General features: G+C 27.5%; 248 protein-coding genes, 3 tRNA genes, 2 other RNA genes, 3 pseudogenes, 3 riboswitches and 1 other annotated feature (1 of these 260 cut by a window edge). Of the genes and pseudogenes, 22 read left to right on the forward strand and 234 right to left on the reverse strand.

Annotated features, from left to right (window positions below):
- From ACYUDJ_RS14310 to ACYUDJ_RS14345, 8 genes are all read right to left on the reverse strand, one after another.
- On the reverse strand, positions 1 to 550 hold a 550-nt coding region (locus tag ACYUDJ_RS14310), incomplete at its 3' end, for an alanine:cation symporter family protein (RefSeq protein WP_460276541.1).
- Positions 551 to 663: 113 nt separating this feature from the next.
- Positions 664 to 828: riboswitch (glycine riboswitch) on the reverse strand.
- 529 nt (positions 829 to 1357) lie between these two features.
- Positions 1358 to 3658, reverse strand: coding sequence for an RNA polymerase recycling motor HelD (helD, locus tag ACYUDJ_RS14315; RefSeq protein WP_043032236.1), 2301 nt, complete (start codon positions 3656 to 3658; stop codon positions 1358 to 1360).
- Positions 3659 to 3957: 299 nt separating this feature from the next.
- Positions 3958 to 5019: an NAD(P)-dependent alcohol dehydrogenase gene (locus tag ACYUDJ_RS14320; protein WP_003484057.1), complete on the reverse strand. Its 1062-nt coding sequence runs from the start codon at positions 5017 to 5019 to the stop codon at positions 3958 to 3960.
- Positions 5020 to 5241: 222 nt separating this feature from the next.
- Positions 5242 to 7140 carry a sigma-54 interaction domain-containing protein gene (locus tag ACYUDJ_RS14325; protein ID WP_043032237.1) on the reverse strand — a complete coding sequence of 633 codons (1899 nt, stop codon included), beginning with the start codon at positions 7138 to 7140 and terminating at the stop codon, positions 5242 to 5244.
- Positions 7141 to 7426: 286 nt separating this feature from the next.
- A complete protein-coding gene (gene mnmA / locus ACYUDJ_RS14330; RefSeq protein ID WP_003484055.1) occupies positions 7427 to 8488 on the reverse strand; it encodes a tRNA 2-thiouridine(34) synthase MnmA in 1062 nt (353 codons plus the stop codon).
- Between the two features lie 172 nt (positions 8489 to 8660).
- The gene (locus ACYUDJ_RS14335) at positions 8661 to 9269 is read right to left on the reverse strand and encodes a CHAP domain-containing protein (protein ID WP_003484049.1); all 609 of its coding nucleotides are present in this window, start codon (positions 9267 to 9269) and stop codon (positions 8661 to 8663) included.
- 340 nt (positions 9270 to 9609) lie between these two features.
- On the reverse strand, positions 9610 to 11235 hold the full coding sequence (locus tag ACYUDJ_RS14340) for a M20/M25/M40 family metallo-hydrolase (RefSeq protein ID WP_003484046.1): 1626 nt from the start codon (positions 11233 to 11235) through the stop codon (positions 9610 to 9612).
- Positions 11235 to 11732, reverse strand: coding sequence for a GAF domain-containing protein (locus ACYUDJ_RS14345; RefSeq protein WP_003484044.1), 498 nt, complete (start codon positions 11730 to 11732; stop codon positions 11235 to 11237). Before ACYUDJ_RS14345 ends, ACYUDJ_RS14340 begins: the two co-directional genes overlap by 1 nt.
- Positions 11733 to 12070: 338 nt before the next feature.
- Between ACYUDJ_RS14345 and ACYUDJ_RS14350 the strand changes: the two genes are divergently transcribed.
- Positions 12071 to 13396 carry a hemolysin family protein gene (locus tag ACYUDJ_RS14350; protein WP_003484042.1) on the forward strand — a complete coding sequence of 442 codons (1326 nt, stop codon included), beginning with the start codon at positions 12071 to 12073 and terminating at the stop codon, positions 13394 to 13396.
- A gap of 353 nt (positions 13397 to 13749) precedes the next feature.
- On the opposite strand, the gene ACYUDJ_RS14355 is transcribed toward ACYUDJ_RS14350, so the two are convergent.
- From ACYUDJ_RS14355 to ACYUDJ_RS14390, 8 genes are all read right to left on the reverse strand, one after another.
- Complete coding sequence (locus ACYUDJ_RS14355) at positions 13750 to 14040, reverse strand: thiamine-binding protein (protein WP_003484039.1); 291 nt, start codon at positions 14038 to 14040, stop codon at positions 13750 to 13752.
- Positions 14041 to 14058: 18 nt separating this feature from the next.
- On the reverse strand, positions 14059 to 15372 hold the full coding sequence (thiC, locus tag ACYUDJ_RS14360; RefSeq protein WP_042384425.1) for a phosphomethylpyrimidine synthase ThiC: 1314 nt from the start codon (positions 15370 to 15372) through the stop codon (positions 14059 to 14061).
- 218 nt (positions 15373 to 15590) lie between these two features.
- Positions 15591 to 16967, reverse strand: coding sequence for an amidophosphoribosyltransferase (gene purF, locus ACYUDJ_RS14365; RefSeq protein WP_042384422.1), 1377 nt, complete (start codon positions 16965 to 16967; stop codon positions 15591 to 15593).
- Positions 16968 to 17043: 76 nt separating this feature from the next.
- Positions 17044 to 17143: riboswitch (TPP riboswitch) on the reverse strand.
- 66 nt (positions 17144 to 17209) lie between these two features.
- Positions 17210 to 17491 (reverse strand): DUF503 domain-containing protein, encoded by a 282-nt coding sequence (locus ACYUDJ_RS14370; protein WP_003484029.1) that lies wholly within the window; start codon positions 17489 to 17491, stop codon positions 17210 to 17212.
- Between the two features lie 69 nt (positions 17492 to 17560).
- The gene (locus ACYUDJ_RS14375; RefSeq protein WP_042384420.1) at positions 17561 to 18250 is read right to left on the reverse strand and encodes an ABC-2 transporter permease; all 690 of its coding nucleotides are present in this window, start codon (positions 18248 to 18250) and stop codon (positions 17561 to 17563) included.
- Between the two features lies 1 nt (position 18251).
- Positions 18252 to 18902 (reverse strand): ABC-2 transporter permease, encoded by a 651-nt coding sequence (locus ACYUDJ_RS14380; protein WP_003484025.1) that lies wholly within the window; start codon positions 18900 to 18902, stop codon positions 18252 to 18254.
- A gap of 6 nt (positions 18903 to 18908) precedes the next feature.
- Positions 18909 to 19766 carry an ABC transporter ATP-binding protein gene (locus ACYUDJ_RS14385; RefSeq protein WP_003484024.1) on the reverse strand — a complete coding sequence of 286 codons (858 nt, stop codon included), beginning with the start codon at positions 19764 to 19766 and terminating at the stop codon, positions 18909 to 18911.
- 206 nt (positions 19767 to 19972) lie between these two features.
- The gene (locus ACYUDJ_RS14390; protein ID WP_003484022.1) at positions 19973 to 20344 is read right to left on the reverse strand and encodes a GntR family transcriptional regulator; all 372 of its coding nucleotides are present in this window, start codon (positions 20342 to 20344) and stop codon (positions 19973 to 19975) included.
- Between the two features lie 157 nt (positions 20345 to 20501).
- Positions 20502 to 20758 (forward strand) — a binding site (T-box leader).
- 294 nt (positions 20759 to 21052) lie between these two features.
- Here ACYUDJ_RS14390 and ACYUDJ_RS14395 point away from each other — a divergent pair.
- A complete protein-coding gene (locus ACYUDJ_RS14395; RefSeq protein ID WP_003484020.1) occupies positions 21053 to 21565 on the forward strand; it encodes a tryptophan transporter in 513 nt (170 codons plus the stop codon).
- A gap of 418 nt (positions 21566 to 21983) precedes the next feature.
- Positions 21984 to 22097, forward strand: a riboswitch (FMN riboswitch).
- A 172-nt stretch (positions 22098 to 22269) separates the two neighbouring features.
- On the forward strand, positions 22270 to 22911 hold the full coding sequence (ribB, locus tag ACYUDJ_RS14400; protein WP_003484018.1) for a 3,4-dihydroxy-2-butanone-4-phosphate synthase: 642 nt from the start codon (positions 22270 to 22272) through the stop codon (positions 22909 to 22911).
- A 275-nt stretch (positions 22912 to 23186) separates the two neighbouring features.
- Here ribB and ACYUDJ_RS14405 read toward each other — a convergent pair whose 3' ends face one another.
- On the reverse strand, positions 23187 to 23930 hold the full coding sequence (locus ACYUDJ_RS14405; protein WP_003484016.1) for an ATP-binding protein: 744 nt from the start codon (positions 23928 to 23930) through the stop codon (positions 23187 to 23189).
- Positions 23931 to 24031: 101 nt separating this feature from the next.
- On the opposite strand from ACYUDJ_RS14405, the gene ACYUDJ_RS14410 reads away from it, so the two are divergent.
- The 3 genes from ACYUDJ_RS14410 (at position 24032) to ACYUDJ_RS14420 (ending at position 25900) form a co-directional block, all read left to right on the forward strand.
- Positions 24032 to 24709 carry a Crp/Fnr family transcriptional regulator gene (locus ACYUDJ_RS14410; protein ID WP_003484014.1) on the forward strand — a complete coding sequence of 226 codons (678 nt, stop codon included), beginning with the start codon at positions 24032 to 24034 and terminating at the stop codon, positions 24707 to 24709.
- Positions 24710 to 24912: 203 nt separating this feature from the next.
- A complete protein-coding gene (locus ACYUDJ_RS14415) occupies positions 24913 to 25356 on the forward strand; it encodes a cell wall hydrolase (protein ID WP_003484012.1) in 444 nt (147 codons plus the stop codon).
- A 22-nt stretch (positions 25357 to 25378) separates the two neighbouring features.
- Positions 25379 to 25900, forward strand: a complete 522-nt coding sequence (locus ACYUDJ_RS14420; protein WP_043032238.1) for a hypothetical protein — start codon at positions 25379 to 25381, stop codon at positions 25898 to 25900.
- 235 nt (positions 25901 to 26135) lie between these two features.
- Here the strand turns inward: ACYUDJ_RS14420 and ACYUDJ_RS14425 are convergent, their stop codons facing one another.
- The 4 genes from ACYUDJ_RS14425 to ACYUDJ_RS14440 form a co-directional block, all read right to left on the reverse strand.
- Positions 26136 to 26480 carry a cupin domain-containing protein gene (locus tag ACYUDJ_RS14425; protein WP_003484009.1) on the reverse strand — a complete coding sequence of 115 codons (345 nt, stop codon included), beginning with the start codon at positions 26478 to 26480 and terminating at the stop codon, positions 26136 to 26138.
- A gap of 120 nt (positions 26481 to 26600) precedes the next feature.
- Positions 26601 to 28763 carry a YhgE/Pip domain-containing protein gene (locus ACYUDJ_RS14430; RefSeq protein ID WP_003484007.1) on the reverse strand — a complete coding sequence of 721 codons (2163 nt, stop codon included), beginning with the start codon at positions 28761 to 28763 and terminating at the stop codon, positions 26601 to 26603.
- A 322-nt stretch (positions 28764 to 29085) separates the two neighbouring features.
- Positions 29086 to 29823, reverse strand: a complete 738-nt coding sequence (locus ACYUDJ_RS14435; protein ID WP_460289653.1) for a glycerophosphodiester phosphodiesterase — start codon at positions 29821 to 29823, stop codon at positions 29086 to 29088.
- A gap of 239 nt (positions 29824 to 30062) precedes the next feature.
- Positions 30063 to 31037, reverse strand: coding sequence for a tetratricopeptide repeat protein (locus ACYUDJ_RS14440; RefSeq protein WP_003484003.1), 975 nt, complete (start codon positions 31035 to 31037; stop codon positions 30063 to 30065).
- Positions 31038 to 31479: 442 nt separating this feature from the next.
- Between ACYUDJ_RS14440 and ACYUDJ_RS14445 the strand changes: the two genes are divergently transcribed.
- Positions 31480 to 32733 carry a pyridoxal phosphate-dependent decarboxylase family protein gene (locus tag ACYUDJ_RS14445; RefSeq protein ID WP_003484002.1) on the forward strand — a complete coding sequence of 418 codons (1254 nt, stop codon included), beginning with the start codon at positions 31480 to 31482 and terminating at the stop codon, positions 32731 to 32733.
- 90 nt (positions 32734 to 32823) lie between these two features.
- On the opposite strand, the gene ACYUDJ_RS14450 is transcribed toward ACYUDJ_RS14445, so the two are convergent.
- The 9 genes from ACYUDJ_RS14450 to ACYUDJ_RS14490 form a co-directional block, all read right to left on the reverse strand.
- Positions 32824 to 33069, reverse strand: a complete 246-nt coding sequence (locus tag ACYUDJ_RS14450) for a transporter associated domain-containing protein (protein WP_321161464.1) — start codon at positions 33067 to 33069, stop codon at positions 32824 to 32826.
- Positions 33070 to 33191: 122 nt separating this feature from the next.
- An RNA gene (rnpB, locus tag ACYUDJ_RS14455) (RNase P RNA component class A) lies at positions 33192 to 33548 on the reverse strand.
- 70 nt (positions 33549 to 33618) lie between these two features.
- Complete coding sequence (locus ACYUDJ_RS14460; protein ID WP_003483998.1) at positions 33619 to 34353, reverse strand: zinc ribbon domain-containing protein; 735 nt, start codon at positions 34351 to 34353, stop codon at positions 33619 to 33621.
- 138 nt (positions 34354 to 34491) lie between these two features.
- Positions 34492 to 35295 carry a Nif3-like dinuclear metal center hexameric protein gene (locus ACYUDJ_RS14465; RefSeq protein ID WP_003483997.1) on the reverse strand — a complete coding sequence of 268 codons (804 nt, stop codon included), beginning with the start codon at positions 35293 to 35295 and terminating at the stop codon, positions 34492 to 34494.
- Positions 35286 to 35975 carry a tRNA (adenine(22)-N(1))-methyltransferase gene (locus ACYUDJ_RS14470; RefSeq protein ID WP_042384413.1) on the reverse strand — a complete coding sequence of 230 codons (690 nt, stop codon included), beginning with the start codon at positions 35973 to 35975 and terminating at the stop codon, positions 35286 to 35288. The genes ACYUDJ_RS14465 and ACYUDJ_RS14470 overlap by 10 nt, the downstream gene beginning before the upstream one ends.
- Before the next feature lie 75 nt (positions 35976 to 36050).
- Positions 36051 to 36938 (reverse strand): PH domain-containing protein, encoded by an 888-nt coding sequence (locus ACYUDJ_RS14475; RefSeq protein ID WP_003483995.1) that lies wholly within the window; start codon positions 36936 to 36938, stop codon positions 36051 to 36053.
- A gap of 74 nt (positions 36939 to 37012) precedes the next feature.
- On the reverse strand, positions 37013 to 38098 hold the full coding sequence (rpoD, locus tag ACYUDJ_RS14480) for an RNA polymerase sigma factor RpoD (protein WP_003358052.1): 1086 nt from the start codon (positions 38096 to 38098) through the stop codon (positions 37013 to 37015).
- A gap of 24 nt (positions 38099 to 38122) precedes the next feature.
- Positions 38123 to 39895 carry a DNA primase gene (gene dnaG, locus ACYUDJ_RS14485; RefSeq protein WP_003483994.1) on the reverse strand — a complete coding sequence of 591 codons (1773 nt, stop codon included), beginning with the start codon at positions 39893 to 39895 and terminating at the stop codon, positions 38123 to 38125.
- Between the two features lie 282 nt (positions 39896 to 40177).
- Positions 40178 to 41206: a deoxyguanosinetriphosphate triphosphohydrolase gene (locus ACYUDJ_RS14490; RefSeq protein ID WP_003483993.1), complete on the reverse strand. Its 1029-nt coding sequence runs from the start codon at positions 41204 to 41206 to the stop codon at positions 40178 to 40180.
- A 142-nt stretch (positions 41207 to 41348) separates the two neighbouring features.
- Between ACYUDJ_RS14490 and ACYUDJ_RS14495 the strand changes: the two genes are divergently transcribed.
- Positions 41349 to 42419: a CotS family spore coat protein gene (locus ACYUDJ_RS14495; RefSeq protein WP_003483992.1), complete on the forward strand. Its 1071-nt coding sequence runs from the start codon at positions 41349 to 41351 to the stop codon at positions 42417 to 42419.
- A 46-nt stretch (positions 42420 to 42465) separates the two neighbouring features.
- Here the strand turns inward: ACYUDJ_RS14495 and ppdK are convergent, their stop codons facing one another.
- From ppdK to gpr, 26 genes are all read right to left on the reverse strand, one after another.
- The gene (gene ppdK, locus ACYUDJ_RS14500) at positions 42466 to 45099 is read right to left on the reverse strand and encodes a pyruvate, phosphate dikinase (protein ID WP_003483991.1); all 2634 of its coding nucleotides are present in this window, start codon (positions 45097 to 45099) and stop codon (positions 42466 to 42468) included.
- Positions 45100 to 45180: 81 nt separating this feature from the next.
- On the reverse strand, positions 45181 to 45822 hold the full coding sequence (locus tag ACYUDJ_RS14505) for a helix-turn-helix transcriptional regulator (RefSeq protein WP_003483990.1): 642 nt from the start codon (positions 45820 to 45822) through the stop codon (positions 45181 to 45183).
- A gap of 510 nt (positions 45823 to 46332) precedes the next feature.
- Complete coding sequence (locus tag ACYUDJ_RS14510) at positions 46333 to 46953, reverse strand: DUF4342 domain-containing protein (RefSeq protein ID WP_003483989.1); 621 nt, start codon at positions 46951 to 46953, stop codon at positions 46333 to 46335.
- A 2-nt stretch (positions 46954 to 46955) separates the two neighbouring features.
- The gene (recO, locus tag ACYUDJ_RS14515; RefSeq protein ID WP_042384410.1) at positions 46956 to 47699 is read right to left on the reverse strand and encodes a DNA repair protein RecO; all 744 of its coding nucleotides are present in this window, start codon (positions 47697 to 47699) and stop codon (positions 46956 to 46958) included.
- A gap of 21 nt (positions 47700 to 47720) precedes the next feature.
- Positions 47721 to 48611, reverse strand: a complete 891-nt coding sequence (gene era, locus ACYUDJ_RS14520; RefSeq protein WP_003483987.1) for a GTPase Era — start codon at positions 48609 to 48611, stop codon at positions 47721 to 47723.
- Positions 48612 to 48626: 15 nt separating this feature from the next.
- Positions 48627 to 49025 carry a cytidine deaminase gene (locus ACYUDJ_RS14525; RefSeq protein WP_003483986.1) on the reverse strand — a complete coding sequence of 133 codons (399 nt, stop codon included), beginning with the start codon at positions 49023 to 49025 and terminating at the stop codon, positions 48627 to 48629.
- Positions 49026 to 49108: 83 nt separating this feature from the next.
- On the reverse strand, positions 49109 to 49807 hold the full coding sequence (locus ACYUDJ_RS14530) for a diacylglycerol kinase (protein WP_003483985.1): 699 nt from the start codon (positions 49805 to 49807) through the stop codon (positions 49109 to 49111).
- 40 nt (positions 49808 to 49847) lie between these two features.
- A complete protein-coding gene (ybeY, locus tag ACYUDJ_RS14535) occupies positions 49848 to 50348 on the reverse strand; it encodes an rRNA maturation RNase YbeY (protein WP_003483984.1) in 501 nt (166 codons plus the stop codon).
- Positions 50345 to 52432, reverse strand: a complete 2088-nt coding sequence (locus ACYUDJ_RS14540) for an HD family phosphohydrolase (RefSeq protein WP_003483983.1) — start codon at positions 52430 to 52432, stop codon at positions 50345 to 50347. The genes ybeY and ACYUDJ_RS14540 overlap by 4 nt, the downstream gene beginning before the upstream one ends.
- A gap of 22 nt (positions 52433 to 52454) precedes the next feature.
- On the reverse strand, positions 52455 to 53615 hold the full coding sequence (yqfD, locus tag ACYUDJ_RS14545; protein WP_080333574.1) for a sporulation protein YqfD: 1161 nt from the start codon (positions 53613 to 53615) through the stop codon (positions 52455 to 52457).
- Complete coding sequence (gene yqfC / locus ACYUDJ_RS14550) at positions 53605 to 53901, reverse strand: sporulation protein YqfC (protein WP_003483979.1); 297 nt, start codon at positions 53899 to 53901, stop codon at positions 53605 to 53607. Before yqfC ends, yqfD begins: the two co-directional genes overlap by 11 nt.
- Before the next feature lie 116 nt (positions 53902 to 54017).
- Complete coding sequence (locus tag ACYUDJ_RS14555; protein ID WP_003483978.1) at positions 54018 to 54464, reverse strand: GatB/YqeY domain-containing protein; 447 nt, start codon at positions 54462 to 54464, stop codon at positions 54018 to 54020.
- Positions 54465 to 54506: 42 nt separating this feature from the next.
- On the reverse strand, positions 54507 to 54683 hold the full coding sequence (rpsU, locus tag ACYUDJ_RS14560) for a 30S ribosomal protein S21 (RefSeq protein WP_003357777.1): 177 nt from the start codon (positions 54681 to 54683) through the stop codon (positions 54507 to 54509).
- Positions 54684 to 54819: 136 nt separating this feature from the next.
- Entirely contained in the window at positions 54820 to 55164 is a 345-nt protein-coding gene (locus tag ACYUDJ_RS14565; protein ID WP_042384404.1) for a histidine triad nucleotide-binding protein, read from the reverse strand.
- Between the two features lie 56 nt (positions 55165 to 55220).
- Complete coding sequence (mtaB, locus tag ACYUDJ_RS14570) at positions 55221 to 56519, reverse strand: tRNA (N(6)-L-threonylcarbamoyladenosine(37)-C(2))-methylthiotransferase MtaB (protein WP_003483975.1); 1299 nt, start codon at positions 56517 to 56519, stop codon at positions 55221 to 55223.
- Positions 56519 to 57277 carry a 16S rRNA (uracil(1498)-N(3))-methyltransferase gene (locus ACYUDJ_RS14575; RefSeq protein WP_042384401.1) on the reverse strand — a complete coding sequence of 253 codons (759 nt, stop codon included), beginning with the start codon at positions 57275 to 57277 and terminating at the stop codon, positions 56519 to 56521. Before ACYUDJ_RS14575 ends, mtaB begins: the two co-directional genes overlap by 1 nt.
- Positions 57278 to 57373: 96 nt before the next feature.
- Complete coding sequence (prmA, locus tag ACYUDJ_RS14580) at positions 57374 to 58312, reverse strand: 50S ribosomal protein L11 methyltransferase (RefSeq protein ID WP_460289654.1); 939 nt, start codon at positions 58310 to 58312, stop codon at positions 57374 to 57376.
- 360 nt (positions 58313 to 58672) lie between these two features.
- Positions 58673 to 59818, reverse strand: a complete 1146-nt coding sequence (gene dnaJ, locus ACYUDJ_RS14585) for a molecular chaperone DnaJ (protein ID WP_003483972.1) — start codon at positions 59816 to 59818, stop codon at positions 58673 to 58675.
- A gap of 142 nt (positions 59819 to 59960) precedes the next feature.
- A complete protein-coding gene (gene dnaK, locus ACYUDJ_RS14590; RefSeq protein ID WP_003483970.1) occupies positions 59961 to 61832 on the reverse strand; it encodes a molecular chaperone DnaK in 1872 nt (623 codons plus the stop codon).
- A 54-nt stretch (positions 61833 to 61886) separates the two neighbouring features.
- Positions 61887 to 62522, reverse strand: coding sequence for a nucleotide exchange factor GrpE (gene grpE, locus ACYUDJ_RS14595; RefSeq protein ID WP_003483968.1), 636 nt, complete (start codon positions 62520 to 62522; stop codon positions 61887 to 61889).
- Between the two features lie 30 nt (positions 62523 to 62552).
- Positions 62553 to 63584 carry a heat-inducible transcriptional repressor HrcA gene (hrcA, locus tag ACYUDJ_RS14600; RefSeq protein ID WP_003483966.1) on the reverse strand — a complete coding sequence of 344 codons (1032 nt, stop codon included), beginning with the start codon at positions 63582 to 63584 and terminating at the stop codon, positions 62553 to 62555.
- 200 nt (positions 63585 to 63784) lie between these two features.
- On the reverse strand, positions 63785 to 64927 hold the full coding sequence (gene hemW / locus ACYUDJ_RS14605; RefSeq protein WP_042384395.1) for a radical SAM family heme chaperone HemW: 1143 nt from the start codon (positions 64925 to 64927) through the stop codon (positions 63785 to 63787).
- A 26-nt stretch (positions 64928 to 64953) separates the two neighbouring features.
- The gene (gene lepA / locus ACYUDJ_RS14610; protein ID WP_043032239.1) at positions 64954 to 66762 is read right to left on the reverse strand and encodes a translation elongation factor 4; all 1809 of its coding nucleotides are present in this window, start codon (positions 66760 to 66762) and stop codon (positions 64954 to 64956) included.
- Between the two features lie 140 nt (positions 66763 to 66902).
- Positions 66903 to 67298, reverse strand: a complete 396-nt coding sequence (locus ACYUDJ_RS14615; RefSeq protein ID WP_003483958.1) for a hypothetical protein — start codon at positions 67296 to 67298, stop codon at positions 66903 to 66905.
- 70 nt (positions 67299 to 67368) lie between these two features.
- On the reverse strand, positions 67369 to 68460 hold the full coding sequence (locus tag ACYUDJ_RS14620; RefSeq protein WP_003483957.1) for a stage II sporulation protein P: 1092 nt from the start codon (positions 68458 to 68460) through the stop codon (positions 67369 to 67371).
- 172 nt (positions 68461 to 68632) lie between these two features.
- Positions 68633 to 69607, reverse strand: a complete 975-nt coding sequence (gpr, locus tag ACYUDJ_RS14625) for a GPR endopeptidase (RefSeq protein ID WP_043032240.1) — start codon at positions 69605 to 69607, stop codon at positions 68633 to 68635.
- A gap of 209 nt (positions 69608 to 69816) precedes the next feature.
- On the opposite strand from gpr, the gene rpsT reads away from it, so the two are divergent.
- Positions 69817 to 70083 (forward strand): 30S ribosomal protein S20, encoded by a 267-nt coding sequence (rpsT, locus tag ACYUDJ_RS14630; RefSeq protein ID WP_003483955.1) that lies wholly within the window; start codon positions 69817 to 69819, stop codon positions 70081 to 70083.
- A gap of 34 nt (positions 70084 to 70117) precedes the next feature.
- On the opposite strand, the gene holA is transcribed toward rpsT, so the two are convergent.
- From holA to ACYUDJ_RS14690, 12 genes and pseudogenes are all read right to left on the reverse strand, one after another.
- A complete protein-coding gene (gene holA, locus ACYUDJ_RS14635) occupies positions 70118 to 71149 on the reverse strand; it encodes a DNA polymerase III subunit delta (RefSeq protein WP_003483954.1) in 1032 nt (343 codons plus the stop codon).
- A gap of 28 nt (positions 71150 to 71177) precedes the next feature.
- Positions 71178 to 72965 carry a ComEC/Rec2 family competence protein gene (locus tag ACYUDJ_RS14640; RefSeq protein ID WP_003483953.1) on the reverse strand — a complete coding sequence of 596 codons (1788 nt, stop codon included), beginning with the start codon at positions 72963 to 72965 and terminating at the stop codon, positions 71178 to 71180.
- A gap of 11 nt (positions 72966 to 72976) precedes the next feature.
- Positions 72977 to 73207, reverse strand: coding sequence for a hypothetical protein (locus ACYUDJ_RS14645; protein ID WP_030036445.1), 231 nt, complete (start codon positions 73205 to 73207; stop codon positions 72977 to 72979).
- A gap of 104 nt (positions 73208 to 73311) precedes the next feature.
- Positions 73312 to 75906, reverse strand: a complete 2595-nt coding sequence (locus tag ACYUDJ_RS14650) for a P-type ATPase (protein ID WP_003483951.1) — start codon at positions 75904 to 75906, stop codon at positions 73312 to 73314.
- Between the two features lie 302 nt (positions 75907 to 76208).
- Positions 76209 to 77606: a hypothetical protein gene (locus ACYUDJ_RS14655; RefSeq protein ID WP_003483950.1), complete on the reverse strand. Its 1398-nt coding sequence runs from the start codon at positions 77604 to 77606 to the stop codon at positions 76209 to 76211.
- 15 nt (positions 77607 to 77621) lie between these two features.
- Positions 77622 to 78890: an MBOAT family O-acyltransferase gene (locus tag ACYUDJ_RS14660; protein ID WP_242867258.1), complete on the reverse strand. Its 1269-nt coding sequence runs from the start codon at positions 78888 to 78890 to the stop codon at positions 77622 to 77624.
- Positions 78891 to 79426: 536 nt separating this feature from the next.
- A tRNA-Sec gene (locus tag ACYUDJ_RS14665) sits at positions 79427 to 79523 on the reverse strand.
- A 1428-nt stretch (positions 79524 to 80951) separates the two neighbouring features.
- Positions 80952 to 82859, reverse strand: coding sequence for a selenocysteine-specific translation elongation factor (gene selB / locus ACYUDJ_RS14670; protein WP_042384390.1), 1908 nt, complete (start codon positions 82857 to 82859; stop codon positions 80952 to 80954).
- Between the two features lie 18 nt (positions 82860 to 82877).
- Entirely contained in the window at positions 82878 to 84266 is a 1389-nt protein-coding gene (gene selA, locus ACYUDJ_RS14675; protein WP_043032242.1) for an L-seryl-tRNA(Sec) selenium transferase, read from the reverse strand.
- Positions 84267 to 84332: 66 nt separating this feature from the next.
- On the reverse strand, positions 84333 to 85412 hold the full coding sequence (selD, locus tag ACYUDJ_RS14680) for a selenide, water dikinase SelD (protein ID WP_093481300.1): 1080 nt from the start codon (positions 85410 to 85412) through the stop codon (positions 84333 to 84335).
- Between the two features lie 106 nt (positions 85413 to 85518).
- On the reverse strand, positions 85519 to 86127 hold the full coding sequence (locus ACYUDJ_RS14685; protein WP_043032243.1) for a helix-hairpin-helix domain-containing protein: 609 nt from the start codon (positions 86125 to 86127) through the stop codon (positions 85519 to 85521).
- 93 nt (positions 86128 to 86220) lie between these two features.
- Positions 86221 to 86421, reverse strand: a pseudogene (locus ACYUDJ_RS14690) (hypothetical protein); the annotation flags it as partial.
- 188 nt (positions 86422 to 86609) lie between these two features.
- Between ACYUDJ_RS14690 and ACYUDJ_RS14695 the strand changes: the two are divergent.
- Entirely contained in the window at positions 86610 to 87866 is a 1257-nt protein-coding gene (locus ACYUDJ_RS14695; protein ID WP_003483937.1) for a D-alanyl-D-alanine carboxypeptidase family protein, read from the forward strand.
- Between the two features lie 114 nt (positions 87867 to 87980).
- On the opposite strand, the gene ACYUDJ_RS14700 is transcribed toward ACYUDJ_RS14695, so the two are convergent.
- The 28 genes from ACYUDJ_RS14700 to ACYUDJ_RS14835 all read right to left on the reverse strand — a co-directional run bounded on the left by ACYUDJ_RS14700 (position 87981) and on the right by ACYUDJ_RS14835 (position 112823).
- Entirely contained in the window at positions 87981 to 88880 is a 900-nt protein-coding gene (locus tag ACYUDJ_RS14700) for an RluA family pseudouridine synthase (protein WP_043032244.1), read from the reverse strand.
- Between the two features lie 245 nt (positions 88881 to 89125).
- The gene (locus tag ACYUDJ_RS14705) at positions 89126 to 89506 is read right to left on the reverse strand and encodes a RidA family protein (protein WP_003483933.1); all 381 of its coding nucleotides are present in this window, start codon (positions 89504 to 89506) and stop codon (positions 89126 to 89128) included.
- A 15-nt stretch (positions 89507 to 89521) separates the two neighbouring features.
- Positions 89522 to 90796, reverse strand: a complete 1275-nt coding sequence (locus ACYUDJ_RS14710) for an LCP family protein (protein WP_043032245.1) — start codon at positions 90794 to 90796, stop codon at positions 89522 to 89524.
- Between the two features lie 10 nt (positions 90797 to 90806).
- Positions 90807 to 91376, reverse strand: coding sequence for a bis(5'-nucleosyl)-tetraphosphatase (symmetrical) YqeK (gene yqeK, locus ACYUDJ_RS14715; protein ID WP_003483930.1), 570 nt, complete (start codon positions 91374 to 91376; stop codon positions 90807 to 90809).
- Positions 91377 to 91458: 82 nt separating this feature from the next.
- A complete protein-coding gene (gene nadD, locus ACYUDJ_RS14720) occupies positions 91459 to 92064 on the reverse strand; it encodes a nicotinate-nucleotide adenylyltransferase (RefSeq protein WP_003483921.1) in 606 nt (201 codons plus the stop codon).
- A 135-nt stretch (positions 92065 to 92199) separates the two neighbouring features.
- Positions 92200 to 92493, reverse strand: a complete 294-nt coding sequence (gene yhbY / locus ACYUDJ_RS14725) for a ribosome assembly RNA-binding protein YhbY (RefSeq protein WP_003483919.1) — start codon at positions 92491 to 92493, stop codon at positions 92200 to 92202.
- Between the two features lie 26 nt (positions 92494 to 92519).
- Positions 92520 to 93794, reverse strand: coding sequence for a GTPase ObgE (obgE, locus tag ACYUDJ_RS14730; protein ID WP_003483917.1), 1275 nt, complete (start codon positions 93792 to 93794; stop codon positions 92520 to 92522).
- A 379-nt stretch (positions 93795 to 94173) separates the two neighbouring features.
- A complete protein-coding gene (gene rpmA / locus ACYUDJ_RS14735) occupies positions 94174 to 94476 on the reverse strand; it encodes a 50S ribosomal protein L27 (RefSeq protein WP_003357774.1) in 303 nt (100 codons plus the stop codon).
- Between the two features lie 2 nt (positions 94477 to 94478).
- Positions 94479 to 94805 (reverse strand): ribosomal-processing cysteine protease Prp, encoded by a 327-nt coding sequence (locus ACYUDJ_RS14740; RefSeq protein WP_003483915.1) that lies wholly within the window; start codon positions 94803 to 94805, stop codon positions 94479 to 94481.
- 2 nt (positions 94806 to 94807) lie between these two features.
- On the reverse strand, positions 94808 to 95122 hold the full coding sequence (gene rplU / locus ACYUDJ_RS14745) for a 50S ribosomal protein L21 (protein WP_003496805.1): 315 nt from the start codon (positions 95120 to 95122) through the stop codon (positions 94808 to 94810).
- 123 nt (positions 95123 to 95245) lie between these two features.
- On the reverse strand, positions 95246 to 96685 hold the full coding sequence (locus ACYUDJ_RS14750) for an Rne/Rng family ribonuclease (RefSeq protein WP_043032246.1): 1440 nt from the start codon (positions 96683 to 96685) through the stop codon (positions 95246 to 95248).
- Positions 96686 to 96853: 168 nt separating this feature from the next.
- Positions 96854 to 97567, reverse strand: coding sequence for a TIGR03936 family radical SAM-associated protein (locus ACYUDJ_RS14755; RefSeq protein ID WP_042384385.1), 714 nt, complete (start codon positions 97565 to 97567; stop codon positions 96854 to 96856).
- Positions 97545 to 99395 (reverse strand): TIGR03960 family B12-binding radical SAM protein, encoded by a 1851-nt coding sequence (locus ACYUDJ_RS14760; protein ID WP_043032247.1) that lies wholly within the window; start codon positions 99393 to 99395, stop codon positions 97545 to 97547. Before ACYUDJ_RS14760 ends, ACYUDJ_RS14755 begins: the two co-directional genes overlap by 23 nt.
- A 112-nt stretch (positions 99396 to 99507) precedes the next feature.
- Entirely contained in the window at positions 99508 to 100359 is an 852-nt protein-coding gene (locus tag ACYUDJ_RS14765; RefSeq protein ID WP_043032248.1) for a M50 family metallopeptidase, read from the reverse strand.
- A gap of 54 nt (positions 100360 to 100413) precedes the next feature.
- On the reverse strand, positions 100414 to 101199 hold the full coding sequence (locus ACYUDJ_RS14770; RefSeq protein ID WP_043032249.1) for a M23 family metallopeptidase: 786 nt from the start codon (positions 101197 to 101199) through the stop codon (positions 100414 to 100416).
- Positions 101200 to 101389: 190 nt separating this feature from the next.
- The gene (gene rodA / locus ACYUDJ_RS14775; protein ID WP_003483901.1) at positions 101390 to 102508 is read right to left on the reverse strand and encodes a rod shape-determining protein RodA; all 1119 of its coding nucleotides are present in this window, start codon (positions 102506 to 102508) and stop codon (positions 101390 to 101392) included.
- Positions 102509 to 102606: 98 nt separating this feature from the next.
- Positions 102607 to 102870, reverse strand: a complete 264-nt coding sequence (gene minE, locus ACYUDJ_RS14780) for a cell division topological specificity factor MinE (RefSeq protein WP_003483899.1) — start codon at positions 102868 to 102870, stop codon at positions 102607 to 102609.
- Positions 102871 to 102883: 13 nt separating this feature from the next.
- Positions 102884 to 103681: a septum site-determining protein MinD gene (gene minD, locus ACYUDJ_RS14785; RefSeq protein WP_003483897.1), complete on the reverse strand. Its 798-nt coding sequence runs from the start codon at positions 103679 to 103681 to the stop codon at positions 102884 to 102886.
- Between the two features lie 17 nt (positions 103682 to 103698).
- Positions 103699 to 104328 (reverse strand): septum site-determining protein MinC, encoded by a 630-nt coding sequence (gene minC, locus ACYUDJ_RS14790; protein WP_080333575.1) that lies wholly within the window; start codon positions 104326 to 104328, stop codon positions 103699 to 103701.
- A gap of 174 nt (positions 104329 to 104502) precedes the next feature.
- Positions 104503 to 107277 carry a penicillin-binding transpeptidase domain-containing protein gene (locus ACYUDJ_RS14795; RefSeq protein WP_043032250.1) on the reverse strand — a complete coding sequence of 925 codons (2775 nt, stop codon included), beginning with the start codon at positions 107275 to 107277 and terminating at the stop codon, positions 104503 to 104505.
- A gap of 19 nt (positions 107278 to 107296) precedes the next feature.
- Positions 107297 to 107788 carry a rod shape-determining protein MreD gene (gene mreD / locus ACYUDJ_RS14800; RefSeq protein ID WP_043032251.1) on the reverse strand — a complete coding sequence of 164 codons (492 nt, stop codon included), beginning with the start codon at positions 107786 to 107788 and terminating at the stop codon, positions 107297 to 107299.
- A 10-nt stretch (positions 107789 to 107798) separates the two neighbouring features.
- Positions 107799 to 108644 carry a rod shape-determining protein MreC gene (gene mreC, locus ACYUDJ_RS14805; RefSeq protein ID WP_043032252.1) on the reverse strand — a complete coding sequence of 282 codons (846 nt, stop codon included), beginning with the start codon at positions 108642 to 108644 and terminating at the stop codon, positions 107799 to 107801.
- Positions 108645 to 108650: 6 nt separating this feature from the next.
- Positions 108651 to 109661, reverse strand: a complete 1011-nt coding sequence (locus ACYUDJ_RS14810; protein ID WP_003483886.1) for a rod shape-determining protein — start codon at positions 109659 to 109661, stop codon at positions 108651 to 108653.
- Between the two features lie 28 nt (positions 109662 to 109689).
- Positions 109690 to 110376: a RadC family protein gene (radC, locus tag ACYUDJ_RS14815; RefSeq protein ID WP_043032253.1), complete on the reverse strand. Its 687-nt coding sequence runs from the start codon at positions 110374 to 110376 to the stop codon at positions 109690 to 109692.
- A gap of 14 nt (positions 110377 to 110390) precedes the next feature.
- Positions 110391 to 110975 (reverse strand): Maf-like protein, encoded by a 585-nt coding sequence (locus ACYUDJ_RS14820; protein WP_043032254.1) that lies wholly within the window; start codon positions 110973 to 110975, stop codon positions 110391 to 110393.
- Positions 110976 to 110990: 15 nt separating this feature from the next.
- Positions 110991 to 111248 carry a DUF4321 domain-containing protein gene (locus ACYUDJ_RS14825; RefSeq protein WP_003483881.1) on the reverse strand — a complete coding sequence of 86 codons (258 nt, stop codon included), beginning with the start codon at positions 111246 to 111248 and terminating at the stop codon, positions 110991 to 110993.
- Between the two features lie 109 nt (positions 111249 to 111357).
- Positions 111358 to 112059, reverse strand: a complete 702-nt coding sequence (locus tag ACYUDJ_RS14830) for a hypothetical protein (protein ID WP_043032255.1) — start codon at positions 112057 to 112059, stop codon at positions 111358 to 111360.
- Between the two features lie 224 nt (positions 112060 to 112283).
- Positions 112284 to 112823: a GNAT family N-acetyltransferase gene (locus ACYUDJ_RS14835; RefSeq protein ID WP_043032256.1), complete on the reverse strand. Its 540-nt coding sequence runs from the start codon at positions 112821 to 112823 to the stop codon at positions 112284 to 112286.
- 424 nt (positions 112824 to 113247) lie between these two features.
- Between ACYUDJ_RS14835 and ACYUDJ_RS14840 the strand changes: the two genes are divergently transcribed.
- Entirely contained in the window at positions 113248 to 113802 is a 555-nt protein-coding gene (locus ACYUDJ_RS14840; protein ID WP_003483877.1) for a PhzF family phenazine biosynthesis protein, read from the forward strand.
- A 58-nt stretch (positions 113803 to 113860) separates the two neighbouring features.
- On the opposite strand, the gene ACYUDJ_RS14845 is transcribed toward ACYUDJ_RS14840, so the two are convergent.
- The 41 genes and pseudogenes from ACYUDJ_RS14845 to ACYUDJ_RS15045 all read right to left on the reverse strand — a co-directional run bounded on the left by ACYUDJ_RS14845 (position 113861) and on the right by ACYUDJ_RS15045 (position 146559).
- Positions 113861 to 114298, reverse strand: coding sequence for an ACT domain-containing protein (locus tag ACYUDJ_RS14845; RefSeq protein ID WP_003357848.1), 438 nt, complete (start codon positions 114296 to 114298; stop codon positions 113861 to 113863).
- 180 nt (positions 114299 to 114478) lie between these two features.
- Positions 114479 to 114671, reverse strand: a non-coding RNA gene (ssrS, locus tag ACYUDJ_RS14850) — 6S RNA.
- A gap of 182 nt (positions 114672 to 114853) precedes the next feature.
- Positions 114854 to 114938, reverse strand: a tRNA-Leu gene (locus ACYUDJ_RS14855).
- Positions 114939 to 115035: 97 nt separating this feature from the next.
- A complete protein-coding gene (locus ACYUDJ_RS14860; RefSeq protein WP_043032257.1) occupies positions 115036 to 115581 on the reverse strand; it encodes a lytic transglycosylase domain-containing protein in 546 nt (181 codons plus the stop codon).
- Between the two features lie 17 nt (positions 115582 to 115598).
- Complete coding sequence (gene coaE, locus ACYUDJ_RS14865; protein ID WP_043032258.1) at positions 115599 to 116237, reverse strand: dephospho-CoA kinase; 639 nt, start codon at positions 116235 to 116237, stop codon at positions 115599 to 115601.
- Positions 116238 to 116248: 11 nt separating this feature from the next.
- The gene (gene polA / locus ACYUDJ_RS14870; RefSeq protein WP_003483867.1) at positions 116249 to 118876 is read right to left on the reverse strand and encodes a DNA polymerase I; all 2628 of its coding nucleotides are present in this window, start codon (positions 118874 to 118876) and stop codon (positions 116249 to 116251) included.
- Between the two features lie 17 nt (positions 118877 to 118893).
- A complete protein-coding gene (gene aroC / locus ACYUDJ_RS14875; protein WP_043032259.1) occupies positions 118894 to 120018 on the reverse strand; it encodes a chorismate synthase in 1125 nt (374 codons plus the stop codon).
- Positions 120019 to 120158: 140 nt separating this feature from the next.
- Complete coding sequence (locus tag ACYUDJ_RS14880; protein WP_043032260.1) at positions 120159 to 120929, reverse strand: N-acetylmuramoyl-L-alanine amidase; 771 nt, start codon at positions 120927 to 120929, stop codon at positions 120159 to 120161.
- Between the two features lie 151 nt (positions 120930 to 121080).
- Positions 121081 to 121263, reverse strand: coding sequence for a hypothetical protein (locus ACYUDJ_RS14885; RefSeq protein ID WP_043032261.1), 183 nt, complete (start codon positions 121261 to 121263; stop codon positions 121081 to 121083).
- A gap of 18 nt (positions 121264 to 121281) precedes the next feature.
- Complete coding sequence (locus ACYUDJ_RS14890) at positions 121282 to 121536, reverse strand: hemolysin XhlA family protein (RefSeq protein WP_043032262.1); 255 nt, start codon at positions 121534 to 121536, stop codon at positions 121282 to 121284.
- 153 nt (positions 121537 to 121689) lie between these two features.
- Positions 121690 to 122502 carry a hypothetical protein gene (locus ACYUDJ_RS14895; RefSeq protein ID WP_242867260.1) on the reverse strand — a complete coding sequence of 271 codons (813 nt, stop codon included), beginning with the start codon at positions 122500 to 122502 and terminating at the stop codon, positions 121690 to 121692.
- A gap of 126 nt (positions 122503 to 122628) precedes the next feature.
- Entirely contained in the window at positions 122629 to 123765 is a 1137-nt protein-coding gene (locus ACYUDJ_RS14900; protein ID WP_052500391.1) for a hypothetical protein, read from the reverse strand.
- A 199-nt stretch (positions 123766 to 123964) separates the two neighbouring features.
- Entirely contained in the window at positions 123965 to 124798 is an 834-nt protein-coding gene (locus tag ACYUDJ_RS14905; protein ID WP_043032263.1) for a hypothetical protein, read from the reverse strand.
- Between the two features lie 18 nt (positions 124799 to 124816).
- Complete coding sequence (locus ACYUDJ_RS14910; protein ID WP_043032264.1) at positions 124817 to 126358, reverse strand: hypothetical protein; 1542 nt, start codon at positions 126356 to 126358, stop codon at positions 124817 to 124819.
- 32 nt (positions 126359 to 126390) lie between these two features.
- Positions 126391 to 127818 carry a hypothetical protein gene (locus ACYUDJ_RS14915; RefSeq protein WP_071236014.1) on the reverse strand — a complete coding sequence of 476 codons (1428 nt, stop codon included), beginning with the start codon at positions 127816 to 127818 and terminating at the stop codon, positions 126391 to 126393.
- Between the two features lie 47 nt (positions 127819 to 127865).
- Positions 127866 to 128150: a hypothetical protein gene (locus tag ACYUDJ_RS14920; RefSeq protein WP_043032265.1), complete on the reverse strand. Its 285-nt coding sequence runs from the start codon at positions 128148 to 128150 to the stop codon at positions 127866 to 127868.
- Positions 128151 to 128164: 14 nt separating this feature from the next.
- Positions 128165 to 129112 carry a hypothetical protein gene (locus ACYUDJ_RS14925; RefSeq protein ID WP_043032266.1) on the reverse strand — a complete coding sequence of 316 codons (948 nt, stop codon included), beginning with the start codon at positions 129110 to 129112 and terminating at the stop codon, positions 128165 to 128167.
- 31 nt (positions 129113 to 129143) lie between these two features.
- Positions 129144 to 129641: a hypothetical protein gene (locus ACYUDJ_RS14930; RefSeq protein ID WP_043032267.1), complete on the reverse strand. Its 498-nt coding sequence runs from the start codon at positions 129639 to 129641 to the stop codon at positions 129144 to 129146.
- A 10-nt stretch (positions 129642 to 129651) separates the two neighbouring features.
- The gene (locus tag ACYUDJ_RS14935) at positions 129652 to 130650 is read right to left on the reverse strand and encodes a hypothetical protein (RefSeq protein WP_043032268.1); all 999 of its coding nucleotides are present in this window, start codon (positions 130648 to 130650) and stop codon (positions 129652 to 129654) included.
- Between the two features lie 11 nt (positions 130651 to 130661).
- Entirely contained in the window at positions 130662 to 130937 is a 276-nt protein-coding gene (locus ACYUDJ_RS14940) for a hypothetical protein (protein WP_043032269.1), read from the reverse strand.
- Positions 130938 to 130939: 2 nt separating this feature from the next.
- Positions 130940 to 132955 carry a hypothetical protein gene (locus tag ACYUDJ_RS14945; protein WP_043032270.1) on the reverse strand — a complete coding sequence of 672 codons (2016 nt, stop codon included), beginning with the start codon at positions 132953 to 132955 and terminating at the stop codon, positions 130940 to 130942.
- An 11-nt stretch (positions 132956 to 132966) separates the two neighbouring features.
- Complete coding sequence (locus ACYUDJ_RS14950; RefSeq protein WP_043032271.1) at positions 132967 to 134475, reverse strand: hypothetical protein; 1509 nt, start codon at positions 134473 to 134475, stop codon at positions 132967 to 132969.
- Positions 134476 to 134497: 22 nt separating this feature from the next.
- A complete protein-coding gene (locus ACYUDJ_RS14955) occupies positions 134498 to 135478 on the reverse strand; it encodes a hypothetical protein (protein ID WP_043032272.1) in 981 nt (326 codons plus the stop codon).
- Positions 135479 to 135484: 6 nt separating this feature from the next.
- Positions 135485 to 136027: pseudogene (locus ACYUDJ_RS14960) on the reverse strand (caspase family protein); the annotation flags it as partial.
- A 14-nt stretch (positions 136028 to 136041) separates the two neighbouring features.
- On the reverse strand, positions 136042 to 136383 hold the full coding sequence (locus ACYUDJ_RS14965) for a hypothetical protein (RefSeq protein WP_043032274.1): 342 nt from the start codon (positions 136381 to 136383) through the stop codon (positions 136042 to 136044).
- A 12-nt stretch (positions 136384 to 136395) separates the two neighbouring features.
- Complete coding sequence (locus ACYUDJ_RS14970) at positions 136396 to 137481, reverse strand: hypothetical protein (RefSeq protein ID WP_043032275.1); 1086 nt, start codon at positions 137479 to 137481, stop codon at positions 136396 to 136398.
- Entirely contained in the window at positions 137468 to 137902 is a 435-nt protein-coding gene (locus ACYUDJ_RS14975) for a hypothetical protein (protein ID WP_043032276.1), read from the reverse strand. The genes ACYUDJ_RS14970 and ACYUDJ_RS14975 overlap by 14 nt, the downstream gene beginning before the upstream one ends.
- Positions 137903 to 137914: 12 nt before the next feature.
- On the reverse strand, positions 137915 to 139474 hold the full coding sequence (locus ACYUDJ_RS14980; RefSeq protein ID WP_043032277.1) for a phage tail family protein: 1560 nt from the start codon (positions 139472 to 139474) through the stop codon (positions 137915 to 137917).
- 167 nt (positions 139475 to 139641) lie between these two features.
- On the reverse strand, positions 139642 to 139809 hold the full coding sequence (locus ACYUDJ_RS14985) for a hypothetical protein (protein ID WP_043032278.1): 168 nt from the start codon (positions 139807 to 139809) through the stop codon (positions 139642 to 139644).
- 34 nt (positions 139810 to 139843) lie between these two features.
- The gene (locus ACYUDJ_RS14990) at positions 139844 to 140260 is read right to left on the reverse strand and encodes a hypothetical protein (protein WP_043032279.1); all 417 of its coding nucleotides are present in this window, start codon (positions 140258 to 140260) and stop codon (positions 139844 to 139846) included.
- Between the two features lie 15 nt (positions 140261 to 140275).
- Complete coding sequence (locus ACYUDJ_RS14995; RefSeq protein WP_043032280.1) at positions 140276 to 141163, reverse strand: Ig-like domain-containing domain; 888 nt, start codon at positions 141161 to 141163, stop codon at positions 140276 to 140278.
- A gap of 4 nt (positions 141164 to 141167) precedes the next feature.
- The gene (locus ACYUDJ_RS15000) at positions 141168 to 141587 is read right to left on the reverse strand and encodes a hypothetical protein (protein WP_043032281.1); all 420 of its coding nucleotides are present in this window, start codon (positions 141585 to 141587) and stop codon (positions 141168 to 141170) included.
- A gap of 5 nt (positions 141588 to 141592) precedes the next feature.
- Positions 141593 to 141940: a hypothetical protein gene (locus ACYUDJ_RS15005; protein WP_043032282.1), complete on the reverse strand. Its 348-nt coding sequence runs from the start codon at positions 141938 to 141940 to the stop codon at positions 141593 to 141595.
- Between the two features lie 4 nt (positions 141941 to 141944).
- Complete coding sequence (locus tag ACYUDJ_RS15010) at positions 141945 to 142310, reverse strand: hypothetical protein (protein ID WP_043032283.1); 366 nt, start codon at positions 142308 to 142310, stop codon at positions 141945 to 141947.
- The gene (locus tag ACYUDJ_RS15015) at positions 142310 to 142594 is read right to left on the reverse strand and encodes a hypothetical protein (protein WP_043032284.1); all 285 of its coding nucleotides are present in this window, start codon (positions 142592 to 142594) and stop codon (positions 142310 to 142312) included. The genes ACYUDJ_RS15010 and ACYUDJ_RS15015 overlap by 1 nt, the downstream gene beginning before the upstream one ends.
- 683 nt (positions 142595 to 143277) lie before the next feature.
- On the reverse strand, positions 143278 to 143799 hold the full coding sequence (locus ACYUDJ_RS15020) for a hypothetical protein (RefSeq protein WP_043032286.1): 522 nt from the start codon (positions 143797 to 143799) through the stop codon (positions 143278 to 143280).
- Between the two features lie 93 nt (positions 143800 to 143892).
- The gene (locus tag ACYUDJ_RS15025) at positions 143893 to 144231 is read right to left on the reverse strand and encodes a hypothetical protein (RefSeq protein ID WP_043032288.1); all 339 of its coding nucleotides are present in this window, start codon (positions 144229 to 144231) and stop codon (positions 143893 to 143895) included.
- Between the two features lie 56 nt (positions 144232 to 144287).
- Positions 144288 to 145088 carry an ATP-binding protein gene (locus ACYUDJ_RS15030; protein ID WP_052500393.1) on the reverse strand — a complete coding sequence of 267 codons (801 nt, stop codon included), beginning with the start codon at positions 145086 to 145088 and terminating at the stop codon, positions 144288 to 144290.
- Positions 145078 to 145983, reverse strand: coding sequence for a phage replisome organizer N-terminal domain-containing protein (locus ACYUDJ_RS15035; protein ID WP_043032444.1), 906 nt, complete (start codon positions 145981 to 145983; stop codon positions 145078 to 145080). Before ACYUDJ_RS15035 ends, ACYUDJ_RS15030 begins: the two co-directional genes overlap by 11 nt.
- Before the next feature lie 92 nt (positions 145984 to 146075).
- Entirely contained in the window at positions 146076 to 146288 is a 213-nt protein-coding gene (locus ACYUDJ_RS15040) for a helix-turn-helix domain-containing protein (protein ID WP_043032291.1), read from the reverse strand.
- A 61-nt stretch (positions 146289 to 146349) separates the two neighbouring features.
- On the reverse strand, positions 146350 to 146559 hold the full coding sequence (locus tag ACYUDJ_RS15045) for a helix-turn-helix transcriptional regulator (protein ID WP_043032292.1): 210 nt from the start codon (positions 146557 to 146559) through the stop codon (positions 146350 to 146352).
- Positions 146560 to 146751: 192 nt separating this feature from the next.
- Here ACYUDJ_RS15045 and ACYUDJ_RS15050 point away from each other — a divergent pair, with 192 nt between their 5' ends.
- Together ACYUDJ_RS15050 and ACYUDJ_RS15055 are read left to right on the forward strand one after the other, a co-directional pair.
- Positions 146752 to 147162 carry a helix-turn-helix domain-containing protein gene (locus ACYUDJ_RS15050; RefSeq protein WP_042384366.1) on the forward strand — a complete coding sequence of 137 codons (411 nt, stop codon included), beginning with the start codon at positions 146752 to 146754 and terminating at the stop codon, positions 147160 to 147162.
- 301 nt (positions 147163 to 147463) lie between these two features.
- Positions 147464 to 147613: a hypothetical protein gene (locus tag ACYUDJ_RS15055; RefSeq protein WP_043032293.1), complete on the forward strand. Its 150-nt coding sequence runs from the start codon at positions 147464 to 147466 to the stop codon at positions 147611 to 147613.
- Between the two features lie 112 nt (positions 147614 to 147725).
- Here the strand turns inward: ACYUDJ_RS15055 and ACYUDJ_RS15060 are convergent.
- The 5 genes from ACYUDJ_RS15060 to ACYUDJ_RS15080 all read right to left on the reverse strand — a co-directional run bounded on the left by ACYUDJ_RS15060 (position 147726) and on the right by ACYUDJ_RS15080 (position 149546).
- A tRNA-Leu gene (locus tag ACYUDJ_RS15060) sits at positions 147726 to 147812 on the reverse strand.
- Positions 147813 to 148043: 231 nt separating this feature from the next.
- The gene (locus ACYUDJ_RS15065) at positions 148044 to 148247 is read right to left on the reverse strand and encodes an alpha/beta-type small acid-soluble spore protein (RefSeq protein ID WP_003483806.1); all 204 of its coding nucleotides are present in this window, start codon (positions 148245 to 148247) and stop codon (positions 148044 to 148046) included.
- Positions 148248 to 148428: 181 nt separating this feature from the next.
- A complete protein-coding gene (locus ACYUDJ_RS15070; protein WP_003483805.1) occupies positions 148429 to 148569 on the reverse strand; it encodes a hypothetical protein in 141 nt (46 codons plus the stop codon).
- A gap of 417 nt (positions 148570 to 148986) precedes the next feature.
- Positions 148987 to 149277 carry a hypothetical protein gene (locus ACYUDJ_RS15075; RefSeq protein ID WP_043032446.1) on the reverse strand — a complete coding sequence of 97 codons (291 nt, stop codon included), beginning with the start codon at positions 149275 to 149277 and terminating at the stop codon, positions 148987 to 148989.
- Between the two features lie 140 nt (positions 149278 to 149417).
- Positions 149418 to 149546 (reverse strand): CPC_1213 family protein, encoded by a 129-nt coding sequence (locus ACYUDJ_RS15080; protein ID WP_003357913.1) that lies wholly within the window; start codon positions 149544 to 149546, stop codon positions 149418 to 149420.
- A gap of 171 nt (positions 149547 to 149717) precedes the next feature.
- Between ACYUDJ_RS15080 and ACYUDJ_RS15085 the strand changes: the two genes are divergently transcribed.
- The gene (locus tag ACYUDJ_RS15085) at positions 149718 to 150146 is read left to right on the forward strand and encodes a SoxR reducing system RseC family protein (RefSeq protein ID WP_003357856.1); all 429 of its coding nucleotides are present in this window, start codon (positions 149718 to 149720) and stop codon (positions 150144 to 150146) included.
- 34 nt (positions 150147 to 150180) lie between these two features.
- Here ACYUDJ_RS15085 and aspS read toward each other — a convergent pair whose 3' ends face one another.
- From aspS to ACYUDJ_RS15460, 75 genes are all read right to left on the reverse strand, one after another.
- Positions 150181 to 151962: an aspartate--tRNA ligase gene (gene aspS / locus ACYUDJ_RS15090; protein ID WP_043032294.1), complete on the reverse strand. Its 1782-nt coding sequence runs from the start codon at positions 151960 to 151962 to the stop codon at positions 150181 to 150183.
- A gap of 40 nt (positions 151963 to 152002) precedes the next feature.
- The gene (gene hisS, locus ACYUDJ_RS15095; RefSeq protein WP_003483802.1) at positions 152003 to 153250 is read right to left on the reverse strand and encodes a histidine--tRNA ligase; all 1248 of its coding nucleotides are present in this window, start codon (positions 153248 to 153250) and stop codon (positions 152003 to 152005) included.
- Between the two features lie 18 nt (positions 153251 to 153268).
- Positions 153269 to 154699: a coproporphyrinogen III oxidase gene (locus ACYUDJ_RS15100; RefSeq protein WP_043032295.1), complete on the reverse strand. Its 1431-nt coding sequence runs from the start codon at positions 154697 to 154699 to the stop codon at positions 153269 to 153271.
- A 38-nt stretch (positions 154700 to 154737) separates the two neighbouring features.
- Positions 154738 to 155337 (reverse strand): MBL fold metallo-hydrolase, encoded by a 600-nt coding sequence (locus ACYUDJ_RS15105; protein ID WP_043032296.1) that lies wholly within the window; start codon positions 155335 to 155337, stop codon positions 154738 to 154740.
- 52 nt (positions 155338 to 155389) lie between these two features.
- Complete coding sequence (dtd, locus tag ACYUDJ_RS15110; RefSeq protein WP_030036564.1) at positions 155390 to 155839, reverse strand: D-aminoacyl-tRNA deacylase; 450 nt, start codon at positions 155837 to 155839, stop codon at positions 155390 to 155392.
- Between the two features lie 41 nt (positions 155840 to 155880).
- A complete protein-coding gene (locus ACYUDJ_RS15115) occupies positions 155881 to 158052 on the reverse strand; it encodes a RelA/SpoT family protein (RefSeq protein ID WP_003483798.1) in 2172 nt (723 codons plus the stop codon).
- A gap of 124 nt (positions 158053 to 158176) precedes the next feature.
- Positions 158177 to 158695 (reverse strand): adenine phosphoribosyltransferase, encoded by a 519-nt coding sequence (locus tag ACYUDJ_RS15120; RefSeq protein WP_042384361.1) that lies wholly within the window; start codon positions 158693 to 158695, stop codon positions 158177 to 158179.
- A gap of 108 nt (positions 158696 to 158803) precedes the next feature.
- Complete coding sequence (locus tag ACYUDJ_RS15125) at positions 158804 to 159682, reverse strand: DHH family phosphoesterase (RefSeq protein ID WP_003483796.1); 879 nt, start codon at positions 159680 to 159682, stop codon at positions 158804 to 158806.
- Between the two features lie 229 nt (positions 159683 to 159911).
- Positions 159912 to 160775, reverse strand: a complete 864-nt coding sequence (gene secF, locus ACYUDJ_RS15130; protein ID WP_003483795.1) for a protein translocase subunit SecF — start codon at positions 160773 to 160775, stop codon at positions 159912 to 159914.
- Position 160776: 1 nt separating this feature from the next.
- A complete protein-coding gene (gene secD, locus ACYUDJ_RS15135) occupies positions 160777 to 162045 on the reverse strand; it encodes a protein translocase subunit SecD (protein ID WP_003483794.1) in 1269 nt (422 codons plus the stop codon).
- Between the two features lie 93 nt (positions 162046 to 162138).
- Positions 162139 to 163506: a thioether cross-link-forming SCIFF peptide maturase gene (gene scfB, locus ACYUDJ_RS15140; protein ID WP_042384357.1), complete on the reverse strand. Its 1368-nt coding sequence runs from the start codon at positions 163504 to 163506 to the stop codon at positions 162139 to 162141.
- A 156-nt stretch (positions 163507 to 163662) separates the two neighbouring features.
- Complete coding sequence (gene scfA, locus ACYUDJ_RS15145) at positions 163663 to 163800, reverse strand: six-cysteine ranthipeptide SCIFF (RefSeq protein WP_003357718.1); 138 nt, start codon at positions 163798 to 163800, stop codon at positions 163663 to 163665.
- A 90-nt stretch (positions 163801 to 163890) separates the two neighbouring features.
- Positions 163891 to 164259: a TIGR04086 family membrane protein gene (locus tag ACYUDJ_RS15150; protein ID WP_003483792.1), complete on the reverse strand. Its 369-nt coding sequence runs from the start codon at positions 164257 to 164259 to the stop codon at positions 163891 to 163893.
- 54 nt (positions 164260 to 164313) lie between these two features.
- Positions 164314 to 164649 carry a preprotein translocase subunit YajC gene (gene yajC, locus ACYUDJ_RS15155; protein WP_003483791.1) on the reverse strand — a complete coding sequence of 112 codons (336 nt, stop codon included), beginning with the start codon at positions 164647 to 164649 and terminating at the stop codon, positions 164314 to 164316.
- A gap of 179 nt (positions 164650 to 164828) precedes the next feature.
- Entirely contained in the window at positions 164829 to 165959 is a 1131-nt protein-coding gene (gene tgt, locus ACYUDJ_RS15160; RefSeq protein ID WP_043032297.1) for a tRNA guanosine(34) transglycosylase Tgt, read from the reverse strand.
- Between the two features lie 42 nt (positions 165960 to 166001).
- Positions 166002 to 167027 (reverse strand): tRNA preQ1(34) S-adenosylmethionine ribosyltransferase-isomerase QueA, encoded by a 1026-nt coding sequence (gene queA / locus ACYUDJ_RS15165; RefSeq protein ID WP_043032298.1) that lies wholly within the window; start codon positions 167025 to 167027, stop codon positions 166002 to 166004.
- Positions 167028 to 167067: 40 nt separating this feature from the next.
- Positions 167068 to 168096, reverse strand: coding sequence for a Holliday junction branch migration DNA helicase RuvB (gene ruvB, locus ACYUDJ_RS15170; protein ID WP_043032299.1), 1029 nt, complete (start codon positions 168094 to 168096; stop codon positions 167068 to 167070).
- A 19-nt stretch (positions 168097 to 168115) separates the two neighbouring features.
- Positions 168116 to 168709, reverse strand: coding sequence for a Holliday junction branch migration protein RuvA (gene ruvA / locus ACYUDJ_RS15175; protein ID WP_003483785.1), 594 nt, complete (start codon positions 168707 to 168709; stop codon positions 168116 to 168118).
- Between the two features lie 179 nt (positions 168710 to 168888).
- A complete protein-coding gene (locus ACYUDJ_RS15180) occupies positions 168889 to 169500 on the reverse strand; it encodes a hypothetical protein (protein WP_043032300.1) in 612 nt (203 codons plus the stop codon).
- Between the two features lie 1000 nt (positions 169501 to 170500).
- The gene (locus tag ACYUDJ_RS15185) at positions 170501 to 171241 is read right to left on the reverse strand and encodes a YebC/PmpR family DNA-binding transcriptional regulator (protein ID WP_043032301.1); all 741 of its coding nucleotides are present in this window, start codon (positions 171239 to 171241) and stop codon (positions 170501 to 170503) included.
- A 280-nt stretch (positions 171242 to 171521) separates the two neighbouring features.
- Positions 171522 to 172172, reverse strand: coding sequence for a YigZ family protein (locus ACYUDJ_RS15190; protein ID WP_003483781.1), 651 nt, complete (start codon positions 172170 to 172172; stop codon positions 171522 to 171524).
- Between the two features lie 15 nt (positions 172173 to 172187).
- The gene (locus ACYUDJ_RS15195; protein ID WP_003483780.1) at positions 172188 to 172850 is read right to left on the reverse strand and encodes a HEAT repeat domain-containing protein; all 663 of its coding nucleotides are present in this window, start codon (positions 172848 to 172850) and stop codon (positions 172188 to 172190) included.
- Between the two features lie 91 nt (positions 172851 to 172941).
- Positions 172942 to 174360 (reverse strand): MocR-like pyridoxine biosynthesis transcription factor PdxR, encoded by a 1419-nt coding sequence (gene pdxR / locus ACYUDJ_RS15200; RefSeq protein WP_042384352.1) that lies wholly within the window; start codon positions 174358 to 174360, stop codon positions 172942 to 172944.
- 287 nt (positions 174361 to 174647) lie between these two features.
- Positions 174648 to 175541 (reverse strand): nucleotidyltransferase domain-containing protein, encoded by an 894-nt coding sequence (locus ACYUDJ_RS15205; RefSeq protein ID WP_003483775.1) that lies wholly within the window; start codon positions 175539 to 175541, stop codon positions 174648 to 174650.
- A gap of 148 nt (positions 175542 to 175689) precedes the next feature.
- Positions 175690 to 175911 carry a hypothetical protein gene (locus tag ACYUDJ_RS15210; RefSeq protein WP_003483772.1) on the reverse strand — a complete coding sequence of 74 codons (222 nt, stop codon included), beginning with the start codon at positions 175909 to 175911 and terminating at the stop codon, positions 175690 to 175692.
- A gap of 174 nt (positions 175912 to 176085) precedes the next feature.
- Positions 176086 to 176244, reverse strand: coding sequence for a rubredoxin (gene rd / locus ACYUDJ_RS15215; protein WP_003403636.1), 159 nt, complete (start codon positions 176242 to 176244; stop codon positions 176086 to 176088).
- Positions 176245 to 176372: 128 nt separating this feature from the next.
- Complete coding sequence (gene hflX / locus ACYUDJ_RS15220; RefSeq protein WP_043032304.1) at positions 176373 to 178157, reverse strand: GTPase HflX; 1785 nt, start codon at positions 178155 to 178157, stop codon at positions 176373 to 176375.
- Positions 178158 to 178437: 280 nt separating this feature from the next.
- On the reverse strand, positions 178438 to 179262 hold the full coding sequence (locus ACYUDJ_RS15225; RefSeq protein ID WP_043032306.1) for a hypothetical protein: 825 nt from the start codon (positions 179260 to 179262) through the stop codon (positions 178438 to 178440).
- Positions 179263 to 179453: 191 nt separating this feature from the next.
- Positions 179454 to 179699 (reverse strand): hypothetical protein, encoded by a 246-nt coding sequence (locus ACYUDJ_RS15230; protein ID WP_043032308.1) that lies wholly within the window; start codon positions 179697 to 179699, stop codon positions 179454 to 179456.
- 2 nt (positions 179700 to 179701) lie between these two features.
- A complete protein-coding gene (locus ACYUDJ_RS15235; RefSeq protein ID WP_043032309.1) occupies positions 179702 to 179899 on the reverse strand; it encodes a hypothetical protein in 198 nt (65 codons plus the stop codon).
- Positions 179900 to 180545: 646 nt separating this feature from the next.
- A complete protein-coding gene (locus ACYUDJ_RS15240; protein ID WP_043032310.1) occupies positions 180546 to 181175 on the reverse strand; it encodes a hypothetical protein in 630 nt (209 codons plus the stop codon).
- Positions 181176 to 181189: 14 nt separating this feature from the next.
- Positions 181190 to 181906: a DUF3800 domain-containing protein gene (locus ACYUDJ_RS15245; RefSeq protein WP_043032311.1), complete on the reverse strand. Its 717-nt coding sequence runs from the start codon at positions 181904 to 181906 to the stop codon at positions 181190 to 181192.
- 244 nt (positions 181907 to 182150) lie between these two features.
- Complete coding sequence (locus ACYUDJ_RS15250; protein WP_043032312.1) at positions 182151 to 182915, reverse strand: N-acetylmuramoyl-L-alanine amidase; 765 nt, start codon at positions 182913 to 182915, stop codon at positions 182151 to 182153.
- A gap of 42 nt (positions 182916 to 182957) precedes the next feature.
- Entirely contained in the window at positions 182958 to 183152 is a 195-nt protein-coding gene (locus tag ACYUDJ_RS15255; protein WP_043032313.1) for a hypothetical protein, read from the reverse strand.
- Between the two features lie 8 nt (positions 183153 to 183160).
- The gene (locus ACYUDJ_RS15260; protein ID WP_043032314.1) at positions 183161 to 183364 is read right to left on the reverse strand and encodes a BhlA/UviB family holin-like peptide; all 204 of its coding nucleotides are present in this window, start codon (positions 183362 to 183364) and stop codon (positions 183161 to 183163) included.
- 68 nt (positions 183365 to 183432) lie between these two features.
- Positions 183433 to 184005 (reverse strand): hypothetical protein, encoded by a 573-nt coding sequence (locus ACYUDJ_RS15265; RefSeq protein ID WP_043032316.1) that lies wholly within the window; start codon positions 184003 to 184005, stop codon positions 183433 to 183435.
- A gap of 331 nt (positions 184006 to 184336) precedes the next feature.
- Positions 184337 to 184528 (reverse strand): hypothetical protein, encoded by a 192-nt coding sequence (locus ACYUDJ_RS15270; RefSeq protein WP_043032318.1) that lies wholly within the window; start codon positions 184526 to 184528, stop codon positions 184337 to 184339.
- 2 nt (positions 184529 to 184530) lie between these two features.
- Positions 184531 to 184902, reverse strand: a complete 372-nt coding sequence (locus tag ACYUDJ_RS15275; protein WP_043032319.1) for a hypothetical protein — start codon at positions 184900 to 184902, stop codon at positions 184531 to 184533.
- Positions 184903 to 184941: 39 nt separating this feature from the next.
- The gene (locus ACYUDJ_RS15280) at positions 184942 to 185946 is read right to left on the reverse strand and encodes a hypothetical protein (RefSeq protein ID WP_043032320.1); all 1005 of its coding nucleotides are present in this window, start codon (positions 185944 to 185946) and stop codon (positions 184942 to 184944) included.
- Positions 185946 to 186989, reverse strand: coding sequence for a hypothetical protein (locus tag ACYUDJ_RS15285; protein ID WP_043032321.1), 1044 nt, complete (start codon positions 186987 to 186989; stop codon positions 185946 to 185948). Before ACYUDJ_RS15285 ends, ACYUDJ_RS15280 begins: the two co-directional genes overlap by 1 nt.
- Positions 186989 to 188146, reverse strand: coding sequence for a siphovirus ReqiPepy6 Gp37-like family protein (locus tag ACYUDJ_RS15290; protein WP_043032322.1), 1158 nt, complete (start codon positions 188144 to 188146; stop codon positions 186989 to 186991). The genes ACYUDJ_RS15285 and ACYUDJ_RS15290 overlap by 1 nt, the downstream gene beginning before the upstream one ends.
- 2 nt (positions 188147 to 188148) lie before the next feature.
- Positions 188149 to 189018, reverse strand: a complete 870-nt coding sequence (locus ACYUDJ_RS15295; protein ID WP_043032323.1) for a phage tail family protein — start codon at positions 189016 to 189018, stop codon at positions 188149 to 188151.
- Positions 189019 to 189033: 15 nt separating this feature from the next.
- Complete coding sequence (locus tag ACYUDJ_RS15300; protein ID WP_460289656.1) at positions 189034 to 192615, reverse strand: phage tail tape measure protein; 3582 nt, start codon at positions 192613 to 192615, stop codon at positions 189034 to 189036.
- A 57-nt stretch (positions 192616 to 192672) separates the two neighbouring features.
- Positions 192673 to 192846 carry a hypothetical protein gene (locus tag ACYUDJ_RS15305; protein ID WP_243249029.1) on the reverse strand — a complete coding sequence of 58 codons (174 nt, stop codon included), beginning with the start codon at positions 192844 to 192846 and terminating at the stop codon, positions 192673 to 192675.
- Positions 192847 to 192911: 65 nt separating this feature from the next.
- Positions 192912 to 193295 carry a hypothetical protein gene (locus ACYUDJ_RS15310; RefSeq protein WP_043032325.1) on the reverse strand — a complete coding sequence of 128 codons (384 nt, stop codon included), beginning with the start codon at positions 193293 to 193295 and terminating at the stop codon, positions 192912 to 192914.
- 65 nt (positions 193296 to 193360) lie between these two features.
- Complete coding sequence (locus tag ACYUDJ_RS15315) at positions 193361 to 193975, reverse strand: major tail protein (RefSeq protein WP_043032326.1); 615 nt, start codon at positions 193973 to 193975, stop codon at positions 193361 to 193363.
- A gap of 45 nt (positions 193976 to 194020) precedes the next feature.
- The gene (locus ACYUDJ_RS15320; protein ID WP_043032327.1) at positions 194021 to 194383 is read right to left on the reverse strand and encodes a type 1 periplasmic-binding domain-containing protein; all 363 of its coding nucleotides are present in this window, start codon (positions 194381 to 194383) and stop codon (positions 194021 to 194023) included.
- Positions 194384 to 194390: 7 nt separating this feature from the next.
- Entirely contained in the window at positions 194391 to 194750 is a 360-nt protein-coding gene (locus ACYUDJ_RS15325) for an HK97-gp10 family putative phage morphogenesis protein (protein ID WP_043032329.1), read from the reverse strand.
- Positions 194751 to 194754: 4 nt separating this feature from the next.
- Positions 194755 to 194985 (reverse strand): hypothetical protein, encoded by a 231-nt coding sequence (locus ACYUDJ_RS15330; RefSeq protein WP_043032331.1) that lies wholly within the window; start codon positions 194983 to 194985, stop codon positions 194755 to 194757.
- Positions 194986 to 195357 (reverse strand): phage head closure protein, encoded by a 372-nt coding sequence (locus ACYUDJ_RS15335; RefSeq protein ID WP_043032333.1) that lies wholly within the window; start codon positions 195355 to 195357, stop codon positions 194986 to 194988.
- The gene (locus tag ACYUDJ_RS15340; protein WP_043032334.1) at positions 195350 to 195634 is read right to left on the reverse strand and encodes a head-tail connector protein; all 285 of its coding nucleotides are present in this window, start codon (positions 195632 to 195634) and stop codon (positions 195350 to 195352) included. Before ACYUDJ_RS15340 ends, ACYUDJ_RS15335 begins: the two co-directional genes overlap by 8 nt.
- 45 nt (positions 195635 to 195679) lie before the next feature.
- The gene (locus ACYUDJ_RS15345; protein WP_080333578.1) at positions 195680 to 196810 is read right to left on the reverse strand and encodes a phage major capsid protein; all 1131 of its coding nucleotides are present in this window, start codon (positions 196808 to 196810) and stop codon (positions 195680 to 195682) included.
- Positions 196811 to 196824: 14 nt separating this feature from the next.
- Positions 196825 to 197424, reverse strand: a complete 600-nt coding sequence (locus ACYUDJ_RS15350; protein WP_043032335.1) for an HK97 family phage prohead protease — start codon at positions 197422 to 197424, stop codon at positions 196825 to 196827.
- The gene (locus tag ACYUDJ_RS15355; protein WP_043032336.1) at positions 197417 to 198655 is read right to left on the reverse strand and encodes a phage portal protein; all 1239 of its coding nucleotides are present in this window, start codon (positions 198653 to 198655) and stop codon (positions 197417 to 197419) included. The genes ACYUDJ_RS15350 and ACYUDJ_RS15355 overlap by 8 nt, the downstream gene beginning before the upstream one ends.
- A 201-nt stretch (positions 198656 to 198856) precedes the next feature.
- Entirely contained in the window at positions 198857 to 200551 is a 1695-nt protein-coding gene (locus ACYUDJ_RS15360) for a terminase large subunit (RefSeq protein WP_043032338.1), read from the reverse strand.
- Positions 200548 to 201015 (reverse strand): phage terminase small subunit P27 family, encoded by a 468-nt coding sequence (locus ACYUDJ_RS15365; protein ID WP_033063276.1) that lies wholly within the window; start codon positions 201013 to 201015, stop codon positions 200548 to 200550. Before ACYUDJ_RS15365 ends, ACYUDJ_RS15360 begins: the two co-directional genes overlap by 4 nt.
- A 232-nt stretch (positions 201016 to 201247) precedes the next feature.
- The gene (locus ACYUDJ_RS15370) at positions 201248 to 201532 is read right to left on the reverse strand and encodes a hypothetical protein (protein ID WP_243249031.1); all 285 of its coding nucleotides are present in this window, start codon (positions 201530 to 201532) and stop codon (positions 201248 to 201250) included.
- 41 nt (positions 201533 to 201573) lie between these two features.
- The gene (locus ACYUDJ_RS15375; RefSeq protein ID WP_043032341.1) at positions 201574 to 202056 is read right to left on the reverse strand and encodes a helix-turn-helix transcriptional regulator; all 483 of its coding nucleotides are present in this window, start codon (positions 202054 to 202056) and stop codon (positions 201574 to 201576) included.
- A 298-nt stretch (positions 202057 to 202354) separates the two neighbouring features.
- Complete coding sequence (locus ACYUDJ_RS15380; RefSeq protein WP_043032343.1) at positions 202355 to 202960, reverse strand: tyrosine-type recombinase/integrase; 606 nt, start codon at positions 202958 to 202960, stop codon at positions 202355 to 202357.
- A complete protein-coding gene (locus ACYUDJ_RS15385) occupies positions 202961 to 203173 on the reverse strand; it encodes a hypothetical protein (RefSeq protein WP_043032346.1) in 213 nt (70 codons plus the stop codon).
- Positions 203174 to 203237: 64 nt separating this feature from the next.
- Entirely contained in the window at positions 203238 to 203540 is a 303-nt protein-coding gene (locus ACYUDJ_RS15390) for a hypothetical protein (RefSeq protein WP_043032347.1), read from the reverse strand.
- Positions 203541 to 203807: 267 nt separating this feature from the next.
- The gene (locus ACYUDJ_RS15395; protein ID WP_043032348.1) at positions 203808 to 204194 is read right to left on the reverse strand and encodes a hypothetical protein; all 387 of its coding nucleotides are present in this window, start codon (positions 204192 to 204194) and stop codon (positions 203808 to 203810) included.
- Complete coding sequence (locus tag ACYUDJ_RS15400) at positions 204184 to 204354, reverse strand: hypothetical protein (RefSeq protein ID WP_187648972.1); 171 nt, start codon at positions 204352 to 204354, stop codon at positions 204184 to 204186. Before ACYUDJ_RS15400 ends, ACYUDJ_RS15395 begins: the two co-directional genes overlap by 11 nt.
- An 11-nt stretch (positions 204355 to 204365) precedes the next feature.
- On the reverse strand, positions 204366 to 204515 hold the full coding sequence (locus tag ACYUDJ_RS15405) for a hypothetical protein (RefSeq protein ID WP_043032350.1): 150 nt from the start codon (positions 204513 to 204515) through the stop codon (positions 204366 to 204368).
- Positions 204502 to 204687 (reverse strand): hypothetical protein, encoded by a 186-nt coding sequence (locus ACYUDJ_RS15410; protein ID WP_043032352.1) that lies wholly within the window; start codon positions 204685 to 204687, stop codon positions 204502 to 204504. Before ACYUDJ_RS15410 ends, ACYUDJ_RS15405 begins: the two co-directional genes overlap by 14 nt.
- Complete coding sequence (locus ACYUDJ_RS15415) at positions 204684 to 205400, reverse strand: hypothetical protein (RefSeq protein ID WP_043032354.1); 717 nt, start codon at positions 205398 to 205400, stop codon at positions 204684 to 204686. Before ACYUDJ_RS15415 ends, ACYUDJ_RS15410 begins: the two co-directional genes overlap by 4 nt.
- Positions 205401 to 205512: 112 nt before the next feature.
- Complete coding sequence (locus ACYUDJ_RS15420) at positions 205513 to 205944, reverse strand: hypothetical protein (RefSeq protein ID WP_043032355.1); 432 nt, start codon at positions 205942 to 205944, stop codon at positions 205513 to 205515.
- A gap of 72 nt (positions 205945 to 206016) precedes the next feature.
- Entirely contained in the window at positions 206017 to 206748 is a 732-nt protein-coding gene (locus ACYUDJ_RS15425; RefSeq protein ID WP_243249034.1) for a DUF2786 domain-containing protein, read from the reverse strand.
- Positions 206749 to 206767: 19 nt separating this feature from the next.
- The gene (locus ACYUDJ_RS15430; RefSeq protein WP_043032357.1) at positions 206768 to 207487 is read right to left on the reverse strand and encodes a hypothetical protein; all 720 of its coding nucleotides are present in this window, start codon (positions 207485 to 207487) and stop codon (positions 206768 to 206770) included.
- 69 nt (positions 207488 to 207556) lie between these two features.
- Positions 207557 to 207925, reverse strand: coding sequence for a MazG nucleotide pyrophosphohydrolase domain-containing protein (locus tag ACYUDJ_RS15435; RefSeq protein WP_043032360.1), 369 nt, complete (start codon positions 207923 to 207925; stop codon positions 207557 to 207559).
- On the reverse strand, positions 207925 to 208467 hold the full coding sequence (locus ACYUDJ_RS15440; protein ID WP_043032362.1) for a replicative helicase loader/inhibitor: 543 nt from the start codon (positions 208465 to 208467) through the stop codon (positions 207925 to 207927). Before ACYUDJ_RS15440 ends, ACYUDJ_RS15435 begins: the two co-directional genes overlap by 1 nt.
- Positions 208468 to 209301, reverse strand: coding sequence for a phage replisome organizer N-terminal domain-containing protein (locus ACYUDJ_RS15445; protein ID WP_043032364.1), 834 nt, complete (start codon positions 209299 to 209301; stop codon positions 208468 to 208470).
- A 95-nt stretch (positions 209302 to 209396) separates the two neighbouring features.
- Complete coding sequence (locus tag ACYUDJ_RS15450) at positions 209397 to 209600, reverse strand: hypothetical protein (protein ID WP_043032365.1); 204 nt, start codon at positions 209598 to 209600, stop codon at positions 209397 to 209399.
- 13 nt (positions 209601 to 209613) lie between these two features.
- Positions 209614 to 209796: a hypothetical protein gene (locus tag ACYUDJ_RS15455; protein ID WP_043032366.1), complete on the reverse strand. Its 183-nt coding sequence runs from the start codon at positions 209794 to 209796 to the stop codon at positions 209614 to 209616.
- 1 nt (position 209797) lies between these two features.
- Entirely contained in the window at positions 209798 to 210067 is a 270-nt protein-coding gene (locus ACYUDJ_RS15460; RefSeq protein WP_043032367.1) for a hypothetical protein, read from the reverse strand.
- Between the two features lie 64 nt (positions 210068 to 210131).
- Here ACYUDJ_RS15460 and ACYUDJ_RS15465 point away from each other — a divergent pair, with 64 nt between their 5' ends.
- Complete coding sequence (locus ACYUDJ_RS15465) at positions 210132 to 210623, forward strand: DUF2321 domain-containing protein (RefSeq protein ID WP_043032368.1); 492 nt, start codon at positions 210132 to 210134, stop codon at positions 210621 to 210623.
- On the opposite strand, the gene ACYUDJ_RS15470 is transcribed toward ACYUDJ_RS15465, so the two are convergent.
- From ACYUDJ_RS15470 to ACYUDJ_RS15485, 4 genes and pseudogenes are all read right to left on the reverse strand, one after another.
- Complete coding sequence (locus ACYUDJ_RS15470) at positions 210612 to 210788, reverse strand: hypothetical protein (protein WP_158001842.1); 177 nt, start codon at positions 210786 to 210788, stop codon at positions 210612 to 210614. The genes ACYUDJ_RS15465 and ACYUDJ_RS15470 overlap by 12 nt on opposite strands.
- Before the next feature lie 13 nt (positions 210789 to 210801).
- A pseudogene (locus tag ACYUDJ_RS15475) lies at positions 210802 to 211566 on the reverse strand (ORF6C domain-containing protein).
- 11 nt (positions 211567 to 211577) lie between these two features.
- A complete protein-coding gene (locus ACYUDJ_RS15480; protein WP_012721326.1) occupies positions 211578 to 211868 on the reverse strand; it encodes a MerR family transcriptional regulator in 291 nt (96 codons plus the stop codon).
- Between the two features lie 23 nt (positions 211869 to 211891).
- Positions 211892 to 212113 carry a helix-turn-helix transcriptional regulator gene (locus ACYUDJ_RS15485; RefSeq protein ID WP_043032369.1) on the reverse strand — a complete coding sequence of 74 codons (222 nt, stop codon included), beginning with the start codon at positions 212111 to 212113 and terminating at the stop codon, positions 211892 to 211894.
- Between the two features lie 202 nt (positions 212114 to 212315).
- Between ACYUDJ_RS15485 and ACYUDJ_RS15490 the strand changes: the two genes are divergently transcribed.
- The 4 genes from ACYUDJ_RS15490 to hpt all read left to right on the forward strand — a co-directional run bounded on the left by ACYUDJ_RS15490 (position 212316) and on the right by hpt (position 214951).
- Entirely contained in the window at positions 212316 to 212729 is a 414-nt protein-coding gene (locus tag ACYUDJ_RS15490) for a helix-turn-helix domain-containing protein (RefSeq protein ID WP_242844825.1), read from the forward strand.
- Positions 212730 to 212747: 18 nt separating this feature from the next.
- Positions 212748 to 213209 carry an ImmA/IrrE family metallo-endopeptidase gene (locus ACYUDJ_RS15495; RefSeq protein WP_043032371.1) on the forward strand — a complete coding sequence of 154 codons (462 nt, stop codon included), beginning with the start codon at positions 212748 to 212750 and terminating at the stop codon, positions 213207 to 213209.
- Between the two features lie 12 nt (positions 213210 to 213221).
- A complete protein-coding gene (locus ACYUDJ_RS15500) occupies positions 213222 to 214301 on the forward strand; it encodes a site-specific integrase (protein WP_043032372.1) in 1080 nt (359 codons plus the stop codon).
- Between the two features lie 125 nt (positions 214302 to 214426).
- Positions 214427 to 214951 carry a hypoxanthine phosphoribosyltransferase gene (gene hpt / locus ACYUDJ_RS15505; RefSeq protein WP_042384329.1) on the forward strand — a complete coding sequence of 175 codons (525 nt, stop codon included), beginning with the start codon at positions 214427 to 214429 and terminating at the stop codon, positions 214949 to 214951.
- Positions 214952 to 214987: 36 nt separating this feature from the next.
- Here hpt and yunB read toward each other — a convergent pair whose 3' ends face one another.
- A complete protein-coding gene (gene yunB, locus ACYUDJ_RS15510; RefSeq protein ID WP_257411382.1) occupies positions 214988 to 215614 on the reverse strand; it encodes a sporulation protein YunB in 627 nt (208 codons plus the stop codon).
- Between the two features lie 198 nt (positions 215615 to 215812).
- Here yunB and ACYUDJ_RS15515 point away from each other — a divergent pair, with 198 nt between their 5' ends.
- The gene (locus tag ACYUDJ_RS15515; protein WP_460289657.1) at positions 215813 to 218314 is read left to right on the forward strand and encodes a transglycosylase domain-containing protein; all 2502 of its coding nucleotides are present in this window, start codon (positions 215813 to 215815) and stop codon (positions 218312 to 218314) included.
- Positions 218315 to 218342: 28 nt separating this feature from the next.
- Here ACYUDJ_RS15515 and spoVAE read toward each other — a convergent pair whose 3' ends face one another.
- The 6 genes from spoVAE to spoIIAA form a co-directional block, all read right to left on the reverse strand.
- Positions 218343 to 218699 (reverse strand): stage V sporulation protein AE, encoded by a 357-nt coding sequence (gene spoVAE, locus ACYUDJ_RS15520; protein ID WP_003483652.1) that lies wholly within the window; start codon positions 218697 to 218699, stop codon positions 218343 to 218345.
- Between the two features lie 14 nt (positions 218700 to 218713).
- Positions 218714 to 219721 (reverse strand): stage V sporulation protein AD, encoded by a 1008-nt coding sequence (gene spoVAD, locus ACYUDJ_RS15525; protein WP_003483650.1) that lies wholly within the window; start codon positions 219719 to 219721, stop codon positions 218714 to 218716.
- 22 nt (positions 219722 to 219743) lie between these two features.
- Positions 219744 to 220199 carry a stage V sporulation protein AC gene (gene spoVAC, locus ACYUDJ_RS15530; protein WP_003483648.1) on the reverse strand — a complete coding sequence of 152 codons (456 nt, stop codon included), beginning with the start codon at positions 220197 to 220199 and terminating at the stop codon, positions 219744 to 219746.
- Between the two features lie 196 nt (positions 220200 to 220395).
- Positions 220396 to 221151, reverse strand: coding sequence for an RNA polymerase sporulation sigma factor SigF (gene sigF, locus ACYUDJ_RS15535; protein ID WP_003483646.1), 756 nt, complete (start codon positions 221149 to 221151; stop codon positions 220396 to 220398).
- 18 nt (positions 221152 to 221169) lie between these two features.
- Positions 221170 to 221592, reverse strand: a complete 423-nt coding sequence (gene spoIIAB, locus ACYUDJ_RS15540; protein ID WP_003483644.1) for an anti-sigma F factor — start codon at positions 221590 to 221592, stop codon at positions 221170 to 221172.
- A gap of 16 nt (positions 221593 to 221608) precedes the next feature.
- On the reverse strand, positions 221609 to 221944 hold the full coding sequence (spoIIAA, locus tag ACYUDJ_RS15545) for an anti-sigma F factor antagonist (protein ID WP_003483642.1): 336 nt from the start codon (positions 221942 to 221944) through the stop codon (positions 221609 to 221611).
- A 245-nt stretch (positions 221945 to 222189) separates the two neighbouring features.
- On the opposite strand from spoIIAA, the gene speE reads away from it, so the two are divergent.
- Entirely contained in the window at positions 222190 to 223017 is an 828-nt protein-coding gene (speE, locus tag ACYUDJ_RS15550; protein ID WP_042384324.1) for a polyamine aminopropyltransferase, read from the forward strand.
- A 232-nt stretch (positions 223018 to 223249) separates the two neighbouring features.
- Here the strand turns inward: speE and ACYUDJ_RS15555 are convergent, their stop codons facing one another.
- The gene (locus ACYUDJ_RS15555) at positions 223250 to 224980 is read right to left on the reverse strand and encodes an Eco57I restriction-modification methylase domain-containing protein (protein ID WP_003483638.1); all 1731 of its coding nucleotides are present in this window, start codon (positions 224978 to 224980) and stop codon (positions 223250 to 223252) included.
- A 66-nt stretch (positions 224981 to 225046) separates the two neighbouring features.
- Between ACYUDJ_RS15555 and pdaA the strand changes: the two genes are divergently transcribed.
- Positions 225047 to 226033 (forward strand): delta-lactam-biosynthetic de-N-acetylase, encoded by a 987-nt coding sequence (gene pdaA / locus ACYUDJ_RS15560; protein WP_003483636.1) that lies wholly within the window; start codon positions 225047 to 225049, stop codon positions 226031 to 226033.
- Between the two features lie 137 nt (positions 226034 to 226170).
- Here pdaA and ACYUDJ_RS15565 read toward each other — a convergent pair whose 3' ends face one another.
- From ACYUDJ_RS15565 to murJ, 5 genes are all read right to left on the reverse strand, one after another.
- Positions 226171 to 226719 (reverse strand): nitroreductase family protein, encoded by a 549-nt coding sequence (locus ACYUDJ_RS15565; RefSeq protein ID WP_003483634.1) that lies wholly within the window; start codon positions 226717 to 226719, stop codon positions 226171 to 226173.
- A 166-nt stretch (positions 226720 to 226885) separates the two neighbouring features.
- Entirely contained in the window at positions 226886 to 227602 is a 717-nt protein-coding gene (locus ACYUDJ_RS15570) for a WecB/TagA/CpsF family glycosyltransferase (RefSeq protein ID WP_003483632.1), read from the reverse strand.
- 197 nt (positions 227603 to 227799) lie between these two features.
- On the reverse strand, positions 227800 to 228453 hold the full coding sequence (locus ACYUDJ_RS15575) for a sugar transferase (RefSeq protein ID WP_003483630.1): 654 nt from the start codon (positions 228451 to 228453) through the stop codon (positions 227800 to 227802).
- A 19-nt stretch (positions 228454 to 228472) separates the two neighbouring features.
- Positions 228473 to 229897: a lipopolysaccharide biosynthesis protein gene (locus ACYUDJ_RS15580; protein WP_003483629.1), complete on the reverse strand. Its 1425-nt coding sequence runs from the start codon at positions 229895 to 229897 to the stop codon at positions 228473 to 228475.
- A 168-nt stretch (positions 229898 to 230065) separates the two neighbouring features.
- Positions 230066 to 230686: the 3' end of a murein biosynthesis integral membrane protein MurJ gene (gene murJ / locus ACYUDJ_RS15585; protein WP_003483627.1), read on the reverse strand. 936 nt of this gene lie beyond the right edge of the window; only the last 621 of its 1557 coding nucleotides appear in the window; the start codon falls outside the window, past its right edge; the stop codon is at positions 230066 to 230068.

Here is a 230686-nt window from a genome sequence, read left to right on the forward strand (position 1 = left end):
ATGGTATATTAGAAATATTTGAAAAAGCTGCCCCTATAGAATTTGCCTGAACCATATTACCTATAAATCCTAAGGCTAATATTATAGTTATAGAGAAAAAACTAGCTAAAAATTTACTTTTAAGTCCTTTGCTTATATAATAGGCTGGCCCTCCTGTCACTTCTCCATTAACTTTTTCTTTAAAAATTTGTGCTAAAACCGCTTCTCCAAAAATAGTTGCCATTCCTAAAAACGCACTAATCCACATCCAAAAAATTGCTCCAGCCCCTCCTGATACTATAGCTGTCGCTGCTCCTGCTAAATTTCCTGTACCTACTTGAGCAGCTACCGCTGTCGCTAAAGATTGAAATGAACTCATTCCGTCTTTACCCGCTTTTTTTCCTTTTAAACTCATTCCTCCAAAAGCTTTTTTAAAAGACTCTTTGAATTTAGAAACCTGAACAAATTTCAAAGACACAGTAAACAGAACACCTGTTCCACACAATAAAAAAATCAGTACATAATTCCATAGAACATTGTTTATGCCTTTCACAGCATTTAAAAAATCCATACATATTCCTCCTTTTTCTAATTGAATAATGAGGACAAAAGAGATAACTAAAACTAAAAAAAGGCCTTTAATGTATAAAAATAATACATAAAAAGGCCTCCTAGTTACACTGTAACTCATCCTCTGTCCTTTTACCTGAGAGTTTCATTTATAAATTTACTTTTGTAAAGGTTAGTGTAATATTCTCAATAAAAATTTATTTATTAAAGATATTGCAAAAGTAAATTAATAAACTTGCTCCTTCGGTGCTCTTTAAGAGTCTCTCCAGAGGCCCGTCCAGTAACGGTCTTCATCCTAACATTAGGAAACCTGAAAGATTAACTTCTTCGGTGTACAAAATTGTATCTCTCCCATTACCTTCATCCGAACGACTATATTAAATTGTTTTTTAGATTATAACATTTTATTTATAGAATAGTCAATAAATTAGCAAATTTTAAATTGTTAAATTATTGACTGTCATATTCATTATGTGCTATGATGAAATTGTTATACGGGTACACTAAAAAGAACTCTAACAAATATAAACCCATTACTCCCCTCCGCATGTAAATGCGGATTTTTTTATTTTTGTAAAAACCCCAGTAATTCTAAGATTGAATTTAATTTACTTACAAAAAATCATGCTATTAATCAAGACCTTAAAATTACTTATTAGGAAATATAACTTAATTTATATTTCTTGTTTTGATTTCCACTTTTTTTGTAATTACAAACTAAAAAAACTCTAAATATAGATAATATTGTTAAATTATTGTCATCATTTCCTTAATTATAATAATTTTGTTAATTTCCTTTTATTATTTCTTATATTAATAATTTAGTTATTTTACCTTTATAAAAAATATACTCTTCATGCAATGCTCTTGTTAAAACTACATATAAAATCTTTTTGTCTAATTCAGTTTCACTATAATTTTCTTCACTACAATCATAAATTATAGAACAATCGAATTCTAAACCTTTTGTTATATAGGATGGTATAACTATTCTTTTGGGTAATATTTCAGTATTTTTATTTACTATCTCCCATTGTTTTTCTTCTTTTAAATGTAAAAACTCTTTTAAACTTTCACACTGCTCATAATCCTTGCAAATTATTGCTATTGTTTTATCTTCCTTTTTTTCTATAGTTTCAATGACACTATTTAATTTTTCATAAAAATCTTTTTCATCCTGGTACTGAATCTTTTCTGGATATTTTCCATGACGTAACACTGCTTTAGCTGGCTGTAAATTATTTTTTTGTTTTCTTAGTACTTTATTTGCAAAATCTACTATTTCTACTGTAGAACGATAACTTTGTTTTAAAGGAATATATTCTCCTTCTTCATATACTTCTTTAATTAGTTTTTCCCATTTATCTATGCCTTTATAATAATATATACTTTGACCTAAATCGCCAACTATAGTGTATCCTCTAGCCTTTGAAAGCAATTTTAAAACATATAATTCCAGAGGACTATAATCTTGAGCCTCGTCTATGACCATATGAGAAAATTTATAATTATCTACTCCATCTATATTAATTTTTAAATATAAAAGAGCTGCTAAATCTTCTTCATCTATTTTTTCTTTATTTGCATCCTCTTCTATTTTATTTTTCATATAATTAACTAAAGCCTCTGGTATTATGCCTGTTGTGGCGTAATTTAAATTTTCTTCTTCCATATACATATCCCTATATACATCAACTACATCATCAATAAACCATTCTTTAATAGTTTCCTTTAATACTTCTTCTGCTTCTAATTTTATTTCTTCTTTCTTTTTATCTCTTTCTTCATATAATTTTATAACATTGTTTCTTTTCTCTTCCTCTTCATCTTCTTTATATTTTGATTTAACTTCTCTTATTTTTAAGATATACTCTTTATCTATGTCATTCCATACATTTTGAATTTTTGCATCTATTTTATTGTTTAAATATCTTTTTATTTCAATTTTTCTTTTATTTAAAGGAAGATGCTTTAAATCATTTTTATAAAGCCTTATTATTTCTCTAGAAGGGAATAATACATAGCCCTGTATTTTTATATTATCTATGAACATATCATTTAATTCTAAATATTTTATATATCTATCTAACATTTTTTTATAAACTAAAGAACCTTTTATTTTACTAGCATTAGTTATAAATTTATTTTCTTTACTATTTCTATTTTCTATAATTTTAGATAATTTTTCATCCTTATCTATTATTTCATAATTAAAATTTAATATTTCTTTAGAAAGTTTATTAAAAGTGCTTTGTTTTACTTTATCAACTCCTAAATTAGGAAGAACTTCAGATATGTAATCTAAAAATAATTTATTTGGAGCTAATATTACTATATCCTCTCCTGTAATTTTATTTTTATATTTATATAATAAGTAGGCTATTCTATGAAGAGCTATGGTAGTTTTCCCTGAACCTGCAGAACCTTGTATTATAAGTGGCTTATACATATCTGCCCTTATAATATCATTCTGTTCCTTTTGTATAGTTGAAACTATATCTTTTAGTTTGTTGCCTCTATTTTCTTCTAAGTTAATTTTTAAGAATTCATCTATTAAAGCCTTTTCTCCATTTCGTTCATTTTCCTCATTAAAATTTAATATAATTTCATTTATACCTTCATCAAAGGCATCTATTAGTTTTTGATTTTTTATAATAAACTTTCTTTTAAGTAAAAGTTCACCTTCTATATTTCCAATAGGTGCTTCATAAGAAGCCTTACCTTGTACACCACTATAATAAAGATCTGCTATAGGTGATCTCCAATCTACAACCATCTCTTCTTTATCTTCTTCATCTAATAAACCTACTTTTCCTATATAAAAACTTTCACTATCTTTTAATTTTTCCCTGAAATCGATTCTGGCAAAATAAGGCACAGAAACTGATGATTTATAAGAATTTAGATTCTTTTTATTTATCTGTAAAGAATTTTGAAGAGACTCTACTTCATAATTATATGCCCCTTTAACTTCCTTATTTATTTCATTTATTTTATTAGATATATGTTCTTCTCTTTCCTTTAAAGACGTTATTTTTTCTTCTATCCATTCGATAGTTTCATTTAGTTTTTCTTTTTCAATATTAAAACTTTCTTTTTCAATAGACATAATATACCTCCCTAAATATAAAGACGCCCTTAATATCTTAACATATTTAACACTAATTTTTTCACTTTATTTAACTTTCTTATTTTATGATGTCTCTAGAGGAGTATATTTTAGAGTGTGTAAATTAAAATATAATAAACTATAATTATAGAAAATTCTATATACTATACCAAATTAATATATCATTATTATAAACAATAAAAAATAGTGCAATAAAAAACTTTATTACACTGTAAAATATTATAGATTTATTTTAATTTTCAAATTAAACAAATTTTATTTTAAAACATATTTAAATTTTATTTGTTTAATATTACTACCGGTTTAATTAAATCCTTTGGTTTATCCTTCATTAACAGTAGAGCTTTTTCTATATTATCATAGCCTTCAAATACATGAGTAACTAATTTACTTAAATCAACACGCTTATATCTTACAAGGTCTGCAAGCATTTCCATTCTAAGACGTCCCCCAGGACAAAGGCCTCCTCTAATACTTTTATGAGCCATTCCACATCCCCATTCTACACGAGGTATCGGAAGTATCTCACCTGTTCCATGATAGTTAACATTTGAAATTACCCCTCCAGGTTTAACCATTGCCACTGCTTGTGCCAAAGTATCAGCTCCACCTCCAGCCATAATGACACGATTAACACCTTTTCCATTAGTCAATTCTAAAACCTGCTTAACTATATCTCCATTTTTATAGTTTACAATATCTGATGCTCCATAAAATTTTGCAGCTTCAACACAAATCGGTCTACTTCCTACACCTATAATTCTACCAGCCCCTCGCAATTTAGCACCTGCTATAGCCATTAACCCAACAGCGCCTATTCCAATTACTACAACACTTGATCCTAATTGTATATCTGCTAGTTCTGCTCCATGAAATCCTGTAGTCATCATATCTGTTATCATAACGGCACTTTCTAAGGATATATTATCAGGTAAAATTGCAAGATTCATATCCGCATCATTTACATGAAATAATTCTGCAAACACTCCGTCTTTAAAATTTGAAAATTTCCAACCTGCTAACATGCCATTTGAGTGTTGATGAAATCCGGCTTGAACTTCTAAGGATCTCCAATCAGGAGTTATTGCAGGCACAATAACTTTATCACCAGGTTTAAAATCTTTAACTTCGCTGCCAATTTCAATAACCTCACCTACGGATTCGTGTCCTAATATCATATTCTGCCTATCACCTAGAGCTCCCTCAAACACAGTGTGTATATCTGATGTACAGGGTGATATAGCCAAAGGACGTACTATTGCATCATAAGGACCCGCTTTGGGATTTTCTTTTTCAATCCATCCTAATTTATTGATACTTAACATTGCAAAACCTTTCATAATATAATTCCCTCCTAAGTATAATTTTTAAATATTAATATGTTTATATACTTTTATTTAGCAATTAACATGCCGAAGGATTTTTTTTATCTATAGGTTGGATTGCATAATAAAATTGCTTTATAAATAAAATTTGTTCAAAAAAACAACAGTTTTTCATTTAAAATATTGTTGCATTTAACAACATTGTTGTTTTTTTAAACACTATTTTTATATTAAGCTTTATCTTTTCAAAATTATATTGTATTTTTTTATTTTTGAATATAAAGTACTTCTATTTATACCTAAAATCTTGGAAACTTTAGTAATATTACCATTGCATTTTTGTATACAATTTATTATTGCTTTCTTTTCTAATTGAGCTAAGGAACACAATTCAAGTTCTAAATTGTTTCTGTTTAAATTTTGTTGTTGCTTATCAAAAAATTTTGTTTCAAAATTTAAAGAAACATTTCCATCCATATTTACTATGTTTTCAATACAATTTTCTATTTCTCTAACATTTCCTGGCCAACTGTAATTTATAAGTTCTTCATATAGATCCCTCTCTATATTAGGTATAGGCTTATTTAATTTTATGGATTTAGTATTTAAAAAATGTTCTATAAGTATTTCAATATCTTCTGGTCTTTCTCTTAATGGTGGAACACATATAGGAATTACACTTAGTCTATAATATAAATCCTCTCTAAAAGTGCCTTTTTTAACCTCAGCTTTTAAATCTTTGTTTGTAGCAGCAATTATTCTTACATCTATATTTATATATCTATTTCCACCTATTCTTGTAAAAAAACCTTCTTGAAGTACTCTTAAAAGATTCACCTGCATATCTAATGGCATTTCCCCTATTTCATCTAAAAACAAAGTACCTCCGCTAGCAAGCTCAAATTTCCCTGCATATCCACCACGTTTAGCACCAGTAAAGGCACCTTCTTCATAGCCAAAGAGTTCACTTTCTATTAAACTCTTTGGTATAGCTCCACAATTTATAGCTACAAAACTATTATTTTTTCTATTGCTATTATTATGTATTGAATGAGCAATGAGTTCTTTACCCGTTCCACTTTCCCCTTGAATAAGAACTGTAGAAGGACTATTAGATATTTTTTTAGCCTGTCTCATTACTTTTATAAATTTTTCACTTTTACCAACTATGTCATCAAAAGTATAGGTAGCAATCATTCCTGTATATTTATTAACCAAATTATATACATTCATCATATCTTTAAACATTACTACTACTCCTGTTATAATTCCATTTTTATTTCTTATAGAATAGGCTGTTAAATTAAATCTTTTCTTTTTATTAATATTTGAATATATAATCTCTTTATTTTCATATCTTTTTCCACTGTTAAGTGTCTCTAATATATATTCCCAATTGCATAAAATATTTTGTACACTTTCATTTATAATATTTTCTTTTTTAATATTCAACATGACACATGCACTATTATTTATGGCTTTTATTAACCCATTCGTGTCTACAGCAAAGATTCCTGAATTTATGGAATCTATAACCTTATTTAAATATTGATATGTTTTAAAAAGTTCATTTTGAGATTTTTCTGCCTCTAATTGATTTTCAATAGACTTTACAGCTGCTACAACTAGTCCTAATGAATGAGGATGAACCAATTGACGTCTTCCAGTTAAATTAAGGCATCCAATTATATTTCCTTCTTCGTTGTGGATGATAGCTGCAGAGCATGTCCACACATTATAAACATATATATAGTGCTCATCTCCTGAAATTTGAAGAGAACAATTTTCTTTGATAGCAGTACCTATGGCATTAGTACCTGTGCTTTTTTCACTCATATCCGCCCCTTCCACAATTCCCATCTCTGCCATATCTTTCATTATATCTTCATCCCCTATAATTATAAGTGGAAAACCTTTTTTATCTGTAAGATATAATGCAAATCCAGATCCTTTTAAAAAATCATAAAGTATTTTTATAAAAGGCTTTGCGACCTTTATTAGTTCATTGTTTTTTTTCAGTAATAATTTAAATTTATCTCCTTTAATAATTGTAGTAGGAAAAATTTTTTCTTTTTTTATACCATATTTCATACATCTATTGTGAGAGCTTCTTATTATTTCATCATGATTATACATTTTATCCTTTAAACCCTCCTCATAGCTATAAATAATTTATTAATAATTGTACTATAAATTTATAAGTATTAAATTAAATCTACATTTACTATAACACAAAAAAAATCTATACTAACCATTAGTTAATCATAGATTTTTTCATAATTTAAAATTATACAATTATTTTATATAAATTCCATAATAAAAAGATCCATTAAGGTCTTTTTATATGATTACTACCATCTGTAGATGTCAATTTTTTATCTTCAATTAAAGCTGAAACTCCACGTGAAGTTAAAAATTCTCTTTACACTATTCCTTCAATTATGCCTCCCCCTGCTAGGACATCTTTATCATAAAACACTACAGATTGTCCTTTTGTTATAGCTCTCTGTTTATTTTCGAAAACTACTTTCACTTTATTATTTTCTAAAGGTATTATAGTAGCCTTAGACGGCTTAGCAGAATATCTAACCTTAGCTTCTAATTCCATAGGTTTTTCTAATTTATCAAAAGGAATAAAATTTACATCCTTTGCTATTAATTCTGTACGAAAAATATCTTCTTCCTCTCCTATAACTACCTCATTAGTAATAGGGTTTATATCTATTACATAGGCTGGTTTTCCTAAAGCAATGCCCAGTCCTTTTCTTTGTCCTATAGTATAATATATTATTCCTTTATGCTTTCCAATTATATTTCCTTCTTTATCAACAAAATTTCCCTCACTTATTTTCCTTTTATAATTTCTTTTTATAAATCCACCATGATCATTATCTGGTATAAAGCATATCTCTTGACTATCTTTTTTATTATACACATCTAGTCCTATACTTTCAGCTATTTCTCTTATATGATCTTTTTTATATTCACCACAAGGCATTATAGTTCTATCTAGCTGATACTGTTTTAGATTATACATCATATAGGTTTGATCCTTTTTATCATCTTCAGCTTTAACTATAACTTTTCTTTCATTTCTTTCTTCTATTTTGCAATAGTGTCCTGTTGCCATAAAATCTGCTCCAAATTCTTTGGCTGCATTAAAAAAAGCTTCAAATTTTATAGTTTTATTACAAGCTACACAAGGATTAGGAGTTCTACCACTTAAATATTCATCTATAAAATAATCAATAACATTATCTTTAAATTTCTTTTCAATATTTATAACATGAAAGGGAATATTTAATTTTTCTGCTACCCTTCTAGCATCTTCTGATGCTGATTTATTACAGTATTCTTCTCTTTCATCTCTCCATAAATCCATGTAAATTCCGATTACATCATATCCTCTTTCTTTTAATATATAAGCAGATACAGAACTATCTACTCCTCCACTCATAGCTAATGCAACTGTACCCTTTGACATTTTATCACCTAATTTCCTATTTTAATTCACAATAATTCAATATGATTATTTTATTGTTACTACATGTTTTTGTCAACACTTAAGGAAAGTGCGTTACACTTTTCAGAGTACAGAGTATAGCGTACAAAGAATAGATGTGGAGGATTTTGTTTCGATTATCTACACAAAATCTTTAATTATAATTAACTTTCCTGAGCCATCCTGCTGGTGATCTTTTTCCTCCAATAAAATATTTTTTATTTTTATACTTTAATGTAAATTTATCTCTTGATGAACTCCCCATATTTTGTTGAATTACTTCTATATAATCATCTCCAACTTCTGTAACTATTACTACATGTCCAAATTTGGTGTCTGTAAATACTAAAAGATCATCTACTTTAGGCTTTTCATTTTCTCCGTTTCTATGTTGAATTAACCCTCTTCTTTTATTTAAATGTCCATGCTCTGTATTAATATCAAAAAAATCTTTAGCATTACCATAGACATCTGGCATTTTATGCCCCTTAGCCTCATAATAAAATCTTTTTACATACTCAACGCACTGCCATTTATATCCATAATAATATCCATCTTTACTATAACTCTTACCATGATTTTCTCCATAATTATTACCATTATAAAAAACATTCACTCCTTTATAACTATCTAATACATCTCCTATACTATTTTCTTTATACAAAAACATTTGGTTAAATTTATTTGAAACAAAAGTTCCTCCAACTATAAATAAAATAATGATAATAATTAAAAATATTAATCCCTTATGTATTTTTCTCATCTATCTCTCCTTATCATTTTATAAGTTCAACACCATATCTGTACTCTAAATAAGGAAATTATTATAACAGCTTTTAAAGGTATTAAAATAAGAAATACTTTTAGTGAAAATAGGTATCTAAAAAATAATTAGAATACTTTATTTGTGAACTAATATTTAAGCGTGAAGTAAACAGGACGTTTACTTAGCTCTGTTGTCACAGGACGTGGCATTAGAGCGTTAGCTTAGATATTAGGACACAAATATTAGTATTCTTTATTTTTATAGCTATATATTGAGCAAAAGTATTTCTTATTTTAATTCTCGAACTTTAAAAGCTGTTAAGTCGCAATTTCCTTATTTACTGTAGTATTTCCTTTAAAATATACATATACAATTCTGGAACTATATCCATAGAATATGGGATATTTAATCTTTCTGTATATTTATGAAAATCCTTTCCAAAACCTCCAAATACTACAGATGGTATATCAAATTTCTTTAGCTCTTTTTCTGGGAAATTATATGTATAACCTAATCCAGGCATATTTCCACAAATACTTTCTATATTGAATTTTTCATCTAAGCCTGTATAGCTTAAATCACTTATACCCATGAAAAAGTTTTCCTTTTCTATATCCACATTATATTTTTCTTTTGCATAATTTCTCATATTATCTAATGAGCTTAATAAATTAGTGTATTTAGGATTTTCACTATCAAAATACCTATGTGGATAATAAGGTACATTGTATGCAATTACTATCATAGGTTGTTGATATTTATAGTGTTCAAAGGTCTCTTTTATTATTTTTATTCCTATAGTTTGATTATCTAATTTTTCTTTTTTCCATTTTCCTATAGATTCTTCTATATGTTTTTCAAAGTCTTTTTCTTCCTTTAATACTTCTTTATATAATTCTTCAAAGGTTATGATTTTAGGTTCTATATCTAAATCTGCTTCTAGTTTACTTTCATATATTGCTTTGTATTTTTTATAATTTTCTTTGATTACTTCAAGAGTATTATAAAAAGCTTCCTTTGCTATAGACTTCAATGTCTTCATGATTTCTTCTGGAGTCTTTTGTATAGTTAATAAATTATAATAAGAATATGCATATACAGGATTTTGTACAGAATATAATTCTTTTAAATCTGATTGTTTTAAACAAACAGGTGGTGGTGTTATATCTTTTTCATATTTATCACTTAGCTCTACATTATATTCCATGAGTTTATTTATTTCAGATACTAATAAATTAGGATTTAACCCTCCAAAAGAATTTCCTACATGAGTTGCTTTTCCTACACAAAAGAAGGTTGGCATTATTTTTCCCACAGAGCCTATGTAGATTCTTTTGGCATCGTCTCCCTCATATTTAGGTATACAACATTCTGATAAAAATAAAGATTTAAAGTTATACCCCTCTTCTTTTAATTTAGATAAATAAGGTATTGCTCCTAACATTCCTTCTGAGTTGCTTTCCTCTCCTGGTACTGCTAAAAACAATATATTCCCTTTAAAATCTCTATCTTTTGATAACTCTCTTATTAATTCTATATAAAGAGCTAGTCCATATTTCATATCTGCTGTACCTCTACCAAATATCCATTCATTAGAACCTAGATCTTCTTTTGAATCCTGATCTAATATCAACTCCGATACTCTTTTAGTATACTCCTTATAATTAAAAGCTATGTTTTTTAAAGTACCAAACTCATCTATATCTACTACATCTAAATGTCCTGTTAATATTATTATGTCCTTTGATGGTTTACTGCCTTCTAATAATGCTGTTAAAAAGCATCTGTTATGCATATCCCCTTCTATATTATGTATTTTCACATTATTCTTATTATTTTTAAAATAATCTATCTCCATTAATATATTGTAAATTTCATCTACTGCTAAATTTTCTTTTTCTGTTCCTGATATGCTCGGTACTTTTACTAATCTATCTAAAGTTTTAATTATTTTATCTCTCATTATTTTTCACTCCAATCTATATTCTCTACAAGTATTTGTACAAATTTTCCAAAATATTTTTCTTCAAGTTCTGTAAATCTTCCAAACTCTATACTATCTAAATCCAACACTCCTAAAACTTTATCTTCTTTAATTATAGGAACTACTAATTCAGAGTTAGTTAAGCTATCACAAGCTATATGACCTTCAAATTTATGTACATCATTTATTCTTTGAATTTGTCTAGATGATATGGCTACTCCACATACTCCCTTGCCAATTTTTATTCTGTTGCAGGCTGGCATTCCTTGAAATGGTCCTAAAACTAATTCTTCATCCTTCATTAAATAAAATCCAGCCCAATTTAAATTATCTGTTAAAGCCATTATTATAGCTGAAGCATTACTAAGATTTGCTATTACATCTTTTTCACCAAGTAATTGTCCCTTCAAAAATAAGAGCATGTTTTCATATTTTTGCTCTTCTGTTAGCCCCTTAAAATCCTCTAATATAAACAATTTTAATTTTCCCCCTTTTTATTTATGATTTAAAGCTTTACATATTATAAAAAACTTAATATTGATATCTTATAACATTAAATATATTTCTTTGGAAATAATTATTTTAATAAAGTGATTCTTATCTTCATTATATATTGTTATATTTATAACCTCAATTTATATATTGTATTATTTATCTTATTAACATTGAATAAATTGAAGCGTAGCAAAGTTATTTTAAGAATTTATCTATATTGCTACCATATATACTTTAATTTTACATTTATTTTTTGTTATGATTTTTTATTATAAAAACTTTAATAGAAGATACACTATATAAGAAGGAGTGAATTTTTATGAATAATATTGGTATGCAATTATTTTTAATATTAATTTTAATAATTATAAATGCATTTTTTTCCTCTGCAGAGATGGCAATAATTTCTTTAAATAAAAACAAATTAAATACTATAATAGATGATGCTACTGAGGAAAACTCTTTCACGAATAAAGTGAAAAAAGCAAAAATTCTACTAAAGCTTTTAAAAGAACCTAGTAAATTTTTAGCTACTATCCAAGTTGGAATAACTTTAGCAGGATTTTTGGCCAGTGCTTCTGCCGCTACAAGTATATCAAAATATATTGAGATATTTTTTAAGCGCTTAAATATTCCAAAAAGCAGTAGTGTAGCATTGTTTTTAACTACTCTCTTATTGTCTTATTTAACTCTTGTCTTTGGAGAATTACTACCGAAAAGAATAGCTTTAGGTAATTCAGAAAAAATAGCATTGTTTTCAATTAAACCAATAATCATCTTTATGAAAATATCTCTTCCTTTTGTAAATATATTGACCTACTCTACTAATTTTTTATTAAAAATTTTAGGAATTGACTATAAGAATATAGAAGAAAAAATATCAGAAGAGGAAATAAAAAAAATGATTGATTTAGGTGAAGAAACAGGTGTTTTTAATTCCACAGAAAAAGAAATGATCAATAGTATCTTTGATTTTGACAATACTCTTGCTAAAGAAATAATGACACCTAGAACTAGTGTATTTGCAATGGATATAAATGATTCTCCTAAAAGGCTTATTAATAATATGTTAGAAGAACGTTATTCTAGAGTTCCTATATATGAAGATGATATCGATAATATTATAGGAATTCTACATATAAAAGATATGTTTTCTATTATAAATAAAGAAAATATAAAAAAGGAAGATTTAATAAACATATTAAGAGCCCCTTATTTTATACCAGAAACAAAAGCTATCGATTCTTTATTTAAAGAAATGCAAACAAATAAGAGTTATATTTCTATACTTATTGATGAATATGGAGGATTTTCTGGTATAGTTACTATGGAAGATTTAATAGAAGAAGTTATGGGAAATATATTTGATGAGTATGATGAAGATAATACTGAAGAAATAATAAAAATAGATGCTAATACTTTCTTATTGGATGCTTCCATAACCATAGATAATTTAAATGAAAAACTTAATTTAGAACTACCCTCAGAAAATTTTGATACTCTAGGTGGATTTATATTAGACATAACTGGAGCTATCCCTAAATGTAATGTAAGTTCGCAAATAGAATATAATAATTTAATATTCAAAACAGAAAAAGTATCTAATAATAGAATAGAAAAAATAAAATTATATATAAGTGAGTAAAAAAAGTAGAACCTCTATTTAGAGGTTCTATAAAATTAAAGTACATTATGGTCTTTCTTTTAATTTTGTTGAAATTAGAAAAAGTTGAAAAATTGTGTGATCGTTGTAAAGGTAACTTAAAATCTGATTTAGCATCCATTAATCCTAATGGTGAACTTGTACGAAAACACCTATTTACTTCTTGCTTAGCTTCACTCTTGCATTTTACCCTTATTATAAGAGGCAAATCTGCATTGTTAATGACTTTTTGCAAGGAAGTAGTAAGTTTTTTTAGTACGTATAACTTACCCTTCCAACCTTACCTCATATAAAGTTCGCCATGTATAATGATTTTTCCTTCTTATAACTGTAATCTATTTTTTATATTTAAAAGTTTTTTCATCCATTGTAACACCATCTGGTTTATAATCTATCTTTATAACAGAAATAACTCTTTTAGCTCCCTCTTTAACACATACATCCTGAGCTTTTTTAACAATATCTAAAAGAGTATCCATTTCTCCTTCCATGGTCGTTTCCATAGGTCCTACCTCATATTTAACTCCAGAAGATTCTATAAGTTCTATAACTTTATCTACTACTGGATATATCTCTTCTTCACTAACTACAGGTAGTATTTGTAAACTTAAATTTATATTTGTCATTATAGTCACCTCTATCCATTAATCCTCATCTCTTAACATATTTAAATCTTTTCCTTCTGTAACTCTATTCATATTTCTTACTGCACACATTTTTCCACACATTGTACAAGAATCTTTACTCTTCGCCTTAGATTCTTCTCTATATCTTCTAGCTTTTTCTTCATCTATAGATAACTCAAACATTCTTTCCCAATCTAATTCTCTTCTAGCTTTAGCCATAGCGTTATCCCAATCTCTCGCTCCTTTTATTCCTTTAGCTAAGTCTGCTGCATGGGCTGCTATCTTTGATGCTATTATTCCTTCTTTCATATCATCTAAATTTGGTAATCTTAAATGTTCTGCTGGAGTTACATAACATAAAAAATCTGCACCATGAGTTGCTGCAATAGCACCACCTATAGCTGATGTTATGTGATCATAACCTGGGGCTATATCTGTAACTATTGGTCCTAAAACATAGAAAGGAGCTCCATGACATAGTTTTTTCTCTATTTTCATATTTGTTTCTATTTCATCTAAAGTCATATGTCCCGGTCCCTCTATTATAACTTGTACATTTCTCTCCCATGCTCTTTTAGTAAGTTCCCCTAAAGCTATAAGCTCTTCTATCTGGCTTGCATCTGTAGAATCCTCTATGCAGCCTGGACGACAAGCATCTCCTAAGCTTAATGTAACATCGTACTTTTCACATATATCTAAAAGTTCATCAAATCTTTCATAAAATGGATTTTCTTTATTATTTAGTTCCATCCATGCATATAAAAGAGATCCTCCCCTTGAAACTATATTCATTCTTCTTGGATTTTTCTTAAATGTAGCTGCAGTTTTTCTATTCATACCTACATGTATTGTTAAAAAGTCTGCCCCATTCTCTGCATGTTTTTCGGCTACTTTTAAAAATTCTTCTGATGTAATATCTTTTAATTCTTTATCATAAAAACCTACTGCATCATATATCGGAACAGTCCCTATTATAGCTGGTGACATATCTATTAATCTTTTTCTAAATTCTTCTGTTTTTCCAAAGCAACTTAAATCCATTATAGCTTCTGCCTTCATGTCTATTGCTTTTTGTACTTTTTCTAATTCCATGTCTATATTGTAGCAATCTTTGGATATCCCTAAATTTACATTTATTTTAGTTCTTAAACCTTGTCCTATTCCTTCTGGATCTAAAGCTTTATGATTTTTATTAGCAGGTATAGCAACCTTACCTTTGGATACTAATTCCATAAGATCTTTTACATCCATGTTTTCCTTTTTAGCTACTATTTCCATCTCTTTTGTAACCATTCCCTTTTTAGCAGCATCCATTTGAGTTGTATAATTCATAATAACATTTCTCCTTTTCATATCTCCTGTAGAATATTCTACAGAGATTTTATTTGTTTATATGTACATTGATTTCCCTAAACCTATTGAAATATAATAATAGTTAACTTTACCACCAAAACATTACCTTCTAGAAAGGAAAAAGGAATCAATGCTAAAAGCTAATTAAATTTATGTTCTGTTACAAATTTTCACATACATTACACTAACTATAAAATTTAATAATCAGCATAACCTCCATTAAAACAACCTGTACAAATGTTAGAGTTATTTAAACACTGTTCCATATCTATTAAACTTAAAAACTCTAAGCTATCTGCCCCTATAAAATTTCTCATTTCTTCCTTTGTCTTTTGGAAAGATAAAAGTTCTTTTTTACTTTTTATATCTATACCCAAATTACAATAATAATTTATTTTAGGAGATGCCACCATAAAGTGGACCTCCCTTGCCCCTGCTTTTCTTAATGCGGACACTACCTTTTTACTACTAGTGCCTCTTACAATAGAATCATCTATCACAATGATACTTTTGCCTTGAACTATATTTTTTATAGCATTTATTTTTATATTTATATCTCTTTTTCTTTCTTTTTCTGTAGCTTTTATAAAATTTCTACCTACATAAGAATTTTTAATAAGACCTATACTATAGGGTATATTTGATGCCTTAGAATAACCTAAAGCTGCAAAATTCCCCGATTCAGGTACTCCCATTACAATATCTGAGTTTAATTTGTATTTTTCATATAGCTTTTCTCCACATTTAATTCTAAATTGAGATAGATTTATTCCATCTATGATACTATCTGGTCGTGAAAAATATATATATTCTAGGGCACATATGCAATTACAATAAGCTTCTTCATTTTTTATGGATTTTATTCCTTTTTTATCTATAATCACTATTTCTCCTGGCTGTACATCTCTTATGTATTCTCCTCCTGCAACATTTATGGAAGTACTTTCTGAAGATAAAACATAATTGCCTTCTACTTTTCCTAGACATAAAGGCCTTATCCCCTTTTTGTCTCTAAAACCTATTAGCTTGTCTTTTATTAAAATAAGTACTGAAAAAGCACCCTTTAAAGTATCAATAGCACAGGATATGGCTTTTTCTATTTCATCTCCTTCTTCAATTTGTTCTAATATAAACTTTAGTATAATTTCAGAATCTGAATTACTTTTGAATATTTTACCTTTTTTCTCTAATTCATACTTAATATTTAAATAATTTAATAAATTTCCATTATGAGCTAAAGAAATAGATCCCTCTATAGTTTCCTCCTGAAAAGGTTGTGCATTTTTAATAGAAATATCTCCACTAGTTGAATATCTAACATGCCCTATAGCTGAAAAATATTGAGTTTTATAAAAGTCTTCTTTAGAAAATAAGTTAAAAATCATACCAAAAGCTTTTTCAGTTTTCATACCCTCACTATTTGTATAGCTTATTCCTGAACTTTCTTCTCCTCTATGCTGAAGAGATACTAACCCAGGATAAAATACTTCTCCAAGCTCTGAGGTATAATTTTTATAAATGCCAAAAACTCCACATTCCTCTTTAAATTTATCCTGTTTTTTATCAAATAACATTTGCATCCCTTCTAATTTAAAAATAAAAAAATAAAGCCCACCCGAAGGTAAGCTTTTTATACTATATATAATCTACTATATATACTATAATGCTCCCTACGGTAATCTTAGTTACATCAGGTTCAAAGGGTTAGAAAGTTTTCCTCTCAGCCTTTACGGCACCCCTGCATTTACATACTATTCTCTTTTATGTTTTCATTATATACTTTAAATTTTTTTTTGTAAAGGTTTATCAAATTTCTTTATATAATTTCAGTTTCTATATTCTGAACTATGGCTTCTGTATTTCCTTCTATATAATTTACTACATTTTGTATTATGCTGTCTGCTTGTTTTGTATTATTACTTATACAGGCCACACCTATAACAATACTTTGATGTATATCCTGCATTTCCACTTCAGCTATAGACACATTAAATTTATTTTTTGTTTTAGAAATTATACTTTTTACAATCATTCTCTTTTCTTTTAAGGAATGAACCCAATTAGCGTATAAATGTATTTTAGCTGTACCTATAATCATATATATCTCTCCCCAAAATAATCATATACTATTAATTTTACCTCTTTATTATTTTAAAATTTTAATATATTATTCATACATAATAGTTTTATTTTTATGAATTACTATAGATATATATACTGAAATAGTAACCATTATAATCTCAAATAATATTATCCATAAAAACTCATTTTGAATGATATTGATTTGTCTATAAAAATCTTTTTTAGATATAGATATATTTAAAATCCCTACTATTTTTTGAATAATTACAGGTAAAAGAATTATAAGCATATAGATATATCTATTAAAAAGATTTAGTTTATTAGATCCTAATTTGAAATATAATGGATAGTATACACTATAATATATAGAAACTAAAGTAGTTGCAAAAACAAAATCACCTATAGAACATATATTTCCTATAAGTCTTCCCTTTAGAATAATTGAAAATACCACAGTTGTCAAAATACATATCACCCAATTTATTACATTTATACTAATTACAAATAAATATTTCTCTAAAACTATATTATTTTTTTCAATAGGTAAACTATATATAAACATATTACTCTTATTTTTACTTATAGCTTGTTCTACATAGTTTATTAATATATAAGAAGTCATAGCTATGACATAAATATATATATAATGTTGCTCTCCACTCATATTACACTCTAACCCTAAAAAAACCAAAGACATTATCATAGGTATGGAAACTAAAAAAATTTTTCTACATAACATTAAATCATTAATTATTAAATTAATAATATTCTTCATATTACATGCTCTCTTTCTTTTCATATATTGTTATGGATAAAGCAGAAGATATAACAAATAAAATTATGCTTATTAGTGTGATTATTAAAACAAATTTTTCATATACATTATTACTAATATTATAAGTTGTTCTATAATTATTCAAATGATTATTATCATATATACCATATATCACTGAAAAAACACAAAAATATATAAAAGTATTTAAAAGTCTTCCTTTTCTATAATCAAGTTTAAAATATATAGGTAATTGTATTGCCATAGAAGTAAATATAACACTTAAGCTAGAAAAAATAGTGCTAATTTGTGGAGATTCAATTATATCTTTAAAATTTAGTGCATAAACTATAAAATTAGTTATATACAGTAATATTAAAGATATTATAAAGTATACTATTATAGAAGTATACTTAGCTAAAACCACCTCTTTTTTCTTAACTGGAAGAGACTTTAACATACAATCTTCCTTTGCTCCTTCTCCATAATAAAATGAGATTGAAATAAGCATAGACACTATTAAATAAATACTAAGTATACATATACCTTGTTTATCTGTTTTATCAAAAATAAATATATAAAGTGCCAAAAGGGCTAAAATTTTTATTATATAGGACTTAGTAATAATTAAATCCTTTTTTATTAAATTTAGCATTTATTCCTACCCCCTTACTGTATAAACCATAATATCCTCCAAACTTGGTTTTTCTATTATAAGTTCTCCCTTTCTAGTTATTTCTTTTATAATATTAGCTGAAGTAGTTAACCCCTCAAAACCAAAAGAATTTTTATTTATACCTACAAAATATTTTTTTGTTTCTTCATTTAAAAAATCTAATCCACCTTTTACTAGATCATACTTTTCCATGATTTCATCCTTGTTTTCTGAAAACACTATTTTCCCTTTATTTATAAAAGTTATATAATCTGCTATTTTTTCCAAATCTGTAGTTATATGTGTAGAAAAAAATACACTTTTATTTTCATCCTGGATTAAATCATATAGTATATCTAAAATTTCTCTTCTAAATACAGGGTCTAATCCTGCTGTAGGCTCATCCATTATTATAAGTTCCGCGTTATGGGAAAGAGCTAGAGCTAATGAAAATTTCATTTTCATACCCTTAGATAGATTTTTTATTTTTTTCTTAGGATCTAAATCAAAAGTTTTCAAATATTTACTAAAAGTTTTATCACTCCACCCTTTATAAAAAGGAGCTATTATTTTTTTCATAGTTTCTATATTTACATGGTCATAAAAATAATTTTCATCATATACAAAGCCTATTTTTTCTTTTACTTCTTTTTCCCCCTTTACATTATCCATACCAAATATTTTTATATCTCCAGAATCCTTTTTTATTAAATTCATAATTAATTTTATAGTAGTACTTTTGCCTGCCCCATTAGGCCCTATGAATCCCATAATATATCCTCTATCCAACTGAAAATTTATATTTTCCAATGAAAAATCCTTATACTCTTTTTTTAAATTTCTTACTTCTAATATTTTATTCATATATTATATCCTCCTTTTTCATACGGATATTTACCCTATTTATATCATTTATACATAACACTCTATGTAAGAAACAAACTCTAAATCAGCAGTCTATGTAAATCACTTACTTTAAATCATAGATTTAGATTTCTGGATTAAACTTTGAGTTATCTATTTTTCTATAAAAGGGACTCTAAGCGCTGATAAGTACATAGGTAAGTATTTTATTGAAAATATAATATTTTAAGTATTTCTAAAATTTCCTCATAAGATATGTCCAATAATTTACTTTCCTCTATAACTTCATTTAATTTTTCTTCTATAATTTTTATTTTCTTTTCTCTTAAAAGCTCCTTATTTTGAGCAGCTACAAAAGTTCCTTTTCCTTTTACCGTTTCTACGAAGCCTTCCTTTTCAAGCTCTTCATAAGCTCGTTTTGTAGTTATAACACTTACCCCAACTTCTTTGGCTAAATTCCTTATAGATGGAAGTATCTCCCCTTCTTTTAATTCTCCTTGTATTATAGCGGCTTTTATTTGGCAAAGGATTTGTTCGTATATAGGCTGCTCTGAAGCATTAGATATTAATATCTTCATTCATAAACACCTTACCTTATATCGTATATACTGTATATATATAATATATACAGTATATGTTTTTTTGTCAACCTTTACTTATAAATAATATAATAAAATTTTTATTTATCACTTTACTTTGTTAAGTTATTATGTTATACTTTTTAAAAATAAATAATCTAATTCATTGATAAGGAAGAGTAACTAAGAGGAATATTTAAAGAGAGTTAAGGATGGTGTAATCTTAACAATAGGAGTTTTAGTGAATGGGCCTTGGAGAAATAAAGCGAAATCTTTTACAGAAAGTAGTATTTATCGGAAGCCTACCGTTAAAAGGGATAGGGTATGTTAGTACCTGAATTTGAGATATGTTTAAATTACTATTATTTAAACATAAATTAGGTGGCACCGCGAAATATAATCTTCGTCCTAATAAATATTAGGATAGAGGATTTTTTTATTTGTCAAAATTAATTTATAACAGAATAAATACTTTTATTTGATAATTCAAGTAATTTTTTAACTATAGTATAAAAAATGAAAATACTAACTATAACCATAAATTTGTGAAATAGTAGTTAAAGAAACTGTTTTATGGGTTTTTATAATCAAACTTCATAAGAAATATTAAAAGGAGGTGTAACTATGGCTTGAACTGAAGAATGTGATTGGCAATGGAATTTATATTTTAAAACAAATTATTTTTTATATTCGAAAGGGGATATTATTATGAATTTAAAGAAAATGATAATCTGTTCACTACTTTTAGCCATAGGCTTATTATTACATCAAATTTCACCTCCACTACTATTTGGAATGAAACCAGATTTTTTATTAGCTATGATGTTTATAGCCCTAATAATTGCAAAGGATTATAAAACTACATTAGTAATTGGTCTTCTATCAGGAATTTTAACAGCAGCTACTACAACTTTTCCTGCAGGACAAATTCCTAATCTAATAGATAAAATAGTTACTACAAATATATTATTCCTATTAGTTAAATTCACAGATGGTAAAGTTAAAAATCAAGCAAGAATGATTATATTATCAATCACAGGAACCTTTATAAGTGGTTTTGTTTTCTTAGGTTCTGCTTTATTATTAGTTTCTCTACCAGCTCCATTTATGACTTTAGTTTTAACTGTTGTGTTACCTGCTTGTGTAATAAATACAATTGCTACAGTAATACTTTATAATGCAATAAGTGCAGCTCTTAAAAGATCTTCAATAACATTTTAGGGAATTACCACTTAAAGTAAGTTTACCTACAGTCTATTAAAAAGGAATATATGTCTATAAAGGCAACTTAATTCGCTAAGATATTCTAAATTTGTTTTTTATAAAATATATTGAAAAAAATGATAACTCGCTGACCGCTCAAACAATCAGTTTTTTCTAATATATTTTCAAAAAACAAATAAGAATATCTAAGCTTTTTCGAATACCTTTTACGCCATATATCCAAATTTTTAATATACTGAAGCTAGTATAACTTTTTAAAGATAATTTTCTGTAAGTCAAGAAAGGTACAATATAAATAAGTATCAGAACTTACCTCATTCTCTAATTACCTATTGTTTTATAATTTGTATATTAATTTATATTTTGGTTTGACAAGGTAATTTTGAGATGTTATATTAATAATAAAGTTATATAAAGTATCCTTCAGGGTTGGGTGAAATTCCCTATCGGCGGTATAGCCCGCGAGCCATAAGGCAGATTCGGTTAAATTCCGAAGCCGACAGTATAGTCTGGATGAAAGAAGGTAAATACAATTATGCGTATTTTTTTATTATGTATATTTATTGTGTTTTCAACTCCCCTTAAGGCTACTTAAGGGGAGTTTTTATGTGTTATTTAGAAAAAAGTATAAAAATAATATACGTATAATAAAGAACTGAGGTGCTTTATATAAATTTTTTCACAATATGGAGGAATTTTAAATGAATGAATCACTATTAACTCAGTTTGGCAATTCTTTAAACCGTGTAGAAAAAGCATTAGATAATCTAAAAAATGGCAAGGGAGTACTTCTTGTTGACGATGAAAATCGTGAAAATGAAGGAGATCTTATTTTTCCTGCTGAAACTATTACAGTACCTCAAATGGCTATGCTAATAAGAGAATGTAGCGGTATTGTTTGTCTTTGCTTAACAGATGAAAAAGTAAAAAAATTAGGTTTAACTCAAATGGTACCTAATAATACCTGTAAGTACGAAACCGCATTCACTATCTCAATTGAAGCTAAAGAAGGCGTAACTACAGGTGTTTCCGCTACAGATAGAGTTACTACAATTCTTACTGCAATAAAAGATGACTGCAAGCCTGAAAACTTATGTCATCCTGGTCATGTTTTCCCACTTCGTGCCCGTACAGGAGGTGTATTAACTAGACCTGGCCATACAGAAGGCACCGTTGATCTAATGCATTTAGCAGGATATAAACCTGCAGGAATTTTGTGCGAACTTACAAATCCTGATGGAACTATGGCTCGCCTACCACAAATAATTGATTTTGCTAAGAAACATAATTTAACCGTTCTTTCCATTGAGGATATTATAAAATATAAGGAAATTGTGACTTAACAACTTTTAAAGAGTTATTCTAGCTTCCCGTAGTTTAAAAAATAGGGATATGTGGTGTAAAAGGCATTTGAACAAAATTAGAGATTCTTAGTTGTTTTTGCAAAATATATGTATGTTCCAAATTATTGTCTGAGCGTTCAGCGAGTTATGATTTGGAACCATATATTTTAAGAAAAAACAAATTAGAATCTCTTATTGAAGTGAGTTGCCTTTCTAACCACATATCCCTTTTTTAAACCAAGGGTAGTATAACTTCCTTTTAAGTCGTAATTTCTTTATTTTATTCTTCCGTCTGTACTTATTATTACTTCATTAAATGGTACTATAGTTTCTGATTTTAACATAGCCTGTTTAACTGCATTTACTATGCCGCCACAACAAGGTACTTCCATTCTTACTACAGTTATACTTTTTATGTTGTTGTTTTTTAATATTTCTGCTATTTTTTCTTTATAGTATTCATTATCATCTAGTTTTGGACATCCTATTAACGTTATACGGTCTTTTATAAATTTTTTATGAAAATTACCATAAGCATATGCTGTACAGTCCCCTGCTATTAATAAATTTGCATCTTGTAGATATGGAGCTTTTGTATTGACTAATTTTATTTGTACAGGCCATTGTTGTAATTCTGAATCCATATCCATTTTCTCATCACTTTTTTTGGTTTTTTCTTTTATATTTAAGTTAACATTTTTTACTGGTCTCTTAATAGCTTTTGCCATAGTTCCTGGACATCCACAGGGCATTTTTTCTTTATTTTCTTCTGCTGACTTTTTCATAGCCATTCTTTTTTCTACTAATTCTTCATTATATTCTGCAGCTTCTCTTTCCACTATCTTTATAGCTCCTGTTGGACATTCTGGAAGACAATCTCCTAACCCATCACAATATTCATCACTAACTAAAACTGCTTTGCCATCTATTAGCTCTATAGCTCCTTCATGACAAGCTGTTACACATAATCCACATCCATTACATTTTTCTTTATCTATATTAACTATCTTTCTAATCATTTTTATATTCCTCCTGTTGATTTTATATATTTATTATAGTACTATTATGTAAATAATTCTGTAACTAATGTTACCACCATAAAATTTACGGAGGTTCGTTTATGAATAATATTTTTTGTGTTTTAAGTAAATGTATATTGTTTAAAGATTTTGAGGAAAAATGCATAGAAAAAATTCTTAAGAATATAAATTATAAAGTAAAAGATTATAAGAAAGATGAAATAATCGCTATAGAAGGTGATGCCTGCTCTACTATAGGTATTATATTAGATGGGAGCATGGAAATACAAAAATTATTTTCTTCTGGAAAGACTGTTACTATTACAACCTTAGTCACTGGAGATATTTTTGGTGAAGTTATTGTATTTTCTTCTATGAATAAATATCCTTCTACTATACTATCTAACTCTAATAGTAAGGTTATGTTTATATCTAAGGAAGATATCATTAAACTTTGTGGTTTAGACTCTTTAATTTTAAATAACTTAATGGGACTTCTATCTAATAAAATATTAATGTTAAATAAAAAAGTAAAAAATTTATCTTATGAAACTATTCGTCAAAAAATTTCTAGTTTTTTATTGGATCAATATAGAACTCAAAATAGTTTGACTTTAAAATTAAATATGTCCAGACAGGCTTTAGCTGAAACCTTCGGTATACCCAGGCCTTCTCTATCAAGGGAACTTATTAATATGAAAAATGATAAGTTAATAGATGTTGAGAAAAATATAATAACTATAAAAGACTTAGACGCCTTAGAAGAAATTTTATATTAAATTTAATAACAATTACCAACTGTAATATTAATAAATCACTCTATAAACTATCCTCACAGTAAATATTTCTTTAAAAAAAGCGTCTATTAGAATAATAATCTCTTCAACTTATACTATTTCAACAAAAGTTTAAAATAATTAGTACTTTTTTTGATACTATGAATAAATTAATATTGTAATGACTTTTTATGAGGTGTATTTTTATGGCATATTCCGATAGGGAATTATTAGCTAGAATTATAAAATGTGAAGCTGGTGGTGAAGGGCAAAATGGAATGCAAGCCGTAGCTACTGTAGTTATGAATAGAGTTAGAGTGCCTTATGGTGAATATCACAGAATTGGTCAAGGTAATTTAAGAAATGTTATTTATCAACCTGGCCAATTTGATTGTGTGAGAGATGTATTAAGAGGAATTCCTAACCCCCAAACTATTTGGGCTACTCCACCAGAGCAAGTACACTATGATATAGCCGACTGGGCATTATCTGGTAATAGACTATATAATATAGGATATTCTCTTTGGTATTTTAATCCTTTTAGGCCAAGTTGCCCTTATACTTTTCCAGCAAATGGTACTGGTTCTTTCCAAGTAAGAGTTGTTCAGCATTGTTTTTATAATCCCACTGAGTTATATGCACAAACTTAATAAATAAATTAGGAGGAATTTTATGTTTATTGATGATTATTCTTATTTAGAAAATAATCCTGGTGATGAAAATATGAATATGAGGCCTATGCCTTACATGACTTGGGGTAATTCTCCAATGTATAATCCATATATGCCTAATATGGCTTCTTCTATGGATAACATAAATTATAATGATATGAATAGATGCAACAATAACATAGCTAATAAAAATGAAGATTATATGTATACTGATGCTGCATCACCTGTGGTCACTAATGAACCTCAATCTGCACCTGCACCTGCACCTGCACCAGCACCTAGCCCTAATGCTCAATTTATGCCTTCTATACAAGATGATATCTTATATAATCAAGGCTTTTTAAAAACTCAAATAGGTAAAAGAGTAAAAATAGATTTTTTAATAGGTACTAATATGTTCATAGACAAAGAAGGTACCCTAGTAGGTGTTGGAATAAGCTATGTTTTAATAGATGAAGTAGACACTAATCATTTGATTATGGCTGATATGTACTCTATAAAATTTGTAACAATATTTGATTAAATAATCTCTTATACAATAAGTTCATTTTAAATTAATATTTTTTAGATTTGATTTAAAATGAACAATCCAAGAATATAAAAGCTATGAAAAATAGGGTTAATACCTTAATTTCATAGCTTTTTCATCTAAAATAAAATTTATAGTTTGTAAAATATCATAAACTTAACCTTTATATATCTCCTTTTAATAGATAACATCTAAATAAATTCTTCACTTGATAATTATGAAAAATTTATTATAAACTAAAAACTACAGTTAAAAGCATTTTAAATCTTTCTGTAGCTAATAATGCATGTGGTACATTAGCTGGCATTACTATAGTTTCTCCTTTTTTAACATTAAACTTTTCTTCTCCTATAGTTATTTCTGCTTCACCATCTAAAATATAAACCATAGCATCTCCTGAAGCTGAATGAGAACTTATTTCTTCACCCTTATCAAAAGCAAATAAAGTTACGCTTAGTGGCTTCCCTTGTGCCAAAGTTCTACTTACTACTGTACCATCTTCATAATTTACTAAAGATTCCATCTCTATGGGTCTTGCAAAATCTATATTTTTTATTAATGGTTTTTTTGTCATGTAATAACTCCTCCTTCAAATCTCTCCTATAGCATGAACTAAAGGGATTACATTTTCTATATTTATATAATAATATTTTTCAATTAAAAATTCCGTAACTAATGTTACTTATTAATTAGTTTATTCTTCAACTAGACCACTTTCTTTAAACTTTCTCATAAAGTTCCTGTTTATTTTTTCTAGTTTTTTCTTTAATAATAAGGCTAATAGTATTGATAGAGTAAAATAAATTAGCAATACTACTATATCTCTTAAAAGTATACCTTCTATAACTCCTCCCACCGCTTCTCTCATACCTGATACAGCATAAGTAAAAGGTAATAATGGATTTATCCTTTGAAAAAATCCTGGAGTAACTTCTATAGGGAAAGTTCCTCCTGAAGCAGATATTTGAAGCACCAGAAGTATTACTCCTAAAGCTTTTCCTACATTACCAAACACAGATACTAATGTATATATTATCATAGAAAATATTATGCTTATAAATATTGAAAATAAAATAAATATTGGTTTATTTGATACATATACTTTTAATAAATATATGTCCCCTAAACTAACTATTAAAGCTTGAAATATAGCTATAGTCATAAATGTAAGATATCTACCAAAGTATTTTTCATATACTTTTAGTTTTTTTGCTCCTTTTATATCTTTTACATCTACTGAAAGTATAGAAACTAAAATTAATGCTCCTACCCAAAGGGATAAAGTTGTAAAAAAGGGAGCCATGGCTGATCCATAATTAGGAATAGGATAAATTCTATTTTCTTTTATTTCTACAGGGTTGGATATAAAATCACTTTCTATTTTTGCATTATTTTTCATTAATTTTATTATTTCATTTAATCTTTCATCATCATCTAAAGTTTTAAGCTTATTTGATACTTCTCCTATAGATTTTTCTATAGATGGTAAATTAGATTTAAGAATTTTTATGCCTTTTATACCTTTTTCTGCTCCAGTATATCCTTTATCTAATAGCTCAGTTGCCTCTGGTAAATTTTCATTAGCATTCTTTAACAGTTGTATAGCATTATCTGCTACAACTATTAAATCATTAAGAACGTTATTTATAGCTGGTACTATTTTAGGATTAAAATCCTCTATAATCTGTTTTAGTATAGAATCTATACCATTGGCTTTATTTTTTAGCCTATTTAGTACTTCTACAGATACTTTTTCGCCTCTATCTATGGAAGATACTACAGTATTTATATTTTCTATTTTATTATTTACCCTTTCCTTCATATCTTTAATTCTATTTTCAAAATCGTTCAGTATAATATTTTTTTTATCTTTATTTATAATATCAACTAATTCCAATGTACTATTTAAAATTTCTTTTACATTAGTTAACTTATCCTTTGATGCTACTAAATCCTCTTTAGCTTGCTGAGAATTTTTTTCTATTACTCCTACACCTTCCCCTATTAAAACTTCTGCTGTATTATTTATTTTTTTAGCTATAATTAAATCCTGTTTTATATAGGGTGCTACATTATTTATTCCTTCTTTAGATTTTGATAAAAATAATTTTGTTTTATCCCCTGCACTTAAAGCCTTATTTATAGTATCCTTTATTAGAGGAATATCCTTATTTATTTTTTCTATAAATTCCTCTAAGGTTATAGCACCTTTTTCTAGATTATCTATAGAAGCGTTTATTTCAGGTATCTTATCATTAACATAAAAAATCATATTCATTAAATCTTTAAGTTTTGGTTTTCCCTTTTCTAACTCTATTCCCAACTTATTAAATATTTCAAATATAATACCATTTACTGTTTTTACAAAGGTTTTTGTAACCTCATTTTGTACTGTTGTAACGCCTTTACTTGTTATCTTAGGTGCCACTGCATTGCTCTTTTCGTTTACAGAATAAATTAAGGTAGGTTTTTCTTGTTTGTCTCTCGTTATAGATAAAATTTTATAAGAAAAGTCTTCTGGTATCATTACACTGGCATAATACTTTCCATACTTTACTCCTTTTTCAGCTTCTTTTTCATCAACAAATTTCCATCCAATATTTTTATTTATTTTTAGTTTATTTACAAGCTCTTCTCCTACATTAATGCTTTGGCCCTTAAAAACAGCAGCTTTATCTTTATTTACTACGGCTACAGATATTGACTTTGTATTAGCGTATGGATCCCAAGAAGACTTTATATTAAACCAGGCATATAAGGAAGGTAATATCATAAGCCCTAACACTACAACTATAGCTACCCAATTTGTTATTATATTTTGTAGATCTCTTCTATAAATCTTAAAAATATTCTTCACAAAATACCCCCTTTTTACCTTTTACCGAAAAGTATATTACAATAAAAATCTCTCTTATAAAGCTTAGTATTTCTATATTTACAACTTTAAATACCTAATTTTCGAATATATTTTATCTCATGATTTTTATTAATATAAACTTACTATTTCTAAGCAAAACAATAAGGCCTAAAATTTAATGACATTATTCATGCTATTAAAACTTTAAACCTAAACCTATTTAATATTTTTATTTTAACTAATACATATATATTTATTCATAATAAATATGTATTAAAATCTTCACCCTTTAAATATTTAACTAAATTTTAATTTGGAAATTTTATAGTTTTAATTTTGAAATAATACGGTAAGCTCTATCAGGATAATTAGTAATGATGCTAGTTATTTTATTTTTTATTAAGCTTTCCATATTAGTTTCATCATTTATTGTATAAGGGTTTACTTCCAAATTATTAATGTAACATTTATCTATAAATTCCTTTGTAAGAGTAATATAATTAGGATAAAGTGCTTCTACTTTTATAGATCTAGCATATTCCCAGGGCTCATACAAAGACGCTTCATAAAGCATCCCTGTTTTAATATTTGAATTTATTTCTTTAACTCTCACTAAAGAATAATGATCAAAAGAGGATATTATCACTCTATCTAACATTTTATATTTTTCTATCATATCTATAACTTTTTCTTCTATATTAGGATAAACTCTATAACCTGCTTTTATTTCTATGTTTAAGTAAATCTCTGTATTTTTTATTAGACTTAAAAGTTCTTCTAAAGTAGGTATTTTTTCACCTTTATATTCATTACTAAACCAAGAGCCTGCATCTAACTTTTTTAATTCATCTAATGAAAAATCTTTTACTTCACCTTTTCCATCTGTAGTTCTATCCACTCTTTCATCATGGATAATTACAATATATCCATCCTTAGATAAATGAACATCTAACTCTATTCCATCTGCATTCATTTCTATAGCTTTTTTAAAAGCAGCCATAGTATTCTCTGGAACATAAGCACTGGCCCCTCTATGGGCTAGAATTTTAGTATATTTCATATTTTTTCTCCTATCTAATAAAATTTTATTAGTATAATTTATATGCATTACTTAATGAAAAATTCTCTATAGGAGTTTTCATTCCTTCTAAAAATAAAAAAATTATATATAAAAAGTTGAAAAATCTAAAATAATATTATAATAAATTTTCAGTATTATACCTACAACTTAATTTAGCACTAAAAAAACAAAAGCTATGAATTTTGAAATACAATATCAAAATTCATAGCTTTTCAATTTTATTTTACTCTGATACATTTACCATCGCTTGGATAGGTATCTCTGTAAATTTTACCACTAAGGTCTACATAATATTGACTCACTGCATAGCTTCCATCACCTTTACCATATACGCCTTCAAACACATAGACTTTTTTATTCTTAAGTTCCTGTGGGAATGCCTTATAAGGTGTAGTTATGTGAGAGTATGGGACTGTCTGAATCCCTAAATAATTTAGAGTAACATCAGAAGGCTTAACAGATTCCACTAAAGCTCTAGCTTTACTTTCACTTATATAATTATTCTTGGAACTAGATTCTTCTTTAGACTTACTTGTTCTTTCCTTATGTTTATTATTTACCTTATGTTTATTATTTACTTTAGATTGATTATATTCATTATCCTTCTTTTCTTTTAAAGTCTTTATTTCTTGTTGTTTTTTTAGTTTTTCTTCATTGTTCTTCTTTTCCTCTATTTTAGTTTTTATATTATTTCTTATATCCAATGCTTTTTCATTATCCTTATCATATTTTAAAACTATATCTAAATATTTATTAGAACTATCATAATTTTCTTTCCTAAATTCTTCATTAGCTAAGTCTATTAGTTCATTTACACAACCATCTATTTTATCTTTTGCTAAAATGTATACTTTACCCCTATTTTCATCTATAGAACTTAATTTTTCTAAAGCTTCTTCATATTTTTTATTTTCTAATAGATTTACAGCCTCATTATACACTTTTTGACTATGTTTAAGATCCTCTGCTTCTTTTATTTTTTTATCTATTTCTTTATCTTCTTTATAGTTTAATGATTCCTTAAAGCTATCTATAGCTTTTTCATATTCTCCTTTTTCCATATAATTATTAGCTGTTGCTAGAACTCTATTATAAGCTTCAACTTTATTATATCTGTACAACCCTAAACTTATTAATAATGCAATTACAATCGTGATTAAAATAATAGCCTTTTTGTTCTTTAATTTATTCACTTGAATTCTCTCCTCTTACATGTATTTTGTTTTAGCATATTATATTAATATAAATATTACTTACACTTTTAATATATTCTTTTAAAATTTATAGTTTACAAATTCATCCATAGATTTATCTATTATCTTTTTCACATATATTACATTTAATCTTTATAATAAAATTTATTTTTTATTTATAGAAATTATATGATTTTAGACTATGTTCTGAATTATCCATTAAAATTTAATTTGAATTGTATATTAATTATATATAGGCCACTCTATTGTAATTTCTTATATTAACTGAAGTAAATAATTACCAAATATTAACTTAGCATTGCTCGTGTATTTTATATTTTCTAAATTATATGTTATTATTATTTTGGAAAGTTTTTGAATTAAGAATGTACTTAAAAATATTAATGTCGTGTTAGACATAACCAATAAGGGGGATTAATAAATGAAGTTTTGGAGAAAATATACTCAACAAGAAATGGATGAAAAAATAACTGAATCTTTAGAGAAAACTTTAAACTATGACAACACTAAAACTATAGGAATACCAGGAACTAAATTGGATGATACTGTTTTTTATGACGATCATAGCTTTGTAAAGCACTCACCATATCTAAGAACATTTATACAAAATCCAAATCATATAGGGTGCCACACATATGATAAAGCAGATATATTATTCGGAGGAACCTTTGATATAGAAAGAGAGCTCATTCAATTATTAGCAATTGATGTTCTTAATGGAAATGATGAAGAATTTGATGGATATGTAACTCAGGGAGGAACCGAAGCTAATATACAAGCTATGTGGGTTTATAGAAATTATTTTAAAAAAGAAAGAAAAGCAAAACATGAGGAAATAGCTATAATCACATCTGCTGATACTCATTATTCAGCATATAAAGGATCTGATTTATTAAATATAGATATAATAAAAGTTCCAGTAGATTTTTACAGTCGTAAAATTCAAGAGAACACTTTAGATAGCATTGTCAAAGAAGCTAAAGAAATTGGGAAAAAATATTTTATAGTAATATCTAATATGGGAACTACAATGTTTGGTTCCGTAGATGATCCAGATTTATATGCTAATATTTTTGATAAATATAATTTAGAATATAAAATTCATGTTGACGGAGCTTTCGGTGGATTCATATATCCTATAGATAATAAAGAGTGTAAAACGGATTTTTCTAATAAAAATGTAAGTTCTATAACATTAGATGGTCATAAAATGTTGCAAGCACCCTATGGTACAGGAATTTTCGTTTCCAGAAAAAATTTAATACACAATACTCTTACAAAGGAAGCAACTTATATAGAGAATTTAGATGTTACGCTAAGTGGTAGCCGCTCAGGTTCTAATGCTGTAGCTATATGGATGGTACTTGCTAGCTACGGACCATATGGATGGATGGAAAAGATAAATAAATTAAGAAATAGAACTAAATGGTTATGTAAGCAATTGAATGATATGAGAATTAAATATTACAAAGAGGACAGTATGAACATAGTAACTATAGAAGAACAATATGTTAATAAAGAAATAGCAGAAAAATACTTCCTGGTACCAGAAGTTCATAACCCTACAAATAACTGGTATAAGATAGTCGTTATGGAACATGTTGAATTAGATATATTAAATTCCTTAGTATACGATTTAAGAAAATTCAATAAAGAACACTTAAAAGCAATGTAAATACTAAATAAGTTGGTTGCATCTTATAGAATAATAAAAGGGTACATAGGTAGATTTGTTTTTATGCATATCCACCTACACACCCTAAAATTAAACTTCTTTTTGATCATAAAACTTTATTTTCTCAATTCTTTTTTCTTTTATTTCTTCTATCTTAAATGTAAAATTTTTATATCCTATATTTTTTTCTTCAGCACTCATCGAAATACGTCCAAGAAGGTCAATTAGAAATCCATTTATTGTATCACAATCTTGGTTTTCAATATTTATATTAAAATAATCATTAAGGTCATCAAGGGAGACCATACTACCTATTATAAAAGTATGATTATTAATTCATATACAATATTATTATAAATAATCTCTGTTCAATATAGTTATACTTAGTTAATAATAAAAAGTGCTGGAAGTTTACTGTAAATAAAAAAACACTAGGTATAAAACCTAATGTTTTCAATGGCACGACCAAGCCTATAAGCCGAGTTCTGTGTTAGACAATCATCTATCTAGGCCTATTGTTACCAATAGGCTCCAGCGATACTACCCGAGAGCGGGACGGGCCACCCCTGGAAACCTAAGTTTCCTGCTCTCCTATTCGATCTTGCTCCAGATGGGGTTTACATAGCCGTATAGTCACCTATACGCTGGTGAGCTCTTACCTCGCCTTTCCACCCTTACCAGATAAATCTGGCGGTATATCTCTGTTGCACTTTCCTTAGAGTCGCCTCCACTGGGTATTACCCAGCACCCTGCCCTATGGAGCTCGGACTTTCCTCTCCCGTACAATGTACGGCAGCGATTGTCTGGCTTACTCGCAAGTATTATGATATCATAGCTATAAATAAAAATCAAATTTATTTTTTAGAAAATATGGTTTCATTTTATCTATTTAACTTTTTTTAACTTTTTTTCTTGTACTTTATAAAGTATTCTCCCACAATTATCACAGTAAACTATCTTTTCTTCTTTTCTTATTTTATCTAAAATCATACTTGAAACCCTAACCCTACACCCCGTACATACTCCTTTTTCTAAAGGAACTAATGCTATTTTTTTAGATTCTTTTATTTTGTCGAATTTTTCTACAAAATCTTTTTCAATAATAGTTCTTATATTTTTTATAGATTTTTCACACAAATCTATTTCTATTTTGGCTTCATTTATTTTTTTACTACTAGTTTTTTTATAGTCATCAAAATTTACTTTTATTATTTTTAGTTCCTCTCTTAAATTTTCTTTTTCTGTACTTATTTTTTCATCCTTTTCTATTAATTCTATAGCTAAATTTTCTAGGTCTTTTATTGTATTCTTACTTTTTTCTATATCATTTTCAAGTCTTTCTATTAGCTTTATATCACTTTTTGCCTCATTATAAAGAGAGTATTCATTTTCTTCTATATTTTTATTTTCTCTTTTTATTTTTAAGCTTATTTCTTTATATTCTTTTTTTATATTCTCTAATTGTTCTTCCTTAGATTTATACTTTATTTTATTTTCTTCAAATTTATCTTTTAATTTTTTTAAAAAATATATATCGGAACCATCTTTTAGCACCTTATTACTATTTTCTAATGCAATATAACAATTTTGAAGTTTAATTAATAAATCTAAATTTTTCATAATCTCATTCTCCTTTAAAATATGATTTTTAATTTTAAAGAGATACCTCCTTACATTATACCTAATAATTTTTAAATGTATGTTATAGATGTGTTATGAATATATAAAAAAATAGAAACGAGTACACTAAACTCATTTCTATTTATACTTGTAGGGTGAAAAATTATTCTCAGCTAAAAGAACATCATTTTTAAAACCCATTTTTTCTATTCTATTTCTTAACCATTTATAAAAGCATTGTAAAGCTGGCCATTCTGTATGAAAGTGCCCTGCATCAATAACTGCTATTTTTTCTTCCATTAAGTCACTTACATAATGATATGTGGTATCTCCTGTTATTACACAGTCTGCTCCTAAAGCTTTTGCTTTATTAAAATAATCTTGACCACTACCGTTTATTATAGCTACTTTTTTTATTTTTAAAGAGTCTTCTCCTGAATATCTTAACACAGAAATATTAAAAACTTCTTTTACAATTTCACATAATTTATCTAAAGTAACTTCTTCTTTTAAATATCCTATTCTTCCTATACCTGCCTTATCATTATAAGTGCTAGGATCCAATATTTTTAAATCTTGTAACTTTAAAAACTCTGCTACTATTTGATTAAACCCATTTTCTGTAGAGTCCAAATTTGTATGACTAGAATATAAATTCATATCATTTTTTATTAATTCTATTATTTTTTTACCTAATAAAGTATCTGTAGTTATAGACGAAGGTTTTTTAAATAATAAAGGATGATGAGTAACTATCAAGTTACACTCCTTTTCCTTTGCCTCTTCTATTACATCTAAGGTACAATCTAAAGCAACTAATATTTTATTTACAGTAGCTTTTGAATCTCCTATCATAAGCCCTACATTATCATAACTTTCCTTTAAATATAAAGGAGCATATTCTTCTATTATATTTTCTATGTTTTTAACATTTAAATACATTGTACCAGCTCCTCCAATTTAATTATTTTTTCTTTTATTTCTACTTTTCTTAATGCGGCACTTTCTGTGTCTTCTCTTATATATTGTAGTATTTTTTTATATTTGTCAATATTGTTATATAAAAATTTCTTTATTAATGGGTGTTTAGTATTTATAAGATATTCTCCTATTTCATAATATATATGATCTACAGATTTAGGATTTTCATCATATTTTATTTTTATAATTTCATAGAATCTATTGTCTTCAAATACTAAAGATTCTTTTAATATTTTATATCCCATACTATATATATATTCTCTTAAAGCCTCTGGATTTTGCACCGGTTGTAATACTAAAAAATCTAAATCTTTAAAAACTTCCTTTGATTCTTTCAATATATCCTTTATAAGATGTCCACCCATACCTGCAATTATAGCACCATTAACCTCTTTAGGATGTATTTTAGTAAGTCCTGGCCCTAGTCTACATTGAATTTTACTTTGTAATCTATGAGAATTAATATTATTTTTTGCTCTATCTAAAGGGCCTTTATTTATATCTCCCGCTATAGCACTTTTGCATATATTATTTTTAATTAAATATATGGGGATGTATGCATGGTCTGTACCTACATCCACTACAGACTCACATTTGTCTACCATATTAGCTATTTCTTTTAGTCTTAAACTTATTTCCATATCTAACTCCTGCATATATGTTATATTTATCTTTTAAAATAATAAAAATTTTATATATTTTATAACATTATAATATTATAAAAAAACATGTAATATCCTTATTTGAAATATTAAAAATACTGTTGAAAAAAACAATGATATATATAAAAATTTGTAAGCATAGTTTTTATCATATTTTGAATAGAAATATGATACATAATACATACAAAATAATATAACCATATTTAGAGCTCCATACATCATTTGTTTAAAAGCAAATTGTTTCCCTTCTCCAAAACCTACTGGAGTAAATTTTGCATCAAACACAAGGGGCATCTTATCTGGTAAAAGATTATATAAATAAAATATCATAGGTGTTAAAGTTATTATTAATATCATAATAGTTACAATTATAAAAGGAGTGAAATACCTTTTATCTTTAAATATATTTGTGTTTTTATTTAATTTAAATTGCCAATCTTCCTCTTTCACATCCGCTTGTTTTAATATTAGTTCAAACTCTTCTAAATTTTCAGGAGATATACCATAATTTATTTTATCTGTTTTTAAATATAATATAGTTTTATTTGAGGTCACATACATATAGGTATTACCTAACTTATCTATTATATTTCTTCCTATAGCATAATAATATTTACTAAATCCAGATATTCTCATATTCTTTATATATCCAGATTGTTTTTTGTAACATTGTATTTCTTTAATAGGAATTACAACCTGTTTCAATCCAAATATACTATTTATATAAATATTTTCTTCGTCTAGACAATAATAAACTGTAGAATACATCAATATATAGTAAATAAAATATATATCCAATCCTATTAAACAAATTTTTAATAATTCCATTATTTCATAAGAATCAACTAAAAGCATTATTAAAATTACTGCTGCATTATAAATTATAGTATTAGTTACTATAGAAATTAGTCCTGATCCACTTATAGGCTTAAATTTCTTCATGTTTATCACCTACCTTATTACATGAACATTATATCATTATAAGTAAAAAAAAAAAAGCACCTTATATTGGTGCATTAATCTAAATAATCTTTTAATTTTTTACTTCTACTTGGATGTCTTAGTTTTCTTAGAGCTTTTGCTTCTATTTGTCTTATTCTTTCTCTTGTTACATTAAATTCTTTTCCAACTTCCTCTAAGGTTCTAGCTCTTCCATCATCTAAACCAAATCTTAATCTCAATACCTTTTCTTCTCTTGGTGTTAATGTATCTAAAACATTAATAAGTTGTTCTTTTAACATTGTAAAAGCTGCTGCTTCTGCCGGTGCTGGTGCTTCATCATCTGGAATAAAATCTCCTAAATGACTATCTTCTTCTTCTCCAATTGGAGTTTCTAGAGAAACCGGCTCCTGAGCTATTTTCATTATTTCTCTTACTTTATCTACAGGCATTTCCATAATCTTAGCCACTTCTTCTGGCTGTGGCTCCCTACCTAGCTCTTGTAATAGTTGTCTTGATACTCTTATAAGCTTATTTATAGTTTCTACCATGTGAACTGGTATTCTTATAGTTCTTGCTTGATCTGCTATAGCTCTTGTAATGGCCTGCCTTATCCACCAAGTAGCATAAGTACTAAATTTATAACCTTTTCTATAGTCAAATTTTTCTACAGCTTTTATTAATCCTAGGTTACCTTCTTGTATAAGATCTAAAAATAGCATTCCTCTTCCTACATATCTCTTTGCAATACTTACAACAAGTCTTAGATTAGCTTCTGCTAATTTTTTCTTAGCAACCATATCTCCTGCTTCTATTCTTTGTGCTAATTCTATTTCTTCTTCTGAAGTTAATAATGCTACTTTACCTATCTCTTTTAAGTACATTCTAACAGGATCATCTATAGCAATACCTTCTGGAACTGATAAATCAATATCCTCTTCCTTTACGTCTATATCGTTCATATCACCTGTAACTTCCACACCCATAGATTCTAATACATCATATATCTTTTCGATTTGTTCTGGACTCAAATCTATTTCTTCTAATTCATCCATAATTTCTTTATAACTTAATGATCCACTTTTTTTACCTTTATCTATTAAGCGTCTAACTAACTTCATTTTTTCATTTTTGTCTTTAGCATTATTCTTCTTTTCTTTCATTATAAGTGTAGCCTCCTTTCGCCATTATTTCATGGCCCCTAAGGTTTTCTTTACTTTTATGAGTTCTTGGCTCATTTTTATAGTTTCATCTAAATTTCCTTTTGCTTCATACTCTTTAATCTTTTTAAGTAAATCTTCCTTATATTTTTCCAATTTATATTTTTTAATATTTAAAATAGCATCATCTATAAATTTTTTACTTTCATCTTCTTTGTAAATAAAATTGGTATTTAATATATTTACCCATTCTTTAGATGTTTCTACATTTTTATTGCATAGGGTTTCTATGTGCAATTTTTTATTTTGTATATTTGAGTCTTCTAAAGTATCTTTTATATATTTATATATCGTCTTATGAGTTTCCTCTATTATATCCTGCTCATTTATATTATTTTTTATATATTCGTAAATATTATTATAATTAAACATTAATTGGAGGATAAATCTTTCAGCTCTTATATAAGCTGGTTCTAGATACAATTTTTGTCCAAAAGCTTCCAACATATTCACTTCTTTTTCATTTTTCCTAGAATTTTGGTTTTTTTTGTTTAATTGGTCATATAAAGTCTGAATTTCTATATTAGTTTCCTCTGACAATCTTCTTATGTACATGTCTTTTTCTACAGGATCTAAACCTTCTATAATTTTTATATATCTATCTATATATTGTATAGCTTGCCTTTTATCCCTAATATTTAAATCCTGCCTACTAATTTTTATTTTATACTCTATAAGAGGTAAAGCTTCTTTTACTAATTTTAAGTAAGATTCTTTTCCATGGGCTTTTACAAATTGATCTGGATCTTTCCCATCTGGTACAGTTAATATTTCTACACCTAATCCTACATCCTTTAATATTTCTAAGCCCCTCTGAGTCGCTAATTGTCCTGCTGTATCTGCGTCATAAGATATTATGACTTTATCTGCATATCGTTTTAAAAGTCTAGCTTGATTTGTAGTTAGAGCTGTTCCTAGAGATGCTACAGAATTTTTTATGCCATATTGATGTAATGTGATACAATCCATATATCCTTCTACTATTATTAATACTCTATCTTTATTTTCTTTTACTGCATAATTTAATCCATATAAATTTATACCTTTTTTAAATACCATAGTTTCTGGTGAATTTAAGTATTTAGGTTTAGCATTATTTAGTACTCTTCCTCCAAAGCCTATTACCTTTCCTCTATAATCAAAGACTGGAAACATGACTCTGTTTCTAAATCTATCATAATAAGATCCATTTTTACCTTTTATAATAAGACCAGCAGATAGCATATCTAGTTCTGTATAGCCTTTTGTTTTTAAATGTCTTAAAAGCCCATCCCAACTATCCTTTGAGTACCCTAATCCAAACCTTTTAATTATTACTTTTGTAACACCCCTATTTAAAAAGTAATTTATAGCATTTTTATTTATTATAAGATTATTAAAAAAATATCTAGCTGCGTCTACATTTATTCTATAAATTTTATCTTTAGGATTATTTCTATTTTCTTTTTTATCTTCCTCTATATCTATATTTACTCTTTCTGCTAAAATTTTTATGGCCTCTGGGAAAGCAACGTTTTTAGTCTTCATTACATAAGTTACAACATTTCCTGCTTCTCCACATCCAAAACATTTATATATCTGCTTATCTTGTGACACACTAAAGGAAGGTGTTTTTTCATGATGAAAAGGACATAACCCAAAATAGTTCCTTCCACTGTTTTTAAGCTTTATGTCCCCTGATATAACATCTACAATATCATTTAGCTCTATTACCTTTTGGACGACATCTTCCGATATCAATGATTACTACCACCTTACTCTTTAATATTTTATGAATATATTATTTTAAAAATGCACAGGCAAAAATAATATATTCGACAAAAACTTTATATTTCCTTCTAGGTTTTCGAATATTTTTAAACTTTCGTTATAAACTCACTATAATATATTCTTTATAAATGCTAAATTTCCTTCAATTTTCAATAATTTTTATTTTTTACTTATATATCATCATTTTTTATTACATCAATTTATATATTTTACTTTTTTTCCTATTAAATATTATGCCCAATTCATAATTTTTTAATATATTACTACCTTGGGTACGTATATATTATTGAAAAGATATAAACAGTAGTCATCACTCATTCCAGCTATATAGTCTGCCACTCCTATATATATGCCTTCTTCTTCTGCTATATTTTTATAAAGCTTTGGCATTTTTTTAGGATTTTTAACAAAATAATCAAAAACTTGTTTTAATACAAATTTAGCCTTTTCTCTCTCTACCTTTAATATTTTTCCATTATATATTTTTTCAAATAAATATTTTCTAAGCTCATGTAAAGCACTTTCTTTTTCATCACTTAAGGATACCTCTATTAATCCCTCTTCTATATTATTTAATGTATTTTTTATACAATCTATAACTAAAGTATCTATTCTTTTCCCATGAGTATTTCCAAGACAGTATAATAAATCCTTTGGTATATCCTTCTGAAGTAAAAGTCCTGCTCTTATAGAATCATCTATATCATGGTTTACATATGCAATCTTATCACTATACTTAACTACCTGACCTTCTAATGTGTAAGCCTTAGGAGCGTTTTTAGAAAATCCACTATGATATAGTATGCCATCTAATACTTCCTTAGTTAAATTTAATCCACTACCTTCCTTTTCAATTTTTTTAAGAACTCTTATGCTATTTTCATTATGTTTAAAGCCATCAGATAGTAATTCATTTAATACTTCTTCTCCATTATGAGCAAAAGCTACATGCCCTATATCGTGTCCTAGGGCTATTGCTTCTATTAAGTCTTCATTAAGGCCTATACCTTTCCCTATTGTTTTTGCAATCTGTGCAACCTCTAAAGTATGAGTAAGCCTAGTTCTATAATGATCTCCAGAAGTTCTTATATATACTTGAGTTTTATGCTTTAATCTTCTAAAGGATTTGCTATGAATAATTCTATCTCTATCTATCATAAAAACTGTCCTTATATCATCCTCAGGTTCCGCTCTTTCCCTTCCTTTAGAATTTATAGAAAGACATGCCTTTGCATTTAATATTAATTGTTCTTTTTTTTCAATACCTTGTCTTATATTCATAATATATCATCCTAACAATAAAATGTTTTTGTGTTATTAATTCTATATTAAGTTAAGAACTCCTTTTTTTTATTAAACCGTTATAATAAATGATTTAGATTAATATCATTATAGAAGAAAATATTTTTTAAGGAGTGTTTCTATGGCTTATGTGGCTAAGTCATTTGATATAAACTTATTATCTGAAGAAAACGTAAAAAAATACGTTCTGCCTAAATATAATTTACAAACCGCTGATATTTGTCAAATTAAATTTAAAAATACAGAAAAACAAAGAGCTGTTTACAAAGTTACTTATGGGAACAGCTGCTATTGCTTAAAAAAAGTATATTACGATGAAGCTGATCTATTGTTTGTCTATTCTGCTGTAGAATGGTTTTATCGAAATGGAATCAAGGTTCCTAGAATTCTCCCTGCTTGTGATGGCAATAGATTTGTAAATTATAATAATATGTTTTTTATACTTACCCCTTGGATTGAAGGACAAAAATGTGATTATGATAGAAAGGAACATATTATATATTCTATAGAAAATTTAGGCAAAATGCATGTTAGTGTAGAAAATTTTGTTCCTATAAAAGGTAGTAAAGTTAAAGAAAAAAATGATAGTATCTATAGATCCCATGAAAAACATTTTTTTCACCTTTTAAATTCTTCTAATTACGCCTTTAAAGAAAAAGATAAATTCTCTGATTTTTTTCTGAAAAATTTTGAAAAAAATATTTTGTTAGCCAAAACCTCTGTAGATATAGCCCACAGTATAAATAATAAAAATTTGCATAGATGTTTATGTCATTTAGATTACGTTAATAAAAATATTATACTATCCCCTAATAATGATATATGGGTCATAGATTTTGATAAATGTGCTATAGACTACAGAGTACATGATATAGGTTATTTTTTGAGAAGACTTTTAAGAAGAAAAAATACAAACTGGGATGCAAAATTAGCAACTGAAATCTTAGAATACTACGATAAATTTATTCCTTTAAATCTAGATGAATATAAATATATATTAAGTTATCTATCATTTCCTCAAAAATTTTGGAAAATATCTAGAGACTATTATAAAAATATAAATAAATGCAATAAAAAGTCTTTCCAAAAAATCTTAAAAAGTTCTGTGGAAGATATAGACAATCAGAGCAAATTTGTATATTTATTTGGGAAACATATAGAATATAAATTTGGTGAAAATTTAATATGTTAAAAAAGATGTAAGCCAATTTTACATTAGGCTTACATCCCTTATAGCTTTACTTTCTTGGGTTTTTTATTTGAGCTTGTGCTGCAGCTAATCTTGCTACAGGTACTCTAAATGGTGAACAAGACACATAGTTTAATCCTACATTGTGACAGAACTCTATAGATGATGGATCTCCGCCATGTTCTCCACATATTCCTAATTTTATATTTGGTCTTGTTTGTTTACCTAATTTTACCGCCATTTCTACAAGTTTTCCAACACCAGTTTGATCTATTCTTTGGAATGGATCAAATTCATATATTTTTTTATCATAATAAGAATTTAAGAATTTACCTGCATCATCTCTTGAAAATCCAAAAGTCATTTGTGTTAAATCATTTGTTCCAAAAGAGAAAAATTCTGCTTCTTTAGCTATTTCATCAGCTGTAAGTGCAGCTCTTGGAATTTCTATCATTGTTCCAACTTGATATTCCATTTCTACATTTTCTCTCTCTAATACCTTATTCGCTGTTTCTACAACTATAGATTTTACATAAGCCATTTCTTTTATTTCTCCTATTAATGGTATCATTATTTCTGGCTTAATTTTTATTCCTTTATTTCTTGTAACTTCTATAGCAGCTTCTATTATAGCTGTAGTTTGCATTTCTGCTATTTCTGGATAAGATACAGCTAAACGACAACCCCTATGTCCCATCATTGGGTTAAATTCATGTAATGATAGTACAGTATTCTTTAATTCTTCAAAACTTACTTCCATTTCTTTTGATAATTCTTTTATATCCTCATCATCTTTTGGTAAGAACTCATGTAAAGGTGGATCTAGTAATCTTACAGTCACTGGTCTTTCTGCCATTGCTTCATATATTCCTACAAAATCTTCTCTTTGCATTGGTAATAGTTTACCTAAAGCTTTTCTTCTTTGAGATTCTGTTTTAGCAAGTATCATTTCTCTAACAGCGGGTATTCTCTCCTCTTGGAAGAACATATGCTCTGTTCTACAAAGGCCTATTCCTTCTGCTCCAAATGTAACTGCTTGAGCTGCATCTCTTGGAGCGTCTGCATTAGTTCTAACTTTCAATACTCTTACTTTATCTGCCCATTCCATGAAAGTTCCAAAGTATCCACTTATTTCTGGTGCTACAGTCTTTATGCACTGACCATAAACTTTTCCTGTACTTCCATCTAGAGATATATACTCTCCTTCTGTATAAGTTTTTCCTGCTGCATGAAAATATTTTTCTTTTTCATTTATAGTTATTTCGGAACATCCTGCTACACAACATGTTCCCATACCTCTAGCAACAACTGCTGCATGAGATGTCATTCCACCTCTTGCTGTTAATATACCTTCTGCTGCTACCATTCCTTCTATATCTTCTGGGGATGTTTCAAGTCTTACTAATATTACCTTTTCTCCTTTTTCATGATGAATTTTAGCCTCTTCAGCTGTAAAATAAACTCTTCCACAAGCTGCTCCTGGAGATGCTGGAAGACCAGTAGCTATAACTTCTGCAGCTTTTAATTCCTTTTCATCAAAATTAGGATGTAATAATGTATCTAATTGCTTTGGATCTACTTTTAATAAGGCTTCTTCTTTTTGTAATGTTCCTTCTTCTACTAAATCTACAGCTATTTTTAATGCAGATTGAGCAGTTCTTTTACCATTTCTAGTTTGAAGAAAGTATAATTTGCCTTGTTCTATGGTGAATTCCATATCTTGCATATCCTTGTAATGCTTTTCAAGTTTTCTAGCAATACCCATGAATTCTTCGTAACATTCTGATAAATCTTCTTTTAATTTTGCTATAGGTTGAGGTGTTCTAATTCCTGCAACAACGTCTTCACCTTGGGCATTTATTAAATATTCTCCAAATATTTCATTTTCTCCAGTGGCAGGATTTCTTGTAAAGGCAACTCCTGTTCCTGAAGTTTCTCCCATATTTCCAAATACCATTGATTGTACATTTACAGCTGTACCCCAATCTCCTGGGATATCATTTAGTCTTCTGTACACTATAGCTCTTGGGTTATCCCATGAACCAAATACTGCCGTAATAGCTGCCAATAGCTGTTCTTTAGGTTCTTGTGGAAAATCTTCTCTCATTTCTTTTTTATATATTTCTTTAAATTTAACTACAATTTTTTTCAAATCTTCTGATGTTAAATCTGTATCGTACTCAACACCTTTTTCTTCTTTCACTTGGTCTAATACATCTTCAAAATCTCTTTTATCTATGCCCATAACTACATCTGAAAACATTTGAATAAATCTTCTATAGGAGTCATAAGCAAATCTCTCATTATTTGTAAGTCTGCTTAATGATTCTACTGTTTTATCATTTAACCCTAAATTTAATATAGTATCCATCATTCCTGGCATAGAAACTCTAGCTCCTGATCTTACTGAAACTAATAAAGGATTTTCTTCACTTCCAAATTTTTTATTAGTTTTCTTTTCCACTTCCTCCATGGCATTTGTTATTTGCTGTACTACTTCATCTGTTAATTTTTTGCCATCCTTATAATATTTTATACAAGCCTCTGTAGTTACTGTAAATCCTGTTGGAACAGGGATTCCTAAATTAGTCATCTCTGCTAGATTAGCACCCTTTCCCCCTAACAATTCTCTCATTGATGCATTTCCTTCACTAAAAAGATATACATGCTTCTTATTTTCCATAATAAACATCCCCTCTGTAAAATTTCTTTGTGATTTAATTTATATATTCAGATAATTAATTATCTGTTTAAAACTTTTACTTTAAACTTTTTCTCCAACCTTTACAAATAACTTTGTGATATTAGTCTTTGATACTTTTCCTATAATTTTAAATTCTTCTACATTATTTTTTATTACTTTTTCTACTACAGGCAAACTGTCTACTTCATGTTCTATTATCTTTTGTGCTGCATAATAAGCAGAATCTTCTATGCTTACACATACTATGTTTGGCATTCTTGTCATTATAATTCCTACAGGTACCTTATGCATATCAGTACCACCCATAGCAACTTTAAGAAAGTCCTTTCTAGATACTGCTCCAACTAATATTTCTTCATTGTGAACAAATAATGTTCCTACATCATTTAAAAATAAATGTAATATTGAATCATATACTGTAGTATTTTCATTCACCATTACAGGCTTAGACATTATATCTTTAACCTTTATGTCATTTATATAGTCTTGTAGCAAACTATATGAAGGCTTATGAGAATATATATATCCTACCTTTGGTTTTGCCTCTAATATCCCTATCATAGTTAATATTGCTAAATCTGGTCTTAGGGCTGCTCTTGTTACCCCTAAACACCCTGCTAAATTTTCACTAGTTATTGGTTCATTATTTTTTACTAGTTCAACTATTTGTTCCTGTCTTTCAGATAGTTTAATTGCCTTCACCCTCTTCCTTTATTATAAATAGATATTAAACATTTAAATTATAAAACTAAACTATATATATTATATCACTAATTCAGACTAAATAGTATATCACTTTTCTTTATTTGTGCTAATTTATTTAAATTTATGTTATACTTATTAATACTTTCTCAATATTTCTTTATTTCTTTTATTTTTTCATTTTACAGAGGAATTTGTTATACTTTTTATTATAATTATTTTTATAATATGTAATTTTTATATTTATATGTTATTTTACATATAAATAATAATTAACATTTATGCTCTTATACATTATTATTTACTTTAATTTACTGTTTATTATTAAGGCTGGTCTTATTTTATACTGCTGCATCAATTTATGTCCCACTTATAAATTGATAAAACACCTTGCAACAGTATAGCTTTTACAAATAAAATTTTACAAATATAAAAACTTATTGTTTAGCAAGGCGTTTTTTATTTTTTTCTTATAAATTTACACCCTCATATTATTTATTAATTATTATATTATTGTTCTTCTTTTTTTTCTGAAGAATCTTCTTTTTTGCACTCTTTACAATTATCATCTTCTTCACTTTCTACATCTTCAAAATTAACGGTATAACTATAAAAATTATTATCTTCTCCATCTGATTCATTATCAAATTTATTAGAAAATTTTTCTTTTATATCAGAAGTAGTGTAATCTACTTTTTCTTTTATATCTTGAGCTGTACTTTTTATTATTTTATTAACTACTTCTACGCTACCATCTTCTTTTGTTATTTCTATAGTTACTTTAGTTACTATAGCCGCTGCTAAAGCTGCTAATAATATAGGAGCCCAAATAATTGCTGCTGCAGCTGTAGCTGCTAATCCAGCATTAACTGGTATGTCTACTATAACTTTATCTTCTTTTTTCACTTTTATTCTAGTAATATTGCCCTTTTTTATAATATCTTTTATCCATTTTACTAGTTCATCTTTTGTAGTATACAATTCTTCCTTTTCTTCTTTCACTTTGTTTTCCATGTATACTAAGGCATCCACTACATTTCCTTCACAAGCCTCTAAGGCCTCTTTAGCCTCTGTGTAAGTTGCTCCTGTCCTTTCTCTTATGATATCAATTTTTTCTAATGTTATTTCCATTTTTATTCCTCCTTTATATAATTTAATATTTGGAGACTTTTAGGTTTCTTCAAATAATTTTGATTTATTATGATATTTAAAATTTTATAAATATCTTTTTTAGTTTCTGTATGAACAGAGAGCTTATAAAGCTCTTCTAATGGAGTTTCATATATATATTTTAATATATTATAAGTAGCATAAGTTACTCCTATACCATTTGCCTTGTTACAATAACTGCATATTCCACCTAAACTTTGCAAACTTATATAATTTGAGGTTTCTATTTTTCTTCCACACTCTAAGCAATAATTAAAATTTAAAGCATATCCGGTGTATTTTAATACTTTCATTTCAAAAGCTCTAGCCAAAATCTCAATATCTATCACTTTATTTTTCATTAAGAATAAACTTTTAACTAACTCCTGAAATAATTCTCTATTGCTTTCTTTTTCTTCTGTGCATATATCTATTAGTTCACAAAAATAAGATCCATAAGTTAATGTATCTAAATCCCTTAAAAAGTCCTGAAATGAATCTATTAACTGGACTTCTGATAAATTAAATAAGCTTTTCCCTTTATATAATACATATTCTCCATAGCAAAAGGGTGATGTATTAGATAAATATTTACTTCTATTTTTTTTAGCACCTTTTGCTATAGCAGTTATTTTACCTAACTTTTCTGTATATAACCAAACTAATTTATCTGCTTCTTTAAATTCTTGAGTTTTTATTACTACAGCTCTAGTTTTATATAGTGACAGAAAATCAACTCCCTATATTATTTATTTCATTTTTTTATAACCTAATTCTTTTAACAAACTTTGGTTATCTCTCCACTCTTCTTTTACTTTAACCCAAAGTCTTATATATACTTTGCTCTGAAGAAAAGCTTCTATATCCTGTCTTGCATATTGAGATATTTTCTTTAATTTACTGCCACCTTTACCTATAATTATAGGTTTGTGAGAATTCTTTTCACATAATATATTACCCTCTATATGATAAGTGCCTTTTTCATTTTTCTTCATTTGAAGTATTTCTACAGCTATACCATGAGGCACTTCTTCTGATAAAAGTCTTAAAGCTTTTTCCCTTACTATCTCTGCCACTATAAACCTCTCATTTTGATCTATTATCATATCTTCTGGATAGTATTGTGGACCCTCTGGTATATATTTAAACATTAATTCTTTAAGTAAATCAACATTTTTTCCTTTCAGAGCAGATATAGGTATTATTTCTTGAAACTCCATAAGTTCTGAATATGTTTTTAAAGTTTCTGCTACTTTTTCTTGTGGATTTTCATCTATTTTATTTAAAACTAAAAATACTGGTACTTTTACTTCTTTTAATTGTTCTATTATAAACAAATCTCCCCTGCCAGGTTTTTCATCTGGATTTATTAAGAAAAGTACTAAATCTACATCTTTCATAGCATCTGATGCTGATTTTACCATGTATTCTCCTAGCTTATGCTTAGGTTTGTGTATTCCTGGCGTATCAACAAATACAAGTTGGTAATTATCTTCTGTTAATATGGTTTGTATATTATTTCTTGTGGTCTGAGGTCTGCATGAAACTATAGAAAGTTTCTCTTTCATTATGGCATTTAACAACGTTGATTTTCCTACATTAGGTCTTCCTACTATGGTTACGAATCCTGATTTAAACATATTTTATCTCCTCGTCTATTTTATTAAATCTTTTTTAGTAAAGGCTCCTGGTAAAATTTCATCTAGTTTCTTTATTTCATAATTATTTTTATCTTTTACTATTATTATGTCTATATTTCCATTTGCAAATTCACTTATAACCTGCCTACATATACCACATGGATAAGTATATTCTTCAAAACTTCCTACCACTGCAATGGCTTTTATTTTCTTATGTCCTTCTGATATAGCTTTAAATATAGCTGTTCTTTCTGCACAATTTGTAGCACCATAAGAGGCATTCTCTATGTTACATCCTGTATATATTGTATCATCTTCTGTTAATAAAGCTGCTCCTACTTTAAATTTTGAGTAAGGAACGTAAGCATTTTCTCTGGCTTCTATTGCTTTTTTTATAATTTCGTCATATTTCATTATAAATCCTCCTGTTTGGATAAACTATTTACTCTACAAATCATTGTGTAAATAAATTATAGCATTATTTTACATTATTTCAACTATCCAAATATTTTATATAAAAGCGTAGTAAATAAAATTCCAAATAAAGCTCCCACTATTACCTCTAATATAGAATGGACTTCTGAATCAACTCTACTTTGAGCTACTATAAAAGCTAAAAAATAACTTAACATAACTACAGGAAATTCCTTAGTTATAAGAGCTATTATTGTGGCTATAGAAAATGCCATGGTGCTATGTCCACTGGGCATTCCTCCCTTTAAAGGAGTTCCTTCACCATATATGGCTTTTACCACTACCGTAACTATACAAACTATAGCTAATATAATAAATATAGCATAAGGATTTGAATTTTTTATTTTAGTTATTAAAACGAAATTTATATATTTTAGTTTATCCCAAAATATAATATAACCAACTACTACTGCATTTATAGCTGTTAATAAAACTGCTCCTGCTGCTACATTTTTAGAAACCTTAGCTAAGGGATGATAATAATTCGTAGTAGCATCTATCGCAAATTCTATAGCAGTATTCATAAGTTCCGCAAAAATAACTAAGGTTATTGTTATACATACAACTACCAATTCTATCTTTGATAAATCATAGAAAAAACAGGCAGTTAAAACCAAAAGAGCAGAGAGCATATGTATTCTCATATTCCTTTGGGTTCTAACTGCATGTATTATTCCATCTATAGCATAATTAAAACTATCCAAAAGTTTATTTACTTTCATGGCTAAACACCATCCTTTACAGGTTAAAACAAATGAATTTTTACCTTTGTAAATTAAAGTTTTTTAATATTTCTTCTTCTCTCTGTCTCATTATAGCTTTTTCATCTTCTTTTATATGGTCATATCCTAGAAGATGCAGTACTGAATGTATTGTTAAATAACAAGTTTCTCTTAAAAAACTGTGCTCAAATTCTTTACTTTGCTCTTCTGCTTTCTCTAAAGAAAGAGCTATATCACCTAAAACTAAATTTCCTTCATCTAGATCACTTTCATCAAATTCATAGTTTAAATATATATCTTTAAAAACTTTTCCTTCTTCATAATCTAACATTGGGAAAGATAATACATCTGTAACCTTATCTATATTTCTATAGTCTTTATTTATTTCTTTTATACTGTTGTTATCTATAAACACTACACTTATTTCATAATCTATATTTACCCTTTCCTCTTTTAATGCATAGTCTATTATTTCTTTTATCTTATTTTCAAACTCTTCATTTACTTTGATTTCATCCTGTCTATTATCTATATATATCATTTTATCCTCCTATCTTTTATCCATTTATCCTCTGGATATTCTATTCTTTGGTGATATATACTTATAAGAACCTTTAAAAAAGCATCTCTTATTAGTCCTATTTCTTTTAATGTAAGATCACAATCATCTAACTGTCCTTCATCCAATCTTGCCTTTATTATTTTATTTACCATTTCTTCTATTTTACCCTTAGTTGGTTCATTTATAGATCTTACAGCAGCTTCCACCCCATCTGCTAGCATTATTATAGCAGCTTCTTTACTTTTAGGTATAGGACCTGGATATCTAAAATCTTCTTCATTTACATCTTCAGGTCTTTCACTATTGTTTTTCATAGTTATATAAAAATATTTTACTAAAGATGTACCATGATGTTGTTGTATTATATCCTGTATAACTTTAGGTATTTTATATTCCTTCGCTAATTCTAACCCATCCTTTACATGAGAAGTAATTATTAAGGTACTTAAATTAGGAGATATTTTACCATGAGGATTTTCTTTACCTATTTGATTTTCTTTAAAGAAATAAGGTCTTTTAGTCTTCCCTATATCATGATAATACGCAGATACTCTAGCTAACACTGGATTTCCATTTACAACTTCTGCTGCAACCTCAGCTAAGTTGCCTACTAATATACTGTGATGATAAGTTCCTGGCGCCTCTAATAATAACTTCTTAAGTAATGGATTATTAGGATTTGAAAGTTCTAAAAGTTTAATAGTAGTAACTATACCAAATAAATTTTCAAATAAAGGAAGAAGTCCTATGGTTAATATGGCTGATAATACCCCTCCTATAAGAGTAAATAATGCTTTTTTACTTACATCTATAACACTATTACTTAAAAGAAAGCCTGCTGAAAAAGTAAGTATTACATTTATAATAGCTATATAAGATGATGCATACAGTATATCATTTCTTTCTTGCATCTTTCTTAATATAGTAGAACCTAAAACAGCACTCATTATAGCTATTAAAATAATTTCTACTTCAAAATTTACTGCTACGGCTATTAAAATACAGTTTACAAGACTAGTGAATAAAGATATTTTATAATTTAGTAATAAAGTCAATATCATAGGTATAGATGCTAAAGGAATTAAAAAAGGTGATATTGTATACATACTCCTAGCTAAAAGTATTGCTATACAATTATTTAAACTTATTAAAACCAAACTATTTAACTCATTAAACACTTCATTATAAAATTTATATATATATACATACTGTATAAAAAGTACTAAAGCTATTAGAACTCCTAATCCAATAAAAATATACCACTCAAAATTATTATTATTATTTAATAAGCCTACATCCTTTAACAAGTCTAATTGATATTTAGATACTGGTTCTCCTTCTTTAACTATTGTTTGATCTTTTTTTATCATAACCGGTGGAGTATTTTTTAAAGTTTCCTTCTTTAATTCTTCTGTTTTTTCTTTATCATAATAAAAATTAGGCTTTATTTCTGAATAAGCTATATTTATTGCTAATTGCCTTAAAGAATTTGTTATTTTAGACATTTTTATTTTTGAGTACACATACTCCTGTGCTTTTTTTATATCCTGTGCATTATCCTTTTGAGAATCATCACTTATATTTACATTTTCATAAACATCAGATATAACTTTAATAAGCACATCCTGCAGGGATTTAAGTTCTGCTTTATCTAAATTTAATATTTGGCTTAATTCTCTTTCTGATATATTTATTTTTCCATTTTGATCTAATTGTTGAACCTTTTGCTTTTCATCTATTCTTTTATCTTTTAGAGAATCTACCTGTGAAAAAAAACTATTTACTTCATTTAAAATTTCTGTTTTAACTTCTGTCCTTTTAGTATACTGTATAGGAACTGCCTCTAAAGCTTGTTGAAGTCTAGCTTTTGTAGATACTTCATCCTTTATTTCTCTTGGGGCTTTTATATCAACTTTAGCTATATCACCCTCTTGTAGGTCATATTTTTTTGTAACAAAAGATGTAACAAGCACCACATACATAAATAAAAATGTAATAAAAAAAACTAATACTCTCTTTAGTTTATTATCCTTTTTTATTTCTTCCATGGTAATTTTTTTCATATATTATAATACCACCTTTATTTTAGCTGTCTTCTTCTTTATCCGTAATTTCTATCTTTTGTGGAACAGCTATATCTTCTTCTGCTATAATTAGCATTCTAATTTTACAGCTCTCTCCTTCTGGAGAGTAATTCGTAATTTTATCTACAATCTTAACAGATTTATCTAAGTTTTTAGTTATATTTTTATAGATTTTTTCATTTTCCTCATCTATAGTTTTTTTCAAATTAATATCTTCTTTTGTTTCTTTCACTTCATATAATGTTTCCTTTGTTATAAACAGCTTATTATTTTCTATTCTATCATATTTTTTAAATTTATTGATAGTTTTTTTCAAATATAGTTTTTTCCCCTTAAAATTAATATATATCCTCTCTATTTTTTTACCCGTTCTTTTTCTTTTTATTCTATAGGTATTTATGGTTTTAATTTCTTCATAAAAAGTTCTAGCAAAAACCTTTCCTTCTGAATGAACTTCATAAGTTTCGCCTTCTTTTCCCTGTTCACCTTTAATTAAAATATCACCTTTTTTTACTATGTCTCCATTTTGTACTATAGCACTTCCTGAAGTAGTATATACCCTTTGTATTTCACCATCCTTTTTAGCTACTAAATCACAAGGTTCATCCTCCTTAACTATAATTGGAGGAGACTGCCTCTCTTCAGCCTTTATTACAAGTTTCCCTCCTTCAATTCTAGCTTTTACCCACATTATATTGTCTATATCTTTAACCAATTTTTCTTCTATCTTATAAACATCTATAGCATTTTTATTTATTCCAGGCTTTACTCCATATTGTTTTAATTGTTGTCTTATTTCATAGGGTGTCACGCCATTAGTTGATGTTATATCTATATCCCATATGAATGTAGACATAAAATATATTATAAAAGAAAAAATAAATATACCTATTACTAATGAAAATCTTCTTTTTAAAAATAAAACTAAAAAAGAGATTCCTTTTCTTTTTACTATTTTTACTTTTGTTCCTGTTCTCCTAGCTATATCATCCATAACAGCATAATCTTTTAAGTCTATATTCAAAACAAATGTAGTTACATTTATCTTAACTACATTTTTAACTTTTACACCATTTCTCCATAAAAGGTTAATAAATCTCTCTGGTATCATAGATTGAATTTCTATAGTCATAGTAGCATTTTTATACTTATCAAACTTCATTTGTTTCAGACCCTTCATATTCTATAGATTTAAATTTTCCTCCTAAAGTAATAGTACTTCCCCCCATAAACAATATCTCAAAATCTTTTCCATAAATAGATATCAATCCAGATCCAGAATTAATTTTCACTACCTTTTCTTCAAAAACAACTACTCCTCTATGATTTTCTATAGTTATTTCCTCATTGCCTGTAACTATTATCTTTGGTTGATTTAAAATTATATCTCTTGGTAGATCTAACTTTTCCGCTACAGTTTCCCTTGCATTATAAAATTTTTTACTCATTTTTCACCTCAAATAAAAAAAATACTTTCATATTAATTTATGAAAGCATTTTTTAATAAATGACAAATATGAGTCTATGTATATAATATAAAAAGCTGAGTTTTACTCAGCTTTTACTATTTACTCAATATATTTTTTACTTTTTCACTTACAAGTTTACCATCTGCTCTACCTTTAGTTTTAGGGATAACTATACTCATGACATTTTTCATATGTTTCATGCTATTTGCACCAGTTTCATTAACTGCTTTTTCAATTATTTCTGTAATTTCCTCTTCTGTCAACTGCTGAGGAAGGTATTTTAGCAAAACTTCTATTTCAAAATTAGTTGCATCTACTAAGTCTTGTCTGTTTCCCTTCTTGAAGTCTTCTAACGCTTCTTTGCGCTGTTTTATCTCTTTAGATAAAATATCAATTATTTCTGAATCTTCAAGAGTTTTCCCTGAATTTTTTTCTGCTAAAAGAATAGCAGCTCTAACCATACTTATAGTATTAGCTTTCTCTTTCTCTTTAGCTTTTAAGGCTTGTTTCCAGTGGTCTTGTAGTGTTTCCTTAAGAGACATTATTATCTAATACCCTCTTTCAAAGAAATCTATTAATTGTAACTACTTGAATTTTCTCTTTCTTGCAGCTTCAGATTTCTTTTTTTTCTTTACACTTGGCTTTTCGTAGTGTTCTCTTTTTCTTACTTCAGATAAAACACCAGCTCTTGCACATTTTTTCTTAAATCTTCTTAATGCGTTTTCTAATGATTCGTTTTCTCCAACTTTTATTTCTGACATGTTTTCTCCCTCCCTCCGCTAGTTCAATTTAGTAAAAACAAAGCAGTTAATTGCGGGCTAAATAACACACTAGCTATTATACAACATATTTTGGGAAACTGTCAACAACTTAATATTCTAACTTTAATAAGTTTTTTTAACCTGGAGGCCATTGTAAATTCCTACCTGCAATTAAGTGAAAATGTATGTGAAAAACAGTCTGTCCTGCTGATTCACCACAGTTCGAAACTACTCTAAAGCCTTCTTCTGATATATTAAGATCCTTAGCTAATTTTTTAGCTACCATAAATATATGACTTATAACCTTGCTATTTTCTTCTGTTAAATCATTTAAAGAACTTATATGTTCTTTAGGGATTATAAGAATATGATGTGGTGCCACTGGATCTATATCATTAAAAGCATATACTAATTCATCTTCATATACTTTAGAACTTGGTATTTCTCCCCTTAATATTTTACAAAAAATACAATTTTCCATTATATCACCTCCCATTAAGTGAAATATTCAATAAATAGATTAAAAATCCTTCTACTCTAATAAATTTCTCCCTTAATAAAATCCTTAGAAACTTCTTTCAGTTTGGTACTTATTATTTCTCCAGTAATATCTTTTAAGCTTTTAGCATATATCTTTATGTAGTTTGGAGTATACCCTTCAAAAATTCCTTTTTCTTTAGTTTCCTGCTCATATAATACTAGCATTTCTTTTTCAATAAATTTATTCATAAATTCTTTTTCAAGAGCTTTATCTAAATTTATTATTTTATTACTTCTTTCTTCTTTTATGTTACCATCTACTTGATTCTCCATTTTCTCTGCTCTAGTAGCTTTTCTTGGACTGAATTTAAATACATGCATTTTAGATAGTTTTATGTCTTTTAAAAATTCATAGGTTTTATTAAACTCTTCTTCTGTTTCTCCTGGAAATCCTACTATTATATCTGTAGTTATAGAAACAGCTTCTATGTTTGTTCTTAAATTATATACTATCTCTTTATACTGCTCTACAGTATATTTTCTATTCATTCTTTTTAAGGTTTCGTTACATCCACTTTGAAGAGATAAATGGAAATGTGGACAGAATTTTTTTAATTTACTTATTCTTATTATTTCTTCTTCTGTAAAAAAGGTTGGGTCTATTGAACCTATTCTTATTCTTTCAATACCTTCTACTTTATCTATATCTTCTAATATAGATGTTAAATTGTACTTTCCTTCTAAATCAAAACCATAAGAAGCTATATCTATTCCGGATAAAATTATTTCTTTAAATCCATGTTTAGAAAGTTTTCTAACCTCTTCCATAACCTTTTCCGGTTTTTTACTACATACAGCTCCTCTTGCAAAAGGTATCAAGCAATAAGAACAAAATCTATTACATCCATCCTGTATTTTTAAAAAGGCTCTAGTTTTATCCCTATACTCTTCTATATTTAATTCTTCAAATTCTTTGTTTCTAAGAACATCTTTAACTTCTATGACTTGATTTTTTTCTTCCATAGCTCTATTTATCCAATAAACTATATCACCTTTATTTCTAGTACCTAAAACTACATCTACGCCCTCTATTTTGGCTACTTCTTCTGGAGCTATTTGAGAATAACAACCTACTACTGCAATTATAGCCTTAGAATTTTGTCTTCTTCCTCTACTTATCATCTGTCTTGATTTTTTATCACCCATATTAGTTACAGTACAAGTATTTATTACATATACATCAGCCACTTCATTAAAATCCACTACTTCATAGCCTTGTTTTATAAATTTTTCTGTCATAGCTTCTGTTTCATATACATTTACCCTACATCCTAATGTAGAAAAAGCAACTTTCATTATATATTTCCTCCTAAATCTCCTAATTCATATGAAATTATTGAAGCACATACTATACCTGCTGTTTCTGTTCTAAATATTCTAGGTCCTAAAGTTACTATCTGAGCTTTTATTTCTTCTAAAAGTCTTATTTCACTTTCTTCAAAGCCACCTTCTGGTCCTATTATTATACCTATGTTTTTAATATTTTCTTTTTCATATTGTATATTTTTTATAAGAGATTTTATACCATAGTTTTCTTTACTTTCATAAGGCACAATTATTAAATCCATGTCCTTTATCTCTTCCAACAAATCATTAAATTTTAAGGGTTCTCTAACACTTGGAATTAAAGATCTTTTACATTGTTTACATGCTTCAAGTGCAATTCTATTCCATCTATCTAATTTTTTAAATTCCTTTAATGAAGTTTTAATCTCAACTCTTTCTGTTATAATAGGTATTATTTCTTTTATACCTAATTCAGTAGACTTTTGAACTATCAAATCCATTTTGGTAGATTTAGGAAGACCTTGATATAAATAAATATTTAAAGGGCTTTCATTATTTACTTTAACCTGCTCTAATATTTTTACAACAACAGATTTTTTATCTATACTTTCTATTTTACCTTTATATTCTTTTCCCTGGCAATTATTTATGTTTATAGAATCTCCACATTCTAACCTTAATACCTTATATATATGTTTAACATCATCACCATCAATTATAGCCTTTTTATCAATTATATTTTCAGCGGGCACAAAAAATTTATGCACAATAATCACCTACTTTAATATTTTTTTGTAAAGGGAACCCCAAATACAAATTTTTATATTCTAAAATACACTTTTTATAAAATTATTAAAATAATTTTAGTTTATTTTAGATACTATACAAACCCATTCTCCCTCTTCTTTTACTTCTTCTATTACAAAACCTGTTTCTTCTAACTTTTTAATAACATCCTCTTTTCTTGAATTTATTATACCAGAAGCTATAAAATACCCGTCTTTTTCTATAAACGCTTTAACACCTTCTGTTAAAAATATTATGACATCTGCTATTATATTAGCTACTACTATATTTGCTCTGCCCTCTACTACTTCCATTAAATTACCTTCTAATATTTCTATGTTGTCTAAATTATTATATTTAATATTTTCTTTAGAGGATTTAACAGCTACTGGATCCAAATCTACACCTATTACATGTTTAGCCCCTAATTTTGCTGATGCTATAGATAGTATTCCAGATCCACAACCTATATCAAACACAGTTTTATCCTCTTTTATGTATTTTTCTAAAGCATTTATACACATTCTTGTGGTTTCATGAGTTCCTGTACCAAAAGCCATACCTGGATCTAACTGTACTATTATTTCCTCTTCTTTTTTATCATAATTTTCCCAAATAGGTTTTATAACTATTTTATCTGAAACCTTAGTTGGTTTATAATATTTTTTCCAATTATTTTCCCAATCTTCTTCATTTACCTTGTGAACTTCTACTAACCCTTCCCCTTTGTCTATCCCAAATTGACCTAAGTTACTTATAGATTCTTTTATGTAATCTAAATACTCATTAAACTTATCATCCTCTTTGTAATATCCCTTTACTATAGCAGTATCCTTAACTGTTAATAAAGTTTCATCAAAATAATCCCAATCTCTAGGATGCTTCTTTTTAAACTCAATATCCTTAGGATCTTCTATTGAAACTCCTTTTACACCTGTATTGTATAATATGCCTGATATAGCTTCCAAAGCCTCGCTACTTGTATATATACAAACCTCTAACCATTCTTTATCCATAAAAAATTCCTCCTTAAAATAAAAAGCTATTATTAGCCAACTATTCCTTTTAAGCAAACTCTACTTGTGAAACTAAAAATCACTTCATAAACATAGTTCTTGGTTTCAGAGGGAGTTTTCACTCCCCCTAAAGCTTATTAACAGAATTCTTAGGAGTTTTACTCCTTAGAAGTCGTTATCCTTTAGGGGAAATCGTTATCCAGGGACGTAGCCGCTCTCTACTCCCACTTTGAAAAAGATGGGAGTATTAGAGCGGGTAGTCATCGGATAAAATTTTCTCTAACACTATTAATATATTATACCTAAAAATCTGAAAATCCACCACAAAATATAAGGAAAGTGCACTGCACTTTCCTTATATTAATCTTTGAATCCTTTTTTTATCTTTTCAAAAATAGTATCCTTTTCTTTTCCTTCTACAGTTTCTCCACTAGCATCCATATACATAGCTAGGGCTTCCTTTTGCTTGTTATTTAATTTCTTTGGTATATCTACTATTATAGTAACATATTGATTTCCTCTAGCTGTACTATTTATTCTTGGTACTCCCTTACCTTTTAACCTAAATACAGTCCCTGGTTGCGTTCCCGCTGGTACTTCGTATTTAACATCTCCATCTACTGTAGGTACTTTTATCTCAACACCTAAAGCAGCTTGAGCAAAACTTATATGCTTTTCTATATAAACATCAAAGCCTTTTCTCTTAAAGGTAGGGTGGGAATCTACTCTTATATTTATATATAAGTCTCCTGTTGGTCCTCCATTATTTCCTGGTTCACCTTGACCTCTTAGTGGAATAACATTTCCTGTATCTACCCCTGCTGGTATTTTAACTTTAATCTTTTTATTTTTTCTAATTTTTCCTTTTCCATGGCACTTATTACATGGATTTTCTATAACTTTTCCATTCCCACCACATTTGTCACAGGAAGTTTCTGTTACCATGCTTCCTAATATAGTGTTCTTTTGAATTCTAATTCTTCCAGTGCCACCACATTTATCGCAAGTTTTTGCACTTGTTCCTGGTTTTGCACCAGTTCCATTACAATTATCACAATTTTCATGTTTATTTACAGATATTTCTTTTTCCGCTCCGAATACCGCTTCTTCAAAGGTTAAATTAATAGCAGTTTCTATATCCGCACCTCTTTGAGGTCCATTTTTTCTTCTCCCACCAGAAGAAAATCCCCCTCCAAAGAAGGAATCAAATATATCTCCAAAGCCTCCCATATCTGAAAAATCGAAACCTCCAAAGCCTGATGGATCAAATCCCCCTGCTCCATTAAAATCTGTAGTTCCGAATTGATCATATTGAGCTTTCTTTTGAGGATCTGAAAGTACCTGATAAGCTTCATTTATTTCTTTAAATTTTTCTTCAGCCTCTTTGTTACCTTTGTTTTTATCCGGATGATATTTTATAGCTAATTTTCTAAAAGCTTTTTTTATGTCTTCTTCACTAGCACCTTTTTCTAATCCAAGTAATGCATAATAATCCTTGCTTGGCATTCCTCTTTTTCACCACCTAATATCTAATTGAATGTAATTTAAAATTGTTTTTGTACTTAAATTAAGGGAGGAGTACAAACTCCCTCCCTTAAGTCATACCTATTATATATTATACAATTTTTTAGTATTTGTCATTTATTTTTTATTTATCATCTTCAACTTTAAAATCTGCATCTACTACATTATCATCTTTTTTGTCATTTTCTGCTGAAGCATTGCCCGCATTTGCTCCACCCATATTATTAGGATCAAAACCTGCACCTTGAGCTCCTTCTGGGTTAGCTTGTTGATATATCTTTGAAGATATTCCATAGAATGTTTGAGTTAAATCTTCAGTTGCTTTCTTAATAGCTTCTAAATCTTCTCCCTCTTTAACATCTTTAACTGCTTTTACTTTTTCTTCTATAGTAGCTTTATCTTCAGCTGACACTTTATCTCCTAAATCAGTTAATGTTTTTTCTGTTTGATATACTATTTGATCTGCATTGTTTTTAATTTCTATAGATTCTTTTCTCTTTTTATCTTCTGCTTCAAATTTCTTAGCTTCATTTACAGCTTTTTCTATTTCATCATCTGTTAAATTTGTTGAAGCTGTTATTGTTATATTAGCTTCTTTTCCTGTTCCTTTATCCTTAGCAGATACATTAACTATCCCATTAGCATCTATATCAAAAGTTACTTCTATTTGAGGTATTCCTCTTGGAGCTGGAGCTATCCCTGATAAAGTAAATCTTCCTAATGTCTTGTTATCAGCTGCCATTGATCTTTCACCTTGTACTACGTGTATTTCAACTGATGTTTGACCGTCTGCTGCTGTAGAAAATACTTGGCTCTTTCTTGTAGGTATTGTTGTATTTTTTTCTATTAACGTAGTTGAAACTCCTCCAAATGTTTCTATTCCTAGTGTTAATGGAGTAACATCTAAAAGTAATACATCCTTAACTTCTCCTGTTAAAACTCCTGCCTGAATAGCAGCACCCATTGCAACAACTTCGTCTGGGTTAACCCCTTTACTTAATTCTTTTCCTGTGAAGTCTTTAACTGCATCTTGAACAGCTGGTATTCTTGTTGATCCACCAACCATTATTATTTTATCTATATCAGACATTGCATATCCTGAACCTTCTAATGATTTTTTAATTGGTTCTAATGTACGTTGTACCAAATCATGAGTTAATTCATTGAATTTAGCTCTTGTTAAGTTCATGTCTATGTGTTTTGGACCTGTTGCATCTGCTGTTATAAATGGTAAATTTATATTTGTTTGTGTTGCTGATGATAATTCTATTTTAGCTTTTTCTGCAGCTTCTTTTAATCTTTGTATAGCCATTTTATCATTTCTTAAATCTATTCCATTTTCAGCTTTAAATGTTTCAGCTATATAATCTATTAATTTTTGGTCAAAGTCATCTCCACCTAATTTTGTATCTCCATTAGTAGCCTTAACTTCGAATACTCCATCACCTAGTTCTAATATCGATACGTCAAAAGTACCACCACCTAGGTCATAAACTAATATTTTTTCATTTGTATCCATTTTATCTAAACCATAAGCTAATGATGCAGCTGTTGGTTCATTTATTATTCTTAAAACTTCAAGTCCAGCTATTTTTCCAGCATCCTTTGTCGCTTGTCTTTGACTATCATTAAAATAAGCTGGCACTGTTATAACTGCTTGAGTTACTTTTTCTCCAAGATACGCCTCTGCATCTGCTTTTAATTTTTGAAGTACCATAGCTGATATTTGTTGTGGTGTATATTCTGTGTTATCTATATTAACCTTATGATCTGTTCCCATATATCTTTTTATAGAAATTATAGTCTTTTCTGGATTTGTAATAGCTTGTCTTTTTGCTACTTGACCTATTAATCTTTCTCCATTAGCTTGGAAAGATACTACTGAAGGAGTTGTTCTTGAACCTTCCGCATTTGGTATAACTACTGGTTCTCCACCTTCCATAACTGATACACAAGAATTTGTTGTTCCTAAGTCAATTCCGATTATTTTTGCCATTTTAATATTCCCTCCTAGTTTGTAATTTGTTAGGTTTTTATAATAAATTTTTATCTAGTTTGCTACTTTTACCATGCTATATCTTATAACTTTTTCACCCTTTTTATATCCCTTTTGGAATACTTCTACTATTTCCTTTTCTCCACAATTGGAATCCTCCACATGCATTACTGCATTATGAATATTAGGGTCAAAAGCAACTTCTGTAGATATTTCTTCTACTCCTAATTTTTCTAAAGAAGTTTCAAACTGTTTAACAGTCATATCTATTCCTTTTTTAATATCTTCTACAGAGCCTTCTACAGTTGCTGCTCTTTCTAAGTTATCTAAAACTGGAAGAAGCTCTTTTAAAACATCTTCACAGGCACTAACATATAAATCTTCTTTTTCTTTAGCTGTTCTTTTTCTAAAATTATCATATTCTGCTACTGTTCTTACTAATCTTTCCTTTATTTCTTCCATCTGATTTTCTAATTTTTTATTTTCTTCTTTTAATTTATTTTTCATATCTTCTAATTCCTTTATCTTTGCTTCATTAGAGTCTTCTATTATTTCTTCTTTTTCTATTTCTTCAAACTCTAAGTCCTCTTCTTTGCCTTTATCTTCTTCTTTATTTTCACTCTCTTTATTAGAGCAGCAGCAATCCTCTTCCATGTTAATATGTTTAGCATCCTTGCATTCTTTTTCCAATTATATACCTCCATTCTATCTATCCGCTTGTTATTTATGAATATTTTTGTCATCAGTTAAGGTATCATTTATTGCCTTAACTATTGTAGCCACAGCTGATATTATTTTTTCATAAGGTATTCTTGTAGGTCCTATAACTCCTATAGTTCCTATGGGTGTCTTTCCTATACTATATACTGCTGAAATAACACTACATTGTTTTGCATCTTCTACAAAATTTTCTTTTCCTATTTTTACAGCAATATCAGAATCTACATATAATAATTCTTCTACCTTTTCTCTATCATTTAACATAGATAGAAATTCTTTAGCTCTATCTACATCATTGTATTCAGGATAATTGAATATATTTGTGGTTCCTTCCATATATATTTCTGCATCCTCTATATCCGTAAGTGCTTCATATATGGAGGATAAAATATTTTTTAATATATCACCATATCCTATCATTTCTTTTTTTAATTCATTTAATAATTCTAAATTTACTTCTCTTAGACTTAGTCCTTTTAATTTTTGGTTTAATAAATTATTTATTTTTATTAAGGAGCCTTCATCTATTTCTTTTGTTACTCTTAATAGTGTATTTTTTATCATGGCATTATCTGTTATAACAATCAATAATAAATTATACTTATCAACCTTAATTATTTGTATTGATTTTAATCTACTTTTTATCATAGATGGAGTCTTTACTAAACAAGTTAATTTAGTTATTTCAGATAATATACTTATAGAGTGTCTTATGGTTTTATCTATTTCATATAAGGCTGAATCTATAGCTTGATCTTTTATGAGCATTTTTTCCTGCTCTGTTAGAGCTGTTAATGTCATAAGCTTATCTACATATAGTCTATAGCCTTTATCTGATGGTTTTCTTCCAGATGAACTATGAATCTGTTCTAAATATCCCATATCTTCTAGGTCTGCCATCTCATTTCTTATAGTTGCTGAACTTACTCCTAAATCATATTTTTTAGCAATAGTTCTTGATCCAACGGGTTCTCCACTATTAATATAATCTTTTATTATAGCTTGAAGTATCCTGATTTTTCTCTCATCCATATCATATTGACACCTCTTTTATTAGCACTCACTAGCAATGAGTGCTAATTACTATGATTAAAATCTAACATTGTACAAATTATTTGTCAACCTATCTATTTGATATTTAACTTTGTTTAACCTTTATATTTTGAAAAAACTTATATTAATTTTTTAAAATCTCACTTTTTCTTAGAATTTCTTTATTTTTCTTTTAACTCTTATAATAAAAAATCGGAAAGTATAGTATTTGAAATACTTACAGCCTCTTTAGATAAATATATCCTGCTTTCCTTTTCCATTAATAAATTTAATTTTTTATATTTATTGATTACACTTCCATATATGTCTATTATATTTTGACCAAATCTTTCCTGAAAATCATCCATACATATACCTTTTGTCTTTCTAAGTCCCATAAACATAAACTCTTCCATATTTTCTTTTTGTGAATTAATATGAAAATTTATCTGAGTAATATTATTAGAATTTATTTCTTTTATATATGTTTCTATGGAATTAGTATTTTCATATCTTTGATTATTTATATAAGAATGAGCCCCTACTCCACAACCTATATATTCTTCCAAATCCCAATACACTAAATTGTGTTTACACTCTTTATTAGGGTTAGCAAAATTTGAAATTTCATACTGTAAATACCCTTTTTCTTTCAAAAAATCAATACAATACTCATACATTTTTCTTTCTTCTTCTTCTTTAGGAAGTTTTAGCAATGAGTTTTTATATAAATTATAAAAACTTGTTCCCTCTTCAATTATTAAACTATAACAGGATAAATGTTCTGGATTTAAATCTACTACTTCTAGCAAAGTCTCCTTCCAATCATCTAAACTTTGATTTGGAAGAGCAAACATTAAATCTACATTTATGTTATTAAATCCTTCCTTTCTAGCCATTTTAAAGCTATGTACAAAATCTTCAAAACTATGAATTCTACCTAATGTTTTTAATAGGGTATTTTTAGAACTTTGAAGTCCTATACTTAATCTATTTACTCCCATTGATTTTAGTAGTTTTAGTTTTTTCTCTGTAAAAGTTCCCGGATTACCCTCTACTGTAAATTCTATATTTTCTTTTTTATCTATAGTTTTTAAGGTATCTTTTAAAATATTTAAAGCCTCTAAAGATAAATAGGTGGGGGTACCCCCACCTATAAATATTGTTTTTATTATCTTATTTTTTGTATTATCAACAATTTCTTTAGAGAGGGCTTTAATATAGTCCATCATTAGATCTTCTTTTTTACCATAAGATGTAAAATCACAATATAAACATTTTTGCATACAAAAAGGTATATGTATATACAGTGAAACTTCCTTGTTTTTATCCTCTCTATCCAAAACTAACACTCCTAAGTTATATATTATTATTCCTCTGTTTTTAATACTGCCATAAATGCTTCCTGTGGTACTTCTACAGATCCCACTTGTCTCATTCTTTTCTTTCCTTCTTTTTGTTTTTCTAAAAGTTTTCTTTTTCTTGAGATATCTCCACCATAACATTTTGCAAGAACGTCTTTTCTCATAGCTTTTATTGTTTCTCTAGCTATTATTTTAGCTCCTACTGCTGCTTGTATTGGTATTTCAAACATTTGCCTTGGTATTATTTCCTTTAGTTTTTGGGCCATATTTCTTCCCTTAGCATAGGCTCTTTCTCTTGGCACTATCATAGATAAAGCGTCTACAATATCCGCATTTAATAATATATCTAGTTTAACAAGATCCGCATCTTTATATCCTATTAATTCATAGTCAAAGGAGGCATAACCTCTTGTCCTTGATTTTAAAGCATCGAAAAAGTCATAAATTATTTCATTTAAAGGGATCTCGTAATTTAAAGATACTCTAGTAGTATCTAAATATTGCATATCTTTAAATATTCCTCTTCTGTTTTGAGCTAAATCCATAACTGCACCAACGTAATCTGATGGTGTTATTATAGATGACTTAACTATAGGTTCCTCCATAAGCTTTATTTCTGAAGGACTTGGCATATTAGTTGGATTTGTTAACTCTATTAAAGTTCCATCCGTTTTTGTTATTTTATATATAACAGATGGCGCTGTGGTTATAATATCTAAATTAAATTCTCTTTCTAATCTTTCTTGTATTATATCCATATGTAAAAGACCTAAAAATCCACATCTAAATCCAAAACCTAAGGCTATAGAAGTTTCTGGTTCAAAAGACAATGCTGCATCATTTACTTGAAGCTTTTCTAAGGCTTCTTTTAATTCTTCATATTTGGCTCCATCTACTGGGTATATCCCACTGAATACCATTGGCACTGCAGGTCTATATCCTGATAACGCTTCATTAGCAGGTCTCTTAGCCTCTGTTATAGTATCTCCTACTCTGGCATCTCTAACATTTTTAATTGATGCAGTTACATATCCAACATCTCCTGCTTTTAATTCATCTACGGGCATATAGTTTGGTACAAAAACTCCTACCTCTACTACTTCATAAACCTTTCCTGTATTCATAAGTTTTATTTCTGTACCCTCTTTTATTGTGCCCTCTTTTACTCTTATATGACAAACTACACCTTTATAACTATCATAGTATGAATCAAATATAAGAGCCTTTAAAGGGGCTTTTTCATCTCCTTCTGGTGCTGGTACTTTTTCTACTATAGCTTCTAGTGCATCTTTTATGTTTAATCCTGTTTTAGCTGAAACTAAAGGTGCATCTTCCGCTTCTATACCTATTACATCTTCTATTTCATGTTTTACTTCTTCTGGTCTAGCACTTGGCAAATCTATTTTGTTTATTACCGGAACTATTTCCAAATCATTATCTAAGGCTAAATAACAATTAGCTAATGTTTGAGCTTGTATGCCTTGTGTAGCATCTACTACTAGTATAGCTCCCTCACAGGCTGCTAGACTTCTAGAAACTTCGTAGTTAAAATCTACATGTCCTGGAGTATCTATTAGATTAAGTGTATATTCTTCCCCAGTATCCCTTTTATAAATTAATCTTACAGCTTGAGACTTTATAGTTATTCCTCTTTCTTTCTCTAAATCCATATTATCCAATACTTGAGTATCCATTTCTCTTTCTGTAAGTGTTCCTGTTGCTTCTATCAATCTATCTGCTAATGTAGATTTTCCATGATCTATGTGTGCTACTATTGAAAAATTTCTTATATATTTTTGTCTTTCACTTTGCATTATATCTTTACCCCCAAATAACATATAGGTTTTTAATAACAAACTTTCAACTCGAAAATTGTAAAAATAATCACTGTAAATTATAACATAAAACTCCGGTGATATGTCAACTAAAAGGGAAAATCTCTACTTCTTTATTATTATTTTACACCTCTTCCATTAAAAACTCCTAGCACTTCCTCTTTTATTTTATAAAACACATTACCTATTTTATTTAAACTGTGACTTTTATTAATATTGTTAACAAAATTACTTGTAGAATTTTTCATATTATTGAAGGTTTTATAGGTTTTATCTCCTATATCATTTAAAATTTTTTCATTTATATAAACTGTATAGTTTTCAGTTCTAAATCTAATATCCAAAGGCCTTTTAGTAAAATAAATAGCTACCTTTGACCTATCCTTTACAAATTTAGGCATAGTATTGCTTACCATAAAAAATCCACTTGCAGCTATTAAAAAACTTAATAATATAACTGTCTTATATTTGTTCCAATTTAATTTAAATTTTCTTTTCTTTTTTATTATTTCCATAAAAAAAGTACACCCCTTTTTTATTCTTACTATAAGGATGTACTATTTTTTCTATATTTATTCAATTTTGTTATTTATTTAAACATTCTGCAATAATTCTAGCTAAATATTTTGCTGAAGCTTTTGACTCCCCTGTAGTGTTTATATCTGCACCTACTTCTATTAAAACTGCATTGTTACTTTTATCTTGATTAAAATATCTTGTGCCATAGTTATAATAATATATCCCCTTACAAAATCCCGGAAATAATTTATTGGAAGTATTCATTATATTTGTAGCCATATTATTATTTTTATTAAAGTGAGGATTCTTTTTTGCCATTACCATCATAAATTTTGCTACATTTTCTCCATTTAATTTTGTTACAAAAGCCTTTTTATTACTCCCAGCATCTCTATGTAGGTCTATTATAAGTTTAAAATCACCATGTTGTTTTAGCTGCTTATCCACTGTAACTGATGATCTTGCATAACTTTGTGTATAGGCCTGAGCGTCATGTACAGTTTTATCATGTAATGTATTTATACCATAATTGTCCATAAGCTCTTTTGCCAGTTCCTGTCCTACTGCACAAACATTTTTATCATTATCAAAATTACTTGCTTCTCCAGGCTTGTAACTTTCTGTAGTATGAGTATGATATATTAGCACCTCTGGTTTTTTAGGATTTAATTTCTTTTTTAATTTGGGTTCTTGAACATTTACTACTTTATTTTCCAAATTCAAATCTTCTTTTCCATCTTTCATTTCTTCTGCTTTATATTTTGATACTTCTTTTTCTTCTAATTTAAAAGGGTCTAATGCCATACTTTTATCCTTCGTATCTTCTTTTGAAGAATTAAGGCATAAAACAGGCATTTCTTTTTCTACTAAAGATATAGGATTATGTATATTTAATCCTATCATCTGAAGTACAAGATTTTTAAAACTGAACTTATTTTCTGCCATATCTTCTTCATTAAAGGAAATAGCCTTTACTGTAGGCATAGCATAGTTTAATATTTGGACATAAAACATATTTCTCTTATTAAAATTAACTTTTGACTTTGCTTTTGCCACACAGGGCACTGTTCCTACAAAAAAAATTAATATCATGAATATAATTATCCATGTTTTCCCATGACTTTGATTTGTTTTTGGCTTTATACTTTTGTAATTCATTTTTCCTCCCCCTATTCTGCTTATATATAATTTTATGAGAGAAAAAACTGTTTTATTACTATATTTATAAAATAATTTTTGGAATCATTTTGCTTTTAACCTCTTAGTTAAAAACAATTTAAATCATTCAGCTTTTTAGTTATTTAAAATATTTATTTGTTTATTATATTCTTTAATTTAAATACTTATTTATTTCTTCTAATTGAAAGGCTGGTTGCAAAGCCATATTTATCCCATTTCCTATTATTTTAGATAATGATTCTATAAGCATATCTTCCTCTTTTGGAGTAACTATAAGATTACCTAATCTAGGATCTAAAACCTCTTTTATCATGCCTAGTTTATCTTCTGTATCTACAGACTTTAGCATTTCATAAAATTTTCCACCCTTTTCAGAGTTGTTAATCATATCTTCTAGCACCATATCAATAGTATCATTTGCGAGTGTTGCTGCATCTACTACAGTAGGTACCCCTACGGCTATAACTGGAACTCCTAAAGTTTTTTCACTAAGCTCCATTCTTTTATTTCCAACCCCTGCTCCTGGAGAAATTCCTGTGGTTCCTATTTGTATTGTATTATTAACCCTATCTGTTTTTCTTGAAGCTAAAGCATCTATGCATATTACTAAATTAGGCTTTATTTTTTGTACTATCCCTTTTATAACTTCACTAGTTTCTAAACCAGTAATCCCCAAAACCCCTGGTGATATAGCACAAACTGGTCTTACATTTTCATCTATCTGATTTGGTACTAATTCTTTTAGATGTCTTGTAACCATTATTTTAGACACTACTTTAGGGCCTAGAGCATCTGCAGTAACATTCCAATTACCTAACCCTACTACTAAAGCTGTCATGCTTTTATCTATTTTTACAATCTTTTTTAAAACTTTTCCTAAAATTTCACTAACCTTTTCTAAAGTTTCACTATCATAATGGGCAAACTCCGGTACATTTAAAGTTATGTAAGAACCTTTTGGTTTTTTCATAGCTAATTCTCCATTATTATTTATTATTTTAACCTCTGTTATATCTACATCTTCCTCTTTATATTCAAATACCTGAACCCCATCGATTTTACTTTTATTTTCCTGTTCATATATCTCCTTAGCTTCTATTGCTAGATCTGTTCTTATATTAAACATATTTACATCCTCCTAAATTTCTTTAAAAAATATATTTCTTCTAAATATATTTTTTACTGATTCTTTATAATTATTCTTTTATAATAAAATCCTCTTGAAGTGTATGATAATTAATGTTATAATATCATTTGTTAAATCTTAATGATTATTACATACGCAGATTTCCCCAAAACTGCTAAAACCCTATAAAAACACGAGGGGGTGAAAAAATGGCAAATATAAAATCAGCTAAGAAAAGAATAAAAGTTATAGAAACTAAAACTCTTAGAAATAAGATGTTAAAATCTTCATTAAAAACAACAATAAAGAACTTCTTAACTGTTGTTGAAGGTAAAAACGTTGAAGAAGCAAAAGTTGCTTACAAAACAGCTGCTAGAGCTTTAGATATGTCTGTTTCAAAAGGAATAATCCACAAAAACAAAGCTGCTAGAACAAAATCTAGATTAGCTGCAAAATTAAATGCATTAAACGCTTAAAATAAATAACCCGTATTTAACGGGTTTATTTATTTTAAGCACATATAGAATTTATTATTAGTAATTCTACTTCTGTTTGCGTATTAACAGAGGTAGTTTTTATTTTTTTATCTGTCTCTATAACTAATTCTATGGACTTCTCTATTTGTTTTAAAGTAAACTTTTTACTTTGGCTCATTAATACACTACATCCATAAGGATGAATTTTTAACTCTTTTGCTAACTCTTCTTTAGTTTTGCCTTCTTCCATACCTATCTTTACAAAATATAAATTTCTAAATTGCTTTTCTATCATAACTAGTATATGATTTATTTTTTGTCCTTTGTACATTAACTCATTTAAAATTTCTATAGCCTTTCTTGGTTTTTTTTCAGATATAAAATTTATTAAATCAAAGATATCTTCATCTTTGATACTTTCATACATTTCTTTTATATGTTTTTTCTCTATTTCTTCATACATTGCATAAGTACATAATTTTTCAACTTCATTTTCTATGTAACTTAAATTTTCATTTTCGATAGTTTGTATAAAAGCCTTTAACGGTATTTTAGCTATTTTTTTCCCTCTATCATTAAAGAATTTTTCTACTCTTTTTTCTAAGTTTGCTCCTTTAATTTTATCAATAGTAATTATACAGGCTTTATTATCTAATTTTTTTATTCTGTAACTAACCTTATCTCTTTTATTAGTCATAATATAATACATAATAAAAATACAATGGGATGGAATATTTTTTATATAATTGTCTATATCTTTATATAATTTTTTAGTTTTATTATCACCTTTGTTATCATCTAAAAAATCTGATCTATAAATTAAAACTACTTTCTTCTCACTCATAAAAGGCAATGTTTCACAGGCATTAAACACTGTATCAAATTCTTCTAATTGTGATCCATCAAATTGAACATAATTTAAATCTTTAAAATCATTATTTACGTTACTATCTATTATTTTTTTTATATTTTCTTTTATCAATTGTTCATGATGTCCACAAAAAATATAACAATTATTATTTATATATTTCTTTGTATTTTGTTCAAACTCTAGTATATCTAACAAAATGTTCACTCCTTATTTAACATTTCCTTTATTTTAAACATAAAATTTTATTAAAAACTACTATATATCTTTTATTTAAAATATCTGTATAATTTTTTTCTTTTAAATTTATTATAACATAGTTATTTTTAGGACTTTTTAATCTAATAGGCTTTTCTGTAAAAATTATATTTTTGTTTTTATTTTTTAATAAAATATTTACATTACTATATTCTTCCTTATTTTCTATTGACCTTTCATTATAACAATTAGGTTCTTTTTCACCACTTAAAATATAGATTTTTAAATTTTTATCTAAATTTATCTTTGTATTATTTTTTATATTTGTAACTACTTTATCTGGTTTTACCTGATGTTTTATTTTTAATATGTTTTTACTTGCATTACTTTCATAATCACAAAGCATGATAGTATCAAACTTATATCTTACAACTGTAATATTATAATCTTTTTCTCTATAAAAATCTATACTTGGAAAAAAAGTATAGTTGAATAAAATCAAAAGCATTATACAACTTAATGGCATATATTCTACATTTTTATAACCATGCTTGTATAATACATAACTCATATATATAACCACAAAACATATCCCCTCAAATTCTCCTATATAAATACAATCCGGAGTTATATTAGAGAGTAAATAGTGAGCTCCTTCTACCATCATCAAAAATATATATATAATTTTATTTATAATCTTAAATAAAAAAGGTATTTTTATTAAAATCATTGCTAAATTTCCTAATAATACTATAGGAGCATAAAGAGGTACTAATATTAAATTTCCTATTATAAAACCTAACCCAAAGCTTTTAATGGTAAAACACATAAAGGGGAAAGTATATATTTGAGAACTTAACGTAAGACTTACACAGGAATTAATTCTCTGTGGCAATTTATAAAGAATCCTAGATATCTTTTTATTATACAATAATATACCTAAGGTAGATAAAAAAGATAACATAAAACCTATATCCAATATGTAATGTGGTTTATTTAATAGTATTATTATAGCTGCTAAACTTATAGAAGATAAACTATCATACTTTCTAAAAAAATTTTTAGAAAGCTTTAATATTATAATCATTATAAAAGCTCTTATAGCTGATGCTTTCATACCTGTTAATATTACATATAAAAAAGACACTGGTATAGCTAAGGTAAGGCCTAATACCTTCTCTAGGAGCTTATATATTATTACCATATGAAAACCAGATACACTAACTGCATGTATAACCCCTAATTTCTTTAATATGTCTTTATCAGTATTAGATATATATTTAGTTTCTCCAAAGCATAAAGACATTACCATTGCAGTTTTATTTTCTCCTAAATGTTCTTTAAATTTATTATAGGCTATAGACTTAAAATTATATATATTATATATTATATCTTCTTCTTTTCCTTTTACTTTTTTTACTTTAAAACTCCCTACAGATCCACCGCTATATCTAATATCTTTTGTAAATTCACCCTCTATTGTAGTTTTTAATCCTTCTTTTAAATCTTTAGTCTTTCCTATTATAAAAATATTTCTTCCTTTATATTCTCCAAAACAATAGTATTTTTCTTTTTTTACAATCCTAACTTTAATATTATCTGGAACATCTATAGTGAAATAACTATAAAAACTAAACATAGCCAAAATAAAAAATAATAAAATTATAATAAAATTTTTGCTATCCTCGTTTATAAAAATAATTATTAAAAAAGATGCAGTAAACACTGCACCTAATAATATATTATTAAATAATAACAAGGTAGAAATACATCCTAAAAAAACCGAAATAGCATAATAACTTAATGGTCTTTCCATAAACTATCTCCTTAACTTTGAAGTTTTGCTAATATTTGAACACTTTTTGTGTATTCATTATATTCTATATCCATAACTTCAGCATCTTTTTTATTTCCTCTGTTAATAAAATAGTCTTTAACTATGTTATCTGCTGACTTTTTATCTAATCTATCATAATATGAAAAATATTGTTCTGAAGGTATATCTAAAAATACTGTATTGCTTCCTTTTACAACTGTTTCAAAAATATTATAACTCATGAAACATTTCACCTCCATATTATTATTTTAACCATCCTAAGATTCTTTAATCATTGATATTGGTGGTTAATATATATTTAAATTCTATTATTGTTATTAATATGTTATGAAAGTTTTTTTCCTGAGTTATTAAATAATATTGTAATAAACCATATAACTATTATACCTAAAAATATTTTTAAGTATTGGAAATTAAAAATTTTAAATAAAATACTATAATCCAATATAGCACTTATAATTATAGGAAAAAATATATTTATAATTACAAGCATATTAGAAACTTTATTTTTAAATACAATCTTTTTGCTAAATATATATATACTAGTGCTTGATAATAAATTTAATATAAAAAATGAACTTATCCCAGCTGTTTCTTTAGAGTATGAATAACAAAACTTATAATTTAAAAACGAAATAGTTGCTATTATTAAAGCTGTAAAAATTATTCTCCATTTATTTGGTTTAATTAAATCTTGCTTTTCTTTTATATTGTCTATAGAATAATCTTCTTCTTTATACTGAAACATAAGAGCTAAAGATGATATTAATATGGTTATAGAATTAATCCAAAGTATATAAAATTTTAATTCTGAAATAGAATAAAAATTATTAATTATTGTAGAAAATAAAAATGTAGATAAAAGTACTGTTATTATATACATTATAGTATTTTTTGAAGCCTGCAAAATCTTTCTACAATCCACTATACTCATTAGTAAATTTTTCAAACTCCAATCTTTTAATACTATATCTGAAAATTTCTGAAGTAAACTACTACTGGAATCTGTTATACCTACATCTGCTGATTTTAGCGATGGTAAATCATTAACCTTAGCGCCTTCCATAACAGTTACATAACCTTTACCTTTGTAATTATTAACTATTTTTATTTTATGTTTATAATTTACTCTTGAAAAAATCTTTATTTTATCTATATTATCTTTAATTTCCTCTTCTTTCATATTATCCATTTCTACACCAGATATAACTTGATTTACTTTTCTTAATATACCTAATTTTATTCCAGTATAATAAGCTGTAAGTTTATTATCTTCTGTAATTATTATAGGATATACGCAAAGATATCTAGATAAATTTATAGCTTCTTCCCAATTATCTTTTAAAGGGTTATCAAAGCCTATAATACCTGCAAAAACTAAGTTACTCTCTACGTTTTCTTTGGAACTTGGTTCATAATTAAAACTTCTATAGGCAAGTCCTAAAACAGATAAACTGTCTTTGGACATTTCCATATCAGCCATTTTTATATTATTTATATCTTCTTCACTAATTTCCATTTCTATGCCATTTTTCATTATATGAGTGCATTTACTTAGTATACTTTCTAATGACCCTTTTATATTTGCTCTGTAATTTCCATCTACTTTATTAATTGTGGTCATGATTCTTTTATCTGTATCATAAGGTATTTGAAATACTCTATTATTTTCTTCTTCTAAAGAGTTTTTATTTATACCATTTCTCATGGCAAACTCCGTTAAAGCTATTTCTGCATAGTCACTTTTAATATTTTTTATTTCTCCTATTTTAAAATCTGTATCATTACATAAAATCCCTATTTGTAAAAGCCTTGTTACATTTAGATCCTCTTTAAATTCTCTATCTATTTTTATGGTTTCCTCGTTTAAAGGAATAAATTTACCATTAGTATATATTTTTTTTACTGACATTGTTTTTTCTGATAATGCTCCAGTTTTATTTATAAACACTATAGATGCCTTAGCAAATTTCTCTATTACAGATATATTTTTAAAAACTATGCCTTCTTTTTTCATTTTTTTAATTATAATAAATGAACTAAATATAATAATTAAAATAAGTGTAATTGGGATATATGAAAGTATTAATATGGAACTATTTCTTATTATAATCTGTAAATCATTACCCATTACATAGTTTATAGAAGATACTAGAATAGTTAATATTAAAAATATTAAGGATATCTTATTTGCTATCTTTGTTATTTTATTTTTTAAAGAAAATTTTTCTTCCCCATCCTCTGAGGATTTACTTATTATATTAAAAGCTTCCGTATTTTCACCTACAGCTATTATTATTCCTAATGCTTCACCAGAAACTATAGTTGAAGATTTAAATAATATGTTTCTCATTTCTGAAGTGGTTATTTCCTTATCCTCTACTTTAGTAGAATATTTTTCTACAGCATAGTTTTCTCCAGTAATTACAGCCTCATTTACTCTTAACCTTTCAGTTTCTATTATCCTTATATCTGCTGGCACTATATCTCCTGGTTTCAGTCTAACTATATCTCCTACCACCAATTCAGTGGAACTTATATTTTTACTTAGACTACCCCTTAACACTCTAGAATCAGTTACACTTAATTTTTCTAAAGTATTTATATTTTTAAGCTCCTTTGATTCTATATAAACTATAGAAACTAAATTCATTAAAGCTATAAGAATTAATATAGAGAAACAAATAATTTCCTTAGATATAAAGAATAAGATAGAACATAAAATTATATTTATAAACCATAATTGTGTTATTTCTTTTAGTATAAGATAAAATATATTCCTCTTTTTACCAAAATGAAATTCATTAACACCATATTTTTTTCTATGTAAATCTATTTGGCTCTCTAAAAGTCCTGAATAAGAATCACTATTTAAGTGTTTCACTACATCTACCCATGTATAATTATAAAAATTGGTCAAGGTTCTCTACCTCCAAGCTACAAACTACATACTTTTGCTAATTCTATTGTCGTATATATTAATTAAGTCTTTATATAATATTAATTAACTCCTTATATACTTTAATTATATCCTATTTAACTATTTTACCATAGCTTCTTCTTATATTTTATATACTTATAGTATAACTTTGGTTACTACTATAAAATAAAATCAGATACAAAATATATCTACCACATATATAAAACCTCCTATATAGCATTATAGGAGGTTTTATAAAATTTGTTTCTAATTGCAATTTTTATTTTGCATAACTAAACTTATTAATTTAAATTACAAGGGAGCTTTGCAATTCTACTTTCATCTTCGGAAATTAAGTATAAACTAAATTTATTTAAATTTTCTATTTCTGAAGTTGGTATAGAAAATTCAACTTCTTGTTTTCCATTAATCTCCTTTACTCTACAATCTAGTATCCTATTTGAAATATCAGCATAAGCATAAGATAACTTTTCTCCTTCTATAGGAATAGAGAAACTCATCAAATTAGTATCTGATTTTTTAAAAGTATTATCTTTTATATATGCAAACTTACTTTCTGGAAGATTAGAATAATATTTAAATTCCTTATTGTAAGTTGTATTCTTCATTTCTTCTACAGGGAAATAGTAATCTGAATGAGTATATTCTGTAGACTCAAATAAAACTATATCTGGATTAAAAACATTTATATAATAATCATAGTCAATTACATTATGATAATTATGTATTCTAATTACTTCTGAAAAATTTTCTGTAAGAAACTTATCTCTTCCTTGAAAATAACTTCCAGCAAAAATAAGTATCTTAGGAGCATCTTTATTATTAGGATTTTTATAATTAGCAAAATATGTGAATTGTTTAGATTGCTTAATCTCATTTCTGAAATCAGTAATAGATAAAGAATTGTTCTTTTTTAAATTATAGTGTGTAGTTTTTTCATTTATGTCGAAATGTGAAACCGGAAGGGTTGTATTAGTATACTCTATAGGCCCAAATTTATTAATATCAAACTTATCTACTCTTGAGTCTAAATCGTTTAATCTGTCTAATATAGATGAAATTCCAATAATAGCTCCAGTTTCATTCCAATGATTGGCATCATATTTTTTATCAAAAACTTGTTTAGAACTCTTAGCATCCATTAAAGCTTCTCCAGTATATATATAATTAACATTTTTATCTTTAAGAAGACTTAAAAAACACTCTAGATTTCCATTGTTATAATTATATCCCTGTGGTAAAAATTCTGAGTATATTGTTGTTTTACTAGGTTCGGTAGCATATAAAAATTTTATTTCTCTATCTATACAGTAATTTTGAAAATTTAATATAAAATTAGAATAAACTTCTTGAAACTCTCTATCTGTTTCATTTTCTTTTAATTTTGCAAAAATATATCCATCTTTTCCATATTGATAACTTGGATGTATCATTTCATCAAATAATATATCCATAGCTTTAGTATATATATTAACCATTTGAGTTCTAAATCCTATACGGTCTCCTATGTAATTCTCTATATTGGGGATAATATTCCCTTCTGAAAATATTTCTGAAAGCTCAATAAGTTTCCTATTATCTATATCTGAAACTTGATTGTTTTTTAAATTCATACTAAATATAGGAAATGCAATTATAAACAGAAATAAAATTATTCTAAAAAAATGTATTTTTTTCATATACTAACACCTCCTTTAAAATTGAAAGTAAATAAATGGACTATATGTGGAATTAACTATAAATATTATTGTAATAATTAATAAAATTCCAATAAATATTGTTTTTCCTATTTGAAATATTTTTTTGTTTTGATGTGATTTCAATGTATTACCGATTACAGGAGTGCATCCTACAATTGACATAAGCATCCAAAATACTATTTTTTTATTAACAAAGTAACTAAATTGGAATGTAACTGTTGTAGCTCTATTTATTCCGAACATTATTGATAAATAATTTATTGCGTCCATCAGGCCATTAGCTCTAAATAACACCCATCCTAATATAACAATAAGCATAGTAATTGTTGTTTTTATAAAACAGGGGATTTTTATATACCATCTTTTTTTATTTATAATTTTTTCAATAATTATAAATACACCATTCCATATTCCCCATGCAATAAAATTCCATGAAGCTCCATGCCACAATCCTGTAACTAAAAAAACAATAAACAAATTTAAATATGTATTACCCTTTCTGTTTCCTCCCAATGGTATGTAAAGATATTCTTTAAACCAAGTAGATAAAGATATATGCCATCTTCTCCAAAATTCGGTTATAGATTTTGATATATATGGATAATTGAAGTTTTCCATAAATTTAAAACCAAACAAATACCCTAACCCAATAGCCATATCTGAATACCCTGAAAAATCAAAGTATATTTGAAAAGTATAGCAAATAGCTCCCAACCATGCAGTAGGCTGATCAATTCCTACATTTGAAAGTGAAAATATTGTGTCAGCTATCCCAGCTACAGTGTCAGCAATAATTACTTTTTTTGATAATCCTATAACAAATCTTTCAATACCATAACTAAAATATTCCATAGTTTCTTTTCTTTTTCTTATTTGATTATCTATATCCTTATATTTAACTATAGGACCCGCTATTAATTGAGGGAAAAATGATATATATAATGCAACAGAAAAAATATTTTTATTAACCCTTGCATCTTTTCTATATATATCAATTATGTATGACATACCTTGAAATGTAAAAAACGAAATGCCTATAGGTAATGCAATTTCCTTATATGGGAATGTGGCATTGGAAATTCTATTAATATTTCCTATTGCAAAATCATAATATTTATAGTAAAAAAGTAAAACTAAATTTAAAATTATACCTATTAACAAAAAAAATTTTTTAAATCTTTTTTTATCTTTAAGCTTGTCTATAATTAATCCAAAAATATAATTTATAAAAATAGAACTACAAAGAACTGGTAAATATTTCATCCCTCCCCATGAATAAAATATTAGACTTGCAAAGAGGGAAATACAATTTTTTAAAATATTATTTGAAAGAATATTTCCTAATGTATAGTAAATAATTAAAGTTAATGGTAAAAATATAAAAATAAATATTTGAGAACTAAATACCATATTATTCCTCCTTGTACTAGAATATATAACTTTTTAATATGAATTGCCCTTGGTTATTATAGCATTTATAATTTTTTTTTTATATTTCAAGCAAATATTTAATATAAAGTTTATACAAATTTCATTTTGACCATATTTATGAATACAAAATAATCCAAACACTGTATAACTATTGGTATTATTAGCTTATACCCAATTCATATTTTAGTAACAAATCATATGAATTGCTGCAAATATTTATAGCAAAAAGAACCTTATTTATTAAGGTTCTCTTTTAAGATAAAGAAATCTATTATTTAAATTTTATATACTCACTAAATTGATCTATATTGATTTCTTTTAAAATAAAAATGCTTTGAAATAAGATATACTTACTTCAAAGCATTTTTTGGCGGGAATATGTGGGAATCGAACCCACCCATCGTGGTCTTAGCACGACAACTCGGTTTTGAAGACCGGCAGGCACACCAGCACCTATCTACTCCCATATTTTTAAGACCGAATACTATTATATATAAACTTTTCGTTAAAGTCAACATATATAATTAAAATTCCACATACTTCTACTTATTATACAATATTTTTGTTGTTTTTTTACTAATATCAAATATAAATAAAAATGCTCTTCTTTCTAAATATAAGTAAACTACGGCTTAACAGCCTTTAGAGGTTGAAAATTAAAACAAGAAATACTTTTAGTCAATAGATAGCTATAAAAATAAATAATACTAATATTTGTGTTTGTGCCCTAATATTTAAGCTAACGCTCTAATGCCACGTCCTGTAGAGCTAGAGCTAAGTAAACGTCCTATTTACTTTACACTCAAATATTAGTTGCCAAATAAAGTATTCTGATTATTTCTCTAGATATCTATTTTCTCTAAAAGTATCTTTTGTTTTAATACCTTTAAAGGCCGTTATAATAATTTTCTACTGAAAGAAAACTCTACAAAAGGATGATTTTGTTCCACTCTTCTACACAAAATCTTTAATATAATATTTATGCTAAGTTAGTTATTAAATTTAAAGATTATAAAATCCATTTTAAATTTAATATATAAATAACTTCAGAAAAATCGATAACACAGTCGTAGACTTTCTATAATAATTAGTATTTAATTTTAATCAGGCATCCAAAATCTCTGATTTTGATATGGCTGCTTACTGATGAGAAGAATTAAGCAAGAGTTTCATTGCTTGCTCAAAAATAATCGGCGTAGCCAGAAGTCTTTTAGTTAAGCATTTATGATGATTTTTCATATAGTGTAAGATTAAAAAATATTCTTCATTAAAGAATTCCAATTAAAAATAATATATTTATATAACGACCTCATTAAGTTTATATAAAATAAAACTTAACGAGATTATTGCCTTTATCATATTAAATTTGTTTGCTAACGCAAATAGATTTGAGTGTAAATTTAATTTATATAAATATTATAAAAAATATAGTCCTTTGACATGCTATGCATCAATTTTCTAACGAAAATTTTTTGAGATCCTTAATGAAAAGAATATAAACAACTAAAAATTTTTAATATACTTATAAAGATATAAAAATCTTAAAAATAAGAATATAATTGTGGATTTTACATAACAGAGTGGAGTAAAATCTTCCTTTGGTACATCCCGTTCCATAGGAAATTATCTTTAAAAAGTTATGCTATCTTCAGCCTATTAAAAAGAGGGATATGTGGCGTAAAAGACATTCGAAAAAGCTTAGAGATTCTTAGTTGTTTTTTTAAAATATATTAGGTAAAAACTGATTGTTTGAGCGTTCAGCGAGTTTCAGTTTTTACCAATATATTTTATGAAAAAACAAATTAGAATCTCTTAGCGAATTGAGTTATCTTTCTAGACACATATCCCTTTTTAATAGGCTGTAGATAAACTTACTTTTAAGTCACAACTTCCTTAATATAAGACTCTTTCGTCCCCATTTCTCTTTGTAAATTTTATTCCGTCAAAATGTTCTAATATAGCTAAAGAATACTTTCTACTAGTATCCATCGTATCTCTAAACTGGGCTACTGTTATTTTTCCATTATCCTCTATATATTTCTTCACCTTTTCCTTGGCTTCATTATAATCTGATGTTAAAAGTATACAGTCTTCATTTACTTTAAATAAAGTTCCCTCTTCTAGTATAGCTTCATAAACTCTTTTAAATTCTATTGCATTTTGTTCCCGGGAAATAAGTTCTTCATATTTAGGTGGACTGTATTTTCCTTTTTTATATTTAGCTATTATTCTATCATAAATAGACTTTTGTTCTTTGTTAAACTCCACATTAAAATTGTGCTCAGAAATATATTTCCCATGAATTTTTATTAGTTCTTTATTCTCTAAAAGTTCTAAAAGTTTATCATATGTCTTTTGTTTTATATCCTTACCTAAAACCCTTATTCTTAGCTCTTCCTTAGATACTCCCCATTTAAGAGGATTTTTTTCGTGAAACTCTTTTAATATAGATGTCATTTCTTTTACTTTTTTATCTATATAATTTATATGGGTATATACCCTTTTATCTCCATTACTAAAAAATACTACCTTTTGTAACTTTATTAGTTCTTCTATTTCATCTGATATGTTTTCTTCATTTTTCCCTAATGCTTTTAATATTTCATCCTCATTTGGGAATTTAGAGCTTAATTTTTCTATAATTTTTTCTATTATATTAGAAGTATCTCCACTTTCTTTTAGTTTTAATTCTTCTATATATTTTTCATTAAATCGTTTTGCCTTCTTAGGTAATGGATCTATTATGGAACCTCCTGCTATAGTTACCATTGGAGAATAAGATCTTATAACATATCTATCATTTCTCTGGCAAGTTATAGGCTTTTCTAATCTTAATTGAACATATCCTTCTTCCCCTGGATTTAAGCACTCTTTGTCTAATATAACAACTCTGCATATTATTTCACTAGTTCCATTATATAATCTAACTCTTTGTCTATTTTCTAGTGGCTTTGATGCACTTTTTAAATAATATAGCTTGCAATCTATCATCATGGATGGTTCCATTAGCTTTTCTATAGATATTATATCTCCTCTATCTACCTCGGTCTTTTTTATATTAGATAAATTTATTGCACATCTCTGTCCTGCCTCTGCTATTTTAGTTGGTTCATCATGGACTTGAATTCCTCTAACCTTTGTAACAACCTTTGAAGGGTAAATCTGAACAGTTTGTCCTTCTTTTATAGAACCACTAATTACTGTACCTGTTACTACAGTTCCAAAGCCTGTTATAGAAAAAACCCTATCTACAGGTAATCTAAAGTGCCCCTGTACATCCTTTGTTTCTATATGTTCTGTCATGTTATCTATAGCTTTTATTAATTCACCTATTCCTTCTTTAGTCTTTGAAGATACTGGATATATATCTGCATTTTCTAAAAAAGTATCCTTTAGTTCTTCTCTTAAATCTTCTTTGACCATGTCTAACCACTCTGGATCCACCATGTCTGTTTTTGTAAGAACAATTATACCTTTATTAACATTAAGTAATTGCAATATTTCTAAGTGCTCCTTAGTTTGAGGCATAATACCTTCATCTGCAGCAATAACCATAAGAACTACATCTATACCACTTACTCCGGCTAGCATGTTCTTAACAAATTTTTCATGTCCAGGTACATCTACAATTCCTGCCCTTTTCCCTGATGGTAAATCAAAAAATGTAAAACCTAAATTAATAGATATACCTCTATCTTTTTCTTCTCTAAGAGTATCTGTTTCTCTTCCTGTTAACGCTTTTATTAAAGTGGTTTTACCATGATCTATATGCCCAGCTGTTCCTATTATTACGTTCTTCATAAACATCACCATTTTCAATTATTTTAATAATTTTTTAAATTCTTCTACTATTATATTAAAATCTCTCTCAAATAAAGTTCTTACGTCTAATATTACTTCATCTTTGCTTACTCTAACTATTATAGGATTTTTGCTTAATCTTAATTTTTCTTCTATCTTTTCTGCTGTTATTTTATCGCTATTTACTTTTACTACATAGGTAGGTATTTTTTCCCCTGGCATTGAACCTCCACCTACCATAGAAAGCTCTTCTGATACTTTAAAATTAAAATCTTTAACATTATTTTGAAGTCTTCTTTTTAATCTTTGAGCTCTCTTTTTATGGATTTCTTTAGAGCTTAAAATCATGTTTAATGTTGGAATATTTTCTATAGCTTCCTTTTCGTCTATATAGTATTTTAAGGTTCCTTCTAAGGCTGCCAAAGTCATTTTATCTATTCTTAAGGCTCTAGTTAATTGATTCTTTTTCATTTTATCTATGTATTTCTTTTTACCTACTATTATGCCTGCTTGTGGTCCTCCTAACATTTTATCTCCACTAAAGGTTACCACATCTACTCCTTTTTCAAGGCTGCTTTGAACAGTCGGTTCATAAGTAAAACCATATTTAGAAAAATCAACTAAGGTACCACTACCTATGTCCTCCATTACAGGTAACTTATATTTTTCACCTAATTGTACCATTTCTTCTGAAGATACCTCTTCTGTAAAGCCCATTATCTTGAAATTTGAAGTATGGACTTTAAGTAAAACCCCTGTATTTTCATTTATATTATTTTCATAATCATATAAATGAGTTCTATTTGTAGTACCCACTTCAACTAAATGAGCTCTACTAAACGTCATTACGTCTGGTACCCTAAAGGAACCTCCTATCTCTACTAATTGACCTCTTGATACTATAGCTTCCTTTTCCTCACAAAGAGTATTTAAAGCTAACATAACTGCTGCTGCATTATTATTAACTACCATTGCAGCTTCAGCACCTGTAACTTTCTTAATAAGTTCTTCTACATGACTATATCTTGACCCTCGTTTTCCTTCTTTTAAATCGTATTCTAAATTACTATAGTTTTCTGACACTTTTACCACATTTTCTATAGCCTCTTTAGCTAATAAGGATCTTCCTAAATTAGTATGTATTACCACACCTGTAGCATTAATAACTTTTTTAAATTTAGTACTTTTATTCTCTTCTAAAATATCCTCGAAATAATTTATAACATTTTCCTTAGTAAAATTTTCTATGGCACTTTTTAAAATTTCATTTCTATAGTAATCTATGGATTGCCTAATACTATCTACTACTAAGGCTCTAGAATTGCTTTGCAAATACTTATTAACAATCTCTTCTTTTAAAAGTTCATCTATTTTGGGTAGATTACGTAATAATTGTTTTTTATCCATGCCCCATTCTCCATTTCTTAATCGTATTATATATTCAGTACTTATCATTATAAATAGTATAATATTTTATTCAACTATAATATATTTATCTTGTTTCTTTATAACTTCTCCTACAATAGAAGATTTTAACTCTAATTTATTTAATTCTTCCATAATTTTTTCTGACTCTTCTTTTGAACAGGAAATCAATAGTCCACCCGAAGTTTGAGGATCAAATAATATATCCTGCATAAATACAGGAACATCTTTAAACTCAAAATTTCCTTCAATATGATCTCTATTAGCGTAAGCTCCTGCTGGAACTAATCCAAATTCAGCATATTCCTCTGCTTCCTTTATATATGCTATCTTCTCATGGTTAAATTTTAAAGTAACATTTGATGCACTAGCCATCTCATACGCATGCCCTAGAAAACCAAAACCAGTAATATCCGTACAAGCACTTACATTATATTTAGCTATTATTTCTCCTGCATATTTATTTAAAGTGCTCATAGATTTCACTGCTTCATCTCTTGCTTCTTTAGATGCTATATCTCCTTTTATTGCAGTATTTATAATACCTATTCCCAAAGGCTTTGTAGTAATTAAAACTTCCCCTTCTCTACATCCATAATTTTTTAAAACTTTATCTGGATGTACAGTACCTGTTACTGACAAACCATATTTAGGCTCATTATCATCAACAGTATGTCCTCCTATTACTACAGCTCCTGCTTCCATAACTTTATCCGCTCCACCTTTTAATATTTCCCCTAAAACTTCTATAGGTAAACAGGAGGGAAAACAAACTATATTTAGCGCTACTACTGGTTTACCTCCCATAGCATAAACATCACTTAAAGAGTTAGCTGCAGCTATTTGGCCAAACATGTATGGATCATCTACTATAGGTGTAAAAAAATCTAATGTTTGTATTATAGCTGTATCATCATTTATTTTATATACGGCTGCATCATCTGCAGTTTCTATTCCTACTATTAAATTTTCACTTTCCATTTTAGGCAATTTTGAAAGTATTTTTGAGAGCACTCCCGGTGCTATCTTAGCCGCTCATCCTGATGTTCTGGAAAGCTCTGTAAGCCTTATCTCTTTTTTTTCTATAGAACAAGCTTCCCCTTCTTTAATATTTATATTATTTGACATTTTAAGCACCTCTCTTTTTAAAAACCCAACTACATTAAAAAATAATAAATTATTCAATACTCATTATATATTATTTTGTAAAAATTTAAAAGAAATATAACGAATACTACCTTATTTCAGCTTTTTCTTTTATTTTTTCTATAGTCTTATCTCCTATTCTTCCTATAGCTTTTAAATCTTCAAAATTTTTAAAAGTTCCCTGTTTTTCTCTATAATCTAGTATCTTTTGCGCAGTTACATCTCCTATGCCTGATATGGTTTTTAGTTCTTCCTTAGATGCAGTATTCAAATCTACTTTTCCCTCTGCACTAATTCCAGAATTAGTTGGTGCTGTGCTATTATTTGCCCCTCCATTATTTTCTCCTTTTTTTTCTATATAAATATAATCCTCATCTTTAAGCTTTTTTGCTAAATTTAATTTACCTTTATCTGCATTATTAGTATATCCACCTGAAATTTTTATAAGTTCTTCTACTCTGCTGTTCTCATTGAGCTTATATACACCTGGATTCTTAACTTCCCCATTTACATAAACAGTTATCTCTTTTTCTGATTTTGAATTTTCCTTTTCTGTACTTTTAACATTTTCTACAAATATTTCTTCTTCATTTATATTAGTTTTTTCTGGTTTTGACAGTACATATCCTATTACTGTAAAGACTGCCAAAATAAAAACTATTATTATAGATCCTATTATCTTCTTTTTATCTTTCATATGCTTATCACTCCATAATATGATTATTTATATTACACTTTGTAAAATATTATATATGTTTAAATTTTCTTTTTCTGTACTTTTAACATTTCATATAAATATTTCTTCTTCATTTATATTAGCTTTTTCTGGTTTTGATAATACATATCCTATTACTGTAAAATATAAATTTTACAACTATGAAACAAGTAATAAAAGTTTTAGAAACTTCCCTTTGTTAAAATTACTTACGAAATTGACTGCTAAAATGAAAACTATTACTATAGATCCTATTATCTTCTTCTTATCTTTCATATGCTTATTACTCCATAATATGATTATTTATATTACACTTTGTCAAATATTATAATGTGTCTAAATAGGATATAATCCTTTAATTATTCTAATTATTGACATATTTATAATTTTAATTCGCATATTAACGGTTTTTTTGATATAATAAAAATTATTATTATGTAGAAACAGGAGGTTTACTTAATATAATGAAGCCCATTTTTTATAAAATATTATGTTCCATTTTATTATTATCCTTATTTTTTCCCAATGTAGCTCTAGCAAAGGATTCTAAACAAAACTTAAAAATAGCTGCTGATGGTGTTGTATTAATGGATTCAAAAACCGGTAAAATAATTTATTCGAAAAATCCAGATAAACCATATCCTCCAGCTTCCACTACAAAAATAATGACTGCTCTTTTAACTTTAGAAAGAGGTAACTTAGATGACATCGTCACTATAGGTCGTAAGCCCCCTTTGGCAGACGGAAGCAAAATATACATATTGGAAGGCGAAAAAATTAAAGTAAGAGATCTATTATATGGGCTTTTACTAGCTTCAGCTAACGATTGTGCTGAAGCATTAGCTGAATATCTCAGTGGATCTTTGGATAATTTCTCAAAAGATATGAATAAACGAGCTAAAGAATTAGGCTGTACGAGTACTAATTTTGTAAATCCTAGTGGATTATATAATGATAAGCATAGAACTTCTGCTAGAGATTTAGCTATTATTATGAATGAGCTAGTTAAACAACCTGAATATAGTAAAATAGCCACAACTCTTTCTTACAATATTCCACCTACAAACAAATCAAAAGAAAAGAGACCTTTGTGGAATGAAAATAGACTAATACAAAAACATTCAAATTTTTATTATAAAGGTTGTGAAGGCGGGAAAACAGGATATACTGTTCAATCAGATCATTCTTATGTAGCTAGTGTTAACAAAAATAATCATAGACTTATAGTAGCTCTTGTTCATGATAAAGAAAAAAATTTTTTTGATGATGCAGTAAAACTATTTAACTACGGATTTAATAATTTTACATTAAATCTTTTATACTCTAAAGACTCTTATGTAACTACTTATACAAATGACAACTTAAAAGTTCCGTTATATGCCTCAGAAGACTTTTATTATTTAAAACCCAAAGATGATAATACAACTCCTGATTTAAGATTAGAAAATACGAATTTAAAAAATCTTAAATTTAAAAAAGGCGATGTAGTTTTAAGTGCTAATTTAAGTCGAGGTTCTAATAGTGTAGGGAGTTTAACTTTAAAAAGTGGTGTAGATCATGAATCGGTTAACTTATTCAAGAATAATGTTATTACTAAACATTTAAATACCAAAAACATAATTTTAATATGCTTAGCATCCCTTTGTATAATATTTTTGATATTTAAAATCACAAAAAAAAATTCAAAGTCCAAAAAAAACAATAATAAATACTACTTTTAATACAAAAGCTATGAAATATAGATTTAATAACATCTTAATTTCATAGCTTTTATTTTTTATGTTTTTATCGTAACTGTTCAAAATTTTTGCAGAAGCTATTCTCACATAGCTTTTTTATTTTATCTTTTCTATTAATTTTTTTATATCCTCTGGTAAACTACATTGTAATTTTAAAATATTTCCTGTTCTAGGATGTGGAAATTCTAATTTATAAGCGTGTAGGGCTTGCCTTTCTATGTATTCTTTCTCTTCTTCTCCCATTCCATATAAGGAATCCCCATAAAGATGATGCCCTAAATGAGACATATGTACTCTAATTTGATGAGTCCTTCCCGTTTCTAATTCTAACTTAACTACACTACCTTTAGATAATTCTTCTAAAACCTCATATGTAGTTATACTTTCTTGTCCTCTCTCATCTACTATTCTTTTAATAGATTCATTTTCTTCTTTATATATAGGTAAATTAATCCTTCCCTCTTTTTCTTTCATACTTCCATGCACTACTGCTATATATATTTTCCTAAAACTATCTTTACTCATGTCTGAAGCTAATCTCATATGTGAAAACTGATTTTTAGCTACTATTACTAACCCAGATGTATCTCTATCTAATCTATTAACTAATCTTACTATAGATCTTTCTCCCTTTTTCTTAAAATGATATAATATTCCATTAGATAAAGTTCCTGTAGGGTGACTTTTAGTAGGATGTACTACTATACCAGGTTTTTTGTTTATAACTATAATGTCACTATCTTCATACACTATTTCTATATTTATATCTTCTGGCTCTATATTTTGATGCTCATCTTCTTGCATATAAATTTCTATTAAATCATCCTGTGACAATTTGTGCTTCTTTATTACTTTTTCCCCATTCACAAAAATTCTTCCATCCCTAACAGCTTTCCTAACAAATCTTCCTGATAAATTTTCTATTTCTTTTAAATAATCTTTTATATCAATATTGTGATTTATTTCTTTAACTACAAAAATTAATTTATTATTCATTAATTTTTCTCCTTTTAAGTCCTATAATAATATTTTACTATAGTATTATAACATCAAAGTAAAAGAAAATCATACATTGCTATAAATGCAAATCTTTCTTACTAATAATTTATAACATCTATTTTTCTTTTAAGTAAACTTTTTATTAGCGAATTATAAAACACTGTAGCCATACTCGCTAATTAAAGATTTTATCAATCTCTATAAAAAAAATGAAGGGAAAAACTCCCTTCATTTTATGTATGCTATATCATAGCCACTAATTCTATTTCTACTAAAGCATCTTTTGGTAATTTACCAACTTGCACACAAGATCTTGCAGGTGGATTTTCTTTAAAATATTTTGCATACACTTCATTTACTGCTGCAAAATCATTCATATCTTTTAAGAAGATAACTGTCTTTACAACCTTCTCAAAAGAAGTTCCTGCTTCTTCTAAAACAGCTTTTAAGTTTTCCATAGATCTTTCTGTTGCTTTTGTAATATCATCAGAAATTAATTCTCCTGTTGCTGGATCTAGTGGAATTTGTCCTGAAGTAAATAATAAATCTCCTATTTTTATAGCCTGTGAATATGCGCCTAATGCTGCTGGAGCTTTTTTTGTACTTATAACTACTTTTTCCATAAAATAATCCTCCTCTTAATTCCTATTATTAGCAAAATCTTTTCCTAATAATATTATTATATCAAAGTTTTCATCTGATTGGATATTTTTCTCTATATTTGGAATATTTAAATAATTCTCTATTTCTCCTGTAGATATAGAACTATCTTTTTTTAGACGAACTTTTGTGAAATCTCTTCTTTCTCCATTACCTGTAACAATATTACTATATCCCATTTCTTTTAACTTTCTTTCGCAATCAGCAGCCAAACCATTAACTTTTGTACCATTTAATACTTTAATTTTAATTTCACTTTTATCTATCTCCGTATTGTTATCCTTTTGTGATGTTCCTCCTGCTTTTAAAGTATATACTATATCTCTATTTTTTTCTCTATCATATATAAAATACGAAACATTACCTATATATTTAGCTTCACCTTGAAGAGTAATCATGTTAATGCTAGATTTATCCCCTTTAGTTACAGCATACCCGTATTTAATTATTTCTTCTGGAGACATGTCTGTTTCCACATAATCTGGTATAGTGCTTAATATATTTGGAATTTTAGGTATTATACTTGGGCTTTTGACTTTTTCCACTACCTTTGATATAAATTTATGTTGATTTTCTATTCTACCTAAATCTCCATCTGCAAAACCTGTGCCATTATTATTTTTTCTCCATCTAAAAAATTCTTCTGCCTTTTTTCCATCTAAATGCACTGTAGTACCCTTTTGAAAATGTATGTGTAAATTTTGAGATGGATCATCATAATTCATATTTCTTGTTATATCCATCTCTACTCCGCCTATAGCATCTATAACCTTTCTAAATCCTTCATAATCTATCTTAGCATAGTTATTTATTTCTATGCCTAAAAGGTTTTCTACAGCTGCTATAGAACCGTTTACTCCATTTATAGCATGAGCTGAATTTATTTTTATTTTTTTGCCATTCATAGTTACACGAGTATCCCTTGGCACGGAAACCATATTTATATTTTTAGTTTTAGGATTATAATTAACTACAAGCATAGTATCTGTTCTTTTAGGGTCTGATGCTTCTTTAGAACCAGGATCTCCAATATCCACACCCATTACAAGTATATTTACAGGTTCTCCTGCTTCTGCTTTCTTAGTATTTATTTTACCCTCTCCTAATTTTGAATTATTAGTAAATCCCAAAAGGTAAAAATAACCTAATATTCCTAATAGTATAATAAAAGAAAAGAGTATAATGATAATTTTTAAACTTCTACTTTTTTTTCTTTTACTAGCCTTTTTTTTCTTTTTAATATCATTCCCCATAACATTTCACCTACAATTTATCATTTACTAAGCAATTTCTAGCTATCACTGTATTGATATGTAACAGTTCTCCTTTGCCAACCACATATTGTATTGTTGAATTTAAAGACTCTATCATAGCTTTGTCTATATCTATTAATGCTAATTTTCTTAATTTTTCAACTCCATTAAATTCCCTTAATGGTTCTATTATGTCTGCTAAATAAATAATTTTTTCTAACATGCTCATATTATTTCTTCCTGTAGTATGATATTCTACTGCATTTAATATATCTATATCCTCTATACCCATTTTTTCTCTCATTATTATTGTTGCCACTAATCCATGAGTTATTTGTAAATTTTTTAATGAAATCCAATCTAAATTTATATTATGTTCTTTTATCATATTTAATAATTCATTATCACTCATATTTTTAGCACAATCATGACATAAAGCTGCTATTTTAGCCTTATATACATCAATGTTATATTTTTCTGCTAATTTTATAGCTGTTTCTTTTACACTTATTACATGATTATATCTATCTTCTTTTAAATTTTCTTTTAAATATGCATGGATTTGTTCCTCAGTCCACATATTTTACCCCTCCCCAAAGAAAATAATTAACACATAAATTAAATTTATGCATAAATATAATTATAATTTAATATTAAACCTATTATTTATATAAATTATTTTTAAGAATAAATTTATAAACCTCATCTGGTATATAAAAACTTACTTCTTTTCTTTCTTTTATACGATTTCTTATTTTTGTAGAAGATATATCTAATATAGAAGCATCCATAAATAATATTTTTTTCCCATATTTCGCCAATATGGATTTTTTCTTTTTTATTATTTCTTCCCTTTTTTTAAATCCTTCTCTGCTAAATATAACAAAGTTACACATATTAAGTATTTCATTTATATGTTTCCAATGTTCTAAATAGGATAAACAATCTTCACCAGTTATAAAATACCAGTTTGTTTCCGGTTCCTTTTCTTTAAAATGTTTTAAAGTTTTGTATGTATAGCTTAGACCTTCTGCTTTTATTTCAAAATCACTTATACTAAATCTTCTTTCTTTTTCTATTGCAATCTTAACCATTTCATATCTTATATAGGCTGGTGTCTTTTTTAAGTTTATCTTGTGTGGCGGATTTCCTGCTGGCATAAATATAACCTCTTGTAAATTAAATCTTTCAAGAGCTTCATAGGCTACATTTATGTGCGCATTATGAATAGGATCAAAGGTGCCTCCAAGTATAGCTTTATTAATCATAGAAACGCCCCCATTATTATGAACTACTTATAATTATTAACTACCTAATACTCAATGATAAATATTCAATGATTATTGAGTATTTTTTTGTATATAGAGTATAGGTAGCTAAAATTAGTTTTAGAACTAATTAACTTATTGTGGTAATTCTATTTTAGGTTTCTTTTTTGATTTTCTATATAAGACCACTTTACTCCCTATACATTGTATCCCTTCACAATTTAATTCCTCACATATTTCACTTGAAGCTTCTTTTGCTGTATAAAAACTGTTTTTTAGAACAGATATCTTTATTAATTCTCTAGCTTCTAATGCATCATCTATTTGTTTTAATAAATTATCATTTAATCCATCTTTACCTACTTGAAATATAGCATCCATTTTATTAGCTAAAGATCTTAAATAGCTTCTCTGTTTTGTTGTTATCATTATTGTATTCCTCCTAAAGCCATATATTATAATAAAAAGTCAAATTCAAAGTCATTTAATCGTACAACATCACCATCTTCAATGCCCATTTTCATTAATTCTTCCATTACGCCTTTATTTTTAAGTACTTTATGAAAATATCTTAAATCATCTGGATCATTTACATTAACTGCATTTAAAAGTCTATCTACAAAACTTCCTTCTACAATATAAGTGTTGTCTTCTTTTCTTATAGAGTATGTAAATCTCTTTTCTTCTTCCACAAATCTATCTTCTGCTGATATTTCTAGCTCTGTAACAGGTATAGTACTTAAAAGTCTTGCAGCTTCCTTCATAAGGTCATCTACCCCTTGTTTTGTAGCTGCTGATATCTTAAGCACCTTATTATAACCAAGTTTTTCTATTTTTGTTTTAAATTCTTCAAACTTTTCTTCATCAAATAACATATCAGATTTATTAGCAGCTATTATTTGAGGTCTATCATAAAGCTTTACACTATATCTTTTTAGTTCTTCATTTATCTTTAAAAAATCATCATAAGGATCTCTCCCCTCTACAGAAGATATGTCTATTACATGAATTAATACTCTTGTTCTTTCTACATGTCTTAAAAAATCTAATCCTAACCCTACTCCTTCTGAAGCACCTTCAATTATTCCTGGTATATCTGCAATTACAAAATTAGTCACACCTTCAATACTTACCACACCTAAATTAGGTTTTAATGTAGTAAAATGATAGTTAGCTATTTTAGGTCTAGCTTTAGATACTACTGACAACAAAGTAGATTTTCCTACATTAGGAAATCCTATAAGACCTACATCTGCTAAGAGCTTTAATTCAAGCCTAATCCATCTTTCTTCCTCTGGCATACCTGGTTCTGCAAAATCTGGTGCCTGTCTTGTAGGTGTTGTAAATCTACAATTACCTTTACCACCTCTTCCACCTTTAGCAACCACATAAGAATCCTCTGGCTTTGATAAATCTGCCATTATTTTGTCTGTTTCTGCATCTCTCACTATAGTTCCCATAGGAACTTTTATATAAAGATCTTTTCCATTTTTACCAAAACATTTTGACCCAGCCCCATTTCCACCTGGTTCTGCTTTGTATTTTCTTTTATAAGTAAAATCTAAAAGAGTTGTCATATTAGGGTCTACTACTAGTACTACATTGCCGCCTTTACCACCATCTCCACCGTCTGGTCCTCCAAAAGCTATATATTTTTCCCTTCTAAAAGAGATGGATCCATCTCCTCCCTTTCCTGATTTTACAAAAATTTTGGCTGTATCTATAAACAAAGTTTTTCACTCCTCTTTATTTCGATAATTAATATATAATATTTTTTATAAAATTTAGCTATACTAATTTAAAGATATAGTCAATTGTGTTAATTCTATAATTTTTATCATATTATTTATCAGAAAATTTTATATTTATATTAACATAAATGTTGTTTTCTTAATTTAAAATCAATTATTATTATATCTTATTTTATGCATATAAATATTATTTTATAAAATATTTATATATTTTTAATGATTTATATAATTATTTTTTTAATTATTTTATTTTTTAACTATAAGAGGTAAAGTATGTATTATAATAGTGAACCTTTTCCTAAATAAAAAATTATTTAATTGAATCCTAAAAAAGCACCCTTTATAAGGGTGCTTTTAATTATTCAGCTACTACTTCTTCAACTTCTACTGGATATACACTAGCTTTTTTCTTATCTCTTCCAAGTCTTTCGTATTTTACTACACCGTCGATTTTAGCAAATAATGTATCATCTCCACCTCTTCCAACGTTTAGACCTGGATGGATTTTTGTTCCTCTTTGTCTAACTAATATGTTTCCAGCTAAAACGAATTGTCCGTCAGAGCATTTTACTCCTAATCTTTTAGCTTCACTATCTCTTCCGTTCTTTGAACTACCTACCCCTTTTTTATGAGCAAATAGTTGAAGGTTCATTACTAACATGACTACACCTCCTCCATTGTAAGTTTTATATATTCACCATAATTAAATTCTATACTTTTTAATCCTAACAACATAGTATTCATAAGCACTTGGCATTTATGTATGTCTTCTTTAATACAGGATCTTAAATCTATACTTAAAAAGCCATCTTCCTCTTTTATCAAAGGATTAATTTTTAATACTTCTGTTATACCATTAGCTATTGTAATTGATATAGCAGATATAGCAGAACATACCATGTCATACCCTTGGTCTGTAGACTCTGCATGACCACTCATTTTAACTAATACTATATCATTATTTTCTTTTTTTAATACTACATTAACCATAATTATGCGTTAATTTTTTCTATTTGGATTTTTGTATATGGTTGTCTGTGACCTTGTTTCTTTCTGTAGTCTTTCTTTGGTTTGTATTTGAATACAACAACTTTTTTAGCTTTTCCTTGTGCTAATACTTTAGCTGTAACTTTAGCACCTTCTACCATTGGTTTTCCAACGACAGTTTCTCCGTTGTCTTTTCCTACTAAAAGAACATTGTCTAATTCTACTGTTGAATCAACATCAGCTGTTAATTTTTCAACATATAGTACATCTCCTTCAGCAACTTTATATTGCTTTCCTCCAGTAACTACAACTGCGTACATTAAAAACACCTCCTCATTCCAGTCTCGCCAATTAAGGTACATGAAAACCATGTTTAATACCTTTTCTGAGCGGTCTACAAAAGCCATTTTACCACAGTAACCCTGCTTTGTAAAGAAATTTTATTAATAAATCTTAAGGTCTTCCACATCTTTTATTTGATTTTTAAATATTAATGGTTCTACCTTATACTGATTTTCAGCATCTATATAATTTATATAAATATTTTTTTCTAAAGCTTCAACTTCTGATATGAATTGTATTCTATTTTTATCTATATAATCTTTATATCTTTTATTTAGTTCTATATATATATCCTTTATCTCTCTCATATTTAAAATATTTATTATTTCATTTCTAATTAATAGCTTCATATAACTAAAACTAACTATAGAACCTTTTCCACTACAACATTTACAAGGCTGCTCTATATAATCATATATGGTTTTACCTTGTCTTTTTCTAGCTATTTGAACCAAATTTAATTCGGTAAAGGGATAAACAACAGATTTATTTTTATCTCTTTTTAGTCCTTGTTTTAGTTTATCTAAGACTTTTTCTTTAAGATTTTCATTATTCATATCTATAAAATCTATTACAATAATCCCATTTAAATTTCTAAGTATAATTTGATTACAAATTTCATCCGCAGCTTCCATATTAGTAGTAAAAATAGTTTTCTCCATGGAATTGCCCTTTACATTTTTACCAGAGTTAACGTCCACCACATACATTGCTTCAGTTTTATCTATTATAATATAGCCTCCACAATCTAAATAAACTTTTTTATTTCTAAGGGAAAGTATTTCTTTTTCTATAGCATAATAATCTAAAAGATTTCTTTCTCCCTCATAAATATTTAGCTTTATATTGTTTTCTCCGTATTCCTTTAAAAACTCACTTACATAAACATAATCTTCTCTAGAATTTAAATAGATCTTTGATATATTATCAGTTAATTTATCTCTTAGTATTTTGCCTACTATTCCTCCGTTTTGAAATAGAAGTCCTGTATTCATTTTATAGTTAGATTTTTCTATTAATGAACTGTATACATCAGATAACCTTCTTATTTCATCATTTATATTTTCTATACTTGCATTTATGGCTTCCGTTCTTATTAAAATTCCTACCTCTTTAGGCTTTACTATATTATTCTGTATTTCTCTTTTTATTTTTTCATCTTTTATTTTATGAGAAAATGTAATTTCATTATTTAAAATTTGAAGGACTGTATATCTGCCGGGTATAGTTATAGCATTAGTTACTTTAGGGCCTTTTTTATTTAAGTCCTCTTTAACTACTTCTACTAAAATATAGTCCCCTTTTTTTATATGGGTATTATTAAATTTTTTATCTAAATAAAGATAGGCATTTTTGTTCCAACCTATATCTACAAAAGCACTCTTTATAGCAGGAATTATATTTTTAACCATACCTACATATATTTCTCCAACTTGAGGAGATTTATTATCTTCTTCTATAAATAATTCTTTTATGTGATTATTTTCTCTTAAAACTATCCTTACATTTTCCCTTTGCCTTTCTATAAATATTTCTTTCACTTTAAAGGCACTTCCCTTCTTTAAATAAAGAAAATAATTTATCCGATGACTATTCGCTCTAATACTCCCATCTTCTTTAAAGTGGGAGCAAAGAGCGACTACGCCCCTGGATAACGATTTCTAAGCTTTAAAGGGAGTAAAAATCCCCTCTGAAGCTAAGAACTCTGTTTATACATACATAGCATAATCAGAAAGAGCTACTAATTTGTTTTCATATTCTCCGTATATTTCTTGTCTTTCTATATCTACAAAACTATTTTCTTTTATATCAGATGTATTTTCCTTTATAAATTGGGCTAAAAGATCTGCAGAAAGATTTTGTATACTTCCACAACTTACCAAAACATTTATTTTTAATAAATTACTTTCTATAGAATAATCTATATTTTTAATCATAGGTCTTATATTTACATTTTTACTTCCCTTTTTACCTTTTTTAATTATATCCCAATTATCCATATTTAATAATGTTTTTAACTCATCTTTTAACTTTTCCGTATTTTTATATTTTATTTCTATTATATATTTTGCTGCTGCTACTGCTGCCATAGACTTAAATACTTTTTTATTTGTACCCTCTTTTAATTTTACAGCTTTAAAATATTTTATACCTGAAGGAGCAGTATTATTTAATTTATCTATAATTATGTCCTCATCCTCATCTTCTATAAATGATACATCTAAATACTCTCCTTTAGAGTAAAGTCCTACTGCTAAAGGTTGTGCTAAAGACATAATTATATGAGGATTGAATCCCTTTGAATACTCTACAGGTAATCCACTTCTTTTAAAGTTTCTTTGTAGAGTTCTTTGAAGGTCTAAATGAGATACAAATTTTATATTACCTTCCTTTGAAAACTTAATTAAATATCGCACCTTCAAAACACTCTCCTTCTAAATTAACATTTACTCCACAGTTTTTGCAGCCCTGTCTACAATCTGGAGTTACTTCTGCCTTTTTAGCTCTTTCGTTTTCTCTCATTAAAAACTCCTTTGAAACTCCCGTATCTACAAAATCCCAAGGAAGTATTTCATCATATTCTCTTTGTCTATAAGCATAGAAATCTCCATCTACATTACATTCTTCCAAGGCTTCTTTCCATATATTAAAGTCAAAGTATTGATTCCAACCATCAAATCTAGCGCCTTTTTCAAAAGCTTTTATTAAAACATCACAAAGTCTTCTATCTCCTCTTGCAAATATAGCTTCCATATAACTTACTAAGGATTCATGCCAGTTATAGGTTATTTGTTTACTTTTTATATTTCCTCTTAAGGCTTCTATTTTCTTTCTCACTTCCTCCATGGTATCCTGTGGTGCCCATTGAAATGGAGTAAATGGTTTTGGTACAAAAATAGATGTACTTACAGTAACCTTAAGCCCTTTTTTTCTTATTTCCTTCGGAACTTCATAATATTTTCCCACAACCTTTTGACCTAACTCTGCTATCCCCATAACATCCTCTAGAGTTTCATAAGGCAATCCTAACATAAAGTATAATTTTATAGTAGACCATCCTGCTTCAAAAGCACTTTTCACTGAAGTCATTAAATTCTCTTCTGTTACACCCTTATTTATAACATCTCTCATTCTTTGACTTCCTGCTTCTGGTGCAAAAGTAAGTCCTGTTTTTCTAACCTTTTGTATTTCTTTTATTAAATCTACTGAAAAAGAATCTATTCTTAAGGAAGGTAATGTTACCCCTACTTTACCTTCTTTATGTCTTTCCACCATTGAAAATACAAGGTTTTGTATATCTGAATAGTCACATATACTTAAAGATGACAGTGTTATTTCATCATATCCTGTATTTTTTATTAATTTATCAGATAGTTCTAACAATGCTTCTGTTTTCTTTTCTCTTACAGGTCTATATATCATTCCAGCTTGACAAAATCTACAGCCTCTTGTACATCCTCTAAAAGTTTCTAAAACTATTCTATCATGAACTATATCAGTATAAGGCACAACAAACTTATCTGGATAAACTACATCATTTATATTATTAACAATAACTTTTTTTACTTTTTTAGGAACATCATCATATATAGGTTTAAATTCTTTTATAGTATTGTCTTCTTTATAAGTAACTTCATAAAGAGAAGGTATATATACACCTCTTATTTTAGATGCTTTCCTTAGGAATTCCTTTTTCTTTCCCTTGCCCTTATATTTTTTATATAAATCTAATATCTTACTATTTAATTCTTCCCCTTCTCCTAAAACAAACATATCTGCTATATTATAAAGTGGTTCAGGGTTGTAGGCACAAGGTCCTCCGCACATTACTATTGGTTCCTCTTCTCCTCTTTCTGAAGCTTTTATAGTAACTCCTGCTAAATCTAACATATTTAATATATTAGTATAACTCATTTCATATTGAAGGGTAAATCCTATAAAATCAAAATCCTTTATAGGATCTTTACTTTCCAAACCATATAGTGAAATGTTTTCTTCTCTCATTATTTTTTCCATATCTGGCCAAGGTGCAAAAACCCTTTCGCAGAAAGTATCTTTTCTTTCATTTAATATGTAATAAAGTATTTTCATACCTAAATGAGACATTCCAACTTCATAAACATCTGGAAAACAAAATGCATATCTTATGTCTATATCCTTTAAATCTTTATTATAAGAATTTAATTCTCCTCCTATATATCTGGCAGGTTTTTCTACTCTGAATAGTACATCATCTGATATTCTGTTCATCAAACTTCCTCCTCATGGTTTATCACATTATTACATTTTAACACATAAGCATGAATAAAAACAATTACAAAAGAATCCATTGTATTATCCATGCTTATAAAAACCTTCTTATTTATTTTTTACTTTTTATATTAATAAATTCACCTATTTTTATATTACCATAGTTTTTTAAAGCTTCTAATATTTCATTTTCATATAAGGTATCTAATATTTTCATATTTTCGTCTAGCACTGTAAATATATAATATTTATTCTTATCTATAAGTGAAAGTGTTTGTAATAAAGTATTATTACAATAAACAGACACATTTTGATTTTCAATGTATCCTCTCTTTATAAATTTAAATCGCTTTTTAACTATATGTCTCATAATAATATAAGCTACCCTTTCCTTTTCCTTTAAAGAAAACCCTGTTATAAATAAGGATATTATACCTAAATTAAAATTATTATAGCCTTTCATAAATAAAAAAATATATAATACCATAAAAAAAACACTTATACCAATACTAATATTTATAGTTATTTCATTTGCTCTTCTATAAAAGGTTTTAAAACATAATAAATCTCTTAGTATTCTTCCACCGTCTAGAGGAAGGGCTGGCATAAGATTAAACACACCTATTATCAAATTACTTTTGTATAATAAATACAAACTATTATTATTATACACTCTATGAGCTATACAAAAAATTATTGCAAAAAAAATATTAGCTATTGGAGCAGATAATGATATTAATAAATCTTCTTTAAAGTTAGCATTTTCTAGTTTATCTAATTTTAAGGATAATCCCAAAGGATAAATTTCTATATTAAATCCTGTAAATCCTAAATATCTAGCTGTTATATAATGAATTAGTTCATGAACAAAAACAACACCAATAGATAATAAAAAACTTCCTTTGTAACCTAAATAAAATAAAAATATCACATAGGGAACAAAATATTTATTTATTTTTACCATATTTGCCTCTTAAAAATTGCTTACATCTACTACAGTATTCACTATACATTACTTTTATTCTTTTATATTAGTAAAATAATCTTGAGGGTTTTTGTTCTCTCCCATATAAATTATTTCAAAATGAAGATGAGCTCCTGTACTTTTCCCAGTACTACCACTTTCACCTATAGTTTTTCCTTTTTTAACCTCTTCCCCCTTTTTTACTTTTATTTTATTTAAATGCCCATACTTAGTTTCTATGCCTTGTCCATGATCTAAGAGTATATATTTACCTAGCTCCTTATCTTCTCCGCACTCCTTTACTGTTCCACTAAAACTTGCTAATACTTCTGTATTTTCTTTAGCATCTATATCTATCCCTTTATGAAAAGCCTTCTTTTTATTTACAGGATCTTCTCTTTCCCCATACTTAGAAGTTAATTTACCACTTACAGGTAATACAAAGTCATCACTTATTAACCCTTCTACAGTCTTTTCCCCTGTAACCTTTGATTTAAAAGTATCTATATATTTTAAAATTTTATCTTCTACCAAATTTGCATCTAAGTTTTTAGCCTTATTAATTACTTTTTTATAATCATAATTTTCATTAACTATTTTTTTAGAGTAATTATACACCATCTGAGTTTTAGGATTGGAAAAAGCTTTTAAACCTAGCACAAATATCAATAATAAAAATACTCCTATCAAATCTCTTATAATACGCTTTTGAAAAAATTTCATATTAGAACTTTCTTTTCTATTATTCCATTGTCCATACATATAATTATTGTTCTTTAAATTAGTAGTTTTTCTATTTTTTAATGAATTATAATATTCTTCGTATTGAGAATTGTACAATCTAACCACTCCTATAATACTTTTATATTCTTATTTATATTGAATTCTTTATCTATTTATTACTTTAAAAATTCTCTACAAATAACAAAATCATATATTATTAAAAATCCTAAGTTTTTGAAACAGAATTTTTAACAATATATGACTTTTAATTCTTAAGAAGGTTAAATCTTATATCATTTATATACCTTTAAAAATTTATTTTCTTTCTTCTCATATTTATATTTAACACTAAGGCTAAGGCTAAGAAATTATTCAATGACGAACTTCCTCCATAACTCATAAACGGAAGAGTTATACCTGTTATAGGTGCTAGCCCTATAGTCATTCCGATATTTTGAAGGATTGAGAACATAAATGAAGCCGTTACGCCAATAGTAACCATTGATCCGAATATATCTTTAGAATTCTTTGCAGTTTTTATAAATTTATATATTAATATACCGTAAAGTACCAATAAAACTGTAGCTCCTATAAATCCCCATTCTTCTCCTACCACAGAAAAAATAAAATCTGTATGAGCTTCTGGAATATATCCACCTGATATCTGTGTTCCTTTTAAAAATCCCTTTCCTAAAAAACCCCCAGACCCTATGCCTATTTTCGATTGCACAAGTTGAAGACCCGTGTTTAATTCATCTGCTTCAGGATGTAAAAACGAAGTAAGCCTATTTTTCCAATATTGTTGCATTAAAGGAGAGTTCCAAATAATAGCTACTAACCCAGTTAGCCCAGCAAGCCCTCCTAATATTACTTTTCCGTCTAATCCTGCTACAAAAAACATACCTAACACAGTAAAAAAGAACACCATAATCATACCCATATCCGGCTGAACTACAAGCAATATCATAGGTATTACAACATAAAAAGCTAAGGTTAAAAAGTTTCTTAAATTATTTATTTCCCCTTCCATATCATCTAACTTTTTAGCTAATATTATAATTAAAGCTATCTTAGCAAATTCTGAAGGTTGTATAGATATAGGTCCTATTTCCATCCAAGAACTTGCTCCATTAACTGTTTTTTTAAGTACTGTATCATTTAAAATAAGTAAAAATATAGTAAACCAATAAAATATTTCAGCATAATTTTCAATAATAATATAGTCAAATATTAGAACTACATAAATTATAATAAGACCTACAACTAACCAAATTAATTGTTTTTTTAAAAAATATATATCATATTGCGTATGAGTAGCACTATATATATTTAAAGCACTAAAAATCATTATTGATACAGAAATTATAATCATGCTATAATCTAACTCTTTTAAGAGTTTTCTATTTATAAAAAATTTATCAAACATTTTATCCCCCCTTAATTACAAATATGATTATACCACATCATATACAAAAAGCTATGTACAAATTTATACATAGCTAAAAAAATTTCTTAATTTTTTATTTATTTTTTCTTTATTCTCTTTATTGGAATACTAGCTATTAACGCTGGAGACATACCTTCTATTTCTTCTACACTACTCATTTTTATATCCACATCTTCATCATCTATCTCTATGTATTTAGATATTACCTTTAACATATCTTCTCTTATGGATTCTAAAACTTCTGGAGATATAGAGTTTCTATCTTGTATCAATATAAGTTTAAGTCTTTCCTTAGCTACATCCTTTGATGATTGTTTTGAAAAAAACTTAAATAAATCCATTATCCTATCACTCCTACTTTAATCCAAATAATTTTTTAAAGGATTTAAAAAAACCCTGTTCTTTGCTTCTTAAATCCATTATAGGTACTTCTTCTCCAGTAATCCTTTTGGCAATATTTCTAAAAGCCTGTCCTGCTAAAGCTCCATTATCCAAAACTATAGGTTCGCCTTTATTTGTAGCTATAGTTATACCTCTATCGTCCGGCACTACCCCTATAAGCTTTATAGCTAAACTATCAATTATATCTTCAATATCTAACATATCTCCGCTTTGTGTCATTTCATAATTTAATCTATTTACTATGAGCTGATGGTTATCTATCCCCTTAGCATCTAATTTTCCTATAACTCTATCTGCATCTCTTACAGATGTTACTTCTGGATTTACAACTACTAAAGCTCTATTTGCTCCAGCTATAGAACTTTCAAATCCTCTTTCTATACCTGCTGGGCAATCCAAAATTACATAATCAAATTCCTGTTTTAAATCATTGACTATCTTTAGCATGTCATCTACATTAACATCTTCTTTATCTCTTGTTTGTGCTGTTGGCAATAAATATAGACTACTTAACCTTTTATCCTTTATCAATGCTTGCTTTAACTTACATCTTTCTTCTATTACATCTAATAAAGTAAATACTATTCTATTTTCAAGACCCATTAAAACATCAAGGTTTCTTAATCCTGTATCTCCATCTATAACGACTACTTTTTTATCCATTGCAGCTAGAGCTGTAGATATATTAGCTGATGTGGTTGTTTTTCCTACTCCACCTTTACCAGAGGTAACAACTATTACTTCTCCCATTTTTTGTCCTCCTTAATTTATATAAATTTGTCCGGTAGATATGGTTCTACCACTATTATGTTTGATTTAATCTTTGCAACTTCTGGATATTGAGGTTTTACATTATCTTCTGGTGATCTAGTCATAACATTTGCTATTTGAAGTATGGAAGGTTGTAGATAAAATGCTGCCACTATGGCCTTATGATTTCCTGTGAATCCAGCATGCACATGGCCCCTTAAGGCTCCTAAAACTATCACATTACCAGCTGCATATATCTCTGCACCAGAATTAACATCCCCAATTATAACTAAATTTCCATTATATCGTACTACTTGTCCTCCTCTTACAGTTCTTCTTATAAATTTTGTTCTTCCTTCATATATGCCACTAAAGGGTTTATTGGATCGATCTTCCTTATCCTCAAATATACAGTCTTTTATCATAAATTCTTCAAAAAGAACATCTTTGAGTCTTCTTAAATTCTTTTCGTTTATAAGTTTTAATTCTGTAGATATTTTTAAGGTAGATCCCTTATAAAATTGTTTTCCATGAGACAACTTTTTTATTAACGAATTAATCATATCATTAAAATCTCTAAATTTATTCATATTAATTATTACAACAAGACCTTCTTTGTTACCTTTTATCACTATATTGTCTTCCAAAATAAAAACCTCCAAAGTAGCTATAAAAAACACTATCTTAATTTATATTTCCACATTTTTTTATTAATTCCTTCTGTTTATTATACTTTTATTTATTTAATATTTACCATTCTAAAATATCCACACTATCTATTATATAAAATAATTTATAGTGTGGATATAGTTTATGTTTATTTATCTGTTATTTGTATCTTTATTTTCTATTTCCTTTGCATCATTTCCGGTAGCATCTGAATTTTTAGTATTTTCCTTTTGTCCAGCATCTGATGCTTTAGCTGTATCTGGCTTATCTTTATTAAGTTCTTTCTTAAAATAAGCTTCATACATGGACTTTGCTACAGGTGCTGTAAAACCTCCATGTCCACCATCAAATACAATAACCGCTACGGCGATTTTTGGATTATCTACTGGGGCAAATCCTATATAAACACCATAAGAGGTTCTTCCATAAGCATCTTGGCTATTGCTGAAGGTAGCTGATCCTGTTTTACCTGCTGTTCTAATAGGGAAATCTTTGAATACTGCTGCCGCAGTACCATCTGCCCCTGCATTAACCCTTGCCATTCCTTCCCTTACAGCTGCTAAATTTTCTTTACTTACATTAGTCTTTTCAACTATCTCTGGTTTAACTTTTTCTACTACATTACCATCCGCATCTTTTATTTCTTTTACTAAATGCAGCTTATATCTATCTCCTCCATTAGCTAGGGTACCTACAAAGTTAACTAATTGCAATGGAGTAAAGTTACTTATACCTTGGCCTATAGATGCATTATACATATTAGCACCTACACCTAATTGGAAGTTAGCGTCTGATATTGTTACATAGTATATAACATCTACAATCCTTTTTATTTGATCTTTATTTACATTTTTACCTTTATAAATAGGATCCTCATTAACTAATTCTGTAAGCATTTTTATATAATTATTAGAATCAAACTTTTTAGTTCCTTGTCTTATAGAATCCTGTATAGAATTTTTAATTTGTTTTTTTAAGTCTTTAACCTTGTCTGAATCCTTTTCGTTATCATACAAATTTATAGGTGTAAATTGATTTCCTCTTGCATCTTTCCCTGCTTTTAAAGTAGACATAGTTTGCCACAAATATTGAGTTGCGTAAACATTAGATAGAGTATAAGTATTAAATACTTGACCAAATCTTTCAGGAATTTCTATTCCTGTAGAAGCTTTTTCATCTGAATTTGGCGGAACACCTAAACCAAATTTCCAAGCATATTTTGCAAGTATATCATCACCAAAACTTTCTCTTAATAATTTACCTACTGTCATAAAATAAGGGTTACTAGAAACCTCTAATCCTCTATATAAATCAACGGAGCCATAGCCACCTACTGCGAATTTCTTTACAAACTTCTTTCCGTCATCAAAGACACCTGTATCACTTATGGAATATCCAGGAGTTATAACTCCTGATTCTAATCCCGCAATAGCTGTCATAGCTTTGAATGTAGATCCTGGGGGTACTACTGACATAGTAGCATAATTATAAAAAGGTTTCGGATATATATCATATAAATCTTGCCTAATAGTTTTATTATCTTTTATACTCTTATCTAAAGGAAATAGTTTTTCTAAAACCTCGTCTAAAGTATTTCCCGGATAATAACTCATTAAGCCTTTATTAAGTATATACTGTTTTCCAAACTCAGTTAAATCCGGATTAAAATATTGTTTATATAGCTCTGGGGTCAATCCTCCTGGAGTCGCAAATAAGTTAGGATCAAAACCTGGTCTACTTGCCAAAGCTAAAATTTCTCCTGTATTTACGTCTATTGCTACAGCAGCCCCTCTTGTAGCATTAGATGTATTAACATCTCCTCTTATAGGACTGTTTTGAAGATCTTTCATTACAGAATCCAGTGATTCTTCTGCAGCCTTCTGTATATTCGTATCTATGGTAAGTTGTATATTTTGGCCTGGATAAGGTTCTCTTCTTCCTAATTCTTCTATAACCCTTCCTGTTTTGTTAAGTTTAACAATTCTTCCACCTTTAGATCCCTTAAGTCTTTCTTCAAAAACTCCCTCTATTCCATCTATACCTATATAATCAGAACTTGGATCATATCCCTTTTCTTTATATTTCGCATTATCGCCACTTATTTTAGATATATAACCTAGCACTGATGATCCTACTTCTTTATATGGATAAACTCTTATAGGTTGAGTACTTACATCTATACCTGGTAAATCATTTAATTTTTGAAGAAATATAAAAGCTGTTTCTTTTTTTATATTACTTGCTACATCAACAGATTTATATCCTGAAAAACTCTGCATTTTTGCTGCATCTTTTACTATCATAAATCTTCTTTGCTGTTCTAGAGAATATTTCTTCGTATCTATTTTATATTGTTCTAATAAATATTTAAAGGTTTCTTCTGGAGTTATTTTTAATAACTCCTCATCTATTTTAGCTTTATCTTCTTTCGTTAATTCTTCTTTTTCTTTTTTATTTTTACCTGAAAATAATTTTTTTGTAACTACATCATCTAATCCTCTATCTTTTTTAAATCTTAACTCTGCTGCCCTTTTTGCCTCAGCTGTACTAGCTTTAAATTCAAATCTATAAGGATTAATTTTAAGCTCAAGATCATCCGTTTGTTTTTCTTTATATTGATCTAATATACTAAACACTTTTTCCATAGTAGAAAAAAAGCTTTCTTTATTTTCTGTTGTTTCATTATATATAAGCATGTAATTTTGCTTATTAGTAGCTAATACCGCTCCATTTCTATCTGTGATATTTCCTCTTGGAGCAGGATCTGGAATTTCTCTTATGGATCTATTATTTGCTTTTTCTTTGTACTCCTGTGAATTCATAAGTTGCAAATAAACAAGTCTAGATATAATTGCGGTAATTATAAATGCCATTACCAACATAAGACCACCAAATCTAGTAAATTTTTTATCTTTGTTTATCTTCATTGACTAAATCACCATTCCTTTAGAATTCCCACTTTTTATCCATATATTTTTTTCTACATAAATTATATACTAATTTATAAACTATAATTGTTATTACCCCATTATACATACTATTAAAAGCTATTACACTATAACTCATATTAATCTTTAAAAAATAAGCTATAGCCCATATGAAAATCCCTTTAAATATGCTTAATACAAACGAAGATATTACTGGTATTAATATTTTACTTTTTATTATATTTGTACCTATTTCAGCTGCTATTAAACAAACAAACATATTTATTAAAGAATTTATTCCAAATACATTGGCAAAGTATAAATCTTGAAGCATCCCTGCGAAAATGCCAATCCAAATAGCCTCCCATTTATCCTTTATTATAGAGTAACTTACTATAAAAACAAATAAAAGGCTAGGATATACTCCCTTTATTGCTATAAAAGGCATCAAAGAATTATCCAATATGCTAAGTAATATTAAAATAGCTCCTAATATTAATTTTTTTTTCATATGCATCACCTTAATATTTTACTTCTTCTTTATTTTTAGGTATTACTATAAATACTTCTTCTATTTTTCTTAAGTCTACATAAGGTTTAATTATAGCATTTTTCATTACTTTACCCTTATCTACTTCTACACTTGTAACTTCTCCTATTCTTATACCTTTAGGATACATACGTCCAAGACCAGAAGTTAAAATAATATCCTTTTCTTTTATCTTAGAATCCATTGGTAAAAAATATAATTTAGCTAAAATATTATTTTGGCTATCTTTAATTCCCTTTACAACACCACTATTTTCTTTAGTACTATCAACCATAGCACTAACAGCTAAATTTTCATTAGATAAGGATTGAACTTTAGCCCAACTTCCTCCTGTAGCTATTACTTGTCCTACTAAACCTTCGTTTGTTATTGCAATCATACCTTTAGCTACTCCATCATTCGACCCTTTATTTATGGTAAACTCATCTAAATAGTTACCGCCACTTTTACCAATTATATCCGCACCAACATAGTTATATTCTGAACGCTGATTTCTAAAATTAAGCATTTTTCTTAATCTTTCATTTTCATCCTTTAAAGACTTATACTCCACTAACTGACTTGCAAGCTTACTATTTTCAGATTTTAATTCTACATTTTCTTTTTTTACATCTGGTATGTTAAGAACAAAACCAATAGAATTTCTAACTTTTTTGTTTATTTTATAAAAAACTCCTTGAACCGGATTAACTACCGAACCTATACCACTTTCAACAAAAGATATCTTGCTTCTCTCCGCACTTTGTGTAATTAATATTAAAAAGGTAACTGACAGTACAATTATAGTTACTGTCAGTTTATTTTTAAAGAATTTCATAGTCTATTATTTTTTGCTATCTAATATTTTATCTATAGTATCTAATGCTTTACCAGCACCGACAGCTACACAATCAAGTGGAGATTCAGCAATGTGAACAGGCATATGAGTTTCTTCGTTTATAAGTTGGTCTAATCCTCTAAGTAAAGCACCGCCTCCTGCTAACATTATTCCTTTGTCCATTATATCAGATGCAAGTTCCGGTGGAGTTTTTTCTAATGTAGTTTTTATAGCTTCTATTATTGAAATAACTGGTTCACTTAAAGCTTCTCTAACTTCTTTTTCAGAAATAGTTATAACTTTTGGTAAGCCTGTAATCAAATCTCTACCTCTTATTTCCATTGTTTTATCTTCATCAGTTTCATAAGCCGAACCTAATTCTACTTTTATATTTTCAGCTGTTCTTTCACCAATCATCAAGCTATATTCTTTCTTTATGTAGTTTATTATAGACTGATCTAATTCGTCTCCAGCCACTCTTAAAGATTTGCTTGTTACTATACCACCTAATGATATAATAGCAACTTCTGTAGTTCCCCCACCTATGTCTACTATCATACTTCCTGTAGGTTCATTAACTGGAAGTCCTGCTCCAATAGCTGCTGCCATTGGCTCTTCCATAAGAACTACTTCTCTTGCTCCAGCTGACTTTGTTGCTTCATCAATAGCTCTTTTTTCTACCTCCGTAACTCCTGATGGGAAACAGACTACTATTCTTGGATTAGTGAATCCTCCCTTTGGACTTACTTTTTCTATAAATTTTTTAAGCATTATTTGAGTAACGTCAAAATCTGCTATTACTCCATCTTTTAATGGTCTAATAGCCACTATATTTCCTGGTGTTCTACCTATCATTTGTTTTGCTTCATCACCTACTGCAAGAACCTTATTTACATCTTTATTTATAGCTACAACAGAGGGTTCGCTTAAAACAACCCCTTTTCCCTTAATATATACTAGTGTATTTGCTGTACCTAAATCTATTCCCATATCTTTAGTTATACCAAACAATCTCATAAAAGTTTTACTCCTCTCTATTCCTTCGTTATATTGTACCTTTTTCTTTCATACTTACATACTTATTTTCACCAATTATTATATGATCTAATAAATCTATTCCTATTAATTTACCACATTCTTTTAATCTTAAAGTTATATTTATATCTTCTTTACTAGGGGTTGGATCCCCTGATGGATGATTATGACATATAATTATGGATGCACCATTTTTCTTTATAGCCTCACAGAATATTTCTCTTGGATGTACTATAGATGAATTAAGAGTTCCTATAAAAACATCTCTTATGTATGTAACTATATTCTTAGTATTTAAAATTAATATTTTTAATTTTTCTTGTTTTAAATACTTCATATCTTCCATAACTAAATTAGATACATCTAAAGGTGTATTTATCTTATATTCATTGCCAGATTTATAAGTTTTAAACCTTTTAGAAAGCTCTGATAATGCTAATATTTGAACTGCCTTTGTTACACCTATGCCTTTAATTTTAGTTAACTCTTCTATAGATTGATTAAAAAGCTGATCTAAGCCACCAGTTTCTTTAATCAAACTATTTGCAAGCATCATTATATTTTGATTCTTAGTACCAGTCCTTAAAATAACAGCTAAAAGTTCTGAATTTGAAAGAGTTTCTGGTCCATATCTTATAAGTCTTTCCTGTGGTCTTTCATTTTTAGGTAAATCCTTTATTTTAAAGTTATTGTCCATTTATACAACTCCTCTTAAAGATTTACCCCCATCTCCATTAACATAGAATTTAATTTATTTAAAGGTAACCCTACAACATTATAATAGCATCCATTTATGTTTTCAACAAAAACTCCTGCTTTTCCTTGAATGCCATATGCACCTGCTTTATCCATAGGATCTCCTGTATTTATATATTTTTCTATTTGACTTGAAGTTAGTTTTGAAAATTTAACTTTAGTACAAACAAAATCCTTTATTATTTTATTAGATTTAACATCTAATATGGCTAATCCAGAATAAACTTCATGCTCATTTCCACTTAAAGCCTGTAGCATTTCAAATGCATCTTTTTTATCTTTAGGTTTACCTAATATTCTATTGTTAAAAGCTACTATTGTATCGCATCCTATTATTAGATTATTATCTTGATCCATTATTTTTTTACTAACAGACCTAGCCTTTCCTTCTGCTAAATTCATTACATAAGACGGTATGTTATTTTTAAAAGGTATGCTACTTTCATCAAAATCACTTACTATAATCTGAAAATTCCCCAATATTCTTTTTAAAAGCTCTTGTCGTCTTTGAGATGCAGAAGCTAATATAATATTTTCCACTGATATCACTTCCTATTATTTCCTGTATAATATTATTGCCAATACTATACCCATTATAGTCATAATATTAATATCAAAATTTAAACCTATAGCTAAATTTAAGACTTTTAGGTCTAAATTCAGTGGTGAAGCAGTTCCTACTTTATATGCGGTTTTTAAAAAGGATAACTTAGTAAAGCTAGAACCTAATATTTCACCAGCAATGCTACCTAAAATAGCCCCTAATAGTATAAAAACTCCTAATAAACTTTTATTTTTATCTGGACTTTTCATAACAACCCCACCTTAAAATTATATCTAGTATAGTTTATCATTTAATAAAAACTTAAACAAGTCTCTAAAGAATTTTTTAAGCAAAAAATAAGCATCTGAAAAACAGATGCTATTTATTATTTATTTCTTTTAAAATGTTATAAATAAAAATATAACTTTTACTGGACTGATCTTTTGTCAAATCCTTTGGTAATTTATTTATATGTTCTTTTAAATTATTTAAAGTTTTTATATTAGAACTATCCTTTTCAACTTTATCTAATGAAGATACCCATTTTTTTATTTCTTCTGTCTTTACTGATTTAACATCCTTTTCTGATAATTTATTTACTATTTTAATATAAGCAGTAATAATTTCTGATATCTCTGCATCACATAAATCTTTTTTATTTATTACAAATGTCATTTTAGAATTATCTATTTTATTATCTGTTAATTTTTTCATCAGTTTTATACCTTCATCTTCTTCATATATCCCCAGAAAAACTCTAGTTTTACCATTATCTTCTATAGTGAATATATTACCATAAGGTTTTAAACTATTTAAAACTCCAGAAACATTCTCTTTTTTTGCATATATTCCTCTTTGTATAATTATGTAGTTTGAACTATTGCTTTTGTTATCTTTACTTCTAACTATATTAGTATTGTCTTTTGTAATAGTATTGCCCTTTTTTATATTACTAGGGGATACAAGATTAAATATCACAGTCCCTAATATAAAAGCTAAAACTAAAACTAATGTTATTATTAAAAAAAATGTAAAATTAGACTTATTTCTCTTTCTAATATCATATCGTGTGTATCTCATTTTCTCATCCCTCCCATAATTGTTAAATTGCTTTTTATAAATATATATTCTATATTTTCATAAATATAACTAATAAGAAAATTTCAAATAAAATATTATAGGTAAATAATTTATTTAAATAAATAAAAAAGCTGTGAGTTTACAATATTATAATACTCTAAACTCACAGCTTTTTAATTTAAAAACAAAACCTATATTTTATTAAATTCTATCCCAAATTATTTTCATATGTAATATTTAATTCTGTTTACATGCCTTAGCTTTTTTAATACTATTTCATTATTATTTATATTATCATATTTATTTTTTTCATATATTCGTGATATAGAAAAACCATTTTTCTTAAATATATTTATTAAATTCAAATTGTTATTATTAACAACTACATAAAAATCATCTATGCCATATTGTTTAAAAAAATATATTTCTAAATTATGAATTATATTATACCATTCTCTATCTTCTAATTTATATCGATTTTTGAAAAAATATAGGATCCAAATTTCATTTGGATTTTTAAATTCTGCTCTCCCCTTTATCAATCCAACTAAATAAGATCTATACATTATTTTAATAAAAAATTCACATTCACTTAAATAATATTCTATAAATGTGTCCTCTAATTCTTCTACCTTTGTTAAGGGATGGTAATCTACATTTACTTCATTTTCGTTAGATTTCATCATATAAAAAATATCTTCTATATTTTCTTTTTCTATATTAACTATTTCTATATCTTTATATTTTAATTTTATATCTAACATAATATCCCTCCCTTACTTTAATAAAGTTATTCTACAATTTACTAAAAAATCCTTTATATATTAAATGTAACATTTCATTTAATATATTTAACATATAAAGGCCCATCAGATAAATGGCCCTTTATATATTAAATCATACCTCATATACCCTTTTTCTACATATAAATGTATAAATATAAATTATTTTTTCTTTTTATATAAATTTATATTCTAAATTATCATTCTTATAATTTTAGGAAACTATTTATTAATACATCTTATTAATTTTTCCAATTTTTTCACATTTAACATAGTTATATAAGAAATTTAAATTAGAAAATTTATAAATTTAAAAATAAATATAAAATTTCATCAAATACTTAATTTTATTTTTTTATTCTATGTTATAATATATACGTATTATGTTGGTTTGGGGGTACAAATAATGAATATCTATCAAGTAAATACTTTTACTAACAAAGTTTTTTTAGGAAATTCTATTGGAGTATGTTTATTAAACGAGCCCGTAGAAAAGGATTACATGGAAAATGTAGCACTAGAACTTAACCTATCAGAAACCATTTTTTTATGTAAGGAAACTGATGGATATAAAACAAATATCTTTTCACCTAAAGGTGAATTGTGCTTATGTGTAAAATCTATTTTAGCTGCTTCTCATATTTTATGGCAAGAAGGTCTTATAGACGAAAAAGAACACATTAAATTTTATTGTAGGGAAGATGTTTTAGAAACAAAATTAAATACTGACTTTATAGAAATAAAAATTCCTTTAACTCTTGAAAAAAAATTATGTTTATTACATAACTTTTCTAAAGCTTTAAAAATAGAAGAAGATTTAACTATAGATTATTTAGAAAGCCTAAAAGAACAAAAAACTTATATAAAAGGAAACAGCAAATTTAAAATTAAATTAGAAGGTGAAAACATAATTTTATCTGGTTCCGCTATAACAGTTATTGTAGGGGACCTTATAATTTAATTATATTCACCCTGTAGTAAATAAAAAACTTCATCTACTAAAAAGATGAAGTTTTTTATTATTCCATAGCTATCAAATCTACTTTTATTACATTTTTAGTATTTTTTATTTCTTCAACTAATTCTTTTAGTCCTATACTCATTTGTGATATATCAAAGGTAATGCTTACATTTGCAGTGTTGTTTATAGGTATATCTTGATTTATGGTAAGTATATTCCCCTGATACTCTGCTATTCTATCCAATATTTTAGAAAGAGTTCCTCTTTCATGTCCTAGTAATAATCCTATAGTTGCCTTTTGACTTTTCACACCTTCAGATACAGAAAATACAAAGTCTTTATATTTATAATAAGTACTTCTACTAATTCCTACTGTTTTTACACCTTCTGTTATATCTTTTACTTTTCCATTAGCTAAAAGCTCTTTTACCTTCACAACCTTTTCAAAAATATCCGGAAGTATGCTATTATCTATAATTAAAAATTTATTAGGCATAAAAACTCCTCCCACAATCTTTTCTTAATAAATTAACTTTTATATGATTTATATAATTATATCATATATATTTTTTTTAATAAATAAAGTTCTAGATAAGATATTTCCATAACCTTATAGTATATATTTCTATATAATATAAAAAAAGAGAAGTATAAATACTTCTCTTTATCTCTTATTGTAGTATCCAAAATACCGTAGCTCCAATTTTGACACCTATCTTCCGATAGGTGGGTGTTCTCACAGATGTTTCTATCTCCCTAATGCCAATTATAGGTCTCATAATAAGGTTCATATCCATATCTAAATATTGAACTCCCGTACTTGTGATGTAGGTTCAAAATATAGAGCCTAGCGTATATCTCAGAATTTGTAATCTTTATTAATTTATTTTCTATATTTATTATAAACACTAATCTATAATTTTTCAATAGTTTTTTTATATTATTTAAACATAATATAAAATGTTTTTTATATTGTAAATTTATTACAAAATATAGGTATCTTTATTAGCTTTAAATAATAATTCTTCAAAGTTAATAAATTTTAAGCACATGGTGCAGGTGATGGGACTTGAACCCATACGTCCTTGAACACACGCCCCTCAAACGTGCCTGTCTGCCTATTCCAGCACACCTGCTAAATTTTGGTACATAAATTTTAATGTAACAAATAATTTATAGTTATATTATAATATTTTTATATTATTGTCAATGAACTTATTAAATTATTATTACTTAGCTTTTATATAAAAATCTATATATATTATATATAGCCCTTACCTTTTTTACATATTTGTCTGTTTCCTTAAAAGGTATATAATGAAGACTTTCACCGTCTTTTGAATGCTCTGAGTCCTTTAACCACTTCTGAACATTTCCTCTACCTCCATTATATGCAGCTAATACAAGATCCATATTACCATCGAATTCTTCTTTTAAATTATTTAAATACCAACATCCCATTTTTATATTAGTTTCTGGATCTTTTAAATCATTAATATCAAAATCTTTCATTCCCATTTTTTCTGCTACCCATTTTCCTGTCTCTGGAGTTATTTGCATAAGTCCCTGTGCATTTTTTTTAGAGGTAGCATCTTTTTTAAAATTACTTTCAGTTTTTATAACTGCTGCTACAAAGTAAGGATCTAATTTATGTTCATTAGCATACATATCTATATAATCTCTATATTTCATAGGGAAAATATATTTTGCTATAGTTGTTATATTTATTAATAAAATAATTGTTAATATTAAAATCAAAAGTCTTCTTAAAAACTTCACTTTTTTTTGCCCTAATATTAGAGCACTCCCCCTTTCTGCTTTGCTTTAATCATTACTTCCATAAAAATCTTATCTAGTTCTCCCTTTGTATTTTCTATATCTTTAGAATTATCTATTATATAATCTACAAACTTCTTCTTTTCTTCCATAGACATTTGAGCATTTATTCTGTTTATAACTTCCCCTGTAGTTAATCTATCTCTTTTTACAACCCTATTTATTTGTGTATTTTTATCCACCCAAACTAATATATTTATATCCATATATTTATATAACCCCTGTTCTATTAGTGTAGGAGCATCTAAAACACAAATTTGTTCTTTATTTTCTTCTAGTTCTTTTACTCTTCTAAAAGTTTCTTTTATTATATAAGGCATTATTATATTTTCATATTCTATTCTTTTATTTTTATTTCTGAATATATAACTACCAAATTCTCTTCTTTTTAAATCACCATTATCATCTAAAAATTCTTTACCGAAAACTTCTTTTACCTCTATTAAGATTTCTGGATATAATCTTAATACCTCTCGGCTTATTTTATCTTCATCTATTACTGGTACATTTTTTTCTCTTATCATTTCTGATATAGTACTTTTACCAGAACCTATACCTCCTGTAAGGCCAACTTTAAAAATACCTTGTAAACAATACATAAAACAACCCCTTACTTTGCTTCATACCAATTATTACCTATATTTATATCCACATCTAACCCAACCTTTAATTCTAAAACCTGCTCCATTTCTCTTTTTACTAAGGCTTTGATTTTTTCTAGTTCATCTTTATAAACATTTAATATTAATTCATCATGTACTTGCAATATTATACTACTTTTAAAATTATCTTCTTTTAATTTTCTATGAACATTTACCATAGCTAATTTTATTATATCTGCCGCACTTCCTTGTATTGGACTGTTCATAGCTAATCTTTCCCCTGCAGCTTTAACTATTTTATTTGAAGATTTAACCTCTTTTATATATCTTCTTCTATTTAATATTGTAGTTACATACCCCTTTTGGATAGCCTCTTCTACTATATTTTCTAAATAAATTTTTACATTAGGATATCTCTCCAAATAAGCATCTATATACTGCTTTGCCTCTTTTCTAGTTATATTTAAATCTTGAGATAGACTAAAATCTCCTATACCATAAACTATACCAAAATTAACAGCTTTAGCATTACTCCTCATAAGAGGGGTTACTTCATCTATTGGAACTTTAAACACTTCTGATGCAGTTTTAGTATGAATATCATCATGTTCATTAAAAGCACTTATCATATTTTTATCATTAGATATATGTGCCAATACTCTTAATTCTATTTGTGAATAATCCGCTGAAAGTATTACAGAATCCTCTGTATTTGGAATAAACACCTTTCTTATTTCTCTTCCCATTTCATATTTTATAGGTATATTTTGAAGATTAGGCTCTGTACTAGATAATCTTCCTGTAGCTGTAACAGTCTGATTAAAGTTTGAATGTATTTTCCCATCTTCATCTATAGCAGCTTTTAATCCTTCTATATAAGTAGAATATATTTTTGTTAACTGTCTATAATAAGTTATCTTATCTATTATTGGATGCTTATCTCTTAATTTATCCAGTACTTCTGCATTAGTAGAATATCCTGTCTTAGTTTTCTTTATAACGGGTAAATCTAATTTTTCAAAGAGTATTTTTCCTAACTGTTTAGGAGAATTTATATTAAATTCTTCCTCAGACATTGAATATATTTCTGACTGAGTGCTTTCTATTTCTCCTTTAAATTTTTTCTCTAGCTGTAAAAGTATATTTTTATCAACTTTAAAACCTTCTGTTTCCATAGCTGATAATGTTTCTGTAAGAGGTTGTTCTATCTTATATAACAATTCTTCTATATCTTGATCTTTTATTTTTTCTTCCAATACTTTGTATAATTTAGGCATTATATTAACTTCTTTTATTTTTAAATCTTCATCTTCTCTATTTATATTTTTAAATAAATATTCTGAAGCTAAACTAGATATTTCATATTCTTTCCTAACTGGATCTATTAGATATGCAGCTAAATTTATATCAAAATTTATACCATTAAACTCCATTCCTAGTTTTCTAAGCACAGTCCTTGGATTCTTGGAATCATAGGTAATTTTTTTAATTTCTTTACTTTCAAATATTTCTTTACACACTTCTATAAATTCTTCTTTAGTATTCTTTAGCAAAGTTTCAAAGTCTATTCTATAAACTTCATCTTTAAAACTAACATATAATATTTTTATTCTAGATTTAGAAAATAAAACTATATCCTCTAATTCAAAATATAGATATAATTTATTTTCTTTATATTCTATTATATTATCTTTTAAACCTTTAAATTCTTCTATAGAAACTATATTTTTATAAGAAATTTCCTCTTCTACAGTTTCTTCCTCATTACTTTTACCTACTTTATTCATTAAAGATTTAAATTCTAATCTTTGAAACAGTTCTCTAACTTTGTTTATATTATATTCTTCCTTTGATTTTATCTCTTCTAAACTTATTTCAATAGGAACGTTACACATAATAGTAGCTAATTTCTTACTAAATATAGCCTGTTCTCTATATTCATGTAAATTTTCTTTTAATTTCTTTCCTCTTATGTTTTCTATATTTTCAAGTACTGTTTCTATACTTTTATATTCCTTTATAAGCTTGAAGGCAGTTTTTTCACCTATTCCAGGTACTCCAGGTATATTGTCAGAGCTATCTCCCATAAGACCTTTTACATCTATAAATTCTTTAGGAGTAACTCCAAACTCCTCTATCATTCTATTTTTATCATAAATTTCTTTTTCTGTAATCCCCTTTTTAGTTATAACTACTTTTACATTATCCGTAGCCAATTGTAGAGCATCTTTATCTCCTGTAACTATGTAAACTTCTATTCCTTTTTTCTCTGCGAACACAGACAAAGTTCCTATTAAATCATCTGCTTCAAATCCATCAATTTCAAATATACTTATAGCCAATGCGGATAAAAGTTCCTTTACTATAGGAAACTGCTGAGCAAGTTCCTCTGGCATTTTTTTTCTACCTGCTTTATAATCCTTATATTCTTCATGTCTAAAGGTAGGTGCCTTTCTATCAAAAGCTGCTACTATATAATCTGGTTTTATCTCTTCTTTCATTTTTAAAAGCATATTTACAAAACCATATATAGCATTAGTATGAATTCCCTCTTCAGTCATAAGATCAGGAAGTGCATAAAAAGCTCTATTTAATAAACTATTACTGTCTAATATTAATAATCTTTCTTTATTCATAAATGAACCTCCAAATTTTACATTTCTCTTATATATTTTTTTAGCGTGTTGAAATCATCACAAGGATATGTGCTTAAAATCTCTTTTAATATTTCAAAGGCACATACATTTTCCAAAACTATAGAAGCTGGAACAACACCACAAACATCAGATCTTTCATATCTATTTTCTACATTGATTTTTTCTTTTAAATTAATAGTTTTTATAGGTTTTTTTATAGATGGTATTGGTTTCATATAAGCCTTTATTATTATGTCCTCACCATTAGATACTCCAGCTTCAATTCCTCCAGCATTATTGCTTTTTCTTTTTATATTATTTTCATCATAATATATTTCATCATTAAATGTACTACCTCTTTTATTTAAATCTAAACCTTCCCCAAACTCTATTGCCTTTATTCCCTGCACAGACATAATAGAATAACTTAATAGGGCATCGAGTTTTCTATCCCATTGAGTATAACTTCCTATACCTACTGGCATACCTTTTACGGATATATATATACTTCCACCTATAGTGTCTCCTTCTTTTTTACAGTTATCTATTTCATCCATCATATTTTTTTCTGCTTTTTTATTGTAACATCTTAGAAGACTATCTTCTATTTCTCTATATACATCATTATCATATATATCTACGTTTTCATCAAATATTTCTCCTATACTTTGGATTTTACTTCTTATATCTATACCTAATAATTTCAATATATATTTACACATAGCACCTACGGCTGTTCTAATAGCTGTTTCTCTAGCTGAGGTTCTCTCTATTACATTTCTTATATCTCCTGTATTATATTTAATGTGTCCAACTAAATCTCCATGCCCTGGTCTAGGAACAAAAATTTTATCTTTATCTTCTGCTTTTTTATTTATAAGTTCTTTCCAATTTTCATAGTCTTTATTATAAATAATTAAAGTTATAGGATTTCCTGTGGTCTTATTCTCTCTAATGCCAGACCATATTTCCACTTTATCCTTTTCTATTGCCATTCTTATCCCTCTACCATAGCCAGTTTGTCTTCTTTTTAGTTCATTATTTATAAAATCTATATCTATATCAATATTTGATGGTATACCTTCTATTATAGCCGTTAATGCCTTTCCATGAGATTCTCCTGCATCTAAAAATCTAAGCATATTATCACTTCCCCTATATTTTAAACTATAACTATTATACACTAAATTAATAACGTATTTTACTAATACTTAAAAGATTATTTGAAACAATGTTATTTTTAACATTTAGTATAGAAATTTAATATAAGATACTAATTTAGTTAGTATCTTATATATTTAGAATATATGTACCCACCATGTGGAGGATAATATACATGCATCCATTCCCCTTCCTTGCGATATAATTGTACTTTGGCTCCATTGGGAAGAGTTCCTAGTATTCTACTTGATGTAGACTTCCCATCTCTAACATTTACACCACTTGGAGTATATATATTACCTGTTTTCCCATCTAAATTTATCCACCCTGTACTTGTATTTTCTTCAACTGGCTTAGATGACACATTTAATGATGTGCCTAACACTCCATTTACTATTGCTTTAGCAATTCCATTCATTCCATATTTATTAAGTATAGCCATATCTCCTGCACTGTCTATAAAGCATACCTCTACATAAATTGTTTTAGCTTTAGTTCTTTTGGTTAATGCTAAAGGCTGATCTTTAATCCCCCTATTTCTAAAGCCTAGTTTATTTAATTCTTTTAATACTCTATCCGCTTCTATTAAATACTTACCATTATAAGTATATACTTCTGATCCATATCCACCTATCGTAGTATTAAAATGTATACAAATATTAAAATCTGCATTTACTGAATTACATAAAGCTACTTGTTTATTTAAACTTTCTTGTAATGTAGATGCATAATCAACTCTACATATACTAGTACTATGGCCTCTACCTCTTAGTTCTTTATCTATTTCATTTACCAATTGTCTTGTTAAGACTTCTTCTTTTAATCCATTTATTCCTCTAGTTCCTACATCTCCACCACTTAATGTATGTCCTGGATTTAAGTTAAATAACATATTAAAATTACCCCCTGTGTTTTTATTGTATTTTATAACTAAATAATAATAATAATTTCTATAATCATTTGTATAACTGAATTGAAAATAAAAAATTTTCATGAAAATTTATAGCTAATATTTTTCATAATAATAATAAAAAGAGCAGGCTTTACTCCTGCTCTTTACTTTCCTTAACTGCTTGTCTAGCTGAACTTTGACCAAAATAAAATCCTATTATTAAAGTAAATACAGAAAGAAATTCTGTACTTGATAAGCTCCCCTTAATACTTAAATAACAAAATACTATAGTAGTTACCAATGCTATAATCTTTTTTATTTGTAAAAACTCCAATGTACTTCACTTCACTTTCTATTTGAAAATCCCATACTGAACTGCATAAAAAAAGAAGCTTACTAAGGCTCCTACTGATAATCCTATATACCATTTTAAAACAGATACAAGTTGCTTTAATTGATCACAAAGATTCTCAATTTTAGTATCTATCTTTGATTGATTTTGTTCTATCTTATCAATTCTTTTTCCATGATTATTAAGTCTAATATCATGTACATCAATTTTTTCTTCTAATCTTTTATGTTTTTCTTCACAAACTTTTAACTCCACATTATACCTCCATTAAATAAAATGCATCTTTTGTATATACTTTTACTCTACATCCTATCTTATATTACAAAAATTATAGAAATATAATTACTATATTCATTTAATTTTTCCAATAAAAAAAGACCCATTATGGTCATCTAACTATTATAATATTTATTTTTCTTTCAACATTCTAATATCAAACTCATCATCGCATAAATCTAATATTCTATAATCATTACAATTGTATTTAATAGATTTATTGTTTTCATCTATGTCAACTAATTCTATATTATCTCTAACTTCATTTATATCTAACTCAAAATCAGTTTTCCATATTCCATTTTCATTTTTGCTCATAGGAAATTCTTTGTTATTCAGACTTTGAGTAATTGTATTTATATCATCTAAACCATATTTATGATACCAATTTTGTAATTGAGTATTGTCTATAGGTTGTCCAATGTTATAAAAATTAGATTTTATTAAATAATAATCATTGTTTTGTTTGATTAAAAATTTATTATTTAATTTATTTTTTCTAATATAATAATATCCATCGGTGTGAGCCCCATCTTTAGGATATTGGTTTTCATCACCTATAACTTTTTCTAACAATATATTAGGAATGATTTTTGATGCAACAGCATATTCTTCAAAATTACAACAAGGGTACCCCCACTTATGTGGATCCCCTTTATATCTAATTACTATTTTACATATAAAAACAATATCTTTTAACTCTTTATAATTTGACGTAATATCGCTACGGTTAAATCTATCTGAATAAACAACATCGGAAACACTTAAATTCTTTGCATTATAACCTCCAATTGAATTTAGTAATCTAAACCCGTTTTCTTCTTCAAACTTATATTTTAGAAATATTTCCCACCTGTCATAGCTGGCTAGATGTTCTGTTAAGCCAATATAAGTTTCAGTTGGTTTATCATATCTTAAAGAATATTTATAGAACAAATACTTCACTTCTTTTTCCTCCAATCCTCACAATAAATTCTATCCTGTCCTTTATATATTTTGTTTCGATGTTAGCCTCACAATGTTCTATACCAATCCTATAATTTTTTAAATAATATATTACATATCTCATTATTATTCCTTCATAAAAACTTCAAATTTACCATCATTAATATTCTTTATTTCATCAGGAATATTACACTTAGTAAATCCATATTTAATATACTTCTCATTATTTTCTTCGACCAATTGAATATCGTCTTCAACATTCTTCATATCTAATTCAGAATCTGTCTCCCAGATATCATTTTTATCTTTATACATATGAACCTTTTTACCATCAAATTCTCTAGTAATTAAGGATAAGTCCTGAAAACCATATTTATCAAGTAGATTATTTAAATCATTTTTAGTATTTATTTTACCTAAATCAATATATTCATTATCTATTGTATAATAATTATCATTTTGTTTTATTAAGAATTTCTTAGTGGTTGTATCTTTAGGGTTATTATCTTCGGTATTAGAATCTCTTGAGTCATTACCTTCTGAATCTTCGTTATCAGAGTTGAGAACTTCAAGAACTGGTCGCCAACCCACGCCATTACCAATATAAAAGCCATCATAATCGTCATTGAAATATCGGGCAGATTTGAAACCTCTAACAACACGGTATTTAGAATTTTTCTTATATATTTCTTTACACCAGTTATAACTTCCCCACCAATTCCATAATTTATTATGTTCTCCATCTAATGATTTATAGGTATCGTCTATACAATCTAAATCATTAGAATTAGGTTTAGGTATACCTTTTATACTATCTTCATTACATATGAATCTATCCCATTCATTATTAGTAGGAGTACAGCCTGCAGAATAACGTCTATTATCATCTCTACAATCATTACCACCACTAAGTAATCTACAAAGATATTTTTGTCCATCAATGGTTATCTTCGTACCATCTACATATCCACCACTATTTAATTCATCACAATTAATAGAATTTAAAACAATCCTATCACAAATTAATAATGTTTTATCCCCATCTTTAATTTTTACCCATTTTAATTTTTTATTATCATGTGAAGAAGTATCACCTATGGTCCAATCACTTATATTACCTGAAAATTTAGGTGTGTCTCCTTCACCTCTTTTCGATAAAGCATTTGGATAAGTACCTGATTGCCAAGGTCTAGTTGGTAAAGGTAATTCTTCTCCTCTATGATAAAATGTACCTAATTTAACTGTTCCTAAAAATTCTGCCATTTGAATCACTCCTTTAATCTTTATAAAAAAAACACCCATTACTGAGTGTTTTTTCTTCAAATTTAATTTTTTATTAACTCTTTCTTTCAGTCCTAATATTTTTTATAAATCTTTATATGCACAAACATTGTATTCAGTTAAGATTTCTTCATCCATAAAAATATTTTAAAAACTATTTTAATATTTTCCATTATTTTATTTATAATTGTCTTGGTAGGCGTGGTACTTTCAATATTCCCTTTACTATAGTTCCATTATTTAGCTTAATATTTATTAAATAATCACCTGATATCATAGGTGTTCCCTTTAAACACTTCTTATCAAATATCATTCCTTGTGGTAATCCTTTTATATCCTCTATTATATTTTTATCAAATCCGAGATGGTATTCTATATAAGAATATTTCTGTGCCACTATTCTGAAATCTTTAATTTTGCCTTCAGCATTTGTTTTTTCTTCATTACACTTTAAAATATTTCCTGAATAAGGAACATAATATTTAATCATAATATCACTACTTTTAATTACTATATTATTATCTTTAGCAACTATTTTATTATTAATGTTTTTAATCATGATATTATTATTTTTAATAACTACTTCCTTATTAACATTCTTATGAACATAAGTCGATACTTCTACATACTTTATATTTAATTTTTTAAAAAATAACATGCCTTTATCATTATTATTAACATAGCATGTTGCTTTATTTAAAAAATTTTTTATACTATATAAATTTTTATTATATATATATACTGATCTTTCTCTTTTTCTATCTTCATTATCTAACAAAAAAGGGGCAGGCATTTGAACTGTGCTCTTTACTATTCTAGTGCTATCGCTTTGTATTATTTTATTATACAAATTTTTATTATATATATATACTACTCTTTTTCTTTTATTATCATCGTTCGTTAACATCAAAAGCTCAGGCATATGAACTATATTCTTTACTACTCTAGTGTTATCGATTTGTATTATCTTTATATTATCTTTTTCAGAGTTACGATTTGTATTGTTTAAAAACATATAAATTTCATCCTATTTTTAAGGTGCCATTTCTGCATCTATTGTTATAGCGCCATCACCTTTTATAGTAATCGGAATACGTTTTTTGCCTGTTTCCAATGTGGTATCAATTATTATATTATCGCTATTATTTGAGAATACTGCTTCTCCTTTTATAGTAAGTTTTAACTTTGATGCTATATTTTCATTTAAATAGTTCTTAGATTCTATAGATATATATGTTTCTATATCTTTTCCTTCATAATTATAGTTTTCAAATTCGTATTCAATATTAACATGTATTGGTACAAATGGAGAATACATTTCTACCTCACCTAATTTATTAACTATCCAAATATTCTCCGCTAAATCTGCGCCTATATATTGAGGTCTATTATTTAAAACATTTGTTATAACAAACTTATCTTTTTCAAAATTCAACAAATAACATTTTTCATCAGAAGCTCCTACTAAAAATGTATTATTCCTAACTCCTATGAAGCCTCTAAAATAATCCTTTATGTTAAGAAAACTTTTATAGGTAATATCTTTTGTTGTTTTATCAATTTCAAAAGTATAAATTCCATAATACGATATATTATTCGAAGTAGAACTAACCTTTTCATAAATTGCGATATTTAAATATGATTTATTATCCATAGTAGTAATAAATGGTTCATAATGTGTATTCATACCATCTACATTAATAATAGGCTGTGTTATAAGCTGTTCCCCATCTCCCATTTTATAAGTTTTTATTGTACAAATATCTTTAATATCATTCTTTGTCATATCAAAATAATATCTAACTATTTGCATTTTATGAGATTTAGAATCTTGAAATACTGAAAACATATAAAAATCCAAATTAGAATTTGATAACAAATTAGAATAACTAACACTATAATATTTTTGATCATTCATTACTGGCAAAGGTAAGCTTTCTACTTTATTTGTTATTTTATTATACCTTTTTATATAATGAGATCCTTTATCATTAGTTTGTCCATAATATATATATTCTTCAGTCTCTTTTATTGGAGTTAGCCAAGAATTTGATGTAATGGTATCTATTGTGACAATAGCCAATGTTTCCTTGTCCATTTTATATAAAAAATCATTGTAATTACTGGTTGAGTAAGTACCACTACTTAACACATATATATAGTTTTTATCTTGTCCAACATAAGAATTTATTATATGGTGATTGCCACCTGATAAAGCACCAAAATTAAGATACTTTAAAATATCAACTTTACCATTATATTCTCTTATTTTTAGAATTGTTTTTGTACCATTATTATAATGTGTAGTAAATATATAACTTATAGTTGGATCGTATCTATCATTTATTATACTATTTCTCATTGTTTTATAATGATTAAAATAACTATTATTGAGCAAAAGATTTTTATCCATCCCTAAACATAACCTACACCCATATGCTGGAAATGTCTGCAATGCTTTGGGAGTCATTGTCTTTTTATCATAATATATACCATTTATTATATAACCTAATGGTGTTTCAACTACCCTTTGTACTTCTCCACTTATATAATCTGAATTAAGAATTTTTGCCATAATTTTTTCTCCTCTCTAATATCTAAAAAATTTTAAGAAACTATCATATAAAGATTTGCATCAAATTGTCCTTTTACAAAAACTTTTATATTAGGACTTATTCCTAATAGATATTTTTGACTATCTTCAGGTGATATAAATACATCTAAAATTACAATATCATTATCCGTTATCACTAAATGAAGCTGATTCTCTTTTTTCATATCTATATCTTTATTTACACTCTTTATATTATTTTTTATAATAAACTCGCTGCTTGAAGTAGCATAATATTTATTGATAGTAAAAATATCCTTAATATTAGCCAATAAGTTTAAATCTTTAAAGGTTTCTTTTGTCCAATGCTCTTCATAGGTATTCCATTCACTATTTGTTCCATAATTAATTTTTACATCTCCTGAAAAATATAAATCTACTTTTAACAAACTATTTGACACATAAGTAGCTTTAAATTCATTACAATTGCATTGAATCCAACTACCATTTTTATCATATTGCAAAGTTAGTTTGTCTATTTCTTCAATATTTTGTATATTATCCATAGAAAATAAATAAGCAAATCTAATTTTATTAGCAGTAATTAGTTCATTCCAAAACAGTGAATTTATAGAATTAAATACTTCTATAGGTATCCCTTTTTCTTTAATGGATTCTATTTCTAGTTCAATATTTTCCCATGATTGATTTTTAAAAGTTTTCCATGTTGTACCATCATCAACACTACAAACAATCCTAAAGTTATTTCCTAAAGCTTCAATTTTAAAACAATCAATGTTTCTAACATTACTTAAATTTAGATTATTTATAGGTATTAATAATCTATCATATGGAACTGCTATTGTTTTTAAGTTTTGTACTACTCCATCTTCATATACTTTAAATTTATCAACTTTTTTATAATCTGATTTTTTAAATCTAACTGAATATTCTACATCTTCATCAAATTCATTGATTAAATTAAATGTAGAATCATACTCTGTCTTTAAATGTGCTTTATCATCAAATAAAATTTGGTTATCTTTTTGAAATTGCGTAACTTCTGTATTCTTAAAATCATTTTTTATTTCTACAATATCATCTTTATTTTCTGTACTATATCTTAGTACATCAACTGGTAAAACTCTAAAATTTAAAGTCTTTATAGGAATCTCTATACTTTCTGGATTATCTGATGTTCCATTTACACCTGTTCTACATATTTGTTTTATACTTAGTCCTGTAGCTTCTCTTAATGTTTCCAAATTTATAGTTGTAAATTTGCCTGTATCTTTTGAATAAGCCACAACTTGATTGTCTTGTTTATTTATAACATCTACATCTTGAAGCTCCTCAAATTTAATAACTCTTCTATCCATTATTTCTTTTTGTATTTTCTCGCTTGACCATCCAGTTTTATTAGAAATTATTGCATCATCTAAGGCTATGTTTTTTCCCAAAGTTACATTAAAAAATTCACTCATATAGTCACCTCCTGTTCAATAATAAAATCCTCATTTATTTGTATAAATTATATCTTTATATTTTTGCCAGCATATTTATTTAAAACTCTTTCTCTCGGTATTCTTTTAAAAGGAACTATATGAAAATCTTTAGTATTTATTCCTTTTCTTAATCTTGTTATAGTACCTTTTTGGGGTATCATATAATTAATAATAGATCCTTTTCTCTTTCTTAATATAACTCCATTTTTGGAAATTATATAATCATTAATGTGACCGTTATTGGAGGTAGTATCTCTTTCAGCCGATACTATTATTAAATTAGGTTGTATGCAACCATCATATACTTCCATTAACTTCTACCTCCTTAAATCTTTATAGCAATACAAGAAACACCTTGTAATGAATTAAAATAGTTTATCCCTCTGCCTTCTCCTAGATCCTCATAATCCTTATTTTGATTAATTAGATATTGACCAATATTAAATATTTTATACTGGTCATTATCTATCTTTACTATGTCCCCATTTACTATATTAGTGTTTGGCAAACCATATATTCCATCAAGAATACCCAAAAATCCAGTATTAGGCACATTATTATTTAAATTATCTGCCATTAAATAAATTGGATTTAATAAATATAATCCCATAGGATTAGGATTAAACAGATTAAGTGAACAGAAAGTTTTAGCAAATTTATTATACTGACTTCCATTGCCTGTAGAACCAGGTGCTTTATGCCAATATACCCTCGGAGTATTACTAGGACAATCTCCTAAATTAGAAGCAGCAATGATTTGATTAGTATATTCCTCTCCCTCTAAATTAGTATTTATATCTGGATATCCTACATATATGAAATTAGGATATGTTACCATTGAAACAGTATGAAGCTCAATTATTATTAATATTCTATAATCAAGTATGTCTACATAATAATTGTATAGTGTATCTGGATTATGGTTTGCTATATTACTAGGAGTAAATAGAATTCTATTTTTCATTCCTAATTTTGTAAAAGTTCCATTTTCTCCTGTAGTATTACTAGGAATATAATTATCGCTTAACCATATATATAAATGATTTCCTGATATTTTAGGATTGCTTAAATCTGGACTTTTCAACCTCATAAATATATTTTCTTTTTTATAACCTATTTGAGGACTTTTAAAAATCCATCCATCATTGCCACCAACTACATAGTCATTTATTTTATTGCTTGAAATTTCAGTCCAATTTGAACCTGGAGATAAAATTGCTTTATATATTTCTGTCATTAAATCTTTTTTTGCACAAGTTCCTTTTACTAACATTAAAAGTCATCCTTTCTTTATAAAATTGAATTTAGTCATTTGAATTAATCTCTAGACCTAAAATTTTTATATTTAAAATTACTGAAGAATTTTGATTTGAATTTACCATTTGTGTATGAAGTTTGTTCTCTTTATTTTCTTTTTCATCCTTATCTTTATAAGGAACAAATACACTGTCTGTATAATGAGAAACTCTATTTGTGTCATATAATAAAAATCCATTTGTAGACTTATCAAAAATCTTAAATTCAAAATTGCTACCATCAGCTACATCTAAATAAAGTGTAGTTATTATAAAAGAATTTTCTCCTAGATCATAATCTTTATCTATAGTCCCACCAGCATCTATATTTACTACATCATTTATCTCCATATACTTCAAACCTGAACCATCACCTCTTTGTGAACTATTTGTATAGTTTAAAATTTGCTCCATGATTTGTTCACTACTCCAAGTTGTAATCCTTGAGATTTTACTATCATCAATAACTACATCTTTAGCTAAAGTAACATTAAAAAATTCACTCATATAGTCACCCCTATTCATTGATAACTAAGTGAAAATCCCTAACTGCAAAATTATGATTTTCTGCATTTTTAGTTATTTTTACATATATCTCTTTACTTTCACCCTGTTTTATACTATCTATAATTAAAGAATCTGTATAATTTACACCATGAAAAGACAACTGAATTAAATCATTACTCGGTGTCTCTGTACCTATTTTAATATTTCTATAATCCTTATCACCTATATTTTTAATTGTTATTAATTCTTCTAAATCTTGAAGCATAGCCGGATTAATATTAGTTACAACATTTCCATGATATATAATCTCAAAATTATATGGACTGAATACCCACATATCCCCATACTGTAAATTAAGAGTATCGCTAGTATATATTACTTTTCCATCCATATCTTTAAATGTAAAATATCCCATCATGTTACCATCTATAAAAACCTTACATTCCATATCTGAATTAAATAATCTAGTCTTAATTAATTTGTTATCTAAATCATATAATTCGCATAAAGTATTTTCTGGGAAATTCTGAATAGTTACATAGGGGTTAGAGTAAACCTTATAATTATTTAATATAAAATCTTCATCACTATACTTCATGAGACCTTGCTTTGTAAGTGGCTCTATAAATTCCATTCCACCTATATTTGTATAACTTTTACCATCATCACTTGAATAAGCTTGTATATAATTATCTTTCTTAAGTATTTTCCAATATCTATTTTGTTCACTTAATTTTAAATCCTTAATACCAAAAATATAGTCGCTATTACCTAAATAAAGCATAGAATAATCCATATCTTTCATATCACTAAAATTTTCTTTTTCAACTTCAAGAACAAATTCTTTATAATCAAATTTTCTTTCCATTTTATTATTACTTATTAATTTTAATTTACCTGTTTTAATGTCCCTAGTTACATTACATTCTCCTGCGAAATCAGAAAAAGAAGAAGCCAAGAAAAAATTCTCGGCTTCTAATAATCCATTTTTAACTTGTATAAGTTTCACAATATCAACTCCTATACAGATGGTGTAATAACATTATCTATTGGTACTATTTCAGATACCATAACTCTATTTATATTCATATACTCTCCACCACAATCTAACAAAAATCTAGCTTTATCTTTTGCAGCTTCAAAGGAGTTAGTTATTAATTCAATTCTCCATCCATAATCACTTCGTCTTTGTACCATCCACATTTTTTGTCTAGGATTATTAAAACTCCCTTGATTACTACTTGCTACTGCTTGATATCCATCATAATATCCAAATTCATTTCTCCCATAAGCCATATTTATTTACCCCCTAATATATTTTTCTTTTCAAAATTTTGTGTTTCTATCATATAGTGCCTATTTCCCTTTAGTTTATCTAAAGTCTTTATGACATCTCCATTAAATGCTACACGATTAAACTGTCTTTCTATATCCATATATTTTAAATTTCTCCATAATGGTACTACATCAAAATGGTGATATTTCATGTAGTCTATTAAATTAGCAAATAACATACCTGCATATTTAATTCCCATCATCTTATCTTGTGTATGATCTTTGTCCGCCATAAACCATATTTTTTCAGCTTCCCATCTCATCCATCTATATGTTCTTAAATAGTGTTCTCTGCTTCCACTTTTGTTCATTGCTTCTATTGTAGTCTCCATATTAAGCCAATCTAATAATAATTCCATAATAAATTCTATAGCTTCTTGTCCACTTACATTAGCTAATTGACTAGAACTATGCTGGACTATCATTCCTACTATATTTATCATATCTATCATTATTTCTATAGATAATTGCATTTCTTCTTTACCATAATTTAAATCAGTTCCTTGGGAATCCATATATGGTGCATAAGATATAGGATGTTTATTCTGTTCTATTAAATTTCCATAAGGCTTAATCCTACTGTTCACTAATAATGGTTTATTAGAATAATTATAATCTTTTATAGGTAATATTTTCTCATCTCTAGGGTCAGTTGCTTCTAATACCCACCATCTCTTAATTATCTTTAAATCTCTGAAATTAAAAAACCGTTTAAAAATATTTATTTTTGATTTTTTAATTAAATTCATATGAATTCTTTTTGAAATTTTAATTTTATCCTTATTTAAACCTAATGATTCACCCTTATAGATATTTTCAAATTTATTATTTTCAATAAGAAATAGACCAGTTCTAACAATATTGGTTGTAATATTTTTTTCTAAAACTACTATGCTGTGCTTCCCTATCTTATGAAAATTATTTTTATTTAATCCTAAAATATTATTAGTTTTATATATTGTATTTAGAGTATTAATATAGAACAACTTTCTATAAATATATCTCATAATATCTGTAGGATAAATTCTTAATACATTTATGCAATTATGCTTATTAAGTTTAAAATTATTTGTTTTGTATGACAATTTAGTATAATTATTTAAATATATTTGCTTTCCTATCTTTCTATATAAGTAAATATTTGTTGATATATCTACTCTTTTTTCATGTCTTCTACTAACATTAATAATATTCTCTTTAATACCTATCTTTCTAATGACATCAATATTTATATTTATATTATTTCTAATAATGTGAAGACTTCTTATTTTTAATTTATCTACTATAATAATTTTTCCTTTACTTATTTCTGTAGCTTTATTATATATTTGCAAATTAACACTATGGTTTATATCAATACCTTTAAAAAAGTTTCTAGTTAATGATCTAATATTATAGCCTATATTAATATCCTTATATTTTTTATGATCCTCTAAATTTAAAATATTGTTAGAATTATTTAATTCGATAATATTAATTATTCCAACTTGTTTTAGCTGCTCTCTAGTAAATCCTAAATTCTTATAAATGTCTAAATGAACAATTTTATTTCTTGTAAATTCATTAATTTTTATTTTTTCCAAATTATAATTTTTGTTTTTTATAAATTTAAAATCATTTTTACTTAAATTTTTAGGTAAGCCTTTAATTATCTTTCTATTTTTAACACTTAAATCTTTAGCTAATCCTTTAGTTATCTTTCTATCTTTAACACTTAAATTATAATTATATATTTTATATATAGAATTATTTTCTTTATAAAATAATTTGTTATAAAGTTTTTCTATTCTAGTATCACCTTTATATAACAAATTGGAGATACTACCTTTTTCTATTTCTATATTTTTTTTATAATATAACTTAGTTATATTATTATTTTTAGCAATACCTTCTCTAGTATCATATATAAAGATTCCACTAGAAAGAGTATTATCCCCTACATACTTAAAACTACATAGGGGAATTTTATGTAGGGGCATTTATACCACCTCTATTCTGATTTATACCATCTGATTGCGATACAATACAATGGATTAGGACTATTGTTCATTAAACTATATGGTGCTGTAATTTTAAACTTTTTATAATTTTCTTCTTCCTCTGTACCTTTTTTATAAACTAGCGTATCCTTATCCCATATTCCATTACTATCCCCAGCTAATACATTAATCAGCTTTCCTCTTTCACCATCAACAGGATGAAACAAAATAATTTCATCAAATTTATGTTTTTTATGATTCCACCTGCTACCTTCCGTATTACATTTATCTACAAAAGTTGTTGTTGTACTAAATTCAGGATAATGAGGCTGCATCGGCATACCTATTTTATTACCTATCATACATACATCTGTAATTCCTGTAGCAGTTCTTTCACCAAACTTTTTTGTAAAAAATGGTGGTATATCTGAAGATGTAACTACTCCAAAGTTATATTTATCATCTGTGGATGCTGAATCTTCCATTGGTCTAATAGCCCCAATATAAGCATAACTTGTTAAATTATTATTATAAGGGTAGTTATCTGCACTTTTATCCCCTTCTAGTATTATATTCACTGAATCTTTTGTGATATTTATATAATATTCTATAGGTAGCCACTCACCTATTTCTGGTGCAAGTTTCTTATACCATGCAAATCTTGATGGTACAGAACAACTCTCTTCTACTAAATCTTTAATATCTATTTCTTTTTGTTCTCCATCTACCTCTACAATTTTTTTAGTGTCATGCATCTCTTTACCTATAGTTATATACATATGGTTTCTATTGTCCATTCTACCCTTTAACATTGCTAATTTTTCTTTTTCGCTTTGTGTCAGTTCCATACTATTTCTATAACTTGCCAAAGAATTTTGTTCACTTTGAGATAATCCCAATCCAGCATATTGTTTATAAAGTATATTTATTATAGAATCAGTATAAAGTTTTGTATTGGTTTTGAGTTTACTCCAATCTATCAATTCTTGAGCAGTTAAATTGTGTGCATTCCTATAAGTGTCTAATTCATTTTGTTCAGCAGTAGAAAGACTTTCACCATTATAATATTTTCTAAGCAAAAATAGCTCTCTATCATTTGTTATATTTTTTCTCATTCGTAATTGTTGCAAATTATTTTGTTCATCTATATTTAATGAATCTAAATTTTTCTTTATTAAATTTTTCTCAAAGCTTGTTAAAGGCATAGCCTCAACATATCTATTAAGAAGTATTATTTCCTGTTCAGTAAATGGTTTACTGTACCTTTCTTTATCCAATAGTTTTTGTTCCTCACTTGTTGGAGTTAATGCTGCTGTCCTTTCAAATCTAATATAAAATTCTTTTCCATAAGATGTAGTAGCTTTTATCAAACTAAAATTTCTAACTTTATCTATTGAACTAGGGCAAACTAAATCCCATTTATAAATTCCAGCATTTTGTGTTATTTCTTTTGTTAAGTTTTTAATTATATCTTTTACACTTGTGTTCCCATTTACACAATAAAAATTATCTGTAGCCATTTTATCTACCCCCTGTTATCAATTATTTATTTAAATTTGTTATTTTTAAAGTATTTAAGTCTATTGTAAATATATCTTTTAACCCTCTATTTGTATCTAAATTCACATTAAATTTTTTAAGCAATTTATTACCATAAGGTCTATATTGATATATTTCCAAAGTTACAGGATCCTTTAGTTTTACTCCATTAAAATTCTTTACACCTATATGAAGCTTTTTATTTTTGTATCCTTTAACACTTATTATTTCAGGATTTTTGTTTGTTTTATGACTTGTATAATCAAAATTAAGATAAAATCCATCATGGTATTTATTACCATACCAAACATGTTTATCTTCTATATATCCATGCAAATCTATATCTGCGTCTGTATTCTCTTCCCAATTCATTACTACTGCTATGTCCCAATCATTTGGAATATCTTCTATGTTTGGCGGTGGTTCTACTGTAATACTAGAATCCTCTCCATCTATATACTCTAGATCTATCATTGTTTGCCTACTATTGCCGCTTAAATTATGCAAAATAAAAGAAATAAGAGTATTAGCACTTACTTTATAAAATGTATTAAAGTATTTATGCTCTCCTATTTCCTTAGTTGTTGCATTATCTATTATTTTCATTTTATTAACTTCTAAGCTATATCTATCATCCTTTTTCCAGCCTGTTTGATTAAAATGCAGTCCTGTAATATATACATCTTTATCAAATCTAAATTGCTCTTTATAATCATTTTGTATTGCTGGGATGTCTAATAATATACCTTTTACCTTTTGAATGCCTTCAATTTTTCTATATATTAAAGAATCAATTTTCTTCTTTAGACCTTCATATTGTACGCTTGGCAATAGATCTTTTAATTGTTGTAATAACTCTTGTATATTATTTGTATTTATTTCTGGATAATTAGTTCTTATATTATCATCTATCAAACTTAATAAATTATTTTTTAAATTATCTGTAAGCTCATCAAAATTAATTATATATTTAGGTAAACTCATAATTTAACTCTCCAATACACAAAAATCTACCCATAAAACTTTACTCGTTCCACTAATATTATTGTAAATAAACTCAACTGTCCCATTTATAGGATAAAATACATTGAAAAATTTATGTTCACCATATTCTTTAGTACGTACACCTTCAAATAATTTATCATTGCCTATTTGCAAATCCCAGCTATCTTCAAATCTCCAGCTTGATTGTGAATATGTTATACCTGTTATTTGTCCATTTCCCTTAAATCCTATTATATGCTGTCCTTCTATTGCAGGAATCTCTAGCATTTTTCCATAAATTTTTTGTGTACCTGATATACCTAAATTTCCACTTAAATTATCTAACTTTACACCTAAGGCATTTAAAGCATTTATTAAATCATTATAATCTACACCTTGTATTTTATCTTTAATTTGTGATAATAAATTTTCCATATCTTTAGTAGAAAAATTTATATTGCCTATGTCAACTTTTACACCATTTTGTAAATAATCTTTAATAAGATCTGAAAGTTCATCAAAGTTAACTACATAGGAAGGTAATCCCATATTATTGCCACCTCCTATACATAATCTATTATTTCTAATTTACCATGACTATCTTTAATTAATTGTATTGTTTTATTTATATTATTAGGATAGGTTGTTTTGATTCTATATACTCTGCCTTCTGCATTTCTAATTAGTTCTTCTTGCCATTGCATATCTGTTCCATTAGCATATATAAATTTATATGCTTTATTATTGCTATCTCTAATTATTCTACATGGATATTCAGGTAATTCACCAGTATACTTTGAATCTTGACTTGTATTTATTTGATTTTTAAAATCCCTTTTTCTTAATTCTTGATCTAGAATATAGACTACTGGCTCTCTAAAATTTTTATATCCCATATGTGCCATGTTAATCACCTACTATTGCTTTAATTTTCCACCGCCTATTTGGGTGCATTGTTCATATACCTTCCTTTTATCTCTCATACCTTGTAATTGCAATGTATCTACATATGTGTCAGCATTTATTTCTGTACTTATTCCAACGATTAAATACCAACCACTACCTCTTTGATTATTTACTAATTTAACTACTTGTCCTAAATCAATGTTAGGTATTCCAGCTACTGGCACTACATTTAAAACAGTACTTTCTCTCCACATATCTAAAAATTTATATCCTGCTACCTTTTGTTTTAATAATGAAGTACTAGCTAATGGATTATCAATTATGTCTACCCATCTTTCGCCATTTAAATAACTAGTCATGGTTTTAGATTCAAAAATAGAATATTTATCATTACAACAAATTTTTAATATATTTCTCATTAAATTAGAATCTCTACTGGCAGTTTCACTAGATAAATTAGTATCAACAGATAAGACATAATCATGATGATTTGATTCATGATTTGATTCACTATAAGCAGGATATTGTTCTTCTAACACTATTGTACCGCTTTTGTTTGCCCTTATTCTAGCATACATAGTTTCTACTAAATTACCAATTATATCATTATACATAGTACCTATTTCGCATTCTAATTTAGGTACAGTATAATTATTTCCTCCACTTCTTTGAAAACTACATTTAGCATCTGATACAACAGTAGAAATTATATCTGTTGCAGTTTTATTATAGAATTTTAATTCCTTATCACATAAATTTAGCATTCTATAATACATATCATGGCAAGTCATTTCTATCGTTTTATCAAGTGTATTATAATCATATTTTTTTATTACACCTGCAAATTGAAGTACATCCTCTATATAAATTTTTACCTGTGCAAAATTATCTATTACGCCTTGCGTTCCTCCTGCAAAAATAGCAGTAGGTAGATTTTCATATTGCGCTGTAATCGTAGCTTCAGCAGTAGGTGTAGTTAAATTTCTATTTATTTTTACTGACACTAAACAATGTTCTAATATTATTTTATTAGCATCACCATCTTCAAAAGCCTGATATCCATTTTTTTTATAAAATTCTACTTTACACTTTGCCATTATCCTTCACCCATCCACTAGCTTCATGATTACATAAAAGCTCTAAATTTATATAATATATATCACCTTCGATAGGAGTATCTATCTCAAACTTATTTTGTAAATATCCTTTGTATTGAATTCCAAATTCATCTACAAATATGAATCTACCTGAATAATTTTTTCTAAAGTTTAAAAACTTAGTTATATTACTTTGTGTTTCATCATCATTTTCTCCTTTTATATTAAAAACAACTGTAAACTCAATAATACAATCACTTTTAACACCTTTTTCAAAATATGTGTATCCTTGTACTGTTCTAATACCCTTACGAAAATAAGCAGGACGAGGTGGCTTATAATTAGTTATTACGCCACCTGTATTTTTTCCATCTTCATAAAGTAGATCTACTTTAAAATCTTTTATTCTATTTAAGTTCATACAAGCCACCTCCTAATCTCTTAATACATCATTCATAAATAATCCTGTCATAACATTTTTCATAGAACTTTCTGTCATTTGTTTAAATTCATTAGCTATCTTAGTAGCCCCTTCTTTATCTGCATTTGGTATAGTTACATACATTTTTATATCTTGTGTAAGTCCCATACTTTTACTCATATTATTAAGTCCATATGGAGATCCATAAGTACCACCATATGCTCCAGTACCACCATACGCTCCACTAAGTGACATATTATTTAATCCATTAAAATTTGCTCTTACATTACCTAAGCCTTTGATCTTATCGGCCATATCTTTAATTTTAGTATCTACAGCACTTTGTTGGTTATCAATACCCTGTATGAGACCTTCTCCAAGTGATTTACCATAATTAGAAAATACACGTGATGGAGAATTTATACCTAAAAAGCTTTTGAATCCATCTGCTATTTTACTTGCTAAGCTTCCTATTGCTGCTCCTACATTTCCAAACATAGATTTTATACCATTTATAAGGCCATCAACTATATTTTTACCTATATTAAAAAGTGTTCCTGCTAGATTACCTAGTCCCTTAAATATATTAATCCAACCTTGTACAATTCCATGTAATATATTTCCAACACCTCGAAATATCGCTATACATCCATTTATTATGTTTTGTACCATTCCACCTACCCATTGAAGTACTTTAATGAATCCTTGAAATGCATGAATAGCTCCTTGTATAATTGAGTTTATAACTTTACCTATTCCTTTAAATACATTTCCTATGAATTTTCCAAACTGAGTTGCATATTTTTTCAAAGTATCCCAATGCTTGATTACTTCATATACTATAAATCCTATTGCTGCAATAGCAGCTACAATTATAAGTGTATGGGGAGTAATTAAAGTTCGTAGCACACTAAATATTCCAGCAGCTTTTTTTAGTTTGCCGAATACACCTATTACATTATTTATAGTGCTTACAATTTTACCAAGCACGGTAAATGTTTTAGCAACTCCGGCTATTGATACAATCATTACTGCAATAGCATTTTTTACAGGATTGGGTAATTTATTAAATGAATTCATTAATTCTATTGTTTTATTAGCTACCTTTGCAAATATTGGGATTAACTTATTATTCAATATGGGTACTAACTGATTATTAAATATCGGTATTAATTGTTTTACTATAGATGTTTGTAATTGTGCAAAAGAATCTTGTACTTTTTTTATGGAAGCTTGTATATCCTTTTGAATTTTTTCATAATTGCCCTTTGCAATATTAGCAGGGCCTTTTTTTGGGTTCTTACTCTTTGCTTCTTCATCAAGAGTATTTTTTATCCCAGTTTTAAGAAGATTTTGTGCCGCAGCACTAGGCCTTTCCATAGATTTTCCTATGTTACTGAAAGTCTTTGCTTTTTTGGTTAGTGCTTTCTGCAGCTTTTCAATTTTAGTTTTTTCTTCCTCAACTCTATGCACGAATATTTCCAATTCTCTTCCTGCGCCATTAATGCCCCTTGTAAATTCAGTAGTATCTAATGTTAGCTGAGCAACTGCTTCTCCTACCCTCACTGCCATATTTTTTCTCACCTCCCACCTTTGGGAATAAAAAGTTTTCTAGCTTCATTTAAATAATAATTTAAATTTTTATTACTTTAATCTCTTTTTATATTTATTATTTCCTTTTAAATTTATATAATATAGTTTTAATATTTATTTATGGTTAAAAAGCAAAAAGTTAAAAACTAACTTTTGCTATTAGCGTTTAACCATTGAATAACATCTTCATTATTAGTTTTATTTGTTCTATCTCCATCTCTAAACTTAGGCTCTCTAGCATCTTCTTTACTAATCTCATTTAATATATAAACACAGGCCTCATCAAAACAAAAGGCCTCATAATCATTAGTCAACCCTATAACTTCACTGGGCCTTTGTCTATATTGTTTACTTATCGATATTACACTCAGTATTCTCTGGCTCTTCACGAAAGGAGTCTAATTCACTAACACCTTCCTGTGTATAATTAAACAATGCTACTATTTGTTCATCTGTAAGCTCTAATCCTACACTTTTTAAATCTTCTATGGAAGGCTCTACAAGTGCATTTTCAGCCATAATATACATAACATCTGTCATTTGTGCTAAATCAACATTTTCTTTTGAACTCTGTTTACCATAAAATAGTTCCTCTGCTGCACTTAATAATTTGTTAGGTACTACTCCTTTTCTTACCAAATTTAAAAGAGATACTCTTTTAACTCTAGCATTAAAAGGTATCCCTTGGCTAAATTGTGGCAACTGAATCACTTCACCTTGAGCTACTTTTTTTAAATCTTCTATATTAGTTACCTTTAAATCCATTTTATTATCCCCTCACTATCTAATTTTTATTGTTTTAAATTCTGTGGATAATGCTGTGGTTTTACCACTTCCATCTAATTTACTTATCTCCCTAGCTTCAGCAATATAAACTGTATCTATTGCTAAAGAATAAGGTACAAATGTTACTATTTTCTTAGTATCATCTATAGTTACATTTCCATTTACTCTAGAATTATCAGATTTTCTCTTTATAATAAAGTTTTCTAGGTTAACATCGTCTTGATTAATTTTATTTGAAAAACTCCACACTACCCTGTTAGTTATACTTACTCCCACATCTGGATTTTTACTTTCTACTTCTCCACCTTCTACCCCTATATCTTCAATTGGAGTAGATTCTCCTGGCTTTTCTCCATTATTATTTTCTTCTAATTTATTTAAAAATTCTATTTCTACAGGTTTTTCATTTCTAAATGGTATACTTTCAGCCTCATATGAAGACACTAAAAATTTTCCATCTTGAATTTTATATTTAGCTGGCTTACCTTTACAATGCTTATACACGAACTTAACATAGCCTGTGGTTCTAGAATAGTCTTTTTCTTCTGTGAATATTTCCATAGTAAATGGATGTCTTTCTACTGCTATACCTACTTCTGTTCCACAATATTTATTATCTTGTATAGTTCCTCCATCTATCAAAGCCATAGTTTCTATATTAAATAGATTGTCTTTCATTTTTAACTTGTAACCTATAACAATATCATCTGTTTCATTTATTCCATAAATTTTATTTTTAATCCTTAATATATCTCTTTTACCCTTACTGTTTATAGGTTCTATATCTATTTCATTACTTGTTTCTATTGTATGTTTTGTATTTGTTACCTCATCAATAAAATTAACTTTTACAACATTAACTAAAGTTTTTCCACTTATCATTAAATTACCTCCTTAAACTTTTAAATTGTTGATATTCTATGCTTGTAGTGTAAGCTTGTACATCATAATCTATAATGCTTGGTGTCTCATTCCCTGTAAGTCTAAAATCTTTTATTTTTTCTAAAGCTTCTTTTAAATTCTCTACATAAAATTCCATAGTGGAATATTGATCCATAGGGCTATAAACTATAATATCAAATAGTTTATAACCAGATATATTTCCAACTAGGGCATGGACACCATTTTCCTTTATAACTACATAGCTTTCTGTACATTTGTTTCTCTTTTGTCCAGGAGCATACACATTATATCCTAATTTTTTTAAATATAAATATACCTTTTGCCATAAAGTTTCAGGTATAGCATTATTAATTAGGTCTTGTTGTATGGAATCTCCTGGAACTTTGTAATTAAATTTAGACATTTACATCACTTCCCAAATAAATTACTCATTCCCTTAAGTATTTGTGGGCTTAACTTATCTATAGTTGGTTTTAATATTGCATATTTTTTATCATTACATAATTCTAATGACTGATAGTAATCCTTGTTTCCAGCAATATAAATATTACATTTATCACATTTCCACTCTTTTCCACCTTTAATTGTTTCAATATCCTTACCTGATTCATCCTTCCAAGGTGCATTTTTTTTAGCATCTTCTTCTAGTTTTTTTGCAGCAATATCTGCATACCTACTTATAGCAGTCTTAGATTGAATTTCAAATTCAGATAATCCATCAATAATGCTATCTATATTTACTTCAAATTCTCTCATATAATCACACCCTGTTTAGTATCATATCAAATACTAGGTTTTGAATATTTCCTGTGTCAACTATTTCATACTTAGTTCCATCTAATATGAAATAATCATCTTTTTGTACTTTAGAGCTTATATCATTATAGATAATTAATAATTTGTCATTATACAAATTATTAACTTCTAATCCCTCTATAGAAGTTGTAATTATATTACTATTATTTTTATAATAATATCCTTTTATAGTGCATACATATACTTCATCTAGTTTTTCTTCAAAAGCATTTTTACCTATTCTTAATATTTTTATTTCTTTTAATAAATCTCTTTTTTCTAGCTGTTCATATATATTTTTGCTTATTTTTGCCCTATTTATATTATTCATTAATGTTCATCAACTCTTTCCATAGGGGTCTGATTCTTTAGAATCTTTTGCTCTTCTTTGAAATGTTCTGCTAAGGTTAACCAATAAACCCTATTGCTTTGTAATTTTATACCTGCAACTTCTATGCCATCATCTGCAATTGCCTTAAGAATACACCCTTTATAGCTTGCTTTTTCTACATCATTATTATTGATTTCTAATAGCAATTCTAGCTCCTTATCCTCAAAATAAGGATACTGTTTTTCTTGTAAATTAAATTTCAAAATCTCTAAAGGTGTTCTCACTTTTTCTCACCTTCCTCAATTAAATTTTATTTGTTTAAGGTTACTAATTCTTCTGCAAATATTTTTAACAATAGTTTAATCATTTATTTAGTCAGCCTATTACATAACCTTAAATCATCCTCATTATGATAAATTATTGAATATAGCTCACCTCCTATGCTTACTGTACAACCTTTAAGTTTTCTTGAAATAAATAAGCATTAGATTTTATAAAAGTCTTAATTTATAACTTTACTTATAAGAAGTTATAAGCATTAAAACTTATTTTGCGAATCTAATGCACTATTTAAGGATGATAAAATTTTCAATCCAAATTATTTAGTTTTTTAACTTATTCTTAAAGGCTGTAAATTTTAATTTGCTTTCATACTATTCACTTATTTTTTAAATGAATACTTTGCAGTTGTCTTATACAATAAAACCTCTGCTATTTTTATAATACTATTATATTTCATTTCAATACTTTATTTATCCCAACTTTGTCCCATTTTTGTCCCAAAATATTTTTATCCGATGATTACCCGCTCTAATACTCCCATCTTCTTCAAAGTGGAAGTAAAGAGCGGTTACGTCCCTGGATAACGATTTCCCCTAAAGGATAACGACTTCTAAGGAGTAAAACTCCTAAGAAGTCGTTATCCTTTAGGGAGAGTAAAAACTCCCTCTGAAGCCAAGAACTCTGTTTATACTATAAGGTTATTCAATTGTGCTACACGTTCTACTAATTCATTCTTTTTTCTATAAGCTGTGCTCCTTGCTCTTCCAAACATTTCTATAGCTATCCAATCTACACTTTTATTTTCTCCATACTTAAACTCTATAAATTTTTTATTTTCTTCATTTAGTGATGAAAGGTTATCCTCCATTACGGATATTTCTTCTTCTATTTCTCTTATTTTATATTCTACTTTTCCTTTCTTCTTAATTTTTTCTCCTAGTTCTATTTCTAATCTCTCTATTTGCCTTACTAACTCCCTCTCCGCATAGCTTGTTCCATTACTAGAGGTTTGTACTATTTCATCATATGTTCTACTTCTAGACTCTTCTTCTAATGTTACATTATTATTTTTAATTTTATCCATTATAATTTCTATTCTATTAGAAAGATGATTTACCCTATTTTTTAATTTACTCAATTCTTTTTTACTTCTAAAATACCTATATAATCTTTCTTCTGTTCTTGTATATAATTTTTTATCCAACATATCTAGCCTCCTATAATAATTCTTTATTATATTTTCCATAATTATAATGCTACTTTTTGATATCTTTAAAGATCTTTAGAATTGCCTTTTAGTTTAAACTTTATATATTTTCTTACATTTCTTATTATTTTTATTTAACTCATATATCATTATTTCTTTTCCTATACTATCTAGAGATTTTTGCAAGTCTTTTATTCTAAAGTAATGCTTGACCACTTCATCCGTCCATCTATTTTTTCCAACTCTTAAAATTTCTAATTCCTCTTGATATTTGTCTAATAAATTCATACTTTCCTTTAATAATTTCTCATAATCTATGCTTTTCTTTACATACTCTTTTAATAAAATTTTCAGTACTTTATTTTCTTCTCTAAATGACTCTATCTCCTCAAAAACTTTATTTTCTACTTCCTTAACTAATACAGTTGACATCTTATCCCTCCACCATACTTAATTTTCTATTATATTATTCAAGACAATCAATATTCTTAATTTAACAATTCTTTTAATATTTCTGTTTTCTCTTTAGCCTTTTCTTCTCTTATATTTTTACCATCATTTAAAATAGGAGTGCACATTTCTAAAATTCTATAGTATGTCCTTTTTTCATATCTATTTTTAAGCTCCATAAGAGATAAATTTGTTGTAATTATAAGTGGTAATCCATTTCTATATCTACTATCTAAAATATTATAGATTTTAGTTCTAGTCCATTCTGTATCCTGCTCTGTCCCTAAATCATCTATTATCAATAAATCTGCATTATCTAATCCTCTTAATACATCTTCTTCTACTTCTTTCCCCCATTTTTTATATGTGTCTTTAATTCTATTCAATAAGCTATCTGCATTTACACATATAACTGGTAACATTTTTTCTATAAGACAATTTGCTATACATGCAACAGTATAGGTTTTACCATTTCCTGGGGAACCATATAATAACAGTCCTACAGATTCTTTTTTCATGTTTTCAAATTTTTTAGTATATTTATTAGCTATTTTATACATTTTGTCATTACCTTTAGTAAAATCCCAATTTTCAAATTTACTATTTCTAAATTTTTCATCTATTAAACTATTTTTAATAATCCTTTTTAATCTTAATTGCTTTTCTTTATTTATTTCTTCTTTTTCTTTTGCTATTAGAGCCTCCCTTTTACATTTGCACATTACAGGACCTTTTATACACCTATTTAACCCTGGAATATAAGTAATCTTTTCAATAGCTTCTCCACATACAGAACATATTTCAACTTTTTCATTTTGACCAGCAATATTATAATCCAATTCCTTGTTTTTTAAGGTCTTCTCCAAAGCTTCTCCTACTTGTTTCATATACCTCGCCTTCCCTCCATTTCTTACTTATCTCGTTTTTCTTTACATCTTGTGGTAATTTATATCCTTTATTTATCCAGCTTTCCAAAATTGACATTGTATATTTAAAGCCTTTTATTTTGCCCTGTTCCTGTTCTCTTTTTTTTGTAATATTTAATGCATATATTAATAGATCAGTATAATCTTCTTTAGCCATAATTTTTAATACTTGATTTAAATAAGTAGCACTTATTTGCCTATAAAAAGTATTAAAATATACTTCATTGATTTTATCTAAATTTTTTCTTATATCACTCTTTCTATCTTCTTTTATTTCTATATCTATATCTTCTATATCTATATCTCTACCGTTACTTAACGTTTCATGTAACATTACACTTTTTTTATTTTTATTACTTATGAGACTTTCCCCTTTAGCTTCTTCCAATGATTCTTTTTTCTTAGCTCTATGTTTAGCTACCCTTTGCCTTGTTTGTTGTCTAACTTTCTCCATACCTTCTATATTTTGATGTTTGGACCAGTTAGTTATTTTTATTAATTTATCTTCTTGTATCTGTATCATGCCAAAATCTCTAAGTACTTTTAACGCAAGCCTTAAACTATTTAATGGCCTATTAAAAATTGTACTTAGCATTTCTTCTGTATATGGAACATTATCATTTAGAAAAATATATCCATTTGCATTTGTTTTACCTGCTTGAACTAAAAGCCTTATCCAAATATAATGAACAGTATCTCTTTCTGGCATAGCATCTATTAATTTTATTTTTTCGTCATCAAACATATTAGTTGTTATCTTTATCCACTTAACTTCTGCCAATATATCCCCACTTTCTTTTTTATCCATAGTATACAAAATAAAATATTTCTATAATTAAATTAATCCATAATTTATATATAGTTTTTTATACTTATCCAATAATTATTGATTTACTATGTTTACCACCACTTCCATAGTTCTTGATCAATTAATTCATTTGGTGTAATTTTTAATGTTTTGCATAGATTACAAATAACCTTTAACCCTGGATTCTCATATTTACCTTCTTCTAACTCTGTAATATAACTTCTAGCTATTTTACTTTTGCAACTCAATTTTGAAATAGATAAGTTTCTCATGATTCTATATTCTTTTGTTTTTATTACTGCCACTTGAGGACTCCTCCTTAGGATTTATTCCTCTTAATATTAAACTATAAATTTTCAAGTATTCTTAAAGTTTACTATTTCTTTTTAAAAAAAGTTCATCTATGGTAGTATTAAAAAAATCCGATATAATTTTGGCCTCATTTAAAGTAAAAGGTTTTTTGCCATTTTCCTTAAAATTATAAGTATTTAGAGCTACTCCTATTAGTCTTGCTATATTCTCTTGTTTTGCACCTTTTAAGCATCTATAAGCTTTTAGTTTTCTTGCTGTTGCCATAAAACTCACCCCCTTAATAGCTGCTTTTAAGTAAACTATACGAATACTATTTATATTTTTATTATAGTCAACATTAAGAATACTTTCAACTGTATTTTATCATTTTCCCCAAAAAATATTCTTATAGTTTACATCAGTTTTAAAAAGTCAACATATGGTTTATAATATAGTATAAATAAAGGGGTGAAAAAGTTGGCAGAAATAAAAGATAGGTTGAAATGTGAAAGATTAAGAAAAGATTTAAATCAAACTGAATTGGCAAAATTTCTAAATGTATCAAAACAAACAGTTTCTAATTGGGAAAATGGTAACAGAATTCCTGATACTCTTACCTTATCTAAGTTAGCTGACTTCTTTAATTGCTCCGTAGATTATATTTTAGGAAGATCTGAAAATAGAAATGGTATAATTTCTAAAGCTAATATAAATGGGAATAATTATGAATTTGAATTAGATAAGAACATATTTCCAAATGGAATAACCAGAGAACAAATGATAAATTATATTAAAGAGCTAGAGGAAAGAAATAAAGAGTTAGAAAAAGAAGCTGATTTATCTAGAAAATTAAAAGAAGCTGGCTTTGATTTCAATCCAAATAAATAAAATACACTAAAAATTAATTATCTGAGATTAAAATGCAGATATGTAAAGCTAACAAATATATAGAGATTTCATGATGTTATGTTTATAACTACATGTAACTCATATATGTTTGTTAGCTTTTTATTTTGTCTAAAAAAGTAAATACTTGTCCTTAAATTCTGTATGCAGACAATTACATTTTCAGAATAAATATGTAATAATTTTCACATAAAGTAATTTAATTAAAAAATTTGCAAATTTTATTAAAACATATTAAAATATACTTGAACACATGTTCGATTTGGGAAAGGGGTCTTAATTTATGTTTAATTTTAGTGGGGTATTAAGTATAAAAAAAGATGGGGAAATAATATATGAGAAAAAAGATACCTTTACACTGAATAAAGAAAAAACTTCTTCTGAAAAATTCGCCGAAGATAAAATAAAATTAATTCAGGAAGTTGATGTATAATGTAAAAAATATAATGTATTATTAAATAAATGCTATTTTGTTTTAATAATTATACTAACATAAAACAAAAGACCTTGGAAATCTAATCCAAAGTCTTTAAGCATATTTATATTGGTGCCGAAGGCGGGAGTCGAACCCGCACGAAGTTACCCTCGACGGATTTTGAATCCGTTGCGTCTGCCAATTCCACCACTCCGGCAAGAATGATTTAACGTTATAATAATAACATATTATTATCTTTTAGTCAACAAATCAATTAATTTTTGATAATTAATTGGTATTACTATATAACTGTTTAATTATAACTACTCTATAAATGCATAATATATTATCCATAAATTCAAAAGAGATTAGATACATATAAATATATCTAATCTCTTAAGCTGTTTTAATTAACAAGCTTTATATTTTAATTTAATTAACTCAATTACTATTTTAAGCTATTTTCGTATGCTTCTACCATTTTCTTTGTCATTCCGCCACCAACATAGCCGTTTTGTCTTGCTGTTAAGTTTCCTTTATCAACAGTATCGTAGTTTGATAAACCTACTTCGTTAGCAACTTCCATTTTTAAATTTTTTAATCCTTGTTTAGCTTCTGGTACTACTAATTGATTTGAACTTCTGTTTGCCATTTTAATCGTCCTCCTTTTATCTTTAAAAATATTACAAACTTAATTAAGTTTGTAATATAAGTTTGTGTTATTTTTTTGATATTACTCTAGTGAATTAAATGAATTTTTTGTATTATTTTCTTTTAAATCATATATTTTCAAAATATCCTTTAATTTTATAGTTTAAAAAATTTATTTATATTTATTCTATAGGTTCTCCTTTAAAATTCTCATATTTAGAAGGCGCCTTTTTTTCTCTATTATCTGCATCATATTGTGGCCTATGCCCATCTAATTCTTTTGATTTTTTATGTTTTTCTCCTTTATAACTATTAGAATACATTTTAATCCTCTCCTTTCTCTTATAGTTTTTTATTTTAAATTATTTTTATTCATATTTTCAATCTAAGAGAAAAATACATATCGTTTTAAATCGATTTTTTTATATTTATTTAAATAATTACAAATTTATTTATAATTTAATTCTTTATAAATAAGCTATAAACATAAAATATGAGTGTACTATAAATAGTGCACCCATAATAAACTATATATTTACTTTAATAAAACATATCTTTATTATTTTATTCAGTTAATTTTATGGCACCTTTAGATGAATGTTTTTTCATTTCATCTACCTGTATTTTTTCTGGCTTTTCACTTTTTTTCATTCTCTTTGCTTCTTTTTTATCTTCTCTATGCATAATTTAATACACCCCTTTCTAATTATAGAGTGTACAAATTAAATTTTTATATGCTTTTACTTTTTTATATTTTCTTTCATTATAGTTGTGCTAGAAATTAAATCATGCATAAAATTTGATCCTCTAGAAATTAAAAATCCTGTGAAAATTATTCCTAAATAAGGAACATTAACATTTATATCTAATTCCTTTAAAAAATCCATACCTGTACTTAAGCATACTATTTCACTAAAAATGAGAGCTCCTACTCTATCAATACTTAACTTACCATCCTGCCAAAACATTTTTGTTCCTTCCCAAAGAGCTTCAGATATAATGGACAGGACTAAAAATTTCATTATTTCAATGTTCATCCCCCCATAAAGCTTTATGAGGGGATATTTATAACTATTACTTTTATATTATTAGTATATAATTTATTTATAATTTTAATGTAATACATTACGAAAATCATAATTTTTTAAAATTTTATTCAGATATAGTTAAATTATTTATTCTCTTTCAATCCAAATACTGCCCTTGCACTTTCTGCCTGAGGATCATGTTTTATATTTTTCTTTTTAAAATTTCCGTCTTCCTTTTTATCATGTTGTGTTCTATTATATTTATTAGACATAAAAACACTCCTTTCTAATTATAATATTTCACTTATAATATTTTTTATTTATGTAAATTTAAATTCTTTTAAAATATCTAACCTTATTTTACATATATATCATTTTACTTATTATTTAAATCTATGATATAATTAATAAACAACAAATGCCATTAATATAGGGGTGATTTTATGAAAGAAATAGGTTATATTAAATCAGTAAAAGATGGCTATGCTTCTGTTATATTTAAAAGAAAATCTGGTTGTGGAGATAACTGTGCTGGTTGCAAATCTAACTGTGGATCTAAATCTATAACTACAGATGTTAAAGATACGCTAGGAGTGTCTATAGGAGATATGGTAGAAATAGATATGGCTACCAAATCATTTTTTGCTATGACATTTTGGACATATACTTTTCCATTAATAATGCTAGTAATTGGTTTAGTTAGTTCTCTTTTAATTTTTAAAAACTTAGGCATAAAACAGTATGAATTACTTGCAACAGCAGTTGGTCTAGTATTTTTAAGTATTTCTTATTCTGTTTTAAGTCATATGGATAAAAAATTAGGTAAAAACCAAAGTTACACTCTTAAAATGACACGAATACTTAATAGATAAAATAAGGAAAGCGCCTCGCACTTTCCTTATTTTATTAATCTTCTTTTTCTATTTTTTTTATTCCTAATTCTTCTAATTGATTTTCATCAACTACATTTGGTGCTTCTGTTAATGGGCAGAATGCATTTTGATTCTTAGGGAATGTTATTACGTCTTTAATATTTTCTGTTCCTGCTAAAAACATTATCATTCTATCAAGACCATAAGCTAATCCACCATGTGGTGGTGGTCCAAATTTAAATGCTTCAAGTAAGAACCCAAATCTTTCCCAAGCCTTTTCTTTAGTGAAGCCTAATACATTAAACATTTTTTCTTGAAGTTTACTATCATGTATTCTTATACTTCCTCCACCTAATTCTTCTCCGTTTAATACTATGTCGTAAGCCTTTGCTCTTACCTTTCCTGGGTCTGTATCTAATAGTTCTATATCCTCATCCATTAATGCTGTAAATGGATGATGTTCTGCTTGATATCTGCCCTCTTCTTCATTGTAAGATAATAATGGGAATTCAGTTATCCATACAAATCTAAATTCATCTTTATTTATAATATCTAATTCTTTTGCTAGGTGTAATCTTAATGCACCTAAGCTTTCAAATACTACATTATTTTTATCTGCTACTATTAATATTAAATCGCCTACTTTAGCATCCATTTTTTCTAATATAGCTTTCATTTCTTCTTCTGTTAAGAATTTAGCTATTGGAGATTTTATTTCATCTTCTTTGTAAGCTATCCAAGCTAATCCTTTTGCTTTATAAGTTTTAACAAAGTCTTGTAGCTTATCTATTTGTTTTCTTCCCATATTAGCACAGTTACCTGCTTTGATTGCTCTTACAGAACCACCATTTTCTATAGCTCCTTTGAATACTTTAAATTCTGAATTTTTAACAACTTCTGTTAAATCATTTATTTCCATTCCAAATCTTAAATCTGGTTTATCTAAACCGTATCTTTCCATAGCTATTTTGTATGGCATTCTTTCTATTGGAAGTTTTATATCTATTCCTGCAACTTCTTTAAATACTTTAGCTAATAATCTTTCGTTTAATTCTATTACATCATCTTCTTCTACAAATGATAATTCCATATCTATTTGTGTAAATTCTGGTTGTCTATTAGCTCTTAAATCTTCATCCCTAAAACATTTTGTTATTTGGAAATATTTATCATAGCCTGAAACCATTAAAAGCTGTTTAAATATTTGTGGTGATTGTGGTAATGCATAAAACATTCCTTTATAATTTCTACTTGGAACTAAATAGTCACGGGCTCCTTCTGGAGTACTTTTTGTAAGTATTGGAGTTTCCATTTCTAAAAAGCCATTTTCATCTAAGAAATTTCTAACAACTTTACATGTCTTATGTCTCACCATAAATATTTTTTGCATATCTGGTCTTCTTAAATCAAGATATCTATATTTTAATCTTATATTTTCAGACGCATCCAAACCTTCCTTTATGTATATAGGAGGTGTTTCTGATTCAGATAATATTTTTATATCTTCTCCTTTTAATTCCACAGCTCCAGTTTCCATATCATTGTTTGGTGATTGTCTTTTAACTATTTCACCTGTTACAGCTATGCAATATTCTGATTTTACGTTATCTGATTTTTCGAAGGCTTCTTTATTTATTTCTTCGCCAAAAACTATCTGCATAATTCCTGTTCTATCTCTTAAATCTACAAATATTAAACCTCCTAAATTTCTCTTTCTTTGAACCCATCCCATAACTGTAACTTTTTGTCCTATATTATTTTCTCTAGGCTCACCACACATTATTGTTCTCTTAAGTCCTCTTAACGCTTCTCCCATTTTTATTCCTCCAAATATAGATTTGTTATTTTATTTTTGTCTATTTAAATACTTTAATTAATGTATCTATATCTTTTATATTAACTTCTATTTGCTCTCCATCTTCCATTCTTTTAACTGTTGCTTTACCAGTATTTAATTCTTCTTCACCTAATACCATAGAATATTTTGCACCTATCCTATTGGCATACTTCATTTGGGCTTTAACGCTTTTACCCATATGATCTATTTCACATTTTATGTGTCTGTCTCTTAATTCCTTAGCTAATTTTAAAACTTCTAATTTAGCCTTATCTCCCATATTTCCTAAATATAAATCTACATATGCTTCTTCCGGAATTTCTATTGCTTTTTCTTGCAATGTTAAAAGTAATCTTTCCATCCCCATTCCAAATCCTACCGCTGGCATAGAAGGCCCACCTATTTCTTCTATAAGATAGTCATATCTTCCTCCTGCACATATAGTTATATCATCTGTTATAAATTCAAATACAGTTTTACTATAATAATCTAATCCTCTAACTATAAATGGATCTACTTTATAATTTATATTTAACACATCTAAATAACTTTTTAGTGATTCAAAATGTTCCTTACATTCATCACATATATAATCTAATATAATTGGTGCATCCTTTACTATTTCTTTACAAGTATCAACTTTGCAATCTAATATTCTAAGTGGATTTTTATCAAATCTAGTCTTGCAAGTTGAACATAGTTTATCATAGTTTTTAGATAAATATTTTTTTAGTGCTTCATTATAAGTTTTTCTACATTTAGGGCAACCTATGCTATTTATATTTAATTCTACACCATTTACACCTAATTCTTTATATATTCTAACAGGTATACTTATAACTTCTGCATCCACAGATGCATCTTTTGCTCCGAAAATTTCTATTCCAAATTGGTGATGTTGTCTAAGTCTCCCCTTTTGAACATTTTCATATCTCATAACAGGTGTAAAATAATACATCTTTGTAGGCTGAGTTTCATTGAATAATCTACCTTCAACAAAAGCTCTTACTGCTGGTGATGTTCCCTCTGGTTTTAAAGTTATACTTCTACCAGCTTTATCTTCAAAAGTATACATTTCCTTTTGAACTACATCTGTAGTTTCCCCTACTCCCCTTTGAAATAACTCTGTATATTCAAAAACTGGAGTTCTTATTTCTCTACATCCAAAATCTGCTGCTATATTTCTAAATTTATTCTCTAAATATTGCCACTTATATGATTCTGTAGGCAATAAATCTTTTGTACCCTTTGGCGCTTGCAATGACATTTATATTCCTCCTAAACATTATAAATATAAAGTATCTAATATTTTTTTCTTTCTCTGTACCATTTCTTCTACTCTTTTTGTATATTCTATTACATCTTTAACATTAGGTGATCTTTCAATCCTATTTTCATCCATAAATATTATTTTAGATACAGCATCTGCTCCTAACGCTATTATGGTTTGTCTTTCTTCTATCATTTGTATATTATATATACCTATTTTATTTTCTTTTGAATACCCTACGTTTTCCATATTTCCTAACATATTTTTTTGTCTATACATGTAATAAGGCTTCATGCCTAAATCTTTAGCTAAAACTTCCGTTTCTTCATACATTCTATTTAATTCTTCCTGTTTAGGAATATTAAATTCCATTTTGTTAACTAACTTTTCGTGAAGTATAGAACCTCTTTTTATTGACATACCATGAACTGTTATATTATCAGGATTTAACTTTTTAATCCTCCTGCAAGTGTTTTTTATTTCCTCTATTCCTTCACCTGGAAGACCTACTATTAAATCCATGTTTATGTTCTTAAATCCTATGCTCTTAGCTAAGTGATAAATTCTTTCTATATCTTCTACCGAATGGGTTCTTCCTATATTTTTTAAAGTGCTATTGTTCATAGTTTGGGGATTTATGCTTATTCTATGTACATTATATTTTTTCATGGATAGTAATTTTTCTTCTGTGATACTATCTGGTCTTCCACATTCCACTGTAAATTCTTCTACTTCTTTATTATGTACAAAATTATAATATATTTTGTTTAATGTTTTTTCAAACTGAGCATTATTAACAGAAGTTGGAGTTCCCCCCCCAAAATAAACGCATTGTATTTTTAGCCCCTTATGCTGTATATATTTTGAAAGCATATCCATTTCATAATAAAGAGCCTTTAGATAAGGCTCTACTAAGTTCTTACACTTGCCTATTGGATTTGATGTAAAGGAACAGTATAAACATCTAGTTGGACAAAAAGGCATACCTACATATACACTTATAGTGTTTTGATCCTTGTTTACAATAGATTTTTCCATATTAGCAATATCTATACATAATTTAGTCTTATCCTCTCTAGTATTGCGATGCTTACTAAACCAATCTATTATTTCTTTTTCTTCCATTCCTTTATTCATTAAATCTAAAGCTATCTTACTTGGTCTTATTCCTACTAAAGTTCCCCAGGGCAAATTTTTGTTAGTAATTGATTTCAAATATAAAAAAAGAAATTTTTTTACCCATTCTTTCTTAACTAAACTAGTATCTTTTTCATATTTTATTTCATTTTCTTCTTTTTTTATATACATTCCTTCATCAGTTATTTCTATTTTCATATCATAATCTTCATTATCAAAAATAATATCATAAAAATTATAATATATGTTTAATATTTGATATATGTCGTATCTGTACTGCATATCGTTTAAATTTACTTTCAGCTTCATATTATGCACTCCAATGCTTTTAAAGGGATCTATCCATTTTAAAAAAATGGATTGTTGTCTTTTTCATAACCTACTGTAGATTCTGGTCCATGGCCTGGTAATACATATATATCAGGTTCTAACACAACTATCTTGCTTTGAATACTATTTATTAATGTATTATGACTTCCTCCGATAAAATCACTTCTTCCAATAGACTCTCTAAACAATGTATCTCCTGTAAATATAACATTATTTACTAAAAAACTCATGCCACCTGGACTATGTCCTGGAGTTTCTATAGCCTTTATTTTTAAATTCCCTAATTGAAACACCTTTCCTTCTACCAAATACTCATCTGCATTTTTGTATTTACCAAAGTTTCCAAATATATATCCTGCCTCTTTAATTAGATCCTCATCTTTTTTGTTTATATAAAAAGGTATATTGTATTTATCTTTTATTGCCTCTACCCCGCCTACATGATCTATATGTCCATGAGTTAGTAAAATAAATTGTGGCATTAAACTATTGTCTTCTATAGTCTTTATTATATCCTCTGGGTCTCCACCTGGATCTATAATTGCACATTTATCTTGGTCTATTAACAAATAACAATTCGCATTATATATACCAACAGGTATTGTTTTTATATCCATTAAATACACCTCTTTTTAATTTTTCTACTCTTTCTAGTATATAACTAAATTTTTAAAATGTCTTTTTACTATCCAAAAGTATTGTAACTGGCCCATCATTTTCTATATAAACCTTCATATCCGCTCCAAATTCTCCAGTTGCTACATTGTTTACTTCTTTTTTTATTGATTCTACAAACTTATTATATAATATATAAGCTTCTTCTCCTCCTAAAGCTTCTACAAAACTCGGTCTTCTTCCTTTTCTACAATCTCCATATAAAGTAAATTGAGAAACGATTATTATATCTCCACCTATATCTAATAAGGATTTGTTTAATTTTTCATTTTCATCTTCAAATATTCTTAAATTTATTATTTTTTCTTTTAAATATTTTATATCCTCTTCTGTATCTTCTCTTGATATTCCTAAAAGAACATTTAATCCTTTGCCTATACTTCCTATAACTTTTCCATCTACTTCTACTTTAGAAGATATAACTCTTTGAACTACCGCTCTCAAACATATCCCACCTTTATTTTAATCTTATATAGTTATAGTATTTACTTTTTAGTCCTATATACTTCTAAGACACCCTTTAGTTTTCTTATGTCTTTCATTACTGATTTTAAATCTTCTATATTACTTATTTTTAATTTTATATTTACAACCACTGAGTCATTTTTAATTGGTTTTGCATTCACAGCATAAAGATTTGTCTTACTTCCATTTATGGTTAGCATAATATCTGCTAATAAACCATCTGTATTTTCAGCTCTAACTTCTAGTTCTGAAATATACTCTCCACCCTTTGGCTTTCCCCAACTAACTTCTACTATCTTTGTTGGATCCTCTTCTACTAACTGTTCCATATTTTTGCAATCAGTTCTATGTATGGATATTCCTCTACCCTTTGTTATGTATCCTATTATTTTGTCTCCTGGTACAGGGTTACAGCATTTAGCAAATCTAACTAATAAATTGTCCTCACCTTTTACTATTATTCCTGGAGAACTGCTCTTTTTCTTTTTTTGTTTATTTGACTTGCTTATTTGATCTCTAACTTCATTCCAATTAAGCTCTGGTTTATTCTTCTTTAGATACTGCTCTCTAAATCTTAATACCACCGCTGAAGCAGCTAGAGCCCCTATACCAACAGCAGCAAACATATCTTCTATACTGCTCATATTGTATCTTTTTAATACAGTTTCTAAAACTTCACCCTTTGCAAGTTCCCCAAAGTTGTAACCTTGTTTTTTAGTTTCTTTTTCTAATATATCCTTACCTTTATTTATATTTTCTTCTTTATCTTCTTTCTTAAACCAAGCTCTTATTTTACTTTTAGCTTGATTGCTCTTTACCATACTAAGCCAATCTAAATTTGGGCCTTTAGGCGTAGTAGAGGTTAGAACTTCTATTATCTCTCCCGTTTTAAGTTCATAATCTAAAGGTACCATTTTACCATTCACCTTGGCGCCTATGCATCTGTGACCTATATCTGTATGTATTTTATATGCAAAATCTACTGGTGTCGCTCTGTTAGGTAAGCTTATAACCTTGCCCTTTGGAGTAAATACAAAAACCTCATCAGAAAATAAATCTATTTTAAAGCCTTGCATAAATTCTTCTGGGTCTGTTGTCTCCTTTTGCCAATCTAACATTTCTCTAAGCCATGTTAATTTCAAATCTATATTATTAGAATTCTCTACAGCTTCTTTATATTTCCAGTGAGCTGCTATACCATATTCTGCAGTTTTATGCATTTCATAAGTTCTTATTTGAATTTCAAAGGGTCTACCACCTACTCCCATTACTGTAGAATGTAATGATTGATACATATTAGGTTTAGGCATTGCTATATAATCTTTAAATCTTCCCGGTATAGGTTTATATACAGTATGTGCTATACCTAAGGCTGCATAACAATCCTTAACTGTATCTACTAATATTCTAACTGCTGTCAAATCAAATATTTGATCTAAATTTTTATTTTTGTTATGCATCTTTTTATATATACTATAAAAATGCTTTGGCCTTCCATCTATTTCTGATTCAATACCTGCTTTTTTTAAGTTTTGTTGTAAATTTGAAACTATTTCTTTTATATGTTCTTCTCTCTCTGCTCTTTTTTCTGCGATTTTACGTACCAAAAAATAATATTCATTTGGATTTATATATCTAAAAGATAAGTCTTCTAGCTCCCATTTTATTTTAGATATTCCTAACCTATGAGCTAATGGAGCATATATGTCTAAAGTTTCCTGCGCTTTCTCTTTTTGCTTTTCCACAGGCATAAATCTTAATGTCCTCATATTATGTAATCTATCCGCTAATTTTATAAGTATAACTCTTATATCCTTTGTCATTGCTAATAACATTTTTCTTACATTATCAGCCTGTTGTTCCTCTTTTGTTTTGTACTCAATTTTACCTAATTTAGTAACTCCATTTACTAAATCTGCTACTTCATTTCCAAATTCTTTAGCCACATCCTCATATGTATATTGAGTATCTTCAACAACATCATGCATAAGTCCTGCTATCATGGTGTTAACATCCATACCCATTTCAAATAATATTATAGCCACCTCTTCTGGATGAGTTATATAAGGTTCACCAGATATTCTCTTTTGTTCCTTGTGGGCATTGCAAGCAAAATTATATGCTTTTTTAATAAACTCTATTTCTTTTTCACTGAAACTATCTTTTATTTTTATCATTAAATCCTCTAGCATACCCTAATTACTCCTCAAAATCAAAGGCTGGTTTATAAAACCAGCCAATATTTTTTATTTCTATTATATTATATTTTTTTTAAAGTTTCAAACTTTTAAGTAGGAATATCTTATATATGTTATATTATATATCATATTGTACTAAAGAGTTAATATCATAACCTTCTAATTTATCTTTTCCTTTTAAATCTGTAAGTTCTATTACAAAACTTACATTAACAACTTCTCCACCTAATTCCTCTACTAATTTTACTACTGAAGCAATAGTTCCACCTGTAGCAAGAAGATCGTCTACTATAGCTACCTTGTCACCTTTTTTTATAGAATCTTTATGTATCTGAAGCTCGTCTTGACCATATTCTAAATCATATTTACAACTAATAGTCTCATATGGTAATTTGCCTTTTTTTCTTACTGGTACAAAACCAACACCTAATTTATAGGCTAAAGGGGTTCCAAATAAAAATCCTCTGGCTTCTGGTCCTACTATTTTATCTATTTTTTTATCCTTTAAGTCTTCTGCTAACTTATCAATAGTGTAATTCAATACTTTTCCATCTTGAAGTATTGTAGTTACATCCTTAAAGCTTATACCTTCTTTTGGGAAATTTTCAATTACCCTTATGTGTTCTTTTAAATTCACTTCTCTTCCCCCTAAATTCATACGAACAATTTATTTTTATCTTTTAATTTTGTACACAGATTATTATATATTAAACAACCTATCTTATTCAAGTAATTATATGAAATTTCATTCTTTATTATGTATATTAAAGTCTATTTCATTTTTTAAATACTTAGCTATTTGATTAGCTCTATCCTCATTAGTTGTAGTGAATAACTCTACCAATATTCTTGCATTATTAATTTTATTAGTAGGTTCTGTAACTTTAGATAATTTTTGTGTTAATTTTTTAAGATCATATAAATTAATTTCATCATTTTGGATTTTTTCAATATGTAGAAGAGCTTTCAACCCATGGTTATTTGTATTCTGCAGAGATTCTAACCCTTCTTTAACTATATACAAGTTTTCTTCTTTTATAGAATTGGTATTTGATATGGTTCCCAACATAACTAAATCTAAATACTTATATGTAAATTTCATTTTATAATACATAGAAAGTGCTTCCACCAACTTATAAGCTATACCTGAAGCTGACAAATGTTTAAATGGATATGAACATGAATTTTCATTTGGACATATAACTGTTGATTTAGGTTTTTCTTTTAAACATTTATGCCAATCTGTAATTATTATATCCATTCCAAGTCTTTTGCATAATTCTACTTCTGAACTAGAATTTATACCACATCCTACTGTTATAATCAAATCTGCACCCAAAAATTTTATATGATTTTCTATATATGTAGAATTTATATTATGTTTTTCATCTAAACAATCTGGTATAAAATATTCCACATCTGCATTTAAAAATTTTAAAACTAATAATAATAATGATATAGCAGCTATACCATCAAAATCATAATATCCATACAGAACTATTTTCTCTCTATGATTAACAGCCTTAACTATTCTTTTTAAAGCTCTATCCATTCCATTTAGCAAAAAAGGATTATTAACTTTTGGATTTTTATACCATTGCAAATTATCAACCAATTTCTCCATTTATATATCCTCCAATTTTATAGAAAACATATATATTATAATTTATATTATGATTTTTGACAAATATTTTAGAAGTTTATTCAATATTATTATATAAAGATGAGTATATATTAATATAGTAACATTCATTTTACTCTCATTTGCAATATATTTTAACTTTATACATTGACAGGTTTTAAAAGTTAGAAAATCCAAGCTTAAAGCTTGGATTTTTATATAAATATACTTATTATGCTGACTTATTCGCTAATTTTGACTTCTTAAATAAAATCCAAAGAGGACTAGATATAAATATAGAAGAATAGCATCCTGTTATTATACCAACTATTAAAGGGAAAGCAAAATCTCTAATGGAAGGCACAAATACATAAACTGCAACTATTGTAAATAAAGTAGTTAATACTGTATTTATAGACCTTGACATAGTTTGAGTTATGGATATATTAGCTATTTCTGATACATCTTTTCTTCTCATTTTCTTTTGATTTTCTCTAATTCTATCAAATATTACAATTGTATCATTTATGGAATAACCTACTATAGTAAGTATTGCTGCTATAAAGCTTGAACTTACAGGTAGTTTAAATATAGCATATACTGAGATAGTTATTAATATATCATGAACTAATCCAAGTATAGCTGCAAGACCAAATTTAAATTCAAATCTTATTCCTACGTATATAAGCATTGCTATATTAGCTATTATGAGTGCTAATAAAGCCTTTCTTTTTAATTCTTTTCCAACTGATGGTCCTATTCTCTGTTGAGAAACTAAATCTTTATCTTTTAAATTGTATTTAGATTTTACATCACTAAATAGCTTATTAATTTCCTCATCTGTTAAGGAATTACTTCTTATCTCTATTTGAGTGTTGTTTACTTTATTGGTTACAGAATCTGAAGTATGCTTTTTTACTATTTGATCTACTTCTTCTTTTTTGAAATCTTTTCCTATATTTATTTGTACAACAGTACCACCTTTAAAATCTATTCCATAATTTAATCCATCCTTCATAAGAAAAAACATTCCTGTAAGTATAATTATTAAGGAAATAGAAAACCAAATTTTTGTTTTTTCTATTATCTTTAGCATACTATTCCTCCCCCCTTTTAACTCTAAAGCAAGCTAACTTATTAAGAATGCCTATATCATAACCTAACTTTAGTAATAATCTAGTAACAACTATAGCTGTAAACATACTTAGAATTATACCTATCATAAGAGTTAAAGCAAATCCTTTAACTGCTCCAGATCCTAAATTATATAAAACTATACCTGCTATTATTGTAGTTATATTAGAGTCTAAAATAGAAGAAAGTGCTCTATGATATCCTGATTCTAAAGCAGATTTTATTGATTTTCCTGTTTTAAGTTCCTCCCGAATTCTTTCAAATATAAGCACATTAGCATCCACTGCCATACCTATTGTTAATAAGAAACCCGCTATACCTGATAATGTTAATGTAGCTTTTATAGTTGAGAATGTAGCTAAAACTAGTACTATGTATAAAACTAAAGCTATATCAGCCAACAATCCTGGTACTCTATAGTATATAATCATAAATAAAAATACAAGTCCTACACCTACAACTCCTGCCTTTACACTTAAATCTAATGCATTAGCCCCTAGTGTAGCTCCTACTGTTCTAACCTCTACAGGCTTAACAGCTACAGGTAAAGCTCCTGATTTTATTATATTAGCTTGTCTTTTAGCTTCTTCTATGCTTTTACTTCCTGTTATTACAGCCTTTCCATTAGTTATATGTGCTTGAACTACTGGTTTTGTTAATTCTTCTTCATCCATATATATAGCTATAGGTTGGCCTATAAATTTTTTAGTAGCATCTGCAAATTTTTTAGCTCCTGCTTCGTTTAAATCTAATCCAACAGTAGGTGAATTATCTTCTTGATTTATATATGCTGTTGCATCTTTTACATCTTTTCCTGTAAGTATAATGCTTTTATCTGGTCCTACAAATTTTAATTCTCCTGTTTTACCTACACTATCAATAACTTCTTTTGCATTATATTTACCTGGTATTTCTATTCTTATTCTTTTTTTCCCTTCTCTTGTTACTGTAGTTTCACTAACACCCATTTTATTAACTCTCATAGATATAAGTTCTATAGTTCTATCTACAGTTTTTTCATCTACTTTATCTGCTTGAATTTCTTCTAGCATTGATACTCCACCTTGAAGATCCAAGCCTTTATTGATGGTCTCTCCAAATGATTTGAATCTGTAATTTCCTACTTTCAAACCATAAGATCCTGCATAAGCAAATATAGCTATTACTACAATTAATAATGTAAATATTATTACGCTTTTTCCCTTGTTACTTTTATGCCTATTGTAACTCATACTTATCCCCCTCTTATATATACTTTATTATAAGAATAAGAACATAATTTATTATGTTTGCTTTATAATAAATTATGTACTAAATTTCTTTTATTAATCATTCATTGTATTAGATTTCAAAGTTATTGCACACTCTATTCTCTTTTTTTGCATAGTACATCCTAAACTATAAGGTATATTCATATCTTTATTAAAGTTATAATTGTTCGCTTGACATCCTCCACTACAGTAAAATCTTGCCCAGCATTCTTTACATTCTGGTTTATTGTATATATGAGCTTTTTTAAATTCCTTTGCTATATCTTCTTTTACTTTAAAGTCCTTCATTATATTTCCCATTTTAAAGTCTTCATTCCCTACAAATTGATGACATGGGTAAACATCTCCTGATGGAGCTATAGCAACATATTCATGACCTGCTCCACAACCAGATATTCTTTTATAAACACAAGGTCCTCCTTGAAGATCTATGTTAAAGTGATAAAACTTAAATTCTTTACCTTCTTTGTGTCTTTTTATCATTTCTTCTACTAATTTATCATATTGTTCAAATATTTTTGGTAAATCTTTTTCTCTTAAGGATAAAGGATGATCTTCTGGAAGAACTACTGGTTCTATAGATATTTCATCAAAGTCATTATTAGCCATATGCATTACGTCTTCAAAAAAATCTAAATTTTCTCTTGTAAATGTGCCCCTAGCATAATATTGTTTTGTTTTATCTCTCATCTCTACCATTTCTTTAATCTTAGGTAATATAGAGTCATAAGAACCACTGCCATCTACTCTAACTCTAACATTATCATTTATTTCTTTTCTTCCATCTATGCTTAATACTATATTCCCCATATTTTTATCCAAGTATTCCATTATTTCCTTATTTAATAGAGTACCATTGGTAGTCATAGTAAATCTTATGGTTTTATTATGTTTTTTTTCTTGTTCTTTAGCATATTCTACTATTTCCTTTATAGTAGAAAAAGCCATTAAGGGTTCTCCTCCAAATAAATCTACCTCTATATTTTTTCTTGGTCCGGATTTCTCTATAACAAAATCTATAGCTTTTTTCCCAATCTGTGGAGACATTAATTCTCTCTTTCCTTTATATTCTCCTTCATCTGCAAAACAATATTTACATCTTAAATTACAATCATGGGCTATATTTAAGCATAACGCCTTTATAAAATTCTCACTTTTTTCATGGGCATAAGCTATATTTTCATACTTATCTTTAGAATATAGCATGTCCTCTTTTATAAGACTTTCTATTTCTTCATAAACCTCTTCTATTTCCTCTTTGCTATATTTCTCTTTATATCCATGCATAAGGTCTTCTTTAGCTTTTAAACCTTCATCATCTAATAAATCATATACTATATCATCTACTATATGTACTGCTCCTGAATTTACGTCTATAACATATTTTTGTCCCATTTGGGTGAACTTATGAATATCAGCCAATTAAATTTCCTCCTTATTAACCTATATACTTTGCTTTTATAATTCTACAAATATTTTCAAAATATAGGACTTATTATTTATTAAAACATTTATATTATACATTTATTTTCAGTAAATATAAAGCAGTAACTTTAAAGTTACTGCTTTTAGCTTATATTAGTTTTCACAAGCTAAGTTCGCTACTGTGCAAGAAGTTTTACATGCTGATTGGCAAGAATTTGCACATTCTTTGCAGCCTGGTTTTTGTAAGCTGTTTTTTATGTTTGCTTTGTTTATAGTTTTTATATGTTTCATTAAGTATTCCTCCAATCTACCTACTTACTTTCCGTTTGATTATATCATAATTTATGGATAAAATAAAGTTTCCATTGACCTCAAATCATTCTAAATGTTAATACCTAACATGCCTGAAAGAATTCCTAGTATTAATGCCAAAAATATTCTTATAAATCTATCAGTCCCAAAAGTTAATGTATTACCAGAAACTATAGATATGATGTATATAATAGCCATGTATATAATAGATATTACTAGTCCTATTAGCCATCCTTTTTTATTTATTTTTCTAACAGCATATATAGTTCCATACATTATACTTAAAATTGTAATTAAAAGATATATAATTGAAGATATCTTTTCACCTATATCTTTAAAAGTTAATATTACTGCAAATATTAATAGCATGATTACAGTAATTATAATAGCCCTTAATAATCCTTGTACAATAAATTCAGTATTTTTCTTATTCAACATAAAACACCCCCTCATATTTAGTATTTATGTATTAAGGGAGTGTTTTATGATAATTTATTTATCCTCTTTTGCTGGTTTTTCCTCTTTCTTATCAATATCTTCTTTTTTATCTGTATCTTCTCTTTTTTTAGTTATGTCTAATATTCCACTTTTACTAACTTGTATCTTAACTCTATCTGGTCCTGTTTGTATAATTGCATAATCTTCCTTTATGCTAACTATTTTGCCTATTATTCCACCTCTTGTTATTATTTCATCATTTACAGATATGGAATTTAACATTTCATTATATTTTTTCTTTCTTTTCTTCTCTGGCATAAATACCATTACATAGAATAATCCAAGCATTACCACTAAGAATATACTATTTAATCCTAGACCTTGTTGCATATATATCCCTCCTAATTTTTTATGAACTATAATTTATTTTACTACTTTTCAGTTTAAATTTGAAAAGTTTTTTTATTATTAATTGATAATTTACAATTAATAGATATATTTATATTATTTTATATTTAAAACACAAAATTTATTATAGCTATTAATAAACAAAAACTATTTTTAATTCTTTATGCTCTTCCACACCACTGTTGAAGTTTTCTTTCTTTGTATTCTTTAAAATAATCTCCGTCAATGGCATCTCTTATTTCTTGCATTAAATTATTATAAAAATATAAGTTATGTAAAACACATAATCTCATAGCTAGCATTTCCTTTGCCTTAAATAAATGTCTTATGTAAGATCTTGTATAATGCTTACAAGCTGGACACTGACAACCTTCATCAATAGGTCTATCATCTAATTCAAATTTTGCATTCAATAAATTTATTTTACCCTCTTTTGTGAAAACATGTGCATGTCTTCCATTTCTTGCAGGAAGAACACAATCAAAAAAATCCACCCCTCTATCTACAGCTTCCAATATATTACTTGGTGTTCCCACTCCCATAAGATATATAGGTTTATCCTCTGGAAGATGAGGAACTACTGCATCTATTATTCTATACATGTCTTCATGACTTTCCCCAACAGCTAATCCTCCTATAGCATATCCATCTAAATCCATTTTAGCTATAGTTTTAGCATGTTCTATTCTTATATCTTCATAAATTCCACCTTGATTTATACCAAATAACATTTGCTTATTATTTATAGTATCTGACAAAGAATTTAATCTATCCATCTCATCTTTACATCTATGTAACCATCTTGTTGTTCTTTCTACGGACTTTTCTACATACTCTCTTGGTGCTGGGTTCTCCACACATTCATCAAAAGCCATAGCTATAGTTGAAGCTAGATTACTTTGTATTCTCATACTTTCTTCCGGTCCCATAAATATCTTTCTACCATCTATATGTGAATTAAAATAAACTCCTTCTTCCTGTATCTTTCTTATTTTTGATAATGAAAATACTTGAAATCCACCTGAATCTGTAAGTATTGGTCTATCCCAATTCATAAATTTATGTAATCCGCCCATTTTTTTAACAATCTCATCTCCTGGTCTTAAATGAAGATGATATGTATTAGATAATTCAACTTGACATCCTATTTCCTTTAAATCCATAGATGATACTGCTCCTTTTATGGCCGCAAGAGTTCCAACATTCATAAATACAGGAGTCTGTATCATACCATGAGGAGTTGTAAATTCTCCTCGTCTTGCATTTCCTGATTTTTTTAACAATTTATACATACTTCCACCTCTTTTTCCTTAGGGATTAAGCTTCTATTAATATTATTTAATAAACATAGCATCTCCAAAGGAGAAGAATCTATATTCCTTTTCTACTGCCATATTATATGCATTCATTATATTGTCTCTTCCTGCTAATGCAGATACTAACATTAGTAATGTAGATTGTGGAAGATGAAAATTAGTAATTAAAGCATCCACTACTTTATATTTATATCCTGGATAAATAAATATATCTGTCCATCCTGATTGCTCCTTTACTTTACCTTCTATGTCCCCTATAGTTTCCAATGTTCTACAAGAGGTAGTTCCTACTGCTATAACTCTTCCACCCTTTTCTCTTGTAGTATTTATTATTTCAGCAGTTTCTTTATCCATTTTATAATATTCTGAATGCATAATATGCTCTTGAATATCTTCTACTTTAACTGGTCTAAAAGTTCCTAATCCTACATGTAAGGTTAAAAAGGCTAATTTCACACCTTTTCCTTTTATTTTTTCCAAAAGTTCCTCTGTAAAATGAAGTCCTGCTGTAGGAGATGCTGCTGATCCCTCTTCCTTTGAATAAACTGTTTGATACATTTCTTTATTATCTAACTTTTCCTTTATATATGGAGGTAGGGGCATTTGTCCTAGTTGATCTAATATTTCCTCGAAAATACCTTCATAATAAAATTTTACTATTCTACTTCCTTCTTCTCCCATTCCTATAACTTCTGCTTTAAGCTCTCCATTGCCAAATATAAATCTTGCTCCAATCTGAGCTCTCTTTCCTGGCTTAACTAAAGTTTCCCATACATCCTTTTCTTTTCTCTTTAAAAGTAAGAATTCCATTTTCCCACCAGTTTCTTCTTTTGACCCTATAAGTCTTGCAGGTAAAACTCTAGTATTATTTAAAACTAAACAATCATTTGGTGTTAAATAATCTAAAATGTCCTTAAATATTTTATCCTCTATCTCACCTGTTTTCTTATCTAATACAAGTAATCTAGCTTCATCTCTTTTCTCCATAGGATGTTGTGCTATTAATTCCTCTGGCAAATAAAAATCAAAATCTTTTACTTTCACGTTTTCCACCTCTTAATATAGAATTAAAATTTATTATTTATTATTTATTAAATATAGATACTTGATTTGTTTTTTCTTCTTTTTTTGTTACTCCAAAATGGTTATATGCTTTTTCCGAGGCCACTCTTCCTCTTGGAGTTCTCATTATAAATCCCTTTTGTATAAGATATGGTTCATAAACATCCTCTATGGTATCTAATTCCTCACCTATAAAATAAGCTAAGGTTTCTAATCCTACAGGGCCTCCTTTAAAATTAAAAATTATAGCTTCTAATATTTTATTATCTATTTTATCTAATCCTTCTTTATCTACTTCTAATAGGTCTAAGGCTGCCTTTGCACCCTGTAAATCTATATCACCATCATGTTTAACATCACAATAATCTCTAACTCTTTTTAAGAGCCTATTGGCGATTCTTGGAGTGCCTCTAGATCTTTTTCCTATTTCAAAAGCAGCTTCCTTGCAAATATTTACATTTAATATAGCTGCTGATCTTACTACTATTTCCATAAGTTCCTCATCTGTATAAAATTCCATAGCACATAACATACCAAATCTATCTCTTAAGGGAGATGTTAATAGCCCAACTCTTGTAGTAGCCCCTATAAGAGTAAATTTAGGAAGATCTAATCTTATAGACTTTGCTGCAGCACCTTTGCCTATAACTATATCTAAAGCATAATCTTCCATAGCTGGATATAATATTTCTTCTATAGATCTATTTAATCTATGAATTTCATCTATAAATAAAACATCATAATCTGTTAAACTAGTTAATATAGCCGCTAAATCTCCTGCTTTTTCTATAGCTGGACCTGAAGTTACTTTTAAATTACCTGTCATTTCATTAGCTATAATATTAGCAAGAGTAGTCTTACCTAGTCCTGGTGGTCCATAAAAAAGTACATGATCTAAAGATTCTCCTCTTTTTTTAGCTGCTTGTATGAATATATCTAAATTAGCTTTTACTTTTTCTTGACCTATATATTCTTTTAATGTAGTAGGTCTTAAACTATACTGTTCCTTATCATCTTCTACATCAAAAGGAGTTACCATTCTGTTCTCCATCTAAGTACCCCCCTCTAATTTATTTCATTAAATACTTTAAAGCTTCCTTTATAATCTGTTCTAAAGAATTATCTTTATCACATTGATTAATCACTTTATTTGCTTCTTTTTCAGAATAACCTAGTGTTACTAAAGCAGCTATTGCTTCTAATACTTTTTTATCATCCGTAATCTTATTTATGATTTCTTCATCATCATCTTCTACAATATCTATCTCTATTTTATCTTTAAGCTCTAATATAATTCTTTGAGCTGTTTTTTTGCCTATACCTGGAGCTCTTGTTATAGTTTTTTCATCTCCCATTTTTATAGCATATTTCAAAGTAGAAACATTGCTTATAGATAATAAAGATAAAGAGGCCTTAGCTCCCACCCCATTTATTGTTAAAAGCAATTTAAACATACTCAATTCATCCTTTGTTAAAAACCCATAAATTCCTATAAAATCTTCTCTTACTATTTGTTCTGTATATAACATTATATTTTCACCTATGGAAGGTAATTTTGCCATAGTGCTTCCTGATGTGTATATTTTATAACCTATATTGTTATTTTCTATAACTATATAGTCTTTGTACATATCAATATATTTTCCTTTTATATATTCGTACACCCCTTAACCCTCCAATTACATATTAATAGACACATATTACTTTATCATTTTAGAAGTTTTTATTCAACTAAAAAAACATAGCTTGCATATTAGTGTAAATGCAAGCTATATTTCCAATATTAGTTTTTTGTATATTAATATTACTAAAATAAATTATAACAAATTTTGTTTAAATAATTCTATTCATAATCTTCTAGACGTGCTTCTGCCTCTTCCCTTGTATCACATTGAAAATATTTATCTCCAGTGGTTAACATATGAATATCCTGTTCTTTTAATTTACTTGTTTTTATATCTGTTATATCTTTATTTTCATCCTCTATGTACATGTTTCCACTTTCATCCGTCCTATAAATAGCTATATTATCACCTTTTATCCCTACAACATATTTATTAGGCATATATTTATCCTCTTCTTTCACAAGAGACAATATATGATCTTTAAATTCTTCAACCTTATATCCTTCTTTAGAATATATCTTTTCAATATCTTCTTTGCCTTTTCCAACTAGATCTACATTATCTGATACTTTTGTTTCCCTTACAGTTATGGTGTCTCCACTCTTTTTATACTTTATTTTAAATATTATTTTAGATTCTTTATCCAACACTTCATTTCCTGTACTACCTACAGCTAAAGAATCTTCTTTTATATCCTCTTGTTTAACTTGTCTTTTACTGCTATCTACCTCATTATTTCTTAATTTTATTGAAGTTATATAGTAAACAGACACAAATAACACAAACAATGAAACAATTATAATTATAACATTTCTTCTTTTTACATCCATAATATCCCTCCTAGGAATATTATGGACAAATATGCAAACTCTTATTCACTAAATAAGGAAATTACGCCGTAACGGCCTTTAAAGGTTGAAAATTAAAACAAAAAATACTTTTAGTCAATAGATAGCTATAAAAATAAAGAATACTAGTATTTGTGCCCTAATATTTAAGCTAGCGCCCTAATGTCACGTCCTGTGGCAACAGGGCTAAGTAAACGTCCTGTTTACTTCACGCTTAAATATTATTTCACAAATGAAGTATTCTAATTATTTTTCTAGATATCTATTTTCTCTAAAAGTATTTCTTGTTTTAATACCTTTAAAATCGGAGATTTTTGGGATAGTTAGTATTTATTTTTGTATGTAAAAGCTTTAATTTTAACAAAAATAAGTGGCGTAGCCATTCAAGTAAAATCTGTATAATAAAAAAGGTATATATTTATAAGGTTAGTAGAATTTATAACAACTGCGATTTGTAAATTATTAACTAAATTAATTTATTTATTTTATTAAATTGTTTTGCTAACGCAAATAGCTTTAAGTGTAATTTAAATTCATATAAATATTATGAAGGATACGATTTTTTGATATGCTACGCATGAATTTTCTAACGAAAATTTTTAAAATATCTAAATAACTTAATAAAGAAAAATATAATTGTGGATTTTACAAAACAGAGTAGAGTAAAATCTTCCTTTGGTGCCTCGTGCTCTACAGGAAATTATCTTTAAAGAGTTATGCTAACTTCCCTTAGTTTAAAAAATAGGGATATGTGGTGTAAAAGGCATTTGAACAAGATTAGAGATTCTTAGTTGTTTTTGCAAAATATATGTATGTTCCAAATTATTGTCTGAGCGTTCAGCGAGTTATGATTTAGAACCATATATTTTAAGAAAAAACAAGTTAGAATCTCTTATTGAAGTGAGTTGCCTTTCTAACCACATATCCTTTTTTTAAACCAAGGGTAGTATATTCCTTTTTAAGTCGTAATTTTCTTATATTATTACTCTTCCCATCCTTCAGGCAATTCTGCATTGTGATATACATTTTGCACATCGTCATCATCTTCTAAAACATCTAGCATCTTTTGAAATTTAGTTGCTGTATCTTCATCTATTGCTGTATATGTATCTGGGACCATCTTAATCTCTGCTTCTAAAAATTCTAATCCTTCTGATTCTAGAGCCTCTCTAACAGTTCCAAAATCTTCTTGAGAAGTTGTTACAACATAAACCTCATCTTCTGACTCAAAGTCTTCTGCACCTGCATCTAATGCCATCATCATAAGTTCATCTTCATCTAAGCCATCTTTCTTTTCTATAACGATTTGCCCCTTAGATTGGAACATAAATGATACACAACCTGTTGAACCCATGTTTCCGCCTTGTTTTGTAAAAGCGTATCTTACATTTCCTGCACTTCTATTTTTGTTATCTGTTAACACATCAACTAGAACTGCTATACCTGCTGGACCATATCCTTCATATGTAATAGTTTCATAGTCTACAGCATTAAGTTCTCCTGACGCCTTCTTTATAGATCTTTCTATTGTATCATTTGGCATATTATTAGCCTTTGCTTTTGCAATAACGTCTCTAAGTCTTGGATTTGAGTCCGCACTTGGACCTCCTTGCTTAACTGCTACCACAATTTCTTTACCTATTTTAGTAAAAATTTTTCCTCTTTTAGCATCCACTTTGCCTTTTTTAGCTTGTATGTTATGCCATTTTGAATGTCCTGACATGTTATTTCCTCCCAACCTTATTAATAGAAAAATTTATCCGATGACTACCCGCTCTAATACTCCCATCTTCTTCAAAGTGGCAGTAAAGAGCGGCTATGTCCCTGGATAACGATTTCTAAGCTTTAGTGAGAGTAAAAACTCCCTCTGAAGCCAAGAACTCTGTTTATATTAATTCTATTTTAAAAACTAATTTTATTAGTATATTTATAATTGAAAATACTAATATTTAAATGCAAATTCACTAAATTATTATATCATAGAGAAAGTTAAAAATTCAAATTTATTGCTCATCTTCAAATAGCCTATTATCCATTTTAAAGTAGAAATTTTCATCTCCTTTAATTATTTTACAATTTCCGTTGGTTATCTCTAGAACTTTCTTTTCTATTGTAGATATAATATTTACTTCACAAAACATAGTTAAACTAACTTTTTCTGTATATTCTATATCTTCTATATGCCAAAGATTTTGTTCAAACAAATACTGTATTTTACCTAAAGCATCATATTCCACTATGAAAGTTATAGATTTACCTTTAACTTTTTCAACTATACCTGCATCTTTTATGGCTACGGCAGCCCCTTTTGAATAAGCCCTTACTAGTCCACCTTTACCTAAAAGTATTCCTCCAAAATATCTTGTAACTACTATAGCTATATCTGTAACTTCATTCTTTTTTATAACATCTAATACCGGTATACCACCTGTTCCTTGGGGCTCACCGTCATCACTATATCTTTGTATTCCCATGTTTTCCCCAATAACATACGCATAAACATTATGTCTTGCTTCTTTTTCTTCGCTTTTAACTTGATTTATAAAAGCCTTAGCTTCTTCTTCTGTATAAATCCTTTGCGCTCTTCCTATGAAAGTAGACTTTTTTTCTTCAAATTCATCTTTTCCAAAGTTTTTTATAGTAAAATAGGACATTTACATACCTCTTTTCTATATAGGGTCATTTATTTCTTGTAAATATTCATCTACTGCTTTTAATATATAATCTTTATCAGTTTTATTTTTTATATATATAATTTTTTCCTTTGCTTTTGTGCTTTTTAATTTTTTTAAGGCTTTTATAGCATAAGTTACAACCTGAGAATTCTCATCTTCTAATGCCCTTATTAAAATAGTTTCTCCTTTAATACTCCCTATTTTACCTAAGGCTGAAACTGCCATCCTTCTTATATTTATAAATTTATGTACTGATGCTTTTAAAAGTATGTCAATTCCTTCTTCATCTTTCAATTCTCCTAAAATCCAAACTGCTGCTTGTTTATCTTTAGGATACATATCTCCATAATTATTTTTTATAAAAAAAATTAAATCCTTTTTTATTTTACTTTCTAATCCATTTATAACTTCTATTTTATCTTGCTTTCCTGAGTTAGCTATTTGTTTAAATAATTCTTCTACATTAGAACTTTTAGCCAGTATACCATATTTAATCTTACCATCCAGTATGTGTTTCTTTATAGTGGATTTATCCAAATTTCTAATCTGACTCAAAGTTTCTATATTTTTCCCCTCTAAGTATAAGAAGTAGGTTATTTGTTCTTGGGAGTATTTATCTATATTGTTCCAATCTATATCTACTAAATTTTTATTCATACTCCTCACCTTTCTTAAAACACTTAAATTATATAAACCTTTTGTAAAATTTAATACAAAAATTCATAAAATCAATTTATTTTTATCTATATTAACTTAATCTCTTTTCTAATATATCATTTATTTTATTTATACCTAATTCTATTTCTTCTATAGTATTTTCTGAAAATCCTAACCTAAAATATTTTAAACCTTCCTTAGGATTTTTATAAAAAAGAACTCCTGGTGTAATTAAAACTTTGTTTTTCATACATTCATTGAAAAGTTCCATGGAATTTATATTAGCATTCTCCTTTATTTTTATATAAAAGTGAAGCCCTCCCCCTGGATTTTGTAATTCTACTTTATTTTTTAATATGTTTTGTATCGTATTTTTAGTAAATTCATATTTTGGTACATAAATTTCATATAAATAATTTATGTATTCCTTCCATAATCCCTTTATTAAATACAAATCTAAAGCTCTTTGCATTAAACTTGATGTAGATATATCTGTATTTATTTTACAATTTTGAATTTGTTCCCTTAAATCTTTAGGTGCTATTACATAACCTATTCTTATTCCTGGTAAAAATATTTTTGAAAAACTTTTTATATATATAACTCTATCATTTCTATCTAAACTTTTAAAGGTTATGTATTCTATATTCTTATCATATATTAATTCAGATAAATAATCATCTTCTATTATATAAAAATCATATATAGTTGCTAAATTTAATATGGCTTTCTTCTTTTCTAAGCTACAGCTTATACCTGTTGGATTTTGAAAATAGCTCATAGTATAAAAACATTTAATATTATTTTTTTTAACTATCTTTTCTAATTCTTTTATATTTACTCCATCCTCTTCCATAGGAACTTCATATATGTTTGCTCTTCTCCATTTAAAAACTGAAAGTGCTCCACTATATGTAGGTTTTTCTATTAAAACATTATCATTAACATTTATAATAGATTTTGATATTATATCAATTCCTTGTTGTGCTCCTGAAACTATAAGTATATGATTTTTTTCTATTTTGTTATTCCAAAACACTTCTGATATATGCTGTCTAAGTCCTTCAAAGCCTAATGTTTCCTGATAAACTAAAGCATCCTTTCCATCCCTATCCAAAACTTCGTTTAATATGGATTTAAAAGATTCCACGGGAAATAAATCTGAACAAGCACTTTCCCCTATAAAATCTATATAACATTTAAAATCTTCTTTATCTATGGATTTTATTGAATCTGAATATTCTTTTCTTAAATTTCTACTAATCTCTTTTTTCTTTGCATAGGTACCGCTACCTATCTTTTGTATGGCATATCCGTCATTTTCCAATTTTTTATATGCATTTATTACAGTTACCGTATTTATACCTAATAAATTTGCTAATTTTCTTATAGATGGTAGCTTTTCATTGTCCTTAATTTTATTTTTATCTATCATATTTTTTATATATTTATATAGTTGAACATATTTAGGTATAGAGTTCTCCTGAAAAATTAGTATATATTTCTCCATAAGACTGTCCCCCATATATATTTTTAATTACCTAAAAAACCTATTTAGTTGTGAAGTACTTCTTAGTCTTAGATTAAATTTACTTATAAAAAATAAAATTTTTCATTTAATCTTCTTATAAGAAATTATCCCTGTTCATAACTATCCTTTTACTACTTATAAAATATAAATGTATTAAATCAGATAGTAATAAAACAAACTTTACTTAACTAAATAGGTTGATATTTTTAATAGAATAAAATTTATTATATTTAATTTTTTTAATAGTCTATAATTGTTGTTAACCTCTAAATAAAATAAACATTTTCTTCGAAAATTAATTCTCCTTTTTTATTTTTTAATTTTCTACTCTGTTTTTTTATTATATTCTTATAATAAAGATATTCTAATATATCTTCCATACTAATTGAGTAACATTTAAATAGCTCATCCATTAAAATATCTTGAGAACTTAAAAATGTATCCTTTTCTTTCATATAATTAAGCAATAATGATGTAATGTTTCTAATATTATTATTTAAATATATTTTAATGTATTCTATCAATCTAATTATTGATTCTTCAATATTATCCTTATTAAAAAATAAATCATCTACTATATTTTTAAAGTCATCATCTAGGCTAGTGGCCATATTTATCACATCTTTACTGATCATATATCCAGAAAAATTAACATATAATTTTGAAAAAGCCTCTGTAAGTTTCACAGAATCACTATAAGCTGTATAAAGGCCTCTATTTTTTAAATATTTCTTACATACTCCTATATACTTAAAAATCTCATCTAAATAAACTAAATTCCATCTTTCTCTATCAATATCTGGATAATATCTTCCCCTGTCATACCAAGAACTTATAGAACTATCTTTTGAAAATACTAGCCTTGAAGAAGCAAATATTCTATGGGTTTTGCCCCCCCTTAAATCACACTGGTATATTTTATTTAAATTTTTTTTATCAATTATTTTAACATGAATAGGAACGTCCTCTTCTTGTGTATATATTTTTTCCACCTTAATATCTTCATTTATTACAACAAATAAGTCTATATCCGATTCTTCCCACAAATCTCCTGTGACCATACTACCAAATACCATTACAGCCAAAACAGATTCATTATTTTTTAATCTATCTATAACATTATTAAAAGCTGTTTGATACTTAATTATATTATCATTCAAGCTGATCCTCCTCCCTTTTTTAAAATAATTTAATTTTCAAAATAATGGCACAGTAAAAGTTTCTCAATTCTTTATATTATATAATACTTATTGGAGTTATTACAACTAGTAAGCATTATATGTGAAATTTTTCTTTCATATATGATATTTATACTATAATTTTTTGTATATATTCCTTTTTTTCATTACAACAATTATTACAACTAAAAATATGTAAGCAATAATCCTCATAGTCCTGTATAGGCCATGTTACACTGTATGGATCCATATAATCATGAATTACTCCCCTATCTATTAACTCCCCTCCACATTTATCACAACAATATTTTACTGTATTTAATTTATTACATATTGGACAAACTTTCTCCATATTATATCTTCCTTTCTATATTTTAAATTGTTTTTATTTCTATACCATAATCAAAATAATATAATAAAAATTTTTATATACATTAAACTAATCTTTATTTATTATTATTTCCATTTTAAAAAAATAAGCCATAAATCTAAAAGATTTACAGCTTATTTTTTATATTTTATTTAATTAAGCTTCTACAAACTCTGATTTAGGTAATCCACACAAAGGACATACCCAATCTTCTGGAACATTTTCAAAAGCTGTTCCTGGTGCTACTCCATTATCTGGATCTCCTTGTTCTGGGTCATATATATATCCGCAAGCCTCACATAAATATTTTTTCATAAACAATTCCTCCTTATAATCACATTTAATTAATAATAATTATTTTGTAATTATTATATTCTACACTTTGCTAATAATTCCTTTTTCTATTTGTTACTTTTTAATGAAGAATTTAAAAAGTATATTTTTTATTTTTTATTAAGTAGAAATTCCCGGCACTTATTATAAACTTCAGTATCTACCTTTGTTTTAATGTAAGTTCCTTTTTCTCTATATTCTTCTTCTATTATTTTACTGTTTCTATGCAAAAATGCTACTGTTTTTTGTTTATCGTAAGGAATTATATACTCTACTTCTGCTAATTTATATGGCAATGTTTCCTCTATTAGCTTTAGCAAGTCTTCAAGATTTATACCTAGTCTAGCGGATATTTCTATAACCTTTTCATCTTTAAATTTATCTCTGAAATAATTTAATCTTTCCATTGAGACTTTATCTATTTTATTAAATACTAATATTATTGGTTTATTTTCTGTTCCTAATTCCTCTAATACATTATCAACTGCATCTATTTGTTTTTCTGCTGTATCTGATGAAATGTCTATTACATGTAGAAGTAAATCAGAATAAATAACTTCTTCTAATGTAGATTTAAAAGCTTCTACTAATTCATGAGGAAGTTTCCTTACAAAGCCTACCGTATCTGTCAATGTTATGATTTCGTTGTTAAGTAATGATATTGCTCTAGTTGTGGTGTCTAGTGTAGCAAATAACATATCTGCTTCAAAAACCTTTTCTTTATTTTGTGCACTAGCTATTCCCATATCACATAACTTGTTTCTTAATGTAGATTTACCTGCATTAGTATATCCAACTAAAGAAACCTTAGGTATATCATTTCTTTTACTTCTTTGAGTTTCTCTAACCTTTTTTATTTTATATAACTCTTTCTTTAAATCGTAAATTCTTTCTCTTATATGTCTTTTATCTGTTTCTAGCTTTTTTTCACCTGGCCCTTTTGTACCTATTCCTCCACCTGTTCTTGATAGAACTAATCCTAATCCTGCTAATCTTGATAATCTATATTTTAATTGTGCAAGTTCTACCTGTATTTTACTTTCTCTACTTTTTGCTCTCCTTGCAAATATATCTAATATTAATGTATTTCTATCTATTACTTTAGTTCCTATAGATTCTTCTAAATTTCTTATTTGAGAGGCAGAAAGTTCATCATCAAATATTACCGCATCTGCATTTAAAGCCTGCCTTATTAAGGCTATTTCTCCTACCTTACCTGTGCCTATATAATAGGCTGAATCAATTTTATTTTTATTTTGTAAGACCTTTTCCACAACTTTTAAATTACAAGCCTTAGCTAATTCTTCTAATTCATCTATACTTTCTTCATCATCAATACTAACAAGTATAACCTTTTCTTCTTCCTGATCTTCTAATTCTTCATTTTTCAAATTTTGTTCTATATAATTTATTTCATTTAATAAACTAAAGTCTAATAGGCTATTTATATCTTTAAAATACTTTTCCTCTATACTTAATTTACTATCCTCCATAGTACAAAATGCCACACCAAATCCTGTTATCTTTTCATACTCTACTCCTATAGCTACCATACAATCTAATTTTAATTTTAATAATGCAGATAAATCTACTGAAGAAAGTTTAGGATTACCATTTGGATGAGTATGAACAATTCTTATACGGGAAAGCTTATTGGTTTTGATTTCCACCTCCGGCATTTCTACAGTTGTACTATCTCCTACGGAAACTGCTACTATACTACCTTTTCTAGATATTCCCACACTTATTTCTCTATTTAATTGTTCTGTTAATTTGCATAATACATTCATTAGCTCTTCATTAATGATGTCATTCTTTTCTATTTTCATTTCATATATTTCTTCTAATTCCTCTAAAACGGTTTTTCTTATTCCATCAATATTACCATATATCATTTAATATCTACCTTTCCATATAAATTATAATAAAAAGATTTATTAGGCTTTACCCTATACCTTGACAACTTTCATATAATTTTATACTATAAAAACAATATTGTAAATACTGTCAGCAATTTAAAATACTTTTGAAAAACCTAGTAAATTCAATGTTTTTAATCTAACAAAAAAATTTTTCACTTAAACAAATTGAAATAATTAGAAAACCATTTTTGACGTATTTTTGACGTCAAATAAAAAACTCTAAAGGTTAACCCTTTAGAGTTTTTGTTTATTATTAATTTAAAGGCTCTACACATTTGTCCCAGCCGCTGCCTTTATTAAATATAAAGATACCTACATCCTTATCTTCTATCTTAATACTCATTTCTACTTTACTTAATTGATTTAATGTACCTTTCTTTTGCATATTATCTACTATAGTGCTGCATAAGTTATTCCTAATAGTAGTAACTTCACCAACTCTTAAATCCTTTTTATCTTTTAAAATTAGTTCGATTTGGAATGTATTAACAGGATATAAGTTAGTTAACTTTACTTCTTTTATATAATTTTTATATTTGCCTGCCTTAAGTTTCTCTATTTCATTATTTGCTATATCTTCTATTTCATCAAAGGTATCTTTATCTTTTTGACTTTCTTTATCACTTAAATTTTCTTCTTCATTAGTTAATCTATCTATATCTTTTTTTATATCTTCTTTATTAACTATTTTATCAAAGTTATTTTTTAAATCATTAAGTCTAATTACTTCTTCTGGCTTTAATTCCTTAAATTTTTTCTTTAATATTTGCTTGTCTAAATCAGTTAACTTTATTTCTTTTATTTTTAAATTACTTTCTAATGAATATAATAAAGTTTTCTTTTCTCCTTCATCGCTAATTTCATTTTCTATATATTTTTTTATTTTCTTCACATCTGATTCTGTTAAATTGTTTTTAGCCATTAAATCATGTAATTTTATTTTTTCATCTATTGACATTTGACCATAAGTCTTATTTAATAATGCTTTTTCTTCTGAATTCAATACGGTTTCTTCACCACAAGCAACTAATCCAATACTTAAAATGGCTATTATTAATATGGATAGTATTTTCTTCATTTACTTAATCCCCCATTCATATGTAATTAATATTAATTTAACATATCTTAGGTAAATATAAAAGCTTTGATTAAAATATCCATATCTTGGATATAATAAAAATCCCTAAAACACTATACCAATCTATATAGAAAATTCCATAAAAAAAGAGAGCAATTCCAACTAAGGAACTACTCTCTTTTTTTATTCTATTAATTTATTTTTACTAATTTTATTACTTTATTGTCTCTAGGGTTACTTAAGTAAAGAAATTTTTCTCCTTCCTTTACTTTATTTAAAGATACCCAAACAGGTTTTGCCTTATCTAAGCAATACATATAATATCCGTTTTCTTTTCCATTGTCTTCTGCTGGTATAACCGCATTGGCTACACTAACAAATCTAGTTGAAGCTCCTATTAGTAAGCCTGTTAATAAACTTATAACCACCTTTTTCATTTTTAAATCTCTCCTTTATTATTCTCGATTAATAATTCTTCTCTTTCTTTTAATAAATTTCTAAGCTCCTCAATATCCTCTAGTGTTGCTTTATTTCTTATAAAGCTTCTAGCGCTGCTACGACTTTTCAAATAGCTAGCATACTCTCTATTTTTATTTTCCCAGTTTTGATTGGCTATTGTCTGTTTAGATTTTCCCACTTGAAAACCTCCTACATAACTATTTTAAATATCAAGCATACTAATAGAGCTATAACAATTAATTTTATGGATATCTTTAGCATTAATTTAAATAATACTTTTAAATCTTTACTCATATCATTCAAGGTGGTATTATAAGAGTAAGGGAGGAGTTTTCCTCCCCTGTGTTCATAACAAATCATATAGCTGTTTCAGTAGCATTATTATGATTGTTATTTTTACTAGTAGCTTGATGACTATTCCCAGTAGTTTATCAAGCTTTTTTAATTTTCTTATTAATTTGACCACCTTCTTTTCACACCTCCTTACAAATATAATTATACTACACGTAGTATAATTAATCAATACCTTTTTATGAAATATTTATATAAATTATAATAATTTTTCCAATGAAAAAGAGGGTACTTCCATTATCGAAGTACCCTCAAAATTGATAGTTTATATATTTTTAATGAATAATTTTCTAATTTGTGGCAAAAGTAAAGCTATATGCATATACTATAATATAGTGTAATTACATTATAAGAAAATGTAACAGTATAAACTAAATTACTTGACATTTGTAAATAAAAATGTTACATTTTAAGTAGCTCATCTACCAATGGTAGAAGGAGATCACCGGATTCCTGTTGGGAAGACCGGTTTTTTATTTTATAGATCTAATATATTTATTATATTCCTTGTCCATTTTTTTCTTATCACCCGGTAAAAAAACTGGGTATGCTGTTCTAAAATCTAAATAATTTAATTTTGTTTTATCTTTTTTATCATATAGTTCGTTAAATACAATTAAATAATCTACAATTCCTGCCTGATATCTAACATACCTACTCCAATGCCATTTTCCACTACTATCTTTAGAATCATATCTCCATATTTTAGTATTTTTATTCCCATTGTTAGCATATTCAATTATTTCAGGTACCCAATGAATTCTAGAAAGCCTATAGTAACACTCAACTCTATTTAATTTTTTAAAAATAAAGCTTGCATTATTAATATTACATTGCGGAATACATTTTATTGAACCTACATCATTAGTACACGGTAATATTCTTTCATGATATCCTTTATCTTTAAGACTAATACTGTGCAAATATCTTTCTTCCATTCCCTGAATTTGCTTATCTTCTATAAATATTTTGACTTCCTGTAACCTTGGTCTTATTTTAGGACTTATAAATGTATTATATAAATTTTCATATTCTGATTTTATGTCTACAAAAATATTTTTATTAGAAAATATTTTTGGCTGACTTAATCCGTAATAATTCACTTATTTTTCACCACCTATTCCTTCATTGGATGCCATATAAATATATTAAATTTATCTTCTTGACGTAATGTGGTTTTAAGTAAACTATACCCTGTCTTACATTTTATAAACTCTACTAAATCTAATTTTGCAGTAGAATTTAATGTCTCTCCCATATATCCTCGGTTAGCATATCCAACCGCTCCTATCAATATATCAACTAATTGCATTAATTCACTATCACTAGAATTAATAATTTGTATATTATTTATTAGTTTAAAATCGAAATCTAATTTTTCATTACACAAACATTCCCTGAGGTCTTTTACTTTTCTTCCTCCTCTTGTATCCTTCTTATCTATGTATATATTATTAATTTTTTTTACATTTATCATTTCTCTTAGCAAATAAAAATACATAATATAATATATATCATTATGATCATATTTTTCATAGTTAAACTTATTCTTATCCTGAAAAACAATAGTTCTGAATCTTAAATTTTGATTATTAAAGAAATAGTTAACAACTTCTTTATAAAAATTTATTTTATTATCAGACACTTTTGTCCATTTAACCTCATTGAATTTCCATATTCCATGTCTATTTTTTATTTCCCTCAATTCGTCACTTACTTTTTTCACTTCTTCTTTGGGACAACTTATTCCTCCTAATACCATAGATACTTGATTATTCTTATTTTTATCAGTAAATTCCAAATGACAACTTTCATCACAATATATATTAATCAAATTATCACTCCTTATTATTATATGGTCATTATACTACACTCTTAATATATTATTCATTAAGTTATATGTATAGATAAATGTCAAAATACCCCATAAAAACATTTTATCTGATAATTCCTTAATATTTAAGGTATTTTACTAATTTGACTTATTTCTTTTAAATTGATTTAATATAGAAGTCGCAAAAAATATAGGGAAAATAAAAAAAGGTAGCTACAGCCTAAAACTGTAACTACCCTCTAAATTAATATCTTATATATTTACCATAGACATAACCCCCATGCGGAGGATAATAAATGTGTATCCAATCTCCTTCTTTTCTATATAGTTTAACCTTTGCACCATTAGGTAAAGCACCTAATATTTTAAAAGATGTAGACTTCTTTTCCCTAATATTTACACCGCTTGGTGTATTTATTGTACCTGTTTTACCATCTAAATTAATCCAACTATTATTATTTGTTGGTTTGCTTGGTGTTACATTTGAAGATGTACCTAAAACACCATTTACTATTGCCTTTGCAATTCCATTCATTTTATATTTATTAAGTATGGCTACATCTCCAGAACTATCTATAAAACATACTTCTATATAAATTGTTTTGGCTTTAGTTCTTTTAGTTAGTGCCAAGGGTTGGTCTTTAATTCCTCTATTTCTAAATCCCAAATTATTTAATTGTCTCAATACTCTATCTGCTTCTACTAAATATTTCCCACTATAAGTATATACTTCTGATCCATAGCCACCTATTGTAGTGTTAAAATGTATACAGATATTTAAATCTGCATTTACTGAATTACATAAAGCTACCTGTTTATTTAAACTTTCTTGTAATGTTGATGCATAATCTACTCCACATATGTTAGTGCTATGCCCTCTGCCTCTTAATTCTTTATCTATTTCTCCTACTAATTGCCTTGTTAATATCTCTTCTTTTAATCCATTTATTCCTCTAGTTCCTACATCTCCACCACTTAATGTATGTCCTGGATTTAAATTAAATAACATATTAAAATTACCTCCTGTAAATTTAATTAAAAAAGAACAGGTTTATTCCTGCTCTTTGCTTTCCTTAACTGCTTGTCTAGCACTAGACTGTCCAAAGTAAAACCCTATTATTAAGGTAAATACACTCAAAAATTCTGTACTTGATATATTAGTTTTTAATGCTAAAATACAAAATACTATAGTAGTAAGTAAAGCTATTATCTTTTTAATCTGTAGAAATTGTTTTAAAAATTCCATGTAAAAACCTACCTTTCTAACTTTTCTTCTATCTTATCTACACTTTTTTTAACATCATCTAAAATACTAAATTTATCTGTAAGTGTGGAAATAATATCCTGATATTTTCCCTCCCTCTTTGAATTTTCTTTTAATACATAAAAAAGGAGATAAGCAAAAAATATTGCAAACACTCCTTGACTAGCTACTAATTTAATTATTTCATTTTCCATTTCACACCTCTTTTATTAAAAATAAAAAAAAGAACCTGTTTAACACAAGTCCTTGCTTGATAGTATAATTAAAGTATTGTTTTATATTTAGGATTAGGTATTTTTAAAGTCCAGAAAATATTGTTTTCTTTATGTGGGAAAAAGTCTTTATAATTTATTTTTATACAGTTATTTTCCAAATTTGCTTCATATTCTTTTAAGTCCACTTTAATTTTAACTTTTTTATCTTCTCTTTCTCCCATTCTATTTGCCATTTTAAAGCTATCATCTTTAAAATAAAACAAATCAAGTTGAATAGGGAATTCCAAAGATTTAATATTAAATTTGTTTAAATCAACAGATATAATTCCTTCTGAAAACCAATTATGTTTATCATCACAAACGCTATAAATTTTATTTAAAATACCTTGATAATATAATGTAGGTGGATTTTTTTCGATCATTTTTATTAACTCTGTATCCACCCTTTTATTTACTAGATATTTGACAAGCAAAAATATTGCTCCACTTACAAGTGCAACCACCAATGCTAACATTGCAACAAATAATTGCATGTTTGAATTTATATTGTTTTGAATAGTATTAATTAGTTTTTCTAAGTAATCAATTCTTTGAAGTACTTCTTTCATTTGTTCTTCCATTTATAACACATCCTTCCGAATTATGTATTAAACAAAAGAACAAAAAATCCTTTTATTATTTTCTTTTTTCTAGATACAAAATAAATCCCCAAAATAAAATAGTATGAATTATCATTGTTACAGGGAATATCTTGATACTAATATTAAACGAAGATACTAGAGGTAACAATATACTCAAGTACAATAATGGACTTACTATAAAATTAATTATGCACATGATACTTCCATCTATTTTTTTCACATTTCCACCTCATTTTAAGCAATAAAAAAAGACTATCTATAGTCTTAACTTATGCTTACTTTATATTCAATTATGTGTCACAATTTTTATCTATTGTGTCACAACTTCTTCTGGAGTATCTCCCTCATCTTCTTTTGTGTTTGGACTAACTTCTCCCATAAGCTCTGCATATTGTTCTACAGTTATTTGACTAAAAGTATAAAATACATTTAACTTATTTGTCATGTCTTCCTTCTCAAAAGCATTTTTCCCTATTAGACTTTTTAATATTTCATATAACATATTTATTTAACCCCTTTCATTAATTCATTATATTTTTGTTCTATAGAATTATTTTGCAAAATAGTTATATCATTTTCTAATTTTTCTATTCTTTCCTCTTGTATTTCTTCTTTAGATTTTGAAGTATTTTCTTCATAATCTGGAATATCTTCATATTCATAAAATATTTTTTTTGTTTTAGGATTCCAATATCTAGAAGAACTTTTCCCTTTTATTTTTTCGGGTTCTGGAATTTCTTCAATAAATACACCACCTTCCCTTTCAATTTCCTCTTTTGATTTGTGAAGTCCATAAATTTCGTCGAATGGCATAAAATGAATAGATTTTATTTTATATTTTTCATCTGTTATCTTTTCAAAAGCTTCTAAAAGCATAATTACACCTCTCTCATTTTATTTTTATGATTATTAACGTTAACGCACAAACACTCTTATATAGTTTGACTTTATAAAAACAATTGTATTTAAATCACTAGTGGCATATCTATATGGTAAATCACTGCTTCTCATAGGAGGTAGTTCCGTTAATACTCTTCCTGTTAATCCTTTAGTATTTAATAAATATTCTATACCAAAACCATATTGATCAATTAATATACCTTTACCATTTAAATTCGGTAATCCTTCCGGTGGATATAATTCTCCATAAAAACCAACTTTATTTATTTCATTTAAATTAAAATCTAAAACAGTACCTATATCAGACAGATATATTTTTTCAGCATAAACATTAGATACAATTTTATAAGCATTATTACGTCCACTATAAGAAGCAACAATAGTATTAGTTCTATAATCATATTTTACAAAATCGTAACCTGTTCTGTTATAAGAATAAATATAATTATTATAAAAAAAACTAGTGTCTTTAAAAACAGGCCCATCAGTAACAACTGAAAATTCCTCTTTAACTACATTTAGGTTTCTATCAAATATTGTTAAGTAAAATGATCTTCCGGCCCAACTATACATTACTGCTATATTGCCTGTTACTGGATCATCTAAAATCCTAGTCAAACCATGATTATATATATCACCTTCAGCTATTTTTTTTATTACTTGTGTTCCTGACTTATTGAATATATATAAATAACCTTTTTTTATTGAATCCCAGTCATATAAAAGTGCAAATTTATAGTTTAAAGAAGATTGAGGATAACTGTGTAATCTCAAATTATCTAAAGCTAAAGTTTGGTGAAAATCATTGTCATGTAAAACATTCATTTGCATAATTTTAAGCTGTCTATTATCATAATCTGATTTAAAACCTGTAAAAACATTATCCGAAAAGGTACCATGAGGAGAATAACAATCCGAATTATCATTGGATATATAAAATTCTCTTACTTTTTTATATTTTTTATATTCATTTTTTTTTATCCCAATACCATGATATTTTAATAAATCTTCTCCAAACACTAGCTCACCACCCTGTTGATTATATTGCCATCTGTATCATATGTGAAAGTCCATGTGTAAGTTTTTATAGTTATAGTACCTGTTTCGTTCTTAAATTCCCATGTATTTTTTGTATAATCATAGTTACTATCAGGATTACTTAGTTTAGATACCATATAATTAGTTCCATCTTTTCTTTTAAATGTAACTATTTTATAAATACCATTAATGTCTTTATCGCTTGCATATGAACTGTAACATTCCAATTTTTCTATTATTTTAGAAATATCTTTATTTATGCTTTCTTCTAAGTTTTCATGTTGCTTCGCAATATCAACCAATTGTAACTTATTTTCTGATATCTGCATCTGCAATTGTGCGGCAATATCTTCGTTGGGATCTAGAGAATTTTTCAAATCATCCACCCAATCAGTAAATCTCTTTCCTGTGACTATTTTAAATTCATTCATCCAAACTTCAAAGTCTTTTTCATGTTTAGATTTATTCTCTAAAAACCAAGCTTGGTACTGCCTAAATATTTCTGTAGTATCTACTTGTTTTATTGTTCCATGCACTATACCACAAAGCTCTGAATTTAATCTTGTATCTGTAATATTACTTTGCATTACAGATATAACGCCAGCTCTTACATATACATCTGCTATAGCAATTTCATAAGCATCCGCATCGCGTTGTAACATTACTCCAACTGGACTACTTGCATATTGTCCTTTTTTTACTACCGCTTTAATCTTTCTTTCTAAAAAATCTAATCTTAAAGCTATCCTATCTATTCTATTTAATACTCCATCTGCTGGGTCTAACTTCAAAATATAGTCATCTGTATTTTGATACATATACCCATTGATCCAAGCAAACCCTGCTTTAATTCTTATCTGCATATTATTATCTACAGCAACTACTTGCAATTGGTTTGCTGGATTAGGGAATACACCATTTCCTATAAAAGTACTAAAATATTTAGCAAAATCTTCAGCTAGATAAGCCCTATCGGGAGTACCATTTTGATCTATAATTGCATTAAAAAAGCTGCTTTTTTCCACTATCTCACCACCTGTTTAATTTTATCTATAATTGTAGGAATGTTATTCCCAAACACTACATTAACCTCTAACCCTTTTTCTTCATAAACTTCTTCTATTTCCGTTACCCTCGTGTCTATTCTTATTCCCCACTTTTTATCTACTATAGTTACAATGTCACCTAAATCATAATCAACTTTATATTTGTTATTACCTAATACGTTTATCTTACTATCAAAGGTTTGTATTTCCTTACATTCTTCTAATTTTTCTTTACCTCTTTGAAGTAACAAAGGTTTATACCGTTCCCAAGTGATTTCAACTTCCTCTGTTTCCTCATGTTCTCCAGTAACATTACCTTCTTCATCATAATCCACTACCATTTTTTTCTTTTCCTCTTTATCAGTTATATCTCTAGCATCTACGTACAACTCATATCTATCTAATCCTTTACCATTTTCTATATATGTTATTTTTCTATCTTTACCTTCTCCAGCACCAGCTATCAATGTTGTATTTCTATAATTATTTAAACTATCCATGTATTCCTGTTCTAAAATATTTTCAAAATCCCTAGAAAAAATACAAGGTGCTATAGATCCATTATTTATGCTTCTATCAACACCTTTATATACATCAAATAATATTTTTCTATTTTTTATATCTAATATATTTCTATATCCTAAATTATTTGTATTACTTATATTTTCTAACTGCTCTATTATATTTCCAAAGCTGTTAGTATATTTAATATCTTCGTTAAATCCTTTTAAATCTCCTAGAATTAGATTGGGTATTTTTCTATCTAAATTAGTTGGATTTATAGCATTACAATAAACTAATTCCCTCATTAAATTCTCTGTCTTTCCAGAAAAATTAACCCTATCCCAACTAATACGCCTATCTAAATAATTAGTTAAAAACTTACCTTTAATCTCTAAATATTCTTGTCCATCTTCTCCTATTTTTAGTTGCCTTGTTTCTATATAACCAGCTTCAACATCATTCTTTTTATAAACTACATTATCTCTTTTTAACAATTCCAATGTACTACAATCTAAAGCACAATGTAATTCAAATTCTCCACTTTTAAAATATCTTCTAATCCATCTTAGAGATGTAAAAGTATCTAATATACCTATTAATTCTAAATCTCTGTTAAATATATATAATTCCATAACTACACCCCCAAATATTGTGGACTAAAATATATATTAACTTCTAGATTATCCAAATTACTATCTGCATTGTAACGGAATAAATTATCTCCAACCTCTAATTGCAGGAATGCATCTCCTCCGCCAACAATATCTAAATAATTTAATATATCTGTTGTAACCCCATTAAGCTCTTGTAATATTTTTTTCTTACTATAGTTAGTATTTATTATAAATTTTTCTCCTGCAACCATTCCTTTATTAATCTTTATAAACTCTCTAGTATTTACATTAAATAAGCTAGGGTTGCTTAATGTTCCTCTTGCAAAGAATTCTATTATCATACCCGTTTTAACCTGTCCATTATTTAGCACATTAACTATTAAAGAAGGTTCCCTATGCCCCATTGTAATGCCTTTATCAATTGGAATTATTAAAGGGAAATGAAAATCTCCCTTCCATAACGCTATATTGACTTTACTGTCAATATAATCTTTCCAATATGGATTATTACATAAAAGACTTATTTGGAATTTAGGTTTATTCTCTTTAGTTATTACTGGTGCAGTTTCTACTATACATTCCACATATTTTCTTACATTCCCATCTGTATAAATTAATTTAGCCTGTAATTTAGGGTTTATTATGCTTAATAATTTTTCCCTATTAATTTCTTTATTATCTATAATTGCACCTTGGATAACTATATTTCTGTCATCTAAGGTACTTCCTACGCAGGTGCTTCCATCTTGTCCCATTCCTTTATTACTATAAATAGTATTTTTTAATCCACTTATCCCATCTATATTTTGCAAGAAAAAAGGACTCCAAATAGAAAATTCTATCCGTTGTCCTTTTTCATTTTCATATATAATTTTTTCTCTTTTATTCATATCACCACCTCACTTTTAAAAGCTTAAGGCTAGTTCCCTTAAATTATTTTTAGTTTGTCTTGCTACTTCTGAAGGACTTGGAGTTGGACTATATATATTTTGTACTACATTTATTCCATTACTGCCGCTAAATCCTTTTAATACATTATTAGCTACCTTTGTTGCTACACTTTCAGCGGTTTGCATAACCAAATCTTGACTTGCATCATGGTTAAATATTCTAGTTCCTCTTGGGAGGTCGTAAAGTTCATAATTGCTATTTCTACCTGGAGCATCATGTAAATAAGTAAGCCCTCCGCTAAAGTATCTATCTCCTGTCCATTTTTTTTGTGGTTCGGGGTCTCCGCTAGTTTTAGACTTAATCCATCTTACAATTGGGTTGTTAGCAAACCAACTCTTTAACTTTTCCCATTTAGTCATTATGTGTCCGTCTGTTGTATCAATGTCTTTAAGAGTATCGCTATTCATCTTTTTAATTTGTCCAACAACTCCAGCCTTTAATTCATTAGCCTTACTAATAGATCCTTGCCTTTGCCTTTCTGCTTCTTTTAACATTTTATCAGCCTGGTCTTTTGTTATAACCTTACTTTCATCTCTCATTTTTATTATTTGTTTCACAGTTCCATCATACTGTTTATTAGCTCTATCTACTGCGCCTTGCCTTTGCTTTTCTGCATTTTTTATTGTATCAGAAGCCTGCTCTGCTGTTATTCTCCCATTATAGTTTTTTAGCCTTTCCATTATCGCCTTTTGTTCAACTTCAGATGTACTTAGTGTTTTAACTGCATTTTCTTTCATTTGCTTTTGTAAACTGTCTATCGTTTTGGCTTCATCTGTTGTAATTTGCCTATGATTATTTGCTGCATGTTGGATAATTGAATTAATTTGATTTTGTAATCCATCAATTGTTTTTTTCTTTTCTTCCCAGCTGGTTGTAGTTGTTTGTAATATTTTAGCTTCCTCTGTTGTGGTTAAAACATTACTTCTGCTAAAAAATTCTTGCTGGCTTTGTAATTCTTCCGCCTTCTTTTTATCTAATCCAACCTTAATTTTATCCCCCATGTCTTTGTATAATTGTTGCAAATTAGAAGATTGTTGTTTTGTAATTGCAGTACTTTTGTTTAAAGTATCTGCAAAATCTTTTATAGTTTGCTCCTTTTGTTTTTTAGTAAGACCTTTTGTTCCATTAACCATTGCTGAGTACTGCTTTATAATTTCGTCCTTATTTTTCTTAGTTAATACTCCAGTATCACTGACCAATTTTTTGAAATTGGTTGTCATGGTGTTTTTTTGTTCATTGGAAAGTGAACTAGATTTTTTACTCATATCACTAAAATTTTTAAGAACTTTATCTTTAGCTTGCTTAGTAAATTTATCCGAGTTTACTACTAAACTTGTTAAAGCACTGCTAGCTTTCTTATCTATTTCCATGTACGCTCCAACCGCTTTTTTAGTTTCTTTTGTAAAATTAACTAATTTAGTCGTTGCCACAGTTGTTTTGTGCCCATATTGATCTACTGTTGTTTTTGTTGTTTTTAGTTTTTTATCGAACAAATCCACGGCTGGAACTGCATCTTGCTTTAAATTTTGGTGCAATTTATATGCCCCAAATCCTACTGCTGCTACTCCTACCGCTGCAATGCCTAGCACAGGAACAGACATTCCTAATGCTCCTGCTAATTTTACAACTCCACTTGCTGCCAAACCTCCAGCGCCTTTAACTCCACCAAATGCTGTACTTAATAATCCTGCTTTTGCTCCTGTTGTTGCCATTGTAGCTCCAGCCGTCGCACTTGCTACTTCTACTCCTTTTGTAGCAAGTGTTACTTTGCCTATTATTCCAGCCACCTTACTTCCAACACTTAAAATACTTCCAAATCCAGTTGCTATTTTTCCTATTCCTACTATAACAGGGCCAGTAGCAATAGCAAATGCTCCAAATTTAACAATATTTTTTTGTGTTTCCGGACTTAATGCTGAAAATTTTCGTGTTAATTCTGTTATTTTATCTGTAATTTCTCTTATTGCTGGCGCTGCTGCACTACCAATACTTATTGCTGCACCTTCCATTGCAGATTTTAAACTTCTAAAAGCACCACCCATATTATCTTCCATTGTCTGAGCTGCTTTTGCTGCACTACCATCAGCTTTTTTTAGTTCATCCGCATACTTTCTTATACTACCTCCGCCCTCAGTCATAAGAGCATTAATCCCTGCTATAGCTTCCTGTCCAAAGATAGTTACAAGTGCATTCATTTTTTGTTCTTCTGTTAATTCAGAGGTTCCCTTTTTAACCTCATCTATAACCTCACCTAAAGCTTTCATTTTGCCATTATTATCAAACACCTTAATTCCTAGTGCTTCCATTTTCTCTGCTGAAGCCTCTGAAGGTTTAACTAATCTAGAAATAGCACCTCTTAATGCAGTTCCTGCCTGGCTACCTTTAATTCCGTAATTAGACATAAGACCTATAGCACTTGCAGTTTCTTCAATACTCCAGCCTGCCGTATTAGCCATGCTGCCAGCATATTTTAATGCTTCGGCCATATCATTTACTCCCAAATTAGCCTTATTGGCTCCAAGACTTAATACATCGGCTACATGCGCTGCGTTTTCTGTTTTAATTCCAAATTGACTCATAGATGATACTAACACATCTGTGCTTTCTGTTAAATCAATAGCACCCGCCTGTGCCAAATTTAACACTGCTGGCATAGTATTCATAATTTCTGTTGTTCTATATCCAGCTTGTCCTAACATTACCATACTATCTGCTGCCTCTTTAGCACTATACCTGGTTTTTACACCCAAATCCTTAGCCTGGTCACTCATTTTTCTCATATCTTCTGTACTAGAATTGGTTATAGCCTTTAATTGGCTCATACTGTCATCATAGTCCGCTGTCGTCTTTGCTGCTATTATTCCTAATCCAGCTAAAGGTGCTGATACTTTTGTAGTTATACTTTTCCCTACATCAGTTATATTTTTCCCAGTGTCTTTTAGTTTTTTAGAATGATCTTCTAGTTTTTTGCCTGCTTGTACCCATTTGTTTTCTTGTTTATTTAGTTCTTCTGTTACTTTTTTTAGTTCCCCTTGGGCTTTGGTCATTTGAGATTGTGCTTTATTTAGATTAGTATCGTATTGTTGTATTTTCTTTGCATTAGACTCTACTGCTTTTTCTGCTTTTTTATGTTCTTCTGTTAATTTATCTACTTCTGCTTTAGCCTTTTTAGCCTCTTCGGATTCTTTCCCATATGTTTTTACTGCATTTTCATACTTTTTATTGGCATCATCTAAAGATTTTTTTAATTTATCTCTAACTTTTATATTATCATCTAGTTTAGATTTAGTTTTTTCTATAGCTTTACTGTATATATCTACTTTTTTAGAATGTAATTCTACTTGCTTACTTAATGCTTCCTGTACAGATTTTAGCCTTTCACTGTTTTTTCCAAATGCTTGAACACCAGAACTAGCTAACTTCATCTGCGATTGAGCATTTCTAAGTTCGCTATTTACACCTTTTAAACTAGAATTAAAGCCGCTACTATCTAATACCATTTTCGCAGTTATTCGTTTTTCCACATTACTAGCCATTATTAACCTCCTTTCTAAATCTTTGTATAAAAAAAGGCACTCTATTGAGCGCCTATCTTATAGAAATGGAATATCTTCTATATTTACTTTTTTATAACTTGCATCCCTTGTGGAATTATTTTCTTCATTATCATCTTTAATTTGCCATCTGTTAAATTTACAATGTAAGTTCCACATATCAACTATTTCTTTAAAAGTGCTATTCCAGAACTCTTCTTTTGTATAATTCAAATGTGTATGTGCTACGTAAAACAACCAATCAAAGTCAATTTCATATTTATGCTTTGATTGGTTGTTTAGTTTTTTTTATCTTCATTTTCTTCTTTCACTTGGATTTCTTCTGTTTCATTTACTCCCATGTAATCCCAATATAAATTTAATACAAAGTCAATTAATTCTGTATTTATTTGTTCTGGTGCTAAATTTTCTATTAATTCATCTATTGTAAATTCTTTAGTTATTTTTATTTTTTCTCCATCAATTTCTTTTATTTCTTTATCTACACAACAACAACTTAATAATTTAATTGCATTATTATAAAATTGTTTTCCTTCCATTATCCCGTTTACAACAAGTGCATAATTTCCATATTTTTGATCTATTTTTAAAACTGTCTTATTTGTCATTTTAAAAGAGTACTCTTTTTCACCTATTTTCATTTTTCTTGCTTTATATAACATATTATCTAATCCTTTCAACAATAAAATTTATGCCAGATTAATTCAAATTAATCAACCTTTATATATTAAGCTTCTTCAGTCCCTTTATTCTCCGTAATTTCTATCTTTTCTGTTGGTATTATTACTTCTTTAAAGAATTTCTCATCTGTCATACCTTCTTCTTCGTCGATTTTATATTTCCATCTACCATTAAAATGTAGTGGAGCAAATGTTGCTTTTAATTTTTTAGCTTGGAAATTAGATTTTCCTTCTTTACCTTTGTATTGTTCATCACTTATACTAAATGTTCCTTTATAAAGTATAATATATCTAGCCTTGCCATTACCTTTATTAGCTTTTGCTAAAAGTGCTACATCTGGTGCTTTATCATTATCGCTGTAAATTATTCCACCTTCCGTTGCTAACTTATGTCCTAATAAAAAAGCTTCATTTTGTGTCCCTAAATCTGCTATATCTACTTCGACATCAATATTAGCTAACGTGCTTTCACTCAACCATAATTTATTTTCTGCATAAAATTCATCTGTTGTAATTTTAGGTTTAATGCCTAGTTCTTTTACCCCTTCTAAATATCTTGGTTTTTCAAATATTGTTCCTGTTATATCATCTTTAGTTATTTTAGCTACATATAACTTTTCTAAACCAACTACTGGCACTACCTGCTCTACTCTTTCTTCCATATATTAATCCCATCCTTTTTAAATTATTTTTTGCATTAAAAAAGACTAGCCTTTGCTAGTCGGCAAATCTATCGAGAACCTCATAGGTTTATGATTTAGACCTGTTTCTTTTTCGTATAAATCCGCTGCCATGTCCCTGTTAAATCCATTTTGTATCATTATTCTTTTTACTACCTCTTCACATTCTGTATAATCTCCAGTAGAAAATATATCTATCTGGACCACATAAGTAGTATAATCTTCTTTCCCTTCGGAATAATCTGCACCATATTCATTTATAATCTCATATTCAAGATATAAGTCTTTATTTGAATTATTAGCATGAAGAAAATATACTTTTTTATCTGGTAATAAATCCAATATTTCTTTATTATTTAATACTTTTAAAAGATATTGCTTTATGTTCACATATAATCTACCTCACTTTGTCTAATAATTCTTTAGCCAATATACTTAATGCTTCATCTTCTGTGTTCTTAACACTTCTCTCGAAATATCCTATATTGTGCTTGGCCATGCTTGTTCCAAATTCTTCAAAAATATCATAAAATTCTTTTGTTTTAACTTCTCCAACTGTTGCTAATCCTTCTTTTTTAACTTTTTCTTTTACTTTGGCTAATTTACCACTTCTCTTAGTTGTATTCTTCTCAAGCTCATCAGCTATAGGTTTTATAGCTTCCCTTACAGCCTTTTTCTCGTCAGTTTCATCTATGGTCATGTGTTGTAACATATCAGTTAATTCTTCCATGCCTTCAATTTCTATTCCATCGGCCATTATGTCACCACCTTATTATAGTGTTCTGTGAAGTATTTATAATTGCATAACCTATATCTCTAAGTTCTTGCTGTATATTGTTAGGAATAAGCTTGATATCTGTTGAACGGTTTCCCTCTTCACAAGCTTGTTTAATTTTATTATTTATATTTCTTCTTATACATTCAAAATAATATTCCTCGGCTTCTCTAGCACTATTCATTATTAATTTATCATCAATATATTTATCCCACATTTATATCACCTCAATAGCCTTTATCTTAAGCCATCTATTTTTATATTGTATATTATCTATAAAAGTTATATCAAAATATCTATATTTATCTTTTTCTTTTGTAGCATTTTTATCTTTTATAGTTTTAATTCTATATTCTTTAGTATTTATATTTTTTAAATCTTTAGAATATCTAACTATAAATTCTACTGTATTTTCTGCTTGTACTGCCTTTGCTGCATAAAACTCTTTTCCCCATAGATTATTCATAGATGCCCGAATAGCTTTATAATCTATCCATTCTTCTATATCAAATCCATTTTCATTTTGTGTAGTTATATATTTTTGTATAACTATCCTTTTATTCAAATCTCCTATATTAACCTTAAACATTTATATCACCATCATAGTTACTTAATTTGTCAAGTATACTAGTTGTAATTCTATCCTGTTTGACATTTTGTGGTACTTCTGTACTTCTGTTTTCGTACATATCAACACAAAGTTTCCTTTGTAACAAACTAGCTAATTTAACCATTTTTTCATCTTGTTTATACCCTTCTCCTACCATAGAATCTATATATATTTGGCTTATTTCCATTAATTCTTCTGGGAGATTATCAGATTCATCATCAACTATGATATAATCTTTTATTTCCTCAACCGTCATATTATCACCTACTTATTAAAAGGGTAGCATTAAGCTACCCAATTATTAAAACTCTATTTTCTTTATACTTCTTGTAGAACCTTTTTTAACATCTATTCTTTCTAATATTCTTAACATCTTTGTATCATTTTCAAACTTTTCAGCTTTAGCTATTGTAACTTGTTTTCTATCAAAAAACTTTACAGCTTCTTTCATATTCACCATGTAAGCTACTTTTGTTTTTCCTTCTGTAAGTTTTATTAAAGAATCATCAAATTCCACTATAGGTTTCCCATTAAAATAATCTTGTCCATTTATATTGGTTATAAGATTTAAATTTCTCCCTTGTTTATCTTCAGCATTTTTCCATTCAGAATATAAAGTGGTATTAACTAAAGTAATTAATCCGGCTTTTACAGCAGGTACTTGTTTATCCATTTCTTTAGCAAAAGCTTTATAATCTACATCAGTATCAAGTATTAACGGTGCAGCATTAGAATTTATAGTATTTAATATTCTAGAATTTTCACTTCTTACAGCTTTCTCCAAAAATACGGTTTTAGCCATGTTTTCTATATCAACTGCAGCATCATCTACAACTTCACTAGATAATTTTATTAGTTTACCTATCTTGTCAACTTTATAATCTATTTCTGTAGTAGCCAAAGAATCATCTTCTATATCATCACCTTCTAATACTAATGTCAATTCATCTCCTTGATCCAAATCTACACATGGTTTAGTCCCCGAATTTGAAGTTACTGGAATAACATCACATAAAGGTTTTAATGCTCCAAATCCCTTTCTTAATTCTTCCAATTCATTTATAAATTGTTTTGGTACTACAGCTTGATTGTCAGATATTTTTACTACTGCTCTTTCTTCTTCTGTTAATTTTTGTCCTAATACAGCCTTTGTCATAGCTCTCATTTCATTTGTTCCTTCTTTTCTAGTTCTTCTCTTTTGATTTTCTAAGTCTTCTTTTTCTCTTTTCTCCTGTTCTGCAGCTCTTTCTTCTTCTTCTTTTTCTAACTCATTTATTTTCGTTTCAATTTCTCGTATTTCATTATTTAAAAATGTCATTTCATCATTTATATTTCTTAATTCTTTTATGTCTTCTGTAATATTAGCCCTCTCTACTAATTTAGTTCTAGCAGCTTTCTTTTTATTTAACATCTCTCTTAAAAATTTTAACATATATATTCCTCCTCTTATTTGTTTATATTTATTGAAATTTTAGTTCTTAATTTTTCTATTTCATTTTCATCAGAAGGTTTACCCTTAGTCTTCATACGTTCTTTTTTATTTCTTGCAGATACTTCTGTGTCCTCGTATGCTGGAATAGGAGTTATTGTACCTTCTAATAGTTCAACCTTTAATAAAGTACTTCTTACTTCGTCTTTTTCAGAATTGTAGTTTGTATCTTCTTCTAAGATATAGAATCCAAAACTGCACCCTCTACATTCTCCTGTTTTTACTAATTCATATACATCATTTGCATATGTTAGTTTTTTATTAATAATAGCTTTAAACTTTAAACCTATATCATCAGTAGTTAAGATTAATGTATTATTCCTAGTTGAGGAAAGAACCTTACTCATGTCATGATGATATACTAAGAATATGTTGTGTCCATCTGAAAGTGTTTCATCAAAAGCATTTCTATCTATTTTTTCATAATACTTATTCCAAAGTTCTGTATAAGTATCAAACTTAGCAATATATCCTTCTAATTCAATAGTATTATCATTTTCTTCCACTTCTCTAATTTCAAACTTTTCTATACTTCTAAGTTCTTTCTTTTTATTCATCTTCCTCACCTCCTCCATTATCAGTTTTATTTTTTTTTGAATAACTAACATTACCAGCTAATAAATCTTTTAATAAAACCTGCCCTGAAGGTAATGTTATTATAGGATCTCCTCCTAGTTTCTTTACACCTAAAATTCCTCTTGCCATGTCTAAGTCATAAACACCATTTCTAACATAGCTATTTATAACTTCTGCTTGTGTTTTACTATCTGTTCTTAGCAATACATTTGTATTAGATCTTATTTTATATCCTTTTTTCCTATCTGTATCAGTTAATAGTTTCCAGTCCATTTCCTGTTCTATCTGTTCAAAATACACAAGTAGTGTATCTGTATAAAATTTTAAATTGTCCTGTTCTTCGCTCTTAGCATTTTCCTTCATAAATCCTAACTTGCTAAGAGGTACACCTAAAGCACCAGCAATTTCTTCTTTAGATAATCTACGTAATTGCTCAAATTGAGCATCAGCTAGCTTTAAATCTAATGTATTCACGGAATATCCAGCAGGTATAGTAAATACTCTCCCATTACTAGAATAAATCCTATCGAATTTTGATTGTATTTTCTTAAGTTCCTTTTCTTCTTTAATATCAGATGTAAGCTGTACTGCTATTTTATTTGTTAACCCATTAGAAAAGAGTTTATTTAAATACTCTTGGCTTTTAATTGAAGTATTTAAATTTTGACTTAAAATTTTAGTTATAGAATCTGCATTTATACCATCTTCAGTGTACCCTTTCAATAAAATAATGTCTTTTTCAAAACAGCTGTATAAATTATTATCACTAAGCATGTAAAAATCATATAATATTTTATTTTTTTTATTGCTCTTTATTAAACCCATGTTATCTATTGTTATATTAGAAATTGCAACTGGATATAAACCTTCTATTCTTCCACTCTTATCTTTATTTATATAAAGTCCACTCATTCCTTTAACTATGGATAAAGCTACAAAAGCCTTCATACAATCAATTGCATTCATATATGGATTTGGTCTTAACCTTAATTTTTCATACAAACAATGCTTTTTTTCTACAACTTCACCTTTTTCAGTTTCTCTCTTAACCTGTAATGGACATTTTGCAATGGACTTACTTAGAATATCTACACATGAGTAATAAGTTATTTCTTTCTTATTATTTGCTTCATATCCTTGTTCAAATAAACTTGTATAAGTCCATTTAGATAAATCTCCATTATTTCTTTTTTCTATCTTATCCCATATCATTTAATCACCTGCCTTTTTGTATAAGATAGCTCATACTAAATAAAGCAATTGCTAATAAGTACATTGCAATGTATTTATTTAGTGTAAATGTGGTGAAAAAGACTATAAAAAAAGAAATTATCAATAACATATCAGCTATAAATAATTTCTTTCTAAATATATTTATTAACTTTTTAAACTCCTTTTTTATTTTACTCACTCCTACCAATCTGTTTTTTCTAATTCATCCACTGGATTATAATTTGTATCTCCTCCTAATAATTCTGTAAAAGCAAATATTAAAACTACAACCATATCAATTCTTTGCTTATTTTTATTTTCCTTAATAAGCATTTCATCATCAGCTTTCCCCTTAGTAGTACTTGCTTTATTCATATTCCAGTCAAGAAGTTCATTTTTAACATATCTTATCTTTTTATCATATACAGCTTTTCTATATTCCTTTGTGGCAGGACTTAAATTAGTAAAAGTTTGCTTTAATAGTACAACATCGTAATCCTCTGCAAGCCTTTCCATCATTTCTTTTGCATTCATTGGATCTGTTACTATTACGTCAATTTCACATTCATATTCAGTTTCTATATTTCGTATATATTCTTCAACCTTCGTATAGCTTACTGTCATTCCTGAATGAATATCACAATAACCTGCTTTTTCATATTTTCTATAATCTATATGCTTTTCTCTTCTATTAGGTAAACTATCTTCTGGTAAAAATCCATGTGAATTGCAATAAATTATGCCTTCATCTTCAAACTCTATCCCTACTGCTGTCAAGTCTGTAGTTACTGATAAATCAACCCCAACTTTAACCTTTTTGCCTTTAATTCTTTGCTTAAATTCTTCCTCAGTAATAACCCACTTTTTCCAGTGCTTTATATCAAGATATTTATTTTTCTCATTAGTTTCAAGAAATATATTAAAGTTTTTGGTCAATAATTCTTCCTGTTCACTCGTCTTTATTTTAGCTTTTTCCCTGTCTGCTCTAATCTCTTCATAGTTTTCTTCAACTCTTAGAGGATTGGCTTTATATAATCCTCTATCTGTCCAAGCTTCTTCTTTTGTACAATAATATAACAGACAAAATAACTTTGGATCAGCAACAACTCCATTTAATACAGCTCTATCATATTCTAATTCTTCCAACATAATTGAATCACTTTCAGCATAAGCAGTAGTTGTTTGCATTTGAATTGGATTTAATACACTTAACTGACCTTTTCTCATTGCCTGAATATTATCATTTGTTGTAAAAGCTCCTACTTCATCAGCAACAAAACATGCAGGTCTTATAGAGTTGTTTTTATTTGCTTTTGCAGTCCTCGGGACATAATAACTATTAGTTATTAAACATTTAATTATACCTATTTCACTATCTGATACAAAAAAATGTTTTTTAATATCTGGACTTGATGCAATTAATTGTGCCATAGCTTTTCTTGTTTCTTTTGCCAAATCCCTATCTATACATATACTATAGAATTCGCTAAAATTTTGTTCTGTAAGCATTAAAAGGAGGATTACTAAAGCTGCTATAAAACTCTTTGCATTTTTACGAGGTATAAATAAAACTATATCTCTATATCTAAACTTCTTTTTATTTTTCTTATATCTCCATCCAAAAATGGCAGCAATAAATAAAGCTTGAAACCCTTCTAAATTTTCTAATACTTGTTTACCAGCCACAAATCCAGTAGCATAATTAAACAATTTCAAAAGATTATTTATTTTTTTAAGTTTTTTTTCACTAAAGCAAAATTCAAACCCTTCTTTATATTGATTTATATTATAATCACATAAAAACATTTCACATTGTTGCTTCACTTCATCAGTCGTAATCTCTTTTTCTTCAATAACATCATTACAATATTTTAAAGCTTTATCTAGAAGTATCAATCTTCATCATCTTCTCTTAAGGCTTTTAATAATGGATCCTCTTGTTCTTCCTTATTGTTCAATGCTAAGTTTCCAAGTTTTGCTCTACTCTGTGGAGATAAACTTAATTCATTACAACATCTATATAAATCCTTAGTATATTTATCTTTAGCTGACATTAAATCCTTATTGCATAAACTACCTAAATTTTTATTTATTATTGTTTCTATAGTTCTTAATCTATCTACTGATATTGCACATGTAGATAAAATATAGACATCTAGATTAGTTAATATTCCAGTCATTTTTAATTCTTCTACAATAAATTTATATATATTTTTTTGTTTTTCTGAAAGATATTCTGGAGGCTTCTCAATTTTATCAGCTAGACTTTTTATTCTTTCTTCTTTTTCTTTTCTAGCTTCAATTTCAGCTTTTGTATTATGTCTACTTTGACTGTCTATTACTTTGCATGGTCTAGCCATATTTTTCACCTTCTTTACTTTAAGTTTTAAAACTTTCATTTTGGGAATTTTATGCGACTGAGAGGGCACCAGGGACTTTCTAAGTTTGTATAAAAATTTTCAACCCTCCCCCGGGGCATTAATAAAATTCCTTATTAAACTTTTCTATTAAATCTTTTAAAGCTTTCTGTATCATAATTTTATCCTTATAACTTTTATCCATTAACCTATGAACTTTCTTATGACAACAATCTCATAATGGTATTAAGTTATTTTCATCTAGTCTTAAATCAAATCTATCCTTTATAGTTTCAATATGGTGTGTATACTCACTCTCTTGTGTGAAACCCTTAACCCAACATACTACACACAAGCCAACGTAATGTCTCTTTATACTCTCAGATAACTTTAACCAAAAACTATTACTATAAAACCTTTGTCTTTCTTTCTCCTTTAAATCTTGTAACCTTTTATATTTATATTGTTTATATCTTTCCTTCCTCTTCTTATGCTCGCACTTACATAGCTTACCTTGCATTACTTTCCTACCACATTCGGTACACTTTCTATATAGAGGCACTATATCTCTATAACCTTTGAGTTAACTTCTTTTTCTTTAAGCTTAGTAAGTTTCTTATCATTTGAAACCTTGTGTGGGTCTTCCTTCCATTTAGCTTTCTCTTTATTATTCAACCAATACTTTTCTGCATTTAACTCAGGGCCTTTATATTTTTTAACTTTACTAATAACAACACCTTCATTTGTTACTATTTGTCCATCAACTACATCTTCTGTTTTAACTTTTGTTACTACTTCTTCATAGTAATGATATCCAATACAACATTTATACAATGCCTTTTCAACTTCTTGATTCTTCTTGTCCTTTGCCGTAGCAATTCGGCTCTTAAGTGCTACGTTATTGCTCTTATATTTCCTAAAAGTGGAATATGCAATTCCTAACTTTTCAGCTATTTCCTTATCCGTGTTATTACTTTCAACCCATTGCTCTATCTCATCTAGACGCTTTTCAATTATGTCTTCAAAGCTATCACTTCTTGCCAATTTTTTCACCTCATTATCGTAGCACTTGCTTTGTAAAGTGCTACGCTATTTTTTTTATATTTTCTAACTTTTTAAATTTACTGTAAAAATATAAAATAGCATTTATTAACAAAACCCTTTGAAAGCATTGATATATATAGCTTTTATACGTATGCCTAAAATCTATCCGAATGTTTAATTATATATGTGAATAGCACATTCATTTTAAAAATTAACTTCTAATATATGCACTTAATTTTATACCTTCAATACTTACTATATAATTTTTTAAACATTGACTAATAAAAAAAATAAAATATCATCTAATATATTCCTCTAATGATTTTGAATACTGATGATATTTTTCTTTATCTAATCCTATATACTTTTTAGTTTCTTCTATACTTCTATGACCTAATAACTCTTTAACTGCAACTATATTCTTATCACTTTCCATGTATATTTTATATGCATACGTCTTTCTCATACTATGTGCAGTTATATCATTTAGATCGAAATATTCTCCTGCCTCTTTTAATATATTGCTTACTGCTTGTACTCCTATATGCTGATTAATGCCTTTTCTAGATTGAAATACATATTCATAATCTTTTTTATTTTTAATCCAGCCTTTTAATATTTTAGCGAGCTTAGGAAGTACTTCAACTGATCTCGGCTTTTTGTTTCTTTCTTTTATGTTTTTACAATTCATTTTCTTTCCTTCATAAATTGTAAATTCATTTCTCTTTAAAGCTTCTTTAATATCTCTAACCTTTAATTTGACCAAGTCACCTGCTCTATACCCTGTTGTAATTCCTAGTATAAACAATACATAATCTCTTTCGTTTTTATATCTGAGATAGTCTTGTATATCTAATACTTTAGTTGTACTAGTAATTGGTTTAGCAGGCCTTTTTATCCCCAACTATCTCACCTGCCTTATTGTTCCCTTAATTTTCTTATAACTACTATGTCTCATGCATTCTTTTAAATTGTCTGTTATTTTTTGTTTTTTAACTTTCCTACTGCTGCAATAAGGACATACTAAGTATCCTTTTATTTTTTCTAATTCTTCTGTTAATAAAACAAATTCTTTATTGCAACAGATACATTTATAACTTGTATACATACTTAGCACCCCCTTTCACATTTACATAAGGTATATATCATTGGAAACTTAATAATTGAATAAAAAAAGCACTCTATTGAGCGCCTAACATTCTATTCTTTAACTTATTCATATCATTACCTATCTCCGCTTTAAGTTCATCTATTTGCTTAAGTAATTCTATGATTTTATGTTCGTCTGTTTCTTTACCATATTGTTCATATAATTTTCTGACCTTCTTTTGTTTTTGTCTTATATTTTTATCAGTAAAAAATGATGTATATCTTTCTTTACAATATGGACATTTAAAATAGAGTTCTACTATACCATCTGCATATTTTTTCTCTTTAGCTTTTATTTCAAAATCTTTATTACACTTATTACAATATACTTCCATAGTTATTTCCCTCCTTTACATACTAAAAATAAGAATCCTATTAAGGAGTTCTATGTAAAAAACGCCTAGCCAGTAGTTACATACAATAACTACTCTGGCTAAGTGCTTTTAGTACATACACAATATGTTTATTTTTGCAGTTGCCTTATTGTACGATAAAACCCCTGCGTGGGCTTTTAACCCTTATATCATATAATATATTATCTTTCCTTTTGTTGCATTAATTTTTTCTTTAATTTTTCTTGATTTTTTCTAACTTTTTATTTATTAAATATAATTTAAAGCTGCCATAAATTTTTTTAAAGTCCTATTCCTAAAATAATAAAACTTATTTTTATCTAAACTTAAGCTCTCTTGTATTTCTTCTCTTGTCATAATATCTCTAAAATACCACTCTTCAATTATTTTTTTACTTGTAGGATCTATCTGTCCTAATACTTTAGTTATTACATCAACCTTCCAACTCTTTTCCATGTCCCTTAACATATCTTCTTCTACAGTGCTTGTATGAGAATATCCATTCTGCTTTATTTGTCCCCACCTATTTGGAGAACCTAGACCTGGAGTTTCTATGGCTAACAACCAATATGGATAATTTCTTAAATCATTCTCTACATTCTTTTTATATCTCTCATAAATCTTTTTATTCATCATAGTTCTTTGTTGCTCCTTTCTTTATGCCACAAACATCACTCTCACTACAATATTCACAATTAAATTTACACATTGAATTTTCTTCTTTATCTATCTTCTTAAATGCCACTAGCCATGTAAAAGTTAATATTGCAATAGCTCCAAATATTTTATTTAACACAATACTCCCTCCTAGAACTGTCCTTTTTTCCTCCCCCTTGATTTCTCAATACTCTTAACCCTTAAGTCTGTAATATCTGCATATAATAATCTTTTCCTATATTCTTTTTGCCTTAATCTTAAATTTGCATACTCCATGAATCTTTTTTTATTTTCCTCCATGATTACCACCTCTTACTTTTCTTTTTATCCTGCCTAGTTTCATCCTTTTCTTATATAAGCTGTTTCTATTCTTAACTCTTTTTTTATATCTTTTTAAATGCTTGTCTTTTTCTTTTAAATCCTTTTTAACATTCTCTAATGCTCTATCTAATATTTCATCTATCCAACTCAAGCTATCACCTGCCTAATTCCACATATAGGAATAGGTATATATCTATTTCCCTCAATTATGTTGCAAGTGTATCCATTATTATAAATGTGAACTACTTTTCCCTGTATAATTTCATCTTTATATTCTGTTTCAACTATATTACCTAGCTTTAAAGTTTTTTTAAAATCTTGATCCATACTATCTGCATTTATTTTTTTATACTTTTCTAGCTCTGCTATCTTTATGTTGTCATACTCTAATACCCATCCATTTTCTATGACACTTATTACTTTATTGCCTTGATTAAAAATTATATTTTCGTCTCCCGGTCTTTTTATAGCCTGTCCTTTTATTTTCTTTATTTTTTCTTTCTGTATGTTATTTATTTTTAAATCTTCTCTGAAATAAATAATCTTATCCCAAGGCAGAACACTTGATTTTTTCTTAATTACAAATTCTTCTTCACCTTTTTTATTTACATAAATTGTTTCAAATCTATCTTTATATTTAATTTCAATCCCTAAAGCTCCACCAACATATCCTATTATTCTATTTAAATTCTCATATGTTTTATACTTTGCTATGATTTTGCCTTGCTCAATATTATTTATTTTTATTTCTTTATTTTCTAATTTTATAACTGGTTTATCATTACTTTTCTTAATATTTTTATCTATATCCCAGATACTTACCTGACCATCAATCAAGACATTGTCTATCTGTTTTTTAGCCACTTATAACACCCTTTCTTAATGTTATATAGTTCTAATACACTAGTACAGTTAAGGTGCAAGAATATACATTTCAATCCTTACACCTATTTACTTTTATTTCTCAAATTATAATTTATAGTCTTCCTAATTTCTTTCTTTTTTCATATAGCTTCTGTCTATTTATAACTCGTTTTTTATATTTAATTTGCTTTTTATTCATATTATCTTTTATATAGTTGTAAAGGCTCTGTATTATATCGATAGGTACATACCCTGCAACCATTCCATCATATAACTGTAAAAATTTATTTCTATGTTTCCAGTTATTAAAAAAGATATTTTCTTCTAAATCGACCCATGCATCCTTATTAAATATTGCTACTTCCATTTCTTTATATTTATATAAATCAGTAATTGTCTCTCTTGGTGTACAATAATGAAATTTTGAAGCTTGAATAGATAACTCATATTCTCCAATTTTTATGCGTTCCATTATTCTGTTTTTTAAATGAAATGTTTTTTCGATACAATTTCCATTTAATAATTTTCTAAAATTATTATTCATATTGGCCTCCTATTATTTATTAGATTCTCTTTCATTTATTTCATTCCTAAACCTTATATTTGTATTGTGACTTTAGATGTTTATTTTGCCTGAAGCTAAAGCTAATTGTTCTTCAGTTTCCCCTTCGGCAATTTTATCTGAAATACTAAAATCTTCTCCGTCTTTATATCCTTGATCATAAACCTCTGAATACCCTTCAAATTGAGTTTTTGTATCTACGGAGCCTTTAAACTTTATATTTTCATGTGCTTCAACTACTTCTGCATCCTTAACGAGGACTAACCCCCACTCTTGATTGGATCTCTTTTGTTCTTCAAACATTTTGTTTAACCCTTTAATAAAACCTAATGCATAGTCATTTTCAAGGCCTTTGGTACTATAGCCATCTCTTGAATATCGATATCTTAATTTTCTTACCGAGCTGTTGATACAGTCTACCGCATACTCTAATACTATATTGCATACAAGTGTGTCTTCTTCTCTTCCGAAAAATGCAATTGTATGAGACCTTCTTGTTTTGAAATAATAGTAGCACCCAAAATTATCAGCTATTACCCTGGCTAATTTAGCTTTCCATTTAGCCTTAGTAAATGATACTGTACTTACTTTCTCTTTAATTGAATTATTATATATCTTAAATTCTTTAACTTCCTTTAAAGAAAGTTTGTGTTTGGCAAGTAATTCTTGAGCTTTAAGCAATGAAACTTTAGCTTCATGTTCATTACTGCTTTCACTTAGAGCTAAGAGTTTTTTTATCTTCTCAACAACCTTTATATCCATACTTTCTCCTTTCAAATAGTACACAATAATTTCAAATTGTGTATTATTCTTCATATTCTATAAATACATCTTCACTATCCCCTTCACTATCTAAGATTATATTTTCATAACCTTCACTTATTCTCATCATAAGTATTTCAAAATCATTTAAATATCTTAAACTTCTTAAATCTGTAGTTTTCATATATTGACTAGTATATTTACTACCTTCTTCTGGTTTCCATGCATGTATGCTAAATTCAAATTTTAACTTTTCATCTTCTTCACATTCAAATCTAACCATAAATGTTTTATAACTGCTCCATGTTTCACTAACTTCTTCAACATCAAAACTTGTAGTAATATATGCACCACCGCAATCAAAATCTAATTCATCATTATCAATTTCGGACTTACAATATTCATTCCACTCTGAGAAAATATCGCTTATTTTTACCTCTCTTGAACCATCTTCACTTACCATTAAATTCTTAAAATTTTCAAGTAAATTTCTATTTTCTAAGGTGCTACTTTTTAATACATCAGTTAATACACTATCCAGCTTAACAATGTATTGTGAATAATCATAATTTTCTAAATATGGAATCATAACTGATTTTACTTTTTCTTCTACAACCTTTTTTACATCTCCACCCCAACTAAACATATCACTTATTGATTTTTCAATACACTTTTCTAATTGTTCTGCAATTACTTTTTCTATAATCCCTTTTTCAATCTCCTTTGTAATACAATCCTTTATACTATTTTCTAAATTATTCATATTAACTTCCTCACTTTCATTTTTTAAATTCACATTTTTATTTCATATTCCTAACTATTCTTATATCCCTTAAAATGCTTTACCATGTTTATATGTTCTATTTCTATTCTTTTTCATTTTCTTTTTGATTTCTTCATCTAAGTCTATATCCAAACCTCCAGCTAAATCTGCAACTCTTATTACTATATCTGCTAACTCTTCTTTAAAATTCTCTCTATCATCTTTTCTAATGCCTTCTAATGCTTCACTTGCTTCACTTACTATTAGCATTAATCTAGTAGCTATAGCATTGCATTTATCTATTTTTACTTGTTTTTCTCCATCTTTTGAAATATTTATTGCCATATTTTCTAGCTGTTCGATTCTTTCCCAATCTTCCCAAAAGCCATGACTTTTAGCATTTCTATGTGCCTTTTCTACTAACTCATTTATTTCCATTACTTATCCCCCTCAATCATTTTTTGGCCTACATTACCTAACATTTTTTTAATTGATGATGGTAACTGTTTTTCTTCTTTCTTTCTTATTACAGTAGCCTTATAACTTCTCATAAAATTAGAACCGATTACCTTTTCTATACCATCTACAGTTTCCTGGCTCCAATTATGCAATATATTATGACTACCTATCGCCTGTTGTATCTTTTCAGGCAACTTATTAAATTCTTCTTCAGCATTATAAGCAGAATTTTTAATAGCCTTCCGTACTAGTCCCCACGCTTCAATCTCTGTCATTTCTGATTTTCCACCACTAGTTATATAATTTATAGATTCTATTACTTCAGCCACACTTGGAGGAAACTTATTAGTTGCTATAACCTTCTTAATTGCAACTTGAACTAAATTATATTCATAGTCTTGTAACATATCATTCCATAAAGTCACCATCATTTTAGCATCACTAGCTTTTAAGTCCTTGGCCCATTGTGGGTATGCCGCTTTTATAATGCTTAATATTTTTATAGTTTCTTCTAGTGTCATTTACACACCCCCATTTAACATATCTAAAAATACGTTGCTTGAATCAGTATTACTTGAATTTTGTTTTATGGATTCTTGCTTCAATGGGAATACACCTTTCCAACTGTTCATTATTGATTGTTCTAATATTTTTATTTTTATATCATCATCATTAGATAATTTATCTAGGTTTTTAAGCATTAAGTCTAATGCATTATTTGTCATTTTAGATTTTATTAGAGTTCTCATTTTTATAAATTCTAATATAGTATTTTTTAATTCTTCATTTTCTGTATATTCATCAATTATTGTATTGTAAGTTTTCTTAGTACCTTCTTTCTTACTTCCTTTCTTTTTTTTCTTTTTCTCTAACTCTGTATCTTTCTCTATATCTAACTCTATATCTATCTCTTTCTCTAACTCTATCTCTGGTGGACGTTCGTCAGACATTTGTCCTTTTGGTAATAAATTTTGTTTTTCCATTTCTATTTTCTTTCTATATGCTCTTTTTCTATCTCCCTCTGAACTACTCTTACCTATAAAGTTTTGTATATCTAGCATATAAATAGCTCCATTATCCAATATTTCTATTAATCCTAACTCTATAAATACTTTTATAGCCTTTTCTACTATCGCAATGTTATGTCCTGTTACTGTAGCAACCATCTTAGGGTTGTATGGAATATGTTCTTTAAACATTAACCTTCCTTCATTTTTAAGTGATTTTAAATATAATTTCATTAATATGTCTGAGTATAAATACCCATTGTCCATGCTTTGTAAAATCTTTATATCTTCTGTATCATAAAAATTTTCTTTAATTCTTAGATAATAATATTTTTTATTGTCACTCAATCTTTGAACCTCCTAACTCTGTAGAAATTCTAGTATGTCATTTAAACTTTACAAATACTTCAATTTCTTATAAACTGTACTTAACGATTTTTTATTTAATTATTAGGCTCCTGGCAGGGAGCTATTTTTTTCTCTATATAATTTTTCCAACATTCAAAGCAACTACTATCACTGTTAATATACCTACACAATTCAAAATCAATCTGTTCTGGGCAACTAAATTGCTCTACACAAAATCTAGTAAACTTTTCTATTCCTATAGCTTGTACATTTCTTATATAGATCTCTTTATCTCTCATAGTCCTCTCCTTCCTATGCACACCTTTTAAAAATACTTGCACTTCTTATTGCAATGTCTAAAACATAATCTAAGCTTGTACGTTTTTTAAAACTAATCCTGTTAAATTTAATATCATCTGTTGTAATTTCAGCAACTATTGCAAATTCTTCTTTTGTTAGATTGATTCCCCTTTCTTTTAATAACTTTCTCAACATTTTAAATCTCCTTTACTACCTCAACATTTTTAAATATCCAATTTAGTGCAAATATTTTTAAATCATTATGGCTTAAAATAGTTTCACTTTCTGGTAAATTAATCATGCAAACTGATTCATAGAATTCATAATCCTCATTATCAAGAATCTGAATTATTAAAAAATATGTTTCTGAATCATATATAAATCTAAAAATATCTATATCCACATAAAGTATTGTTCCTGTAGAAACATTTAAATTTAAATCTGTTGTTCTTATTTTTTTATTCATTTGTAATCCTCCTTTTACTGTTTGTCCCCTTTGTGGTAAAATTTTGTTGAAAGGGGGTGTTTTAATGGGTTCTTATCGCATTGCTCAAATATGTTTAAACGGTCATATTGTAACTGATAGCTATGATACAACTCCTCAGTTTCGTGAAAAATTTTGCACTAAATGTGGTTCTAAAACTATAATATCTTGTCCAAATTGTAGTGCTAATATTCGTGGTGATTATGAATCTGATACTGTATGTTATCTTGGTTCAACAATGCATACTACGCCAGCTTATTGTTATAATTGTGGTCAACCATATCCTTGGACTAAATCTGCACTAGAATCAGCAAGATTATTAATAAATGAAGACGAAAATTTAAGTGAAATTGAAAAACAACAATTTTCTGAATCTCTTCCAGATTTACTAGTTGAATCTCCTACGCCTAAGACTAAAGTTGCTGTAGTTAGATTTAAGAAATTCTTAGGTAAAGCTGCTACATATACTGCTGAAGGTATAAGAGATATATTTGTAGATGTAACTTCTGAAACTATAAAAAAATCTTTAGGACTTTAATTTTTCAATAATAGGTAGCTTATAGCCTGGACATTTTTCAAAACCACAGTTATATGGCTGCCTATTCTTTATCCAGCACTCTTTACATGTTTTATTTAATTTAGCTCCACATTGCATACAAAAATTAATACCATTGGTTTCCTTCTTACACTTTGGGCATTTCACTGTTACCACCCTCCTAAAAACTTAATTGATTATTAGCATTTATTATCTGGTCCTCAAGATATATAGGAACTGTATAATTTTCTAATATCTCTTTTGCGGTTTCTAATTGCATCCTTTTTATTGCTTCATATCTACTAACCTCGAACTGTCTTTTTAACTGCCCTTGTATATCTGCATAAATTTTACCTCTTAGAGAATTATCTTTATATGCAGGTGTTCTATAACCTCCTAGAACTCTTATACCTGCTTTTCTAACCAGTGCTTGTAGTTCTTTACATTCCACATTAAATAAAGGCATATTACTTTCTAGGTTGTTTACTTTTGCTTCTATTTATTGTGTTTTCTTATCTAATACAAAAACTGCTTTAAGTTCTGGGGATAGTCCTTTATATGGACCCATTTCTTTAACTCTAAAGTAAGTTTCCTCTAAGTTGCCGAATTGTTCCCAAGCTTTGTCTGTATCAAGGATTTTACAATGTCTATTGGCTCCCCTTTCTGTCCATAGATATAAACTTGCTGCCCTTTTACCAACCAACTGAATATTATTAAGATGGTTCTTAAATTCTTTTAATTTCTCACCTTGTAAAAAATAAAAATGTTTTCCTTCTGTAAATTTACCTTTATGATTTTTAAAATTAACTTGTATGTTATTTATATCTGTTTGATATATCTCTGCTAGTTGCTCTGTTGTCAAAACTCTTTTCCCATTAACTTCTACTGGTTTTATTTCTGTTATTACAGGTTGTCCATTTTCTATAGCCAGATTTATCTTTTTCATCTTGTTACCTCCTATGAATTAATAATCTTAGATACTTCAGATAAAACATTTGCTAATATTCCTTTTAACTTTTCATTTTCTTGCTTTAGCTTTTCATTTTCTATTTCAAGCCTTCTTCTTTCTATTGGAGAAAATTTTTCTACTTTAGTTCCTTCTAACTCTGCTATATGTTGTAAGCTAAATCTTATAGCTGGTATACCACTGCACGGCGTTAAAACGCCATTTTCCCTCCAGTTATCAATCGTTTTTTCTGCAACCTGCCATCTTTCAGCTAACTCCTTTTTAGTTAAAAGTTTGTCCATTCTAATCTCAACCTTTCATCCTTTTATAATCTAATACAACTCTTAGTTGTATTAAAAGGTAAAAAAATATCTTCTAATGTACAATTAAACTGCTTGGACATTTTAATTGCTAACTGTGAACCTGGGGTCTTATATCCACCTTCCATCTGATACATCATTCCATTACTTATATTTAAAGCCTTTGCAGCTTCTTTGGCTGTATCAAATCCAGCTTTCTTCCGTAGAGTTGTAATGTGGTTTGCCAAATCTATCACCTCGTTTCAGTTTGCTTTATGTATATATTACAACTAACAGTTATAGGAATCAAATGGAATTATAACCATTAGTGAGAAATTAAGTGCTATTTTCTTTACATTACTTCTTATAGCTCTAATTATCACTATTAGTTGTATTGATATTATTACAACTACAGGTTATAATACTAATAGTGATAATAATATATTTGAGGTGATTATTTTGTTAGGAGATAAAATAAAGAAATTAAGAAAAAGTAAAAATATAACACAAGAAGAATTAGGGAAAAACATAGGAGTTACTACTTCTATGGTAGGAATGTATGAGACTAATGCCAGGAAGCCCAGTTATGAAGTATTAATTAAAATAGCAGAATTTTTTAGTGTTTCAACTGACTTTTTGCTTAACACAGAAGAAAAATTGGATATGACACTCGATTCTGTAAAAAAAATACACAACATGGTAAAAGAAGCTACTGAAAAATATGGGATTGAAGAAGTTACTGAGAAACAAGAAAATAAAATTAAAACTTTGGCTGCACATTTTGAAGGGGAAGAATTTACAGATGAGGATGTAGAAGATATAGAGAATTTCATAAAATTTATAATATCCAAAAAGAAAAAATAGACAAAATGGAGGGTTCATATGACGTATAATAAACTTTTATATGAAGCTGAAAGCCAAGGGGTAGAAGTTGTTGAAATGAAATTTAATGGTAAATGCAAAGGTCTATATGGAGATAATGTAATAGCATTAAATAAAAACATAGAGACATTAAAAGAAAAACGATGTATTCTTGCAGAAGAACTAGGTCATCATTATACTTCAAGTGGTAATATACTAGATAATTCTAATATATCTAATTTAAAACAAGAAAAAAGAGCAAGAAATTGGGGGTATGAAAAATTAATTGGTATTATTGACATTATTAATGCTTTCAATGCCGGTACTAAAAATCGTTATGAAATGGCTGAGTATTTAGAGGTTACAGAAGATTTTTTAGAATTATCTATACAACATTATAAAGAGAAATATGGAGTTTTATTTGAAATAGATAATTATATAATATACTTCGAACCTAATTTTGGAATAATGAAAAAATTTTAAGGAGGTGTTACCTTGCAATATTCTACGCTTATAAGAAAAAAAGATAAAGGTTATCAATGCATAATAACTTATAAGGTAGGCAATAAGTGGAAAACTAAAAGTAAACAAGGTTTTAAGAAAAGGCAAGATGCACAAACTGCCATGGATGAAATGCTGAAAGAGCTTAAAAAAATAGTAAAAAACAATGTAGATCCCGCTTTATTAGGAATGACATTTAAAACTTTTACCACAAAGTATTTAGATCATTTAGAGTTACATAGAACCACTAATACTATACTTGCCTTTAAAACTGTCATAAATCGTTTCTCAGCTATAGATAATAAACCAATGGAGAAAATAACCATTCTTGACTTACAAGCGATTGTAGACAATATTACACGTGAAGGATTGAACCCTAATACTATTCAAGACTATATAAGAAAATTAAATACTATTTTTAAAGCTGCCATGGATGAATATGAAATAATTTCTAGTTTACCAACTAAAAAATTAAAATATAATAAATCTAAGCAAGACACAGATAAAAGAGCTTTAACCCTGGAAGAAGAACATTATTTATTGGAGTCATTTAAAAATAATAAAAGACATAAAAAATACTACTTAATAATATTATTAGCTTTAAAATGTGGGTTAAGACTTGGCGAAATATTAGGGCTTACGTGGAAAGATATAGATGAAGTTAATAATACTTTAAATATAAATAAACAATGGAAACAGATTGAAGAAACTGAGTATGGATATGGATCACTTAAGAGTAAAAATTCCTATCGAAAGGTACCTATTTCAAAAAAAACTTTATCTGAATTGAAAAAAGATAAAAAAGTTGTTAATATAAATAGTAGACTTTTTAACTTTGGTAATACGGATAGTGTCAGCATCTGTATAAATAGATTAATCAAATTAAAAGGAGTTAATATTACCGTGCATGAATTAAGACATACTTATGCTACAAAATTAATTGCCAATGGAGTTGATTTTAAAACAGCTGCTCAGTTTTTAGGTCACTCAGTAGATCAAACTATGAAAACTTACTCCCATGTTAATGATGATATGATCAAAAAGGCCACTGGCATAGTAGAAAGTATTTTTTAGTTTTTTGACGAAAATTTTTGACGATTTTTAAGAAGCCCCGATTTTAAAAGGTTATGAGCATTTTTTCATAATATAAAAACAATATTGTAAATATACATAATGTATGTATGTATTGGAGGATTATCATGGAAGGAAAAAACAGAAACATATTAATAAGTAAAGAAGAAATAGCAGGAAAAGTTGCAGAGATTGGAGAAAAAATTTCAAAAGATTATAAAAATAAAAACTTATACATATTATCTCTTTTAAGAGGGAGTTTTATATTTGCTGCAGATATTGTAAGAGAAATAGACGTACCTACAAAAATAGGATTTATGACTACTTCTAGTTATGGTCATGAAGAACAATCCTGTGGGAATGTTAAAATAGTAAATGATATTCCTGATGACATCACAGGCTACGATGTTATTATTGTAGATGATATAGTTGATACAGGAATAACTATGGAATTTGTTATGAATCACGTAAAATCTCTTGGTGCTAATTCTGTAAAATCCTGTGTTCTTCTTGATAAACCTGAAAGAAGAAAAGTAGATTTAACGCCTGATTATTCATGCTTTACCATCCCAGATGTATTTGTGGTTGGCTATGGTTTAAATTATGGAGATTATTATAGAAATATACCTTATGTTTTTAATTGGGAAGAATAATAAAAATGTAAAGCCTTGTAGGCTTTACATTTTTATTTAATTTTTACTATTTAATTTAAAGCCTGCATCTTCTAGTTTCATATCAATAGCAGTATTTGGTGTATTACCTACTATAATAGTTTCACAGATTGGCACCTGATTTTTAACTTCTATTTCCTTAGTTTTCATAGGTAAAATAATCTTAACTTTACTCTTAACTTGAACGGAAATAGTGTGTCTTGTTTGATTTATTCCTGCACTATTAAAGTTGGATAGATATTTAGTTTCTATATATCCTATAGGTTCTATTTTAACTCTTATATTAGGACCGTAATAAGCAAGGAAATTATTTTTCAATACATATCCCGCAGGAAAAGTTATGCCCATATTTTCTAATTTTTTAAGTTCTTTTTGTGATTCTAAAGAAACATCACAGGCAATTTTGTTCATTTTTAAAGTATCTGCTTTTAATAAAGTTATATCTCCATTAACATCTTTTTCTATATTTATTATATCATCATAATTAAAATTTTTAGAATATTCATTTATTATAGCCTTGTTTATTATTTCTGTTATTTTTATCCTAATCTCCCCTTCTGCCATATCCAGCATACTAGGGGTAACCGCTCTATCAAAGACATATAGAAAAGCATTCAAAAATAAAATAAAAAATATTAATATAATTATAATCCTAATCTTTTTATTTTTTATAATCCTATCCTCCTATTTCTTATATATTATATTTTTACTTTAGATAGTAATAATTTATTCATTCTTAAATAATAATTAGGATTTTTTCTATTTATTCATAAGTAATTCAATATGTGTTATAATATTAAAAATAATGTTTTATTTTACCCTAACTAAGGAGGACAAATATATATGGGAAAAAAGAAAAAAAAGCGCAAATCTAGCGCCTTTAAAATAATACTTAATGTCTTTTTAAGTATTTTCTTAATAGCTGGAGTAGCCTTTGGGGGGATTGTGTTTGCTATGATAAAAACAGCTCCTCCACTAAATGTACAGCAAGTTCTCACTTTTGATGAGCCCTCTATACTTTATGATGATAAAGGTCAATATATGGATAAAGTTATAACTAACGAACAAAGAATTGTAGTTGATTATAAAAATGTACCCCAAAATTTAAAAAATGCATTTGTAAGTATAGAAGATGAAAGATTTTATAAACATAGTGGAGTTGACATAAAAAGATTTACTGGTGTCATATTAATTAATGTAACTAATAAAATAAAAGGAAGTTCCAAGCTTCAGGGAGCCTCTACTCTAACTCAACAGTTAATAAAAAATACAGTTTTATCCTCTGAAGTTTCTATTAAAAGAAAAGTTCAGGAAATGTACTTATCTATACAACTAGAAAAAGAACTATCAAAGGATCAAATTTTAGGTGCCTATATGAATAGTATATTTTTAGGTGGAAATGCTTTAGGAGTAGAGGCAGCATCAAAACAGTATTTTAATAAAAGTGTAAAAGATCTATCTTTAATAGAATGTGCTTTTATTGCTGGAGTACCTCAAAGTCCATCAGTTTACTATCCCTATTCATCTGTTGCTAAGAAAAACCCTTCTATTTATTTAAATAGAACAAAAACTGTTTTATATAAAATGTTAGACAATGGATATATTACTCAAAATGATTATAATAAAGCTTTAAAGGATTTAGATAGTAAAAAACTTGCCTTTGCTAAACCATCTGCTCCTAACAATAAGTTAGACTATGAATGGTTCTCTATTCCTGCTATTGAGCAAGTAAAAAAAGATTTAAAAGCTCAATATAAATATGATGACAAACAAATTCATAATCTTTTAGTTAATGGTGGCTTAAAAATATACACTACCATGAATAAAAATTTACAAGATAAAACTCAAAATACAATAAATAATGCCTATTATTTAAATTCTTATAAAAGTAATGGTATTATATATCCTCAAGCCTCTGCTGTAATAATGGACTATCATAATGGTGAAGTAAAAACTATAATTGGAGGTAGAGGTAATCAACCTGCTAGATCTTATAACAGAGCAGCTTCTTATAACTATCTAAGGCCTGCTGGTTCTAGTATTAAACCTCTTACAGTATATAGTGCTGCTATAGATAGTAAAAAGGCCACTGCGGCTACTGGATTTGAAGATTCCCCAATTCCAGATAATATAGGACGTAAATATAGCTCTGGAGCACCTTATAACCCTAGAAATACTCCTAATATTTATTATGGATATGTAAATGTAAGAGAGGCCTTAATGCACTCTATAAACGTAATAGCTGTAAAACTTGTAGATAAAATAGGACTAAATACTAGTATACAATATGCTGAAAAATTTGGAATTCCTATAGATCAACATGATAGGACTAGTATAGCAGCTCTATCCTTAGGAGAATTACATAAAGGAACTAATCCTTTAATAATGGCTCAAGCCTATGGAGTATTTGGCAATAATGGAACCTATACAGAAGCAAAGTTATATACAAAAGTAGTAGATAGAACAGGTAAAATTATTTTAGAACCTAAAACTCATACAAAGAAAGTTCTTTCACAGGAAGCTGCTTTTATAACTTATGATATGCTTCAAGGTCCTGTAAGTGAAGGTGGTACTGGACCTCAAGCTAATTTTGGTAATATGGAGGTTAGAGGTAAAACCGGTACATCTAGTGATATGAAAAATTTATGGTTCTGTGGATTAACTCCTTACTATTCTGCTGCGGTTTGGATAGGTAATGACAATTCCTCTACAGTAAATGGAGTATATAGTAGCACTGCTGCTAAACTTTGGGGGGATATTATGAAAGAGTTCCATGTTAATCTTCCCTATAAACAAGTTCAAAAACCAGCTAGTGTTGTAACTGCTAATGTAGATAGAATTTCTGGTAAACTTCCAACCCAACTCTCTTATAGAGATCCTAGAGGAAGTACAGTATATAATGAATTTTTTATAAATGGAACTATTCCAACAGAATATGATGATATACATGTAGAAACTCAAATAAATAAATTAACTGGTAAATTAGCAAGTAAATTTACCCCTTCATTCCTTGTAGAATCTAGGGTATTCTTAAAAAGAGATTACTCTCCTGGTGTAGAACTTTTAGATCAACAGTGGGTTCTCCCTTATTCTATAGATGAAGGAGTAAGCTTACCACCTACTGTTGAAAAAAACAACCCTAATATTAAAGATAAAGATAAAGATAAAGACAAGAATAAAGATAAAGACAAGAATAAAGATAAAAATAAGGATAAAGATAAGAATACCGCATCAGATAAACCTAATTCAAATAATAACAATAGCAACAACAATAACAATACTAAACCTCCTGAAAATAATTCAGATCAAAACCAAGAAGACAAAAAGAATAAAAATAAACGATAAAAAGAATAAAAACTCCTTTTAGGAGTTTTTATTCTTTTGTTTTAGGATTAAATATTAAGGACATTATATATCCAAATACAATGGCCGCAGTTATTCCTCCTGCGCCGCCTTTTATTCCTCCTGTGAAAGCACCTATTAATCCTTTAGCTTTAACTTCTTTTATAGTAGCTTTAGCTAATGTATATCCAAAGCCTGGTAGCGGTATTGTAGCTCCTGCTCCTCCTATATCTATAATATAACCATATATATTTAAGGCTCCTAATATAACACCTAACGTAACAAAACTCACTAAAATTCTTGCAGGAGTCAATTGAGTAGTGTCCATTAATATTTGGGCTATAACACAAATTATTCCACCTACTATGAAAGCACTTAAATAACCCATAAATATCCCTCCCTTTATCTTTCTATAGCAACCGCATGGGCAATTCCTGGTATACTCTCTCCCTGTTGTGATGATGTAGTACTCATCAATGCGCCTGTAGAAACTAGTAAAGCTCTCTTAAATTTTCCACTTAATATATTTTTATATATGTATCCACAACCTACCACCGCAGAACATCCACATCCACTTCCACCAGCCTCAGTATCCTGTTTTTCATTGTCAAATATTATTTCTCCACAGTCTACATATACATCTTTCATATTATATCCATGTTTTAATAAAAGTTTTTCTGTTAATTCTCTACCAACTTTACCTAAATCGCCTGTTGCAATAATATCATAATCTTTTGGAGTTCTTCCTGTATCCTTAAAATGTTGATATATAGTGGATACTGCTGCAGGCACCATGGATGCACCCATATTATCTGCATTTGTAACTCCATAGTCTTTTACTTTGCCTATAGTAACATAACTTATATGAGGATAATTTCCTTCTTTACCCAAAACCATAGCACCTGCTCCAGTAACTGTCCACTGTGAAGTTGGAGCTCTTTGTGCTCCATATTCTAATGGAAATCTAAATTGTCTTTCCGCTGCTGAGAAATGTGAAGAAGTAGCTGCTACAGCATAATTTGCAAATTCTCCATCCATTAACATAGATGCTACACTCAATGATTCTGTCATTGTAGAACAAGCTCCATATAATCCTATAAAAGGTATATCTAAATTTCTTGCTGCAAAACTTGAAGATATAGTTTGATTTAATAGATCTCCAGCACATAACATATCTATATCTTTATCCTTTAAATTGCACTTTTTTATAACATCTGAGATAGCAGTAGATAACATTGCACTTTCTGCCTTCTCAAAGCTTTCCTGATTGAATAAATCATCTTGTAATACTACATCAAAATAATCTTTTAAAGGCCCCTCTCCCTCTTTAGGACCAACTATACTAGTAGTACCTATTATTTTAGGTTTACTATCTAATTTTAAAGTTTGCATGCCAATTTTTTTATTCATTGTAAACTCCTCCAATTCTAAATTAAAGTTTACTCATTATAAAGTATATTATTCCTACTATAACTGAAGAGCTTATACCATAAACTAAAACTGGTCCAGCTATAACAAACATTTTGGCTGCCACACCAAAAACATATCCTTCTTTTTTAAATTCCATAGCTGGGGATACAATAGAGTTTGAAAATCCAGTTATAGGAACTACAGTTCCTGCTCCAGCAAATTTAGCTATTTTATCATATACTCCTATACCTGTTAAAAATGCACCTATAAATACCATTACTATAGATACATAAGTTCCTACTTCATCTTTTGGAATTCCCATACTCAAAAAAAAATTATTAAAGAACTGCCCTACATCACATATAAGACCTCCTACTATAAAAGCACTTACACAATGTTTAAAAATTTGTGGTTTTGGCTCTACTTTAGGAGATAAATCATCAAAATCTTTTCTTAATTTTTTTTCATTTAATGCCATAACTTCACTCTCCTAAACAAAATTTTATTACTTATAGTGTTTACAATATATAAATTTTTACTCAAAAATTTACTGAAAAAATATTATTTAATTTACCCTTTTTACCTGAAAAATAAAATTATTTATTAATGAAATTAATAAATTTGAAAAAGTATAATTTTATACAAAAATAAAAAACCATATGAAAATATGGTTTTTATACAGTAAGTTTTTCTTTCATTAATTTTAATACTTTTTTTTCTATTCTTGATACTTGTACTTGACTTATTCCTAGTTGTTTAGCTACTTCTATTTGAGTTTTATCTTTAAAGTATCTTAGTATTATTATTTGCCTTGACTTAATATCTAAATTTTTGAGAGCCTCTTTTAATGCTATATTATCTATAATCTTATTATCTTCCTCTGTATTTTCACTTATTTTATCAATAAGTAAAACTGGTGCTCCATCATCTTGATGTATAACATCATATAAATATTGAGGGGAACTTGATGACTCTGTGGCCATTAATATTTCATCTACAGTATATCCTGAAAACTGTGATAATTCTTCTATAGTAGGTTCTCTATTTAATTCTTTACAAAGCTTTTCTTTATCATAATGTAATTTTTTTGCCGCTGTTTTTATACTTCTACTTACTTTTATTATTCCGTCATCCCTTAAGAATCTCTTTATTTCTCCCATTATCATAGGAACTGCATAGGTTGAAAATTTCACATTATACTTTGTTTCGAAATTATTTATAGCCTTTACTAAACCTATACATCCTATTTGAAATATATCATCATATTCATATCCTCTATTTAAAAATTTTTTACTTATTGCTGAAACTAAGGGTAAATTTACTTCTACTAATTTATCTAAAGCTTGTTTGTTTCCGGATCTTGCCTCTTCCATAAGTTCCATGTTGTCTTCAAAACTTTTAGTTTCCATGATTACCTTTTCACTATTCATATTATTCACCTAACTTAATTATTTAAAAACCTTTTTCATAATTATTTTGGTTCCCTTCCCCTTTTCTGAATGAACTTGAAGACTATCCATGAATGTTTCCATAACCGTAAATCCCATACCTGATCTTTCTAAGTCTGGTCTTGATGTATATAATGGTTGTCTAGCCAATTCTATATTATCTATGCCATCGCCATTATCTGAAATTATTACTGTAACTTCTCTTCCTTTTATTTCACTTTCAATACATACCAGTCCCTTTTTGCTATTTTCATATCCATGTATTATTGAATTAGTAACTGCCTCTGATACAGCTGTTTTAACATCTGTTATTTCATCTATTGTAGGATCTAACTGTGATATAAAAGCCGCTACTGATACTCTAGCAAAACTTTCATTTTCTGACTTACTTAAAAATTCTATTTTCATTTTGTTTTCATACATCTTATAAATCCCCCCATTATAAGTTCTCTACGGCTTCATCCACACTGTCATAAAGATTTACTATTTTAAACATACCTGAAAGTTCAAATACTCTTCTTACTGCTTCTTGTACATTAGTTAAACATACCTTTCCATTCCTCAATGATAATTTTTTATATCTTCCTATAACTACTCCTATACCTGAACTATCCATAAAGTTAACTTTACTAAAATCTAATATTAATTTATTTAAATTTTCTCTATCTAATCTATCGTCAATTATATTTCTAACTTCTTCTGCACTATGATGATCTAATTCTCCTGTCATAGTTACTATAAGTTTGTCTGCTTTTTTATCAAATTTTAGATACATACTATTCCCCCCAATTTCATGTTTTTTTATAAATCATCAATATTACTATTCTACACATGGAATAATTTTCCTTCTTTTTTCTTTATATCTCCTTTTTAGTATTGTCCATATTTAATACTTTTATTCATATTTCTCCTAAATTTCAAGTAAATTTTTTTTATGTTGATTATTCTAGAACACATTGTTATAATGTTATTTGATTATTTTGATTATTTAAAATTTTCGTTATGAAAGGAGATATTTATATGGATATGTGGCTTAAAGAAAATCAAATAAGCGATCCTGTGTTGCACTATAAATTTACAAAAACTTTATTAAATAAAAAAACCCCTTTTCAAGAACTAACCATAGTAAAATCAAAAACTCTAGGAAATATGCTTTTATTAGATGGTATAGTTCAAACTACTGAAAAAGATGAATATGTTTATCATGAAATGATAACCCATATCCCTCTTTTTACTCATCCAAATCCAAAAAAAGTATTAGTTGTAGGTGGAGGAGATGGTGGTACTATAAGAGAAGTATTAAAACACCCCTCTGTAGAAAAAGCAGTATTATGCGAAATAGATGAAGAAGTTATAAAAGCTTCTAAAGAATTTCTTCCTACAATTAGCTGTGCTTTAGATAATCCTAAATGTGAAATTTTTATTGGTGATGGTATAAAATACGTACATGAACATAAGAATGAGTTTGATATTATAATAGTAGATTCTACAGATCCTTTTGGCGCTGCTGAAGGATTGTTTGGTGGAAGCTTCTATAAGGAAATATATCAAGCTCTTACTGATAAAGGAATATTTGTAGCTCAAACAGAAACTCCTTTTTACCTACCAGAAGTAGTAAAAAAAGTTTATGATGATGCGAGAACTATATTTCCAATAACAAAGTTATTTATGGCAGCTATTCCAACATACCCAAGCGGATATTGGAGTTTTACCATAGGTTCTAAAAAATTAGATCCAGCTACAGCTGATCTTTCAAATACTATAGATATAGAAACTAAATATTATACAAAAGCTTTACACAAAGCCTCTTTTGTATTACCTAAATTTGTGGAAGACTTAATAAAATAATAAAAAATTATAATATAATAACTTTTTATCTTTAATATATAAAAAGAGGGATATGAAAATAAAATCAGATCTATATAAAAAAGATTTTAAAATACATAGTTTTATAAATTTTTATTTATTTTTTATATTATAAATTTAAAATAATAATTGTCATGCCATTTATACAATTTCTATATTCATATCCCTTTTTTAAAAAGTATATATTATGGATATCTTTCAAATGACTTTTCACTTAAATTAACAACTTATTTTGCATAAATTTTATTTCATTATCATTTAAATTAAAATATTTATATAAATCCTCTTCTTTATTTATCTTAATCATTGGTATTTTTAATTTCATTAATGTATTAGGATAATACTCATATAAACTACCACCTAATTTTTTACCAAAAGTTTTAAAATAAAACTCATATATATCACTGTTTAAAATAATCAATAAACTATTATAATCTATGGTCTCTTCTTTATTTATAGTTAAAGCATATATATCTGCACTAAAATATGTTCCTTTTTTATCTAAATAAAACTTATTTTTACTAGCCTTATAGGGAAATATTATTTTTTTTTCTTCAAATATGTTGAAATTTCTTCCCCACTGCAATTCATACCACTTTCTCACCTTTTTCTTACATTCTCGCCTATTTTCTAACTTATCCTTATATTTTTCAATGTGCTTTATTATATTAGGATATTTATCTACATTTTCTATTAAATCCGAATATATTATAAAGCTATCTCTAAAATTAATTCTTGCTCTATTTATATAACTGCTTTTTATCCAAGGCTTTATTATGCTTTTTTCTAAATTTTCCTTTTCTATAGTATTTTCATCAACTATAAAAGCCTTATCGCATCCCGTAATAATACCTTGATAACTTGTACATGTTTCCCCTAAAGTTTTATAAGTCTTTTTCTCTATTTTATTTATTATATCTCTACTAACATCATCTATTAAAACCCATCCATCTTGTTTTAGTTCGGAGCTATGTACATAAAACTTTTCGTATTTATCTTCATATTTAAAAAATAAGCCCATTTTTACTTTTTCACATCTACAAGGCTTTATAATTTCTACTTTATTACTAATACTTCTATCTATAAATATTATAGCCGGGTCTATACCTGCCCCTTTAAAAGGTCTTATACCATAAAAATCTAATATCTTATATACATTGCAATTTTCTTTTAAGTATTTCCTTAAATTATACCCACTTTTAGACTCCATAAAATATCGTGATGTTATAAAAGTTATTTTACTATTTATGTTAGAATAATTTAGTGCATTAATAAAAAAACAATAAGATATATCTCCTTTATCCTTATATATCTCTCCATATTTCTCTTTTAATAACATTGAATATTCTTTATCTACAGATTTATGTCCAACATAAGGTGGATTCCCTATATATACATCAAAATTATTATTTATATCTTCTATTAAAAAATCCTTTTTCTTAAAATTGTTATTGTTATAATATCCTGTTAAATAAAACAAATCTATTATCAATATTTTTATAGCTATTGAATCAATATCAAAACCATATAAATTATTATCTAATATATGCTGGTTTATATATTGTTCTTTTAAATTTATATTATTCTTTTTATTTATCTCTTGTAAATTTTCATTAAATATATTTTTTAAATAAAAAAAACAAGGAATCAAAATATTTCCACAACCACAAGAAGGGTCTAATATTTTTATAAATGGATTATTTATTATATCCTTTTTACTTATGGTATTTTCTATCATATAATTAGAAATTTCTTGTGGAGTGTATATAACTCCAGTTTCCTTTTTTCCTTTTATAATTTCATAATATTTTAAGGATATATTCTCATATTTACCAATAGATAACTTACGTTTAAAGTTATTAATAGCTTCATATTTGTAAATACTATTTATAGGAGATATTAATATATTAAAAATTTTTTCGATATTATCTTTAAATGCATTCATATTACTCACCACAATCTTTATTATTCTATAAAAAGTATAACATAGAAAAGGATAGGTGATTTACTTATGAATAAAAAAGTTATTTCTTGTATTTTAGCTTCTTCTTTTTTATTATGCTCTTGTAATTTAAATGCTTCTAATCAAAAACTTAATGCAGACTTAGATAAAAATAATAAAAAAATAGAAGAAAATAACACAAAAAATAAATCTACAGATACTCAAGATAATACTGAAAATAAAACCCCAAATAGCAATACCGATGAAAACAATAGTAAGAATAATAAAGAAGAAAAAAAAGATACTAATACTAGCAGTAATATAAATAATTTTAAAGATGAATCTAATGTATCCCCTAAAGAAAAAGACTGGTTCTTTAAACCTAGCAAAAATAATGAGCCTGCTACTATCCCAGAGGATATGGAAAATGATCTTAATAAATATTCTGGATATTTTCTTGGTGATACCTCTAAAAAGCATTTATATCTTACCTTTGATGAGGGCTATGAAAATGGCTATACTGGTAAAATATTAGATGTATTAAAAGAAAATAACGTTAAGGCAGCTTTCTTTGTAACTGCGCCTTATATAAAACAAAACAAAGACTTAATAAAAAGAATGGTTGATGAAGGCCATTTAGTTTGTAATCATTCCGATCATCATCCTTCTATGGCTTCTGCTGCCTTAAAAGGGAGGGAAAACTTTGAAAAAGAATTTACTGTAGTTGAAGATTTATACAAAGATATTACAAAAAAAGATATGCCAAAATTCTTTAGACCACCTATGGGTAAATACAGCGAACTATCATTGAAATACACAGAAGACTTAGGATATAAAAGTATATTTTGGAGTTTTGCCTATTATGATTGGGATAGAGATAAACAACCTTCTCCTGAAAAAGGTAAGGACAAAATATTAAATGGAGTTCATAATGGAAGTATCATTCTATTACATGCAGTTTCTAAAACAAATACTGAAATATTGGATTCTGTATTAAAGGAACTAAAAAATGATGGGTATGAATTCAAAACTTTAGAAGATTTACCTAAAAAATAGTTAATTTAGTAATAGTTTTTATATAATAAAAAGCTATGAATTTAACAATATAATATTGTAAATTCATAGCTTTTTAATTTAAAAATAATTTATATTTTACAAAATTTCAAAAAAATGTTTTAAAATTACTTTTTAGTTTATATATTTTCTGTATATGAATTATGCCATTTATCTAAAAACACATATTTTCTCACATCTTTTTTAGGATGACTTTCTTTATTTTCATTTGATTCTCCTACAGGAGTCATGCCAACTACTTTATAATTTTGAGGTATATCTAATACACCTTTTACTTTATCTTCATCAAAAGCTCCTATCCAACAAGTACCGTAGCCTTCTGCTGTAGCTGCTAATATAAAATGCTCCATAGCTATAGCACTATCTACTAGATAGTATTGTTTGTTTTCTATAGTACCAGATTTATCTGGATCCGCAACAACCACAGCTGTTACAGGTGCTACTCTTATAGCTTCTGAAGCTTCATCAGATTTATTTATTATAGCACTAGCTAATTCCATTCTTTTAGTTCCATCTTGTACTATTATAAATTTATAAGAAGTTTCGTTCTTCCAAGAAGGTGATCTCATAGCTGCATTTATTACTCTTGCCATCTTTTCTTTACAAATCTCTGCATTTTTAAATTTTCTTATACTTTTTCTATTTTCAATAACATCATAAAAATCCATAAAACACACTCCTTTTTCATTAGTATGTGTGTTCTTTATTTATAATATTCGATGTTATTTTTAACTTTTATCTCATAAATATAAGATTTAACAATTATAATCTTATATAATACTTATAGACAATCCATTCCCCAACATTGATTGAAAGTAAAACTAGATCTTAAATCTAAGAATTCTGTTTATTCAATGCTACTTTTAATAAAAATTTAGGTATAGATGCTAATCGTTTTATTCTATAAGGTTCTTTAACTACTCTATATAACCACTCTAAATTACAATCTATCATCCATCTAGGTGCTCTTTTTACTTTTCCCGCAAATACATCAAAACTTCCTCCTACACCCATATAAATCTTACAAGGAAGCTTATCCATATATTTACTTATAAATTTTTCCTGCCTTGGACATCCCATAGCTATAAATAAAGCATAAGGCTTTGACTCTTTAATATCTTCTAATATATCTTTACAATTATCCATATCAAAAAAACCATTGTGCTTACCTATGATATTTAAATTTCTATATTTTATTAATAGCTTTCTTTCACATTCCTTTAATACATCTTCCGTTGTTCCTAACAAATACACAGCTTTACCATTCTTATTACAATTTTTCAATATAGAGTCCATTAATTCAATACCTGCAATTTTTTCTTTCACAGGACTTTTTATAATTTTTGAAGCTAGAACAACTCCTACTCCATCCGGTATAATTATTGAATCTTTATCTGTAAAATTTTTAAATAATTCTTCATTATTTAGTCCATTATATAAAACTTCTGGATTACCAGAAATTATATTGACTTTTTCATATTTATCTATTATATTTAAAAGTTCTTCTTTACTACCATTAAATATACTATATCCTAACATTTCTGTTTTCATTTATTCACCCCTAAAATTAAAAATGCACAATATACATTAATTATAGTTATTATATCAAACTTTGTAAACAAACTATAATTAATGGTACTTGTGCAGTAATATTTCAGCTTATAATTAACAAACACTAATGTAGCTATCTATAAAATATTCAAATTATCTTTAGTTTTTAAACTAGTTTAACCAAAACTAATTTTATATTAAAAAGCTCCTTCATTTTTAAAGACTTTAAATATTGTTTGAAATAATATTTTTATATCATACCAAACTGAAAAATTCTTTATGTAAGTTAAATCATAATAAACAGTTTTAGAGAGCTCTATTTCTCCACGTCCACTAACTTGTGCTAATCCTGTTATCCCTGGAGTTACTAGTAACCTTTGAGCATACTCTTTTGGATAATGTTTAACTACATCTGGAATTTCTGGTCTTGGACCTACTAAAGTCATATTGCCTTTTAAAACATTAAATAATTGAGGTATTTCATCTAAACTAGTTTTTCTTAAAAATTTTCCTGCCTTTGTAATTCTATTATCACTCCTGCTTTGGAAAACAAAATTAGATATATCTTCTATTTCTAAGTCTATCTTTTTCTTTTTTTCTGCATCCACTACCATTGTTCTAAACTTATATATTACAAAATCTTTGTTATCTTTTCCTACCCTAATTTGTTTAAATAGCGCTGGGCCCTTTGAATCTAATCTTATCCATAAAAATAAAAGAAAATATATTGGAGATAGTACAATTATCCCTATTAAGGATAATATTATGTCTAAAAATCTTTTTATAACAAATTGCATTTTTTTACTTTTTATATCTTTTTCTACATCTATAATTGGCATTTTAAACTCCATTTTTAACCTCCTAATGACATTAAGCAACAGCTTTATTTTTTCTATCTTTTAAAAACATCTTAATATAAGATATAATGGATTTAACTTCTTTTCTATTTATATATACAATAAATAAAGCTATAGCAATATTTATATAAACATTATTATACAACACATCTAATGTTGCTAACAATAGCATAGAAGCTGTATTTAATATATAAAAACCTAATTTAAATTTAAACCATAGTTTTCTTGATATAAGTGTTCTTACCCAAAAGAATACTGTATAAGCTATTCCTGTGGCAATAGAAGCTCCTAAAGCTCCATACTTTGGTACCAATAAATAGTTTAAAATATAATTAACCACAGCTGCTATTAATGACACTATTATATTGTAAGATGTTTTTCTTGAAAAAGATATTCCTAAACAAGTTGATTCTGATACGGTATACATTATAGGTAACAATAATAAAAATGGAACTATAATAGCTGAACTAGCATACTTTGCATCCATTATTTTTATTATTAAATCCTTAAATAAAACTATACCTACAAACATAAAGTTCATAAAGCACATTAACATATTGCTTACCTTCATAAAATTTTCCTCTTTTACCTTTTCCTCATACCATCTAAAAGCAGTTGGAGTCCAAAAAGTACAAAATGCACTTTTAACTATATCTACTACCGCAACAATTTTAAATGCAGCAGAATATAACCCTATCTCTTCAAAAGTAGACCATTGTCTCATAGCTAGTTTATCCATAGAATTTAAAAACCAAACAATTACTGATGCTGGTATTAAAGGTAACCCAAACTTAAACATTTTATTTATTAAAGCTTTATTTAGTTTAAATTTAGTAAACCAATATTCTCTTGTAAAGAAGCATTCTACTATACACATAAAAACTAATGACACGAAACCTGCATTTATTATTCCCTTAAAACTTTTATCTATATATAAAAGATAAGGCACTAAAATTACTACATTTATAACTTTGCTTATTACATTAAAAAGAGAATACAATCTAGCTTTCTCTTCCATTCTTATCAATAATAAATTAAATCTATCTATAACTGAAAAAGGTAATGATAATGCTAAAATTACTACTATATACATATCTACAGTATCAATCATTAATATAGATAGTGGTTTATAAAAAATAATAAACAAAACTCCTAGTATTAATGAAAATATTAAAGGTACAATTAAGGAATTCCAAAATAAAGATTTTTTATCTTCCTCTGCATTAAACTCTCTAGTAAAAGATTGATCCATACCTAAATATATAAACATTGAACTAATACTCAAAGCCATTGTGTACATAGAAGCTTTTCCAAACTCTGCTGGGACTACAAAATATGTAGTTATAGGAACAATAAAAAAGCTAATAATGGCTGATAATATCGGACCCACTGAAAAACCAATAAATCTTTTTATAAACTCCTTGGGATTATCACTCATATTAATTTCCTCCTAAGATAAATGCATTCAATTATAACATATTTTTCATAAACATTATAATCTACAAAAATATATTTATAGTATTTTTAAATTTTATCATAAATAAATTCTTAAAATACTGTTTATACTATATCAAAATTAAATTTCCTTTACAATATAATTAAATATTTATTTTTTAAGTTTTAATATTTTTAATAATGGTTCTACTATATCTTGTATTTCCTTAACTTTAAGTAAATATATGGCTAAAGTATAACAGACTGCACCAATAACCATACAAATTAAAATTGATATACTACTCCCTTTCATTCCATCTCCTAAACTTAATAAAGTAAGTTTATTTATAATATTAACTATTATCCCCATAAACAAAGCAGATAAAATTACTTTTAGAAAGGATATAATTATATTTTTAATATCTATGCCATTTAATTTTTTATTTAAATCTAATAACATAACTATAGTTATAACAAATGCAGATATACTAGTCGCTAATGTAAGCCCCCTAACCCCTAAATATTTTATTAATAAAACATTTATCACTACATTTATTATTATGCCTATAAAACTATTAATCATAGGAGTTTTAGTATCTTTTATAGCATAAAAAGCTTTATTTAATATATCTCTTACCCCATAAGCTATCATAGCTGGAGTATATAAAAGTAATACTTGTGATGTTAAAGAAGCAGCATCCTCACTAAAGGCTCCCCTTTTAAAAATTACATTTATAAGTGGTTCCCTAAGAGTTGCAATTCCAACTGCTGCTGGTACCATTATTATAAGTAT

Source organism: Clostridium sp. CTA-6 (assembly GCF_054768115.1).

Coding starts and splice junctions, on each gene's coding strand:
- ACYUDJ_RS15185 (WP_043032301.1), bottom strand. CDS start 171,241: ATGTCAGGACATTCAAAATGGCATAACATACAAGCTAAAAAAGGCAAA.
- hisS (WP_003483802.1), bottom strand. CDS start 153,250: ATGTCATTGCAAGCGCCAAAGGGTACAAAAGATTTATTGCCTACAGAA.
- ACYUDJ_RS15450 (WP_043032365.1), bottom strand. CDS start 209,600: ATGAGAGATAAAGAGATCTATATAAGAAATGTACAAGCTATAGGAATA.
- dnaK (WP_003483970.1), bottom strand. CDS start 61,832: ATGGCAAAAATAATCGGAATTGACTTAGGAACAACAAATTCTTGTGTA.
- ACYUDJ_RS15190 (WP_003483781.1), bottom strand. CDS start 172,172: ATGTCCTATTTTACTATAAAAAACTTTGGAAAAGATGAATTTGAAGAA.
- ACYUDJ_RS14970 (WP_043032275.1), bottom strand. CDS start 137,481: ATGGCAAAGTGTAAAGTAGAATTTTATAAAAAAAATGGATATCAGGCT.
- rodA (WP_003483901.1), bottom strand. CDS start 102,508: ATGTTTGATAAATTTTTTATAAATAGAAAACTCTTAAAAGAGTTAGAT.
- ACYUDJ_RS15045 (WP_043032292.1), bottom strand. CDS start 146,559: ATGGCAACAGCAAGAAAACTAAAAGCTTATAGATGCTTAAAAGGTGCA.
- ACYUDJ_RS14920 (WP_043032265.1), bottom strand. CDS start 128,150: ATGGAAGTATATGATGGTTGCATACAACCTAATTTAATAATAGTATCG.
- mtaB (WP_003483975.1), bottom strand. CDS start 56,519: ATGAAAGTTGCTTTTTCTACATTAGGATGTAGGGTAAATGTATATGAA.
- ACYUDJ_RS14950 (WP_043032271.1), bottom strand. CDS start 134,475: ATGGCTACAGATAATTTTTATTGTGTAAATGGGAACACAAGTGTAAAA.
- ACYUDJ_RS14460 (WP_003483998.1), bottom strand. CDS start 34,353: ATGAAAAATTTAGATTTATTAATTAAACTTCAAAATTGTTATATTGCA.
- scfA (WP_003357718.1), bottom strand. CDS start 163,800: ATGAAACATATAAAAACTATAAACAAAGCAAACATAAAAAACAGCTTA.
- ACYUDJ_RS14350 (WP_003484042.1), top strand. CDS start 12,071: ATGAATAATATTGGTATGCAATTATTTTTAATATTAATTTTAATAATT.
- ACYUDJ_RS15125 (WP_003483796.1), bottom strand. CDS start 159,682: ATGGAGAAATTGGTTGATAATTTGCAATGGTATAAAAATCCAAAAGTT.
- sigF (WP_003483646.1), bottom strand. CDS start 221,151: ATGAATAGTGAAAAGGTAATCATGGAAACTAAAAGTTTTGAAGACAAC.
- ACYUDJ_RS14845 (WP_003357848.1), bottom strand. CDS start 114,298: ATGCCTAATAAATTTTTAATTATAGATAATAGCATACTTCCGGATATT.
- ACYUDJ_RS15395 (WP_043032348.1), bottom strand. CDS start 204,194: ATGATGAATAAAAAGATTTATGAGAGATATAAAAAGAATGTAGAGAAT.
- ACYUDJ_RS15020 (WP_043032286.1), bottom strand. CDS start 143,799: ATGTTGGATAAAAAATTATATACAAGAACAGAAGAAAGATTATATAGG.
- spoIIAA (WP_003483642.1), bottom strand. CDS start 221,944: ATGTATCTAAAATTTGATAAAAAAGCAGACAAACTTATAGTAACTATG.
- ACYUDJ_RS14765 (WP_043032248.1), bottom strand. CDS start 100,359: ATGGTAAAAATAAATAAATATTTTGTTCCCTATGTGATATTTTTATTT.
- yqfC (WP_003483979.1), bottom strand. CDS start 53,901: ATGAGTAAAAAATTTTATAATGCAAGGGAAACTGTAGCGGAAAAGTTA.
- ACYUDJ_RS15290 (WP_043032322.1), bottom strand. CDS start 188,146: ATGGAATTATATATATTTAACAGAGATTTAGAATTAATAGGTATATTA.
- ACYUDJ_RS15180 (WP_043032300.1), bottom strand. CDS start 169,500: ATGGATGTAAAAAGAAGAAATGTTATAATTATAATTGTTTCATTGTTT.
- ACYUDJ_RS14880 (WP_043032260.1), bottom strand. CDS start 120,929: ATGTTATTTAACTTAAATCCAGGACATACATTAAGTGGTGGAGATGTA.
- ACYUDJ_RS15340 (WP_043032334.1), bottom strand. CDS start 195,634: ATGACGGTTGAGGAAATAAAAGATTATATCATAGTTGATGATGAATCT.
- ACYUDJ_RS15250 (WP_043032312.1), bottom strand. CDS start 182,915: ATGTTATTTAATTTAAATCCAGGACATACATTAAGTGGTGGAGATGTA.
- ACYUDJ_RS15495 (WP_043032371.1), top strand. CDS start 212,748: ATGACGTATAATAAACTTTTATATGAAGCTGAAAGCCAAGGGGTAGAA.
- ribB (WP_003484018.1), top strand. CDS start 22,270: ATGAATGAATCACTATTAACTCAGTTTGGCAATTCTTTAAACCGTGTA.
- ACYUDJ_RS15260 (WP_043032314.1), bottom strand. CDS start 183,364: ATGGAAAATGAAATAATTAAATTAGTAGCTAGTCAAGGAGTGTTTGCA.
- ACYUDJ_RS14900 (WP_052500391.1), bottom strand. CDS start 123,765: ATGGCAGAATTTTTAGGAACAGTTAAATTAGGTACATTTTATCATAGA.
- mreD (WP_043032251.1), bottom strand. CDS start 107,788: ATGAAAAAAAAATTAATATTAGGAGCTATTTTAATATTACTTAGCATA.
- ACYUDJ_RS15390 (WP_043032347.1), bottom strand. CDS start 203,540: ATGGAAGTATATTGTAATAAGTGTAATAAAGATTTTGAAATAAAAGCT.
- secD (WP_003483794.1), bottom strand. CDS start 162,045: ATGAGTTACAATAGGCATAAAAGTAACAAGGGAAAAAGCGTAATAATA.
- ACYUDJ_RS14705 (WP_003483933.1), bottom strand. CDS start 89,506: ATGGAAAAAGTAGTTATAAGTACAAAAAAAGCTCCAGCAGCATTAGGC.
- ACYUDJ_RS15065 (WP_003483806.1), bottom strand. CDS start 148,247: ATGGCAAACAGAAGTTCAAATCAATTAGTAGTACCAGAAGCTAAACAA.
- ACYUDJ_RS15055 (WP_043032293.1), top strand. CDS start 147,464: ATGTTTAATTTTAGTGGGGTATTAAGTATAAAAAAAGATGGGGAAATA.
- ACYUDJ_RS14965 (WP_043032274.1), bottom strand. CDS start 136,383: ATGGCACATATGGGATATAAAAATTTTAGAGAGCCAGTAGTCTATATT.
- ACYUDJ_RS14435 (WP_460289653.1), bottom strand. CDS start 29,823: ATGAAATATACTAAAATTCTAGCCCATAGAGGGGCCAGTGCTTATGTT.
- ACYUDJ_RS14320 (WP_003484057.1), bottom strand. CDS start 5,019: ATGAAAGGTTTTGCAATGTTAAGTATCAATAAATTAGGATGGATTGAA.
- ACYUDJ_RS14975 (WP_043032276.1), bottom strand. CDS start 137,902: ATGAACTTAAATAGAATAAAAGATTTTAAAGTAGATCTACTTTATGAA.
- ACYUDJ_RS15225 (WP_043032306.1), bottom strand. CDS start 179,262: ATGAAGAAAATACTATCCATATTAATAATAGCCATTTTAAGTATTGGA.
- ACYUDJ_RS14425 (WP_003484009.1), bottom strand. CDS start 26,480: ATGACAAAAAAACCATTAATAAAAAATATAGATTTTGCAAGACCCATA.
- ACYUDJ_RS15580 (WP_003483629.1), bottom strand. CDS start 229,897: ATGAGTGATAATCCCAAGGAGTTTATAAAAAGATTTATTGGTTTTTCA.
- tgt (WP_043032297.1), bottom strand. CDS start 165,959: ATGTATAAATTGTTAAAAAAATCAGGAAATGCAAGACGAGGAGAATTT.
- spoVAE (WP_003483652.1), bottom strand. CDS start 218,699: ATGGGTTATTTAAGTGCTTTCATAGTAGGTGGAATAATTTGTGTTATA.
- ACYUDJ_RS15025 (WP_043032288.1), bottom strand. CDS start 144,231: ATGTCAACTGTATTAGTTAAGGAAGTAGAAAATAAAGTTTTTGAGGAG.
- ACYUDJ_RS14995 (WP_043032280.1), bottom strand. CDS start 141,163: ATGATAAGTGGAAAAACTTTAGTTAATGTTGTAAAAGTTAATTTTATT.
- ACYUDJ_RS15115 (WP_003483798.1), bottom strand. CDS start 158,052: ATGCTAGAGGATTTAATGATAAAAATAAAAGATAGTTTCAGTGAAAAA.
- ACYUDJ_RS14810 (WP_003483886.1), bottom strand. CDS start 109,661: ATGAGATTGTTTGGTATAACTAAAGATATGGGAATAGATTTAGGTACA.
- ACYUDJ_RS14925 (WP_043032266.1), bottom strand. CDS start 129,112: ATGTTAGTAAAAGGAACTTGTGCAAAAAAAGATTTAATGACAGAAATA.
- radC (WP_043032253.1), bottom strand. CDS start 110,376: ATGGACAATAACTTTAAAATAAAGGATTTACCTAAAAATGAAAGACCA.
- coaE (WP_043032258.1), bottom strand. CDS start 116,237: ATGTATTGTTTACAAGGTATTTTTAAAGTTGGCCTTACAGGAGGTATA.
- ACYUDJ_RS14335 (WP_003484049.1), bottom strand. CDS start 9,269: ATGAGAAAAATACATAAGGGATTAATATTTTTAATTATTATCATTATT.
- rplU (WP_003496805.1), bottom strand. CDS start 95,122: ATGTACGCAGTTGTAGTTACTGGAGGAAAGCAATATAAAGTTGCTGAA.
- speE (WP_042384324.1), top strand. CDS start 222,190: ATGGATATGTGGCTTAAAGAAAATCAAATAAGCGATCCTGTGTTGCAC.
- ACYUDJ_RS15420 (WP_043032355.1), bottom strand. CDS start 205,944: ATGAATAATAATTTTAGAAAATTATTAAATGGAAATTGTATCGAAAAA.
- hpt (WP_042384329.1), top strand. CDS start 214,427: ATGGAAGGAAAAAACAGAAACATATTAATAAGTAAAGAAGAAATAGCA.
- ACYUDJ_RS15300 (WP_460289656.1), bottom strand. CDS start 192,615: ATGGCTAGTAATGTGGAAAAACGAATAACTGCGAAAATGGTATTAGAT.
- ACYUDJ_RS15010 (WP_043032283.1), bottom strand. CDS start 142,310: ATGAATAATATAAATAGGGCAAAAATAAGCAAAAATATATATGAACAG.
- ACYUDJ_RS14565 (WP_042384404.1), bottom strand. CDS start 55,164: ATGGAAAATTGTATTTTTTGTAAAATATTAAGGGGAGAAATACCAAGT.
- ACYUDJ_RS15355 (WP_043032336.1), bottom strand. CDS start 198,655: ATGATATGGGATAAGATAGAAAAAAGAAATAATGGAGATTTATCTAAA.
- ACYUDJ_RS14530 (WP_003483985.1), bottom strand. CDS start 49,807: ATGAAAGTAAATAAACTTTTGGATAGTTTTAATTATGCTATAGATGGA.
- ACYUDJ_RS14940 (WP_043032269.1), bottom strand. CDS start 130,937: ATGGCTTATGGGAGAAATGAATTTGGATATTATGATGGATATCAAGCA.
- ACYUDJ_RS15000 (WP_043032281.1), bottom strand. CDS start 141,587: ATGTCTAAATTTAATTACAAAGTTCCAGGAGATTCCATACAACAAGAC.
- yajC (WP_003483791.1), bottom strand. CDS start 164,649: ATGCAACAAGGTCTAGGATTAAATAGTATATTCTTAGTGGTAATGCTT.
- ruvB (WP_043032299.1), bottom strand. CDS start 168,096: ATGGAGAACAGAATGGTAACTCCTTTTGATGTAGAAGATGATAAGGAA.
- ACYUDJ_RS14510 (WP_003483989.1), bottom strand. CDS start 46,953: ATGGAAATAACATTAGAAAAAATTGATATCATAAGAGAAAGGACAGGA.
- ACYUDJ_RS14420 (WP_043032238.1), top strand. CDS start 25,379: ATGTTTATTGATGATTATTCTTATTTAGAAAATAATCCTGGTGATGAA.
- ACYUDJ_RS15365 (WP_033063276.1), bottom strand. CDS start 201,015: ATGGCTAGACCATGCAAAGTAATAGACAGTCAAAGTAGACATAATACA.
- ACYUDJ_RS15105 (WP_043032296.1), bottom strand. CDS start 155,337: ATGGATATAAAAACAATACCTGTTGGTATATATAATGCGAATTGTTAT.
- rd (WP_003403636.1), bottom strand. CDS start 176,244: ATGAAAAAATATTTATGTGAGGCTTGCGGATATATATATGACCCAGAA.
- ACYUDJ_RS14945 (WP_043032270.1), bottom strand. CDS start 132,955: ATGCCCCTACATAAAATTCCCCTATGTAGTTTTAAGTATGTAGGGGAT.
- ACYUDJ_RS15575 (WP_003483630.1), bottom strand. CDS start 228,453: ATGGAGTTTAAAATGCCAATTATAGATGTAGAAAAAGATATAAAAAGT.
- ACYUDJ_RS15265 (WP_043032316.1), bottom strand. CDS start 184,005: ATGGAAGAACAAATGAAAGAAGTACTTCAAAGAATTGATTACTTAGAA.
- spoIIAB (WP_003483644.1), bottom strand. CDS start 221,592: ATGTATGAAAACAAAATGAAAATAGAATTTTTAAGTAAGTCAGAAAAT.
- ACYUDJ_RS15085 (WP_003357856.1), top strand. CDS start 149,718: ATGAAAGAAATAGGTTATATTAAATCAGTAAAAGATGGCTATGCTTCT.
- ACYUDJ_RS15335 (WP_043032333.1), bottom strand. CDS start 195,357: ATGTTTAAGGTTAATATAGGAGATTTGAATAAAAGGATAGTTATACAA.
- polA (WP_003483867.1), bottom strand. CDS start 118,876: ATGAATAAAGAAAGATTATTAATATTAGACAGTAATAGTTTATTAAAT.
- rpmA (WP_003357774.1), bottom strand. CDS start 94,476: ATGTTAGTAATGAACCTTCAACTATTTGCTCATAAAAAAGGGGTAGGT.
- ACYUDJ_RS14470 (WP_042384413.1), bottom strand. CDS start 35,975: ATGGAAATAAGTTTAAGACTAAAAGAAATAGCTAATATGGTAGACAAA.
- ACYUDJ_RS15100 (WP_043032295.1), bottom strand. CDS start 154,699: ATGAAGCTGAAAGTAAATTTAAACGATATGCAGTACAGATACGACATA.
- ACYUDJ_RS15195 (WP_003483780.1), bottom strand. CDS start 172,850: ATGAATAAAAATTTAGTAGATATAGATTGGAACAATATAGATAAATAC.
- ACYUDJ_RS15275 (WP_043032319.1), bottom strand. CDS start 184,902: ATGCTTTTAGAAGCTTTTGAAAAGATAACAGATGAAAAATATAAAATA.
- ACYUDJ_RS14660 (WP_242867258.1), bottom strand. CDS start 78,890: ATGAAATATTTACCAGTTCTTTGTAGTTCTATTTTTATAAATTATATT.
- ACYUDJ_RS14395 (WP_003484020.1), top strand. CDS start 21,053: ATGAATTTAAAGAAAATGATAATCTGTTCACTACTTTTAGCCATAGGC.
- ACYUDJ_RS15455 (WP_043032366.1), bottom strand. CDS start 209,796: ATGTTGAGAAAGTTATTAAAAGAAAGGGGAATCAATCTAACAAAAGAA.
- ACYUDJ_RS14355 (WP_003484039.1), bottom strand. CDS start 14,040: ATGACAAATATAAATTTAAGTTTACAAATACTACCTGTAGTTAGTGAA.
- ACYUDJ_RS15295 (WP_043032323.1), bottom strand. CDS start 189,018: ATGAATAAAAGAGAAAAAATTATATATGAAAATGAAAAAGGACAACGG.
- ACYUDJ_RS14415 (WP_003484012.1), top strand. CDS start 24,913: ATGGCATATTCCGATAGGGAATTATTAGCTAGAATTATAAAATGTGAA.
- ACYUDJ_RS15430 (WP_043032357.1), bottom strand. CDS start 207,487: ATGAATAATTTAGAAAATAGTATAAAGGATTGTATTACAAAGGAGATT.
- ACYUDJ_RS15035 (WP_043032444.1), bottom strand. CDS start 145,983: ATGGATAAAAAAGAAAGTGGGGATATATTGGCAGAAGTTAAGTGGATA.
- selA (WP_043032242.1), bottom strand. CDS start 84,266: ATGGATAAAAAACAATTATTACGTAATCTACCCAAAATAGATGAACTT.
- ybeY (WP_003483984.1), bottom strand. CDS start 50,348: ATGATATATATAGATAATAGACAGGATGAAATCAAAGTAAATGAAGAG.
- ACYUDJ_RS14795 (WP_043032250.1), bottom strand. CDS start 107,277: ATGAAGATAAACAAAGATAAAAAATTTACTAGATTTGGTGGTCTTATG.
- ACYUDJ_RS14475 (WP_003483995.1), bottom strand. CDS start 36,938: ATGAAGAAATTTAAGCCTATAAGTGGATCAGGACTAATTTCTATAGTA.
- ACYUDJ_RS14525 (WP_003483986.1), bottom strand. CDS start 49,025: ATGAAATATGACGAAATTATAAAAAAAGCAATAGAAGCCAGAGAAAAT.
- hrcA (WP_003483966.1), bottom strand. CDS start 63,584: ATGGATGAGAGAAAAATCAGGATACTTCAAGCTATAATAAAAGATTAT.
- aroC (WP_043032259.1), bottom strand. CDS start 120,018: ATGCTTAGATTTTTAGATGCAGGAGAATCTCATGGAAAGGCATTAACG.
- ACYUDJ_RS15080 (WP_003357913.1), bottom strand. CDS start 149,546: ATGTCTAATAAATATAATAGAACACAACATGATAAAAAGGAAGACGGA.
- ACYUDJ_RS14840 (WP_003483877.1), top strand. CDS start 113,248: ATGAATATCTATCAAGTAAATACTTTTACTAACAAAGTTTTTTTAGGA.
- dnaJ (WP_003483972.1), bottom strand. CDS start 59,818: ATGCCAAGCAAGGATTATTATGCATTACTTGGATTAGAAAAAGGTGCT.
- ACYUDJ_RS14830 (WP_043032255.1), bottom strand. CDS start 112,059: ATGAGATACACACGATATGATATTAGAAAGAGAAATAAGTCTAATTTT.
- era (WP_003483987.1), bottom strand. CDS start 48,611: ATGTTTAAATCAGGATTCGTAACCATAGTAGGAAGACCTAATGTAGGA.
- ACYUDJ_RS14930 (WP_043032267.1), bottom strand. CDS start 129,641: ATGAGTGAATTTTTTAATGTTACTTTAGCTAAAGATGTAGTTATTGAT.
- selB (WP_042384390.1), bottom strand. CDS start 82,859: ATGAAGAACGTAATAATAGGAACAGCTGGGCATATAGATCATGGTAAA.
- ACYUDJ_RS15230 (WP_043032308.1), bottom strand. CDS start 179,699: ATGAAAAAGGTGGTTATAAGTTTATTAACAGGCTTACTAATAGGAGCT.
- secF (WP_003483795.1), bottom strand. CDS start 160,775: ATGCTAAAGATAATAGAAAAAACAAAAATTTGGTTTTCTATTTCCTTA.
- ACYUDJ_RS15150 (WP_003483792.1), bottom strand. CDS start 164,259: ATGTTGAATAAGAAAAATACTGAATTTATTGTACAAGGATTATTAAGG.
- ACYUDJ_RS14905 (WP_043032263.1), bottom strand. CDS start 124,798: ATGTTTTTAAACAATACAAATCGTAACTCTGAAAAAGATAATATAAAG.
- ACYUDJ_RS14540 (WP_003483983.1), bottom strand. CDS start 52,432: ATGAAAAAAATTACCATGGAAGAAATAAAAAAGGATAATAAACTAAAG.
- nadD (WP_003483921.1), bottom strand. CDS start 92,064: ATGATTAATAAAGCTATACTTGGAGGCACCTTTGATCCTATTCATAAT.
- ACYUDJ_RS15435 (WP_043032360.1), bottom strand. CDS start 207,925: ATGGAAATAAATGAGTTAGTAGAAAAGGCACATAGAAATGCTAAAAGT.
- ACYUDJ_RS14495 (WP_003483992.1), top strand. CDS start 41,349: ATGGCTTATGTGGCTAAGTCATTTGATATAAACTTATTATCTGAAGAA.
- ACYUDJ_RS15350 (WP_043032335.1), bottom strand. CDS start 197,424: ATGAATAAAAAGAAAGAACTTAGAAGTATAGAAAAGTTTGAAATTAGA.
- ACYUDJ_RS15330 (WP_043032331.1), bottom strand. CDS start 194,985: ATGTGGGATAAATATATTGATGATAAATTAATAATGAATAGTGCTAGA.
- ACYUDJ_RS14340 (WP_003484046.1), bottom strand. CDS start 11,235: ATGAGAGATAAAATAATTAAAACTTTAGATAGATTAGTAAAAGTACCG.
- ACYUDJ_RS14380 (WP_003484025.1), bottom strand. CDS start 18,902: ATGCTAAATTTAATAAAAAAGGATTTAATTATTACTAAGTCCTATATA.
- ACYUDJ_RS14405 (WP_003484016.1), bottom strand. CDS start 23,930: ATGATTAGAAAGATAGTTAATATAGATAAAGAAAAATGTAATGGATGT.
- ACYUDJ_RS15345 (WP_080333578.1), bottom strand. CDS start 196,810: ATGTTAAAATTTTTAAGAGAGATGTTAAATAAAAAGAAAGCTGCTAGA.
- helD (WP_043032236.1), bottom strand. CDS start 3,658: ATGTCTATTGAAAAAGAAAGTTTTAATATTGAAAAAGAAAAACTAAAT.
- gpr (WP_043032240.1), bottom strand. CDS start 69,607: ATGTTTAATATAAGAACAGATCTAGCAATAGAAGCTAAGGAGATATAT.
- ACYUDJ_RS14385 (WP_003484024.1), bottom strand. CDS start 19,766: ATGAATAAAATATTAGAAGTAAGAAATTTAAAAAAAGAGTATAAGGAT.
- ACYUDJ_RS14700 (WP_043032244.1), bottom strand. CDS start 88,880: ATGAATAATAAATTAATTTTTGTAGTTAAAGAAATAAATCACAATATT.
- yqfD (WP_080333574.1), bottom strand. CDS start 53,615: ATGAAGTTTGATAAGTATAAAAATGCTACTATGACTATAGAAATTCAA.
- ACYUDJ_RS14555 (WP_003483978.1), bottom strand. CDS start 54,464: ATGTCTCTTAAGGAAACACTACAAGACCACTGGAAACAAGCCTTAAAA.
- ACYUDJ_RS14825 (WP_003483881.1), bottom strand. CDS start 111,248: ATGAAAAGTCCAGATAAAAATAAAAGTTTATTAGGAGTTTTTATACTA.
- ACYUDJ_RS14740 (WP_003483915.1), bottom strand. CDS start 94,805: ATGGTTAATGTAGTATTAAAAAAAGAAAATAATGATATAGTATTAGTT.
- ACYUDJ_RS14445 (WP_003484002.1), top strand. CDS start 31,480: ATGAAGTTTTGGAGAAAATATACTCAACAAGAAATGGATGAAAAAATA.
- ACYUDJ_RS15565 (WP_003483634.1), bottom strand. CDS start 226,719: ATGGATTTTTATGATGTTATTGAAAATAGAAAAAGTATAAGAAAATTT.
- mreC (WP_043032252.1), bottom strand. CDS start 108,644: ATGAAATTCTTTAAAAATAAACTGACAGTAACTATAATTGTACTGTCA.
- ACYUDJ_RS14465 (WP_003483997.1), bottom strand. CDS start 35,295: ATGTATTTAAATGTTAAAAACATAGAAAATATAATAGAAGAATATGCT.
- aspS (WP_043032294.1), bottom strand. CDS start 151,962: ATGGGAGAAGCGTTAAGAGGACTTAAGAGAACAATAATGTGTGGTGAG.
- ACYUDJ_RS15405 (WP_043032350.1), bottom strand. CDS start 204,515: ATGGAGGAAAATAAAAAAAGATTCATGGAGTATGCAAATTTAAGATTA.
- minE (WP_003483899.1), bottom strand. CDS start 102,870: ATGGATTTATTTAAGTTTTTTTCAAAACAATCATCAAAGGATGTAGCT.
- rpsU (WP_003357777.1), bottom strand. CDS start 54,683: ATGTCAGAAATAAAAGTTGGAGAAAACGAATCATTAGAAAACGCATTA.
- prmA (WP_460289654.1), bottom strand. CDS start 58,312: ATGGATAAAGAATGGTTAGAGGTTTGTATATATACAAGTAGCGAGGCT.
- yhbY (WP_003483919.1), bottom strand. CDS start 92,493: ATGATAACAACAAAACAGAGAAGCTATTTAAGATCTTTAGCTAATAAA.
- ACYUDJ_RS14655 (WP_003483950.1), bottom strand. CDS start 77,606: ATGAAAAAAATACATTTTTTTAGAATAATTTTATTTCTGTTTATAATT.
- yqeK (WP_003483930.1), bottom strand. CDS start 91,376: ATGTGGACTGAGGAACAAATCCATGCATATTTAAAAGAAAATTTAAAA.
- ACYUDJ_RS14490 (WP_003483993.1), bottom strand. CDS start 41,206: ATGAATATAAGACAAGGTATTGAAAAAAAAGAACAATTAATATTAAAT.
- spoVAC (WP_003483648.1), bottom strand. CDS start 220,199: ATGGCATTAAATGAAAAAAAATTAAGAAAAGATTTTGATGATTTATCT.
- ACYUDJ_RS15555 (WP_003483638.1), bottom strand. CDS start 224,980: ATGAATGCATTTAAAGATAATATCGAAAAAATTTTTAATATATTAATA.
- ACYUDJ_RS14325 (WP_043032237.1), bottom strand. CDS start 7,140: ATGTATAATCATGATGAAATAATAAGAAGCTCTCACAATAGATGTATG.
- ACYUDJ_RS14980 (WP_043032277.1), bottom strand. CDS start 139,474: ATGGCAGTGAGGGTAGGAGAAGCAGTTGCTCAGCTAACATTAGATACT.
- minD (WP_003483897.1), bottom strand. CDS start 103,681: ATGGGAGAAGTAATAGTTGTTACCTCTGGTAAAGGTGGAGTAGGAAAA.
- ACYUDJ_RS15310 (WP_043032325.1), bottom strand. CDS start 193,295: ATGTTATATAAAGCAAGAAAAATGAAAATAGGTGAAAAAGAGTACTCT.
- ACYUDJ_RS14620 (WP_003483957.1), bottom strand. CDS start 68,460: ATGAATTACAAAAGTATAAAGCCAAAAACAAATCAAAGTCATGGGAAA.
- ACYUDJ_RS15005 (WP_043032282.1), bottom strand. CDS start 141,940: ATGAGAGAATTTGAAGTAAATATAGATAGCATTATTGATGGATTATCT.
- rpoD (WP_003358052.1), bottom strand. CDS start 38,098: ATGAAAGAAAAGAAGAATAATGCTAAAGACAAAAATGAAAAAATGAAG.
- ACYUDJ_RS14640 (WP_003483953.1), bottom strand. CDS start 72,965: ATGGAAAGACCATTAAGTTATTATGCTATTTCGGTTTTTTTAGGATGT.
- ACYUDJ_RS15315 (WP_043032326.1), bottom strand. CDS start 193,975: ATGGAAGAAAGAGTAGAGCAGGTAGTGCCAGTAGTTGGTTTAGAAAAG.
- ACYUDJ_RS15070 (WP_003483805.1), bottom strand. CDS start 148,569: ATGTATTCTAATAGTTATAAAGGAGAAAAACATAAAAAATCAAAAGAA.
- spoVAD (WP_003483650.1), bottom strand. CDS start 219,721: ATGAATAAAAAAATTGGCATGCAAACTTTAAAATTAGATAGTAAACCT.
- ACYUDJ_RS14760 (WP_043032247.1), bottom strand. CDS start 99,395: ATGAACAGAATATCAGATGATGTACTATTCAGAGTAGAAAAACCTGCC.
- ACYUDJ_RS15465 (WP_043032368.1), top strand. CDS start 210,132: ATGGGTTCTTATCGCATTGCTCAAATATGTTTAAACGGTCATATTGTA.
- thiC (WP_042384425.1), bottom strand. CDS start 15,372: ATGAATTATACAACTCAAATGGATGCTGCTAAAAAGGGAATGGTTACA.
- ACYUDJ_RS14955 (WP_043032272.1), bottom strand. CDS start 135,478: ATGAGTTTACCTAAATATATAATTAATTTTGATGAGCTTACAGATAAT.
- ACYUDJ_RS15325 (WP_043032329.1), bottom strand. CDS start 194,750: ATGGCCGATGGAATAGAAATTGAAGGCATGGAAGAATTAACTGATATG.
- ACYUDJ_RS14910 (WP_043032264.1), bottom strand. CDS start 126,358: ATGGCAAAAATTCTTAATTCAGATTATATAAGTGGAGAAGTACAAAGG.
- ppdK (WP_003483991.1), bottom strand. CDS start 45,099: ATGGAAAATAAGAAGCATGTATATCTTTTTAGTGAAGGAAATGCATCA.
- ACYUDJ_RS15370 (WP_243249031.1), bottom strand. CDS start 201,532: ATGCAAGGTAAGCTATGTAAGTGCGAGCATAAGAAGAGGAAGGAAAGA.
- ACYUDJ_RS14835 (WP_043032256.1), bottom strand. CDS start 112,823: ATGTTAGATATAAAATTAAAATATAAAGATATAGAAATAGTTAATATA.
- ACYUDJ_RS15210 (WP_003483772.1), bottom strand. CDS start 175,911: ATGGAGAAAGTTTGTCCAATATGTAATAAATTAAATACAGTAAAATAT.
- hflX (WP_043032304.1), bottom strand. CDS start 178,157: ATGATATATGGTAATATTGATGGAATAAGAAAAACCGTTTTAGAGGAA.
- purF (WP_042384422.1), bottom strand. CDS start 16,967: ATGTTATTTGATAAAAAACAGGATAAATTTAAAGAGGAATGTGGAGTT.
- ACYUDJ_RS14685 (WP_043032243.1), bottom strand. CDS start 86,127: ATGAAAGATAAAAAGAAGATAATAGGATCTATAATAATAGTTTTTATT.
- pdaA (WP_003483636.1), top strand. CDS start 225,047: ATGAATAAAAAAGTTATTTCTTGTATTTTAGCTTCTTCTTTTTTATTA.
- ACYUDJ_RS14915 (WP_071236014.1), bottom strand. CDS start 127,818: ATGAGTGAATTTTTTAATGTAACTTTGGGAAAAAACATAGCCTTAGAT.
- mnmA (WP_003484055.1), bottom strand. CDS start 8,488: ATGTCAAAGGGTACAGTTGCATTAGCTATGAGTGGAGGAGTAGATAGT.
- ACYUDJ_RS14695 (WP_003483937.1), top strand. CDS start 86,610: ATGAAGCCCATTTTTTATAAAATATTATGTTCCATTTTATTATTATCC.
- pdxR (WP_042384352.1), bottom strand. CDS start 174,360: ATGGAGAAATATATACTAATTTTTCAGGAGAACTCTATACCTAAATAT.
- ACYUDJ_RS15440 (WP_043032362.1), bottom strand. CDS start 208,467: ATGACACTAGAAGAAACTATAAAAATATTAAGCATTATAAAAGCGGCA.
- ACYUDJ_RS15460 (WP_043032367.1), bottom strand. CDS start 210,067: ATGAATAAAAAAATAAGAACAACAGATTTAAATTTAAATGTTTCTACA.
- ACYUDJ_RS14410 (WP_003484014.1), top strand. CDS start 24,032: ATGAATAATATTTTTTGTGTTTTAAGTAAATGTATATTGTTTAAAGAT.
- ACYUDJ_RS14615 (WP_003483958.1), bottom strand. CDS start 67,298: ATGGAAATAATAAAAAAGAAAAGAAAATTTAAATTAAATTGGAACAAA.
- ACYUDJ_RS15270 (WP_043032318.1), bottom strand. CDS start 184,528: ATGTTATATGAAATATTAAAAAGTCTAATAGGGAAAAATGCTTTTGAG.
- ACYUDJ_RS15570 (WP_003483632.1), bottom strand. CDS start 227,602: ATGAAAACAGAAATGTTAGGATATAGTATATTTAATGGTAGTAAAGAA.
- rpsT (WP_003483955.1), top strand. CDS start 69,817: ATGGCAAATATAAAATCAGCTAAGAAAAGAATAAAAGTTATAGAAACT.
- lepA (WP_043032239.1), bottom strand. CDS start 66,762: ATGCAAAGTGAAAGACAAAAATATATAAGAAATTTTTCAATAGTAGCA.
- ACYUDJ_RS15255 (WP_043032313.1), bottom strand. CDS start 183,152: ATGGAATTTTTAAAACAATTTCTACAGATTAAAAAGATAATAGCTTTA.
- ACYUDJ_RS15515 (WP_460289657.1), top strand. CDS start 215,813: ATGGGAAAAAAGAAAAAAAAGCGCAAATCTAGCGCCTTTAAAATAATA.
- ACYUDJ_RS15480 (WP_012721326.1), bottom strand. CDS start 211,868: ATGGACAAACTTTTAACTAAAAAGGAGTTAGCTGAAAGATGGCAGGTT.
- ACYUDJ_RS14710 (WP_043032245.1), bottom strand. CDS start 90,796: ATGGGGAATGATATTAAAAAGAAAAAAAAGGCTAGTAAAAGAAAAAAA.
- ACYUDJ_RS14375 (WP_042384420.1), bottom strand. CDS start 18,250: ATGAAGAATATTATTAATTTAATAATTAATGATTTAATGTTATGTAGA.
- ACYUDJ_RS14990 (WP_043032279.1), bottom strand. CDS start 140,260: ATGGATTTAAAGGTAACTAATATAGAAGATTTAAAAAAAGTAGCTCAA.
- ACYUDJ_RS14370 (WP_003484029.1), bottom strand. CDS start 17,491: ATGATTATAGGTACAGCTAAAATACATTTATACGCTAATTGGGTTCAT.
- ACYUDJ_RS14390 (WP_003484022.1), bottom strand. CDS start 20,344: ATGAAGATATTAATATCTAATGCTTCAGAGCAGCCTATATACGAACAA.
- ACYUDJ_RS14645 (WP_030036445.1), bottom strand. CDS start 73,207: ATGAGTTATAATATTTTTGAAACAGTTGTAAAAGGAAGCAATACAGTA.